This is a genomic window from Streptomyces sp. NBC_00386 (assembly GCF_036063235.1).
Taxonomy (GTDB): Bacteria; Actinomycetota; Actinomycetes; order Streptomycetales; family Streptomycetaceae; genus Streptomyces.
In genome coordinates this window covers 5,579,220-5,809,905 of record NZ_CP107950.1, presented here as the reverse complement: position 1 = coordinate 5,809,905, position 230,686 = coordinate 5,579,220, and the positions used below count along the sequence as shown (strand labels likewise).

Genomic DNA, 230,686 nt, shown 5'->3' with positions numbered 1-230,686 from the left:
GTCCTCCTCCTCGGCCATCTCGAAGAGCACGCTCAGATCGTCGATACGCCCGCGGAGCGCCTCGGCCTTCCTGACCTCCGCTTGGAGGTGGCTCAGCTTGCTGGTGATCTTCTGCGCCTCGTCCGGGTCGTCCCACAGGGACGGCGCGGCCGCCTGCTCCTCGAGCACGGCGACATCTGCCCTCAGCTTGTCGAGGTCCAGGACGGCCTCGATCGACTCCATGGTCGAGGAGAGGGACTTGAGCTCTTCGGATACATCGACGACTGCCACGCCTCCAGCGTAACGGTTACGGCAACCGGGCCCGCCCCTCGTCCCCGGGGGACCCCCGGCCAGGGACCGGAAGCCCCGAAAACGTGTCTCGCCCCCTCCGCCCCTGCCCGTCCCGTATCCGGGGGCTGCCGCCCCCGGACCCCCGCTTCGGCCCGAACGGCCTCGTCCTCGATCGTCGGACGGGCCGAGAATCAGCCCCTCCGGCGTTTGAGGAGCGGGGTCTGGGGCGGAGGCCCCAGGTACGGGACGGACAGGGGCGGAGGGGGCGGAAGAAGGCCTTTCCCGGCGCACCGGCCGGGGGTCAGGGCGAGGCCGGGGCCGAATTCTTCGTGTCCTGGGGGGCCGCGTCGTCGTCGCCGGAGGTGGCGAGCCAGGTACCGACGCCCACCGCGGCCACGAGGGCGACCGCCGCCGCCCCCAGGGTGATCCGCCGCCGCCGGGCGGAGGCACGGTGCCGGGCGGAACCGGGACGGGGCGCGCCCGCGGCCCGGGGCACGCGAGCCGTCCCCCGGGCCCCGCCGGCCAGCTCGTCGGGTGCCGGTACCCGCATCGAGGTGTGGGTGTCCCGGTTCGAGTCCGGCGCGGCCCCCGGCACGAGGGGCACGGCCCCGCGCCGCTCGCGCGCCGCGGCGGGCGCCGACGGCTCCGCGCTCTCCTCGTACTCCTCGTCCCCGTCCGCGGAGTCCGCGTCCGGGGAGTCCACGTCCAGCGGCGGCATCCCGGCCAGCAGCGGGAGCTGCTCCCGCAGCCGCGCGCCCAGCTCGGAGGCCCGCAGCCGGGACGCGGGCGCCTTGGCCAGACACTGCACGAGCAGCTGCCAGAGCTCGTCCGGGATGCCCGGGAGCGGGACCACCGTCTCGGTGACATGGCGGCGCAGGACCGCGCCGGGGTGTCCGCCCCCGAAAGGCGTGAAGCCGGCGAGCAGCTCGTAGAGCACGGTCGCCAGCGCGTAGATGTCGACGGCGGCGCGCGGCGGCAGGCCCTCGACGATCTCGGGCGCGAGGTAGTCCGGCGTACCGATGATCTTCGTGACCCGGGTCCGGCGCGGCGAGTCGATGAGCTTGGCCACTCCGAAGTCGGTCAGGAGGGCCGGATGGGAGCCGCCGGGGCCGAGCGGGCCCTGCATGTCGAGCAGGACGTTCTCGGGCTTCACATCGCGATGGACGACCCCGGCGGCGTGCGCGGCGGCGAGTCCGTCCGCCACGTCGGCGACGATCGCGACCGCGGCCTCCGGGGCGAGCCTGCGCTCCCGGTCGAGCCGGGTGCGCAGGTCGGTGCCCCGGACGAGGTCCATGACGAGGGCGAGGTCGTTGCCGTCCACCACCAGGTCGCGCACCGCCACCACGTGGGGGTGGTCGAGGCCGAGCAGCGCGGTGCGCTCCTGCACGAAGCGCCCCACCAGTTCCTGGTCGGACGCGAGGTCCTCGCGCAGCAGCTTGATGGCGACGGGGCCCTCGGGCCCCTCGCCCAGCCACACCGTGCCGGCGCTCCCCCGCCCCAGGATCTGGTGCGCGGTGTACCTGCTGCCGATCTTGCGTGCCAAGACTGCTCCTACAGACGCGTGTTGCCGCTTAAAGTACGCGCCCGCGGAGCCAACCTTCACTCCCGAGACCGAAATCACCCGTCAGATGTCGACAAGTCCCCAGAGTCGGCTGCCCGGGGGTGCCCGGATCAGTTGCCCGAGCCGCCCGAGGGGTCCTTCGAGCCGAGATCCCCGATCCAGTTGCTGACTTGGTCGTACCGGTAGGTCAGCTCGTCCCAGAAACCCCTGGTGGAGTGGATCCAGTCCTGGAGGGGACTGAATTCCCAGATCAGCCAGCCGGCCACGAAGAAGATGACGATCGTGAACAGGCACCCCTTGAGGCAGCCGAGTCCCGGGATCTTCATGGGGTTGGCGCTGCCCTGGCGGGGCTCGCGCTGCTGGCGGGGGGCGGGCTGCTGCGGCCGCTGCGGCTCCGGCGCGTAGCGCTGCGGCTGGGGCTGCTGCTGGGGCGCGGGGGCGTAGCGCTGCGGCTGCTGCGGCTGCTGGTGCTGCGGCTGCCGGCCCTGCTGCGGATAGCCGTATCCGGGCGGCGGCTGCTGGCCCTGCTGCGGACGCTGCCGCTGGGGCTGCTGGGGCTGCTGCGGTCGGGCGACCTGGCGCTGCGGGCGGTGGCGCAGCGGGTCCTCGTTCGGGTCGAGGTACTGGACCTGCGTCTGTTCGTTGCGGTCGCGGGCCGCGCGCATCTGGTTCTGCCAGGGGTGCGGGTCCTCGCCCTGGCCGGGCTGTCCGCCCGGCTGGTTCTGGGGCACGGGCGGCAGCACGGCGGTCGGGTCGGCCGCGCCGGCGGTGTGCGGCAGCACGCTGGTGGCGCCGTACGGGTCGTAGGAGCCCGCTCCCTGCGGCAGCACCTGTGTGGCGTCGGCCGCGCCGGGGATGTCCGGGACGTGGGCCGGGGCCGGGTCGGGGGCGAGCAGGGCGCCCACGCCCTCGGCGGCGGCGATCTGCGCCGGTGAGGCGTGCACCCCGATGCCCGAGGCGACGGCACGCAGTCCGCGCGCGAGGTTCTCGGCGCTGGGCCGTTCGTCCGGGTTCTTGCGCAGGCAGCGCTCTATGACGGTCCACAGCGGGTCCGGGACGGTCGAGGGGCGGCGCGGTTCGGCGCTCAGGTGCTGGTGCAGCACTTCGAGGGCGGACCCGCCGGCGAACGGCGGCCGCCCGGTGACCAGCTCGTACATCAGGATGCCGGCGCCGTAGATGTCGACGGCGGACGTCTGGGGGCGTCCCTCGGCGGACTCCGGGGCGACATACGCGGGCGTGCCGACGAATTCGTGGGTCCGGGTGAGGCCGGGGGAATCGGCGAGCCGCGCGATGCCGAAGTCGGTCAGCATCGGGTGCATCTGGCCGGCGTCCTGCTTGAGCAGGACGTTCGCGGGCTTCAGGTCGCGGTGCACGACGCCGTCGGCGTGGCTGGCGGCGAGCGCGTCGGCGATCTGGGCGGTGAGCAGCGAGGCCGCGACGGGCGAGAACGGCCCGTTCTCGCGCAGGTAGCGGTGCAGGTCGGGGCCGTCGACCAGGTCCATGACGAGGGCGAGGAGATCGCCTTCGACGACGAGGTCGCGCACCCGCACGATGTTCGGGTGGGTCAGGCGCAGCAGCACCGACCGCTCGCGGAGGAACCGCATCACGATGTCGGCGTCGCTCGCGAGCTCTTCCTTCAGGACCTTGATCGCCACGGTCTCGCCGGGCTGCCCGGCGACGGCCGCCTCGGCGCCCGCGGTCTCCCGCTGGCGGGCTCGCCAGACCGTGCCTGTGGCGCCGCGCCCCAGCGGCTCCTCAAGGAGGTACTTGCTCCCTACCGGCCGCACGTCATGCGCTCCCTGTTGCTTGCTTGCCTGGTCCGTCCACCGTGATCACCGTGGTACAGGAGTTTCCGACCCACTCTAGTGCCGCCCTGCCTGGCGAAGGGCTGTCCCGCCCGTGTGCTTTCCCATAGGTCCCGTGCGCACCTGTGGTTCGCATAAGCGCTTACGTAGGCGCTCCCGTCCACGTTCGACGGAAAGTCGACGGAAAGTCGCTCGCACGTGTTCGACGGAAAGACGCTCACTCCGGTCGCTTGGTTGCCGCGACGGGCCGTGAGCGATCTCAAGCCGACATCGGGCGGGCACTGGTCAGGAACTTTTACGGGCAGAGCCGACCAATCAAGATCACTTACGGGTGGGGGGCGGGCGTGTTGTCGGCGGCAGGTGCGAGGATGCCTCCAGTTACTGGCCGACGTGCCCGTGCGCGGTGGGGGGATCTGCGGTGGGGGACCGCAGCGCAGCCTCGTCCTCGTCGCGGACACCTGCGCGGAAGGGACCCCTGACGGCGATGCAGATCCGGCTGACCGTCGTAGACCCGCTGGGCCCGCCCTCGGAGCCGCGGGGGCGAGCCACGGCCTGCGATGTGCTGGTGACCGCGCCCGCCGGGACGGCGCTGGCCGCGGTCGCGTCGGGGCTGGCCGCGGCGGTCGGGGGAAGCGGGGGCACCTCCCAGGGGGAGCGGGGCCGTGAGTCCGGCGGGGGCCAGATCGTGCTCTACGCGGGCGCGGAGCGGCTCGACGCCCAGCGCTGCACGCTCGGCGAGCCGCCGCTGACCGACGGCGCCGTGCTCTGTCTGGGCGCGCCCGCCGAGCCGGGTCCCGACCTGGACGACGTCTCGGCCCAGCTCCATGTGATCGCGGGGCCCGACGCCGGAGGCGTCCACCTGCTGCACGGAGGCCAGATCCGCATCGGCCGCTCCGCGGACGCCGACGTGCCCCTGGACGACCCCGACGTGTCCCGCCTGCACTGCGCGGTCACCGTCACTCCCGACGGCCGTGTCTCGGTCGCCGACATCGGCTCCACGAACGGCACGACGCTCGACGGCTCCCGCGTCGGCAGCCGCCCCGTCCCCTTCGCCGCGGGCGCGCTGCTGCGCGTCGGCGAGTCCGCCCTGCGGCTCTGCCCTCCGGGAGGCCCGGGCCTCGTGGAGACGGCTCCGGACGGCGAGGGCCATGTGAGGGTGCGGGCCGGGTCCGCCGGGGACGATCCCTCCCGGGCCCGCGGGACCGACGGGCCAGGCGCTCCGGCCCCCGCCGGTGCCACCGCCCGGCGGGACACCGCCTCCGCGGCCGTGGGCGGCTTCCCCACGGAGACCTCACCGGGCGCCTCGCCCACCGGATCGGGCGCGGACTCCCCGGCGCAGCCGGGTTCCCCGCAGGGCGCCGCGCAGCCGCGCGGTGCCGTGCCCCACGCGCGCGGGGAGAGCGCCTCCTTCGCCCGGGGGAGCGTCATACCGCCCGTGGGCGAGACGCATCACGCCTACGGGACCGCCGAGTGGGGCGCCTCCGCCAGCGGCGTCCCCGGAGGGCTGGAGCACGGGCGGGCGGTGCCCCCCGCCGTGCCGGAGCAGGGCGGGGCGCCCCGGATCGAGAGCGGGCCGCGGGGCTCGACGACGGAGGGCCGCGGGTCCGGCACCGGCGCGTCCCCGCGCGAGGCGGATCGCCCCGGCGGGTCCGGGGAGACGCCCGGCGAACGGACCGGAACGCGGGCCGCGCGCCCGGAGACTTTCGGTCCCGGCGCCGCCGACGCGACCGGCACCCCCCGGGCAAGCGTCCCCGGCCCGCGCACGGGCACGCCGACGCCGGGCACGGACATCCCGCCGGGGGTGCGCAGGCGGGGCGGTATCGGCGCGTGGGCCCGGCGTCTGGCCGGCGGCCGCGGAGGACCGTCCCAGGCCGCGCCGGAGGCGTACGAGGACGGAACCGTCGCGGTGGAGGAGCTCCTTCCCGCCGTGCATCGCTCGCCCGAGAGCTGGCCCGACCCGGCGACCCTGCTGCTCACCGCGCTGGGCCCCGGCCCCCGGCTGTGGGAGCGGAGCCCCGGCCACCCCGAGGCACTGACGGTACGGCTGGGCACGGCCGACCGGGCCGCGCCGGACGGTTCGGGCCTGCTGCCCGCGGTGCCGGTGACCGCCGGGCTGCGGGAGGCCGGCTCACTGGGCCTGGCCGGACCGCGTGCGCGTCTGTCGGGGCTGGCCCGCGCGGTCGTCGCGCAGCTCGCCGCGCTGCACTCCCCCGACACCCTGGAGATCGTCCTCGTCAGCACCGACCGGACCCGCCCCGTGGAGGAGCGCACCGCCGAGTGGTCCTGGCTCGGCTGGCTCCCCCATCTGCGTCCCTCGCACGGCCAGGACTGCCGTCTGCTGCTCGCGTACGACCGCGAGCAGGCGGCGGCGCGCACGGACGAGCTCCTGCGCCGCCTGGAGGACCACCTCGCGGAGGCGGAGGGCGCGCCGGGCGTCCGTGGTCCGCTGTCCGGGAGCGCCGGTGCCACGGTTCCGGCCGCCCGGTCCGCGACGCACGACGCCGACGCCACTCGCGCCGGACACGTGGCCGCACCCGGTGGGAGCGGTGCGCGGGACACGGTACGAAGGCCGTCCTGGGCGCGGGCCGACGACGCGGCCGAGGGGTACGACGGCCCGTACACGGTGGTGATCGTGGACGGGGACCCCGGGGGCGCCGATGTGCGGGAGGCCTTGACGCGCCTCGCGCACGACGGCCCGCGGGCCGGAATCCATCTGCTGTGCCTCGCCGAGACCGCTGCCGCCTCGCCCGCGTCACCGGTGAGCGAGACCTACGAAGCGGCGTGCGAGGCGTCGCCCGCGTTCCGCGAGTGCGGGGCGGTGGCCCTGCTGAGCGGGGACGTGGCCACGGCTCTGCGGCTGCTGCGGGTGGCACCGGGCGGCAGCGGCGGGATCACCCCGGAAGGGGCCCTGCACGACGGAGCCGAGGGCACCGGGCGGGGATTCCCGGGAGCCGGGCACACCTCACCGGCGCACTCCGGTCCCCGGAACGACGGAGCCACCCACACCGGCGTCCCGCGCCCCGCGTCCGGACGGCACGACGGTCCGGGCGGGCGCGCCGGCACCGCCGCGTCCCGCACGGGCCGTACGTCCTCCGGCGCCGGTGGCCGGTTGCCGCGTGGCCCCCTGGGGCACGGCACCGTCGCCGCCGTGGACGCCGTGTCCCTCGCCTGGGCCGAGCGGTTCGCCCGGTCCCTCGCCCCGCTGCGGACGGACGGCGGGCTCGGGGACCGGCACACGCGCGTGTCGGCGCCCCTGCCCCAGACGGCCCGTCTGCTCGACGAGTTGGGGCTGGCGCGGGCCACCCCCGCCTCCCTGATGGCACGTTGGGCGGACGCCGCGGACGACAGCGAGGCGTTCGGCGGACGGGCGCGGGCGGTGCTCGGCGCGGGCCCGCGCGGACCCGTCGCCGTCGACCTGCCCGTCGAGGGCCCGCATCTGCTCATCGAGGGCCCGCCGGGCAGCGGCCGTACGGAACTGCTGCGCTCGGTCGCCGCGTCCCTCGCCGCCGCCGAACGGCCCGACCGGCTCGGGATCGTCCTGATGGACGGCCGCGACGGAACCGCGGCCCATGGCGGCGCGGGCGGCGGGGAAGGCCTTCAGGCCTGCACCGACCTGCCGCACGTCACCACGCATCTGACGGCCAACGACCCCGTACGGATGCGGGAGTTCGCCCAGTCGCTGAGTGCCGAGCTGAAGCGGCGTTCCGAGCTGCTGGGCCGCCTCGGTTTCGCGGAGTGGCATGCCGGGCGGACGGTCCCCGGCCGGATCGTGGCCCAGCGCTCGGGCGGCAGTTCGCCGGGCGGGACCTCGTCCCTGGGGGCCTCGGACCTCGACACCCCGTCCAGCTCGACGCTGCGGCTGCGCCCCGCCGCCGCCCGCCGGCAGACCGAGCCGGGGCCCGCGCTGGCCCGGCTGGTCGTGGTCGTCGACGACCTGGACGCCCTGCTGGCACCGCCGCTGGGGTCCCCGGGACGCCCGGCGGCCGGTTCGGTCGTACGGGCGCTGGAGGCCGTCGTCCGGGAGGGCGACCGGCTCGGGGTGCACCTCGTGGCGGCGTCCGGCGACGACGGCCGTACGGCGGCGTCGGAACTGGCGCGTTCCGCCGCGCTGCGCGTCATCCTCGACACGCCGTCTCCAGGCCCGGAGGAACCCGCCCCCGGGCGTGGCCGGCTGCTGCTCCCGGACGGCCGGGAGACCTCGTTCCAGGGCGGACGGGTCACGGGCCGTATTCCCCGGACGGCGACCCTGCGCCCCACGGTCGTTCCCCTGGAGTGGCACCGCATGGGCGACCCGCCGGCCCGGCGCCCGGTCCGCGAGCTGGGCAACGGACCCACGGACCTGGCCCTGCTCGCCAGCGCCCTGGAACGAGCCGCGCGTTCCGTCTCCGCCACCGAGGTGCCTTCGCTGCTGTAGCCCGCGCCCGGGGTGGCCTCGCCGCCCCGGCCCGCGCCCGCGACACCCCTGGCCGCGCACGTCACGGGGACGGTGCCGCTCCCGCCCGCGTGCGGCCGAGCGGCGCCGGCGCGCCCGGCGATCCATGACGTGACATCACGACCCCGTCACGATCGCGCACTTGACACCACCGGCGGTCTTGCCGCCCCCGAGTGGGCAGGCGTAGACCGGAGTGATCGGGGCAGCAGCCGCTTTGACGTTCGACGAAGAACGAAGAACGGGGCAGTGATGCGCAGCATTCCTCAGATACGCAGGTCGCCCGGTCACTCCACCCGCCGCTCGCGCGGAGCCGCGCGGGCCGCCGCGGCCGCCGTCGTCGCGGGTGCGCTCACGCTGACGGCGTGCGGTGGCGGCGGCGATGACGACAAGGGAAGCGACGGCGGCAAGGCCACGGAGAGCGGCGGCGCGGGCTCCGTCACCCTGCCCAAGCTCGACGGCGCCACCCTGGAGGTCGCCGCCGTCTGGACCGGGGCGGAACAGGCCAACTTCAAGAAGGTGCTGGCGGAGTTCGAGAAGCGCACCGGCGCCAAGGTCACCTTCGTACCGGCGCAGGACCCGATCATCAACTTCCTCGGTTCGAAGATCGCGGGCGGTGCGCCCCCGGACGTGGCGCTGCTCCCCCAGGTCGGCGCGGTGAAGCAGGCGGTCGACAAGGGGTGGGCGAAACCCGTCGGCCCGGACGCGCAGGCGCAGTTGACGAAGAACTACGCGCAGGGCTGGCAGGACCTCGGCAAGGTCGGCGGCAAGCAGTACGCCGTGTACTACAAGGCCGCCAACAAGTCGCTGATCTGGTACAACACCAAGGTCTTCGAGAACGCGGGGGCCAAGGAGCCCAAGACCTGGAAGGAGTTCCTGACCACCGCGCAGACCGTCTACGACTCCGGCGTCACCCCGGTCTCGGTCGCCGGCGCCGACGGCTGGACGCTCACCGACTGGTTCGAGAACGTCTACCTCTCCCAGGCGGGACCCGAGAAGTACGACCAGCTCGCCCAGCACAAGATCAAGTGGACGGATCCGTCCGTGAAGGACGCGCTGACCACGCTCGCCGAGGTCTGGGGCGACAAGAACCTCATCGCGGGCGGTCCGGACGGCGCGCTCCAGACGGAGTTCCCGGCCTCGGTCACCCAGACGTTCACCGGCGGCGACCAGCCGAAGGCGGGCATGGTCTTCGAGGGCGACTTCGTGGGCGTCAACATCGCGGAGACCAAGGCGAAGATCGGGACGGACGCGAAGGTGTTCCCGTTCCCGGCGGTCGGCGGCGGCCAGGCCCCGGTGGTCAGCGGTGGTGACGCGGCCGTCGTCCTGAAGGACTCGAAGGCGGCCCAGGCGCTCCTGACCTTCCTGGCCTCGCCCGACGCGGCGACCGTCCAGGCCAAGCTCGGCGGCTATCTGTCCCCCAACAAGAACGTGGCCCCCTCCGCCTATCCGAACGCCGTCCAGCGGGCCATGGCCGAGGCGCTGATCGCGGCCGGCGACGACTTCCGCTTCGACATGTCCGACCAGGCCCCGCAGGCCTTCGGCGGGACGCCCGGCAAGGGCGAGTGGAAGGACCTCCAGGACTTCCTGAAGAACCCGAAGGACGTGGCGGGGACGCAGGCGAAGCTCGAATCGGACGCCGCAGCGGCCTACAAGGGCTGATCCGGCCATGACGTCCGCGACGGCCGGGGGCACCGCACCGGTGCCCCCGGCCCGTACACGCAAGAGCGTGACCGGGACCCGCAAGGCGGTGGTGGCGCTCTTCCTGCTGCCCGCCCTGGTGCTGCTCGGCGCGCTCGTGGTCTACCCCATCGGGTACTCGGTCGTGCGCAGCTTCTACGACCAGCAGGGCGACGGGTTCGCCGGGTTCGACAACTACAGGGCGCTGTTCACCGACGACGGCATCCGCACCGCGCTCAAGAACAACATCGTCTGGGTGGTGTTCGCCCCGACGGTCGCGACCGCGCTGGGGCTGGTCTTCGCGGTGCTCACCGAACGGGTGCGCTGGGGAACGGCGTTCAAACTGGTCGTCTTCATGCCGATGGCGATCTCGATGCTCGCCGCCGGCATCATCTTCCGGCTGGTGTACGACCAGGACCCGGACAAGGGCGTCGCGAACGCTGTGTGGGTGGGGGTGCACGACACCTTCGCCCCGGCGTCGGCGTTCCCGAAGGCCCACCCCGGCCGGGAGTCGCCGCTCACGGCCGAGAAGGGCGGGTTCGTCACCCGGGACACCGTGCACTCCGGACAGTCCGTCGCCCTGCCGCTGGTGGGCGTCGCCCCGGACGTGATGCCGGACAGCGCGAGGAAGGCGGTGCGGGCGGGCACCGATCCCGGCAGGATCACCGGCACCGCCTGGCAGGACTTCACCCGCGGGAAGGGCGTGGGCAGGCTCGGCCAGGTCGACGCGAGCGAGCTGGGCTACTCCGGGATGCGGATCGAGGCGGTCAAGGACGGCAAGGTCGTCGACTCGGCGAAGGCCGGAGCCGACGGCACGTTCTCGCTCTCGGGCAAGGCGGACGGAGCCCGGCTGCGGCTCCCGGCGGGCAACTTCGCGGAGCCGTACAACGGGGTCGACTGGCTGGGCCCGTCCCTGGTCACCCCGGCCATCATCGGCTCGTACGTCTGGATGTGGGCGGGCTTCGCGATGGTGCTGATCGCCGCAGGCCTGGCGGGTGTGCCGCGCGAGCTCCTGGAGGCCGCGCGGGTCGACGGGGCGAACGAGTGGCAGGTGTTCCGCCGGGTCACCGTGCCGCTCCTCGCGCCGGTGCTCGCGGTCGTCGCCGTGACCTTGATGATCAACGTGCTGAAGGTCTTCGACCTGGTGTTCATCATCGCGCCGGGCTCCTCCCAGGACGACGCGAACGTGCTGGCCCTGGAGCTGTACCGCAAGGGCTTCTCGGAGGGCAGGCCGGGCGTCGCGAGCGCCATCGCGGTGTTCCTGCTCCTGTTGGTGATCCCGGTGATGCTCTTCAACGTGCGTCGGCTCAGGCGGGAGGTGCGGCGATGAGCTCACGCCTGTCGTCCGGCCGGGGGTCCGGGGGTTGTCCCCCGGGAGAACACAGCAACGTGCGTCGGCTCAGGCGGGAGGTGCGGCGATGAGCGCGCATGCCGGACAGTTGGCGAAGACCGCGCCCGCGACGGCCGTGAACAGGGCGCGGCCCTCGCTCGGTTCACGGATCACGAGCGGGCTCGGCAGTGGTGTCGTACGGGTCTTCCTGCTGCTCGTCGGCCTGTTCTGGCTGGTGCCGACGATCGGGCTGCTGCTGTCCTCGCTGCGCAGCCCCGAGAACATGAGCGGCAGCGGCTGGTGGAAGGTGTTCAGCGCGCCCTCGCAGCTCACCGTGGACAACTACCAGAAGCTGCTGGAGAACAGCGACATCACCGGCTCGCTGCTCAACACGGTGCTGATCACGGTCCCGGCGACGCTGCTGGTCGTCGTGATCGGCTCGCTCGCGGGCTACGCCTTCGCGTGGATGGAGTTCCCCGGCCGCGACTGGTGGTTCCTCGGCGTGGTCGGCCTGCTGGTCGTTCCGGTGCAGGTGGCCCTGATCCCGATAGCCGAACTCTTCGGAAAGATCGGCCTCTTCGGGTCGGTGACCGGCGTGGTCCTCTTCCACGTCGGATACGGCCTGCCCTTCGCGGTGTTCCTGCTGCGGAACTTCTTCGCGGAGATCCCGAGGGAACTCCTGGAGGCGGCCCGGCTGGACGGCGCGGGCGAACTGCGCCTGTTCGCACGGGTCGTGATGCCGCTCGGCGGCCCCGCGATCGCCTCGCTGGGGATCTTCCAGTTCCTGTGGGTGTGGAACGACATGCTGGTCGCGCTGGTGTTCTCCGACTCGGGGAGTCAGCCCATCACGGTCGCGCTCCAGACGCAGGTACGCCAGTTCGGCAACAACATCGACGTGCTGGCGCCGGGCGCGTTCGTCTCGATGGTGATCCCGCTGGCCGTTTTCTTCGCGTTCCAGCGGCAGTTCGTCTCCGGAGTGATGGCGGGCGCGGTCAAGTAGGCAGGTCGTGGAGGTGCTTGAGGGGCGGGCCGGACACCGGCCCGCCCCTCGCCGTTCACCCCGCGTCCCCCGGATGCCACATCTGGCGTAACCAAGTCACCCCTTCGGCCGTTTCCGGGCAGGTATGCCCGCGCCGACCCATGGATGTCCCGTGCCCAGGTTCAGTGTCATCGTCCCCGTGTACAAGGTTCAGGCGTACCTGCACGAGTGTCTCGAATCCGTGCTCGGACAGTCCTGCCCGGACCTCGAACTCATCGCGGTCGACGACTGTTCACCCGACGCCTGCGGGGCGATCATCGACGAGTTCGCGGCCCGCGACGCCCGGGTGCTCGCCGTGCACCTCCCCGGGAACGTGGGGCTCGGGCTCGCCCGCAACGCCGGTCTCGAACGCGCCACCGGCGACTACCTGATCTTCCTGGACAGCGACGACACACTCACCCCGGACGCGCTGCGGGCCGTCGCCGACCGGCTCAAGCAGACCGGCGACCCGGACGTCCTGGTCTACGACTACGCGCGCACGTACTGGTCGGGCGAGGTGGTACGCAACCAGGTCTCGGCGCAGCTCACCGAGGAGGGCCCGGCGCCCTTCCGGCTGGACGAGCGGCCCGGACTGCTGCGGCTGCTGATGGTCGTGTGGAACAAGGCGTACCGCCGGGAGTTCGTCGAGCGGGCGGGCTTCCGGTTCCCGCCCGGCTACTACGAGGACACGCCCTGGACGTATCCGGCGCTGATGTCCGCCGAGACGATCGCGACCCTCGACCGGGTCTGTGTGCACTACCGCCAGCGGCGCCACGGCAGCATCCTCGGCACCAGCAGCCGCAAGCACTTCGACGTCTTCGAGCAGTACGACCGTGTCTTCGCGCATGTCGCCGCGCACCCGGACCTCGACCGGTGGCGCCCGGTGCTGTTCCGGCGCATGATCGACCATTTCGCCACGGTGTTCGTGAAGCGGGGCCGGCTGCCGCGCGCCGCGCGGGCCGAGTTCCTGCGCAGGGCCCGTGCGCACTACCGCCGTTACCGCGTCCCGGGCGCGCCGGCCGACCCGCGCACCCGGCTGCGCCACGTGCTGGTCGGCCTCGGCACACACCGCACGTACCGGCTGCTCTCCTTCCTGTCGCGGATCCGCAAGAGAGCCGTGCGGCCGGCCGCACGACTGCGGCGCGCGGTGCGCGGCGCCGCGCTCCGGTTCCACTACCGCGTGCAGCTCCGTCTCCCGCTGCGCGCCGACCGTGCCGTCTTCTCCAGCTACCGGGGCCGGGGTCACGGCTGCAACCCGGGGGCCCTGGAGTCCGCGTTCCGCAGCTTCGCCCCGCACATCCGCACCGCGTGGATCGCGCACGCCGAGCACCACCACACGATCCCGGACCGGACGGACCGGCTGCGTCCCGACACCGCGGGGTACTGGACGGCGCTCGCCCGCTCCAAGTACCTGGTGAACAACGTCGGCTTCGACCGGCGGATGGTCAAGCGGCCCGGCCAGATCGTGATCCAGACACAGCACGGGACCCCGCTGAAACGGATGGGGCTCGACCTCCAGGACCGCCCGGCCGCCGCGCGCGACACCGACTTCGCCGAGCTGCTGCGCGACGCCGACAAGTGGGACTACTGCCTGTCCGCCAACCGCCACTCCACGCTGGTCTGGGAACGCGTCTTCCCCTCCTCGTACACGACGCTGGAGTACGGGCTGCCCCGCAACGACGTGTTCCAGCACGCGACACCGGCGGACGTGGACCGGCTGCGCGCGTCGCTCGGCATCCCCGCGGGCACGGTCGCCTTGCTGTACGCGCCGACGTACCGGGACTACCGGCGCACCCAGCCGCGCACCCTGGACCTGGAGCGTGTGCTGCGCCGGCTGGGCCCGCGCTTCGTCGTGCTGACCCGCGCCCATCACCTCCACGGGGCGCCGCTCGCCGGGGCGGCGGGCGGCCGGGTCATCGACGTGTCCGGCCATCCGAGCGTCGAGTCGCTGTGCCTCGCCTCGGACGTGCTGGTCACCGACTACTCGTCCCTGATGTTCGACTACGCGGTGCTCGACCGGCCGGTCGTCGTCCTCGCGGACGACTGGGAGGCGTACGAGGCGGCCCGCGGCACCTATTTCGACCTGCGGGCCTTCCCGCCGGGCGCCCTCGCGCACGGCGAGGACGAGCTGATCGACGTGTTCGCGACCGGGCAGTGGCGCGACGCGCGCTCGGATCGGCTGCGGGCCGCGTTCCGCGAGCGGTTCTGCCCGTACGACGACGGCAGGGCCGCCGAACGCGTCGTACGGCATGTGGTGCTCGGCGAGGGCGCCTGCCTGCCGCCTTTCGTGCCGTTCGCCGAGCGTCGCCCGGTCCCCTCGGCCGGGGCGGCCCTCGCACTCGTCCCGGGCACCGGCCGGCCACTCGGGAGCGTGCCGGCGCCGGGTGCCGCCGTTCCGCTCACCGAGACCCTCTGAACCGGAGTCCGCGTGCCCTCCAGTCCTTCGCGGCCCACGCCCACCCGGCCCTCCACCTGGCGGCCGGCCGGGCGCCCCGGGCGATGAATCCCCCGTTCGGCGCCCCTTGAGAGAAAGAGCAGAATGCCCCGCTTCAGTGTCATCGTGCCCACCTTCGAAGTCGCCGGGCACCTGGCCCGCGCGCTGGACTCGGTCCTGGCCCAGTCCTTCGGCGACTTCGAGCTGATCCCGGTCTGCGACGAGCCGGACTCCCCGGCCACGGCGGTCGCCGCCGCGTACGCGGCCCGGGACTCCCGGGTGGTCCCGGTCCATTCGCCGCCGTCGGGCGGACTGAGCGCGGCGCGCAACGCCGGGATCGCGGCGGCGAGGGGCGCGTATCTGCTCTTCCTCGACGGCGACGACGATCTGGCGCCGGGCGCGCTGGACGCCCTGGACGCGAAGCTCTCGGCCGACGTGGACGTCCTGTACTTCGGGCATCAGCGGGTGCACTGGTGGGACGGCGAGCCGAGCACGCCCCCGCTCGACAAGGCCCCGGAGGTACTGGGCGTGCACGTTCCGGCGTGGAGCGCCGCGTACCGACGCGACTTCGTCGCCGAGCACGAACTGGCCTTTCCCGAGGGGCGTTTCACGGACGCGGGCTGGGGCGGCCTGGTGACGGTGACGGCCGAGCGGACGGCGGTGCTGCGCACGGTCTGCGTACGGCACCGTCTGCGCCGCCAGGGCAGCCGGCTCAACGCGCCGGGCGAGCACCACTTCGACCTCCTCGACCAGATCGAGCGGGTCCTCGGCCACGCCTCGCGGCGGACCCTGCCCGCGGCCCGGTCGAAGGCGCTGTTCGGCCAGCTCTTCTCGCTGGTCCTGAAGACGGCCGCGCACCCGGACCGGGTGCCCGCGGGGCGCCGCCGGGCCTTCTTCCGCCGGGCGGGCAAGCTCTACCGGCGGCACCGTCCGGCCGGGTTCCGGGTTCCGGCGGGCAGTCTCGGTGTGCAGCACCGGCTGCTCGCGGCGGGCGCGTACAGCGCGTTCCGCGCGCTGCGCGGCACGAACCGGGCCGTCTCCGGCGTGCTCCGCCGGGTGCCCCGCGGGAGGACCCTGCGCACCCGCGCGCGCTACGCCCTCCACCTCCGTCGCCCTCTCGACGAGAACCTCGCGGTCTACTGCGCCTACTGGGGCCGGGGTTACGCCTGCAATCCGGCGGCGATCCACGCCAAGGCCCGCGAACTCGCCCCGCACATCCGCTCGGTGTTCCTGGTCGAGCCGGAGGCGGTGGACGCGCTGCCGAAGGACGTCGAGCACGCGGTGATCGGCAGCCGGCGTGCCTGGGAGGTACTGGCCCGCGCCAAGTACCTCGTCAACAACGCCAACTTCGCGGACGGTGTGGTCAAACGCCCCGGCAGCGTGCACCTCCAGACCCAGCACGGCACACCGCTGAAGAAGATGGGCGTCGACCAGTCGACCTTCCCGGTGGTGGCCGCCGCGACCGGCAGCTTCACCAGACTGCTGGCCCGGGTGGACCGCTGGGACTACAACCTCTCCTCCAACCGGCACTCCACCCAGATGTGGGAACGGGCCTTCCCGGGCGGCTACGAGGCCCTGGAGTACGGCTACCCGCGCAACGACGTCTACTGCACGGCGACCGCCGAGGACGTGGCCCGGGTCCGTGAACGGCTCGGGGTGCCCGAGGGCAGGACGGCGCTGCTGTACGCGCCCACGCACCGCGACCACAGCACGGGTTTCGAGTCCCGGCTCGACCTGGAGGCCTTCTGCGAGGCGATCGGCGAGCGGTTCGTCGTCCTGCTGCGCGCCCACTACTTCTACGACGAGGGCCGCGGGCGCGGCAGCGGACGGATCATCGACGTGACCGGGCACCGGTCCTCCGAGGACGTCTGTCTGGCCGCCGACGCGCTGATCACGGACTACTCGTCGATCATGTTCGACTACGCCAACCTCGACCGCCCGGTCGTCGTGTACGCGGACGACTGGGAGGTCTACCGGGAGACCCGGGGCGTCTATTTCGACGTGCTGGAGGAGCCGCCGGGCCGGGTGGCGCGCACCCCGGACGAGCTGGCCGCGCTGTTCGCCGACGGCTCCTACGCGGATCCGGCCGCCGCCGCGCTGCGTGCCCGCTTCCGTGAGCGCTTCTGCCAGTTCGACGACGGCAGGGCCGCCGAACGGGTCGTGCGCCGCGTGCTGCTGGGCGAGTCCCCCGAGACGATCCCGCCCGTCCTGCCGCTCGCCGAACGCGTCCCGGCTCCCGCCGCGTCCACCCTCGTAAGGAGCTGACGTGCCCCGCTTCAGCGTCATCGTCCCCGTCTTCAAGGTGCAGGGCTTTCTGCGCGAGTGTCTCGACTCGGTCCTGGAGCAGTCGTACACGGACCTGGAGGTCATCGCCGTCGACGACTGTTCCCCGGACGGCTGCGGCGCGATCCTCGACGAGTACGCCGAGCGCGATCCCCGGGTACGGGTGCTGCACCTGCCGGAGAACGTGGGGCTGGGCCGCGCCCGCAACGCCGGGATGCCGCTCGCCGGCGGCGACTACCTCTTCTTCCTCGACAGCGACGACACCCTCACGCCGGGCGCGCTGCGCGCCGTCGCCGACCGTCTGGACGAGACCGCCGACCCGGATGTGCTGGTCTTCGACTACGCGCGCACCTACTGGTGGGGCGGCACCCGCAGGAACGTGCTCGCGCGGGTCCTCGCGGAAGCCGGACCCGGCACCTTCACCGCGGCCGAACACCCGGAGATCCTCGATCTGTTGATGGTGGTGTGGAACAAGGTCTACCGCCGCGCGTTCGTCGGACGGGAGGGCTTCGCCTTCCCGCCGGGGTACTACGAGGACACGCCCTGGACGTTCCCGGTGATGCTCAGCGCGGAACGGATCGCGGCCCTGGACCGGATCTGTCTGGCCTACCGCCAGCGGAGGCAGGGCAACATCCTGTCCACCACCAGCCGCAAGCACTTCGACATCCACGACCAGTACGAGCGGGTCTTCGCGTTCGTCGGCTCCAGGCCGGAGCTCGCGCACTGGCGCCCGTTCCTGCACCGCAAGATGGGCGAGCACTGCCTCGACATCCTCTCCAAGGAGGACCGGCTGCCGCAGGAGGACAAGGCCGAGTTCTTCCGGCTGACGGCCACCCTCTTCCGCAAGCACAAGGCCGGTCCCGTACCGGCCGAACTGCGCGTACTGGAAGGCGGTTTCACCCGCTACCGGGTGCGGCGCCAGACGGACCGCGCGGGCCGGGAACTGGGCCGGCGCGGACAGCAGGCCCGCCGGATCGTCGCCGCGCGGGTCAAGCGCGGCTGGTCCGCGGTGCACGGACACCGGCCGCTGGACCCGCACCTGGCGGTGTACTCGGCGTTCTCGCACCGGGGGGTCCTCGGCGATCCCGCGGCGGTGTACACCGCGGCACGCGAACTCGCCCCGCACCTGCGCGGGGTGTGGGTGGTGCGCGACGAGGAGCAGGCGGCGCTGCTCCCGCCGGACACCGAGCACGTCCTGCTCGACTCACCGCGCTACCGCCGGATCACCGCGCGGGCCACGTACTTCGTGAACAACGTCAACTGGCCCGGTTCGCTGGCCAAGCGCCCCGGAAGCGTCCACATCCACACCCATCAGGGAACCCCGCTGAAGTACATGGCCGCGGACCTGCTGCACAAGCCGGGCGCGCGGCACGGCATCGACGTGCCGCAGATGCTGCGCCGCGCCGACCGCTGGGACTACAGCCTGGTCGCCAACCGGCACTCGGAGGTGGTCTGGGACCGCGCCTACCCCTGCCACTTCACCTCGCTGCGCAGCGGCAGCCCCCGCAACGACGTCCTGGTGCGGGCCCGGCCCGAGGACGGGGCGGCGGCCCGCGCGCGCCTCGGGATCCCGGCCGCGAACCGGGTGGTGCTGTACGCGCCGACGCGCCGCGAGTACGTTCGCGGCGGGCATGCCGAGCGGCTGGACCTGGCCGCGTTCGCCGACGACCTCGGCGCGGACCACACCCTGGTCGTACGGCTGCACCCCTCGCTCGCGGAGGGTCCGGCGCGCGGGATGGGGCTGGCCGAACTGCACCGGCGCGGTGTCGTGGTCGACGCGACGGACGAACCGTGCGTCGAGGACGTGATACTCGCCTCCGACGCCCTGGTGACCGACTACTCGGCCCTCATGTTCGACTACGCCAACCTCGACCGGCCGATCGTGCTCCTCGCCGACGACTGGGGCGCGTACGCCGCGAGCCGGGGCACCTATTTCGACATCACGGCCGACGCTCCGGGTCATGTGGCTTACTCACAGCGGGAGTTGGGGTGGCTGTTCGCGTCGGGGGCCTGGCGGGACGGGGAGTCGGAGCGGCTGCGGGCCGGATTCCGTGAGCGGTTCTGCGAGTTCGACGACGGCCGGGCCGCCGAGCGGGTGGTGCGGACGCTGATGCTCGGCGAGCCGCTCGTGCCACCGCCGGCGATCGCACCCCTGCCCGCCCAGGCAGGCCACGACGTCCTCGCAACCTCATGACCGGCCCCACGACCGGCCCTTCGGACGGCCCCGCGAAGAGCCCGACGCCGGCTCCGGCGGACAGCCCGGCTCGGGGCCCCGTGACCGGCACGGCGGTCGGCGCCCCGGGCGGCTCCGGCGGGTTCGCCCGGAACCGCGTTCTCCCGCCGGGGTTCCGGGCCCGGGTCCTGCGCGCGCCGCGTTCGGCCCGTGCCCGGGTGATCCTGATCGCCGTCGTCTTCGCCGTCCTCCAGCTCGCCAACGTCACCAACCGGGACACCCCCGACACCAAGAACTACCTCACGTACGCGCTGAACCTGAGCGGCCACAGCAAGCAGCAGGCCGCCGCGCTGACGATCGACTACGTCTGCGCGGGAAAGGCGTCCGTCGCCCGGCGCAACCAGGCCGTCGACGTGGTGCGCTTCCACCGCGCGAGCCCGACCCGTCGGGTTCTCGCCGAGTGCCGGCGCGAGCAGTGGCGGGGCGTGTCCGCACGGCTGGCGGCCGGGCGGACGACGGGACACGCCGTGCCGTTCATGCCGCCCCGCTTCATGCGGATCTTCGAGGCGCGGCCGGGGTATCCGGTGCTGCTGGTTCCCTTCGTCACGGTGCTGGGGGTGACCTGGGGCCTGTGGGCCTCGGCCGTGACGGTGACGGTGGCCGGGGGCGTCCTCGTCTTCCTCCTCCTGCGCACCCTGCGCACCTCCACCGGCGCGGCCCTGACCGGACAGGCCCTCTACTACGTCCTGCCGTGCGGTACGACGGCGATGCGCCCGATGACCGAGGGCCTGATGATGGCCGTGACCCTCGCGGCCCTGTGGGGCTGCGCGCTGGTCCTGGAGGGCCGCGCGCGGGCCGGGACCTGGCTGGCCGGCGGCTCCCTGGCGGTCCTGTTCACGGTGAAGCACTCGCAGGCCCTGTTCCTCGGGCTGTGCCTGGGCGCCTCGTGCGTGGTGCTGCTCGCGCGCCGGCGCCGGTGGGACGGGCCGCTGCGGACCCTGGGCGTGGTGGCGGGCTGCGGCGTGCTGGCCACCGTGCTGCTCGCGAAGGCGCTGCACTACCCGTCCCAGTCGGAGAGCGTGCAGGATCTGCTCACCGGGCATTACGCACGTCCGGACCGCGTCCGTCCGTGGCCGGAGTTCCTCCATCTGGAGGCAGCCTTCTGGATCGAGTGGACGCGCCGCCAGTTGTGGGAGCCGCTGTTCCTCGCGGCCGTGGTGGCGGCCGGGTGGGGGGCGCTGCGCAGGCATCGGGCCTTCGGCGTCTTCCTGCTGGCGGCGGCGGGCACCGGGGTGCTCAACCAGGCCGCGCACCCCGACATCAACGTCTGGGGCGACCGGCTGATCGTGCTGCTGTGGCTGCTGCCCGCGGTGGGCCTTCCGCTGCTTCTCGACGCGGTCGTCCGGCCGGGCGCGCGGGTGCCGGGGGGCCTGGTTCCGGGGCCGTCGCGCAGGGAGTCCGAGGTCGCCCGATGAGGTGATTCCCGGCTAGGCCGCCGTTCGGGGCGGGCATATAGGGCAGGTGCCGGAAACCGCCGATCCCTGCTCCCCCACCGCCCGATGAGCGCCGACGTCGTCACGCGGCGGGAGGCCGTCCGCGGCGCGACCGCGCTGCGTGGCCGGGGCTCCTGGCGTCCGACGCCGTACCAGGTGTGCGGCGGTCTGTTCTGGCTGGTGATGACGCTCGCCTACTGGCGGATCCCGTTGTGCTGCGACGCGGGCCAGCACGCGGCGGTCGTCGAACGTCTGCGGGCGGACCTGCTGCACCCGCGGCATCCCATGGCGGACCTGCCGGGCGCGGGCAGCCCGTACTACTCGCCGTACGCGGTGGCCCAGGGCGTCTTCGCCCGGCTGACCGGACTCGGCGGCTGGGCGGTGGTGCGGCTGTCGGGACCCGTCAACCTGCTGGTGCTGCTGACCGGCATCGGCCGCTTCACCCGCGTGCTGACGCCCCGTCGCCCGGCGCCGGTCCTGTGCCTGTTCGCGATGGTGCTGCTGTGGGGCACGGAGCGGGCCTGGTGGAGCGGCTACCTCGGGCTGATGTCGATGACCGGCAACCTGGGCTATCCCTCGACGTTCGCCATCGGGCTGGCCTTCTGGGCCTGGGCGTTCACGGGCCGACGGGCTGCGGGCACCGCAGGCCCGGTCCGGTTCGTGGGCCCGAACAATCTCAGGAGCCGGTGGGGGTACGCGGCCCTCGGCGCCCTGTACGGACTGATCCTGCTCGTGCATCCGATCACGTCGGTCGCGGCGGTGCTGGGCGGGGTGGCGTTCGTGGCGGGCGGGCAGCGCGGATGGCGTCCGGCGGTGGCGGGCCGGTGGCTGCTCGCGGGCGCGACGGCGCTCCTGGTCGCGTACGGATGGCCGTACTTCGATGTCTTCGCGCTGGCCGGGGACCGCAGCGTGGACGCCATGCACGAGCGGCTGTACGAGGGGATGCCCGGGCACTTCTGGCTGGCCCTGACCGGGGTGCCCGCGCTGTGGCTGCGGGCCCGGCGCGTCCGGCGGGGCGGGGGGCACGGGTGGCGCGATCCGCTGGTGCTGATGTTCACGCTGGAGTGCGCGGCGGTGGGGTACGGCTGGGTGAGCGGGCACTACACGTACGGCAGGATCCTCGGGCTCACGCTGGTGCCGCTCCAGTTCGCGCTCGGGGTGGAGCTGGCGGAGCCGCGCCCGTGGGGGCCGTGGCGGCGGCTGCTGGGCGGGGCCGCGGCCGCGGGCGCCCTGACCGGGTTCCTGACCGTGCACGCGGGGGCGGTGGTGCCGCGCTCGCTCGACCCGGTCGGCTTCGACCAGCCGCCGCGCTGGCCGACGTACGACTGGGCGGCGCGGCACATCCGGCCCGGCGAGGCGGTCATCGCGGACGGGTACTACTCGGTCCACCTGCTCGCGGGCTACGGCCCGGACCTCGCGGCCCCCGCCTGGCCCGACCCCGCTCTCGCCGAGAGCGAGCGGCTGCGCAGGCTCGCGGCGGTCCGCGCCTGTCTCGACCCGTCCTCGACCCGGGCCGAACGCACCGCCGTAGCCCGCCGGTACCACGTCCGCTGGCTGCTGCTGACGCGCTGGCGGCAGGTGCCCGAGGAGGCGACGGTCGTGGCGTGGAGCCGGGAGACGGGGGAGGTGCTGGCCCGGATCGGCCCGGGGCCCGGCACCCGCACCGGTGCGGCGGCCGGTGCAGGAGCCGGCGCGAAGGGCGGTGCGGGTACCGGGGTGAAGGCCGGTGCGGCGGTCCGTGCCGCTCGATGACGAACCGTCCGGCACCGGCCGGCTCGGCGCCGGTTACTCGATGACGAGCTCGACGGGGATGTTGCCGCGGGTGGCGTTGGAGTAGGGGCAGACCTGGTGGGCCTGCTCGACCAGCTTGCGGCCGGTCGCCTCGTCCACCGTGTCGGGCAGCTCGACGCGGAGCGTGACGGCCAGGCCGAAGCCCTCGCCCTGCTTGCCGATGCCCACCTCGCCGGTCACCGCGGCCTGCGTGACGTCGACCTTCGCGGCGCGGCCGACCAGGCCGAGGGCGCTCGCGAAACAGGCCGCGTACCCGGCGGCGAACAGCTGCTCGGGGTTGGTCCCCTGGCCGCTGCCGCCCATCTCCACCGGAATGCCCAGCTGGAGGTCGAGCGTGCCGTCGGAGCTGACGGCACGGCCCTCGCGGCCGTGGGTGGCGGTGGCGACGGCGGTGTAGATCGCGTCCATGGGGACCATCCCTCTCAAGTCGGAATCCTGGCGGGGGCCGCCGGTCCGGCGGCCTCACGACCTGAATTAGAGCACGCAATTCAGTTGTGCACAACTTAATTGCCCGCTAGAGCTATCCTGAGGGCATGACCGCAACACCCGCCCCGAGCCCCGAGGCCCCCGCCACGGCGGACTTCCTCCGCCTCGACGAGCAGATCTGCTTCTCGCTGAACGCCGCCTCGCGCGCCTTCGGCGGCGTCTACCGCGTCCTCCTGAGGGACCTCGGGATCACCTACCCGCAGTACCTGGTGATGCTGGTGCTGTGGGAGCACGGCGAGCTGCCCGTGAAGAAGGTCGGCGAGCATCTGCGGCTCGACTCGGGGACCCTGTCGCCGCTGCTGAAGCGGCTGGAGGCGGCCGGGCTCGTACGGCGGGAACGCAGCGCGCGGGACGAGCGGTCCGTGCGGGTGCGGCTCACCGAGGAGGGGTCCGCGCTGCGGGAGCGCGCGCTGGACGTGCCGCGCCGGATCGCGGCCGCTACCGGGGCGGACCTGGAGGAGATCCGAGAGCTCCGGGCCCGGCTCGACCGGCTGACGGCGGCACTGGACGAGGCAGCCCTGTCCCAGGCCCCGGGGTGTACGTAGTCCGGCGCACGTAGAGGCGCAGCGTCACGCCTCTGCGGACGACCCGCTCCAGGGGCACGAACTGCTCGTGGACCACGGCGAGCTTGAGGCGCTCGGTCGCCTCGGCCGGGGACCAGGCCCGGCGCGTCGCGAAGGGCGCGGCGACCAGCCACACCCGGTCGAGCCGGTCCAGCCTCCGGCGCAGTTCACCGGGGCCGGCCTCGCGCCCGTACAGGGTTCCGGAGGCGGGCGCGGGGACGCTCAGCGCGATGTCGTCGATCCCGCGGAAGCCCTTCGGGTACGCCAGTGCCGCGCGCCGGGCGAGGGACGGCAGGAACAGCACCGGGTCGCCGGGGCGCAGTTCGCGGTCGGCGGCGGCGGAGACGGCGGCCAGGTTGTCGGGGCGGCGGTCGGGACTGCGGTCCGCGCGCAGCAGCGGGAGCTGGACGGCGAGGACGAGGGTCACGGCGAGGACGCCGGTGGGGACCGCGTGGGGCAGCAGCCGCGGCAGCCTCGTCACGAGGTGGTCGGCTCCGGCGGCCGCGAGCAGCGGGGCCCCGGCGAGGGCGTACAGGACGTAACGCTCGTCGTAGAACGGCCGCCAGTGGGACACCGTCAGCAGCACGCCCGGGGGCACGGCCGCCAGGGGCAGGGCGACGGCCGTGAGCGAGAGGGTGCCGCGCGGGGTCCGCTCGGGCCGGAAGGCGAGGGCGGCGAGGACGAGGTACGGCACGATCACGAGCCGGGCCGGTCCGGTGAACAGCCCGAGCAGCCGTCTCGCGCTGGCGAGGCCGGTGCGCGGCAGCCAGGCGACCTGCGCGGACTGGCCGTGGGAGACCAGGAGGAGGGGTGCCAGCACCAGGACCGTGGCCGCGGCGGCGAGGGCCCAGGCCCGCCACACCCGCGCCGGTACGCGGGCGAGCGCCAGTGTCGTGGCGTGGGCGAGGAGCAGGAGCAGGGCCATTTCGTGCAGCAGGCAGGTCGCGGTGGCCGTCGCCCCGTAGGCGACCCAGGGGCCGGGCCGGGTGGACCGGGCGGCCCGGACCAGCAGCAGGGTGGCTCCGGCCGCCCCGGCCGCGACGAGCGCGTAGGAGCGGCCCTCCTGGGCGAAGTGGCCGGTCATGGGGGTGACGGCGTACAGCAGGCCCGCCCACAGGCCGACGCGCGGACGGCTCAGCCGGACCCCTAGTGCGGCCACGAGCCCGGCGGTCGCGGCGGCGCCGCAGACGGAGGGCAGCCGCAGGGCGATCTCGCCGGGGTGCGGGGCGAGGACGGGGTGCATGAGGAGGTAGTACAGGCCGTGCACGGCGTCCACGGTGTGCAGCAGGTGCCAGATCTGGGGCACCGAGCGCTGCGCGACCTGGAACGTCACGGCCTCGTCGCGCCACATGCCGCCGCGGTCGAGTCCCCACAGGCCGATCCCGAACATGACCAGGACGGGCGCGAGGACGGACAGGACCACGGCCACCGCCTCCCGACGCCGGGCCTCCCACCGCCCGGCCTCCCACCACCGGGCCACCGGATGCCGGGCCACCGGGCGCAGAGCCGTCGTCGGCCTCATCCACGCATACACCATGGGGGCAATTTTTTGCTATTAAACAACCTTTGATCGGTATTGACGGCGTATCGCACGGTATGACCCATCCATGCGGCTTACGATCCGGGCTTGATGAGCGCCATCCGGAACCACCGCCCGCCCGCCCTCGCCGCCGCCTGGCTCGCCACCCGCGCCCTGATGCTGTGGCTCCTCGCCCACGACCGGCTCGCCCCGCTCGGCAGGGGCGGGGTGTCCCGCGAGGTGGGCCATCTGTACTTCCACTGGTACGGCGTGCTGTCCCGGGGCGCGTTCCCGGCGGGCGACCGGCTGTGGCAGTACCCGCCGGGCGCCGGCCCGGTGCTGCTGGCGCCCGGACTGCTGCCGTGGCTGACGTACTTCACCGCGTTCGTGGCCTGCGCGCTCGCCGCCGACGCCGTGATCGCCGTCGTCCTCACCCGCGCGGGGCTGCGCTCCGGCCGCAGTTCGCGCGGCGCCTGGCTGTGGGTGCTGGGCCTGCCCCTCCTGCTGCACATCCCGCTCGCCCGGTACGACGTGCAGGTCACGGCCTTCGCAGTCGTCTCCCTGCTGGCGCTCTCACGCCGCCCGCGTGTGTGCGGCGCGTTCGCCGCGATGGGGGCGCTGGTCAAGGTCTGGCCCGCGCTGGCGCTGATCGGAACCCCCCGGGGCCGCACCACCCGCGAGGTGTGGACGTCGGCGGCGGTCACCGCGGCCGCGCTGCTCGCCGTCCTCGCGGCCGTCTTCAGCGGCCCCTTCGACTTCCTGCGCCAGCAGAGCGGCCGGGGTGTCCAGATCGAGTCCCTCGGCGGCACGGTCCTGGGCTTCGCGCGCCACGCCGGCTGGCCGGGGACGGCCCGCTACCAGTACGGCGCGATGGAGTTCGTCGGCCCGTACACCGGCGCGGTCGCGGCCTGCTCGCTCGCCCTGACGGTCGCCGCGTTCGCGCTCGTGCTGCTGTGGCGGGTCCGCGCGCGGCGCTGGACGGCGGCCACCCCGTACGACGCGGCGCTCACGGCCGTCCTGCTGTTCACCGTGACGAGCCGGGTGATCAGCCCTCAGTACATGGTGTGGCTGCTGGGTCTCGCCGCCGTCTGCCTGACCTCGCGGCACACCACACAGCGCCCGGTCGCCGCGCTGATCGTGGCGGCGACGGCGGTCAGTTCGGTGGTGTACCCGGGGCTGTACGGCGACGTGGTGGACAGCACCTGGACGGGCTGCCTGCTGATGCTCGTACGCAACGGCCTGCTGGCCACGGCGGCGGGAGTGTCGTTCGTACGACTGTGGCGGTCGGGCCTGCCCACGGCCGCCCCGCACCGTGCCGCGCCGGCCGGGCGGGAGCGGGGCGCACACCGGATTCCCGCCGGGCTCCGAACGAGACAGTGACCGCCTCTTGACGGAGAATTACCCGCAATACCTACGATTCCGGCACATGGATCACATGAACCCTCACGAGGCGAAGGTCTGCGTCGTCGTCATCGGGTACGACGACGCCGCCCATGTGGCGGACGCCGTGCGCTCGGCGCTCGCCCAGGGTCCGGCCGTGCGCGAGGTGATCGCCGTGGACGACCGCTCGACGGACGGCAGCCCCGCCCTCCTCGACGCGCTCGCCGAGGGGGAACCGCGCCTGCGGGTGATCCACCGGCCGGCCAACAGCGGCGGCTGCGGCAGCCCCCGCAACGACGGCATCGACGCGGCCACGGCCCCGTACCTGATGTTCCTGGACAGCGACGACGTCCTGCCTCCCGGCGCGGTGGACGCGCTGCTCGCCGCCGCCGAGGAACACCGCGTCCAGGTCGCGGCCGGACTGTGCGTGCGCCGCGAACTGCCCTCGGGCCGCGAGGTCCCCTGGGAACGCGCGCTCTACGCACGCCCCGCCCTGATATCCCGTCCCTCGCGCCGCCTCCGCCTCGCCCACGACACCCTCTGCGTCAACAAGCTGTACCGCACCGGCTTCCTGCGCGAGCACGGCATCCGCTTCCCCGAAGGCCGCTACCCCTACGAGGACTTCGTGTTCACCGCGCGGGTGCTGGCCGCCGCGCCGCGCATCGCGCTGATCCCCGACACGGTGTACATCTGGCACGTGCGGCGCACCGCGGAGCGCCTGTCCATCTCGCTCGACCGCGCCGGCATCGGCAACTGGCGGGCACGGACCGAGGCGAACCGGGCGGCGCACGAGATCCTCCTGAGCGCCGGGGAGAGGCAGCTCGCGCGGGCCGTGCACGCCAAGTTCCTCGACCACGAGCTGCGGATGTACACGCGCGAACTGGAACTGCGCGCTCCCGCCTACCGCAGCGCCTGGTGGGACCTCACGCGGACGTACCTGTCGACGTTCGACGCGGCCGACCTCACCGTCAATCCGGCCGCCCCCGGCCGCCTCGTCGCCCGCGTGATCCTCGCCTGTCCCGCCCCGCGCGACCTGCCCCGCCTGAGGGAACTCGCGGCCCGCCCGGCCCGGCTGCTCCCGCCCTACACGCGCGACGGCGACGGCACCCCCGTGTGGTCCGCCGACCTGCCCGAGGTGACCCTGGAGCACTTCCTGGGCCGGCCCGCCCACCTGCTGCCCGCCGCCGTCGACGCGGAACTGCGCCCCCGCGCGCGGGGCACCCGGCTGCGGCTGCGCCTGCACGAGCTGTACGGGCGGATGGCCGCGGCCGGTCCCGCCTCGGTGGACCTGGAGTTCGTCCACCGGGAGGAGGGGCGGGTGGGCCTGAGCGGCACGGCGGCCCTGGTGGCCGACCGGCACGGCGACTCCTGGTGCGCGGAGACGCCCGTGGAGCTGTCGGCACTGGGCGCGGGCACCTGGGATCTGCGCCTGGCCGTGCGCTTTCACGACGGTACGAGCCGGGTGGTGTCGGCGCACGCGCTCGGCGGCCCCGGTCTGCTGCGCCGCCGCGCGGTCGCGGACGCTCACCACGGTGTTCTCCTCGTGCAGCCGTACCGGACGCACGCGGGGGCACTGGGTCTGCGGACGGCGTCCGGTTGGCGAGGAATGACCGGAGTGGTGTCCCGAAGGCTCCGTCGCCTGCTTCACTGATACGCGGACGCGGAGACGCGAGGCGCGGACGCCGACACCGTCACGCGGGACCGCCTCTCCCCGGCCGCAGGCACACGGTCCGGCAGCGCGGACTCACTCACGAGGGGAACGGCCTCACATGACCTGGCTGATCACCGGCGGCGCCGGCTACATCGGAGCGCACGTCGTCCGCGCGCTGCGCGAGGCGGGCGAACAGGCCGTGGTGTACGACGACCTGTCCACGGGGATCGCGGAGCGGGTGCCGTCGGACGTTCCGCTGGTGGTCGGCTCGACCCTGGACGGCGACCTGCTGGCCCGGACGCTCACGGGGCACTCCGTCACCGGTGTCGTCCACCTGGCGGCGAAGAAGCAGGTCGGCGAGTCCGTGGAGCTTCCCCTGCACTATTACCGGGAGAACGTCGAGGGCCTGCGCGTCCTGCTGGAGGCGGTGACCGCGGCCTCGGTGACCGCGTTCGTCTTCTCGTCCTCGGCCGCGGTGTACGGGATGCCGGACGTGGACCTGGTGACGGAGGAGACACCGTGCGCGCCGCTGAGCCCGTACGGCGAGACGAAGCTGGCGGGCGAGTGGCTGGTGCGCGCGACCGGCCGCGCGACGGGTCTGTCCACGGCCTGTCTGCGCTACTTCAACGTGGCCGGCGCGGCGACCCCCGAGCTGGCCGACGTGGGGGTCTTCAACCTCGTCCCCATGGTCTTCGAGAAGCTGACGGACGACGCCCCGCCGCGCGTCTTCGGCGACGACTACCCGACGCCGGACGGCACCTGCGTGCGCGACTACATCCACGTGGTCGACCTGGCCGAGGCGCATGTGGCCGCGGCCCGCGCCCTCCGGTCCTCCCCCGGCACCGGCCTGACCCTCAACATCGGCCGCGGCGAGGGTGTCTCGGTCCGCGAGATGATCGACCGCATCAACGCCCTCACCGGCCACGCCCGGCCCCCGGTCACCACCCCGCGCCGCCCCGGCGACCCGGCCCGCGTCGTCGCCTCCGCCGACCGCATCGCCGACGAACTGGGCTGGAAGGCCCGCTACGGCGTAGAGGACATGATCACCTCGGCCTGGTCGGGCTGGCTCCGCCACCACCCGAGCGCAAGCCGCATCTAGTCCCCCTGTCCGAACTCCCCCACCAGCCACCAGCCCCCTCCGAACTCCGCCTCCCGACAGCCTCCTCGGCAACCGCCCCGGGACAGCCGCCTTCGACCGTGCCGCCGGGAGGGCACGGCGATCCCCCACGAACTGATCGCGTCGCCCTGTTCGGACGGGTGCCGCGGGCGGCCGGGCTCACGGAGCTCGCGCTCCGGTGGTCCGGGGAACGGACCCGGCAGGCCTGACCGGGCGCCGCCGGGTCAGAGTGCCTTGAGTGCCGCCGCCGTGGCCCGGGCCAGGCTGGCCAGGTAGCCCTTGGGAACCTTGGGGCCGCGGACGACCACCGCGCGCCAGTACAGCGGCCCCGACATCAGGTCCAGCGCGAGTTCGACGTCGACGCCCTCCCGGATCTCGCCCCTCGCGACGGCCGACGCGACGATCCCGCTCGCCACCGACTGCTGGCCCTCCCGAAGCGCCGCCTGCATGGCGTCCGCGATCTCGGGGTTGCGGGCCGCCTCCGCCTGGAGGTCGGGGATGATCTGGCCGGCCACCGGGTGCCGCAGGGCGCGCGAGGTGACCTCGTACAGCAGCCGCAGGTCGCCCTCGAGAGAGCCCGTGTCCGGCGCGGGAAGCCCCTGGACCGCGATCGCCGAGACCAGGTCGAGCACGAGGTGGAGCTTGGAGCGCCAGCGCCGGTACACCGCGGTCTTGCCGACGCCCGCACGGCGGGCGATGCCCTCGATGGACATCCTGGCGTAGCCGACGGAGGCGAGTTCCTCGAAGACGGCGGCGCGGATCGCCTCGGTGACGTCCTCGCGCAGGACGGCCGCACCGGCGGGAGCCCGGCGCCGCCGGGGCTTCCCGTCGGCAGGCGCGGGCGTGGCGGCACTCGCGGCTGTGTCGGCGTTCGTCGTCATACGGACCAGCATAGGGCGTTACGACGATACGGTTGCGTTCCGACGTCGACTGGGCCTACTCTCGCGTTACGACGATACGGTCCCGTTCCGACGTAAGAAAATGGCAGGAAAACCCGTCGGAAAGGTTTCGGGGCCGAACGCACCCCCACCCCCCGAGCGAAAGCAACGGATGTGAGCCAGGTCCTCAACACACCGCCCCCGGCAGCGTCACCGGTCGCCCCCGCCGACGACGCCGCGGCCCTCGCCGCCCGGTACGGCCTCACCGTCAGCGGCGCGCGCCCGAGCCTGCCCGCGTACGTCCGCCAGTTGTGGGCACGGCGCCACTTCATCACCGCCTTCGCCACCGCCAAGCTCACCTCGCAGTACAGCCAGGCCAAGCTGGGCCAGGTGTGGCAGGTGATGACCCCGCTGCTGAACGCGGCGGTCTACTACTTCATCTTCGGCATTCTGCTCGGCACCAAGCACGGCGTGCCGGACTACGTCCCGTTCCTGGTCACCGGCGTCTTCGTCTGGACCTTCACCCAGAGCTCGATCATGGCGGGCACCCGGGCGATCTCCGGCAACCTCGGCCTGGTCCGCGCCCTGCACTTCCCGCGCGCCGCGCTGCCGGTGTCGTTCGCCCTCCAGCAGCTCCAGCAGCTGCTGTTCTCAATGGCCGCGCTGGTCGTCATCCTGCTGTGCTTCGGCGTCCCGGTGAGCGTCTCGTGGCTGCTCGCGGTGCCCGTGCTGGTGCTCCAGTTCATGTTCAACGCGGGTGTCGCGATGATCGTGGCCCGGATGGGCGCCAAGACGCCGGACATCGCGCAGCTCATGCCCTTCCTGCTGCGCACCTGGATGTACGTCTCGGGTGTCATGTGGAGCATCGACAAGGTGCTCAGCAAGAGCAGTCTGCCGCACTGGGCGATGGTCCTGCTGGAGAGCAACCCGGCGGCCGTCTACATCGACCTGATGCGCTTCGCGCTGATCGACAGCTTCCACGCGCACCAGCTGCCCCACCATGTCTGGGCGCTCGCGGTGGGCTGGGCGCTGGCCGCCGGCATCGGCGGCTTCATCTACTTCTGGAAGGCTGAGGAGACGTACGGCCGTGGCTGACATCATCACGCAGGACACCCAGCCGCAGGACGCCGTGAGCGCGGCCGCAGCCGCCCCCGCGGCCGACGCCGAGCGCATCCCGACCGTCGTCGCGGACCGCGTCGACATCGTGTACCGCGTCAACGGCACCGGCGCCGGACGGGGCAGCGCCACCGCCGCGCTCAACCGCATCCTGCGCCGCGAAAAATCCGAGAAGGCGTCGGGCGTCCGCAAGGTGCACGCGGTCAAGTGCGTCTCCTTCACCGCCTACCGGGGCGAGGCCATCGGCCTGATCGGCACCAACGGCTCCGGCAAGTCCACGCTGCTCAAGGCGGTCGCCGGCCTGCTCCCGGTGGAGAACGGCAAGATCTACACCGACGGCCAGCCCTCGCTGCTCGGCGTGAACGCGGCCCTGATGAACGACCTCACCGGCGAGCGGAACGTCTACCTCGGCGGCCTCGCCATGGGCATGTCCCGTGATGAGGTCAAGGAGCGTTACCAGGAGATCGTCGACTTCTCGGGCATCAACGAGAAGGGCGACTTCATCACCCTGCCGATGCGGACGTACTCCTCCGGCATGGCGGCCCGGCTGCGCTTCTCGATCGCGGCTGCCAAGGACCACGACGTGCTGATGATCGACGAGGCCCTCGCGACCGGTGACCGCTCCTTCCAGAAGCGGTCCGAGGCGCGGATCCGTGAGCTGCGCAAGAGCGCGGGCACGGTGTTCCTGGTCAGCCACAACAACAAGTCGATCCGCGACACCTGCGACCGCGTGCTGTGGCTGGAGCGCGGCGAGCTGCGCATGGACGGCCCGACCGCGGACGTCCTCAAGGAGTACGAGAAGTTCACGGGCAAGTAGGCACCGGCAACAAGGGTGCGTACGCACGTGCCGCGTGAGCGGTGACCGGGGCGGGGCCGTCGACGGCCCCGCCCCGGTCCTCGTACGCACCCCCGCGAGCTCGGCGCTCCGGAACGCTCGCCGCCCCGGCGGACACTCGGCGCCCCGGCAGACACTCGGCGCTCCGGACCGCTCAGCGCTCCAGGAACGCGAACAGTTCCTCCCACCTGCGGACGACCTCGTCCGTGGCGAAGCGCCGGATGTTCGCGCGCGCCGCCTCGCCCATGGAGTCCCGCAGCGCCTTGTCGGACATCAGCGTGTCGAGCCGGCGGGCCAGTTCACCGGTGTTGCCGAGGGTGGCCAGCAGGCCGTCCTCGCCGTCCCGGACGATCTCGCGGACGCCGGGCGCGCAGTCGAAGGCGGCACACGGCAGGCCGGTGGCCATCGCCTCCATGAGGGCCAGCGGGAAGCCCTCGCCGCGCGAGGAGAGCACGAAGACCGAGCCGCCGCGCAGCGCGCCGGGGACATCGCTCGTCCGTCCCATCCAGTCGACCGAGTCGTCGAGCCCGAGCGAGGCGCACTGCTTCCTCAGGATCTCCTCGTCCTCGTCCTCGCCCGAGCCGTAGACGCGCAGCCGCCAGTCGGGGTGGAGCGGGGCGACCTCGGCCCAGGCGTCGAGGAGCATGTCGATGCCCTTCTGGTCGTGCAGCCTGCCCACGCTGACGACGGCGTTCCCGGTGCGCGGCGAGGGCACCTCGGGCATGAACGGCAGGGGGTTCGGCATGAAGGAGGCGTTGTTCATGCCCTGCCCGATCCACAGGTCGGCGTCCTCACGGGTGAGCGCGAGCATCCGGTCGACGTCCTTGTAGTACTTCAGGACCCGCCTGAAGCGCGAGGTCGTCCGGCAGTACTCGAAGGACTCGTGGCTCATGCCGATGACGGTCAGCCCGCCGGTGTCGGCGAGCTCCACCCATTCCATGGCCCACACCTGGGTGACGATCACGACCGCACCGGGGCGCGCGGCCCGGAACAGCGCGGTCAGTTCGGCGGCCTTCTCCCGCATGCCCGCCGCCCGCTCGGCACGCACTCTCCGCCCGGCGACGTCGAGCCGCCCCCTGAGGCCGCGCGCCGGTCCGACCCAGGGCGGGTGGATGTCGTACAACGTCGTGGTGGGGTAGGGGAGTTCGCCCAGTTCCTGGGGAACGGCGGACCGGGTCACGCCCACCACGTGCACGCGGTGACCGCGCTCGGTGAAGAGCCGGGCCATCTGGTGCGACCAGGTCGTCACCCCGCCCAGTTCGTCGACGCTGTTGGAGACGAAGAAGATGTCCCGCTGCGCAGGGCCGGTCATCCACGCCTCCAGTGCCCGAAGAACTGGTCGACGACGCTCCGGGCCGCCGTTCCCTTGTCGTACTCGCCGAAGTCGGCGAGGAACTGCTCGCGCCTGGGCGCGTACTTGACGCTCTGTTCCTCCAGCGAGCCGAGCACCGTGTGCAGTTCGTCCTCGGTCCGCACCACGGGTCCCGGTGCCCGCTCCAGCAGGTCGAAGTAGGTTCCGCGGTCCTCGTGCACGTACGCGTCGTAGTCGTACGCGAAGAAGAACATCGGGCGGTCGAGGAGTGCGTAGTCGAACATCACGGACGAGTAGTCGGTGATCAGCCCGTCGGCGAGGGCGAGCAGCGGGGTCATGTCGTGGCGGGCCGTGACGTCGACGACCCGGCCGCGCACGGACGGCGGGAGCACGACGTGGTTCAGGTAGTGGGAGCGGACCAGGAGGACGTAGCGGTCGCCGAAGGTGTCGGCGAAGCGCTCGACGTCGAAGGGCAGCTCGAACCGCTTCTGTCCGTTGCCGCGGCGGCGGAAGGTCGGGGCGTACAGGAGGATCTGCCGGTCCTCGGGGATGCCCAACTCCGCTGCCAGCGGTCCGCGTTCGCGCCCGTCACCGGCCGTCTCCCGCTGTCTGGCCCGCACGAGCGCGTCGTTGCGCGGGTACCCGACCCGCAGCAGGGTCCGTTCCTGGAGCCGGAACGCCCGCGCGAGGGTGCGCACATCGTGCTCGGAGCGGATGAGGAACCGGTCGAAGCGGTCCAGTGTCTTCTGCTGTTCGGCCTGCGCCTCACGGGACTTGAGTTTCCATTCGGCCTCGTCGAAGCCCATCCGTTTGAGCGCCGAGCCGTGCCACGTCTGGATGTACGTCGTGCCCGGCCGCTTGGTCAGCTTCAGCGGGTAGCTCTGGTTGTCGACCCAGAACTCGGCCTGCGCGAGGGCCCTGAGATACGGCAGCGACCAGCGGCGTACGAGGATGGCGTCGTCCGGGAAGCCGTCCGGGCTGCCGCTGTACGCCCAGACCGGCTCGAACTCCAGCCCCTGGCGGCGCATCTCCTCGTAGATCGCCCGGGGGCTGTCGCTGTACTGGCGGCCCAGGTGGCTCTCGAAGACGACGAGACCCGTGCGGACGGGCAGCCGGCTGAACACCTCGTGGTAGAGGCGGATCTTGGTCTCGCCGGAGCTGAGTTCCTTGCGCAGCGAACGGGCCTTGCGGTAGCCGGTCTTGGCGAGTGTGCCGGCCCGGCCGTGCACACCGCGCCGCACGACGACGTTGGCCTTCTTGTCGGGGACCAGCCGGAAGGACAGATGTCCGCGCGAGGAGACGACCGGTTCCATGCGGTCGGCGACGAGCCGGGTGAGCCGGGGCCGGACGGGTACCTGCCCGGTGACCAGACCGGGTTCGGCCGCGGTGAGCCTCGTGCTGGTGCGCACGCCGTCGACGTCGAGGTGGAGCCGTACGTCCCACACGGCGTCCACGATGCCCAGCGGCCGTACGGCCATCAGGTTCGCCGCGCCCTCCCAGGCGACGGTCCCGCCCGCGTGCCACACGTGCTTCACGGGGAAACGGAAGGTCTGGAAGCGCACTCCGGGGCGGCGGGCGTAGAACTCCAGCTCGCCGGCGAGCCGGGCGCCGGGCGGAATCACCCCGAGCGGGTTGGTGACGCGTCCGGCCAGCCGGACGGTCGCGCCGGTGCTCTCGTACGAGGTCAGCGCGTTGCGCAGGAACATCCGGTCGACCGGCTTGATGTGGTGGCCGAGGTCGGTGACGTCCAGGACGTGCCGGCCGAAGGGGTCGTCGAGATGCTCGGCGCACCAGTACACGCGCCCGTCGCGCTCGACGAGCGGCGAGGAGATCTTGTCGCGGTTGGTGAGGGTGTCCACGGCGGGCAGCAGGTTGTCCCAGTCGCTCACCTGGAGGAGATAGGCGCAGATGGCCTGGACGGGTTCGGCCTCGTCGAAGGCGGTGCGGTCGATCGACTCCAGGTACCGCCGGGCGATCGCCGCGAACTCCTCACGGAAGGCGGCGTCACGGAAGGGCAGTTCGCGCAGGTGCAGCACGAGGTCGTGCTTGAGGAACTTGACGTCCTTGGCGAACTTCAGCTCCAGGAGCCCCTTTTCCGCGAGGAGTTGGTCGACCCTGCGGTGGATCTCCATGCGGTGGGTGAAGTTGGCGATCTCGTCGCGCCGGTTGCTGATGGACTTCGCCGCCGCCTTGTCGGCGACCCGCCAGTCGTACACCCGGTTGGGGATGAGGGTGATGCGGCGGGCGGTGGCGTAGGCCTGGGCGGAGAAGAGCAGGTCCTCGTAGTGGATGCCGACCGGGAAGCGCAGCCCCTCGTCGAGCAGGAACCGTCTGCGGTAGCACTTGTTGGTCGACAGGGTGTCGAAGACCAGCAGGTCGGGCAGTTCGGAGATCGACTCCAGGGTCCGGGTGCGCCCGTACAGCCAGGGGTACCACTTGACCTCCTTGCGGGTGCGCGCGTCGACGTGCACGCGCACGCACAGGCCGGAGACCAGGTCGGCGCCGGTGGCCTCGGCGGCCTCCAGCATGTTGCGGCAGGCGTTGCGTTCCAGGACGTCGTCGCTGTCGAGGAAGAGCACGTAGGTGCCGCGGGCCTCGGTGATGCCGCGGTTGCGGGGGGCGCCGCAGCCGCCGCTGTTCTCGGGCAGCCGGCAGGCGCGGACCCGGTCGGGGTGCGCCGCGGCCAGTCCCCGTGCCACCTCGTACGAGCCGTCGGTGCTCCGGTCGTCGACGACGATCACCTCGACGTCGTGCAGCGTCTGGTCCAGGACGGAGCGCACGGCCGTGGGCAGCCGGGCGGCGTCGTTGTAGACGATGACGACCACGGAGACGGCGGGCTTCCCCGGCCCGGACCCGGTGTCCCCGGACACGGAGGCCGCGGACTCCGCCCCGGGCCCGGCGGGTTCTGTCGCGTGCGCGGCGGATTCCGTCCCAGCTCCGACGGATTCCGTCCCGTCTCCGGCGAGTTCTGCCCCCTGCTTGGCGGACGAGTGAGGTTGATCCACATTCATCCTATTAATCGTAGACACTGCGGCCCTCTTTGGGGCGTTATCGGCCGTTCCTCGCGTGTTGGAACACCCACGTCCGGTACACCACGAAGCGGAACGCCGAAGCCAGGACGATCGACAGGGCCTTGGCGATGTTCGAGCCGAGCGGTCCGCTCATCCCCAGGCCGTGATAGCCGGCGTAGAACAGCACGCTCTCCATGGCGACACCGAGCCCGCTGAACGCGAAGAAGAGAGCGATCTGGCGACGCGTGCGCGAGGCCCGGTCCCGGTAGGCGAAGTAGCGGAAGCCGAGGTAGTTCGTCCCCATGGCGACGCAGCTGGCGACCACCGTGGCGGCCATCGGGGCCCACGTCAGGCCGTGCAGCGCCAGGTTGAAGAAGAGGATGTTGACGGCGACCCCGCTGCCGCCGACGACGGAGAACCGGGCCACCTCCAAGGCGAGCCGGCGGACCCTCGGGGTGCTCGGGACAGGGCGGGGACGGACGACGGGCAGGGTCGCGACGGGCGCAGGGCGCTCGGAGAGATGCACTGTCACGGGTCCGGAACCTCCACAGGTCTGTCCGTCGGTCGAGCCCACCCTAAGCTAAATGTCCTATTTACCAGGTATAGGTAAATAGCGAGCCGGAATTTCGTCGGAGAAGCACCTGAGACAGGCAAGGAGGCCGGGGGGCGCCTCCCGCACACGAAACGGGGGCGCCCCGAGCCGTCACCGGCCCGGGGCGCCCCCGTTCGCGTACCGCTCAGGAATGCGAGCGCAGCAGTGTCCGCATCGTCCGCATCGCCACCGACAGGTTGGCGAGGTCGAACGAGTCCGAGCCCTGGATCTCGTCCAGGGTGGTGCGGGCCCGCCCGAGGATCGCCGTGTTCTTCTCCTGCCAGGCCTCGAAGCGCTGCTCGGGAGTGGAGGCCCCGTTGCCCACCGCCAGGACGTCGGCGGTCAGCGCCGCGTGGGCCGCGTACAGGTCCTCGCGGATCGACGCGCGGGCCATGGACTGCCAGCGGTCGGCACGCGGCAGCTCGATGATGCGGTCCATGAGCTGGGTGATGCCGAGACGGTCGGCGAGGTCGTAGTAGACCTCGGCGACGGCCATCGGGTCCTGGCCCGTGCGGTCGGCCACCGAGACGATGTCCAGCGCCGGGAAGGCGGAGGAGAACCCGGCCACGCGGGTGGCGAGTTCGTCCGGCACGCCGGCGTCCGACAGCTCGTCGTAGATCTGCTGGTACCACTCCAGGTCCGCGCCGCGGACCAGCTTGGGCAGCTCCGACCACACCTGCTCGACGCCGTCGGTGAAGAAGCTGATCGTTTCGGCGAGCTGGAGCGGCTGCGGCCGGTTGTTGAGCAGCCAGCGGGTGCCGCGCTCGACGAGACGGCGCGAGTGCAGCCGGATCCGGGTCTGCACGTCGGCGGCGACGACATTGTCGAGCGCCTCCACCGCGTCCCACACCGCGCTGGAGTTGAAGATCGCGCGGGCCGCGGTCTGCGCCCGGACGATCTCCTCCAGCGAGGCACCCGTCTCCTCGCGCAGGCGGTGCAGGAAGCTCGTACCGCCCGTGTTGACCGTGTCGTTGACCAGGACGGTCGTCACGATCTCGCGGCTCAGCGCGTGCCCCTCGATCTGCTCGCGGAACTGGTCGCGCAGCGCCGTCGGGAAGTAGGCGAGCAGCAGGCTCTGCAGGTACGGGTCGTCGGGCAGCGAGGTGGCGAGCAGCTCGACGGAGACCGTGATCTTCGTGTACGCGAGCAGGACCGCCGTCTCGGGACCGGTCAGACCCTGGCCGGCGTTGAGCCGCTCGCGGATCTGCCGCTCGGTGGGCAGGAACTCCAGGGCCCGGTCGAGGTACCCCTCCCGGACCAGGTGGCGCAGGAACCGCTGCTGGGCGTGGAGCATGCTCGGCGACTGGGCCAGCGCGTTGGCGATCGCCGTGTTCTGCGCGTAGTTGTTGCGCAGCACCAGGGCGCCGACCTCGTCGGTCATCTCGGCGAGCAGCTTGTTGCGCTGCTTGACGGTCAGATCGCCGTTGGCCACCACCGCGTTGAGCAGGATCTTGATGTTCACCTCGTGGTCGGAGGTGTCCACGCCCGCGCTGTTGTCGATGGCGTCCGTGTTGATCTTGCCGCCGTGCTGGGCGAACTCGATCCGGCCGAGCTGGGTCAGACCCAGGTTGCCGCCCTCGCCGACGACCTTGACGCGCAGGTCGGCGCCGTCGACGCGGATCGCGTCGTTGGCCTTGTCGCCGACCTCGGCGTGCGATTCGGCGGACGACTTCACGTACGTGCCGATGCCGCCGTTCCACAGCAGGTCGACGGGCGCCTGGAGGATCGCCCGCATCAGGTCGGCCGGCGTCATCTTCGCGACGTTCGACTCGATGCCGAGGACCTCGCGGATGTGCGCGTTGACCGGGATGGCCTTGGCGCTGCGCGGGAAGACGCCGCCACCGGCCGAGATCAGCTCGGTGTCGTAGTCGGCCCACGAGGAGCGCGGCAGCTCGAAGAGGCGGCGGCGCTCGGCGTAGGAGGTCTCCGCGTCCGGGGTCGGGTCGATGAAGATGTGCCGGTGGTCGAACGCGGCGACCAGGCGGATGTGCTCGGAGAGCAGCATGCCGTTGCCGAACACGTCGCCGGACATGTCACCGACGCCGACCACGGTGAAGTCCTGCGTCTGGGTGTTGACGCCGAGCTCCTGGAAGTGCCGCTTCACGGACTCCCAGGCACCGCGGGCGGTGATGCCCATCTTCTTGTGGTCGTACCCGGCGGAGCCGCCGGAGGCGAAGGCGTCGCCGAGCCAGAAGTCGTAGCTCTCCGCGACCTCGTTGGCGATGTCCGAGAACGTCGCCGTGCCCTTGTCGGCTGCGACCACGAGGTAGGTGTCGTCCTCGTCGTGCCGCACGACGTCGGCGGGCGGGACGATCTCGCCGGCCACCATGTTGTCGGTGATGTCGAGCAGCGCGGAGATGAAGGTCCGGTAGCTGCGGATGCCCTCGGCCATCCACGCGTCGCGGTCCACGGACGGGTCGGGAAGCTGCTTGGCGACGAAGCCGCCCTTGGCGCCGACCGGCACGATGACGGTGTTCTTCACCATCTGCGCCTTGACCAGGCCGAGGATCTCCGTACGGAAGTCCTCGCGCCGGTCGGACCAGCGCAGACCACCGCGCGCGACCTTGCCGAAGCGCAGGTGCACACCCTCGACGCGCGGCGAGTACACCCAGATCTCGAACGCCGGGCGCGGCGCCGGGAGGTCCGGGATGGCCGTCGGGTCGAACTTCATGGAGACGTACTCGTGCGGCGTGCCGCCGGCCGCCCGCTGGAAGAAGTTCGTGCGCAGGGTCGCCTTGATCAGGTGGAGGAAGGACCGCAGGATCCGGTCCTCGTCCAGCGAGGCGACCTGGTCGAGGGCCGCTTCCAGCTCCTCCAGCAGCGCGTCGGTCAGCTCGACACCGGCGCGCTGGCGCTCCGGAGACATCCGCGCCTCGAACAGCGAGACGAGCAGCCGGGTGGTGTGGACGTTGTTGCGGAGGGTGTCCTCCATGTAGTCCTGGCTGAAGGTGGAACCGGCCTGGCGCAGGTACTTCGCGTAGGCGCGCAGCACCATCGACTGCCGCCAGGTGAGCCCGGCACTCAGCACGAGGGCGTTGAAGCCGTCGTTCTCGGCCTGTCCGGTCCAGGTGGCGGCGAAGGCCTCCTGGAACCGCTCGCGGCCGTCGTCGCCGAGGTGGTCGCCGTTGCCGTTGAGGGACTTGGGCAGGCGCAGCCCGAAGTCGTAGATCCACGCCGTCGTACGGTCCGAGCAGCGCAGTTCGTACGGCCGCTCGTCGGTGACCTCGACGCCCATGCGGTTCAGGGCCGGCAGGACCGCGGACAGCGAGACCTGCTCGCCGGTGCGGTAGATCTTGAAACGGCGCTCGCCGGGCACCGCGCCCACCGGCTCGTACAGGCTGAGCGCGAAGTCCTTCCTCGCTTCCTGCCCGAGTGCCTGGAGGTGGACCAGGTCGGCGACGGCCGAGCGCGGGGAGTGGTCGGCCTTGTAGCCCTCGGGGAAGGCGTTGCCGTACCGGCGCAGCAGCTCGGCGGCGCGCTCCTCGCCGCACTCTGCGGTCAGCGCCTCCGCGAAGCCGTCGGCCCAGGAGCGGGCGGCCTCGACCAGGCGCGCCTCGATGCGCTCCTTGTCGGAGTCGGACAGCTGCGGCAGCTCGGTGCCGGGCTCGACCCGGACCACGAAGTGCAGCCGGGACAGGATCGACTCGGTGTTCCAGGCCGTGAAGTCGACGCTGGTGCCGTTGAGCTCTTCCTTGAGGATGTCGATGATCCGCAGGCGCACACCGGTGGTGTAGCGGTCGCGCGGGAGGTAGACGAGGGCCGAGTAGTAGCGCCCGTACTCGTCCTGGCGCAGGTAGAGCCGCAGCCGGCGGCGCTCCTGGAGGTACAGGACGGACGTGACGATCGCCCGGAGCTCGTCGGCGGGGGTCTGGAACAGCTCGTCGCGCGGGTAGGTCTCCAGGATCTGGAGCAGGTCGCGTCCGTCGTGGCTGTTGGGCGAGAACCCGGCACCGCGCAGGACCTCGTCGACCTTACGGCGGACGACGGGCACCCGGCGCACGGACTCGGTGTACGCGGCGGAGGAGAACAGGCCCAGGAAGCGGCGCTCCCCGATGACCTCGCCGTTCTCGTCGAACTTCTTGACCCCGACGTAGTCGAGGTACGACGGGCGGTGCACGGTGGCGCGGCTGTTCGCCTTGGTCAGGATCAGCAGTTTGTGCTCGCGGGCCTTGGCCCGGGCGTCGGCGGGCAGCCGCTCGAAGGACGGGCTGACCGGGTGGCTGTCCTCGCCGTGCTGCGGGTCGGAGCGCAGGATGCCGAGCCCGGTGCCGGGGACGGCGGCCAGCGAGTCGTCCTCGCGGAGCTGGTACTCGCGGTACCCGAGGAAGGTGAAGTGGTCACCGGAGAGCCAGCGCAGCAGCTCGCGGGCCTCCTCGACCTCCTGGTCGCGCAGATCGTCGGCGGTGGGCTCCTTGGGGAGCTCCTCCGCGATCCGCAGCGCCGCGTCGCGCATCTTCTCCCAGTCCTCGACGGCCTCACGGACGTCGGACAGGACGCGCAGCAGATCGGTGGTGATCTGCTTCAGGTCGGCGCGGTCGGTCTCCCGGTCGATCTCGACGTGGATCCACGACTCGACGTGCGCGTCGTGCGGGAGGTTCTCGGCGGAGGGCCGCGCGGGCAGCACCTCGATGAGCTTGCCGGTGAGGTCGCGCCGTACGACGAACTGCGGATGGATGACGACGTGGATGCCGCGTCCCTGCCGGGACAGTTCGTTGGTCACCGAGTCGACGAGGAAGGGCATGTCATCCGTGACCACCTCGACGACGGAGTGGCTGCAGGTCCAGCCGTTCTCCTCGACGGTGGGCGTGTGCACGCGCACGTTGGCCTTGCCCTGCGGGCGGTTCTCGGCCAGTCGGTAGTGGGAGAAGGCCGCTCCGAAGACGTCGACCGGGTCGCGGTCGGTGAGGTCCTCCGGGGCCGTGTGCAGGTAGTAGCGCTGGAGGAACGCGAGCACGGTGTCCCGGTCGGGGGTGCCCTCGCCCGTCGTCCCAGTCGGTAGGTGCCCCCCGACCGGGCTGTTCTCAGCTACCCGGGCGGCCCTTTCGAGCAGCTCGGCCTTGGCTTCGTCCAGCTTGGTCTGCATTGTCCTCTGGCTCCTGTCGCGCGCCGTTGCGTGACGTTGAAGGAAATACGGTCTCGTCGCTTCCGACGCAACGCCGCGACGCGGGGTGTCCGGTCTGGTTCGACGCTATGCCGCAAGGGGAGACGGGCGGAGGGGTAACGGTCATTCTGGACCGCCCCGGAGGGTGTGACGCCGCTCTCGGCGACGTCCGTTCCCCGGGTGCCGTCGACGTACGGAGTGCGTTGCCGCCGGCGCTCGCCGCGTTTCCGCTCGCGCCCACGGCCGTCGCCGTGATCCCGTCCCGCCCGTGAAGATCAGCGATTGACGCCCGGTCACGGATGTCGTCCGTGCGTTCCGGGCGCGGGGCAGGGGCGACGATGCCCCCGCGAGATATCGCGCTGATCACGCCACCAGGCTATCGCCCCCGACCGGGGGGTCGTCATGAGCCGTATGTGTACAAAAGCAGGGGGGCAACTTTGACACTATGCACAGGGGCGGAGAGGGCGACGGCATGCAGTGCGGGCCGACTGCGGGCTACCGTCGTCCTACGGACCGTGTTCTGCCCCTTGGCAAGCACCTCCCCCGGAGACAGGCTGGCAGGACGGCGAACGCGACGTGCAGGACGGCCGACGGGAGCGCAGCACCATGGCAGCGAAGATCCTCATTGTCACCGGCGACGCGGCGGAGTCGCTGGAAGTCCTCTACCCCTATCAGCGTCTGCGCGAGGAGGGGTACGAGGTCCACATCGCGGCCCCCACCCGCAAGAAGCTGCAGTTCGTGGTCCACGACTTCGAGCCCGGCTTCGACACGTACACCGAGAAGCCCGGCTACACCTGGCCCGCGGACCTGGCCTTCGCGGAGGTCGACCCCGGCGCGTACGTCGCCCTGGTCATCCCCGGCGGGCGGGCCCCTGAGTACCTCCGCAACGACCTCGAACTCCGCAAGATCCTGAAGTCGTTCTTCGACGCGGACAAGCCGGTGGCCCAGATCTGTCACGGCCCCCTGCTGACCGCGTCCGTGGACAGCCTGAGCGGGCGCCGCGTCACGGCCTATCCCGCGCTGGAGCTCGACATGCAGGCGGCGGGCGCGACCTTCCAGGACGCGGAGGCCGTCGTCGACGGCACCCTGGTCTCCGCCCGCGCCTGGCCGGACCACTCCGCCTGGATGCGCGAGTTCCTCAAGGTGCTGCGCTCGAAGGCCCCGGTGAACTGACGCACCGACGGGCACGGCCCGCCCTCCGGCGAGCCGCCCGGGAGGGTTCCGGCGAGCTGCCCGGCACGGCACTCCGACGAGCTTCCGGGGAGGTCGTCCCCGGCGTGCCCGTCCGGCAGGGCCCGGCGGGCTGCCCGGGAGGCGGGCAGGAGCCTCAGGCCGCCAGCCTGCCGGCCTCCTCGACCGCCTCCTCCAGGCTGTCCACCACGGGAACGCCGGCCTCCTCCAGGCTGGCGCGGCTGTGGGAGCCCCCGGTGTAGAGGACGGCCCCGGCGCCGACATGCCGTGCGGCCGTCGCGTCGTCCACCGCGTCGCCGATCACCACCACGCGGGCCGGCTCGACACCCGCGAGGGCGCCGAGGTGGCGCACCATGTGCTCGGCCTTGCTGCCGCCCGAGGGCCCGGTCCGTCCGTCGACCCGGACGAAGTGCGGCTCGATCCCGAAGCCCCGCACCAGCGGGACCAGCTCCTCGTGCCCGTACATGCTCAGGAGGGACTGGCTGCGGCCCGCCGCCTCCCACCCGGCGAGCAGCGCGGGCACTCCGGCGGTGAGCCCGCACGCCCTGCGGTGCTCGGCGTAGTACCGGTGGAAGGTGTCGTCCATGATCTGCCACTCGGTGTCCGTGGGCAGCCGGCCCATCAGCCGCTCGTAGAACCTCGGCACGGGCACGCAGTACATCGCCCGGTACCGCTCCAGGGTGATCGGCTCAAGACCCAGCTCCGCGAAGGCCGCGTTCGTCGCCCCGATGATCGCGTCATTGTCGTGGAACAGCGTGCCGTTCCAGTCCCAGACAATGTGCGCGTTTCCTTGCTTCCCCATACCGAGAAACGTACCCGCCGCCACCGACAACACCTCATCGCGGGCGGAGACCGGGCGGCTACTCCCCGAGTCCGATCAGGCCGGGGATCTCCTGCGTGGCGAACCACAGCAGCTCGTGGTCATCGGCCCCGTCGACGACGAACTGGGCGTCGTCGTCCCCGGTCTCGGCCGCGCCCAGCGCCGCCGCGGCCGCGGTCACGTCCGTCTCGGCGTCGGCCGCGTCGACGTGCACGGCGGCCGCCTTGGCCAGGGTCACGTCCTGGGAGACCCGCACCTCGCCGAGCGCGGCGGGATCGAGTCCCCGGTCGGGGTCGGCGGCCGCGGCCCGGTCCGGAACGTCGACCGCGACCACGACCCGGCGCCGCACGGCCTGGGGATCGGCCGCCAGGAGCCGCAGCGAGGCCAGCGCGGCACGGCTCAGCGCCGCGTACTCCAGTTCCTCGATGTCGTCGGAGAGATACCACTCGCGCAGGGCGGGCGTGACGGCGTACGCGACGAACGGTCCCGTCTCCAGCTCTCCCGTCTTGTACGCCTCGGCGAGACCGGAGAGGGTCAGGGGGACGTAGACGCGCATGGCTGGCCGCTTTCGTAGTCGGGGCTCCGGGGGTCACGCGGTGCGAGCACTCCGGGGAGGGCGGTACCGCGCCTTGGGGAGGGCCTTCAGGATACGTGCGGGCGTCCCCTTTCGAGGTCCCGGCCGCGCCCTCCGCGGCGTCCACCCGGCGCCCGCGATTCACCCGGTACTCCCCTTGGCCACCAAGGGTTCCGCCCGTCCCCGCAACCCTGATAGGTGAACTCTCCCGCGGCCGCGGCACGCGCCCGCCGTCCTTGCGCGGGCACCTTCCCGGCTCGTACAAGATCCCCGACACGAAAGTTACCGACCGGTATGGCCGGTCCGGACGACGAGCGGGGACGACGCATGAACAAGGTGATGACCAGGACCAGGCGCCACCCGGGCACCCGCCCGCCCGGCCGGCAGGACTCCCGCCGCCCCGGCGGCGCCCCACCGCACACCCCGGGCACGGGCACCCCCGCGAGGCGGCCGGGCGGCACCCCGCCCCAGGACACAAGCCCGTCCCCCACGCCCTCCGCCGGCGCCCTGCCGCGGGGCGAGGCCAGGAAGGGCACTCCGCCGCGCGGTGCGGCCCGGACGAGCGACCTGCCGCCGGGCGAGGCCAGGGCGCTCGCCACGGCGGCCCCCGGGGCGCCCGGACGCCCCGCTCCGGGGCCCCGTCCCACCGACGTCTTCGCCGAGCGTCTGCTGGCTGTGCTGAGCGGTGCCCGCCCCGTCCACTGCATGCTGCGCCACACCGCGGGCCGGGCCTACGACGAACTGGTCCGGCTCGCCGAACGCGGCCCCCTGCGTACCCGCGGCACGCGCCCCGTCGTCCGGGACATCGGCTACTACGTCGCGCGCCCCGGCGCCGTCGAGGCCTTCGCCCGCATCGGCGCCGGTGACCAGCTCCGCGCCATGGCCTTCCGGCTGGAGCAGGGCCCCGACCTCCGCTGGCGCTGCACCGCGATCGAACTCGGCGGCCCCCGCACACCCCGCCCCACCGACTGAACGCCACCGGCGCACCGGCATCCGGGCCTGGGAAACGGGCCCGGCATCCGGGCCCGGGAAACGGCAGGGGCCGGACACCTGGTGTCCGGCCCCTGCCGTGTCATCGGTCGCGCGCGGCGGCGGTCACCCGCGGCCCGCGTCCCTCACTTCTTGCGGCGGCGCACGCCACCCTTCTGCGCCTTGCGGCGCTCCGCGCGCGTGAGGCCGTCCGCCTCGGACCGCACCGGCTCGTCGCTGGCGAAGTCGCCCTCGACGATGCCGCCCTCGCCGTCCACGGTCGGCGCGGAGAAGTGCAGCCGGTCCGGCCGCTGCGGGGCGTCGAGACCCTTGGCGCGGATCTCGGGGCGCCCGGCGCCCGCGGGAACGGCTTCCTGCTTGGCCAGGGACGGCGCGGAGTCCTCGACCAGGACCTCCTCGACCTGCTGCTCGACCTGGACCTCCAGGTTGAACAGGTAGCCGACGGACTCCTCCTTGATGCCGTCCATCATGGCGCTGAACATGTCGAAGCCCTCGCGCTGGTACTCGACCAGCGGGTCCTTCTGGGCCATCGCACGCAGGCCGATGCCCTCCTGGAGATAGTCCATCTCGTAGAGGTGCTCACGCCACTTGCGGTCCAGGACCGACAGCACGACCCGGCGCTCCAGCTCACGCATGATCTCGGAGCCGAGCTGCTCCTCACGGGCCGAGTACTGGTCGTGGATGTCGTCCTTGATGGACTCGGAGATGAACTCGGCGGTCAGACCGGAGCGGTCGCCGGCCTCCTCCTCCATCTCGTCGACGGTGACCTTCACCGGGTAGAGCTGCTTGAAGGCGCCCCACAGCCGGTCGAGGTCCCACTCCTCGGCGAAGCCCTCGGCGGTCTCGGCCGCGATGTAGGCGTCGATGGTGTCGTCCATGAAGTGCCGGATCTGCTCCTGGAGGTCCTCGCCCTCCAGGACGCGGCGGCGCTCGCCGTAGATGACCTCGCGCTGCCGGTTGAGCACCTCGTCGTACTTCAGGACGTTCTTGCGGGTCTCGAAGTTCTGCTGCTCGACCTGCGACTGGGCGGACGCGATGGCACGCGTGACCATCTTGTTCTCGATCGGCACGTCGTCCGGCACGTTCGCCATCGACATCACGCGCTCGACCATCTGCGCCTTGAACAGACGCATCAGGTCGTCGCCCAGGGAGAGGTAGAAGCGGGACTCGCCCGGGTCGCCCTGACGGCCGGAACGACCGCGCAGCTGGTTGTCGATACGCCGCGACTCGTGGCGCTCCGTGCCGAGGACGTAGAGCCCGCCGAGGTCCTTGACCTCCTCGAACTCCGCCTTCACCGCCTTCTCGGCACGCTCCAGGGCGGCGGGCAGGGCGTGCGCCCACTCCTCGATGTGCTCCTCGGGGTCGAGGCCGCGCTGGCGCAGCTCCGCCTCGGCGAGGTCGTCGGGGTTGCCGCCGAGCTTGATGTCCGTACCGCGGCCGGCCATGTTCGTGGCGACCGTGACGGCACCCCTGCGGCCGGCCTGGGCGACGATCGTCGCCTCCCGGTCGTGCTGCTTGGCGTTCAGCACCTCGTGCTGGACACCGCGCTTGGAGAGCTGCTGCGAGAGGTACTCGGACTTCTCGACCGACGTCGTACCGACGAGGATCGGCTGGCCCTTCTCATGCTTCTCGACGATGTCGTCGACGACCGCCTCGAACTTCGCGACCTCGGTGCGGTAGATCAGGTCGGACTGGTCCTTGCGGACCATCGGCCGGTTGGTCGGGATCGGGACGACGCCGAGCTTGTAGATCTGGTGGAACTCGGCGGCCTCCGTCATCGCCGTACCGGTCATGCCGGAGAGGCCGGGCATTTCCTTGTCGTTGTGGTCGTGGCGCTTGTAGAGGCGGAAGAAGTTCTGGAGGGTGATCGTGGCGAGCGTCTGGTTCTCGTCCTTGATGTCCACCCCTTCCTTCGCCTCGATCGCCTGGTGCATGCCCTCGTTGTAGCGGCGGCCGGCGAGGATACGGCCGGTGTGCTCGTCAACGATCATGACTTCGCCGTCCATGACGACGTAGTCCTTGTCCTTCTTGAACAGTTCCTTGGCCTTGATGGCGTTGTTCAGGTAACCGACGAGCGGGGTGTTCACCGACTCGTAGAGGTTGTCGATGCCCAGCCAGTCCTCGACCTTGGCGACGCCGGGCTCGTGGATGGCGACGGTGCGCTTCTTCTCGTCGACCTCGTAGTCGCCGGTCTCCTCGATGCCCTTCAGGGGGTTGCCGGGCTCGCCCTTCTTCAGGCGGGTGACCAGCTTGGCGAAGTCGCCGTACCACTTGGTGGCCTGGTCGGCCGGGCCGGAGATGATCAGCGGCGTACGGGCCTCGTCGACGAGGATCGAGTCGACCTCGTCGACGATCGCGAAGTTGTGGCCGCGCTGGACGAGCTCGTCCTGGGACCACGCCATGTTGTCGCGCAGGTAGTCGAAGCCGAACTCGTTGTTCGTGCCGTACGTGATGTCGCACGCGTACTGCTCGCGGCGCTGGGCCGGAGTCATGTTGGCGAGGATGCAGCCGACCTCTAGCCCGAGGAACTTGTGGACGCGGCCCATCATTTCGGAGTCGCGCTCGGCCAGGTAGTCGTTGACCGTGATGAGGTGGACGCCCTTGCCGGAGAGGGCGTTCAGGTACGCGGGCAGGGTGCCGACGAGCGTCTTGCCCTCACCGGTCTTCATCTCCGCCACATAGCCGAGGTGGAGCGCGGCGCCACCCATCATCTGCACGTCGTAGTGACGCTGGCCAAGGGCACGCTTGGCAGCCTCACGGACGGTCGCGAAGGCCTCGGGCAGCAGGTCGTCGAGGCTCTCGCCGTCGATGTACCGCTGCTTGTACTCATCGGTGAGGGCCCTCAGCTCGGCGTCGGAGAGGTCGACGAAGTCCTCTTCGATGGAGTTGACCTGGTCCGCGATGCGGTGCAGTTTGCGCAGGATCTTGCCTTCGCCTGCACGCATGATCTTCGAGAGGACGGACACGGGGGTTTGTCTCCTTGCCGGTCGGGCCTGGGACGGTCGGTTTCAATAACAGTTTCAAATCACAGCTTGAGCAACGGCCATCGTAAGCGAGGACCACACCGCGCCGGGAGGTCTGCCGGTGACAGCCACCAGGACAACGGACAGGGGTTGCCGAAGGTGCCGCGTTCGCACAGCGAAAAGTAGCGAACCGGTCACCCAGGGCAAAGGAATGGCGTCCTTTCGATTGCCCGAGCAGAATCGGCCGATGGACCCCGTCACGCTGACCACCGATCGTCTCGTCCTGCGCGCCGTGGGCGTGGACGACACCGACGCCGTCTTCGAGGCCGCCCAGGATCCCGACATCCAGCGTTGGACCACGATCCCGTCCCCCTATCTGCGCGAGCACGCGTCGGGTTTCACGGACCAGATCGTGCCCGAGGGCTGGGTGGACGGCTCGGCCTTCGCCTTCGGTGTCTTCCTCCCCTCCGGGGAGCTGGCGGGCATGCTCTCGATCACCATGCGCTCCCTCGGTGTCGGCGAGGTGGGTTACTGGGCGACGAAGGAGCACCGCGGCAACGGCTACATCGTCGAAGCCACCGTCGCCGCCTCCCGCTGGGCCTTCACCGACCTGTCCGTCGACCGCGTCGAATGGCGCGCCGAGGTCGGCAACACCGGGTCCCGCGCGGTCGCCGAACGTGCCGGCTTCACCATCGAGGGGACCCTCCGCTCCGCCGTCAACAACAAGGGCGTACGCAGGGACTGCTGGGTGGGTTCGCTGCTCCCCTCGGACCTGGGCCTCCCGTCGACGGCGCCGTACCTGCCGGCCAGGTGAGCGCCGTGGCGGGTCCCGGAGCGGATCCCGCTCCGGGACCCGGGCCCGGGTCCCGCGCTCGCGCCGCCGCGATCCCTCCGTGGGCGCCCCGGTTGTCAGTGGCACCGCCTAACGTGTGGGCATGACGAGTCTCCCGCGTCCCACCACCGAACTCTCCGCGGACGAAGCCCGCCGCATCGCTCTGCGGGCGCAGGGTTTCCTGGGCGCCCCGGACCGCAGGGCGGGCGTCCGCGGAGTCCTGCGGCACCTCGGCGCGGTCCAGCTCGACACGATCTCCGTCCTCGCCCGCTCCCACGAACTGATTCCGTACGCCCGGCTCGGCGCCGTCGGCCGCAAGACCGTGGAGCAGGCGTACTGGACGTCGGCACCGCCCGCCGACACACCCCCGGCACCGCACGCGTTCGAGTACTGGTCGCACGCGGCCTGCATCCTGCCCGTGGAGGAGTGGCCCCACTTCGCGTTCCGCCGCCGCGCCTACCGCGCCCGCCCGCACTGGAACCACGACCTGCCCGACGGCGCCTACGACCAGGTCCTCAAGCAGCTGCGCGCCGAAGGCCCCCTGACGGCGACGGACTTGGGCGGGGCGAAGAAGACCAGCGAGTGGTGGGACTGGTCGGGCACGAAGGTGGCCGTCGAGCGCGCGCTGATGTACGGCGAGGTGGTGTGCGTGGAGCGGCGCGGCTGGAAGCGGGTCTACGACCTCGCGGAGCGTGCCATCCCGAAGCCGCTGCTGCACGACGAGCTGGACGACAGGGAGTGCCTGCGCCGTCTCGTCCGCCTGGCCGGACAGTCCCTCGGCGTCGGCACGCGCGCGGACATCGCCGACTACCACCGCCTCAAACTGGATCAGGTCGACGCGGTGATCGGTGACTCGGGTCTGGTCCCCGTGACAGTGGAGAGCTGGGGCAGAGCCGCGGCCGGGAAGGGCGGCGCGGGGAGCCCGGGATCAAGACCCGCCGGAGACGCGTGGGCGGACCCGGCGGCGCTGGAGACGGTCCCGCGCGGCCGTCACCGCACGACACTGCTGTCGCCCTTCGACTCACTCATCTGGGAGCGGGCGCGCACGGAGCGGATCTTCGATTTCACGCATCGCCTGGAGGCGTACACGCCCAAGCCGAAGCGGGTCCACGGCTATTTCGCGATGCCGGTCCTCGCCGGTGGCCGGCTCGTCGGCCGGGTCGACCCGGCGCGCGAGGGCCGCACGCTGGTCGCCAGACAGGTCACCCTGGACGGCGCGAAGGCGGTCCCGGCGGTGGCCCAGGCCCTGGCGGAGGCCGCGGGCTGGGTGGACTGCACAAATGTCCGGGTCGAGCGGGTGGACGCCCCGGACCTGCGCGAACCGCTGTCCGCGGAGCTCGTACGCATCCTGGGGTGACGTCCGGCGAAGTTTGCGTCGGGAGACACTCGGCGAAGTGCGTCGGGTGACGTCCGGCGAAGTCGTCGGACAGCGCCTGGCGGAATCGTCGGGCGGGCACCTGGCGGCGCCCGGGGGATGGCGCCTAGCGGATCTCGAGGATCTTCTCCCGCATCGCGTACACCACGGCCTCCATCCTGGAGTGCAGTTGCAGCTTCTCCAGGATGTTGCGTACGTGGTTCTTCACGGTGTTCTCGGAGATGAACAGTTCCTTGGCGATGTCACGGTTGTTCATCCCCGTGGCCACCAGCTTGAGGACCTCCAGCTCGCGGTCGGTGAGCCGCGGCGCGGGCACCAGCCGGCGCTCGTCCGTGCGCTGGATCATCGACTTGAACTCGGTGAGGAGTTTCGACGCCATCGACGGACTGATCTGCGACTGCCCGTCGGCGACCGCGCGGATGGCGGTGGCCACCTCGTCCGTGGAGATCTCCTTGAGGAGGTACCCGGTCGCCCCCGCCTTGATCGCGTCGTAGAGGTCGGCCTCCTCGTCGCTGATCGTCAGCATGATGATCTTCGCGCTGGGAGCCACCTCCTTGATGGAGGTGCACGCCTCGATACCGCCGCGCTTGGGCATCCGTACGTCCATCAGCACGATGTCGGGCAGCAGGTCGGCGGCCTTGTCGACCGCCTCCGCGCCGTCCCCCGCCTCACCGACGACCTGGATGTCCTCCTCGGCCGCGAGGACGATCTCCAGACCGCGGCGGAAGAGAGCGTGGTCGTCCACGACAAGGACCCTGATGGGCTCCTTGCGTGAAGAGCCCCCGTCCGGGCCGGATGCGGCGACTCCACCGCCGGTGTCGCCGGCACGCATCGGTCCGAAGCTGTCCGCCATCGTTCCTCCCCCTGAAGGCCGTGGCCTGTGTTTCCGCGGCGTCGCCAACCCAAGGCAACGACCCACCGGTTGGGCCGGTCCGGCCATGATTCCATGTCCGGACGTCGGCAGGGTGACGGAGCGGGGCGTGAAGTGGTCGCACACCGGTGCCCCTGGGGGCGCACTCGCGCTCCAGGGGCACCGGCTCATCCGTCACCGGGGACGGTCAGCCGCCGAGCGCGCCGCCCGGCGCATCCGCTCCGGCCTGGGTGACCATCGGGTCCGTGTTGAGGTGGATGACCCCGTAGTCGTAAGCGTGGCGCCGGTAGACGACGCTGGGCTCCTTCGTCTCGGAGTCGACGAAGAGGTAGAAGTCGTGCCCGACCAGCTCCATTTCGTAGAGCGCCTGGTCGAGCGTCATCGGTGCGGCCACGTGGGTCTTCTCGCGGACGACACAGGGGCCTTCGCCCATGATCTCGAGAGACCCGATCTTCTTGGTGGGTACGGCGTCCGGCTCCTCGTCGTGGACGACGTCACCGCTGCCGTTCAGGGTCGCGGCCCCCGGGACGACGTCGGCGACCTCGGCCGCCGAGATCCTGCCGTTGCCACGGCGGGTGTAGCGCTTGTCGTGCTGCTTGCGCAGCCGGGCCTCGAGCTTGTCCGCGGCCAGGTCGAGTGCTGCATACGCGTCGCTTGCCGCTGCCTCCGCCCGGATCACCGGCCCGCGGGAGTGGAGCGTGATCTCCACCCGGTCACTGCGGTCGGCCTGTCGGGGGTTGGGCTCCTTGGACACCTCGACGTCGAGGCTGATCACCTTGCCATCGAGCTTCTGGATCTTCTCCAGCTTCAGCTTCTCGGCCACGTGCTTGCGGAACCGCTCGGGCACCTCGGTCTTGCGGCCCTTGACGACGATGTCCACGCAGAACTCCGTTCCCGGATAGCCCCGCTCCACTGGCGGAGCATCTCCCTTTTGCACCAGGCTCCGGTGAGCCCCGGAACCTCGGACTCGGTGACTTTCACCTCCTCCTCCCCCAAGGACAAGATCTCCACCCCACCGATGCGGGTGATTGCCGGAAAGTGATGCCTCGGCACTCGGACGCGCGAGGTACGGCCTGCGCCATTGCCTCACAACCGAACATATCTCGCCCGGACGGATGTCGTCACCCTCTACTGATACGTACCTCCGTTCAGGTGAATTGACCCTCTTATTACCTGCAACGATGCAAGTTCTCGGTCAGTTCCGGTTTATTTCGAAGGCGTCCGGCGGTGCCGCGATCACGGCCGAACAGACCGTCGCACCACTCCTTCCTCCGGCCTGCTCCCTACCCGGGATTCGCCTGTACACCTCCGTCCGTCCCGTCCTCTCACCCGTCCACCGCAGCGTCCGCACACCCGACTGCGCCGCCCGCACCGCCCGCGCCGCTTCCGCCAACGACGCCCCGGTGGTCATCAGGTCGTCCACCAGCACGACCCGCCCTCCTTCGGCCAGCATCCGCCCGCCACCGGCGACGACCTCCAGGGCGCCCGCCAGATTCACCGCCCGCTGGCGGGAGTTCAGCCCCGACTGGTCAGCCACACCACGCTTCTGCCGCAGCGCACCGAGCACCCGGGTCGGCGTTCCGGTACGCCGCAGTTCCCCTGCCGCCGCGAGCGCGATCCGCCGCGTCGGATCGTGCCCCCGCGCCCGGACCACCCGCCGCGCCGACGGCACGGGCACGAGCAGCACGGGCCCGTGCCCCGCCCCGGCCGCCCGGACCGCCGCTCCAACGGTGTCCGCCCTCTCCCGCTCTCCCCGCACGTCCCCCTTCCCGAACCCCTGCGACCCCTGCGAAGCTGTGGGCCGCCCTGCCTGACCAGGACGTACCGCGGGCTCCAGGCCTGCCCGCACAGCCCCCGCGAGGGCCACGCCCAGGGGTGCCGCCAGCGCCAGCGCACCCCGTTCCTTGTGGGCGAGGAGCATGGCCCGCACCTCGTCCCCGTAGGGAGCCGCCGCGTGCACCACGGACAGCCCCGCCGGCTCGGGCACCGGTCGCACCCGGCACGGAGCGGCCCCTGTCAGGGCGGCACGGCACTCGGTACAGAGCACCGTGCGAGGCCTCCCGCAGCCTCCGCACTCGGCCGGCAGCACCAGATCCGTGAGGTCCCGCCACCACCCCCGCATGGCCACCACTGTGCCAACGGCCGGACCGCTCGGCCACCCCTGTGGAAAACCCTGGGGAACCGCCTGTGGACAGTCCCGAAACGGCGACGGGCCCGCCCGGAAACCGGACGGGCCCACCGCGGACGCACACGGCTCTACCCGGGGTAGACCGGCGCCGTCCCGTCCTGGACCACCTTCTGCCACTGCTCGCCCGCCGACAGCCGCACGATCCCGTCCGCCTCCGAGTGCGCCACGAGCGGCAGCTGCTCGTCCTCCGACGCGGCGATCTCCTTGACGTTGGCCAGCGCGGAGGGCGAGGTGCCCAGCGGGGTGGAACCGTCGACCTGGACGTACTGCATCTGCTGCACACCGCCCTTCTCGCTGCCGACCACCACGAGGCGGCTGTCCCCGGCCCAGGACATGGCCGTGACCTCCTCCAGCTGGGGCGCGACGGAACGCGGTTCGAAGACGTACGCGCCGTCGGGCTCGCCGGACGCGGACCTCTCGATGCGCCCGATCTGGAGCGAGCTCTTGCCGTCCTTCTCGACGATCAGCGCGACGCGCACACCGTCGGCGGCCACCCGCACCGCCTCGACGCGCCCGTCGACCTCCGGCGCCTGCACGACGACGGGCTCGCCCCCGCCCTTCCGCAGCAGAATCAGCCTGGGGTTCTTCGGGTCGCGGTCGGCGACCCACAGATCGCCGTGCGCGTCCCAGCTCGGCGTCGTCAGCCGGTCGTCGGCCGTCTTGCCCTGGCTGCGCACCACCGGCTCGGCGAGCGAACCGCCCGACACCAGTGACCCGACGTACAGGTTCCGGCCGTCGGCCGACACCCCGGCGGCGGTGTCCTCGTCCCGCGACACCGCGGCGGCCCGCAGCTTCTTGCCGCCCTCGCCCAGCGCACCGGGCACCGGCTCGGGCTTCTTGTCGCGGTTGCCGCCGGGCATCCGTACGAGCCGCTGGTCGTGGTCGATGAAGTACTGGTACTCCGGGTGCTCGCCCGTGCCGTGCGAGGCGACGCTCTCGGCCTTGGCCTTGGCCAGCACGCACAGCTGCGAGCCGTTCGACCTCTGGAGCTCCACCTCGTCGACGCCGGTGGGCGTCAGGTTCCGGAGGGTGAGCAGGATCTGGGCCGCCATCTTCCTGCACTGGGGGCTTCCGACCCGGTCGGCCTTCGCGTTCAGCGGCACGGTGACGCTGTTGCGGTCGTCGGGCGACAGCGACACATCGCCGTTCTTCAGTTCCGTGCCCGAGGGGAAACTCGACCTGACCACCGGGTTCAGCCAGCTCGTGGGGCCCTTCAGGAGGGCGCGCACGATCTGCGTCATCGGATCCACCTGCGCGCGCACGAAGACCGGGTCGGCGACGGTCCCCAGGGGACGGCCGTTTCCGGAGGTCCCGTTCGACGCGTAGTAGTACTTGTTCACGGACACGTAGTTGCGCTGGAAGTCCGACGTGCCCATCACGACGCCCTGCGGCAGCCCGTCGATACGCCACTGCTTGTTGCTCTTCAGCTTGGTCAGATGCACGGATCCGCTGTACTGGCCGGAGTCCGGCCCGTAGGCGTGCCGGGCGTCCACGGTGGCGACCTTGCTGCCGTTCAGCCGGAACAGGACCTCACGACTGCCTTCCTTGGTCCCCGAGGGCGCTCCCACGGGTTCCGGCGCGTCCGCGAGGACCGTCGTCGAACGGTAGGGGTCCCACGTCTTGCGCGCACTGTCGGTGAGGTACTTGCCGGCCGTCTCGTACTTGGCGTCGTCACTGGTCAGCGCCTCCAGGAAACCCTGGACGATCTCCGCCGCCGAGGCACCGGGATGCGGCGGCACGGCGTAGACGCGGACCTGCGAGTCCTGGCGCGGGGTGGACTCCACCCCGCGCAGATCCCCGCTGTCCGGCATCGAGGCGCACCCCGCCAGCAGCAGTGCTCCACAACCGGCGTACACCATGACGCTCACCGAACGGCGTCCGCGGACACCGTTCCCCCCGCGGTCAGCGCCCACGAAATGCCTCCCCATGTCCGAGCTCCTCCGGCGTCACGCCGTCCCGCCCCCGCTCCTGCGCGGTCCGTTCCCGGCCGGTGCCGGATGTCTCCTCCTGGCGGCGCGGCGCCCCGGCGGGCCGGGGCACCACACGAGAGCCGTTGCCCGGCAGCGCCGTCGGATCGGCCGTGGGCGAGACCCCGGCCAGCCGCGGGGCCATGGCCCCGGGCGGCGGTATCCGATCCGCCGCGGACCCGGCCTGCTGCACCGGGACCGTGGCGCGCTTCGTGGCTCCGCCGTGCGGCAGACCGGCGTCGTCGAGTCCGCGGTTGCGCCGGGAATCCTTGGGTTCCAGGGGTATCGGTGATCCCCTGAGGGGCTCGTCCGCCGTCCGCGGCAGGGTCAGCCGGAACTGCGAACCGCCGCCCGGCTCGCCCCAGGCCTGCAGCCAGCCTCCGTGCAGCCGCGCGTCCTCCAGGGCGATGGACAGCCCCAGACCCGTGCCGCCGGTGGTACGTGCGCGTGCCGGGTCGGCCCGCCAGAAGCGGCTGAACACCCGGGTCGCCTCGCCGGGCTTGAGCCCGACGCCGTAGTCGCGGACCGCTATCGCGACCGCTCCGCCCGCGGCGGCGAGCTTGACGACGACGTCCTTGCCCTCGCCGTGTTCCACGGCGTTGACGACGAGGTTGCGCAGCACCCGCTCGACCCGCCGGGCGTCCGCCTCGGCTATCAGCGGCTGCTGGTCGCCGACGACGCGTATGCGCGTTCCCTTGCGCTCGGCGAGCGGCTCGGCTCCGCCGACCACCCGTCGTACGACTTCCCTGAGGTCGATGGCGTCGGCCTCCAGTGCCGCCGCGCCCGCGTCGAACCGGCTGATCTCCAGCAGGTCGGCGAGGAGCGTCTCGAAGCGGTCGAGCTGGTCGGCGAGGAGCTCGGCCGACCGCGCGGTCACCGGGTCGAAGTCCACGCGCGCGTCGTGGATGACGTCGGCGGCCATCCGCACGGTGGTCAGCGGGGTGCGCAGTTCGTGCGACACGTCGGAGACGAACCGCCGCTGCATCCGGGAGAGGTCCTCGAGCTGCTGGATCTTGAGCTGGAGGTTCTGCGCCATCTTGTTGAAGGCTTCGCCGAGGCGCGCGATGTCGTCCTCGCCGGTGACCTTCATACGTTCCTGGAGGCGTCCGGCGGAGAGCCGCTCGGCGATCCCGGCCGCCATCCGCACCGGTGTGACGACCTGGCGCACCACGAGCCAGGCGATGGCCCCGAGGAGCACCACGACGAACAGCCCGGCCGTCGCGAGGGTGCCCTTGACCAGGCTCAGCGACTTCTCCTCCTGCGTCAGCGGGAAGAGGTAGTAGAGCTGGTACGCGTCCCCGTTGGGATCGCTGACCCGCTTGCCGATGACCAGTGCCGGCTGGGACTGCTTGCCGTCCTTGTAGACGACACGGGTGTAGCTCTGCGCCGCCGAGGTGCCCTCGTCGAGCCGGGCACGCAGGTTCTCGGGGACGCTCACCGTCGAGTCGACCTGGCCCGAGGACCGCGGTGCGAGGCCGCCGCTGCCGTCGCCCGAGGCGGTGGAGTTGAGCGTCACCACGTCGAACGCGCCCTGCCCGCCACTGGACAGGGACACGACGAGGTCGGTCATCCACTGGCTGACGTTCTTGGACGGGCGGCCGTCGGCGTCCGTGCCGTCGTCGCCGTTCGCCGTCGCCGCCGCGTCCGCCTGCTGCTTGGCCACGGCGAAACCGCCGGTGGCCTGGCTCTGCGAGGCCCTCACCTTGGCGTCGAGCAGACCGTTGCGCACCTGCCCGATCACGACGAAGCCGAGAAGCAGGACGACGCCCATCGACATCAGCAGCGTCGTCGCGACGATCTTGAGCTGGATGTTGCGCCGCCACAGCCGCATCACGGGCAGCAGCGGACGGCGCACCCAGCGTATGAGCAGCCGGAGAACCGGGCTGCCCTGGACCCCGCCCTGGAGCAGTCCTCCTTCGAAGAACCGCTCCCAGCGGGAGCCCTTCATTTTCCGGCCGACAGGCCGCCCCGAACGATCCCCCTGCTCAGCGGACGCCGAAGCGGCACTGTCCCATGACATGTCAGCTAGGTCCTGCCTTGTATCCGACGCCTCGAACGGTCACCACGATCTCCGGGCGCTCCGGGTCCTTCTCGACCTTGGAGCGCAGTCGCTGGACGTGCACGTTGACCAGACGGGTGTCCGCCGCGTGCCGGTAGCCCCACACCTGCTCCAGGAGGACCTCACGCGTGAACACCTGCCACGGCTTGCGCGCCAGAGCGACCAGCAGGTCGAACTCCAGCGGCGTCAGCGCGATCGACATGCCTTCCCGCTTCACAGAGTGACCGGCCACGTCGATGACGAGATCGCCGATCGACAACTGCTCGGGTGCCGGTTCCTCCGAACGGCGCAGCCGCGCCCTGATCCGCGCCACCAGCTCCTTTGGCTTGAACGGCTTCACGATGTAGTCGTCGGCGCCCGATTCGAGGCCGACCACGACATCGACGGTGTCGCTCTTCGCCGTGAGCATCACGATCGGCACCCCGGACTCCGCCCTGATCAGGCGACACACCTCGATGCCGTCCCTTCCGGGCAGCATGAGGTCCAGGAGCACCAGGTCGGGCTTGGCGTCGCGGAAAGCGGCCAGCGCCTTGTCGCCGTCGGCTACGAAAGACGGCTCAAAACCTTCACCACGCAACACGATGCCGAGCATCTCGGCCAGTGCGGTGTCGTCATCGACGACAAGGACTCGTCCCTTCATAAACGACATCATCCCATTAACTAAATCGTTACCTGGCGTGACAAGTCACACAGCTCGGCGAGAGCCTCAGCCGTCACGGGCGAAACAACGCCCTCTTCGGTGACGATCGCCGTGATCAACTCCGGCGGCGTCACGTCGAACGCCGGGTTGTACGCCTGGGTCCCCAGGGGTGCCACAGGTATACCCCTTCCCGGCTCCACACCCACCACCGGCACCTGCGGAGCCGCGATCTCCGTCACTTCATGACCCGCGCGCTGCTCGACCTCGATGGATGCGCCGTCGGGCGTGTCCTGATCGATCGTGGTCACCGGCGCCACCACGATGAACGGCACATGGTGGTACCTGGCCAGCACCGCGAGCGGATAGCTCCCCACCTTGTTCGCCACCGAACCGTCGGCGGCGATGCGGTCGGCCCCGATCAGCACCGCGTCCACCTCCCCGGCCGCGAACAGCGAGCCCGCCGCGCTGTCCGTGAGCAGGGTGTACGCCATTCCGCTGCGAGCGGCCTCGTAGGCCGTCAGACGGGCACCCTGGAGCAAGGGCCGCGTCTCGTCCACCCAGAGCCGCCGCAGCTGCCCCGCCCGGTGCGCGGCGAGCGCCACCGCGAACGCGGTTCCCTCACCGCCGGACACCAGCGCACCGGTGTTGCAGTGCGTGAGCACCCGGTGGCCGCCGCCCGGCAGCAGCTCGTCGAGCAGCGCCAGTCCGTGCCCGGCCATGCGCGAGCTCGCCTCGGCGTCCTCGCGGTGCAGCGCCCGCGCCGCGCCGAGCGCCGCCGACGCGGCCGCCGCCTCGTCCCCGCCCGCGGACAGCGCCGCCCGGTGGGCCGCCCGCGCCCGGCGCACACCGACCGCGAGATTCACGGCGGTCGGCCTGGCACCGGCCAGCGCGTGGGCGGCCTCCTCCACGTCGAACCCGCGTACGGCGGCGAGCGCGACGCCGTACGCCCCGGCGATCCCGAGCAGCGGAGCCCCCCGCACGGCGAGCGTACGGATCGCCTCCACCAGCGCGGGCGCGTCCGTGCACACCAGCTCGACCTCCTCCGCGGGAAGCCTCGTCTGGTCGAGAAGGACCACCACAGGGCCTTCGGGCGGTTCGTGCCAGCGGATCGCGGGTATCTCCGTCGGCCCGCTGTCCTCACGGGGTTGCGCGTACTGATCGGCCATTCGCCCAGTCTGCCCCGTACCCGGCGGACAATTGAAGGTGTGCAGCCCATACGGGGGCCCGACCGTTGCCGGGCACGCCGTGACACGATGGCTGTCGACCTGCCGCCGCGACCGCGGGACGGGCACCGTGAAGGAGCGACGATGAACGACACTCCGGGCTGGGCGTCGCCCGGATCCGCCCCCTCCGGCGAAAAGGTGCCGGACTCGTCCGGCACCCCGCGGCCCGCGGACCAGGACGGAGCGAATCCGCCCGAGCAGCCCTCGAAGTGGTCCAAGGAGCAGCCCCCGCCGGCCCAGTGGTCCGCGCCCGGCGCACAGGGGCCCTCGGGGGCCCCGCCACCCGCCGCGCCAGGTCCCGGCTGGGGCGGACGGCCTCCCGGCGGCCAGGGCGGTGGATACGGCGGCTGGGGAGGCCCCGGACAGGGCGGCCCCGGCGGGCCTGTGGGCTGGGGCGGCACCTGGGGCGCACCGCCGCCCGCCGCCAGGCCCGGCGTGATCCCGCTGCGCCCGCTCGGCGTCGGCGAGATCCTGGACGGCGCCGTCTCGACCATGCGCGGCTACTGGCGCACGGTCCTCGGCATCTCGCTGACCGTCGCCGTCGTCACGCAGATCGCCATCATCCTGCTCCAGGGCTTCGTCCTGGACGACAGCGCCGCCACGGAAGCGCTCAACGACCCGAGCGCCACCCTCGGCGAGCTGAGCCGGGCCATGGGCGACACCCTGCTCAGCTCCGGTCTCGTCCTGCTCGTCACCCTGCTCGGCACCATCGTCGCGACGGCCCTGCTCACCTCGGTGACCAGCCGCGCCGTGATCGGCAAGACGGTGACCACGAGCGAGGCGTGGCGGGACGCGCGTCCCCAGCTGGCCAAGCTGTTCGGGCTGACCCTGCTGCTCCCGCTCATCGCCGTCGCGATCATGGGCGCCGGCGCACTGCCGGGTCTGCTCGTCGTCGCGGGCGGCTCGCACGACGCCGGTGCCGCGCTCGCCGTCCTCGGCGCCTTCGCCGCGGGTTTCGTCACCCTGTGGCTGATGGTCCGCTTCTCGCTCGCCTCTCCCGCCCTGATGCTGGAGAAGCAGGGCATCCTGAAGTCGATGCACCGCTCCGCGAAACTCGTACGCGGCTCCTGGTGGCGGGTGTTCGGCATCCAGCTCCTCGCCACGATCATCGCCAACATCTTGGCGTCGATCATCGTGATCCCCTTCGCCGTCCTCGCCGCCGCACTGAGCGGCGACGGCTTCACCGGCTTCCTCGACAGCTCCGCCGACCTCGGCTGGACCTTCCTCATCGTCAGCGGCATCGGCTCGGTGATCGGATCCATGATCACCTTCCCGATCACCGCCGGCGTCACGGTGCTCCTGTACATCGACCGGCGCATCCGCCGCGAGGCCCTCGACCTCGACCTGGCCCGAGCCGCCGGCCTCCAGGACTACGGCAGCGCGGCCTCCGGAACCACCCGCACCACACCAGGGAGTTGATGCGGTGAACGGGGCGGGGGGAGTTCTCACGGCGGTACTCGCGGGGCCGCACACCGGTGCGACAACGGTCCTCGCGCTGTCCCGGAGCGACGCACCACCGGTGACCACGCCGCGCGAGGCCGCACGGGAGGCGGCCAGACGCGAACTGTCCAAGCGGATGTACCACGAGAACGACCCCGGCCTCGTCCGACGTGCCCTGAACGCCTTCTGGGACTGGGTCGACAGACTGTTCGGCGCCGCTTCGGCCGCGACACCCGGCGGAACACTCGGACTCGTCGTCATCGTCCTCGCGGCCGTGGCGATCGTGGCCGTCCTGTGGTGGCGCCTGGGCACTCCGCATCGCACCCGGACCTCGTCCGCCACCCTCTTCGACAACCGCCCCAGAAGCGCCGCCGAACACCGCGCCGCCGCCGAGGCACACGCCGCCCAGGGCCACTGGAACCAGGCGGTCCAGGAACGCATGCGTGCCGTCGTGCGATCCCTGGAGGAACGCGCCCTGCTCGATCCGCGCCCCGGCCGCACGGCCGACGAGGCCGCCGCGGAGGCAAGCCGCTCCCTGCCCTCCCACACCGACCGGCTGCGCGCCTCGGCACGCGACTTCGACGACATCACGTACGGCGGCCGATCCGGCGACCCACGCGCGTACCAGCGCCTCACCGAACTCGACCGTGACCTGGAGCGCACCAGGCCCGTACTCACGGACAACGCCCCCGGCACGCACCGGAAAACGGCCCGCGACAGCCGCCAGGGGGCCACCTCATGACCGAGGCCGCCCTCGTCTCCACCTCGTCCTCGCCCACCACCCGGCAGCTGTGGACCCGCACGCGCGGAGTCGTCCTCGCGCTCGTCCTCCTGCTCGCGGCCGCCGTGGCGATAGCCGCGGTCCGCTCGGACGCCCGGCACGGCCGCCTCGACCCGCGCTCCGCGGATCCCTCCGGCAGCCGGGCCGTCGCCCGGCTCCTCGTCGACCAGGGGGTCTCCACACGTCTGGTCACCACTCTCGGCGAGGCGGCCTCCGCGGCCGGCCCCGACACCACCCTGCTGATCGCCTCCCCCGATCTGCTGACCAAGCGTCAGCAGAGCCTTCTGCGCACGGCGACGGAGCGCTCTGGCGGCCGTACGGTCCTGATCACGCCCGGACCGCCCTCCCTCGGCACCCTCGCCCCCGAAGTCACCGCCGATCCCGCGGTCGGCTTCGACTCCACGCTCTCCCCCCGCTGCGGTCTGCCCGCCGCCCGCCGAGCGGGCAGCGCCGACACGGGCGGCATCCGCTACAGCACCACCGACCCGAACGCCGACACCTGCTACCCGAGCGACGGACTGCCCACGCTCCTGCGCGTTCCGGCACGCTCCGGAAGCGGTGACACCGTCGTCCTCGGCGCCCCCGACATCCTCTTCAACGACCGTCTCGACGAGCAGGGCAACGCCTCGCTCGCGCTCCAACTCCTCGGCTCCCGCACCCATCTGGTCTGGTACCTCCCCTCGCTCTCCGACGAATCGGCCACCGACGCGGGCGACCAGAGCTTCTTCGACCTGCTCCCCTCGGGCTGGCTCTGGGGCACGCTCCAGCTCTTCGTCGCGGCCGCCCTGGCAGCACTGTGGCGGGCACGCCGCATGGGCCCCCTCGTACCCGAACGGCTTCCCGTCGCGATCCGCGCCTCCGAAACCGCAGAAGGCCGCGCCCGCCTCTACCGCAAGGCGTCCGCCCGCGACCGCGCGGCCGCCGCTCTGCGCTCCGCCACCCGCACCCGCCTCGCCCCCCTCATCGGCGTACCCCCGGCCCAGGCCCATGCGCCCGAGACCCTGCTCCCCGCCCTGGCCGCCCACGTCGACGGCGACTCACAGGCCCTGCTCCCGCTCCTCTTCGGGCCGCCGCCCCGCGACGACGCGGCCCTCGTCTCCCTTGCCGACCAACTCGACGCCCTCGAAAGAGAGGTACGCATTTCATGATGGACCCGACCACTGACAACGCCGGGTACACCGGGTACTCCGGGGACGCGGACACCGCCCGCTCCTCCCTGGAAGCCCTGCGCGCCGAGATCGCCAAAGCCGTGGTCGGCCAGGACCCCGCTGTGACCGGCCTCGTCGTCGCCCTCCTCTGCCGCGGACACGTTCTCCTCGAAGGAGTCCCCGGAGTGGCCAAGACGTTGCTCGTCCGCGCCCTCGCGTCCGCGCTGGAACTCGACACCAAGCGCGTCCAGTTCACCCCCGACCTCATGCCGAGCGACATCACCGGCTCACTCGTCTACGACGCCCGCACCGCCGAGTTCTCCTTCCAGCCCGGCCCGGTCTTCACCAATCTCCTGCTCGCCGACGAGATCAACCGCACGCCTCCCAAGACCCAGGCGTCGCTGCTGGAGGCGATGGAGGAACGCCAGGTCACCGTCGACGGCACTCCTCGCCCGCTCCCCGAGCCCTTCCTGGTCGCCGCGACCCAGAACCCGGTCGAGTACGAGGGCACCTATCCCCTCCCGGAAGCCCAACTGGACCGCTTCCTGCTCAAACTGACGATCCCGCTGCCCTCCCGCCAGGACGAGATCGACGTCCTCACCCGCCACTCCGAGGGCTTCAACCCCCGCGACCTGCGCGCCGCCGGCCTGCGTCCGGTGGCCGGCCCCGCCGACCTCGAAGCCGCCCGCGCGGCGGTCGCCAAGACAGCGGTCTCCCCCGAGATCACCGGCTACGTCGTCGACCTGTGCCGCGCGACCCGCGAATCGCCGTCGCTCACCCTCGGCGTCTCCCCGCGCGGCGCGACGGCCCTGCTCGCCACTGCCCGCGCCTGGGCCTGGCTGACCGGCCGCGACTACGTCATCCCCGACGACGTCAAAGCCCTGGCCCTGCCGACTCTCCGTCACCGCGTGCAACTCCGCCCCGAAGCCGAGATGGAGGGCGTGACGGCCGACTCCGTCATCAACGCGATCCTCACCCACGTCCCCGTCCCCCGCTGATGGCACTCACCGGACGCGCCGCCCTCCTGGCGGCCCTGGGCGCGATCCCCGTCGGCATCTGGGGACCCGGTTGGACAGGCATCCTCGCCGTGAACGTCCCCCTGGCCCTGGCCTGCGCCTGCGACGCCGCCCTCGCGGCTCCCGTACGACGCCTGGGCCTGACCCGCTCCGGGGACACCTCGGTGCGCCTCGGCGAATCCGCGGACGTCACACTCACGGTCACCAATCCCTCCGGCCGACCGCTGCGCGCACACCTCCGCGACGCCTGGCCGCCGAGCAGTTGGGAACCCGGCACGGAGGTCGAGGCCTCCCGTCACCGTCTGACGGTCCCCGCCGGCGAACGCCGCCGTCTGACGACCCGTCTGCGCCCCACGCGCCGCGGTGACCGCCTGGCCGACCGTGTCACGATCCGCTCGTTCGGCCCACTCGGTCTGTTCTCCCGTCAGGGCAGCCACGAAGTCCCCTGGGCCGTACGCGTCCTGCCGCCTTTCACCAGTCGGAAGCACCTCCCTTCCAAACTGGCCCGGCTCCGCGAACTCGACGGCCGCACCAGTGTGCTGACGCGTGGTGAGGGCACGGAGTTCGACAGTCTGCGCGAGTACGTTCCCGGTGACGACACCCGGTCCATCGACTGGCGCGCCACGGCTCGCCGAACGACGGTCGCCGTACGCACCTGGCGTCCCGAGCGCGACCGCCACATCCTTCTGGTCCTCGACACCGGCCGCACCTCGGCGGGGCGCGTCGGCGACGCGCCCCGCCTCGACGCCTCCATGGACGCGGCCCTGCTCCTCGCCGCGCTGGCCTCCCGCGCCGGCGACCGCGTGGACCTCCTCGCCTACGACCGCCGAGTACGTGCCCTGGTCCAGGGCCGTGCTGCGGGTGATGTCCTTCCGTCCCTGGTCAACGCGATGGCCGGGCTCGAACCGGAGCTCGTCGAGACGGATGCCCGCGGCCTGACCGCGACAGCCGTGCGTACGGCCCCGCGACGCTCTTTGATCGTGCTCCTGACGACCCTCGACGCGGCCCCTGTCGAAGAGGGCCTGCTCCCTGTGCTTTCCAGCCTCACCCAGCGCCACACGGTTCTGCTGGCATCGGTCGCGGACCCGCACGTCGCGCGCATGGCGAAGGCCCGGGGAGACGTCGACGCGGTCTACGAGGCAGCGGCGGCGGCCCAGGCCGAGGCGGGACGTCAGCGCACGGCGGAGACGCTGCGGCGGCGCGGAGTCACCGTCGTCGACGCGACTCCAGACGACCTCGCGCCGGCCCTCGCGGACGCCTATCTGGCCTTGAAGTCCGCAGGCCGCCTGTAGAAGAAGACCTGCACAAGAAGAACAGAAGGCTGAAAGAGACCGTCCTCTTTCTCACGCGAGAAATACCCTCGCGGGAAACAGCCTCGCGGGGAACAGTCTTGCGGGAAATGCCCTTGGAACGCAGAAAACCCCCGGACCGGTGTCCCCGGTCCGGGGGTTTTCTTCAAGATTTGTTCGGCGGCGTCCTACTCTCCCACAGGGTCCCCCCTGCAGTACCATCGGCGCTGTGAGGCTTAGCTTCCGGGTTCGGAATGTAACCGGGCGTTTCCCTCACGCTATGACCACCGAAACACTATGAAACTGTCAACCAGACCACGCTCTGTGACAAACGTGGGGTTGTTCGTGGTTTCAGAACCAACACAGTGGACGCGAGCAACTGAGGACAAGCCCTCGGCCTATTAGTACCAGTCACCTCCACCCGTTGCCGGGCTTCCAGATCTGGCCTATCAACCCAGTCGTCTACTGGGAGCCTTAACCCCTCGAGGGGGTGGGAATACTCATCTCGAAGCAGGCTTCCCGCTTAGATGCTTTCAGCGGTTATCCCTCCCGAACGTAGCCAACCAGCCATGCCCTTGGCAGGACAACTGGCACACCAGAGGTTCGTCCGTCCCGGTCCTCTCGTACTAGGGACAGCCCTTCTCAATATTCCTACGCGCACAGCGGATAGGGACCGAACTGTCTCACGACGTTCTAAACCCAGCTCGCGTACCGCTTTAATGGGCGAACAGCCCAACCCTTGGGACCGACTCCAGCCCCAGGATGCGACGAGCCGACATCGAGGTGCCAAACCATCCCGTCGATATGGACTCTTGGGGAAGATCAGCCTGTTATCCCCGGGGTACCTTTTATCCGTTGAGCGACGGCGCTTCCACAAGCCACCGCCGGATCACTAGTCCCGACTTTCGTCCCTGCTCGACCCGTCGGTCTCACAGTCAAGCTCCCTTGTGCACTTACACTCAACACCTGATTGCCAACCAGGCTGAGGGAACCTTTGGGCGCCTCCGTTACTCTTTAGGAGGCAACCGCCCCAGTTAAACTACCCATCAGACACTGTCCCTGATCCGGATCACGGACCCAGGTTAGACATCCAGCACGACCAGACTGGTATTTCAACGACGACTCCACCTGAACTGGCGTCCAAGCTTCACAGTCTCCCAGCTATCCTACACAAGCCGAACCGAACACCAATATCAAACTGTAGTAAAGGTCCCGGGGTCTTTCCGTCCTGCTGCGCGAAACGAGCATCTTTACTCGTAGTGCAATTTCACCGGGCCTATGGTTGAGACAGTCGAGAAGTCGTTACGCCATTCGTGCAGGTCGGAACTTACCCGACAAGGAATTTCGCTACCTTAGGATGGTTATAGTTACCACCGCCGTTTACTGGCGCTTAAGTTCTCAGCTTCGCCACCCCGAAGAGTGACTAACCGGTCCCCTTAACGTTCCAGCACCGGGCAGGCGTCAGTCCGTATACATCGCCTTACGGCTTCGCACGGACCTGTGTTTTTAGTAAACAGTCGCTTCTCGCTGGTCTCTGCGGCCACCCCCAGCTCATGGAGTAAATCCAATCACCGGTGATGGCCCCCCTTCTCCCGAAGTTACGGGGGCATTTTGCCGAGTTCCTTAACCATAGTTCACCCGAACGCCTCGGTATTCTCTACCTGACCACCTGAGTCGGTTTAGGGTACGGGCCGCCATGAAACTCGCTAGAGGCTTTTCTCGACAGCATAGGATCATCCACTTCACCACAATCGGCTCGGCATCAGGTCTCAGCCTTGATGTGTGACGGATTTGCCTATCACACGGCCTACACCCTTACCCCGGGACAACCACCGCCCGGGATGGACTACCTTCCTGCGTCACCCCATCACTCACCTACTACAGGTCTGGTCCGTCGGCTCCACCACTCCCCTTTGCCCGAAGGCTCCGGGGCGGCTTCACGGACTTAGCATCGCCTGGTTCGATGTTTGACGCTTCACAGCGGGTACCGGAATATCAACCGGTTATCCATCGACTACGCCTGTCGGCCTCGCCTTAGGTCCCGACTTACCCTGGGCAGATCAGCTTGACCCAGGAACCCTTAGTCAATCGGCGCACACGTTTCTCACGTGTGTATCGCTACTCATGCCTGCATTCTCACTCGTGAACCGTCCACCACTGCCTTCCGGCGCGGCTTCACCCGGCACACGACGCTCCCCTACCCATCACAGCGGGCGTTGGCCCTATTGCTGCAATGACACGACTTCGGCGGTACGCTTGAGCCCCGCTACATTGTCGGCGCGGAATCACTAGACCAGTGAGCTATTACGCACTCTTTCAAGGGTGGCTGCTTCTAAGCCAACCTCCTGGTTGTCTGTGCGACTCCACATCCTTTCCCACTTAGCGTACGCTTAGGGGCCTTAGTCGATGCTCTGGGCTGTTTCCCTCTCGACCATGGAGCTTATCCCCCACAGTCTCACTGCCGCGCTCTCACTTACCGGCATTCGGAGTTTGGCTAAGGTCAGTAACCCGGTAGGGCCCATCGCCTATCCAGTGCTCTACCTCCGGCAAGAAACACACGACGCTGCACCTAAATGCATTTCGGGGAGAACCAGCTATCACGGAGTTTGATTGGCCTTTCACCCCTAACCACAGGTCATCCCCCAGGTTTTCAACCCTGGTGGGTTCGGTCCTCCACGACCTCTTACAGCCGCTTCAACCTGCCCATGGCTAGATCACTCCGCTTCGGGTCTTGAGCGCGCTACTGAATCGCCCTATTCGGACTCGCTTTCGCTACGGCTTCCCCACACGGGTTAACCTCGCAACGCACCGCAAACTCGCAGGCTCATTCTTCAAAAGGCACGCAGTCACGACGCACTGAGTAAACTCAATGCGCGACGCTCCCACGGCTTGTAGGCACACGGTTTCAGGTACTATTTCACTCCGCTCCCGCGGTACTTTTCACCATTCCCTCACGGTACTATCCGCTATCGGTCACCAGGGAATATTTAGGCTTAGCGGGTGGTCCCGCCAGATTCACACGGGATTTCTCGGGCCCCGTGCTACTTGGGTGTCTCTCAAACGAGCCGTTGATGTTTCGACTACGGGGGTCTTACCCTCTACGCCGGACCTTTCGCATGTCCTTCGCCTACATCAACGGTTTCTGACTCGTCTCACAGCCGGCAGACTGTGAAAGAGAGATCCCACAACCCCCAAGCGCAACCCCTGCCGGGTCTCACACGCTTGAGGTTTGGCCTCATCCGGTTTCGCTCGCCACTACTCCCGGAATCACGGTTGTTTTCTCTTCCTGCGGGTACTGAGATGTTTCACTTCCCCGCGTTCCCTCCACATACCCTATGTGTTCAGGTATGGGTGACAGCCCATGACGACTGCCGGGTTTCCCCATTCGGAAACCCCCGGATCAAAGCCTGGTTGACGGCTCCCCGGGGACTATCGTGGCCTCCCACGTCCTTCATCGGTTCCTGGTGCCAAGGCATCCACCGTGCGCCCTTAAAAACTTGGCCACAGATGCTCGCGTCCACTGTGCAGTTCTCAAACAACGACCAACCACCCATCACCCCGAACCAGTAGTTCGAGTGCACTGGGGCCGGCACTGAAGGCAGCCTTTCGGCCGTACCTTCAGACACCCAACAGCGTGCCCGACACCCTCGCCACTCATGATCAGCTTTCCACGCTCCGAAGAGCAGTACTGGCAGCCCGAGATGACTGAGAGTGCCGAATAATCAACGTTCCACCCATGAGCAACCACCGTCGGACATCTGCCGACGTAATGGCCCTGGACCACCGGGCAAGCCCGGCGGCCTAGATGCTCCTTAGAAAGGAGGTGATCCAGCCGCACCTTCCGGTACGGCTACCTTGTTACGACTTCGTCCCAATCGCCAGTCCCACCTTCGACAGCTCCCTCCCACAAGGGGTTGGGCCACCGGCTTCGGGTGTTACCGACTTTCGTGACGTGACGGGCGGTGTGTACAAGGCCCGGGAACGTATTCACCGCAGCAATGCTGATCTGCGATTACTAGCAACTCCGACTTCATGGGGTCGAGTTGCAGACCCCAATCCGAACTGAGACAGGCTTTTTGAGATTCGCTCCGCCTCACGGCTTCGCAGCTCTTTGTACCTGCCATTGTAGCACGTGTGCAGCCCAAGACATAAGGGGCATGATGACTTGACGTCGTCCCCACCTTCCTCCGAGTTGACCCCGGCAGTCTCCTGTGAGTCCCCATCACCCCGAAGGGCATGCTGGCAACACAGAACAAGGGTTGCGCTCGTTGCGGGACTTAACCCAACATCTCACGACACGAGCTGACGACAGCCATGCACCACCTGTACACCGACCACAAGGGGGGCACTATCTCTAATGCTTTCCGGTGTATGTCAAGCCTTGGTAAGGTTCTTCGCGTTGCGTCGAATTAAGCCACATGCTCCGCTGCTTGTGCGGGCCCCCGTCAATTCCTTTGAGTTTTAGCCTTGCGGCCGTACTCCCCAGGCGGGGAACTTAATGCGTTAGCTGCGGCACCGACGACGTGGAATGTCGCCAACACCTAGTTCCCACCGTTTACGGCGTGGACTACCAGGGTATCTAATCCTGTTCGCTCCCCACGCTTTCGCTCCTCAGCGTCAGTAATGGCCCAGAGATCCGCCTTCGCCACCGGTGTTCCTCCTGATATCTGCGCATTTCACCGCTACACCAGGAATTCCGATCTCCCCTACCACACTCTAGCTAGCCCGTATCGAATGCAGACCCGGGGTTAAGCCCCGGGCTTTCACACCCGACGTGACAAGCCGCCTACGAGCTCTTTACGCCCAATAATTCCGGACAACGCTTGCGCCCTACGTATTACCGCGGCTGCTGGCACGTAGTTAGCCGGCGCTTCTTCTGCAGGTACCGTCACTCTCGCTTCTTCCCTGCTGAAAGAGGTTTACAACCCGAAGGCCGTCATCCCTCACGCGGCGTCGCTGCATCAGGCTTTCGCCCATTGTGCAATATTCCCCACTGCTGCCTCCCGTAGGAGTCTGGGCCGTGTCTCAGTCCCAGTGTGGCCGGTCGCCCTCTCAGGCCGGCTACCCGTCGTCGCCTTGGTGAGCCACTACCTCACCAACAAGCTGATAGGCCGCGGGCTCATCCTTCACCGCCGGAGCTTTTAACCCCCACCCATGCAGGCAGGAGTGTTATCCGGTATTAGACCCCGTTTCCAGGGCTTGTCCCAGAGTGAAGGGCAGATTGCCCACGTGTTACTCACCCGTTCGCCACTAATCCACCCCGAAGGGCTTCATCGTTCGACTTGCATGTGTTAAGCACGCCGCCAGCGTTCGTCCTGAGCCAGGATCAAACTCTCCGTGAATGTTTTCCCGTAATCGGGACGACACCACGAGAGCGGAACAACCGGTCGGAATAGGACCGGCGTTCACAGCGTCCTCGCTGATGCGCCTGCCGGAACAATGCCCGGCAGGACTTTTTCAAAGGAACCTCGTCCCGGCCGAACGGCCGGAGACGGGGTATCAACAAATCTGGCGTTGATTTTTGGCACGCTGTTGAGTTCTCAAGGAACGGACGCTTCCTTTGTACTCACCCTCTCGGGCTTTCCTCCGGGCGATTCCCTTCGGTCTTGCGTTTCCGACTCTATCAGACCGTTTCCGTATCCGATTTCCTCGGCGCTTTCCAGGTTTCCGCTTTCGCGTTTCCCTTTCCGGCGAGTCCGACTCTATCAGAACCTTTCGGGCCCGATTTCCTCGGTGCTTTCAAGGTAATCCGCTCTCGCGTTTCCCTTTTCAGCGACTCCGACTTTATCAGAATCTGTGGGCCGGATTGACCGGCAACCATTTCTGAATCATCAGGAGGGGCTTCTTCTGAATCGACGTGTCGATTGCTTTGAGAAGCGAGCAGACTCTAACCGCTGCCACCGGATGTGTCCAGTTCTAGGCAACTGTTCAAATCTACCTCCCCGCTCGACCCGTGTCAACGAGTTTTCTGGGGTAACGAGAAGGCTAGCAGGTCAGCCGGGGCACGCGCACATCAGGCGGCCGTCGGCAGAGTGGCGCTGCGCTCGGACGCTGTGACGTCTCCGGTCTCGCCGGAGCGTGCCGCGCGACCTCCGAGGACATAGACGTACGCGAGAAAGGCCAGTTCAGCAGCGATCCCGATGCCGATACGGGCCCAGGTCGGAAGGCCCGACGGCGTGACGAAGCCTTCGATGGCACCCGAGACGAACAGGATCAGCGCCAGTCCGATCGCCATGCCCAGTGCGGCGCGTCCCTCTTCCGCGAGAGCTGTACGACGGGATCGCGGGCCCGGGTCGATCACGGTCCAGCCCAGTTTCAGTCCAGTCCCCGCGGCGACGAAGACGGCGGTCAGTTCCAGCAGGCCGTGCGGGAGGACGAGGCCGAGGAAGGTGTCGAGGCGGCCGGCCGACGACATCAGGCCGATGCCGACACCCAGGTTGAGCATGTTCTCGAGGAGGATCCAGAGGACCGGAAGGCCCAGGAAGACGCCCAGCACCAGGCACAGGGCGGCCGCCTCGGCGTTGTTCGTCCACACCTGGGCGGCGAAGGCGGCGGCGGGATGACTGGAGTAGTAGGTCTCGTACTCACCGCCGGGGCGGGTGAGGGAACGCAGTTCACCTGGGGCGGCGATGGCGGCCTGGACCTCGGGGTGGGTGCCGATCCACCACCCGAGGAGGGCGGCTATCGCCGTGGACAGGAGCGCCGTGGGCACCCACCAGTGGCGGGAGCGGTAGACGGCTGCGGGGAAACCGTGAGTCAGGAAGCGGGTGACGTCGCGCCACGAGGCTCGGCGGGTACCGGTCACCGCGCTGCGCGCGCGTGCCACGAGTTGGCTGAGGCGCCCGGTCAGCTGGGGGTCGGGCGCGCTGGACTGGATCAGCGAGAGATGGGTGGCGGTTCGCTGGTACAGGGTGACGAGTTCGTCGGCCTCGGCCCCGGTCAGCCGGCGCTGGCGGTGCAGCAGGGCGTCGAGTCTGTCCCACTCGGCTCGGTGGGCGGAGACGAAGACGTCGAGGTCCATCGGTTTGCCTGCTCCTCGCTGCGCATCGGGGGCTCATCGTGGATGTCAGCTTGTCCTACTGGGGCGCGATGCGCCCTCAGCTTGGCAGACTGGCGGTTGTCGGGGCAGGTCAGGGGAAGGGCGGCGCGCGTGAGTGAGCTGGTGACGGGCGAGGCAGTGGCATTGGAGCTGCGGCCCGCGAAACTGCCGAGCCGGGCGCTTGCCGTGGTGCTCGACCTGGCCTTGGCGGTGGCGGTCTACATCGTCGTGACCATCGGCCTGGTCGCCGCGACCGCCGCGCTGGACGACGCGGCGCAGATCGCCGTCTCGATCGCGAGTTTCCTGCTGGTGCTGGTGGGCGGTCCGATCGCCGTGGAGACGCTCAGCCACGGCCGCTCTCTGGGAAAGCTGGCGTGCGGGCTGCGGGTGGTACGGGACGACGGCGGGCCGATCCGGTTCCGGCACGCTCTGGTGCGCGGTGCCGTGGGGGTGGTCGAGATCCTGATGACGTTCGGGATCGTCGCGTGCATCGCTTCGCTGGTGTCGGAACGCGGGCGGCGGCTCGGTGACGTGTTCGCGGGGACCCTCGTCGTGCGGGAGCGGATTCCGGTGGGACGGATGCCGTACGTTCCCGCGCCGCCGCCCTGGCTGGCGGGACGGTTCGCGGAGCTCGATCTGTCCGCCGTACCGGACGGGCTGTGGCTGGCCATCCGCCAGTACCTGACGCGGATGCGGCAGCTGGATCCGCAGATCGGTGGGGCGATGGCGGAACGGCTCGCCGTGGATCTCGCCGCTCGTACCGGGGCTCCGGCGCCGCAGGGCGTACCGGCGGGCGCGTATCTGGCGGCTGTCGTGCACGAGCGGCAGACCCGCGAGGCCCGTCGGACGTTCGGTGCTGTGCCGGGCGGATTCGTCGCCCCCGCGCCCGGTGGCCATCACTTCCCGCAGCCGGGACAACCGGGTGGGCCTGTCGGCCACCCCGTGCAGCCCGGCGCGCCTGCCGGCTATCCCTTCCGGCCCGGCGCTCCCGCCGGCTATCCCCCTCAGCCAGGCGCTCCTGTCGGCCACCCGTTCCATCCGGGACCCGGCGCTCACCCCGCCCGGTCGGCCCCCGCCGGGTACGGGGTCGCGCCTCAGCAGCCGGCCCCGCCTCCGGCCAACCCGGTCGCCCCGGCCGACCCCGGCGCCCCGGTCGAGCACGCCAGCCGGGACGAGCGTCCGTCGACCGGCTTCGCGCCGCCCGCGTAGCCGCCCTCGCCACCGGATCGGCGGTGGCTCGGAACGGCCCGGCACCGCCGTCAGGTGAACACCGACGGCGGTGATTCGAGGTGTTCGAGTTCGATGCCGGGAGCCGCGAGCACCACGTCGCCGGCGATGTGCACGGCGTGCTGTTCCCCCGTGTCCAGCGCTGTGACCTGGTATTCGTCCACGGTCAGCGGGCCGTTGTCAGTGGTGTGTGTTTCGCTTGCGATCAAGGCCCAGGACTGGTCGAGGGTGCGCGGGGCGAGGACCGGGTCGGTGAAGGCGACGAGGCGGACACGGGTCGCCGAGGGGGCGGCGGAAGGGGCGAGGCGAAGGAGGCGGGCGGTGGCGACGAGGAAGGCGGGAGAGGTGCCGGTGAAGGCGTGGGCGGGCACGTTGCCTTCGGTGGCCTCGGTTCCGGTGGGGTCGGTGCGGACCCAGGTCACGCCGTCGAGGGCGGCGCCCCGCACCTGCCAGCCCGCCGCGTGCAGTTCGAGGCGGATGGGGCGGCCGAGATCGTCGAGGGCGAGGTCGACGGAGCCGGTGACCGTCGTCGCCGCGGGCTCCGGGAGGCCGTCGGGCGCCGTGCCGGAGGGGGTCGTGAGTTGGGAGACATAGCGCCAGCCCGAGGGGCCGGGCGCGCAGTGGAAGTGTTCGTCGGCGAGGGGAGTGTGATCGTGCGGATCATGGAGCGAATAGCGGCCGCGGGGCATGGGCGTTCAGGTCCTCATCGGGGACAGGCCCCCGCCGGGACGGCGAGGGCCTGCTGACATCCGGACGCCGAGCGGTGGTACCGCTGCTCGGCGGGCGTGCTCAGTAGCGGTAGTGGTCCGACTTGTACGGGCCGTCGACCTCGACACCGATGTACGAGGCCTGCTCGGGGCGGAGCGTCGTGAGCTTCACGCCGAGCGCGTCGAGGTGGAGACGGGCGACCTTCTCGTCCAGGTGCTTGGGCAGCACGTAGACGTCGGTCGGGTACTCCTCGGGCTTCGTGAACAGCTCGATCTGGGCCAGGGTCTGGTCCGCGAACGAGTTGGACATCACGAAGGACGGGTGGCCGGTCGCGTTGCCCAGGTTCAGCAGGCGGCCCTCGGACAGCACGATGATGACCTTGCCGTCGGGGAACTTCCAGGTGTGGACCTGGGGCTTGACCTCGTCCTTGACGATGCCGGGGATCTTGGCGAGGCCGGCCATGTCGATCTCGTTGTCGAAGTGACCGATGTTGCCGACGATCGCCTGGTGCTTCATCTTGGCCATGTCCGCGGCCATGATGATGTCCTTGTTGCCCGTCGTGGTGACGAAGATGTCGGCCTTGTCGACGACCTCGTCGAGGGTCGTGACCTGGTAGCCGTCCATCGCCGCCTGCAGGGCGCAGATCGGGTCGATCTCGGTGATGATCACGCGGGCACCCTGGCCGCGCAGGGACTCCGCGCAGCCCTTGCCCACGTCGCCGTAGCCGCAGACGACGACGGTCTTGCCGCCGATCAGGGTGTCGGTGGCGCGGTTGATGCCGTCGATCAGCGAGTGGCGGCAGCCGTACTTGTTGTCGAACTTCGACTTGGTGACGGCGTCGTTCACGTTGATCGCCGGGAACAGCAGGGTGCCGTCGCGGTACATCTCGTACAGGCGGTGGACGCCGGTCGTGGTCTCCTCGGTCACGCCGCGGATCTCCGAGGCGAGCTGGGTCCACTTCTGCGAGCCGTCCGTGATGGTGCGGTGCAGGAGTTCGAGGACGACGCGGTGTTCGTCGGACTCGGCGGTGTCGACCGAGGGGACCTTGCCGTCCTTCTCGTACTCGACGCCGTTGTGGACGAGCATGGTGGCGTCACCACCGTCGTCCAGGATCATGTTCGGGCCGCCGGTGGGGGTGTTCGGCCAGGTCAGCGCCTGCTCCGTGCACCACCAGTACTCCTCCAGGGTCTCGCCCTTCCAGGCGAAGACCGGGACGCCCTGCGGGTCCTCGGGCGTACCGTTCGGGCCGACCGCGATGGCGGCGGCGGCGTGGTCCTGGGTGGAGAAGATGTTGCAGGAGGCCCAGCGGACCTCGGCGCCCAGGGCGACCAGGGTCTCGATGAGGACGGCGGTCTGCACCGTCATGTGCAGGGAGCCGGTGACGCGGGCGCCCGCGAGGGGCTGCGCCTCGGCGTACTCCCGGCGGATCGACATCAGGCCGGGCATCTCGTGCTCGGCGAGGGTGATCTCCTTGCGGCCGAAGGCCGCCAGGGAGAGGTCGGCGACCTTGAAGTCCTGTCGGTTGTCGACAGTCGTCATACGAGCTGCTCCTCGGAATCGGGGCGAGGTGGATGGGGCTGTCCTGCGCGGCGGCGGCACGTACGCGTGTCCGACCGGGGCACGGACGTGCACCGGCAGGGCACAGGTGTGCCCTGTGCGCGCAGCGCATCCGTCGGAGGCCCTCTCTCCCTCGGCCGGTCCGCGGTGGGACCGCCCGACCGCCATCAGCAGCGACGTCTGGCTCAGCACCCAAGCTACACCGGTGAGGCTGTCCCTCCCCAGTCCACCTCCGGACAAAGCGGCCCCCACCGGCCCTGGCCGAGGGGCTCGGCCGAGGTCCTGGGCGGAGGAGACGGACGCTGGAGGCGGGAAAGCCGCCGGGGCCCGTCCGAGTTCTCGGGCGGGCCCCGGCGGCGTACGAGCGGGTGGGGTCAGTGGCCGGCCGGCGTCGGCCCGCCGGGGGTCGCGGCGGGGTTCGGGCCCTTGGCCGCCTCGGCGTCGCTGTAGATGTCCGGCTCCAGGTAGATCACCCGGGCGATCGGGACGGCGGCGCGGATGCGGGACTCGGCGGCGTCGATGGCGGTGGCGACCTGGGCGGCCGTGTCGTCGTGCTTGACGGCGATCTTCGCGGCGACCAGGAGTTCCTCCGGACCGAGGTGGAGCGTGCGCATGTGGATGATGCCGGTGACGGTGGCGCCGTCGACCATCGCCGCCTCGATCTTCGCGGTGTCCTCCGGGCCCGCCGACTCGCCCAGCAGGAGCGACTTGGTCTCGGCGGCGAGCACCAGCGCGATCAGGATGAGCAGGACGCCGATGCAGACCGTGCCGATGCCGTCCCAGGTGCCGTCGTCCGTGAGCAGGGCGAGGCCGACTCCGCCGAGCGCGAGGACCAGACCGATGAGCGCGCCGAAGTCCTCCAGCAGGACGACCGGCAGTTCGGGGGCCTTGGCGCGGCGGATGAACTGGGACCAGGAGTGGGAGCCGCGCAGCTCGTTGGACTCCTTGATGGCCGTACGGAAGGAGAAGCTCTCGGCGATGATCGCGAACACCAGGACGCCGACCGGCCAGTACCAGTGGTCGATCGCGTGGGGGTGCTTGATCTTCTCGTAGCCCTCGTAGACGGCGAACATGCCGCCGACCGAGAACAGGACGATCGAGACGAGGAAGGCGTAGATGTAGCGCTCGCGGCCGTAGCCGAACGGGTGCTGCGGGGTCGCCTCGCGCTGGGCCTTCTTGCCGCCGATCAGGAGCAGTGCCTGGTTGCCGGAGTCGGCGAGCGAGTGAACGCCCTCGGCGAGCATCGAGGAGGAGCCGCTGAACGCGAACGCCACGAACTTCGATACCGCGATCGCGAGGTTGGCGCCGAGTGCCGCCACGATCGCTTTGGTGCCGCCTGAAGCGCTCATCTGCTCCTGCTGTCCCTTCGTACGCCGTCCGGACCCGTTCGTACCCTCGTACCCCGCCCGGTCCGGGCTTTGCCCGCCCTTTGCGGTGGGCCATTCTTGCAGCCCGGTCCGTCGGCGACGCGCCTCAGGTAGGTCCCGTCGTCCCGTCAGGCGACAACTGTCGCACGGAAGATCGTGCCGGATCCGGACACTTCGGCCTTTTCGCCGGCCGGTACGAAGACCGAGGTGCCGGGGGTCAGGTCGATGCCGTCGGCGCGCACGGAACCCGAGGTGCAGAGCAGGATCTGCGGGGTCTCGCGGGTGAGGTCGCGCGGGTCGGCGCCCTCGGCGACGACGTACCGGGAGAGGCGGAACTCGTCGATGGGGGTCGCGTAGACCTCTTCGCCGTCGGGGGACGCCTCCGGGCGCAGGACGCCGGGGTCGGCCGCCTCGAAGCGGACCACGCGCAGGAGTTCGGGGACGTCGACGTGCTTGGGGGTCAGACCGCAGCGCAGGACGTTGTCGCTGTTGGCCATGATCTCGACGCCGAGGCCGTTCAGGTAGGCGTGCGGGATACCGGCGCCGAGGTAGAGGGCCTCGCCGGGCTGGAGCCGGACGTGGTTGAGGAGCATCGCGGCGATGACTCCGGGGTCGCCCGGGTAGTGGTGGGCGAGGCCGGCGTACGGGGCGTAGTCGCCGCCGAGGCGGGCGCAGGCGACGGTGGTCTCGGCGACCGTACGGGCCATGTCGTCCGGGTCGGCGCTCAGCACCGCCGTGAGGACCTCGCGCAGCGCCGCCTCCTCCGGGTGGGCGCGCAGCAGGTCGACGTACGGCTTGAGGGAGTCGACGTCGAGGGCGGCGAGGAGTGCGGCGGCCTCCTCGGGGGCGCGGAAGCCGCACAGGCCGTCGAACTCGGTGAGGGCGCAGATCAGTTCGGGCTTGTGGTTGGCGTCCTTGTAGTTGCGGTGCGGGGCGTCGATCGGGACGCCCCGGCGCTCCTCGTCCTCGTAGCCCTCCCGTGCCTGTTCGAGGTCGGGGTGCACCTGCAGGGAGAGGGGGGCGCCGGCGGCGAGGAGCTTCAGCAGGAACGGGAGCCGGGGGCCGAACCTGGCGACGGCGGCGCGGCCGAGTTCCTTCGCCGGGTCCTCGGCGACGACCTCGTTGAGCGGACCGCGCCCGGTGCGCGAGGGTGCGCCCGGGTGGGCGCCCATCCACATCTCCGCCTGCGGTTCGCCGGTCGGCTCGACGCCGAGCAGCCGGGGGATGGCGGTGGTGGAACCCCAGGCGTAGGGGCGGACGGTGTTGTCGAGGCGGTCCATCGGTGTCTTCTTCTCCATACGTGCGCTGCGCGGCCCGCTGGGCGCGGGCGTCGATCGGGAAGCGTGGTGTCAGGGGCGCCGGTCGCGGGGCCGGACACCCTCTGCGGGCGCCGGACGCGAGGTCACGCCCAAGATCAGGCCCCCGAAGCGAGCGCCAGGTAAACGGCGGCGAAATCCGTGATGGCGATCAGCTCGGCGAGGGTTTCCAGTTCGCCGCCCTCCTCGGGTTCGAGTTCGCTGATCGCGGTGTCGTGGCTGAGGGCGAGTTCGCGGGCGGCGGGGGCGGCGCTGATCCCGCCGATGGGACGGTCGCGGAGCAGCACCACGCGCGCGTGCAGTGCCTGTGCCTCCTCGACGCGGTCCCGGAAGAAGTCGTCGGGGTCCGCGCCGGCGGCGAGGGCGCCCGCGAGCAGCACGCTGTGCGAGGCGAGCGCCTCGGGCAGTTCGGCGGTGAGCGCGGGGCGGCCGGCGAGTTCGGCGAGCGCGGCGGTGAAACGACGGCCGGCCGGGCCCGCCGAGGTGCCCTCCGTCCAGATCACCGGGAGCGCCTCGGCCAGTTCGACGGCGAGCGTCTTGGCGGGGTTGCTGTAGGCCGCGATGGCCGGGCCGCAGCGCTCGGCGACGCGGTCGAGACGGTCGGCGACCTTCTGCAGCGCCTGGGGCGGGGCCGAGACCAGGCCGGTGCGGTCGAGGAGGACGAGCAGCGGGGTGAGCAGCGCCCAGAGCACGCCGGGGGCCGAGGCCGCCTGGGTCCCGTCCTGCTCGTACGGGGCGGTCGCCATCGGTACGAAGAGGCCGTGGGCGCCTTCCACCCACTCGGCGAGGGGGGAGCCGGCGGGGGCGACGGCCGCGACGGTGCTGCCGCGCCGGTAGGCCTGCTCGATGAGCAGTTCCAGGCCGGGTTCGCTGCCGTCGGGGGTGGCGATCAGCAGGAGGTCGACGGGGCCCGCCCAGCCGGGCAGGTCCCAGCGCAGGGCGCCTCCGGCGGGGGCGACGCCCGTGGGGGTGAGCCGGGTGAGGGGGCAGCTCGCTCCGGCGAGGGTGCCGAGCAGTTCGGCGACGCCGGTGGCGGCCATGCCGGGGCCCGCGATCAGGACGGCGCGCGGGCGGCCGTCGGGCTTCAGCTCGGAGATGCCGGCCTCGGTGGCGTGCCGGACCGCGGTGCGTACCCGGGCGCCGGCCTCGGCGGCACCGCGGAGCAGGGCCCGCCGGTCCGCCCGGGTGAGCGCGTCGGGATCGTCGAGGAGCGATTCGTCGAGCATGGGGTCGGTAGCCTCCGATCGCCGGGGGCGCTTGCGCGTGAGCCGCCGGGGTCGCTTGCACGGGGTCGCTCGCGGGAGGTGCCGAGCGGTGCTGGGTCGGACCGGGTGCCGGCCGGGTGTGCGCCGGTCGCCGATCGGGACGGCCGCGTCGCCGTCGTCCGTGCGGGCGGCTGTGCCGTCGCTCGTCCTCGGGTGCCGTGGCTCGTCGTCGTGCCTGCCGCGCCGTCGGCCCGCCCGCGGGCGGGGACAGCGCCGCTGTCGCCTCGCGTACGGCGGTCGCGGCGCCGTGTGCGCGAGGCGGATGCGTCGGTTACGCGGGGCGCCGGGCCTCGTCGACCAGGAGTACGGGGATGCCGTCGCGGACCGGGTAGGCGAGGCCGCAGTCCGCTCCCGTGCAGATCAGCTCGGTCTCCTGCTCCTTGAGCGGGGCATGGCAGGCCGGGCAGGCGAGGATCTCCAGGAGGCCGGCTTCGAGCGGCATGGGGTGTCCTTCCGAAACGGTGGATGCGGCCTGGTCAGGGTACCGCTGTGGGAAGCCTGTTGCCGGGGCGCGCCACCGGTTCGCCCGGCGCGCGGAACGGGTACGCGGGTCTCCGCGGCCCACGTCCGCTTCGTATCCGCGCCCGCGCCGGCCCCGCCGCCGACCGGGCCGGCGCGGGCGTGGTGACCGAACGCCCGGGCCCGGCCTCGGGTGGACCGACGTGGGCAGAGCCTGCCGGGCACGGCGGACCGGCCGGGACGAGGCCGCCGGGACGGTCGCGGCAGCCGGTCGGGGCCACCGGGTTCGCTCCAGGCAGACCCGCCACGGACGGCGGGTCGGGCCGAGGCTGCTGTGCCGCTGCCCCTGCCCCTGCCCCTGCCGGGCGACGGTGTCCGGCGTCGAGGGGCGGGGGGCGGGTGTCAGGCTCTGATGATCGTCAGTACCTCGTCCCGGACCCTTGCCATCGTCGCCTCGTCGCGGGCCTCGGCGTTGAGGCGGAGAAGGGGTTCGGTGTTGGAGGGGCGGACGTTGAACCACGTGTCCCCGAGCGTGACCGTGAGGCCGTCGAGCTCGTCGAGGACGACGCCCTCGCGGCCCTCGTAGGCGGCCCTGACGGCGGCGAGGCGGGCCGCCTGGTCGTCCACGGTGGAGTTGATCTCGCCGGAGCCCACGTAGCGGTCGTATTCCGCGACGAGTCCGGAGAGCGGGCCGTCCTGGCCGCCGAGGGCGGCGAGGACGTGGAGGGCGGCCAGCATGCCGGTGTCGGCGTTCCAGAAGTCGCGGAAGTAGTAGTGCGCGGAGTGCTCGCCGCCGAAGATCGCGCCGGAGGTGGCCATCTCGGCCTTGATGAAGGAGTGGCCGACGCGGGTGCGGACCGGGGTACCGCCGTGCTCGCGGACGACCTCCGGGACCGACCAGGAGGTGATGAGGTTGTGGATGACCGTGCCGCCGCCGTTCCGGTCCAGTTCGCGGGCGGCGACCAGCGCGGTGATGGCGGACGGGGAGACCGGCTCGCCCCGCTCGTCGACGACGAAGCAGCGGTCGGCGTCGCCGTCGAAGGCGAGCCCGAGGTCGGCCCCCTCCTCGCGGACGCGCTTCTGGAGGTCGACGATGTTCGCCGGGTCGAGGGGGTTGGCCTCGTGGTTCGGGAAGGTGCCGTCCAGTTCGAAGTACACCGGGACGAGCTCCAGCGGCAGGCCGGAGAACACGGTGGGCACGGTGTGCCCGCCCATGCCGTTGCCCGCGTCGACGACGACCTTCAGGGGGCGGATCGAGGTCAGGTCGACGAGCGAGCGGAGGTACGCCGCGTAGTCCTCCAACGTCTCCCGCCGCGTGATCGTTCCGGGCGTGGCGTCCGAGGCCGGGGCGGTGCCGGAGTCGAGCCAGGTCTCGGCGAGCCGGCGGATCTCGGAGAGGCCGGTGTCCTGGCCGACGGGGGCCGCGCCCGCCCGGCACATCTTGATGCCGTTGTACCGGGCCGGGTTGTGCGAGGCGGTGAACATGGCGCCCGGCAGGCCGAGCGCGCCCGACGCGTAGTAGAGCTGGTCGGTGGAGCAGAGGCCGATCTCGGTCACGTCGACCCCTCGTGCCGCGGCGCCGCGTGCGAAGGCGCGGGAGAGGCCGGGCGACGACGGCCGCATGTCGTGCCCGATCACGATGGCGCCGGCTCCGGTCACTTGGACGAAGGCGGCACCGAACAGCTCGGCGAGCGGCTCGTCCCACTGGTCCGGGACCACCCCGCGTACGTCGTACGCCTTCACGAGCTGCGACAGATCAGCAGTCACGGCCAACCCTCCAGGAGTCCACTTCGGTCACCACAAACTACCCGTCCGGGATGACGGCGAGCTGTGCCGAGCCCGAGTGGAGCGCATACGTGACCTGCGAACCGTCCCCGTCATCCGGGGGAAACCCGCCCGTCTCGAGGCAGCGTCCGCGAACCTCAGGGCAGCATCCAGGAGAGGACCGGCGAGCTCTGTCCCACCACGATCAGGCACATGATGAGCAGCAGTCCGAGGCTCCAGGGCAGCACCTTGCGCAGCAGGTCGCCCTCGCGGCCGTCGAGCCCGACGGCCGCGCAGGCGATCGTCAGGTTCTGCGGCGAGATCATCTTGCCGAGGACACCGCCCGAACTGTTGGCGGCGGCGAGGAGTTCGGGTGACAGTCCCGACTCCCGGGCGGCGCTGACCTGGAGAGCGCCGAAGAGGGCGTTGGAGGAGGTGTCGGAGCCGGAGACCGCCACACCGAACCACCCCAGGACGGGTGACAGGAAGGCGAGTCCGGATCCGGCCGCCGCCACGAAGTGGCCGATCGTGGCGGCCTGTCCGGAGAGGTTCATGACGTAGGCGAGGGCCAGCACGGACGTCACGGTCAGGATCGCGAACCTCAACTCGTGCACGGTCGCGAGCCATTCCCGGACCGCCACGCGCGCGTGCACCCCGAGTACGACGGCCGTGCACAGCCCCGCGAGCAGCACGAGGGTGCCGCCGGTCGCCACGATCGGCCAGGTGAAGACGTTCCCGCCCACCGTCAGGCCGTTCGGGCCGACGACGTCGAGGAAGGGCCAGTCGTACGTGCGGGTCGCCCGCGCCAGCCAGTCCTTCACGGCCGGGATCTGCGCGATCGAGAAGACCGTGACGATCAGGGCGTACGGGGCGTAGGCGCGCACGACTTCGCGGCGCGGGTCCCTCTCGTCGAGTTCCTCGCTGCGCGCACCGGTCAGGACCGACGCCCGTACGGCTTCGGCCGCGGGCACGCGCGCGTGCGGTACGGCGATCAGGGCGGCGGCTCCGGCCAAGGCGGCGCCGATGTCGGCGAGTTGCGCGGAGACGTGGTTCGAGACGGCGAACTGGACGGCGGCGAAGGCGACTCCGCAGGCGAGGGCGGGTATCCAGGTCTCGCGCAGTCCGCGCCGGCCGTCGACGAGGCCGACCAGGACGAGGGGCACGACCAGCGCGAGCAGCGGGGTCTGCCGGCCCACCAGCGAGGCGACGGAGTCCAGCGGCAGGCCGGTGACTTGGGCGAGGGTCACGACCGGGGTGGCCATCGCGCCGAAGGCGACCGGCGCGGTGTTGGCGACGAGGGCGACGACCGCCGCGCGCACCGGGTCGAAGCCGAGGGCGACCAGCATCACGGAGCAGATCGCGACGGGTGCGCCGAATCCGGCTAGAGCCTCCAGCAGCGCGCCGAAGCAGAAGGCGACCACGAGCGCCTGGACGCGTGGATCGTCGGACAGGCGCCCGAACGAGCGGCGCAGGATGTCGAAGTGCCGGGTGCGGACGGTCATCCGGTACACCCACAGGGCGTTGACGACGATCCACAGGATGGGGAACAGGCCGAACGCGGCGCCCTGAGCGGCGCTGGAGAGCGTCTGGTCCACCGGCATGCCGTAGGCGAGGCAGGCGACCAGCGAAGCCGTCAGAAGGCCCGCCAGGCCCGCCAGGTGGGCTTTGAGCCGGACGCCGCCGAGCAGGATCAGGACGACGAGGAGGGGCAGGGCCGCCACGAGGGCGGACAGGCCGAGCGAGTCGGCGACGGGTCGCAGTTCCTGGACGTACACGGACGCCTCCCCGGATTCCGTGATGCGGAAAGCGATTTCACACGGATACCGGAATCGTCATGTCCGCGACAACTTCACGTCAATGGGTGTGCGCCGCCCGAGGGAATCGGCGTCCGGGAAGGGTGCGGCGGAGAGGCGGGCCGCGGGGTACGGCGGGAGGGCGCGGCGCGGAGAACCGCGCGCGTCCGCGAGGGCGACGCTCAGTTCTCGGGCGAGCGCAGGATCCGCAGGTGGCCGCGGCGCGCGACCTCCATCGGGTCCACCGAGCGGGCGCTGCCGCCCTCCGCCGCGCGCTTCTGCGGACGGGCCGCCTCGCGCACAGCGTTCGCCAGCGCCTCCAGATCGTCGCCGCTGGGGCGCGCGGGACCGGAGGAGTCGGCGAGGCGGACGACCTCCCAGCCGCGCGGCGCGGTGAGGCGCTCGGAGTGCTCGGCGCACAGGTCGTAGCAGTGGGGTTCGGCGTAGGTGGCGAGCGGGCCGAGAACCGCGGTCGAGTCGGCGTAGACGTACGTCAGCGTCGCGACGGCGGGACGGCCGCAAGCGGTGCGCGAACAGCGACGTACAAGGCTCACGACGTTGGACGGTACCGCACTCTTGAGCGGGCCGCGACGACTCTCCCCCAGGTCATCCCACCGTGTCGTCCTGTGAGACGCCCCACACCGCTTCCGGAGCATCCGACCCTGACCTGGGGCGACATCGGGTGTCGAGATACCGAACAGACCTGAATCCGGTCACCACTTGGTGCGAATCATGCCAATTGCCATGTCAGAGACGGTCTTGGAGAGATGCGGAATCGAGCTGAATCTTGACCGGAACGGTCATCGGGCGTCATTCGGAAGACGGGCCGGGCCGGGGCCGCCGGCTGTCGGACCGCCGCCGGACCGCCGGCGACCGCCGCGTGGGACCGGGCGGCCGGGCCGGGCGGGGACTACTCTTCGTCAGTGATGGACAACCCCGTACCGCCCCGTGCCGCAGCAGCCGGTCCCCGTCGTCGTGACCGCCACGGCAGGGGCATGCGCGGCCCCGTGGCGCCGCCCCAGGTACCGCTCGCGGCGAGCCGTGCCGAGGTCTTCGCGGACCTCGTGCAGGACTCCGTCGAACGGCTGGAGCGACGCTGGCCACAGCTGGCGGACATCGACTTCATGGTCCTCGAAGTCCCCCGCCTGGAGCGCTCGGGCGAGAACTGGAGCGACGAGGCGGTGCCGCTGGGCGGCACGATCGCGGCGCGCGAGGGACATCCCGCACGCGTGGTCGTCTACCGCCGTCCGATCGAGATCCGCACCAAGGGGCGCGACGAGCGCGCCGCCCTGGTGCACGAGGTCGTCGTGGAGCAGGTCGCGGAACTGCTGGGCCTGACGCCGGAGACGGTCGACCCGCGGTACGGCGAGGACTGAGAACCGCCGGGAACGCTCGCTCCGGCCCGGGCGGATCACCGGCCCCCGTCACTGCTTGAGCAGCACCGAGAGGTCCTGTTCGGTGTCCGGCACCGAGACCGTCCCGCGGTCGTCCGGGAGACCCTGGATGGTGAACGCGGGAACGCCCTCCTGGGTCGCCGAGAGCATCCGGGAGGCGTAGACGGGGCCTCCGGAGACCGGCTCGACGGTCAGGGCGTACGTGCCCTTGAGACCGCTCGGGACGGGTGCCTCGACGTTCTGGGTGGTCCCGCCCTTGATGGTGAACGTCTTCGACACGGCCGTGCCGCCCCTGCTGCCCGCGGACGCGGTGACCTTGATCCTGGCCCCCTCGCCCGGGGCGGTCACGGCGAGCGTGGACCCCTTGGCGGTGTTGTCGGCGACCGTCGCACGGGCGCCCACCGGAGCGGTGGCCGGAATGAACGCGGTCTCCTGATCGGCTCCCTTGCCCCGCACCACCAGCAGGGCGGCGACGACCGGCACGGACGAGCCGGTGGGGGTGAGCACCAGGGAGCCCGCCTCGCCGCGGGTGACGTCCCCGAGGTCGACGGCGGAGGTCATACCGGCCTTCACGTGCAGCGTCTCGTTGCCCGCCGGGGTGATCGTCCCCGAGGGCGAGGCGAGGCGGACCTTCAGGTCGGCGTCCGTGTCACCGGGCGCGAAGGCGACCAGGCGCACGGAGGTGGCGTCCTTGGGGATGCCCGGCATGACGAGACTGCCCGCGGGGTCGGCGGAGGACGCCAGCCAGTCGCCGCCGGTCTTGGCGTCGAGCGCCTGCACGGCGGCTCCGACCCGGCCGCTGCGGACCTTCACATGCACGGTGAGGTCGGCCTGCGGATCGCCGGTCAGGGTGTTCAGCAGGATCGGTTCGCTGGCGTGCGCCTGGACCGTGATCCCGTCGGCCACCGTGGACTTGAGCGTGCCGTCCTTGCCGTACAGATCGATGTCGACGACCGCCGCGGCGTCGTCCGGGTTCGTCAGATGCACGTAATCGGTGCGCTGCGCGGCGGTGCTGGCGCCCGGGAACCAGAACTCGGTGTCGGGCGCGGTGCAGTTGGTGCCGAGCAGACCGCGCCCGGCGCCCGCGGCGACCTCGGTGGTCTCCTGGACCGTCCACCCGGGCGCGAACTTGCCCGACGCGAGGCCGACGAGGGCGGGCGCGTCGGCACCCGAGGTGTCGCCGGCCGCCGGCTTGCCGGGCTCCTTGGGCTGGACGACGGGCTTGGCGGCCTTGGCACCGCTCTTCTTACCGTCGGACGAGTCGGATGAGTCGGACGACTCCTCGGCGGCGGCCTGGAGTTGAGCCTTGCCGCTGCCGCTCGCACCCTCCACGACGGGCGTGAAGGACGTGTACGTGGTGTCCGCGATGTCGGAGCTGCTCGGCTGCGGGCAGAGCAGGCTGGTGCGCTCCACGGGCAGCCGCGCGGCCGTGGCGGACGCGCTGTCGCCGGAGGTGCCGGCCGGCTTGAGGGTCGCGAACCCGGTGACGGCGGCGAGCGCGGTCGCCGCGGCGATCAGGGACAGGGTGGTGCGGTTCACTGATGGCTCCCGTCGGGGCGCTCACTGTCGTTGCCGTGCGGGGGCCGCGGGTCGTACGCCGGGTCGTAGCCCTGCTCGCCCGTCTCGTAGCCCTGGCCCCGGGAATCGAAGGGCCTGCCGTCGGCGTCGTAGCCCTGGCCGTAGTTCTGGTCGTACGCCGCCGTGCCGCCGTAGGCGTACGGGTCGTACTGGCCGCCCTGGTAGGGATCCGCCTGGTACGGCTGCTGGTAGGTGCCCGCCGGGTACCCCTGCTGTTCCTGCTGTCCCTCGTACTGCTCGCCGCCGTAGGTGTCGTACTCGGCGTTCGCGTAACTCGGGCTGTCCCATTCGCCGTACGCCTGCTGATGCGGGACCACGGCCGGGATCTCCCCGTCCTCGTCCGCGTCGGTGTCGGCGTCCGCGGGGAACCCGCCGTCGGACTCCGGGTCGGCGTCCGGCCGTCCGGACTCCGCCTCGGCCTCGGCCTGGGCGCGCAGACGGCGGGCGCGGCGGCCGTCGCCCGTCATGTCCTCGGCGGTTACGGGCTGCTGCTCCTCGGGGAGGTCGTCGTCGATGTCCCGGCGCCGCCCGGGGAGGGCGAGCACCACGAGGACCAGGGCGAGGGCGCCCTGGGCCCACAGCCAGGCCGTGTGGCTCAGCGGTGCGTCGAACGTGACGTCCAGCCTGCCGCCGTCGGCGGGCAGCCGGAAGCCCTGGGCCCAGCCGTCGACCGTGGTGCGGGTCAGCGGCTTGCCGTCCAGGGTCGCCGTCCAGCCTGCGTCGGCGCTGTCGGCCAGCCGCAGGAGGCGGCCCTCGTCACCGGCGGGGACCGTGGTGTGCACCTCGACCGGACCGGCGGCGATGGACTCCGGGGCACCCGACGCGGGGACGATCGCGGCGCGTGAGACCTGCTGGTCGACGCGCCACAGGGCGCTGCCGTCCTGCTGGCTCAGCCGGGACAGGCCCGTGGTGGCGTCCAGGACACGGCTCACCTCGCGCGGCGCGCCCTTGCTGACCAGGACGTAACGCACGGCGAAGCCGCCGAGCTGGTCGGCCTGGTCGGCGCCGGAGCCCGCCACGAGGTTGGCGACGACCTTGTCGAGCTTCTTGTTCTCGCCGTCGGCCGAGGCGAGTTCGGCGTCGCCGAGACGGGCGCCGGAGCCGCGGACGAGGACGTAGCGGACCCTGGCGGCCGAACTGCTGTCGAGGACGAGGGTGCGGGCCTGGTCGCGCGTACCGCTCTCCTCGGCGACGAACGCGGGCACCTGCACCGGGTCGCGGCGCTCGACGGGTCCGTCGGCGCCGCGGATGATCCATCCGGCCGCGACGAGCAGGGGGCCCGCGGCGCACGCGAAGGCGACGAGCGCGGCCACCGGCTGGCGCCAGCCGAAGCTCTGCTCGGCGACCCGCGCGCGTGCCCCGTCGGAGCCGACGGCGGCGGCGGCGAGCAGCGCGAGACCGTACACGAGGGTGGCGGGTCCCGCCCAGGTGGAGCGGTTGGACAGGGCCGCGAAGACGAGTGCCACGACGGCGATGACCCAGGCGGTCCTGATCCCCGCCTGGCGCTCGGAGCGCAGCAGTGCGGCCAGGGCGGCCAGCACGATGCCGAAGAGCATCAGTCCGCTGACGGTGCCCGGCCCGCCGGGGCTGGCGCTGAGCAGGTCGAGCGCGGAGGCCGTGCTCGCGCCGTAGTCCAGGCCGGCCTGCCGGAAGAAGCCGAACGGCAGCAGGGTCAGCGACCAGGGGGCGAGGACCAGCAGCGGGGTGCCGAGCTGGGCCAGGAACCGCAGCCCGTAGGCGGGGATCTCCCTGCGTCGCACCACGAGGAGCGCGACACCGAGGACCAGCGCGATGGGCCACACGATCGGGGTGAACGCCGTCGTGAAGGTCAACAGCAGGGCGTACGCCCAGGTCGCGCGCCAGCTGCCGCGCGCGCGGGAGCCGTTCGCGAGACCGCTCGCCGCGATGCCCGCGCGCGCGATGAGCGGCAGCAGGATCGCGAGGACGGCGGTGCCGATACGGCCGCCCGCCAGCGCGCCGGTGGCGGCGGGCAGGAAGGCGTAGGCGACGGACGCCCAGGCCCGCAGGAGCCGGGACTCGACGAGGGGCCGTGAGGCGAAGTACGCGGCGAAGCCGGCCAGCGGCACGGATCCCACGAGGAGGACGGTGACCGCGAGTCCGGTGGAGCCGAGGAGCGCGGAGGCCAGCAGTGCGACGAGCGCGAGGTAGGGCGGAGCGGACTGGGTGGAGCCCGCGCCGACCGGATGCCAGCCGTCGAGGTAGCGCGCCCACAGTTCGGAGGCGTCGGCGGGGGCGGGCAGCAGCGCACCGCCCGCGAGGGCCCCGCCGCCGAGCAGTTGACGGCACGCGAGGAGCGAGACGAACAGGAGCACCAGGAAGAGCATCGGGCCGGGGTTGCGCGCGATGCGCTTGATCCGGGCGAACTGCTCGATCTCCAGGAAGTCTCCGTCGTCGCCGCCCGGTCCGGACTCGACGGCGCCTCCGTGCCGTCCGGCGCCCGTGGTGACGTCGGCGTCGGAGCGGCTCGTCAGGTTGCCGGCGGCCTGCTCGAGGGTGGCCCTGACGGTGGCGCCCGGAGGCGGGAACAGGGGGCGCAACTCGCCTTTGTCGACCTGCGGGCGGCCGCGCCTGCGCCGTCCGGCGATGATCCGCTCGGGGCGCAGCAGGGTGCCCAGGAGGCCGCGGATCTCGTCGACGGCCTGCCCGGGGACCTTGCCCACGAGGTAGGCGAGCGTGCGCAGCAGGGTGCCGAGGACGAGGCGGATCAGGATCCAGGGGAGCTGCGCGGTGCGGGCGTTGACGAGGAGGGTGTAGACGGCGCCCGCTTTGTCGACCTTGTGCGGGGAGGCGGCGGTGCGGCCCACGCAGTCGACGGCGCGGCGCTCGCGGGAGGCCGCCTCGGCGTGCCGTACGACGGCTTCCGGGGCGACGAGGACCCGGTGGCCGGCGGCCTGGGCGCGCCAGCACAGGTCGACGTCGTCGCGCATGAGGGGCAGCCGGCGGTCGAAGCCGCCGAGCTCCTCGAAGACGTCGCGGCGGATCAGCATGCCCGCGGTGGACACGGAGAGCACGGGGTGGACGTGGTCGTGCTGGCCCTGGTCCTGCTCGCGTCGGTCGAGACCGGTCCAGCGGCGGCCCGAGTTGGCGATGGTGACGCCGACCTCGAGGAGTTGCCGGCGGTCGTACCAGCCGCGGAGCTTGGGGCCGACGACGGCCACGTCCTGGCCGGCTTCCTGCTCGTTCTCCACGACGCGCAGCAGCTGGGCCAGCGCGTCGGGCTCGGGGGCGCTGTCGTCGTGCAGCAGCCAGAGCCACTGCTCGGGCTCGCCGTGCGGGAGGTCCGGCATGTCGTAGGCGTCGTCGCGCCAGCTGCGGGTGACGGGGTCCCAGCCGCTCGGACGCTTGAGGTAGGGCAGGTCGTCCGGGGTCAGTTCGGGGGCGGTGCGGGACGCCTCCTCGACGGCCTGGCCGAAGCCGGTGCGCCGCGCCAGGTGCAGCACGCGGTCGGCGCCGAGCGCCTCGGTGAGCAGCTGGGCGGATTCGTCCGCGCTGCCGGTGTCGGCCGCCACCGCGTTCTGCACGGGGCGGTCCTGGCCGAGCAGCCCGGCGAGCGCCTGTGGCAGCCAGCGGGCGCCGTCGTGGGAGACGAGCACCGCGGTCACCACGTGGCGCGGAAACTCAGGGGCGGCAGCGGCGTCGTTACTGGCTGCCGAAAGGCTGTGCACGGACATCGAGGTACGGGCCCCGGTTCGATGGACTGCGGTGGACGTCTGTGTCCGGCGGGGACAGCGGGACGTCTCGGACGAGGGCCCACACTAACGGCTGGGAAAGACGACGGCCCGCCGCCTGTGGATAACCCACACGCGACGGGCCGTTCCTTACGTAAGAGTGTGTGCCGTTTGGTCGGTGGCACCCGCGGGTGCCACCGGTGTTCCGCGTCCGCTTCTCCGTACGACGATTTTCAGACAGCGGCCTTCTTCAGACGGCGCCGTTCCCGCTCGGACAGACCGCCCCAGATGCCGAACCGTTCGTCGTTGGCGAGCGCGTATTCGAGGCACTCGGAGCGGACTTCGCAGGCGAGGCAGACCTTCTTGGCCTCGCGGGTGGAGCCGCCCTTCTCGGGGAAGAAGGACTCGGGGTCGGTCTGGGCGCACAGCGCGCGCTCCTGCCAGCCGAGTTCCTCGTCCGCGTCGTCGACCAGCAGTTGCTGCACCAGCTCGGTCATGTGCGCCCCTCGTCTGTCTTTCGCGTCCCCGTGATGCTGCCGTTACCGATCCCGGCTGAACGACACGAGTGAAATTACAAGTGTGCCGATCCGGGCCAGTCAAGCCGAGATCTGCTATTGGGCCCCTTATTCACTCTGCGGAACCAAGGCTATGCGGAAAGTGTTCAAATCGGCATAAACCCTGACAGCCCAAGAGGTCCAGGTCAGACGCCCGTCTCCTCACAGAGGGGGACGTCCAGGCGTTCGATCTCGTTCCGACGCAGACCCCGAAGCGAATCTGATCACATTTGGATCACGGGTCCGCGGCGAGGTTTGTTCACCCGGTTGTGCGCCATGTGTCCGGGGAGTCGCCTGAACAAACCTTTCGCCTGCCAGATGAACCGGATGAGGTGAAACATCTCTCGCATACCGGACATGCAGTTGACAGTCGAGGTGTGAACCGGTGTCCTTGTGGGCATGCTCGCCCACTTGGCATCCACCTCGACCCGCACCGCCGGGTCCCTCGGTGCTGCCCACGCGCGCTGTAGCTGTTGTTGCTGTTCCAGCTGTTGAGCCCTACCGCGCTCCGGCTGCCTCGCCGCCACTGAGGCGCATCCCGCCCCCACCGGGGCCACTGCCCGCACCAGGGCTCCTCCCCGCTCCCCACCCGGGCGGAATCCCCGCCCGCGACCCGGGCGGAAACGGCCAGCGACACCCCAGCACTCTCCCGCCGAGGAACCACCGCATCCATGAACAGCGACAACGACCTCCAGATCGCCGGCGACATCCTCGAAGTCCCGCACCTGCTCCAGCCGCCGCGCGAACACCCCTCCACCGTGGCCGAGTTCGCCGGCCTGGCGCGTTCCATCGCCGCCGACAGGTCCCAGTGGGAACACCTCGTCCGCTACGACGCCTCCTCGCGCTGGTACCACCGGCTCCGCACGGGGCCCGGCTACGAGGTGTGGCTCCTGTCCTGGGTGCCCGGACAGGCCAGCGGGCTGCACGACCACGGCGGATCCTCCGGCGTGCTGACCGTCCTGGACGGCGCGCTGACCGAGCACACCGAGCGGGGCACGCGCGCCCTGGGCTCCGGCGCGCAGCGCGTGTTCGCGCCCGGCTATGTCCACGAGGTCGTCAACGACGCGCTCGAACCGGCCGTCAGCCTGCACATCTATTACCCGGGTCTCACCGAGATGCCGATGCACGCGGCGCGTTGCGCTGTCGCCGAAACCGTGTGACGCGATCGCGCCGGAGAGCGGCCCGCCGTCACCTGGGTCTCGTAACCGGCTGACACGTTGTCGTACCCGCCTGCGAGACTGAACCCCATGCGCATTGTGGTTCTGGCAGGCGGTATCGGTGGTGCACGGTTCCTGCGTGGTCTCCAGCGGGCCGTGCCGGACGCCGACATCACGGTCATCGGCAACACCGGCGACGACATCCACCTCTTCGGGCTGAAGGTCTGCCCGGACCTCGACACGGTGATGTACACGCTCGGCGGCGGCATCAACGAGGAGCAGGGCTGGGGGCGGGCCGACGAGACCTTCCACCTGAAGGAGGAGCTCGCGGCGTACGGGCTGGGACCCGAGTGGTTCGGGCTCGGCGACCGGGACTTCGCGACGCACATCGTGCGGACGCAGATGCTGGGCGCGGGCTATCCGCTCAGCGCCGTCACGGAAGCCCTGTGCGACCGGTGGAAGCCGGGCGTGCGTCTCATCCCCATGTCCGACGACCGGGTCGAGACCCATGTCGCCGTCACGCTGCCGGAGGGCGACCCGGCCGGGGCCGCGGGCGAGCGCAAGGTGATCCATTTCCAGGAGTACTGGGTGCGGCTGCGGGCCTCCGTGCCGGCCGAGGCGATCGTGCCGGTCGGCGCCGAACAGGCGAAGCCCGCTCCCGGGGTGCTGGAGGCCATCGCCGGGGCGGACGTCATCCTCTTCCCTCCGTCCAACCCCGTGGTCTCCGTCGGCACCATCCTCGCCGTGCCCGGCATCCGCGAGGCCATCGCCGAGGCGGGCGTCCCGGTCGTCGGCCTCTCCCCCATCGTCGGTGACGCGCCCGTGCGGGGCATGGCCGACAAGGTGCTGGCCGCGGTGGGCGTCGAGTCCACCGCCGCCGCGGTCGCCGAGCACTACGGCTCGGGCCTGCTGGACGGCTGGCTCGTCGACACGGTCGACGCCTCCGTCGTGGAGCGCGTCGAGGCGGCCGGCATCCGCTGCCGGGCCGTACCGCTGATGATGTCCGACCTCGACGCGACGGCGCGCATGGCGCGGGAGGCGCTGGCGCTGGCGGAGGAGGTACGGACGCCGTGAGCACCATGGACGCGGCCTTTCGCGGCGAGGCGGGACGCGCGGGAGGGCAGACCGGCGGGGAACTCCGGGAGCGGCCCGCCGACGCGGGCTACCGGGTCTGGGCGCTGGACGGGCTTCCCGAAGTGCGTCAGGGGGACGACCTGGCGAAGCTCATCGCGACGACCGGGCCCGGACTCGTGGACGGGGACGTGCTGCTCGTCACCTCCAAGATCGTCTCGAAGGCCGAGGGCCGGGCGGTCGAGGCCGCCGACCGGGAGGCCGCCATCGACGCCGAGACCGTCCGGGTCGTGGCACGGCGCGGCGCGCTGCGGATCGTCGAGAACCGGCAGGGTCTCGTGATGGCCGCCGCCGGGGTCGACGCCTCCAACACCCCTGCCGGGACAGTGCTGTTGCTGCCCGAGAACCCCGACGCCTCCGCGCAGGCGATCCGTGAGGGACTGCGGGACGCCCTCGGCGTGGACGTCGGCGTCGTGATCACGGACACCTTCGGCCGGCCCTGGCGCACCGGGCTCACCGATGTCGCCATCGGCGCCGCGGGCGTGCGGGTGCTGGACGACCTGCGCGGCCACACCGACGCGCACGGCAACCCGCTGAGCGCGACCGTCGTGGCCACGGCCGACGAACTCGCCGCCGCCGGTGACCTGGTCAAGGGCAAGGCCTCCGGGCTGCCCGTCGCCGTCGTGCGCGGCCTGGCCCATCTGGTGACCGACGCGGAGGACACGGGCGCGCGGGCGATGGTGCGCGACGCGCGGGACGACATGTTCCGGCTGGGCACCTCGGAGGCCGTACGGGAGGCCGTGACCCAGCGGCGTACGGTACGGGCCTTCACCGACGAGCCCGTCGACCCGGGCGCCGTACGCCGTGCGGTCGCGGCGGCGGTGACCGCTCCCGCGCCGCACCACACCACGCCCTGGCGGTTCGTGCTCCTGGAGTCCGCCGGGTCGCGGACGCGGCTGCTCGACGCCATGCGGGACGCGTGGATCGCGGATCTGCGGGGCGACGGGAAGAGCGAGGAGTCCATCGCCAGGCGGGTCCGCAGGGGCGACGTGCTGCGCAAGGCGCCGTACCTCGTGGTGCCGTGCCTGGTCATGGACGGCTCGCACACCTACGGCGACGGACGGCGGGACGGCGCCGAGCGCGAGATGTTCGTGGTCGCCACCGGGGCGGGCGTGCAGAACTTCCTGGTCGCGCTGGCCGGGGAGCGGCTGGGCTCCGCCTGGGTGTCGTCGACGATGTTCTGCCGGGACGTCGTCCGTGAGGTGCTGGGGCTGCCGGAGAACTGGGACCCGATGGGGGCCGTGGCCGTCGGGCACGCGGCGGAGGAGCCGAGAGCCCGGCCGGAACGGGACGGCGCCGCGTTCATCGAGGTGCGCTGATTCTGGCGGGGCGCCTTGACCGGGGGTGCCTCTACCGGGGGCGCCTTGACCGGGGGATGGTGGCCCTCCGACCCGGTGGGTGGGCCTCCGGCCCGGCTTGGGTGGCGGGCCGGGGCCCTCGTGGGTGCCGGTTCCGTTCCGGCGTGAGCGCCGGTGCGATCCCGGCGTGGGTAAACGGGTCGGCTCCGTCGTGAGTGCCGGGTCCGTTCCGGGCTTGGGGGGGGCAGGCCAGGTCCGTCGTGGGTGCCGGGTCCGTTTCCGGCGTGGGTGGACGGGCCGGGTTCCCCGTGGGTACCGGTTCCGTTCCGGCTTGGGTGGACGGGCCCGGTCCTCCGTGAGTGGCGGTCGGGTGTGGGTTCTGGTTCGGGGTGGTCGTCCGCGGTGTCCCGGCATCGTGTCGTGGGGGAGCGCCTACTCTCGTAGGACAGCCCGAGAATCTCTAGGACCTCATCCGTGTCTGGACGTTTCGCTCCCCGGCCGACGCGTACGACCGTGCGCGGCGGGCATGTCGTGGTGCCCGGCGGGACTCCTGGTGGCGTGCCTGGCGGAGTACCCCGCCAGGCTGCCGCGCCCGGACACGTCCGCACCTGGACACCCGTCGGGCCGCTGGACCTCGGGCTCGTGCTCGGGCCGCTGCGGCGCGGACCGGGCGATCCGACGTTCCGTACGACGCCCGACGGCTCCGTGTGGCGGACCAGCCGTACGCCCGCCGGGCCGGGGACGCTGCGGGTCGCTCTGCGTGGCGGGGTCGTCCGGGGCGAGGCCTGGGGCCCTGGAGCCGAATGGCTGCTCGACCGGCTCCCCGACCTGCTCGGCGCCGCCGACGACCCCGAGGCCTTCGAGCCGCGGCACCGGCTGGTCGCGCTCGCCCGGCATCGGCGGGCCGGTCTGAGGCTGGTGCGGACCGGGCTCGTCATGGAGTCGCTGATCCCGTCCGTCCTGGAGCAGAAGGTCACCACCGACGAGGCGTACCGGGCGTGGCGGCTGCTCGTGCGGAAGTTCGGGGAGCCCGCTCCGGGGCCCGCTCCCGAGCGGATGTGTGTCATGCCGGCGCCGCGGACCTGGGCGCTGATCCCGTCCTGGGAGTGGCACCGGGCCGGGGTCGACGACAAGCGGGCCGCCACGATCCTGCGGGCCGTACGGGTCGCGGCGCGGCTGGAGGAGGCCGTCGGGTTCGATCCCGTACAGGCACGGCGGCGGCTGGAGCTGGTGCCCGGTGTCGGGCCGTGGACGTCGGCGGAGGTCGTGCAGCGCAGTCATGGCTCGGCGGATTCCGTGACCGTGGGGGATCTGCATCTGCCGGGGATCGTCGGGTACGCGCTGGCCGGGGACCGGAACGCGGACGACTCCGTCATGCTGGAGCTGCTGGAGCCCTATGCCGGGCAGAGGCACCGGGCCGCTCGGCTGATTCTGCTGGCCGGGCGTACTCCGCCGCGGCGTACGCCGAAGATGCCTCGCACGGACATCGGGCTGCTCTAGGCGGGCCCGGCGTCCGCCGTCTCCAGCTGCCCCGCTTCGCCTCCGCCCGCCTTGCGCCGCCCCCGTCGGTCATGCCTGAGCACAAGCGGGATTTCGCCCCCTCCGCCCCTGCCCTTCCCGTACCTGGGGCTCCGCCCCAGACCCCGCTCCTCAAACGCCGGAGGAGCTGAAATCTGCCCGCGTGGGCGAGAGGATGCCGGAGGAGCTGAAATCTGCCCGTACAGGCGAAGGGTGCCGGAAGGGCTGAAATCTGCCTGTGCAGGCGAAAGAGTGCTGGAAGGGCTGAGATCTTCCCGTACAGGCGAAGGGGGCTAGAGGGGCTGAAACCCGCCCGTACAGGCGAAAGAGTGCCGGAGGGGCCGGAATCAAAGGGTGCCGGAGGGGCTGGGTCTGTCAGCCCCTCCGGCCGGGTGTGCGGGATCTACTGGTCCGACGAGAAGCGGAGCGTGGCTGCCGGGATCTGGGCGTCGCACCAGACGCGGACTCCCTCGCGGAGTTCGTTGTCGGGGCCGACGACCGCGCCGTCGCCGATGACCGTGCCGGTCAGGATGGTGCGTTCGCCGATGCGGGCGCCGGCGCCGACGAAGGAGTCGGTGACGACGGCGCCGGGCTCGACGACCGCGCCGGCCAGGACCGTGCTGCCGGTGATCCTGGCGCCCTCACCGATGCGGGCGCCCTCGCCGACCACCGTGCCACCGGTGAGCTTGGCGTCGGGGGCCACCGTGGCCGTGGGCAGGACCAGACGGTCGCCGCAGCGGCCGGGTACCGCCGGGGACGGAGCGCGCCCGAGCACCAGGTCGGCGGAGCCGCGGACGAAGGCCTGCGGGGTGCCCAGATCCAGCCAGTAGGTGGAGTCCACCATGCCCTGGAGGTGGGCGCCGGTGGCCAGGAGCTCCGGGAAGGTCTCGCGCTCGACCGAGACCGGGCGGCCCGCGGGGATCGCGTCGATGACAGAGCGGCGGAAGACGTACGCGCCCGCGTTGATCTGGTCGGTGACGATCTCCTCGGGGCTCTGCGGCTTCTCCAGGAAGGCCGTGACGCGCCCGGTGGCGTCGGTGGGGACCAGGCCGAACGCGCGCGGGTCCTCCACACGGGTGAGGTGCAGGGAGACGTCCGCGCCCGTCGTCTCGTGGGCCGCCACCAGCGCCGGGATGTCCAGGCCGGTGAGGATGTCCCCGTTGAAGATCAGGACCGGGTCGTCGGGGCCCGAGTGCAGCCGGGAGGCCACGTTGCGGATGGCGCCGCCGGTGCCCAGCGGCTCCTCCTCGGTGACGTACTCGATGTGGAGGCCCAGCGAGGAACCGTCACCGAAGTACGGCTCGAAGACCTCGGCGAGGTAGGAGGTCGCCAGCACGATGTGCTCGACACCCGCCGCGCGCGCCCGCGCGAGCTGGTGCGTGAGGAAGGGGACCCCGGCCGCCGGGACCATCGGCTTGGGTGTGCGCACGGTGAGCGGACGCAGCCGGGTGCCTCTGCCGCCGACCAGGAGGATCGCTTCTGTCACCTGTCGTCTCTGCTTCCTGCCGGGACCGGCCGAACTGTCTTTCGGCCGGCCAGTGTATGCAGACCGTTCGATGGCGCCCTCGATGGCCGTGCGGGTGTCCTTCGACGGGCCTCTGCCGTGACTTCAGGTGATCTCCCCCGGCCGGCCCGGCCGACCCGTCGCCGGCCGTGCCGTTCCGGGGAGCCGTGCGGCGGTCTAACGGCCCTGGTAGCGGGCCGCGGTCGTCCTGGCGGAGCCGAGCTTGCCGTAGAGAAGCCGTCCGGGGCACTCCGTGGCGAACCCGTCCCGATGGCCGGAGATCACATTCAGTCGTACGTTCTTTCCTTTTCGGTAGAGGTTGCCACCGGCCGACTTCAGGTATGTCTTGCCACGCGGATTGGCCCCGTACAGACCGAGTTTCCATGCCGTCAGCCGGGAGATGGCCTTGAGCGCGGCGTCGGTCGGCTTCGTGGCGCCGAACGTGCCGATCACGGCGATCCCCATGCTGTTCGTGTTGAACCCGCGGGTGTGGGCACCCATGACCGCCTTCGCGACGCCTCCCGCACGGCCCTCGTAGATGTTGCCGCACTTGTCGACGAGGAAGTTGTAGCCGATGTCGCGCCAGCCGCTGCTCACCACGTGATAGCGGTAGATGCTGCGGATGATCGAAGGCACCTGCGAACAGCTGTACTTGTTGCCCGACGCCGTGTGGTGCACGAAGGCCGCCTTGACCGTCTTCGTGTAGAGGAAGCCGCGCTCGCGCAGATTCTCGTTCGCGCCCCAGCCGTGCCGCGTGATGATGCGGGGGCGCGGGCCGATGTACGGCGTCGTGCGCCGCTGGGCCGTGCCGTCGGAGAAGTACGTGCGCACGGTCTCCTCGCGGGAGAGCGCGGGGACCACGGTGGCCTTCGCACCGCCGCCTTCCGTCACGCCCGGGTGCACGCTCTTGGCGCGCAGGCCCGAGGGCGCGCCCCCGGCCCGTCCGGCCGTCCGGGCGTCCCGGCTCGGGGGACCCCCGCCGGGATCGACCAGTTCGAGGCGCAGGCCGCCGGGCAGCGTCGCGGCCGCCGGGGCGGCCGCGCGCCTGTCCTCGGGGCCGTCTCCGGCGTCGTCCTCCGGCTCCGGAGCCTCTCCGGCGTCCCGCGCCGCCCGTTCCGCCTCGACGCGGACTTCGACGCCGTCCGAGTTCCCGACCCACAGGGGAGCGGTGGAGCCGTGCACCCGGCTCGACGCGCTCTCGGCGGTGTCAGGGTCGGCGGCGTGCTCGTCGTTGTGGGCCTCGACGTCCTGCCAGTCCGACCAGTCGCCGGTGCCGGCGGCCCGGGTACGCACCTGGACACGGCCGTTCAGCTCACTGCCCGGGTCGTCCCAGACAACGCCGACCAGGGAGAAGGGCCGTACGTTCCGGCGCGCGAGGCCCTGTGTCGGTGCGGCCGGGCCGAGAGACCGTTTACGGGTGAGGGGAACGAGAGGCAGGGACTGGGTGCTGCCGGGGGCGGCGGCCTCCGATGTCAGCGTCGACGGCCCGGCCTTGGCCGGGGTGGCGGGCAGGGTCAGCGGAAGGGCGAGAGCGGCCGCGCAGGTGACGCCGACCGAGGAAGCAAGGAATCCACGCATGCTCCTGATCCTGAACATAGTCATACATATCTGTCCATCGCGGAATTGACGGACCGTCGGACGTGCTCCGCCGAACCGGTGGTGCGTGCGGCCCGTGCCGCGCGGCGTCCCCGCGTACGCTTGCTCGCGTGAAAGCCACCGACCGCACCCCTGCCGACCTGCTGCGATCCGCGCTCTCCGAGGACCCCGCACGTCCTTTGGTGACCTTCTACGACGACGCGACGGGCGAACGGGTCGAATTGTCCGTGGCCACCTTCGCCAATTGGGTGGCCAAGACCGCCAACCTGCTCCAGGGCGAGATGTCCGCCGAGCCCGGCGAGCGGGTCGCGCTGCTGCTGCCCGCGCACTGGCAGACGGCGGTGTGGCTGCTCGCCTGTTCCTCGGTGGGCGTCGTCGCGGATCTCGGCGGTGACCCGGCGGCCGCCGACCACGTCGTCGCGGGCCCCGGCCGGTTCGACGCCGGGCTCGCCTGTTCCGGTGAGCGCGTCGCCCTCTCGCTCGCGCCGCTGGGCCGCCGCTTCCCGACGCCGCCCGCGGGATACGCCGACTACGCCGTCGAGGTGCCGAGCCAGGGCGACCGCTTCGCGCCGTACGCGCCCGTCGACCCGGAGGAGCGGGCCCTGATCGTCGCCGGGGCCGCGTACACGGGCGCGGAGGTCGTGGAGCAGGCCCGCGCCGACGCCCCTGGCCTGGATCTGACGGGCCCCGGTTCACGCATCCTGTCGGCGCTCTCGTACGACACCTGGGAGGGCGTGGCCGCGGGCCTGTACGCGCCGCTGGCGACCGGCGGATCCGTGGTGCTGTGCCGCAATCTCGGCGGGCTGGACGACGACGCGCTCGCCCGGCGGATCGAGAGCGAGCGGGTGACCGCGACGGCCCGATAGGACGGGCCGACAAGACGGGCCCTCAAGGGGTACCGGCCTCCCGGCGGGCTCCTGAGGGGCGGCCTCCACGCCGGGGGCGTCGCCCGTTCGGCCCATCATCGGCCCCCCTCACCTGCCGCGCCGGGACATGGTCGTAGGAACAGCCGGACCCGTTCGTACGCCATGAGGGGTGGTGGTCCCGACGTGACCGACACCGCGGGCACTCCCTCCGGAAGTCCGGAGGAGCAGGGGCGGGGAGCGTCGCCCACCGGGGCGGGGGCGGGACGCCGGCGGCGGCGCTGGCTGCGCTGGACGGCGACCGGGGTGAGCGTGGTGGTCCTGGGCGCCGTGGCGGTCGGCTGGGCCGCGTACGAGAAGCTGAACGGGAACATCACGGCCGACAACGACACGGCGGCCGAGCTCGCCCGGTACGAGAGGGAACGGCCCACCGCGCTCGTGCGCGACGCGCAGAACATCCTGCTGATCGGGTCCGACTCGCGCTCGGGGGCCGGCAACAAGAAGTACGGCCGCGACTCGGGGACGGAACGGTCCGACACCACGATCCTGCTGCACCTCGCGGCGAACCGGCGCAGCGCGACAGCCATGTCGCTGCCCCGCGACCTGATGGTGGACGTGCCGGGCTGCCGGCGCCCCGACGGGACCCGCACCGACCCCATGTTCGCGATGTTCAACTACGCCTTCGAGGTGGGCGGCTCGGCCTGCACGATCCGGACCGTCGAGAAGCTCACGAACATCCGCGTCGACCACCACATGGTGGTGGACTTCCACGGCTTCAAGGACATGGTCGACGCGGTGGACGGCGTCGAGGTGTGCCTGCGCGAGCCGATCGACGACAAGGCGGCGAAGCTGAGACTGCCCGCGGGCAAGGTCGTCCTCGACGGCGAGCAGGCGCTCGGCTACGTGCGTGCCCGCAAGAGCATCGGCAACGGCAGCGACACCGACCGGATGGACCGCCAGCAGAAGTTCCTCGGCGCGCTGATCAGCAAGGTGCGCAGCGACGACGTCCTGCTCAACCCTGCGAAGCTGTATCCGGTGCTGGACGCGGCCACCTCGTCGCTGACCACCGACCCGGGGCTGGCGAGCCTGCGCGGCCTGTACGACCTCGTCCGCGGCCTGCGCGACATCCCCACGGACAGCATCCAGTTCCTGACCGTGCCCCGGACGTCCTACGTCCTCAACGCCAACCGCGATCAGCTCATGGAGCCCGCGGCGGCCCGGCTCTTCAAGCGGCTGCGCGCGGACAAGCCCGTCGTGGTCGCGAAGGAACCGCCGGCGCGACCCGCCCAGGGCCAGGCGCCGCATTCCGTAAGCCTGTACGGAAACTCCTTGCGCGATTACGAAGAGGAGTCGAACGGCGACGGAATGTCGACGGCAATAGGGGTTGCCCGCCTCTCCGGCACACCCGATCCGGCCCCGACTTTCCGAGGCAACACGGCGGCCCAGGACGCCTGCGGGTAAAGCGCACACCAAGGTGGGGAACAGCTGAGCTAAGAAGTCTCTGAAAATGGGGCGGATTGCCCGGTTGTAGGAACGTTGAATTTGTCACGGCCGTCGCTGGACGCTGAACTGGGCGGATAGTGTGAGCGACCCGGTGCACCCGGCCACGAGGTCCGTCCTGGAGGTCGCGCACTGCTTGACCGAGACCCGAGCGCCTTTTGAGGGGGAAAAGGGCGCCGCGTGGCCCCGACGGAGGATTCAGACAACCGTGGACGCGCAAGGCCGTGGGCGGGCGGACGACATCGACCCCGCAGACCAGTGGGTGCTCAACCCGAACACCGGTGAATACGAACTGCGACTGCCCCCTTCCGGAGCGCAATCGGGCGTGCCGCGACCGCGGAGGGGCTCACCCTCCGCGGCGACGCGCACCCGAAGCGCACCGGGACGGGACCGCGCGGCACCGGGACGGGACCGTGACGCACCGGGACGGGACCGTGAGGATCCCGGCACCGACGTGCCGGGGCCGCGCCGTCGGCGCGCCGAGCCGCCGGAGCCCCTGCCGGGGCGCAGGCGCGGCCGCAACAGGCCGCCCAAGAAATCGAAGGCGAAGAAGATAGTGCTCTGGACCGGCGGCACCATGGCGCTGGTCCTGGTGGCTGTCTCGGGCGCCGCGTACGCCTACCTCAAGCACCTCGAGGGCAATGTCCAGACCGAGGACGTCGGCGGTTCCGCCAAGGACGGCTTCAGCAAGGACGAGGCCTTCAACATCCTCATCATCGGCACCGACAAGCGCACCGGTGCGGGCAACGCGGGATACGGCGACAAGAACAGCGTCGGGCACGCGGACACGAACATCCTGCTGCACGTCGCCAAGGACCGGACGAACGCGACCGCGATGAGCATTCCGCGCGACCTGATCGTCGACGTCCCCGAGTGCAGGTCGAAGCAGGAGGACGGCACCGAGAAGGTCATCAAGCCTTCGGAGAGCGTCCGCTTCAACACGAGCCTGGGCCAGGAGGGCCGGAACCCCGGCTGCACGATGGACACGGTCAAGGCGGTCACCGGCATCACGGTCGACCACTTCATGATGGCCGACTTCAACGCCGTCAAGACGCTGACCACCGCGGTCGGCGGTGTCGAGGTCTGTCTCGCCAAGGACGTCGACGACGACGACTCGCACCTCAAGCTCTCCGCCGGCAAGCACACCATCGAGGGCGAGCAGGCCCTCGCCTTCGTGCGCACCCGGCACAGCTTCGGCAACCAGGGCGACCTCGACCGCATCAAGGTGCAGCAGCAGTTCGTGGGCTCCCTGATGCGCAAGATGAGCTCCAGCGACACCCTCACCAGCCCGACCAAGCTGGTCAAGCTGGCCGAGGCCGCCACCAAGGCGCTCACCGTCGACACCGGCATCGGCAGCGTCAGCACGCTCAAGGACATGGCCCTGGAGCTGAAGAAGGTGCCGCCGAAGAACATCACCTTCACCACGGTTCCGGTGATAGACAACCCGGCCGAGAAGGTGCACGCCACCGTCGTGGTCAACCCGAACACGGCCCAGTCGGTCTTCGACGCGATCAAGAACGACGTCTCCTTCAGCGCCGTGAAGCAGAAGGAGAAGAAGGAGAAGGCCGCGGTGGCCGCCCGCCTCAAGGGCTCCCGTTCCGCCGCCTCCGAGATCCGCGTCGACATCTACAACGGCGGCGCCGAGTCCGGCTCCGCACAGGAAACTCTTAACTGGCTGCAGAATGATGAGGGCGTGCTCAAGTCCAGCCAGCTGGGCAACGCCGACGCACCGCTGAGCAAGACGACCCTGGAGTACTCTCCCGACCAGGCCGACCAGGCACGCAAGCTGGCGGATCTCATGGGGCTGTCCGGTTCGGCGATGAAGCCCGGCAAGAGCGAGAAGAACTCACAGGGGCTGCCCGCGATCGTGCTGACCCTGGGCAAGGACTTCAAGGGCGCCGGAGTGCCTTTGACCGCTGCGACGAAGGCGCCGGACGTGGAGAAGTCCACGGCGGACAAAACGGTGTGCGCGAAGTGACCTAACGGGTCCGTCAGGCGTCCTACAGGGCGCGAGCGGTTGTCCGGCCGGGCGTGGAAACGCCCGGCCGGACGCCCGACGGACCCGTTTGTCAGGCGCAGGGTGGGGAGAGGCTGAGAGATGGCGCGAAGCAGTGTGCGCGGGGAGGGAGCACGACCACGTGTCCCGCAGGCCGGCGAACTGGGCTGGGACGACAGCATGTACGAGGAGGGCGGCGAGTCCGTCCGGACGGCTGACGGCGTCAGTGCCCGGACCGACGGCGACGACACCGGGCCGCAGGGGCAGGTGCCGCGCGGCGGAGACGACGACGGACGGCACGGGACCACGGGCCGCCCCCGGCGCAGACGCCGAATACTGCGCTGGTCGGCGATGGTGCTGTCGGTCCTGATACTCGGCACCGCCGGTGCCGGCTATCTCTACTACCGGCACCTGAACAGCAACCTCAAGCAGGAAGACCTGAACATCGGCGACGCGAAGGACCGCGCCGCGAAGACGAAACCGAACGCGGCGGGCCAGACCCCGCTGAACATTCTCCTGATCGGTTCGGACGCCCGGAACTCCACCGAGAACCAGAAGCTCGGCGGCGCGAAGGACACCTTCGACACACCGGCCCGCGCGGACGTCCAGATGCTGCTGCACCTGTCCGCGGACCGCACCAACATGTCGGTCGTGAGCATGCCGCGCGACACGCTGCTCCAGATACCCAACTGCACCGACCCGGAAACCGGGAAGACCTACGCCGCGAGCTCGTCGCTGACGATGACGAACGACTCGCTGGGCCGCGGCGGCCCCGGCTGCACGGTCGCGACCTGGGAGAAGCTGACCGACATCCACATCGACCACTTCATCATGGTCGACTTCGCGGGTGTGGTGTCGATGGCCGACGCGATCGGCGGCGTCCCCGTCTGTGTGGACGCCAACATCTACTCGCACACCTCCACCGGTCACGGCTCCGGACTCAAGCTCGAGAAGGGCACGACGTCCGTCAAGGGCAAGCAGGCCCTGCAGTGGCTGCGCACGCGGTACGGCTTCGAGGACGGCAGCGACATCGGCCGGACCAAGGCCCAGCACCAGTACATGAACTCGATGGTGCGTCAGCTCCGTGAGAACGCCACGCTGAGCAACCCGGCCAAGCTGCGCGGCCTCGCGGAGACGGCCACCAGCACGCTGACCGTCGACCAGGACCTGGGCTCGGTCACCAAGCTCTACGACCTCAGCAAAGAGCTGAAGAAGGTCCCGACCAAGCGCATCACCATGACCACGATGCCGTGGGTGTACTCCAGCGACGGCAACCGGGTGCTGCCCAAGCAGACGGACGCGGACAAGGTCTGGCGGCTGCTGCGCGAGGACATCGCGCTGGACGGCAAGGACAAGAAGAAGACCGCGGAGAAGACCTCCTCGGATCCGGCCGCGGCGGACGACAAGATCGCCGTGCAGGTGCAGAACGGCACCCGCACCAGCACGCTGGCCCCGGTGTCCGGACGCGCGAGCGCGGTGAGCGAGCTGCTCGTCGGCGAGGGATTCACGCAGGCGAAGGCCGACCCGTCGACGGTGACCACCGAGGCGACCACGGTGATCCGCTACCCGAGCGCCGATCTGGAGGGTGACGCCCTGCGGCTCGCCAAGGCCCTCGGGATGTCGACCCACGCGGTGGAGAAGTCGGCGGACGTCTCCGGGATCACGCTCGTCGTCGGCGCCGACTGGCGGGACGGCACGACGTACAAGGCACCCGAGGACGACGACTCGGCGCCCGAGTCCGCGAAGCTCGACAAGGGCTCGGACACCAAGGCCTGCATGCACGTCAACCCGGACTACACCTGGTCGTAGAACCGGCCGACGGTGAACGGCAGTCGGGCCCCTCTCGAAATCGAGAGGGGCCCGACTCATGTCTGGTGGGACGGCGGCTCAGCGGGTCGCGCCGACGACCGCCGGCCGACGGGACGCGATGACCTTCTTCGCCAGGGACCTGGGGCTCGTCAGGAAGCCCCAGCCCCACGACATGTGCATCGTCGCGAGGGCCACGGGGATCTGGAGCCGGGCCTTCGCCGGCAGCCCCTTGCCCGCGGGCAGCGAGCCGAGCCCGATGGCCGCGAGATAGCCGGCCGGGACGATCAGCCCCCAGGGCGTCAGTGCCGCGCCGACGACCACGCCCGCCGCGATCGCGCAGACGGCGGTCGGCGGGGCGAGGTAGCGCAGGTTGATGGAGCCCTCGTGGTAGCGGGCGACGACGTGCCGCCAGCGGCCGTAGTCCTTGTACTGCTTGGCCAGCGCCTTGACGGACGGCCTCGGCCGGTACGACACCCTCAGCTCGGGCGAGAACCAGATGAGGCCGCCGGCCTCACGGATCCGGAAGTTCAGCTCCCAGTCCTGGGCGCGGATGAACTCCTCGTTGTAACCGCCCTGCCGCTCCAGCGCCTCGCGCCGGAACACCCCGAGGTACACGGTCTCGGCCGGGGCCGCCTCACCGCCCGTGTGGAAGGCCGCGTTGCCCACGCCGATCTTCGACGTCATGGCGGCGGCGACGGCGTGCTCCCAGTCGTTCTCGCCCTCGGCGTGCATGATGCCGCCGACGTTCTGCGCGCCGGTCTCCTCCAGGAGCCGTACGGCGGTGGCGATGTAGTTAGGGGACAGCATGCCGTGCCCGTCGACGCGCACGACGACGGGGTGCCGGGACGCCTTGATCGCGGCGTTCAGGGCCGCGGGCGTGCGCCCGGTCGGGTTCGGCACCGTGTGGACGCGCGGGTCCTCACGGACGAGTTCGGCGGCGATCTCGTCCGTCCGGTCCGTTGAGGGACCGATGGCGATCACGACCTCCATCTCGCCGTCGTACTCCTGCGCCAGGATCGCTTGGACGGCCCCGCGCAGATGCCGCTCCTCGTTGAGGACGGGCATGATCACAGAAACGGCGGGGGACCGCACGTCAGACTTCTCGCTCATCGGAACTCACGTTACCGCGAACGGGGGACACGGTCGCGCGCCGCCCGGCGTAAGGACCGGGCCGCAGATCGTATGGGCCTACCGTGCACACGGATCCCCACGCCAGCGGAACGCGGCTCCGTCCGGCCCCGCGGAACGCTTCCCTCCCCCGTCCAGCCTCGCGGAGGTGTCCCCCTTGCCCACGCCGCCCCGCTCCCCCGTCCGCCCTCAGCGCCCCCCGCAGCCGTCTCCCGCGCGGCGTCCTGTCCGGCGCTCCGGCGGACGGCCCGTACGGCGCAGGAGGCCACGCTGGGCCATGCGGGCGCTGACCACCGTCTCCGTGGTGGTCCTCGCCTCGGCGGGCATCGGACACGCGGTGCTGAGCAGCCTGGACGCGGACATCACCCGGGTCGACCCGTTCAAGGACATGAAGAACCGGCCCGAGGGCGGCCACGGCATGAATCTGCTGATGGTCGGCACCGACGGCCGGGAGAAGATCACCGAGGCGGATCGGCGGAAGTACCGGCTCGGCGGCGCGCCCTGCCACTGCACCGACACGGTCATGATCGTGCACATCTCGGAGGACCGGGAGCGCGCCAGCATCGTCAGCCTGCCGCGCGACTCCTACGCCGAGGCGCCCGCGCACACCGACGAGGTCACCGGCAGACGGCACGCCCCCCACCCCCTCAAGCTGAACGCGGCGTACGCGGAGGGCGGCCCGACCCTGACCGTGCGGACCGTCGAGAACATGACCCACGTGAAGATCGACCACTACATGGAGGTCGACTTCACCAGCTTCATGAAGACCGTCGACGTGCTCGGCGGCGTCCGTATCTGCACCGCGCAGCCGCTGAAGGACAGGTACACCGGCCTCGACCTGGCGGCCGGCCCGCATGTGCTGGGCGGCGGACAGGCTCTTCAGTACGTACGGTCCCGGCACACCGACGGCTCCTCCGACCTCGGCCGGATGAAGCGCCAGCAGCGCTTCCTGGCGTCACTCGTCTCCCAGGCCACGTCGTCCGGGGTGCTGCTGAACCCGATGAGGTTCCGGGACGTGACACGGGCGGTGCTGGGCTCGGTGCGGGCCGACAAGGGGTTCGGCACGGACGAGCTGCTGGACCTGGGCCGGGCGATGCGGAACTTCTCCCCGTCCTCGTCCGAGTTCACGACCGTGCCGATCGGGCAGATGGCCTATGCCGTCAAGGGCATCGGCTCGACCCTGAAGTGGGACGAGCCGAAGGCGAGGAAGCTGTTCCAGGAGCTGCGTGAGGACAAGCCGCTCGCGGCGCCCCGGGCGCCGCGGCCGGGGGCCGTCCGGGTCGCGGTGGCCCCGCAGCGGATCCGGGTCCAGATCGAGAACGGGACCTCCACGACGGGTCTCGGCAAGCGGGTCGACGGCGCGCTCGCCGCCACCGGCTTCCGGACGACGGGCCGGCCCACGACGGCCCACGACCCCACGGTCCGGCGCACCGTCGTCGCGTACGACCCCCGCTGGGACCGCTCGGCGAAGTCCCTCGCGGCCGCGCTGCCCGGTGCCGAGCTGCGCGCGGTCCGCGGGCAGGGCCCGCTGCTGAAGGTGATCGCCGGTGCCGACTTCAAGCGGGTGACGCGGGTACGGGCCGACGATCCCGCTCAGGGCGAGTCCGGGGTGGTCACGGGAGACCAGGTGGTGTGCCCCTGACCCGGGACGCGTGATCCGGACGGCAGGCCCTACTCGTCGAGGCCTTCCGCCGCCCGCTTCTCGCGGAGTTCCATGATCGCGCGACGGCGGGCCAGCCGGTGCGTGCGGCGGATCTGCGCCTCCTGGAAGCGGCGCTCGTCACGCTCGGTCTCGGTGATGACCGGTGGCACCCGGCGGGGCTTTCCGTCGCCGTCGACGGCGGCGAAGACGAGATAGGCCGAACCGACCTGCTGAGGCGGGGTGGACTCGTTCCAGCGCTCTGCCAGGACCCGCACACCGACCTCCATCGAGGTCCGTCCGGTCCAGTTGACCTGGGCCTTCACATGGACCAGGTCACCCACGCGCACGGGTTCGAGGAAGGCCATCTCGTCCATCGAGGCGGTGACGGCGGGCCCGCCGGAGTGCCGCCCCGCCACGGCGCCCGCCGCGTCGTCGACGAGCTTCATGATCACGCCACCGTGCACCGACCCCAGAAGGTTCGTGTCGTTGTGGGTCATGATGTGGCTGAGGGTGGTCCGGGACGCGGAGGTCGGCTTGCCCGGGATGTCGTTTTCCGGGTTGGGGGCCTGGTCTGTCATGTCCTCCACCTTATGCCGGGCGCATGGCGGTCTCTTTGCATCAGGTCTGCAACAGGCGTGACCCAGATCTCCCTGCTCTCTTGTAAGGCGCCTGGTGGAGAGCGGCACACTGGTCCGCATGAATGATTGGCCCGACGGGTGGTCCGACGACAACCGCAGCAACCGCTACGGACGCGGCAGCGCAGGCGCACAGCCTGAGAGCGCCCGCGTCATGCGCCAGGTCCGCCGTGGGCCCGCCGCACCCGCACCGGGCCAGGGCGCGCCGCCGTACGGCGCCGGGGTGCCCCGGCAGCCCTCGTACGTCGACGGCCAGGGCCACGACGAGGGCCAGGGCTACGACAACGGGTACGACTCCGGCTACAACAGCGGCCATGTGTACGGCAACGGACCCGGTGGTCCGCAGGGCCCCGGCGGCGGTGACGCCTACCCCCGGCGCCCCGCGCCGAACTGGCGGCGCCGGATCAAGTGGACCGCGATCACGCTGGTCACCGCGCTGGTCGTGGTCTCCGTCGGAACGTACTTCTGGGCCGACTCCAAGCTCCACCGTGACGTGGATCTCTCCAAGGTCATAGACCGGCCGGAGACCGGCGAGGGAACGAACTATCTGATCGTCGGTTCCGACAGCCGCGCCGGCATGTCCGCCGAGGAGAAGAAGAAGCTGCACACCGGCTCCGCCGAGGGCAAGCGCACGGACTCGATGATGATCCTGCACACCGGCAGCAACGGCTCCACGCTGCTCTCGCTCCCGCGTGACTCGAACGTCACCATCCCGAAGTTCCAGGGCTCCGAGTCCGGCAAGATCAAGGGCCCGCTGGGCCCGAACAAGCTGAACGCGGCCTACGCGTTCGACGGTCCCACGCTTCTGGTCAGGACCATCGAGTACAACACCGGCCTGCACATCGACCACTACGTGGAGATCGGCTTCGCCGGGTTCGCGGGCATCGTCGACGCGGTCGGCGGTGTCGAGATGACGCTCGACCAGGGCTTCAAGGACAAGTACTCCGGCGCCGACTTCAAGGCGGGCAAGCAGACGCTGAACGGCGAGCAGGCCCTCGCCTTCGTCCGTACCCGGCACGCCTTCGCCGCCTCGGACCTCCAGCGCACCAAGAACCAGCAGAAGTTCCTGGCCGCCCTGGCCCACCAGGTCGCGACCCCCTCGACGGTCCTGAACCCGTTCAAGCTCTACCCGACGATGGGCGCGGGCCTGGACTCACTGGTCGTCGACAAGGACATGAGCCTGTGGGACCTGGCCGACATGTTCTGGGCCATGAAGGGCGTCACCAGCGGCGACGGCATGTCCATGAACATGCCGATCTCCGGTTCCACCGGCGGCAACCTCGTCTGGGACAAGGCGAAGGTCAAGACACTGGTGGACGAGCTCAAGAACGACGAGAAGGTCACGGTGACAGGCAACTGACCCGTCACCGAACGGCGTTGACGGCGACCTGAACCGTTCCGGCCCGCCGATGAACGGCAGAGGTGGGAGGCACCCCGGGGTGCCTCCCACCTCTGCCGTTCATCGGCGATCACCGGTCCGCGATCCGGTGCCGACGGGGGCGTACTACGGCAGGTTCCTCGCCATCACGATCCGCTGGACCTGGTTCGTGCCTTCGTAGATCTGCGTGATCTTCGCGTCGCGCATCATGCGCTCGACCGGGTAGTCGCGGGTGTAGCCGTAGCCGCCGAGGAGCTGGACGGCGTCCGTGGTGACCTCCATGGCGACGTCCGAGGCGAAGCACTTGGCGGCGGCGCCCTGGAAGGTGAGGTCCTTGTCGCCGCGCTCCGACTTGGCGGCGGCCGCGTACGTGAGCTGGCGGGCGGCCTCGATCTTCATGGCCATGTCCGCGAGCATGAACTGGACGCCCTGGAAGTCGGCGATCGGCTTGCCGAACTGCTTGCGCTCCTTGACGTAGCCCTTGGCGTAGTCGAGGGCGCCCTGGGCGACACCGAGGGCCTGGGCCGCGATGGTGACGCGGGTGTGGTCCAGGGTCTTCATGGCGGTCGCGAAGCCGGTGCCCTCCTCGCCGATCATGCGGTCGGCGGGGATGCGCACGTTGTCGAGGTAGACCTCGCGGGTCGGGCTGCCCTTGATGCCGAGCTTGCGCTCCGGAGCACCGAAGGAGACGCCCTCGTCGGACTTCTCGACGACGAACGCGCTGATGCCCTTGGAGCGCTTCGTCGGGTCGGTCACCGCCATGACCGTGTAGTACTCGGAGACGCCCGCGTTGGTGATCCAGCGCTTGACGCCGTTCAGGACCCAGAAGTCGCCGTCGCGCACGGCCTTCGTCTTCATGCCGGCCGCGTCCGAACCGGCGTCCGGCTCGGAGAGGCAGTACGAGAACATCCCGTCACCCTTGGCGAGCGGGGTCATGTACTTCTTCTTCAGGTCCTCGGAGCCGGAGAGGATCACCGGCAGCGAGCCCAGCTTGTTCACCGCGGGGATCAGGGAGGAGGACACGCAGACGCGGGCCACCTCCTCGATCACGATGACCGTCGCGAGGGCGTCGGCGCCCGCGCCGCCGTACTCCTCGGGGACGTGCACGGCGTGCAGGTCGTTGGCTACCAGGGCGTCCAGCGCCTCCTGCGGGAAGCGGGCTTCCTCGTCCACAGCGGCGGCGTACGGCGCGATTTTCGCCTCGGCCAGCGAGCGGATCGCGTCCCGGAGCATGTCGTGCTCCTCGGACGGGCGGTACAGGTCGAAATCAGCCGATCCGGCCAAGGTCTCTCACGCTCCAAAAGGTGCTGTGCTGGCGGCGCTAACTACCGTTAAGTAACACAAATTTTAAGGGTCTGCCCGCAAGACGGATACGTGACCTTGGCGACAGGGGTAAAACCGCCGGTGAAAGCGCTCCCCGAAGCCCCGACTATGCTCAGGCGCGCACCTACGCGCCGCACACCTCAGGAGCATCCATGGCCCTCAAGATCACCGTGATCGGCACCGGCTACCTCGGCGCCACCCACGCCGCGGCCATGGCCGAGCTCGGCTTCGAGGTCCTCGGGCTCGACGTGGTGCCGGAGAAGATCGAGATGCTCCAGCGGGGCGAGGTCCCGATGTTCGAGCCCGGTCTCGAGGAGCTGCTGCGCAAGCACGTGGCCGGGATCGAGGGCTCCACGGGCCGGCTCCGCTTCACCATGGACTGGGCCGAGGTCGGCGCCTTCGGCGACGTCCACTTCGTGTGCGTGAACACGCCCCAGAAGCACGGCGAGTACGCCTGTGACATGTCGTACGTCGACGCGGCCTTCGAGTCGCTGGCCCCGCATCTGCACGGTCCCGCCCTCGTCGTCGGCAAGTCCACCGTGCCGGTCGGCTCGGCGGAGCGGCTGGCCGCGCGGCTCGCCGAGCTCGCACCCGCGGGCGAGAGCGCCGAGCTGGCCTGGAACCCGGAGTTCCTGCGCGAGGGCTTCGCCGTGAACGACACGCTGCACCCCGACCGGATCGTGGTGGGCGTGCGCGGCGAGCGCTCCGAGAAGCTGCTGCGCGAGGTCTACGTGACGCCGGTCGCCGAGGGCACGCCGTTCGTCGTGACCGACTTCCCCACCGCCGAGCTGGTGAAGACCTCCGCGAACTCCTTCCTCGCCACCAAGATCTCCTTCATCAACGCGATGGCCGAGGTCTGCGAGGCCGCCGGCGGCGATGTCGCCAAGCTGGCCGAGGCGATAGGACACGACGAGCGGATCGGGAAGAAGTTCCTGCGGGCCGGGATCGGCTTCGGCGGCGGCTGTCTGCCCAAGGACATCCGCGCCTTCATGGCGCGCGCCGGCGAGCTGGGCGCCGATCAGGCGCTGACCTTCCTGCGCGAGATCGACTCCATCAACATGCGGCGCCGTGGGCAGATGGTGGAGATGGCCCGCGACGCGCTCGGCGGCAGTTCGTTCCTCGGCAAGCGGGTCGCCGTGCTCGGCGCCACCTTCAAGCCGGACTCGGACGACGTGCGCGACTCCCCGGCGCTGAACGTCGCCGGGCAGATCCACCTCCAGGGCGGCCAGGTCACCGTGTACGACCCGAAGGGCATGGAGAACGCCAAGCGGCTGTTCCCGACGCTCGGGTACGCCGGCTCCGCCGTGGAGGCCGTACGGGGTGCCGATGTCGTGCTGCACCTGACGGAGTGGCGCGAGTTCCGCGAGCTGGACCCGGCGGTGCTGGGCGAGGCGGTGACGTCCCGGGTGCTGCTGGACGGGCGGAACGCGCTGGACCCGGAGACGTGGCGCCGGGCCGGCTGGACGTACCGGGCGATGGGGCGGCCCACCGCCTGAGCCCCTGCCGGGGGCGGGCGCCGCTCGGGGCACGGGTTCCGGCTCCGGGCCGGCTCCCAGGCTCCAGGTCCGGGCTCCGGGTGCGGGACGCCGGGCAGGCTCCCCGGTCCGGGCGCCGGGCAGGACCAAGGCCGGGCGCCGGGCGGGGCGCAGGACGCCGGTCCGCGCAGGGCCGAAGCCGGGGCCGGGGCACAGGACGCCGGTCCGGCCGAGGCTCAGTCGGCCGGACCGGCGCCGGTTGCATTCTGCACCACTTCGCTGTGCGGTGACCGGAGACCGCCGGACTGTGTCCGGCTCCCGGCCCCGCCGGCCGCAGGATCTACCGCGGCCGCGGGCCGCCTGGCGCGGTAGCGGCGCATCTTGGCGCGCGCCCCGCACACCGCCATCGAGCACCAGCGGCCACGGCCTGCGGGCGAGCGGTCGAAGTACACCCAATGGCAGGTCGGGGCCTCACAGGCCTTCAGCCGCGGCCAGGTGCCCTCGATCAGCGACTCGGCGATCGCGGCGGCGACACGGCGGGCCAGGGGCGCCGGGGCGGCCGGGCCGGGGGCCGGGGGGATCCCCCCGGCGGCGGGGACCAGGCGCGCGGCGCCTCCGTCCTCGTCCAGCGTCACCACCAGGGGCGCGCGGGCGAGGAGCTCCCCGAGCGGGATCACTTTCCGGTGTGCCGGATGCCCGGCGTGTGCCAGACACACCGCCCGCAGCGACTCGCGCAGCTCGCGGGCCCCCGCCGCCTCGTCCGCCGCCAGGCCGAAGCGCGCCAGCCCCTCGGGCGTGTCCAGGGAGTCGGCGCCCGACTCGATGTCCAGGGTGTTCACCAGGGCCTGGACCAGGGCCAGACCGCCGGGTGCGGACGCTCGGTCATTCATGCTTGCGACGTTACCTCCTGTGCGGGAGCATGGAGTAACCGTTACCCCTTGAGCAGGTTCACAGGTAACCCATCGGTGCTGCTGGAGATCCCACGGAGGAAGTCATGGCTCTTGCCGAACTGGACGTCGTCGTCCTGGACTGTCCCGACCCGCTCGCGCTCGCCGAGTTCTACGCGGGAGTGCTGGGCGGCACCATCACGGAGGAGACCGACTGGGTCGACCTGGAGGTGCCCGGCGGGCGGAAACTGGCGTTCCAGGGGTCACCCGCGTACGTACCGCCGCGCTGGCCCTCGCCCGACGGCTCGCAGCAGTTCCATCTGGACCTGGCCGTCGAGGACCTGGACGTGGCGGAGAAGGGCGTGCTGGCGCTCGGCGCGACGCCGCTGGACACCGGGGACAGGGCGCGTTCGTTCCGGGTGTACGCCGACCCGGCCGGGCACCCGTTCTGCCTCTGCGCCTGCTGAACGCGCCCGACGGCGGCCGGCCGTCCGGGTCGGCGGTCCTCGCGGAGGAGGGCGGTCGGCGTTGCCTGTGGTTCCGTGATCGGTGAGCCGGAGGCGGCAGGCCTTCGGCCGCCCGGGACCGCCGGTCACCGAGCCGGCCGGCGGCTGCCGGGAGCCGCCGGCTCTCGACCACCGAACCGGCCGGCCATCGGCCCTCGGTCGGCCCTCGCCGGGCCGGCCCTCAGTCGTCCAGCTGCTCCAGCGTCGCGTTCGACGGTGCCCGGCGGGACCGGAGGTCGCGGGACACGTCCTCCGCCGCGCCCAGCACGCGCACGGCGTTCTGCCAGGTCAGCTTGGTCACGTCGGTGGACGACCAGCCGCGGTCGAGGAGCTCGGCGATCAGGTTCGGATAGCCGGAGACGTCGTCCAGCCCGGCCGGGGTGAACGCCGTGCCGTCGAAGTCGCCGCCGATGCCGACGTGGTCGATTCCGGCGACCTCGCGCATGTGGTCGAGGTGGTCGGCGACCGTCGAGACCGTGGCGATCGGGCGCGGGTTGTCCTCCTCGAAGGCGCGGTGGACCTTCATGCCCTCGGCGGTGGTGTCGAGATGGTGGAAGCCGTTGGCGCGCATGTTCTCGTCGGCGGCCGCCGTCCAGTCGACCGCTTCCTGGAGGACGAACTTCGGCACGAACGTCACCATCGCGACTCCCCCGTTGGCGGGCAGCCGCTCCAGCACGTCGTCCGGGATGTTGCGCGGGTGGTCGCACACCGCGCGCGCCGAGGAGTGGGAGAAGATCACCGGCGCGACGGAGGTGTCGAGCGCGTCGCGCATGGTCGTCGCGGCCACGTGCGAGAGGTCCACGAGCATGCCCTCGCGGTTCATCTCCCGTACGACCTCACGGCCGAAGGCGGACAGGCCGCCCACCACGGGAACGTCCGTCGCCGAGTCCGCCCAGGCGATGTTGTCGTTGTGGGTGAGCGTCATGTAGCGGACGCCGAGCGCGTACAGCCCGCGCAGGGCGGCGAGGGAGTTGTCGATCGAGTGACCGCCCTCCGCGCCCATGAGGGAGGCGATACGGCCCTCGGCGCGGGCCGACTCCATGTCCGCGGCGGTCAGCGCGGCACGCAGGTCCGCCGGATACCGGTCGATCAGCTGCCTTACGCAGTCGATCTGTTCCAGCGTGGCGGTGAGGGCGCCGGGCAGGTCCGAGCGGACGTACACCGACCAGTACTGGGCGCCGACGCCGCCCGCGCGCAGCCGGGCCAGGTCCGTGTGCAGGTGGGCGCTCTGGTCGGTGGCGATGTCACGGGCACCGAGGTCGTAGCGGACCTGCTCCCGCAGCGCGTAGGGCAGGTCGTTGTGTCCGTCGACGACCGGGTACTCGTCGAGCAGGGCCCGGGCACGGTCGATCGAGGGCAGCGAGGACTCGGGGGCCCGGGTGGACGAGGACATCCGCGTCACTTCCCGAAGCCGAAGCCGCCGGCGACGCCCTCGACCTTGGCGCGCAGCCGCTTGCCCTTCTCGGTGGCCTGGTCGTTCAGTTCCTGCTGGAACTCCCGCATCCGGCCGAGGAGTTCCTCGTCGTGGGCGGCGAGCATCCGGGCTGCCAGCAGGCCAGCGTTGCGGGCGCCGCCGACGGAGACGGTCGCGACCGGCACGCCGGCCGGCATCTGCACGATGGAGAGCAGCGAGTCCATGCCGTCGAGGTACTTGAGCGGGACGGGCACGCCGATGACGGGCAGCGGGGTGACGGACGCCAGCATCCCCGGCAGATGGGCGGCGCCGCCGGCACCCGCGATGATCGCCTTGAGCCCGCGCTCCGCGGCCTGCTCGCCGTACGCGATCATCTCGTGGGGCATGCGGTGCGCGGAGACGACATCCACCTCGTAGGGGATCTCGAACTCGTCCAGCGCCTGGGCCGCGGCCTCCATGACCGGCCAGTCGGAGTCCGAACCCATGACGATGCCTACAACGGGGCTCATTCGGTGATCGTGCCTCTCAGGTAGCCGGCTGCGTGCCGGGCGCGCTCAAGGACGTCGTCCAGGTCGTCGCCGTAGGTGTTGACGTGGCCGACCTTACGGCCGGGCTTCACGTCCTTGCCGTACATGTGGATCTTCAGCTGCGGGTCGCGGGCCATGCAGTGCAGGTACGCGGAGTACATGTCGGGGTAGTCGCCGCCGAGGACGTTCGCCATGACCGTCCACCGGGCGCGCGGGCGCGGGTCGCCGAGCGGGAGGTCGAGGACCGCGCGGACGTGGTTGGCGAACTGGGAGGTGACCGCGCCGTCCTGGGTCCAGTGGCCCGAGTTGTGCGGGCGCATGGCCAGTTCGTTGACGAGGATGCGTCCGTCGCGGGTCTCGAAGAGCTCGACGGCCAGGTGCCCGACGACACCGAGTTCCTTGGCGATGCGCAGCGCGAGTTCCTGGGCCTCCAGGGCCAGCTCCTCGGCGATGCCGGGCGCCGGGGCGATGACGGTGTCGCAGACGCCGCCGACCTGCTGGGACTCGACGACGGGGTATGCGACGGCCTGGCCGTGCGGGGAGCGGACGACGTTCGCGGCGAGCTCGCGGGCGAAGTCGACCTTCTCCTCGGCGAGGACGGGAACGCCCGCGCGGAACGGGTCGGCGGCCTCCTCCAGGGAGCGGACGAACCAGACGCCCTTGCCGTCGTAGCCGCCGCGGACGGTCTTCAGGATGACCGGGAAGCCGTCGCCCTCCTGCCCTTGGGCGAGGCCTTCCGCCGCGAACGCGGCCACGTCCGCGACGTCGGTCACGATGCGGTGCCGTGGGCACGGCACACCGATCGCGTCGAGCTTCGCGCGCATCACGCCCTTGTCCTGGGCGTGCACGAGCGCGTCGGGGCCCGGCCGGACGGGGATGCCGTCCGCCTCCAGGGCCCGCAGGTGCTCGGTGGGGACGTGCTCGTGATCGAAGGTGATCACGTCACAGCCCCGCGCGAAGTCACGCAGCGTGTCGAGGTCGCGGTAGTCGCCGACGACCACCTCGCCGACGACCTGCGCCGCGGACTCCTGCGGAGTGTCACTGAGGAGCTTGAACTTGATGCCGAGCGGGATGCCCGCCTCGTGTGTCATACGAGCGAGCTGACCCCCGCCGACCATGCCGACTACCGGGAACGTCACGCTCCAAGAGTATCGGCCGCGCCGCAGTGGCCGGTTTCCGCGCCGATTCGCCCGATTTTCCCTTCCGGTGACCGGGTCTTTTCTTACCTGTGAGCACATGCACAGGCACCGTGCGGGGGCGCTGGTTAGCATGGGCTGGTTGGCGTATTCCATCGCGCGTTCACCCGCGCGGCACAGACAAGACCCACCGACGGGGGCTGGCGACACCATGGACAGTGCTACATCGGGGCCTCAAGCCGGGCCTCGCAGCGCGGTTCGGCGCCGCTTCGACCTGCTCTTCCGTGAGGTCGCCAAGTTCGGCGCGGTGGGCGGTGCGGGGCTGCTCGTCAACCTGCTCGTGTTCAACCTCGTACGCCATCTCACGGGCCTGCAGGTCGTACGGGCCAGTGTCATCGCCACGGTCGTGTCCATCGTCTTCAACTACGTCGGGTTCCGCTACTTCACCTACCGGGACCGTGACAAGGGCGGGCGCACCAAGGAGCTGACGCTGTTCCTGCTGTTCAGCGTGGTGGGCCTGGTCATCGAGAACGGTGTGCTGTACGCGGCGACGTACGGCTTCGGCTGGGACACCCCGCTGCAGAGCAACGTCTTCAAGTTCCTCGGCATCGGCGTCGCGACGCTCTTCCGCTTCTGGTCCTACCGCACCTGGGTGTTCCGGACGCTTCCGGCCCGTGAGGCGGTGGCCAGCGCCGAATCGTTCCTGGACGAGGAGCCCGAGCCCAAGCCCGAGTCGCGCCGTCCGCGGGCCCGCGTGAACTGAGCGGTCCGCTCCCCGCGTGACGGTCCGCTCCCGCCCGACCGCGCGTTTCCCGCCTGACCGGTGCGTTCGCGCCCGCCCGGCCCTCTCCCCTACCTGACCGTGCGCTCGTCGTCGTCCTCGGCGAGCCGGGGCGGGCGCTTGTGCGGGGTGCGGGACAGGAACAGGCCGAAGACCGGCGGCTGGGCCTGGAGCATTTCCAGACGGCCCCCGTCGGCCTCCGCGAGGTCACGGGCGACGGCGAGACCGATGCCGGTGGAGTTGCGGCCGCTGATGGTGCGCTCGAAGATGCGGGCGCCGAGGTCGGTGGGGACGCCGGGGCCCTCGTCGGTGACCTCGATGACGGCCTGGTTGCCGGTCACGCGGGTACGCAGCGCGACGGTGCCGCCGCCGTGCATGAGGGAGTTCTCGATCAGTGCCGCGAGGACCTGGGCGACCGCGCCCGGGGTGCCCACCGCCTGGAGATGGCGCTTGCCGGAGCTGACGATCGCCCGGCCGCCGCTGCGGTAGGCCGGGCGCCATTCCTCCAGCTGCTGCTTGATGACCTCGTCGAGGTCGAAGGAGACGGCGGAGCCGGTGCGCGGGTCGCGGGCGTTGGTGAGCAGGCGCTCGACCACGTCCGTGAGGCGCTCCACCTGCGTCAGCGCGATCGTCGCCTCCTCCTTCACCGTGTCGGGGTCGTCGGTGAGGGTGATCTCCTCCAGACGCATGGACAGTGCCGTCAGCGGTGTCCGCAGCTGGTGGGAGGCGTCGGCGGCGAGGCGGCGCTCGGCGGTGAGCATGCGGCCGATGCGCTCGGCGCTGCCGTCCAGCACGTCGGCGACCCGGTCGAGCTCGGGGACGCCGTAGCGCTTGTGCCGCGGGCGGGGGTCGCCCGAACCCAGCCGTTCCGCCGTCTCGGCGAGGTCGGTGAGGGGGGAGGCGAGGCGGTTGGCCTGGCGTACGGCGAGGAGGACGGCGGCGATGATCGCGAGCAGGGCGACGGCTCCGATGACCAGGAGCGTGCGGCCGACCTCCTTGGTCACCGAGGAGCGGGGCTCCTGGACGGTGACCGTCTCACCCGACTCACCCTTGGCGGTGTACTGGATGACGTCGCCGGTGGGCTGCTTGCCGACCTCGATGGGATCGCGGCCCGGAATCCTGATCACGGCGTAGCGCCGGTCGGTGACCTGGTTCTTGAACGTCGTGCCGGTGATGTTCTCGTCGCCGACGATGCGGCTGTCCACGATGCTGGCCAGGCGCAGCGCCTCGGAGTCCACACGCTCCTGGGCGCTGTTGCTGATCGTGCGGGTCTCGACGATGACGAGGGAGACACCGAAGACGGCGATCACCACGAGGACGACGGCGAGGGTGGACTGGATCAGACGGCGACGCACGGGGCCCTCCGGGCAGATGGCTGTACCGGGACCAGTGTGCACGTTCGCCGCTCCGGCCCGGGCACGTCACCGGTCCGGGAGCGCGGGTTCCCCGTCGCCGAACGCGTCACCGGTCCGGGAGCGCGGGTCCTCCGTCGCCGACCGGACCGTCCGGGCCTCGGCCCCCTCCGGGACCGGCCCCCTCCGGGAGTCTCCCGTGAGGCCTCAGCTCTTCTCGAAGCGGAAGCCGACGCCTCGTACCGTCGCGATGTAGCGGGGGTTCGCGGCGTCGTCGCCGAGCTTCTTGCGCAGCCAGGAGATGTGCATGTCGAGGGTCTTGGTGGAGGACCACCACGTGGTGTCCCAGACCTCGCGCATGAGCTGGTCCCGGGTGACGACGCGGCCGGCGTCCCGGACCAGGACCCGCAGGAGGTCGAACTCCTTCGCCGTGAGCTGGAGTTCCTCGTCGCCCATCCAGGCGCGGTGCGACTCGACGTCGATGCGTACGCCGTGGGTGGCGGGCGGCTGCTGGGGTTCGGCGGCGCCGCGCCGGAGCAGCGCCCGTACCCGGGCGAGGAGTTCCGCGAGCCGGAACGGCTTGGTGACGTAGTCGTCGGCGCCCGCGTCGAGGCCCACGACGGTGTCCACCTCGTCGGCGCGCGCGGTGAGGATGAGGATGGGCACGGTGTGGCCCTCGGCGCGGAGCCGGCGGGCGACTTCCAGGCCGTCCATGCCGGGCAGTCCGAGGTCCAGGACGACCAGGTCGACACCGCCCTGCATTCCGGCGTCGAGCGCGGTGGGGCCGTCCTCGCGGACTTCGACCTCGTAACCCTCCCGGCGCAGGGCACGGGCCAGCGGCTCCGAGATGGACGCGTCGTCCTCGGCGAGCAGTACACGGGTCATGGGGTGATGGTAGTCCGCCGTGGAGTACGCCCGGGCAGTGATCCGCCTCCGTGATTCACACCCTCCGTCCGGATGTTTCTTACCTGTGGGTGTGGGATGAGATCGTTGCTGACACCTTCGAAAGATCGCTCGTGGTTCCATGATTGCCTGTGATCCATATCTCAAGTCCTTCCATATGGGGCATTGTGATGTCGTAAGGTGACCGAACGCCTGTTGCACCACATCGGGACCTTTGGCTCGAACTTGATGCTGAAGGTCTCTTCTGTGTGCGGGCTGGTGACAGCCAGCCTCGAAGGAAAGACCTGTGGCCGGGCCCGGACACGCTGACGCGTGCCGGGCGTGGATCCCGGTGGTCGCCGTCCGCCGCTCCGGTACTTCCGGGGCGGACTCCCCGTGGGCGTGGGGACGGACGCCGTATCCCGCCGGTGCCGGCCGCCCCCCATGGGCGCGCAATTCCCCCGAGCTCTCGGTTTCCCCGTGAGCGAGGGGACCCCCCAACAGCGCGTCCCGACCAGCAAGGATCGAAATGGCGTCCAGCCTGACGAAGGACTCGGCGACTCCGGGAATCTCCGGCTCCGAGAAGACCTTCTTCGGCCACCCCCGCGGACTGGCCACTCTCTTCATGACCGAGATGTGGGAGCGTTTCTCCTACTACGGGATGAAGGCACTGCTCCCGCTGTACCTGGTGGCACCTGGCGGTCTGCACCTCAGCGCGGCCACCGCGACCGCGATCTACTCGGTGTACCTCTCCCTGGTGTACCTGCTCGCCCTGCCGGGCGGCTGGTTCGCCGACCGTGTCCTCGGCCCCCGCAAGACGGTCGCCGTCGCGGGTCTGATCATCATGCTGGGCCACCTCACGCTGGCTCTGCCCTCCTCCGGAACCTTCTACGCCGGCCTCGGCCTCGTGGCGGTCGGTTCCGGTCTGCTGAAGGCCAACATCTCCACGATGGTGGGCCACCTCTACGACGGCCCGGACGACGCGCGCCGTGACGGTGGCTTCACGCTGTTCTACGTCGGCATCAACCTCGGCGCCTTCGCCGCTCCGCTGATCATCGGCACCGTCGGTGAGAACGTGAACTGGCACCTGGGCTTCGCCCTCGCCGCGCTCGGCATGGCGCTGGGCCTCGTCCAGTACCTGCTCGGCGGCCGTCACCTCAGCGCCCGCTCGCACGAGGTCCCCACGCCTCTGACGGCCGAGGAGAAGTCCGCGACGCTGCGCAAGTCCGCGCTGTGGGCCGCTGTCGCCGTCGTCTTCTACTCGATCGTCGGCTTCTCGGGCCACTACACGCTGAACTGGCTGCTGGTCCCGATCACGATCGCCGGCCTGGTCATCCCGGTCATGGTCATCGGGCGCATCAAGCGGGACAAGTCCCTGGACCGTGCCGACCAGTCGAAGATGTCCGCGTACATCTGGTTCTTCGTGGCCGCGGCCGTCTTCTGGATGATCTACGACCAGGGCGGCTCGACGATGTCGATCTTCGCCGACGAGTCGGCGAAGAACACCATCTTCGGCTGGGAGTTCCCGGTCTCCTGGTACCAGTCGGTCAACCCGGTCATGATCATGGCGCTGGCCCCGGTCTTCGCCTGGGCGTGGCTGTGGCTGAACAAGCGAGGCAAGGAGCCGAGCACGGCGACGAAGTTCGCCTCGGGTCTGATCCTGGTCGGCGCGTCGTTCTTCCTCTTCCTGGCCCCGCTGACGATCGCCGAGGGCGGTCACAAGGCGGCCGCGATGTGGCTGGTGGCGATCTACTTCGTGCAGACCGTCGGTGAACTGCTGCTCTCCCCGGTCGGCCTCTCCGTCACCACGAAGATGGCTCCGGCGAAGTACGCCTCCCAGATGATGGGTGTCTGGTTCCTGGCCGTCACCGCCGGTGACGCCACGACCGGTCTGCTCTCCATCGCCGAGGTCGACCTCAACAAGACGGGCATCGTCGCACTGGAGGCCACGCTCGCCGTGATCGCCGGTGTCGCGGTGTGGATGTACCGCAAGAAGGTCAAGCAGCTCATGGGCGACGTCCACTGACGTCGGTCCCACGACACGGCGAGGGGCCGCCGCACCGTTCGGTGCGGCGGCCCCTCGCCGTTTCCGCGGCCGGCCGGCGGCCGGGGCGGGGACCGGGGCGAGTGCCACGGTCAGGGCCGGCGGGCGCCGGTGCCGGTCACCGTGTCCGGCGGCCCGGCATGAAGGTGAAGACCGCGCCGCCCAGCAGGACGACCGTGCCCGCCACCAGTCCGAGCGCCTTGAGGGCGCTGTGGCTGTCGGAGCCCGTCTCCGCCAGGCCGCCGCTGGAGGACGTACCGGCGGAACCCGAGCCGGACGAGGTGGACCCGCCGCCCGAGGCGCCGCTCGCCTGCTGCGAGGTGTCCAGGGTCAGGGAGACCTCGGACTTGGTCGGGGTGCAGGTTGTCGTCGTGCCCAGGGCCATCACCGTCAGCACACCCGGCGACAGGGTCGAACTACCGGTCGCGCCCGGTTTGTAGGTGCCCGTCAGATCGGGGACCTCGATCGGGTCGCCGGACTTGATGGGCGCGGAGTTCGTCGGACCCTCCACATGCACCGTGCCCTTGTCGGCGCCGCCCAGGACCACCTCCATCGACGGCTTCACGGAATCCGCGGGGATGTCCGCCGGGCTGTCCATCACCGACGCCTTGAACTGCACGGTGAGGGCGAAACTCCCGCCGTTCTTCTTGGCGTTGATCTGGACGGCCGAGGTGGCGTTCTTGTCTCCGATGGGCGTCTTGCACGCGTAGGGGACGGAGACCTCCTTGCCCGTGAAGTCGGTCTGCCCGCCGGAACCGCCGGTGTCGGCGCCCCCGTCGGTCCCGCTGCCGCTCGGCGACGGGGTGGCCGAACCGCTCGGCGACGTCGGAGTGGGGGTGGGCGTCGGCGTCGGCGTCGGGGTCGGCGTGCCGCCCGAACCACCGCCGCTCGTCACCTTGATGGTCGCCGAGGGGGTCACCGCCTCCTTGGGTGTGCACTTGGTGTCGGTGGAGATCGGCTTGCTGACATTGATGTTGTACGCGTCCGGGGTGAGCGTGACATCGCCCGCCGTCGTCAGCTTCAGCCTGCCCGTCATGTCGGACAGCTTCATGTCGCTGTTCTTGGGGATCGCAGGGTTCGTGCGCGGCCCCTCCATCGCGATGTCCGCCGTCTGCGCGCCGCCCGCCTTCAGCGTGCCGGTGGGCTTGACGGTGTCCTTGTCGAGGTCGAGGACGTCGGGGTTCTTCGAGGCGGCCTGGGCGAACTTCCAGGTGATGGTGACCTCGTCGCCCACCTTCGCCTCGGCGGGCGCGGTGATCTCGACCTTCGTGATGCCCTGCACAGCGGGCAGCCCGGAGATCGCGGGCGGAATGCACTCCGTCTTGTACGACACCTCGGCGGCCTGCGCGGGAACGGCGGCCACCCCCAGCAGGATGCCCGCACCGCCGAGCATCAGCGCGACCCCGGCCGCGCCCGCTCTGCGGCCTTGGGCCGGTACCACTCTCCGTTGCCTGCTCACGTGTGCCCCTTCCTCGTCTGCGTCGTCGGACCGTTCTCTTGCGGTGCGGAGAGCTGACCGTTCGCCCCGGTCCCCGGATCGTTGTCCGCGGTGAACCAGGGCAGGGCCGGAACCGGGGAGGCCGAGTCGTCCGCCGGTGTCCGGGGGGCGGCGTTCACCCAGGGCATGCGCAGGGTGAGCTCGGCCGGCCTCAGCCCCCGGTGCCGGCCCGCACGCCCGGCCGACCTGCGGGGGCGCACCCGGTCCACCACGGCCATGCCGGCACGGAACACCCCGGCCGGGACGACCACGCAGAGCAGGATCCAGAAGACGGTGACTCCCCAGGGGCGGCCCACGCCCCAGGGCTGCTCGGCGAGCACCTTCCCGCCGTACCTCAGCGAGACCGTGTAGTCGCCGTGCGCCCCGGCCGACAGTTCGACCGGGAGTCTGATCTGCGCCTTGCGGCCGGGCGCGATGGTGCCGCGCCACTGCTGTTCCTCCCACTGCGGGGCGAACACCCCGTGGGAGGTGCCGACCTGGAAGACCGGGTTCTTCACGGGGCCGGTGCCGACGTTGCCGACGGTGAGGACGAGGGTGCGCGAGGGAGGTGAGCCGAACCAGGTCAGCAGACCGCTCGAACCGTCGAGCCGGGGGTCGGTCAGTACCGCGATCCGGCCGCCGCCCTCCTCCTTCGGCAGCGGCTCGACCGCGTGGCCGGCCACCATGAAGATGGCGTCGGCCTCGGCCTTCTCCCCGGTGACGGTGGCGACATGCACCACGCAGGGACAGGGCTTGGGCGGTTCGGCGACCGGCAGCTTCTTGCTGAAGCCGCCCTTGGCGTCGGTGGTGACGGCCCGTCCGTCGGCGTTGGCGCAGGAGTTGGTGCCGCCGATCACCCCGCGCGCGGGCACGGACTGCCCGCAGATGAGCATCATCAGCAGCGTCCCGGGCCGCCATCCGCTGCCGGTGACGGTGATCGAACCGCCGCTTCCCGCCTCGGACTTGGACAGCGTGACGCTCGGCTTCCCGGCGGCGGACGCCGGCAGCGCCGAGCCCGCCACCGCCGACGGGACCAGGACGAGCGCCAGCACCGCCCCCAGGACCGCCGTCCGTATCCTGACGCCCAGGACCCTCACGACACCGCCCCCGTCAACTCGACTTCCGTGCAGCTCTGTTCACCGGCCCTGCCGTCCCGCGCCCGGCGCCCGGGACGCCCGCGCACCCCGGCCCGCCCGCGGTGCCGTACGGCGGACAGGGCACCCAGCAGCGCCACCAGGGCGGCTCCGGCCCCGGCCACCGGCCCCCACGGCACGAACCGGACCGAAGCGGTCGCCGTCGAGCGCACACCGCCCGCCGCCGTCACCGTCAGCCGCACGTCCGCCGCGTCGAGCGAGGGCGGGCCGGTCCACGGCTCGTGGAGCGTGACGCGGCGGCCGGGCAGGAGCTCGACGGGCAGGGCGCGCGGGCCCCGGTCGAGCAGGGTGCCGAAGACCCCGTCGGCGTGCACGGCGAGCCGCGGGGCGAGGACCGTGGTGCCGCGGTTGACCAGCTCGTAGGAGATCCGTCCGCCGCCCACCCTGACGTGCTCGACGGTCAGCGCCGACAACGCCGGTCCCGCCACCCGGAGCTGGACCCGGACCGCCGAGGTGCGGCCGCCGCCGCTCGCGACGATCGCGCCGGGACGGTCACCTGGCGCCGCCCCGGCCGGGACGCCGATGGTGAACGGCACGTCGGCACGGGTGCGCGCCGGTACCCGTACGGACAGCTCCCGCACCGCGGTCCTGCGGCCGTCCGTGTGTCCGGCGAAGGCGATCCACGCGCCCGCGTCCGCCGGCCGTTCGCGGACCGTGAAGCCTCCGTCGGCGGTGTTGTCCGCGTCGGCGCCGCGCAGCCGGACGGTGAGGGGACGCGCACCCGGGTTGAGCACGGACACCGCGTCCTGAAGGACCGTGCCGGGAGCGCCCTCCGCGTAGACGGAGGGCCGTCCGCCGGCCGTGCCGCCCGAGGCCGGGACGACGGACCAGCCCTCGGCGGCCAGGGCCGTCGGTGCCGCGCTCAGCAGCACCAGGGTCAGGCCCAGTACGTGGGCGGCGGGGAGTGCGTACGGCATGCGGCGGCTCCAGGTCGTGGTGCGGGGCGGTCAGCGGCGTACCGCCTGATGCCTGCGCGTCAGCCACAGCACGCCTGCCGCGCCGGCGAGCAGGACCGTTCCACCGAGGGTGCCGAGAGCGATCACGGAGTCCTCTGGGCCGGTCTGCGGGAGGGAGTCACCGGAGCCGGTGCCGCTCTGGGACCCGCTGGAACCGGAGCCGGAGGAGCCCGAGGTCGACGAGCCCGAACCGCCGGCCGCCGTGACGTCGAGGGTCAGCGAGGGCCCCGGGCTGTTCGAGGGCGTGCAGGTGGTCGTGGTGCCGAGGGCCTTGATGGTGAGGACGCCCGCGGTGAAGGTGACCTTGCCGGACTTCTTCGGCGTGTAGGTTCCGCTCAAGTCATTGATCTTGATGGGGGTGTTGGCGGGGATGGCGGCCGCGTTGGCCGCGCCGCTGACCGCCACCGTGCCGCTGTCCGCGCCGCCCACCTTGATGACGGCGCTCGGCGTCATCGCGCCCTTGCCGAGTTCGACCGGGCTGGAGGAGACGCCCTTCTGCCAGGACATGGTGAGCTTGTAGGCGCTGCCGCTCTTGACGCTCTTGATGTCGATGGGCGAGACGGCGCTCTTGTCGCCGATCGGCGTCTTGCACTGGTAGTTGACGTCCACCACGGCGGCCTGGGCTGCGGGGGCGGCCGTCAGCACCGCCGAGCCGGCCAGGGCCGCGGCGAACGCGAGCGCGGCGGTTCGTTTCTGGTACGTCCGGTACGACACGGGCCTGCCCCTCATTCCTGACGGCATCCTTGGCGATTTCCTGACGGAACATCAGATCGGCCGTCAAGGTACGCCCGGGGACTTGTGGAGGGAAGACAAAGTGCGCGCCGGATCCGTGGGGATCCGGCGCGCATCGGGCGCCGCACGAAGAGGGGTTCGAACCGCGGGTGACCAAGAACGGGAAACCGGCGGGCGGTTCACGGCCGGGCCGGACCGGGCCGACGACGAGCACCGGGCCGGTGCACCGGGCCACCGGACACGGGCGGCCGGGCGGATGAACCGGGCCACCGGAAGCGGGCGACCGGGCCGATGAACCGGGCCGCCACCGGACGCAGACGGGCGGGCCTATGGGCTACGCGGGGGCGCCGAGTTCCGCCCACACCGTCTTGCCCGCGACTCCGGGCGTCCGTACGACCCCCCAGTCCAGGCAGAGCCGCTGCACGATGAACATGCCGTGGCCGCCTGGGCGCCCGGCGCGGTGCGGGGTGCGCGGGGCGGGCTGGCCCGCCCCCCGGTCGGAGACCTCGATGCGCAGCACCTTGTTGTCGCAGGAGATCCGGAGTTCGTCCGGGCCCTCGGCGTGCAGACAGGCGTTCGTGACCAGCTCGGAGACGACCAGCAGGACATCCTCGGCGGCCGCTCGCCGGTCGGCGCTCGCCGCGGGCAGCCAGCCCCACGCGTACAGCGCCTGCCGGGCGAAATCGCGGGCGAGCGGCACGACACCGCTCTCGCCGTCGAGGCTCAGCCTGCGGGCCTGACGCCCGACGGGCGCGGGGGCCGCGCCGACCGGGGCCGCGCTGTCGACGGACGTCGCGCCGTCCACGGGCGCCGCGCTCCGCGCGGACACCGCGGAAGCGCCGCCGTCGCCCGACTCCGGGCCGCGGTCGCCCGGCGAGCAGGGCCGGGTGGTGCTCATCAGCGCTTCACCTCACCGATTCACCGGTTCACGATTCAAGACTCAGTACGCAGTACTCAGTACGGATGGATCAACGGCTTTCGCCGCTTGTGGATCAACAAATTGCGCCGCACCGGCCGCCGGCCCCTGGACCGCCGACGCATCCAGGATGTCTCCTGCCCGACGGAACCGTCCGAACACCCATTTATTCGGCACGGAACCCGTGACGCGAGTAACGCGCCGGTCACGCAGGGGCATCCGGGACGAGGACGGCGCCATGGCAGAAGACCCCGCAGCTCAGCCGGACAGCGCCGCTTCGAGCGTGTCGTGGACGGTGAAGACGGCCTCCGCCCCCGTGATCTCGAAGACCCGTGCCACCACCGGCTGCATCGCGGCCAGATGGACCCCGCCGCCCGCGGCCTCGGCCTTCAGCCGGGCACCGAGCAGCACGTTGAGCCCGGTGGAGTCACAGAACTCCAGCCGGGAGCAGTCGATGACCAGTCGCGCGTACCCCTTTTCGAGGCACCCTTCGAGTGGCTCACGCAACAGATCGGCCGTGTGGTGATCGAGCTCACCCGCGGGAGTCACGACGGCACTCGTGCCCTCTTCCCGCACCTCGACAAGAAGCCGGCCAGACTGAGCGCTGCCGACCGTCCCACGGTCCATGCCGTCTCTCTCCCGAGTGTCGCGACTACTGATGTACGCACTCGAACACTACGCCTTCTCCACGTCACCCGACACCCGAACAACCCTATGAAAATGGACATTTCATCGCATACGACACTTGCGGTGAGTTCGGCAAACCGGGTAGGGCTAGTAGAGACACCTATCCGACCCCGGCCGGCTTTGGAGGCGCCGCACACCGCAGTGCACGTATCGGCATCGGCGGCCATATGCCGAGAACGATGGAGGACACATGTCACCCCGGCTCGACGCATCGCAGAACCTGACGGCGACGTCGACACCTTCTCCGGAATCCCCGGAGTACGTCGACGGAACCGGAACCGACGGAGTCGACGCACTCACCGGACTCACCGGACTTCCGGAGATCCCCCCGTACGACGAGGTGGGGCCGGTGGACGCACGGGCTCTGTCCAAGACGCTCTTCGCGCGGCTGGAGTCCCTCGAAGAGGGCACGCACGACTACGCGTACGTCCGCAACACACTCGTCGAACTCAACCTCGCGCTGGTGAAGTTCGCCGCCTCCCGCTTCCGCTCCCGCAGCGAGCCGATGGAGGACATCATCCAGGTCGGCACCATCGGCCTCATCAAGGCGATCGACCGGTTCGAGCTGAGCCGCGGCGTCGAGTTCCCCACCTTCGCGATGCCGACGATCATCGGCGAGATCAAGCGCTTCTTCCGCGACACCTCCTGGTCGGTGCGGGTACCCCGCAGGCTCCAGGAACTCCGGCTCGACCTGGCCAAGGCCGGTGACGAACTGGCCCAGCGCCTCGACCGCGCGCCGACCGTGAACGAGCTCGCGGAACGGCTCGGCATCAGCCGCGACGAGGTCGTCGAGGGCATGGCCGCGTCGAACGCCTACACGGCCAGTTCGCTGGACGCCCAGCCCGAGGAGGACGACTCCGAGGGCGCGCTCGCGGACCGCATCGGCTACGAGGACAACGGCCTCGAGGGCATCGAGTACGTGGAGTCCCTCAAGCCGCTGATCGCGGAACTCCCGCAGCGCGACCGGCAGATCCTCTCCCTGCGGTTCGTGGCGAACATGACCCAGTCCGAGATCGGCGACGAACTCGGCATCTCCCAGATGCATGTCTCCCGGCTGCTGTCGCGCACCCTCGTGCGACTCCGCAAGGGCTTGACCGTCGAGGAGTGACAGGACTTCGCGGCCCACGGCGGCCGCGCATCGGAGCGGTCCGGCGCCGAAAGCGCCGGACCGCTCCGTCTTTCCGGCAGCCCGCCCGGCCTCCCCGCCGGCCGCCCGCCCCGCCGGCCGCCCGCCCCGCCGGCCACCCGTCCTCCCCGCGGCACTCCGGTCCGTCCCCCGAGTCCGGGCCGCTCGCCCCGGACTCGGGGGAACTTCTGCGCAGCACAGACAACTTGCCTGTCGCGCGGGGAGGTTGAGAGCGCTCCCATGGAATCGTTGTCCGACAACTCTTTTCCCAGCGGGCCGATCCCGTCACTATGGGCATCCCAAACTGGCCGGTACGTCAGGACGGGACGAGCACGCACCAGGTGCGGGGAGGCGGACGAACATGGCGCAGGGCGACCCGCCCGGCAGAGACACCGCGGCCGGGGGCGGCCAACTGCCCGCGGGCGCGTCGGACGCGCGGCTGACCGAGCTGCTGCGCGCCGGGACCTCGACCGCGTACGCGGCCCTCCAGGAACTCCGCGCACGCCACCGCGCCTCGGTCCTCGCCTACGCCCGGCTGTGCACCACCGGCGACTCCGGGGCCGGCCAGCTCGCCGCGCAGACCTTCACCCTCGCGGCCCGCGAGACGGCACGCGGCATCGACCCGAACGTCCCCTGGCGGCACCGCCTCCTGCTGCTCACCGGGCGGGTGGCGGCGGCCTCGTGGGCCCGGGACCAGCGGGCCGCGGGCCTCGACCCCGGCCTGCTCCTCGTCCTCAGCACGGCGGGCCCCGGCGGCCCCGTCCCGTCGCTGCTCCCGGCCTTCCAGTCCCTCCCGTCCCGCGCCCAGGGGCTCATCTGGTACGCGGTCGTGGAGCGCGAACCGGCGGAACGGACGGCGGTCATGCTCGGCCTCACGGCCGAGGACGTCACGTACGGCACCGCCCAGGCACTCCAGTCCCTGGGCCAGGCCTGTCTGAAGTACCGGCTGGCCGCCTCGGACGATCCGCGCTGCGGAGACTTCCGCCGACTGATCGAGGAGTCGGTGCGGCCCGACAACCCTCGCTCCAGCACCGACCTGCACACCCACATGGCGCGCTGCGCGCACTGCTCGTCCGCGTACGAGGAACTGACCGCCCTGCGCGACCATCCGCGCTCCGCCCTGGCCGAGGGCCTGCTGCCGTGGGCGGGTACGGCGTACGTCGCGGACGACGAGCCGGCGGCGGGGGCCGCCCCACCCGGACCTCCCGCCGCCCCGCGGACGTCGGTGCTGCCCTGGCCGCCGTCCCGCCGGGTCGTCCTGACCTCGGCGGCGGCGCTCGGCGTGGCCCTGGCGCCGGTCCTCTTCCTGCTGCTGTCCCCGGGCGGCACGCCGTCCGCGGACGCGGCGGGCTCGGTCGCCACGCCCTCGGGCCCGCCCGCGGTGACCATCACGGCGACGGTCCCGGTCACCCCGTCGGCCCCCACTGCCTCGGCCTCGCCGTCGCCGTCGGCGACGTCCGCGTCGCCCTCCCCGTCCCGCACATCGGCGCCGCCGAGGTCACCGAGCCCGAAGCCGACCCCGACCGCCGTCTTCCGCCCGCCGGGCGGCTCCTACGCCCAGGTGGTGAACGTCGCCTCCGGACTGTGCCTGGACATCCGCGACGGCGACCTGGAGAAGCGCACGGACGTCATCACCGCGCCCTGCACCTCCTCCTCCACCCAGCGCTGGCGCGTCGACACCGGCAGCGGTTCCCTCCGGTCGGCCGCCGACGACGGCTTCTGCCTGGACAGCCGCGGCTCGGTCGACAAGGGCGTGGGCATCTGGGAGTGCTCCTCGCTCGACGGCGACCACGGCGACAACCTCCGCTTCACCGTCGACGGGGACGGTGTGATCCGCCCGGCCGTGGCCATCGAGACGGCGCTGACACCGGACGGCGACGGCGGGCTGACCCTGGTGCCGCTGAACGGGGGTACGGGCCAGCGCTGGCGCGCGGGCACCACCTGACGGTTCCCCTCGGCCCGCCCCGCCTCTGTCCGCGTACGCCGGCCGGCCTCGGCCCGCCTCCGTCGGCGCGCTCAGACCTCGCGGACGCCGCGCCGCCAGACGCCGGTGACCAGCGGGACACCCGGACGGTAGGCGAGGTGGACGTGACTGGGGGCGTCCAGCAGGGTCAGGTCCGCGTAGGCGCCCGGCGCGATCCGGCCCACGTCGTCCCGGCGCAGGGCCTTCGCGCCTCCCGCGGTCGCCGACCACACGGCCTCGTCCGGGGTCATCCGCATGTCCCGTACCGCGAGCGCGATGCAGAAGGGCACGGACGACGTGAAGGACGAACCCGGGTTGCAGTCGGTGGACAGCGCGACCGTGACACCCGCGTCGATCAGCCTGCGGGCGTTCGGCCACTCGGCGCGGGTGGAGAACTCCGCGCCGGGGAGCAGGGTCGCCACGGTGCCGCCGCTCGCGAGGGCGTCGACGTCCGCGTCGGTCAGGTGGGTGCAGTGGTCGGCGCTCGCCGCGTCCAGCTCGACGGCGAGCTGGACACCGGGGCCGTACGAGAGCTGGTTGGCGTGCACGCGCGGGTGCAGGCCCTTCGCCTTGCCCGCCGTGAGGATCGCCCGCGCCTGGTCGCCGTCGAAGGCGCCCTTCTCGCAGAAGACGTCCACCCAGCGGGCGTACGGGGCACAGGCGTCGAGCATCTCGCCGGTCACCAGGGCGACATAGCCGGCCGGGTCGTCGGCGTAGTCCGGCGAGACGATGTGCGCGCCCAGGTAGGTGACCTCGTCGGTGTGCGAGGCGGCGATGCGCAGCGCGCGGGCCTCGTCCCGGACGGTCAGGCCGTAGCCCGACTTGGTCTCGAACGTCGTGGTGCCCTGGCGGAGGGCCTCGCGCAGGTAGCGGGTGAGGTTGCGCTCCAGCTCCTCGTCGGAGGCGGCGCGGGTGGCGGCGACGGTGGTGCGGATACCGCCCGCGCTGTACGCCCGGCCGGACATGCGGGCGTTGAACTCCTGGGTGCGGTCGCCGGCGAAGACCAGGTGCGAGTGGGAGTCGACGAAGCCCGGGATCAGCGCGCGGCCGCCGGCGTCGACCCGGTTGTCGGTGGCGGGTGCTTTGCTTGATTCACCGGTCCACGCGACGCGGTCGCCGTCGATGACGACGGCCGCGTCCTGGATCAGACCGAGAGGGGAACCGTCGCCCAGGGAGGGATCGTTGGTGACCAGACTGGCGATGTTGGTGATGACGGTCGTGCTGCTCATGGCGTCCTCAGGGGTGGCGGGACTGCTGGTGGGGGGCGTCGGGAGGGCGGGTTCTCCCACCCTCCCGGGAGTCAGGAGCGCAGCGCCTGGACGGCGTCCGCGAGCGCTGCCGGCACATCCGGTACGAGCGTGTGCGCGCCGTCGCGCACGACGTGCCGGCCCGCCACGACCGTGTGCCGGACATCGGCGCCCGTGGCCGCGAATACGGCTGTCTCCGCGCCGAGGCGTGGCACCGGTCCCGCTGTTCTGACCGAGTCGAGGGCGATCGTCGTGAAGTCGGCGAGCGCGCCCGTCTCGATGGTGCCCGCGTCGTCCCAGCCGAGGGCCGCGTGGCCGTCGGCGGAGGCGGCGCGCAGCAGGGCGGCGGCCGTCCAGTGACCGCGGGTCCGGGTGCGCAGCCGCTCGTTCAGCTCCATCGCGCGGGCCTCTTCGAGGAGGTCGATGACGGCGTGGCTGTCGGAGCCGAGCGACAGGGCCGAGCCCGCGCGCTGGAGGGCGACGGCGGGGCCGATGCCGTCGGCGAGGTCGCGTTCGGTGGTCGGGCACATGCAGGTGCCGGTGCCGGAGCCGCCGAGCAGGGCGATGTCCTCGTCGGTGAGGTGCGTGTTGTGGACGCCGGTGGTGCGCGGTCCGAGGACACCGTGGTCGGCGAGCAGACGGGTGGGCGTGCAGCCGTGGGCGGCGAGGCAGGCCTCGTTCTCCGCCGTCTGCTCGGACAGGTGCACATGGAGCGGGGCGCGCCGCTCCTCGGCCCAGCGCGCGACGGTGGCGAGCTGTCCGGCGGGCACGGCCCGTACGGAGTGGATCGCCGCGCCGATCCGTGCGTGATCCCGGTCCTTGAGAAGTGAAGAGCGTTCCGCCCAGGCCTCGGCGGTGCCGTCGGAGAAGCGCCGCTGGTGCGGGTTGGGCGGCTGCCCGAAGCCGGAGGAGAGGTAGGCCGTGTCGAGCAGGGTGATGCGGATCCCGGCATCGGCGGCGGCGGCGACGAGTGCCTCGCCCATGGCGTTGGGGTCGGCGTAGGGGGTGCCGTCGTGGGCGTGGTGCACGTAGTGGAACTCGCCGACGGCGGTGACTCCGGCGAGCGCCATCTCCGCGTACACCGCGCGGGCCAGCGCGTGGTAGGTCTCCGGGGTCAGCCGGTCGGCGAACGAGTACATGATCTCGCGCCAGGTCCAGAAGGTGCCGGAGCCGACCTGGACGGTGCCGCGCAGGGCGCGGTGGAAGGCGTGCGAGTGGGCGTTGGCGAGGCCGGGGAGGGTGAGTCCGCGCAGGATCTCGGCTCCCGGCGGCGGGGTGTCGACGCCGGTGCGGACGTCGGTGACACGGCCGTCGGCACCGGCCTCGGAGCCGACGCCCGACACGGTCACGGCGACGCCCGGCTCGACGTTCGTGCCGAGCCAGGCGTGTTCCAGCCAGTACGTCTGCGTCACCTGCAGGCCAGCCCTTCGAGTACGTCGGCGAGTGCGGTCACCCCGGCCACGCAGTCGTCCTCGGCGGCGAACTCGGCCGGGGAGTGCGAGACACCCGTGGGGTTGCGTACGAACAGCATGGCGGTCGGGACGGTGCCGGAGAGGATTCCGGCGTCGTGTCCGGCGCCGGTTCCCAGTACCGGGACGTTCAGAACGGTGTCCCGGTCCTTGCCCAGGATGCGGGCGAGTTCGTCGCGCAGCGCGTGCTCGAACTCGACGACGGGGGTGAACGACTCGCGGATCACGTCGAGTTCGACGCCCTGCGCGTCGGCGTACTCGCGGGCAGCCTTCTCCACGCCGCCGACGACCGTGTCGAGGGTCGCCTGGTCGGCGGCGCGGGAGTCGAGCCAGCCGCGCACGAGGGAGGGGATGGCGTTCACGCCGTTCGGCTCGACCGCGATCTTGCCGAACGTGGCGACGGCGCCGGCGAGCCGGGCCTCGCGGCGGGCGGCGAGGACGGTCTCGGCGTACGGCAGCATCGGGTCGTGGCGGTCCACGAGCCGGGTCGTGCCGGCGTGGTTGGCCTCACCCCGGAAGTCGAAGCGCCAGCGGCCGTGCGGCCAGATGGCGCTGGCGATGCCGACCTGGTCGCCGCCGATGTCGAGGGCGCGGCCCTGCTCGACGTGCAGTTCGACGAAGGCGCCGATCCGGCCGAGCCGCTCGGGGTCCGGGCCGATGCCGGCGGGGTCGTACCCGGCGCGTTCCATGGCCTGCGGCAGGGTGATGCCGTCGGCGTCGGTGAGCCGGTGCGCCTGCTCGACGGTGAGCTGTCCGGCGGCCAGCCGGGAGCCGACGCAGGCGAGCCCGAAGCGGGCGCCTTCCTCGTCGCCGAAGTTGACGATGGCGAGGGGCTTGGTGAACCGGACACCGCGGGCGCGGAGTTCGTCGAGCGCGGCGAAGGAGGAGACGACGCCGAGGGGTCCGTCGAAGGCGCCGCCGTCGGGCACGGAGTCAAGATGGGACCCGGTGACCACGGCGTCCCCCGCGGCGGGGTCGCCGAGCCAGGCCCACTGGTTGCCGTTGCGGTCGAGCTCGTAGGTGAGCCCGCGGGACTCGGCCTGCTGCCGGAACCAGGCGCGGCAGTCGGTGTCGGCCCCGGTCCAGGCGAACCGGCGGTAGCCGCCGGAGGCGGAGCTGCGGCCGATCGGCAGCAGCTCCGCCCACATGCTGTGGAACGTCACGCGTCGCCGCCCTCGTCGCCTTCGCGCATCGGGATGCGCACACCGCGCTCGTCCGCGACGGACTCGGCGATGTCGTAACCGGCGTCGACGTGGCGGATGACGCCCATGCCAGGGTCGTTCGTCAGGACGCGGCGGATCTTCTCGCCGGCGAGCTTGGTGCCGTCGGCCACGGAGACCTGGCCCGCGTGGATGGAGCGGCCCATGCCGACGCCGCCGCCGTGGTGGATGGAGACCCAGGAGGCGCCGGAGGCGACGTTCACCATGGCGTTCAGCAGCGGCCAGTCGGCGATGGCGTCGGAGCCGTCGAGCATGGCCTCGGTCTCGCGGTACGGGGAGGCGACGGAGCCGCAGTCGAGGTGGTCGCGGCCGATGGCGAGGGGGGCGGCGAGTTCGCCGGAGGCCACCATGTCGTTGAAGCGCTCGCCGGCCTTGTCGCGCTCGCCGTAGCCGAGCCAGCAGATACGGGCGGGCAGGCCCTGGAAGTGGACCCGCTCGCCGGCCAGCTTGATCCAGCGGTGCAGGGACTCGTTCTCGGGGAAGAGGTCGAGGATCGCCTTGTCCGTCTTGTGGATGTCGGAGGCCTCGCCGGACAGGGCCGCCCAGCGGAAGGGGCCCTTGCCCTCGGAGAACAGCGGGCGGATGTAGGCGGGGACGAAGCCGGGGAAGGCGAAGGCGCGGTCGTACCCGGCGAGCTGGGCCTCGCCGCGGATGGAGTTGCCGTAGTCGAAGACCTCGGCGCCCGCGTCCATGAAGCCGACCATCGCCTCGACGTGCTTCGCCATGGACTCGCGGGCGCGGGTGGTGAAGCCCGCCGGGTCCTTGGCGGCCGCGTCGGCCATGTCGTCGAAGTCGATGCCGACGGGGAGGTAGGCGAGCGGGTCGTGGGCCGAGGTCTGGTCGGTCACGATGTCGATGGGGGCGCCCTCGGCGAGCATGCGGGGCAACAGCTCCGCCGCGTTGCCGAGCAGGCCGATGGAGAGCGGCTTGCGCTGGTCGCGGGCCTCGACGGCGAGCTGGAGGGCGTGCTCCAGGGAGTCGGCCCGCACGTCCAGGTAGCGGTGCTCGATCCGGCGCTCGATGGCGCGCGGGTCCACGTCGATGCAGATGGCGACGCCGTCGTTCATCGTCACGGCGAGCGGCTGGGCGCCGCCCATGCCGCCGAGGCCGGCGGTCAGCGTGATGGTCCCGGCGAGGGTGCCGTTGAACTTCTTCGCGGCGACGGCGGAGAAGGTCTCGTAGGTGCCCTGGAGGATGCCCTGGGTGCCGATGTAGATCCAGGAACCGGCGGTCATCTGGCCGTACATGGTGAGGCCGAGCTGCTCCAGGCGCCGGAACTCCTCCCAGTTGGCCCAGTCGCCGACCAGGTTGGAGTTGGCGATGAGGACGCGCGGGGCCCACTCGTGGGTCTGCATGACGCCGACGGGGCGGCCGGACTGGACGAGCATCGTCTCGTCCTGCTTGAGCGTGCGCAGCGTGCGGACCATGGCGTCGAAGGAGCGCCAGTCACGGGCGGCCTTGCCGGTGCCGCCGTAGACGACGAGCTTGTCGGGGTGCTCGGCGACCTCGGGGTCGAGGTTGTTCTGCAGCATCCGCAGGGCGGCCTCCTGCTGCCATCCCAGGGCGCTCAGTTCCGTACCGCGCGGCGCTCGGACGGGGCGGGGTCCTGACATGGTCTGCCTCCCAGCGGACTGTTGCTATAGATATTCACATCCTGGCCTTTTGAATAGAGCTAGTCAATAGGTGCGTGGCCCCGCGCGCCCCCCTCTCGGGTGTTTGGCTGGGACGCATGGGCGCAGACATGGACAGGGCAGGGGATCGGGCGGACGACGGCCAGGGGACGGGTGGGGCTGCGGTGTCTTCGGCGGGGACTTCGGACGCGGTGCGGGTCTCACGGCGGGACGACGCCGTGCGGGCCGCCGTGGAGCAGGGGCTCCTCGCTCCCGACCGTCCCATCGTCGCGCTCCTCGACGTCCCCGGCATCCGGGCCTCGGCCGCCGCGCTGCACGCCGCCTTCGACGCCGTGACCGCTCCCGGCACTCCCGTGCTGCACACCTTCGCGGTGAAGGCGACGCCCCTCGTGCCCGTACTGCGACTGCTGCGCGAGCAGGGCATCGGCGCGGAGGTGGCGAGCCCCGGGGAGCTCGCACTCGCCACGGCGGCCGGGATCCCGCCCGGGCGGACCGTGCTCGACTCGCCGGCCAAGACGCCCGCCGAACTGCGCGAGGCGCTGGCGCTGGGCGTCGCGGTCAACGCGGACAGCCCGCAGGAGCTGGACCGCATCGACGTCGCCGTCCGCTCCGCCGTCACCGGATCCCCCCTCGGAATCCGGGTGAACCCGCAGGTCGGCGGGGGTTCGATCGAGGCACTGTCGACGGCGACGGCGACCTCCAAGTTCGGGGTCGCGCTGCGGGACGAAGGGGCCCGCGCGTGGATCCTGCGGGCGTACGCCGACCGGCCCTGGCTGACCCGGCTGCACGCGCACTCGGGCTCGCAGGGCATGCCGCTCCCGCTGATGGCGCGGGGCGTGGCGGAGACGTACGCGCTGGCCGAGGAGATCAACCGGCACGTCGGGCGACGGCAGGTCGACACGATCGACATCGGCGGCGGGCTGCCGGTCGACTTCACCTCCGATGCCATGGCACCGACGTACGAGCAGTACGCGCGGCTGCTCGCGGAGGTGACACCGGGGCTGTTCGACGGGCGGTACGGGCTGGTCACCGAGTTCGGGCGGTCGCTGCTGGCCAAGCACGGGACGGTGCTGGCCCGGGTCGAGTACGCGAAGTCCGCCGGGGGCCGGGCGATCGCGGTCACCCACGCCGGGGTGCAGGTGGCGACCCGCACGGTGTACGCGCCGGGGTCCTGGCCGCTGCGGATCGTCGCGTACGACGCGAAGGGCCGCCCCAAGACGGGGCCGGACGTCGTCCAGGACGTCGCGGGCCCGGCCTGCTTCGCGGGCGACCTGCTCGCCGAGGGCCGCCCGCTGCCGCTGCTCGAACAGGGCGACCACGTGGCCGCGCTGGACACGGGCGCGTACTACTTCGCCCACCACTACGCGTACAACTCGCTCGCCCGCCCCGGCGTCTACGGCTTCGCACCGGCCGGGGGCGACGCGGGAGGCGTGCGTTTCACGGTCGTGCGGGAGCCGCAGACCCTCGACGAGATCGTCGCGGAGTCGGGCGGCGCACACACCCGCGCACTCACCGACCTGTAAACCGGCGAAGATCCCCCCGCCGACCGACCGCCACATCCAGCCCCTCCGGCGTTCGAGGAGCGGGGTCCGGGGCGGAGCCCCGAGACGGGACGGGAAGGGGCGGAGGGGGCGAATCCAAGAAGGGCGGCACCGACCGACCGGCACCGCGCCGACCGGCGGACACCGGGGCGCACGGAAAACGGCGGGCGCCCGTTCGCACCCATGTACGCCCCCGCCTCACCGCTCCAGGGCAGCACGAACGCACCACAGGTGGTTTGAGCGCGCCTGAGAATGTGGTCAGTTGACCCACCTTAGTCAGCGCGGGCATTTTCCACAGGAAAATGCCGGATCACTCCCTTCTCGTGCACACAGTGCGTAACTTCGGCGTCACTCGGCCGAACCCTTTGGCGGGAGGGAGACACGGTGCCCGGTATCGACGAGTGCCTGCTGGAGGCCATGACACTGCCCGGCGCGCGAGGCGCCTCGGTGGTCGACTGGACCAGTGGCCTGGCTCTGGGCACGGTCGGTGACGCTCCGGGCGACGACCACGAGACGACCGCGGCGGAGGCCGCCGAGCTGGCCCGGCTCGCCGCGGAGAACCGCTCGTTCGCCCCCAAGGGCGGTTCCGACTGGTCCGAGTGGTCCGACCAGGAGACCCCCATCGAAGACCTGATCATCAGCAACCGCGACAGCTACCACGTCCTGCGATTCGTCCGGACCGCCTTCGACAGCAGCGTGTTCCTCCATCTGTGGCTGGCCCGCTCGGACGGCAACCTCGCCCTGGCACGCATCCGGCTGGGCGAGATGGCCGGACGGCTGGTGCTCGTATGACCACGGTCCGGACACCTCCCCCGCCCCGGCTCCCCGTACGCGACACGGCACCGGGCGCCCCCGGCGGCGCCTCACCGATGCTCAGCCGGCTCGCCGACGAACGGGCCACCGGCGTCCTCATCCGCGAGCGCGGCACCCTCTACCTCGCCGACGGCGAGGTGGTGCACGCCGAGAGCCCGGCCACACCCGGGCTCGACGTCCTGTTCTCCGTCCACGGCGTCCTGGCTCCCGAGGTGTGGCAGGAGGCGGTCGCCGCGGCCGGGGCACGCCGCCGGGTCGGCCGGTTCCTGATCGACAGCGGGCGGATCGCGGAGGGCGCGCTGGAGCTGTGCCACCTCGGTTCCCTGTACGACGCCGCGTACTTCGTGCTCGGGCCGAGCAGCACCCCGAGCCGCTTCCGGTACGGCGCCGCGCACTGGTTCGGCCCGCTCCGCCCCGTCCCGGTCGCCGCGCTGGAGCGCGAGACGGTGCGCCGGCGTGAACTCCTGCACCGGATCTGGCCCGACCCGGCGACCGACACCGCGCCGCTGCGGCGCGCCCTGCTCGCCGCGGGGCCGACGGTGCCGTTCCGCCAGGAGGCCGTCCTCGGCCGGGTGGACGGCGTCCGCACGGCGGCGGACGTGTCCCTCGCGCTGGGGCGGCCCGCCTTCCACACGCTCGTCGACCTGCGCCGCCTCGCCGCCGCCGGCCTCGTGACGGCCGCGCCCGAACCGCAGCCGCTTCCCCCGCCCAGCGTGCTCACCCAGACCTCCACCGATCCCGACGTCGCGTTGCTGCGACGGCTCAGAGTCGCGCTGGAGGCCTTGTGAGTCCCAACCCCGCGGGAGGCCTTGTGATCCGCGCGCTACGACAGCGTGCCGAGAGGAGACTGCTGATGGCGGCGGAGGCCGAAGTCCTGGACGAACTCCATCGGTTGAGGGCCCGCGTGCCCCAGCTGACCGGAGCGCTCGCGGCCAGCGCCGACGGTCTCGTCCTCGCCCACGACACACCCGGCGTGGAGCCGGACGGCCTGGCCGCGCTCACCGCGGCCGCCCTGGGGGTCGCCATCCGCATGACCGAGTCCACCGGCCACGGCGACCTGCGTGAGCTGCTGGTGCGCGGTGTGCACGGCTATGTCGCGACATACGCGGCGGGCGGCTCCGCCGTGCTGACCCTGCTCGCCCAGGACCGGGTCAACGTCGGCCGGCTGCACCTGGAGGGGCGGCGCTCCGGCACCCGGATCGGCGAACTCGTCGACGCCGCCACGGCTCGCGGCGAACCGGCCGCCGAACCGGCCAGGACCTCCGCGAAGGCCTCGTCCCGCACGCGCACCCCACGCGGCACCACTCCGCGTACCACATCCACTCCTGTCACCAACCACCCGAGAACATCAGAGAGCTGAAGGAGCAACCCATCATGACGAACACCGAGACCGCGCTCAAAGAGGCACTGGCCGCCATCGAGGGCGCGACCGGAGCCGCCCTCGTCGACTACACCAGTGGAATGGCGCTGGGCACGATCGGCGGCAGCAAGAGCTTCGACCTCACCGTCGCGGCCGCCGGCAACACCGACGTGGTCCGCGCCAAGCTGCGCACCATGGAGCACCTCGGGCTGAAGGGCGACATCGAGGACATCCTGATCACCCTCTCCGACCAGTACCACCTGATCCGGCTGATCAAGGGGCGTGGCGGAAACGGCCTCTTCCTGTACCTGGTGCTCGACCAGAAGCGCGCCAACCTGGCGATGGCCCGGCACCAGTTGAAGAGGATCGAGGCCGATCTGGAGGTCTAGCCCCACGCCACCGGGTCCGGAACCGCTCCGGTCAGTGACGCCGCGCCCCACCGGGCGCGGCGTCACCCGCCGCCACTCCGGTGGCCCGGACGGCCCGGACCGGCTTGCCCACGGGGGCACCGGCGCGCGGGCCGAGCCAGTCGACACGCACCCAGATCAGCGCCTGCTCGGCACGCTCCAGCCGCCCGAGCCGGGCGGCCTTCAGCCACAGTCCGACGCCCGCGCCTGCGAGCAGCATGCCGCCCGCGGCGGGCACGGCGAACGAACTGCCCAGCGCGGCGGCGAAGGCGAGCAGCAGCCACCAGCGGTGGCCCCGGCGCCAGTTGCGCAGCGTCACGGCACGGTCCTGGAGCACATCGTGCTTACCCGCGCGGGCTGCCGAGCGGACCAGGGCGTCGTAGCGCTTCCTGCGCCAGTACGCCACCACGGCCGCCGTGACGAGAAACAGCGCGGCCCCCGCCATGACGCCGATCCTGCGCCCGGTCAGCCCGGGGAGCAGTACTCCGACTCCGGCGGCCAGCACCCCGTACCACCACAGCGGTGCGGCTCCCGCCCGCACCACGACGGCCACCCGGGCCAGTCCCTGTCCTCCGCGCGCCACGATCCGCCTCCCGACTCAGCGCCTGTACGGGCACGCCGTCGACCGCCGTCGCGCCCGCATGTCTTTGGGCGGGCAGATTAGCCACGGAAGGTGAGACGCGTCTGAGAAACGGCCGAATCGCCGCCCCGGCGTCTACTCCACGAACAGTCCCCGTGCGGCGGCTCGCACGTCGAACTGCTCCAGCCGCGCCTGCGCGTCCGGCAGGTCGTCGCACATGGCCTCCAGCAGAACGCGGCCCAGCAGCATCGGCGCGCACGCCGTGTCGAACGCGAGGCCGGTGCCGACGGCGGCGGGGAGCAGCAGGTCGGACACCTTCGCGACCGGCGCGAACGCCGAGTCCGCGACCGTGACGACGGTCAGCCCGGCCTCCTTCGCGTAGCCGAGGGCCTCGACGACCTCGCGCGGGTGGCGGGGCAGCGCGAAGCACAGCAGGGCCGTGGCCCCGGCCCGTACGGTCGCGTCGATCCGGTCCTGGAGCATCGTGCCGCCCTCGTGCAGCAGCCGGACGTCGGGGTGCACCTTGGCGGCGAAGTAGGCGAAGCCGTAGGCCTGGGAGGCGGCGGCGCGCAGCCCGAGGACGGGCAGCGGACGCGACGCGGCCAGCAGGCGCCCCGCCCTCGCGACCGGACGCGGGTCCGCGAGCACGGCGGCGAGGTGACGCAGATTCTCGATCTCGGCCTCGACGGCCTGCTGGTACTCGTTGTACGAGGCGGTGTCGGCGGCCGGTTCGGCGGGCGCGACCTCGCGCAGGTGCTTGCGCAGCGCCGGGTAGCCGTCGAAGCCGAGCGCGACCGCGAAGCGGGTGACGGAGGGCTGGCTGACTCCGGCGAGTTCGGCGAGTTCGACACTGGACAGGAACGGCACGTCGGCGGCGCTGCGCACCATGCTGTGGGCGATGCGCCGCTGGGTCGGGGTGAGCCGGCGCCCCTCGAAGAGGCTCTGGAGCCGTCCGGCGGGGCTGTCGCTCACACCGGTGCCGCCCTCCACGCCGCCGTCCCCGGCCGTCTCGCCGAACCCCATCGCTCTGCCGCCCCCCATGACCTCGCCGCCCCCCATCGTCTTGCCGTCCCCGTCCTTGTCGCCGCCCGCGGCCCTGTCGCTGACCGTGCTCATGACGTGCTCCCCCTCCAGATGTCCGTGAACCGGTCGAGCAGCGCGGCGGCCGCCGTCACATCGTCCGTGAGCGGCCGGTCGGCCTGCTCCGGTTCGAGCGCCGCCTCGGCCAGCTCCAGTGCCCGCCCGGCCGGCAGCCCCGGGTCGGGCCGCAGGTCGCGCTGGCGCAGCGCCCGCACCGCGGCGACCAGTTCGCAGCCGACGACGAGACGGAACGCGCCGCACGCACGCAGGGTCTGGCGTGCCGCGAGCGAGGCGAAGCTCGCCTGTTCCTCGACGCCCCGGGAGAGTACAGCGTGGCCGAGCGAGGCGGGCGCGGAGAAGGCCCGCAGGTCACCGAGCGCGGCACCGGCGGCGTACTCCAGGATCATCACCCCCGAGGACGCGGGTTCCTGATCGGCGAGGAAGGGGCGCAGCCGGGTGTAGGCGGGTTCGTTGAGGGTGGACAGGCGGGAGGTGGACAGACGTGCCACCTGGGTGACGGCGAGCCTGAAGTGGTCCAGGGCGAGGGCGAGTTGTGCCTGGTAGAAGCCGCCGTGGTGGTAGGCGGCCATGTCCTCGGGGGAGATGAGCGGGTTCTCCGCGGCGGCGTTGATCTCCACCGAGAGGACCTCCTCCAGCGCGTCCGCCGCGTCGTGCGCGGGACCGTGGATCTGCGGCAGGCAGCGGAAGCCGTACGGGTCCTGGATCCGGCCGAGCGGCGGTGTGGGCCGGTCCGCGGCTCCGATCAGTTGCCGCATCCGGCGCGCCACCTCGATGGACCCGCGGTGCGGCCGGGCGGCGTGCACCGGCGCCGCGTAGGCCTCGTGGGACCCGTCGACCGCCAGCAGCGACAAGGCCGCGACGACCTGGGTGGCGCCGATCAGTCCGCGCAGTTCGTGCAGCGCGAGGGCGGACTGTCCGACGGTGAGGGCGTTGCTGCTGATGAGCGCGAGCGCGTCGTTGTTGTCGAGCGCCAGGGGCCCGGGAGCGGCGTTGTCGAGCGCCAGGGGCCTGGGAGCCGGCCCCCTGCCGGACCGCGTACCCGGCTCCTCGCGCCCCGGCACCACCGAGCCGTCCGGGCTTCTCCACGGGTGCTCCCCCGCGAGGGCCAGGCCCACCTGGGCCAGGGCGGCGATGTCCCCGGTCCCGACCGAGCCGAACTCGTTGACGACCGGGTACGCGCCGCTCTCCAGCGCCTCGCACAGCGCCGTGACGACGATGGGCCGCAGTCCGGCGCCGCCCGCGAGGAGCTGGTTCGCCCGGACGGCGAGCATCGCCCGGACCTGCCGGGCGGGCAGCTCCTCACCGATGGCGCCGGCATGGCTGCGCAGCAGGCGCAGTCCGTGGCCGGCGGCCGCCTCGGTCGGCACGTCCTCGTCGCGGTTGGCGCCGACGCCGGTGGAGCGTCCGTAGACACGGCCGGTGGCGGCGATCCGCCGGGCGGCGCACCAGGACTCCTCGGCCCGCTTCATCGCCTCGGTGCCGGGAACCGGGCGCGCGGTCCCGTCGGCGAGCCGTACGACGTCGTCGACTCCGGTGCCGCGGCCGTCCAGGACCACGAGTGCGACGGCCGCCGGAGGCGTCACCGCACACGACGTGTCCACGATCCGGGACGACACCACACGCACACCCTTCTATTCAGATACCGAGAACTCTGCATGACGATATGCAGACCGGGCAAGGGGCGTCTTCCGGGGGCTCGGCCCCGCCGCAACAGGGGGGCTACCCCCAGTGCCACGGGCACCTCCGCTGCCTAACGTGATGGACATGACCGGTATGAACGCCCGCCATGACGACGCGGAGCTGAAGAAGGAACTCGACGCCACCCTGCACGCGCGCAAGGAACTCGGCGAAGAGTACGAATCCGCGCTGGTCGACTCCTTCCTGGAGAAGGTCGAGCAGCGCCTCGACGGTGCCGTCGACCGCCGGGTGCGGCGCCGGCTCGCGGAACAGCAGATGGTGGTGGCGCGCGGCGCGCGTTCACCCCAGTCGTCCGACTCCTGGGGCGAGCGCTTCGGCTTCGGGATCGTCTCGCTCGTCCTCGCGATCCCGCTGTCCGCGATCGGCGGCGGAGTCGCGCACCTGCCCGGTCTGCTCGTCGCCTGGGGCGGGATCGTCGGAGTGAACGTGGTCCAGGCGGCGCGCCTCTCCCCCGGCCTCTTCGGCCGCCGCAGGAACCGGCCGGAGTCGGACTGGGAAGAGTAGGCACCGGTGGCATACGAAAGGGCCCGGCACTCGGGACGAGTGCCGGGCCCTTCGACGTATTGCGCGGGGACCGCCGCACCCCCGGTGAAGGGGGGCGGGACGACGGCGGTCCCCGCGAGGGACGCGGGCCGGGTCAGGACCGGGCTTACGCGTCCTAGGCGTCCATGGAGGTCCGGGAGCCGCTCCGGAGGTCCTTGGCGCCGTTCGGCGCCGGCCTGGGCGGGGAGCCGCTCCCGCCCTGCCGACACCCACTAATGTGCCGGACCCGTGTTAAGCGGGTGCTGCGCGGACGTGACGCGCTCGTACCACTTCCGCGAAGTTCACCCCGGCCGGAGCCGGAAGATCCACACGGATCCGACACTTCGAGCGAAATTCCTGCTCAGGCCCCGGACGGGGTCAGGCCCTGGTGCCGCCCTTGGCCAGGAAGGACAGCAGGTCCTGCCGGCTGACGACGCCGGTGGGCTTGCCCTCGACGAGCACGATCGCGGCGTCGGCGCGACCGAGCACGGACATCAGGTCGGCGACCGGCTCACCGGATCCGACCTGCGGCAGCGGCGACGACATGTGCTTCTCCAGCGGGTCCTCCAGGGAGGCCCGCTTGGTGAAGAGCGCATCCAGGAGCTCGCGCTCCACGACCGACCCGATGACCTCGGCGGCCATCACGTCCGGGTGACCGGCGCCGGGCTTGACGATCGGCATCTGCGAGACGCCGTACTCGCGCAGCACCTCGATGGCCTCGCCGACGGTCTCCTCCGGGTGCATGTGGACGAGCGACGGGATGGAGCCGCCCGCCTTGTCGTTCAGCACGTCGGCGACACGGGCGCTCGGGCCGGTGTCCTCCAGGAAGCCGTAGTCGGCCATCCACTCGTCGTTGAAGATCTTGCTGAGGTAGCCGCGCCCGCTGTCGGGGAGCAGCACCACGACGACGTCGTCCGGGCCGAGGCGCTCGGCGACGCGCAGCGCGGCGACCACGGCCATCCCGCAGGAGCCGCCGACGAGGAGCCCCTCCTCCTTGGCCAGCCGGCGCGTCATCTGGAAGGAGTCCTTGTCGGACACGGCGACGATCTCGTCCGCGACCGTACGGTCGTACGCGGTCGGCCAGAAGTCCTCGCCGACGCCCTCGACCAGGTAGGGCCGGCCGGAACCGCCGGAGTACACGGACCCCTCGGGGTCGGCGCCGACGACCTGCACCTTGCCGTCGCTGGCGTCCTTCAGATACCGGCCGGTACCGGAGATCGTGCCGCCGGTGCCCACACCCGCGACGAAGTGGGTGATCTTCCCCTCCGTCTGCTCCCACAGCTCGGGGCCGGTCGAGTGATAGTGCGACAGGGGGTTGTTCGGGTTGGAGTACTGGTCGGGCTTCCAGGCTCCCGGGGTCTCCCGCACCAGCCGGTCGGAGACGTTGTAGTACGAGTCCGGGTGCTCCGGGTCGACGGCGGTGGGGCAGACCACGACCTCGGCCCCGTACGCGCGCATCACGTTGATCTTGTCGGTGGAGACCTTGTCGGGGCACACGAAGATGCAGTGGTAGCCCTTCTGCTGCGCCACGATGGCGAGCCCCACACCCGTGTTCCCACTGGTCGGCTCGACGATCGTGCCGCCGGGCTTGAGGTCGCCGCTCTCCTCCGCGGCCTCGATCATGCGCATGGCGATGCGGTCCTTCACGGATCCGCCGGGGTTGAAGTATTCGACCTTCGCCAGGACGGTCGCCTGGATGCCCGCGGTGACGTTGTTGAGCCTCACCAGCGGGGTGTTGCCGACGAGACTGATCATCGAGTCGTGGAATTGCACCGTTGTCTCCGGAGCTGCGTTTTCAACAGGAATGGTCTCGTCAGCCTACGGCCCTGAGCAGCCGTTCACCCGCGGTTGAGATTGACCCACCCGCTCTTCGGGGCAAGCAGTGGTTGTACGGCTACAGGAGGTGGCGGCGACGGATGTCGAGCATGTCGAGGGCGAGGGTGGCCCGGCGGATCGCCGCCGGCGCGGCGTACGGCGGGGGCGGCGTCGGGCTGGTGGGGGCGGCGGCCGTCGGTCTGGTGCTGGCCGAGGTGCAGCTGGTGAAGCGGCATGTGGGCAACGGACACGCTCCCTACGCACCGCGCGCGGACGGTCTGTACGGGTACGACTACGCCGGCGCCTCCCCTGACGAACCCCCGCTGCGGCTGACGATGCTCGGCGACTCGACGGCCGCCGGCCAGGGAGTGCGCAGGGCCCGGCAGACGCCGGGCGCGCTGCTGTCCTCGGGACTGGCGGCGGTGGCCGAGCGGCCGGTGGAGCTGTGCAATGTGGCTCTGCCCGGCGCCCAGTCGGACGACCTGGACCGCCAGGTCGCGCTCGCCCTCACCGACACCTCCCGGCTGCCCGACGTCTGCGTGATCATGATCGGCGCGAACGACGTGACGCACCGGATGCCGCCGACACGCTCCGTACGCCATCTGTCCGCGGCGGTACGCCGGCTGCGCACGGTCGGTGCGGAGGTGATCGTCGGCACCTGTCCCGACCTGGGCACGGTCGAGCAGGTCCAGCAGCCGCTGCGCTGGCTGGCGCGGCGCGCGTCCCGTCAGCTCGCCGCCGCCCAGACGATCGGCGCGGTCGAGCAGGGCGGCCGTACGGTGTCGCTGGGCGACCTGCTGGGCCCGGAGTTCGAGGCGAACCCGCGCGAGTTGTTCGGCCCCGACCACTACCACCCCTCGGCGGAGGGGTACGCGACGGTCGCCATGGCCCTGCTGCCCACGGTCTGCGCGGCGCTCGGCCTCTGGCCGGCGGAGGAGGAGCGTCCGGACGTCTCGCGCCACGAGGGTTTCCTTCCGGTCGCCCGCGCCGCGGCGGAGGCCGCGTCCGAGCCCGGCACCGAGGTCACCGCCGCGATGCCCACCGGGCCCCGCGGCCCCTGGGCCCTGCTCAAACGCCGCCGCCGCCAACGCCTCCCGGCGACGGACCCGGCCCCGACCCCGCTCAACTGACCCCCGGCGGGGCACCGGGCGAGCGGGCGGCCCGTACCCGGGCGCGGCCGCGTGGGGGCGGGCCGTCGGGGCAGCCCGCAGCCAGGCGCGGGTACGTGAGGGCCGACCGCGCAGTTCCCCGCGCCCCTGGCTCTTTCACCCGGCCCGGCACCGAATGTCCGGCCCCGATCCGGGCAGGCCCGTAGCCGGGTGCGGCTCCGTGGGGGCGGGCCGCGCAGTTCCCCGCGCCCCTGGGGCTCTCACCCCGGCCGGCGGAAAGATTTCAGCCCCTCCGACGCTTGAGGAGCGGGGTCCGGGGCGGAGCCCCGTGGGCGGCTGCACCGACGCGGGCAACCCGTATCCGGCTGCGGCTCCGTGGGGGCGGGCCGCGCAGTTCCCTGCGCTCCTGGGGCTCTCACCCCGGCCGGCGGAAAGATTTCAGCCCCTCCGGCGCTTGAGGAGCGGGGTCCGGGGCGGAGCCCCGTGGGCGGCTGCACCGACGCGGGGGCACCTCCTCATCCCGGCCGGGAGAAACACACCCCACCCCCAAGGCGCCCCCGCCAGCAAAAAGCAAGCGCTTAGAAAAGTGCGGCCGGTGTCACACACCCAGACCGGTGACCTCGACGGTACGTACGGGTAACTTCCCAGACAGCCCTGCACACTTCCCGTACGCCAATGGAGCCGTGATGCCCGAAGCCGTGATCGTCTCAGCCACCCGCTCCCCGATCGGCCGCGCCTTCAAGGGCTCCCTGAAGGATGTGCGCCCCGACGACCTGACCGCCACGATCATCCAGGCCGCCCTCGCCAAGGTCCCCGAGCTCGACCCGAAGCTCATCGACGACCTGATGCTCGGCTGCGGCCTCCCCGGCGGCGAGCAGGGCCACAACCTCGGCCGCATCGTGGCCGTGCAGATGGGCATGGACCACCTCCCGGGCTGCACGATCACCCGTTACTGTTCCTCGTCCCTCCAGACCTCCCGCATGGCCCTGCACGCAATCAAGGCCGGCGAGGGCGACGTCTTCATCTCGGCGGGTGTCGAGATGGTGTCCCGGTCGATCAAGGGCACCTCCGACGGGATGCCCGACACCCACAACCCCCTCTTCGCCGACGCCGAGGCCCGCACCCTCGAGGTCGCGCAGTCGGAGGGTTCGACCTGGCACGACCCGCGCGAGGACGGCCTGATCCCGGACGCGTACATCGCGATGGGCCAGACCGCCGAGAACCTGGCCCGCCTCAAGGGCGTCACCCGCCAGGACATGGACGAGTTCGGCGTGCGCTCGCAGAACCTCGCCGAGGAAGCCATCAAGAACGGCTTCTGGGCGCGCGAGATCACCCCGGTCACGACCCCGGACGGCACGGTCGTCAGCACGGACGACGGCCCCCGCGCGGGCGTGACCCTGGAGGGCGTCCAGGGCCTCAAGCCGGTCTTCCGCCCCGACGGCCTGGTCACCGCGGCCAACTGCTGCCCGCTGAACGACGGCGCCGCCGCCCTCGTGATCATGTCCGACACGAAGGCCCGCGAGCTCGGCCTGACCCCGCTCGCCCGCATCGTCTCGACCGGCGTCACCGGCCTCTCCCCCGAGATCATGGGCCTCGGCCCGGTGGAGGCCAGCAAGCAGGCGCTCAGCCGCGCCGGCCTCACCGTCGACGACATCGACCTGTTCGAGATCAACGAGGCCTTCGCCGCCCAGGTGATCCCGAGCGCCCGCGACCTGGGCATCCCGCTGGACAAGCTGAACGTGAACGGCGGCGCCATCGCCGTCGGCCACCCCTTCGGCATGACCGGCGCCCGCATCACCGGCACCCTCATCAACAGCCTCCAGTTCCACGACAAGCAGTTCGGCCTGGAGACCATGTGCGTCGGCGGCGGCCAGGGCATGGCGATGGTCATCGAGCGTCTCAGCTGACAGTCATGACCCGTTACCGTGACGGGATTTGAACCCAGCGTGAACGAATCGGCCCAGAAGCCCGGAACCACCGGGCCTCTGGGCCGATTTGTGATCCAATCCCTTCCAAGATGTGACCTATGTCCCCTCGGATGGGCATTCCCGCAGGTCAGGTGCGTGCACGGTTAAACCTGAGGGCCAAAGTCCTGTCCTATTCGTGACGTTACGCACTGACAGTTTGGTGGTTCGCCCTTCAAGCTGATGTAGGAAGTCGGGGGCCGACTTTGAACCGGGAGTACGTCAGTGAGCGCCATGTCTATTGCTCTGCTGCTCGCCACAGCCGCCACAGCGGCCGTGGGCGTCGCCGTTCTGCACACCCTGCGGGGTCTGCGCCGGCAGGTCGCAGCCCTGCACAGCGAACTCGTCGCGAGCCGCGCCGACGCGGCGCGGGGCCTCGTGCCCGCGGCGCGCGGATCCGCCGACGCGGACGAGATACGCACGGCCGTGGCCGACGCGCTGGCCGAGGAGCGGGAGCGGGAGCTCGCCGAGGCGCGGGCCTTCTGGGCCGCCCAGGAGGCGCGTGACGCCTCCGACGCGCCGTCGCTGCTCGGACTGCCGGACACCGAGCTGTTCCTGCCGCGCCACTCGGACTTCGTGGGCCTGGACCACCTGGAGCCGGTGGCCGAGACCGGTACGGACCTCGAGGAGTTCCTCCAGACCGGTACCGCCGGCGACTCCCCGGAACTCGCCGCGGCCCGCCGCCGTCACCCCTCGCACCCCGACTTCGTCCCGGCCCAGTCACCGGTGGTCAACGACCACGAACGCACGGTGGCCCGCCTGGAGGAGCTCGCCGAGTCCGGTACGGAACTGGCGGACGTCCGCCCCGGCCCGCTCGGCACCCTCGACGTCTACGTCTTCGCCGACGGCACGACCCTGTGCATGACCCCCGGCCACCGTGAGACCGCGCAGCGGCTCGCCGCCGCCCTGACGGCGGGAGAGGCCCCGGTCCTGCTCGGCGGCTCCGGCGTCTCGGGCGCGTACGCCCTGACCTTCTCGTTCGGCGAGGAGAGCGTCTACATCCTGGCGGACCGCGTCATAGCGTCGCTGTAGCGTCCGCCCCGAGGGGGACCGCACGACATCCCGCGCGCCGGAGTCGGCCGAGAGGATCAGACCCCGGCGCGTTTCTGTGCCTCGGCCACGAGCGTGACCGCTTCCGCCAGTTCCTCCTCGTTCTTCAGTACGAGGGCCAAGTCGTGTGCGGCGACCGTGATTTGGTCGGCGGCGGCGAACATCCCGGCGTCGGGCATCTCCCGGGGCTCCCCCGACGGGTCCTCGACCCGCTGGGCGCGCAGCGCGAACTCCCTGGCCAGCCCCAGCGCCTCCGCCGCGGCACTGCGTTGCAGGCGGCTCTGCGGGGCGGCCCGCAACCGGTCGGCGAAGTGGTCCACGGCTCGGGTCAACGGCGTCGTATCCAGCACGCCGCGAGACTACGCGCAGCGGCGGGACTGTTGCCAACAACCCAACCCTCAGGCACGGTGGCGTGAAGGACCGGCTTACATCCCCTTTGCGTTCGGAGGCGCCGATGTCCCAAGTCTTCTCCGCGGAGACCCATCGCAACCTGCTCGCCCGCATCCCCCATTGCACCGGTCGTGAGATCTCCGACTGGCTTCGCACCGTCGAGGAAGGCCCCGCCCTCTTCCGTTTCGAGGAGAAGGTCAGCTGGCTCCGCGCCGAGCACGACCTCGCGTACGGCCACGCCAAGGCGATCATTCACGAGTACGACCTGAGGAGGGCCGCGCGCAAACTGCTGTGAGCGCGCACCACCGAGACGACCGGTATCCGACGACGACCCGGCACCCCATGACGAAGGGCCCGCGAACTGGTGGTTCGCGGGCCCTTCAGGTCACCTGACGGCCTGTCCGGCCGCCGGTGTCACTAGTCTCTGCCGCTGAAGATGGCGACCAGCCGCAGCATCTCGACGTAGATCCACACGAGGGTCATGGTCAGGCCGAACGCGGCCAGCCATGCCTCTTCCTTCGGCGCACCGTAGGTGATGCCGTCCTCGATCTGCTTGAAGTCGAGGGTCAGGAAGAACGCGCCGATCAGGATCGCGAGGATGCCGACGATCGCGCCCAGCGGGCCGCTGCTGCGCAGTCCGCCGTCCGGGGCGACACCGAAGACGACCAGCAGCAGGTTCACCGCCATGACGGCGACGAAGGCGATGGCGATGGTCAGGCCGATGCGCGCGTACCGGGCGGTGACCCGGATCCAGCCCGCCTTGTAGACGAGCAGGGTGGCACCGGTGACCGCCATGGTGCCGAGCACGGCCTGGAAGGGCGCGCCGTTCCACTGCGTGTTGTACATCTCGCTGATGACACCGAGGAAGACGCCCTCGAAGGCGGCGTACCCGATGATCAGCGCGGGCGTGGCGGTGCGCTTGAAGGACTGCACCATCGCGAGCACGAAGGCGACCAGCCCGGAGCCGATGGCCAGGCCGTAGCTCGTGCTGGAGACCGGCAGCAGCGCCCAGGCCAGGACGGCGCCGACGACGACGGTGCCGAGCGTCATGGCCGAACGCATGACGACGTCGTCCATCGTCATACGGCCGGTGGTGACCGGGGCCTGCGGCGGAGCGCCCTGCTGGAGGCCCTGCTGTGCGTAGGGGTTCTGCGCGTAGGGGTTGCCGCCCTGCTGGGCGTACGGGTTCCCCTGCGTGCCGACAGCGGGTCCCCCGGCCTGCGGCGCCGCGTTGAAGCCCGCGTAGCCGTTGTCGCGGCTGAACCCCCGTCGCGAGAAGACCGGGTTACTGCTCCTCATTTCACTCCTCCATGGCCACCCTCGTAGCCTTGGCTCAAGAGTAATAGGTAGGCAAAGGGATGACCCTAGTGCTTGGGGAGGATCTTTCCCTCGTTGTGCCACCGTACGCGTGTGTCCCCTGGCACGCCCGTACTGGTACGAAGCCGTGACACCGGCTTCGGGAAAACGGCTTCACGGGGCACATGCCCTCTCAAGCCGCCTTGATCACCCGCTATTCCCGTTGTTCGCCGAGAGGAAAGCCCGTGTACCCCTCCGCGAGGTCCGCCGCGGCCGCGCGTGAGCTCGCGATCCGCTCCAGGCGGGCCCGCTGGACGCGGTCCTCGAAGGGGGTCGCGGCGGGGTCGCGGTGCAGCAGGGCTGTCATGTCGTACGAGAACCGCTCGGCCTGCCAGACCCGGCGCAGACAGGTCTCGGAGTAGGCGTCGAGCCGCTCCGCCGATCCGGTGTCCCTGAGGTGGATCAGGGCGCGGGCGAAGGTGACGACGTCGCCGACGGCGAGGTTGAGACCCTTGGCGCCGGTCGGCGGCACGATGTGGGCGGCGTCCCCGGCGAGGAAGAGCCGGCCGTGCCGCATCGGCTCGTGGACGTAACTCCTCATGGGTGTCACGGACTTGGAGGTGACGGGGCCGCGCCGCAGCCGCCAGTCGCCGGTGGTCTCCAGACGCCGTTCCAGCTCGTCCCAGATCGCCTCGTCGCTCCACTCCCCCGCGTCCGTGCCCTCGGGCACCTGGAGGTAGAGGCGGGAGACGCTGGGCGAACGCATGCTGAGCAGGGCGAAGCCGCGGTCGTGACGGGCGTAGACGAGCTCGTCGTGCGAGGGCGCGACGTCGGCGAGGATGCCGAGCCAGCCGAAGGGGTAGGAGCGTTCGAAGGTGCGGGAGAGCGCGGCGGGCACGGCCTGGCGGGCGACGCCCCGGAAGCCGTCGCAGCCGACGACGTAGTCGCACTCCAGCACGTCCTCGCGCCCCTGGTGCCGGAACCGCACCCGGGGCCGGTCGCTCTCGGCCCCCTCGACGGCCAGCGCCTCGGCCTCGAAGAGCAGCGGCCCGCCCTCCGCGATCTGGAGCGCGACGAGGTCCTTGCACACCTCGGTCTGCGCGTACACCATCACCGAGCGCCCGCCGGTGAGCGCCGGGAAGTCGATCCGCTGCCGCTTCCCCTCGTACCGCAGCTCGATCCCGTCGTGCCGCAGCCCCTCCCGGTCCATCCGCTCGCCGGCCCCGGCGGCCCGCAGCACGTCCACGGTCCCCTGTTCCAGGATCCCGGCCCGCTGCCGCTGCTCCACATAGGCCCGGTCCCGGCTCTCCAGGACCACGGACTCGATCCCGGCACGGTGCAGCAGCCGGGCCAGCAGCAACCCGGCGGGCCCGGCTCCGACGATCCCGACGGTGGTCCGCATCGGCATACCCGCACCTTCTCTCGCTGTTCGCGAAGTGAACTTTCCTTCACCTCATTGCGAGTCTCCGCCGCCCCGGAACCGATGTCAACGGGCGCCGGGCCTACCGGCATGGTGGGGTCGGTGCTGAACGCGGTACGCGAGCCTCGCCGGCCGACCCGCCCGCAAGGGCGCGGCGGAACGAGGCGGGACAGCCTCGGGAAGCTCGTCACGAACGGAAGGGTGCGAGCCGCGCGGGGATGAGGGACCGCGACCCGAAGGGTTACGAGGCGCCACGGATGCTTGCGGGAAAGCCTCACCCGAGGGTCACCGGGTGAGGCCGCGTGCCCGGAACCGGACTTGAACCGGTACGCCCGCGAGGGGCAGCGAGGTTTAAGCTCGCCGTGTCTGCATTCCACCATCCGGGCAGATCATGGGCTCCGCATCGAGGTTCCGAGCCTATCGGGGCGCATCACCCGAACAGCGGGCGCGCGTACCGATGTTGTCTTATTTTATTGATGTCTGAGGGTGCATCAGTACACCGCACAGGCCGTCAGCACTTGCCAACAGCCTCCCGGACGCGCTGAGCACCCGTACGCGGATTGACGGAATTTCACCGTCCGAACGCGATCACGACGAACCCCTGACGAGGTCCCGGGCCGGCCGCCGGGCGCGCGACCGTGCGCCGAGCGCCCCCCGGGCCCGACCCGGACCGCTCTCGGGGAGCTCCGTCATCCCCAGGTATGACGCGACCGCTCCCGGTCCGACCCCAGGCTGCCTCCGGAACCGGAACAGGGGGTGACTACATCCCGCGGATCGGCACGGACGATGGAACACGTCCCCAGCAACGTCATCGACGTCGTCGTACCGACAGGAGCACCCTTCCGTGACCACCACTCCCCTCGCCGGCACAAGCACCGCGGTCGCAGCCCGCGCCACGGAACTGTCGAAGGTCTACGGGCAGGGCGAGACCCAGGTGGTCGCGCTCGACCGGGTCACCGTCGACTTCCGGCAGGCCGAGTTCACCGCGATCATGGGTCCCTCGGGATCGGGCAAGTCCACGCTGATGCACTGCGTGGCCGGACTGGACACCTTCTCCTCCGGCTCGGTGCGCATCGGCGACACCGAACTCGGCTCCCTGAAGGACAAGCAGCTCACCAAGCTGCGCCGGGACAAGATCGGCTTCATCTTCCAGGCGTTCAACCTGCTGCCGACGCTGACGGCCCTGGAGAACATCACCCTCCCGATGGACATCGCGGGCCGCAGGCCCGACAAGGAGTGGCTGGACAGCGTCATCAAGATGATCGGCCTCGCCGACCGCCTGGGCCACCGCCCCTCCCAGCTCTCCGGCGGCCAGCAGCAGCGCGTCGCCGTCGCCCGTGCCCTCGCCTCCCGCCCCGAGATCATCTTCGGCGACGAACCGACCGGGAACCTCGACTCGCGCTCGGGCGCGGAGGTCCTCGGCTTCCTGCGCAACTCCGTACGCGAGCTGGGCCAGACCGTGGTGATGGTGACGCACGACCCGGTGGCCGCCGCCTACGCGGACCGCGTCGTCTTCCTCGCCGACGGACGGATCGTCGACGAGGTGTACGAGCCGACCGCGGACTCGGTACTGGACCTCATGCGGAACCTTCCCGGGGGAAACCCCCGGACCCCCGAGTCCGACGGCAGGAACCGCACGAGCTGACGCGGGCCGAGCCCTCCCGCCGCTCCCCCACTCCTCGTACACCTGGACTGAGACAGACCATGCTCCGTACCGCCTTGCGCAACGTGTTCGCGCACAAGGCCAGGCTCCTGATGACCGTGCTCGCCGTCCTGCTCGGCGTCGCCTTCGTCTCGGGGACCCTGGTCTTCACCAACACCATCTCGGACGCCTACCAGAAGAGCTCCGCCAAGGGCTTCGACCAGGTCGACGTCGCCATTCGCCCCAAGAGCGCGGCGGACACGGACGACACCCTCGGCAGGAGGCACGACCTGACACGGCCCCTGCTCGACAAGGCGGCCGGAGTACCGGGAGCGGCCTCCGCGATCGGTGTGGTCAACGGCTTCACCGCCATCGCCGGCAAGGACGGCAAACTCATCGGCGGCGGCTTCCAGTCGCAGGGCGGCAACTACTGGAGCGACAACGACCCCCGCTATCCCCTGACGGCCGGGCACGCACCGCACGGCACCGGCGAGATCGCGATGGACGCCGAGACCGCGAGGCGGGCCGGCTACAAGGTCGGCGACACCGTACGCCTCTCGGTCGACGGCCCCGTCCTCAAGCCCGTCGTGGCCGGCATCTTCCGCACGGACGACGGCAACGTGGCCGCCGGCGGCAGCCTCGCCCTGTTCGACACGGCGACCGCACAGCGGCTGTTCCACTCGTCCGGCACCTACGACGAGATCGACGTGAAGGCCGCGCCGGGCACCAGCCAGAGCGCGCTGCGCGAGGCGCTCGACGCCGTCGTACCGAAGGACGTCGCCTCCACCGTCACCGGCCGGCAGCTCGCCGACGACCAGGCCGAGCAGATCTCCGCGGCGATGAGCGGCATGAAGACGGGCCTGCTGGTCTTCGCCGGGATCGCGCTGTTCGTCGGCACGTTCATCATCGCCAACACCTTCACCATGCTGGTCGCCCAGCGCACCAAGGAGCTGGCGCTGCTGCGCGCCGTCGGCGCCTCCCGCCGCCAGGTCACCCGGTCGGTGCTGATCGAGGCCTTCGTGGTCGGCGCGGTGGCGGCCGTCGGCGGGCTCGCCGCGGGCATCGGCATCGGCGCCGCGATGCGCTCCCTGATGGGCACGCTCGGCGCCACGGTCCCGGACGGCCCGCTGGTCGTCTCGCCCGGCACCGTCGCCACGGCGCTGCTCGTCGGCGTCCTCATCACGATGCTGGCCGCGTGGCTGCCGGGCCGCCGCGCCGCGAAGATCCCGCCGGTCGCCGCGATGAGCAGCGTCCACGCGAAGGCGACGACGAAGTCCCTGGTCCTGCGGAACACGGTCGGCGCCCTGCTCGCCGCCGCGGGTGTCGCCGTGGTCCTCTACGCCACGACGATGGACGGCTCCGACGGCCAGGCCCCGATGGGGCTCGGCGCGGTGCTGCTCATCATCGGCGTCTTCGTCCTCACCCCGCTGCTCTCCCGCCCGCTGATCGCCGCGGCGGCCCCGGTCCTGCGGGTCTTCGGGATCTCCGGCAAGCTGGCCCGGCAGAACTCGTTGCGCAATCCGCGCCGTACGGCCGCCACCGCCTCGGCGCTGATGATCGGTCTCACGCTGATCACCGGCATGACGGTGATGGCGGGCAGCCTGCAGAAGTCGATCGACAAGATGGCCAGTTCGGCGATCAGGGCGGACTACGTCGTGTCGATGGCGAACGGCAACTCCCTCTCCCCGGACATCGAGAAGAAGCTCGCCGCGGTCGACGGCGTCACCGACACCAGCCCGCTGCGCAACGCGCCCTCCCGCATCGACCGGCAGACGGAGTTCCTGACCGGCGTCAAGGGCGCGGCCATCGGCAAGCTCACCGATCTCGACGTCACCGACGGCTCCTTCGAGGTCGGCGGCACCGGGGTCGTGGTCGACTCGGACACGGCCGGGTCCCACGGCTGGAAGGCCGGTTCCCGCTTCCAGGTCTCCTACGAGGACGGCGCGAAGGAGAGCCTGACCGTCGCCGGGGTGTACGAGGCCAACGAGATGATCCGGGGCATCATCCTCGACAACGCCACGCTCTCCCCGCACCAGCGCGGCGCCTCCGACATGCAGGTCATGGTGAAGACGGCGGGCGGCGCCTCGGCCGCGGTCAAGGACCGGCTGGAGAAGGCGCTCGGCGACAACCCCGCCGTCAAGGTCCAGGACAAGAAGGACATCTCCGACGGCATCGCGCAGATGTTCACACTGATGCTGAACATGCTCTACGGCCTGCTGGCGATGGCGGTGATCGTCGCCGTCCTCGGCGTCATCAACACCCTCGCGATGTCGGTCTTCGAGCGCTCGCAGGAGATCGGGATGCTCCGCGCGATCGGCCTGGACCGCAAGGGCATCAAGCGGATGGTCCGTCTGGAGTCCCTGGTCATCTCGCTCTTCGGCGGCGTCCTCGGCATCGGTCTCGGCGTGTTCTTCGGCTGGGCGGCCGGCCAGTTGCTGGGCAGCAGGATGTCGACGTACGAACTGGTCCTGCCCTGGGGCCGGATGGCGGTCTTCCTCCTGCTCGCGGCGACGGTCGGCGTCCTGGCGGCGCTCTGGCCGGCACGCCGGGCGGCCCGTCTGAACATGCTGACGGCGATCAAGTCCGAGTAGCCGGCACGGCGAACGGGCCGGAGCGACGGCCCCGGAGAAACAGGGGGAGGGGGCCCGATCCGGACGGATCGGGCCCCCTCCCCCGCGTCGCGCCGCCGCTCCGTACGTCAGTTCCAGGTCCTCGCCCGCAGCGGCATCCCGGACGGGCCCGCCCCGCCCCGGGTCTTCACCGCCAGGACCTGGTTGACGCCGATCTGGTTGCGTTCGAAGGCGACCGCGCTGGCCGCCATGTACAGGCGCCAGACACGGGCCCGGCCGACACCGGTCAGCCGGACGGCACGGGACCACCCGGCCTCCAGATTGGCGACCCAGCGGCGCAGGGTGAGCGCGTAGTGCTCGCGCAGGGCCTCGACGTCACGCACCTCGAACCCGGCCCGTTCGAGCTGGGTCACGGTCGTCCCGACGGGGGCGAGTTCGCCGTCGGGGAACACATAGGCGTCGATGAACGGGTCGACGGCGTACGACGATTCGTCGCGCTGCGGGCGCCGGGCGATCTGGTGGTTGAGCAGCCGCCCGCCGGGGACGAGGAGGCCGCCGAGCACCTCGGCGTACTCCAGGTAGCGCTCGGCGCCGACGTGTTCGGCCATGCCGATGGAGGAGATCGCGTCGTAGGGCCCGTCGGTGACGTCCCGGTAGTCCTGAACCCTGATCTCCACCCGGTCGGTCAGGCCCTCTTCCGCGACCCGTTTACGGGCGTACGCGGCCTGTTCCTGCGACAGCGTCACCCCGACCACCCGTACGCCGTGGTCGCGGGCGGCGTGCACGGCCATCGAGCCCCAGCCGCAGCCGACGTCGAGGAGCCGCTGACCGGGCTTCAGAGCCAGCTTCCGGGCGACGAGTTCGAGCTTGTCGCGCTGCGCCTCCTCCAGGGTGCCGCCCTCCTCCCAGTAGGCGCACGAGTAGACCATGGACGAGCCGAGGACGATCTCGTAGAAGTCGTTGCCGACGTCGTAGTGGTGGCTGATGGCGCTCCGGTCGCTGCGCCTGGTGTGCAGGTGGCGGCGCCGGCGCACCTCCTCGGCGGGCGGGGCGGGCGGCAGCGGCAGCCCGGCCATCCTCACCAGCCCGCGGGCCGCGGCGCGCACCTCGGGGTCACGCAGCGCCGCCCCGAGCCCTCGCGCGTCCTCGGGGCGCTCCCACACGAGCCCGGAGATCAGGTCCAGGGCGGTGTACAGGTCCCCCTCGACGCCGAGGTCACCCGAGACCCAGGCGCGGGCGAGTCCCAACTCGCCCGGCTTCCACAGCAGTCGGCGCAGGGCCCGCCGGTTGCGGACGACGAGCGCCGGAGCCGCGGGCGGACCCGCTTCCGAACCGTCCCAGGCGCGCACGCGCAACGGGAGCGGGACTCCCAGCAACTGTTCGACAAGGCCTTTGAGACGCGGCGCGGCGTCCTGCATGGCGTACACCTCCGAGACAGCACTCCCGAACGCTCCGACACCACGTAAACATCTACCCCGTCAGCGGGCAGTCCCGCTTCCACGACACAGATTCGCAAAATGTGTGTACGCACCACACTTTGAACGCCGCGCCCACCTCGGCGGGCACGGCGCGCCGCCTGGGCCGGGGAACGCCGAAGGGGCCGCCCGCACCACGGATGGCGGGCGGCCCCTTCGGGGCGTTCGGTGACCGGAGGTCAGGAGGCCTTGGCCTTCTCCTCGGTCTTGACGGCGGGCGCCGGCGCGGCCGGAGCCGGCTTGGCAGCCTCGTAGAACTCCTCGCGCGGAGTCTCCATGGCGCCCAGGGAGACGACCTCGCGCTTGAGGAACATCGCGAGCGTCCAGTCCGCGAAGACGCGGATCTTGCGGTTCCAGGTCGGCATGGCGAGACCGTGGTAGCCGCGGTGCATGTACCAGGCGAGACGGCCCTTGAGCTTGATCTTCATCTTGCCCATGACGATCATCGCGACGCCCTTGTGCAGACCGAGACCGGCCACGGCGCCCTTGTTGGCGTGCGAGTACTCCTTCTGCGGGAAGCCCCGCATACCGGAGATCACGTTGTCGCCGAGGATCTTGGCCTGACGCAGCGCGTGCTGCGCGTTCGGCGGGCACCAGGCGTTCTCGACACCGGCCTTGCGGGCGGCGACGTCCGGCACCTGGGCGTTGTCGCCCGCGGCCCAGATGTAGTCCGTGCCCTGCACCTGGAGGGTGGTCTGGGTGTCCACGTGGCCACGCGGGCCGAGCGGCAGACCGAAGCGGGAGAGAACGGGGTTCGGCTTGACGCCGGCCGTCCAGACGATCGTGTTGGAGTCGACCTCGAGGCCGTTCTTCAGCACGACGTGGCCGTCGACGCAGGAGTCCATCGAGGTGGAGAGGTAGATCTCCACGCCGCGGCTCTCCAGGTGCTCCTTGCCGTACTGGCCGAGCTTGGGGCCGACCTCGGGAAGGATCTTGTCCGCGGCGTCGACGAGGATGAAGCGCATGTCCTCGCGGGACACGCTGCTGTAGTACTTGGCCGCGTCGCGGGCCATGTCCTCGACTTCACCGATGGTCTCGGCGCCGGCGAAGCCGCCACCCACGAAGACGAAGGTCAGCGCCTTGCGGCGGACGTCCTCGTCCGTGGTGGAGTCGGCCTTGTCGAGCTGCTCGAGGACGTGGTTGCGCAGGCCGATGGCCTCCTCGATGCCCTTCATGCCGATGCCCTGTTCGGCGAGGCCGGGGATCGGGAAGGTGCGGGAGACCGCGCCCATCGCGATGACGAGGTAGTCGAAAGGCAGCTCGTACGCCTCGCCCACGAGCGGGGCGACCGTGGCGACCTTGCGGTCCTGGTCGATGGTGGTGACCCGGCCGGTGAGGACCTCCGCCTTGGGAAGTACACGCCGCAGCGGGACGACGACGTGCCGCGGGGAGATGCTGCCGGCGGCTGCTTCGGGGAGGAAGGGCTGGTAGGTCATGTACGACCGGGGGTCGACGACCGTGACGGTCGCCTCTCCGTAGCGCATCTGCTTGAGGATGCGCCGAGCTGCGTACAGGCCTACGTACCCACCGCCTACTACGAGGATCCTGGGACGCTCCGTGGTGCTCATGCCATCGAGTATCCACCTGCTTCCGGGGGGTCGCTCGTGCGCCCCTTCACAAGCTTGGGCAGGGGCTCTGCTACACTCCGCCGCCCTCGCGATCGAGGTCATGGCGGCAGGGGTGGACCGCCGTACGGTTCGTACCGTTGTCAACACCGCGTGAGCTGCGGCCCAACCCGTTCGGCCCAGCAGACCACACCTGTGTTTCACCGCCCGGAAACGCTGTCGCAACGCTTCACCGAGCATGCTGCCGGACCGGTCCGGCCCCGCGGAAGGGCCCAAGCGGCCCTCTTGTCGCCCAGCAGGGCCTTTTTCCTTGTGAAGAACTTCACGAACTTTCCCGGCCAGGACTCGCCGGAGGGGTTCCAGGACCCCCGAGGGCACGCTCATACGTTATCCGAGGCGCTCAGCCGAGGCTACCGATCAGTAGCAAAGGAGACCAGTGCCACGCCCCGGCGGTCCCGCCGGACAACCCGCGCGGCGCTGCCGGACAAGGCGTCCAGGAGCCCTGTGCCGCCGCTGGAGGACGCGACGGCCCCGGCCCCCCGGAAAGGGGGCCGGGGCCGCCTCACGCCCGTTCTCGGCGCGTCACCGCGCGTCAGTCGCCCTGCCTGCCGGCTTCGGCGTCCTCGGCCACCTTGAAGGCGATGCCGTCGAGGATGTCGTGCTCGCTGACCACGACCTCCTCCGCCCCGGTCCGCTCCATGATCGAGAGCAGGACGAGGGCCCCGGCGCCGATCACGTCCACCCGGCCCGGGTGCATCGAGGGAACGGCTGCGCGCTCGGCGTGCGTGGAGCGCAGCAGCCACTCGGTGATCTCGCGGACGCGGTCGAGGGAGACCCGGGAGTGGTGGATCCGCTCGGAGTCGTACTCGTCGAGGTCCAGCGCGATCGCCGCGATCGTGGTGACCGAGCCGGCCAGCCCCACCAGGGTGCGCGCCTCACGCAGCGGGACCGTCTCCTCGACGAGGTCGAGGGCGGCCTCGATGTCCGCGCGCATGGCCGCGACCTGTTCCGCCGTGGGCGGATCGGTCACGGCACCGTCGCGGACGAGGTGACGTTCCGTCATCCGTACGCAGCCGATGTCCACGGAGCGGGCCGCGCGCACCCGGTCGGCGCCGACGACGAACTCGGTCGAGCCGCCGCCGATGTCCACGACCAGGTAGGGCGTGGCGAGGTCGTCGCGCCCGGCCAGCTCCTTGGTCGCGCCGGTGAAGGAGAACTCGGCCTCCTGGTCCCCGGTGATGACCTCCGGCTCGACGCCGAGGATGTCCAGCACCCCGCGCACGAACTCGTCCCGGTTCTCGGCGTCCCGGGAGGCCGAGGTGGCGACGAAGCGCAGCCGCTCGGCGCCGTGCTCCTTGATGGCCTCCGCGTACGCGCGGCAGGCGGCGAAGGTCCGCTCCAGCGCCTCGGGGGCGAGCCGGCCGGTGCGGTCGACGCCCTGGCCCAGCCGGACGATGGTCATCCGCCGGTCCAGGTCGGCGAGTTCGCCCGTCCGCGGGTCCGCGTCGGCCACCAGGAGCCGGATGGAGTTCGTACCGCAGTCGACGGCGGCGACGCGGGTCACCGGCCGTCCTCGTCGGACGCGGCGGACCCACCCGGCGCGCCGGGTTCACCCGACTCGACGGGCTTGAGGCCGAAGTGGCCGGCGTCGGCACCCTCTCCGGCCGTCTCCACCTGCCACCCCTCACCGGCCGGCGGTCCGGCCTGGGTGACGCACGCGCCCTTGCGCCACCACTCGGGCAGCATCGCGATGGCCTCGTCGCCGAGCGGGTTGACGCCCGGCCCGGCGGCCAGCGAGTGCGCCACCAGGACGTGCAGGCACTTCACCCGGTCCGGCATGCCGCCCGCGCTCGGGAAGCCCTCCAGGACCTCGATGGCGTCACGGCGCGCGATGTAGTCCTCGTGGGCGGCGCGGTAGGCCGCGGCGAGCTCGGGGTCGGTGGCCAGCCGTTCGGTCATCTCCTTCATGACCCCGTTGGCCTCCAGCGTCCCGATCGCGGACGCGGCCCGCGGGCACGTCAGGTAGTACGTGGTCGGGAACGGCGTCCCGTCGGGGAGGCGGGGCGCCGTCTCCACCACGTCCGGCTGGCCGCAGGGGCAGCGGTGCACGATCGCGCGCAGCCCGCGCGGCGGCCGTCCGAGCTGCTGCTTGAAGGCCTCGACGTCGGCGTCGGTGGGCTCGGTGCGCGGGGTGGTGGGCGGTGGCGTTTCCATGCCGTGAGTCACGTGTCTTTCTGGTCAGTTCATGGGGCGTCAGCGGTCGGCGGCGTCGGATTTGTCCACGCCGTCCCACACATTGGTGTACCAGGGGCGGTCGGCGGCGCCCCGCTCGGCACGGGACTGCTTCGCGGCGTCCGGGTCGATCACGACGTACCCGGTCTCGCCCGGCATCACATAGTGCAGCCGCTGCCGGATCTGCTGCTTGGCGTACGCGTCGTCCTGCCAGCGTGCCTTGAGGTCGCGCAGCTGCTCGACCCGTTGCCGGGCCTGCTCCCGCTGCCGCTCCACGTCGCCGATCTGGGCGCGCTGGGAGACGTACTGCCGCATCGGGTAGGCGAGGGCGACGATCAGGGAGCACAGGACCATGGCGAGCAGCGCGGCCCGGCCGGTCAGCCGGGAGCGGCGCGCCTGCCGCTTGGTCTGGGAGCGGTAGACCCTGGCCGCCGTCTGCTCGCCGAGCAGCTTCAGCCTGGTCGAGGTGGAGAACCGGTCCCGGTCCTTCACGGCCATGAGTCCCGCCTCCCCAGTACCGGCCCGCCGTGCGGGCCCGTCACGTGCGTACGTCCCCGCACACGGTACGGGACCGGGTACGGGGACGTACGGAGGACGCTGCCTGAGCCGTGCGGGGCTCAGCCCTTGAAGCGCGGGAAGGCGCTGCGGCCGGCGTAGACCGCGGCGTCGTCGAGGATCTCCTCGATGCGCAGGAGCTGGTTGTACTTGGCGACACGGTCCGAGCGGGCCGGGGCGCCGGTCTTGATCTGACCGCAGTTCACGGCGACCGCGAGGTCGGCGATGGTGACGTCCTCGGTCTCGCCGGAGCGGTGGGACATCATGCACTTGAAGCCGTTGCGCTGGGCCAGCTCGACGGCGTCCAGGGTCTCGGTCAGCGAGCCGATCTGGTTGACCTTGACGAGCAGGGCGTTGGCGGAGCCCTCCTCGATGCCGCGGGCCAGGCGCTCCGGGTTGGTGACGAAGAGGTCGTCGCCGACGATCTGGACCTTGTCGCCCAGCTGGTCGGTGATGATCTTCCAGCCGTCCCAGTCGTCCTCGAACAGCGGGTCCTCGATGGAGACGAGCGGGTACGCCGCGACGAGCTCGGCGTAGTACTCGGTCATCTCGGCGGCGGAGCGCTCCTTGCCCTCGAAGGTGTAGACGCCGTCCTTGTAGAACTCGGAGGCGGCGACGTCGAGGGCGAGGGCGATCTGCTCGCCGGGGGTGTAGCCGGCCTCCTTGATGGCCTCGAGGATGAGGTCGAGGGCGGCGCGGTTCGACTCCAGGTTCGGGGCGAAGCCGCCCTCGTCGCCGAGGCCGGTGGACAGGCCCTTGGTCTTCAGCACCTTCTTGAGGGTGTGGTAGACCTCGGCGCCCCAGCGCAGGGCCTCGGAGAAGGACTCCGCGCCGATCGGGGCGATCATGAACTCCTGGATGTCCACGTTCGAGTCGGCGTGCGACCCGCCGTTCAGGATGTTCATCATCGGAACGGGCAGCAGGTGCGCGTTCGGGCCGCCCAGGTAGCGGAAGAGCGGCAGGTCGGACGCCTCGGAGGCGGCGTGCGCGACGGCGAGCGAGACGCCGAGGATGGCGTTGGCGCCGAGCGAGCCCTTGTTGTCGGTGGCGTCCAGGTCGAACATGGCCTGGTCGATCAGGCGCTGCTCGGTGGCGTCGTAGCCGACGAGCTCCGGGCCGATCTGCTCGATGACGGCGAGGACGGCCTTCTCGACACCCTTGCCGTGGTAGCGGTTGGGGTCACCGTCGCGAAGCTCGATGGCCTCGAAGGCTCCGGTGGAGGCGCCGGACGGAACGGCGGCACGACCCGTGCTGCCGTCGTCGAGGCCGACCTCGACCTCGACCGTGGGGTTGCCTCGGGAGTCCAGGATTTCCCGGGCTACGACGACGTCGATGGACGGCACGAGCATCTCCTTATTGGGATGTGACGCGGGTAAGCAGGACTTGGCAGCCCTGCGGGATGAGCCTAACCGGCTCACGGGGATCGGCCAGCCGATCGACCACCCCTTGAGCGGAACTGAGCGTACATATTGTTCCTGAACGGAACAAAAAAAGAAATGAAAAACCCCGCTCCGGCGCGTGCGGGGGAACACGCACCGGAGCGGGGAGCCCGTGGGGACGGGGACCCTCACCGGGCCTTTCCCAAAAAGGCCCGGTTCGGGAGGGGAGCTGTCGTCCGGCTCGGACGCGGGCCGGAATCCGGCCCGGAAGACACCCGCGCGCCGTCCGAGAGGTGGCCGCCCTCCGCCGAAGGCGACCACACGGCACCGGCGCGCCGCGGTACTCAGCGCAGGTGCAGCTGCTGGCCCGGGTAGATGAAGTCGGCGTCGGCGACGATGTCCTTGTTCAGCTTGAACAGCTTCTGCCAGCCGCCCTTGACGTGCTTCTTCTCGGCGATCGAGCTGAGGGTGTCGCCCTTGACGACCTTGTACTCGCCGTCGCCCTTCTTGACCTTCTTGCCGGTCGGGGTGGTGACGGTCTTCTGGACGGCGGGGCGCTCCGCGGAACGGGAGGCGGGCTGCTCCGTCGTACGGGTGGTGGTGCCCTGCGAGGCGCCCGACGAGGAGGAGCCGGAGGGGGTCGACGGGGTCGAGGTGTCACCGCCGTACGCGGCGCTCGACAGGCCCACGCCGCAGGTCGGCCAGGCACCCTTGCCCTGTCCGGCGAGGACCTTCTCGCCGATGGCGATCTGCTGCGACTTCGACGCCTGGTCGGCGGTCGAGGCGTAGGCGGTGCCGCCGTACGCGGCCCAGGTGGAGGACGAGAACTGGAGTCCGCCGTAGTAGCCGTTGCCGGTGTTGATCGACCAGTTGCCGCCGGCCTCGCACTGGGCGACGGCGTCCCACTCGGAGGCGGTGGCGGCGGAGGCGCTGCCGGCCGCCATCAGCGGAGCGGCGATGGCGACACCGGTGACACCGGCGAGCGTGGCGACGCGGGTGGCCTTGTTCGGGCGGCGGTGCTTGCCCTTGCTGGAGAACAGCATGGAGAGATCCCCTCACCGACGCCTGCGAGGTGAGCTGTCGGGTTCGGGCCGGTTGAGTTGCCCGGCCGCGCGCCTTCGGTCCCGTCTCCAGGACGTCCGACACGCGGCTTAACCCCAAGCCGTTCCGGGTGTCTCTCAACTCCCGGACGCGGCGCTTACCTTGGGTCCCCCGCTCCTGCCTACGGCGCATGACGCGACGACTGTTCCCGTACGGCCGCTGGCAGGATTCGGCGTTGCGACCGTCGGGGCCCGCTGTGGCGAGCAGTCACGACCGTAAGCAGTCGATCGGCGGAAATTCAAAGACGATCAGGGCTTCTGAGACCCATGTCTCACTTGCACCAAATGGGACATTCCCCAGCGAACCAGGACGTGAACTCCCGCTAGTTTTGCACCGTTTCGACAGTGTCCGCAATGCTCCGACCAGGTACGACGAGGCCGGGACCGCCGTCGGTCGCCGCCGCATCGGCGGTGGGCAGGTCGGCCCATCCGCCTTCGAGGCCCAGCTCGTCGGAAACCTTCCAGAGGTTGTCGATGACGTCCGCGACGTACGCGGTGTCGCTCGAGGCGCTCGCGGCATGCCGCCCGGCAGTGCTGTCGGCGCTGCCGCCGGTCGCGCTCTGCGCGGCGTCCCCGCCACGGTGCCGCCCGGTGCCGGTGCTCGGGGCGTCGGAGGGGCTCGAAGAAGCGTCCTTCTGCCCGGACTTGGCTGATTCGTCACCCTTGCCGGTCGCCGCGCCCGAGTCGTCGGAGCTCTGCGAGGCGCTGGGCTCCGCGGTGCTGCCGGTCGCGTCCGCGGAGTCACCCGAACCGGACGAAGCGGAAGAACCATCCGAAGGTGACGTACTGGGCGACGTCGCCAGGCCGGACGAAACGTACGAACCGGACTCGTCCTCGTCGTTCGAGGCATCGCCGGCCACGCCCGTGTCGACGCTGACGCCGGCCGCGTCCTTGCTGAGACCCGAGAGCGGCCCACAGGTCGGCCAGGCCGCGAGGCCCTTGTCGGCGAGCACCTTCTCGGCGACGGCTATCTGCTGCGAGCGGCTGGCCTGGTCGGCCCTCGGGGCGTAGTCGAGGCCGCCGTGCGCCTCCCAGTTCTCCTGGTCGAGCTGAAGGCCGCCGTAGTACCCGTTGCTCTGGTCGGCGCTCCACGCGCCACCGCTCTCGCACTGCGCCACCCGGTCCCAGGTGTTCCCGTCGGCCGCGCTCGCGCTCGCCGCGGCGAGCAGCGGGATGACGATCGCCGATCCGGTCACCCCTGCGGCGACCATGAGTGCCGGGGCCTGACGAGGGCGACGGTGACGGCCGTTCCCGGAGAGCATACGAAGGCCTTTCGAGTGACAGCAGGGAGTACCGCGGCCCCTGTGAACCAAGAAGCGCAGGCGCCGCGTTGATGGGTGAAGGTAGTCGCACTCGAACGCTGGTTACAAGTCGATGCAGTACAGATCACGCGAAGATCACAGATTTGATGGAGCATCATGTTCCGCTAGCCGCAAGGGCACTCTTTCCGGTATGCGGAAGAACCCCTTCGACGGGGATGCCGAAGGGTCACCGATGGACCGGTCCAGGCCTATTTGACCGGGGTGAACTCCACAGGAAGCGTGCGCAATCCACGCATAATGAGACCTCCACGCCAGCGCAAATCAGACGATTCTCCGGCGAGTTGGATGTCGGGCAGGCGGCCGAGGAGCGTACCGAGCGCGGTCTGCCCCTCCAGTCGGGCGAGCGGCGCGCCCAGGCAGTAGTGGATGCCGTGGCCGTAGCCCAAGTGCTGAAGGTCACGTCGCGCGAGATCCAGCGTGTCCGGCTGTTCGAAACGTTCGGGGTCACGGTCGGCGGCCGCGAGCACCACGAGCACGGGATCACCGGCCGCGATGTCCTGCCCGCCGATCCGCACGGCCTCGGTCGCGAACCGCCAGGTGGCCAGTTCCACGGGCCCGTCGTAGCGCAGGAGTTCCTCGACACCCGTCTCGAGCAGCCCGCTCTCCCCGGCCGCGAGGGAGGCCTGGAGACGCGCCCGCTGCCCGGGGTGGGTGAGCAGGGCGTGCATCCCGTTCCCGATGAGATTGACCGTGGTCTCGAACCCGGCGAAGAGCAGGATGAAGGCCATGGCTGCGGCCTCGTTCTCGGTGAGGTGCTCGCCGTGGTCGGAGGCGCGGATGAGCCCGGAGATGAGGTCCTCGCCCGGTGCGGGCTCCGCTGTCAGCGCCTCGCGCTTGCGGTGGATGAGCTCGGCGAGATACCCGCGCATCTTCTTCACGGACCGGGCGACCCCGCCTCTGGGCCCGCCGCCGTGCCGGATCATCATGCCCGCCCAGTCCCGGAAGTCGTCCTGGTCCTCGCGCGGGACGCCGAGCAGGTCGCAGATGGCGTAGATGGGGAGCGGGAAGGCGAACTCGTGGATGAGGTCCGCGGAGCCCCTGGCCGCGAACCCGGCGATGAGCTGATCCGTCAGCTCCTGCACCCGCGGGGCGAATTCGGCCACGCGCCGCGGCGTGAACGCCTTGCTGACGAGCCGCCGCAGCCGGGTGTGGTCCGGCGGGTCGATGTTCAGCAAATGCGTCATGAGCTCGGCCTTGCGCTCCCCGGGAATCCCGGTCCGGCCCTTCGCGTGCGCGGGCTCGTCGTGGTGCGCGGGATTCTTGGACAGCCGCTGGTCGGCGAGCGTCTGTTTGGCGTCGGCGTACCGCGTGACGAGCCAGGCCTCCACCCCGCTGGGCAGCCGCGTGCGGTGCACGGGCGCGTTCTCCCTGAGCCAGGCGTACGCCGGGTAGGGGTCGGTGGCGAACTCCCAGGTGAAGAGTTCGGGGGCGGGGCTGGCGGAGGCTTCGTACTCGGTCACTCCTCGACCGTATCCGCAGGGGGCGGCGTCCCCCGGCCGCCCGGCGATCGGGCGCCACCCGTCGCGCGCGGCGGCGGCCGGAGCCTCTCCCGCCCGGTTCGCCCCGGACCGTCCGGACATGGCCGGCTGTTTGACCTCGACGCCCGGCACGTTCCTACTTTCCTGCCGTGGACCCCGAAATACTCAGATCCAGCTTCGCGGTCGTGGAACGACGGGCCGAGTTCGCGGTCAAGTACTTCTACTCGCACCTCTTCCGCCACAACCCGCAGCTCCGCGCGCTGTTCCCTGCGGACCTCGCCCGGGACATGGAACGGCAGCGGGACCGGCTCTTCGCGGCGCTCACCTTCGTCATGGACAGGCTGGAGGATCCGGACCTGCCCCGGTACTTACGGAGTCTGGGCCGCGACCACCGCAAGTACCTGACCCGGCCCGGGCACTACGCGGCCGTGGGGGAGAGTCTGATCGCCGCGTTCGCGGTCGTCGCGGGCTCGGCCTGGAACGCCGAGACCGAGAAGGCCTGGACCGCCGCGTACGGGGTGATCGCCCAGTGCATGCTGGAGGGCGCCGGGGAGGCCCGGCACCACGGCGAGCCGCTCTGGTGGGACGCCGAGGTCGTCTCCCGCACCCGGCACGGCGACGGCCTCGCCGTCCTCACCCTGCGGCCACGGCAACGGCTCACCTACTCCCCCGGTCAGTACGTCAGTGTCTGCGTGCCCCATCTGCCTCGTGTCTGGCGCCCCTACTCCCTCGCCAACGCGCCGCGCGCCGACCGCACCGTCGACCTGCACGTCAGCCGCGTCGAGGGCGGCACGCTCTCCACCGCTCTCGTCCGGCGGACCCGGGTGGGCGACGTACTGCGGCTGGGCCCGCCCGGCGGCGGCCTCACCCTGCGGACGCCCGCCGACCGGCCCCTCACCCTCATCGCGGCCGGCACGGGCTGGGCACCGGTGAAGGCCCTGCTGGAACAGCTCGAACCCGCCCACGAGGCCCGTCTGTTCCTCGTGGCCCGCGACATCGCCCACCTCTACGACCGGCCGGCCGTCGAACGCCTGCGGGCCGCGCTCCCCCGGCTCGCCGTCACCTACATCACCCCCGCGCCCGGCCGCCCCAAGGTCCAGGCGACCGAACGGCTGCTCACCGCGCTGGGCAACCGGGCCGGCTGGACCCGGCACGACGTCTATGTCGCCGGTCCGCCCGATCTCGTCGAAGAGACCGGCGACGCGCTCTCCGCTCTCGGAACACCGGCCGAGCGGGTCTTCCACGACCCGCTGCCGCCGACCGGGGAGAGCCGTCCCCGCCCGGTGGGCGCGGCCCAGTGGCTTCTCGACCTCCCCCCGCCGGCCTGGCACAACCCGGCGGGCCGCGCCCTCGGACCGTGACCCGGAACGACGGACCTCACCCCGGACCTCACCCGGACCGACCCGGGCCCGGTCAGCCCGCCCCACCCTTTTCCTCCACCCCGCGGATCGCGTCCCGGTACGTGCGCGCCGCCGCCCGCAGCGCCGCCTCGGGGTCGACGCCCTCGGCCTCGGCACGGACGGCCATCGCCAGCAGTTCGTATCCCACGCCCTCGCCCGCGGGCAGCGGAACGTCGAGTCCCGCCGTGCGCGCCCGGGACGACAGCTTGGCCGACAGGGCCAGACCCGGCTGGCCGAGCGGGACACCCTCGGTGACGGACGTTCGCCGCTTCTCCTCGGCCTTGGTACGCAGCCAGTGCTCCTTGACCTCCTCGGGCGTCGTGGCCGTCTCGTCGCCGAAGACATGCGGGTGCCGGTGGATCAGCTTGGCGACGATCCCGCCGGCCACGTCGTCGATCGAGAACGGAGCCTCCGTGTCGTCCTCGGCGATCCGGGAGTGGAAGACGACCTGGAGCAGGACGTCGCCGAGCTCCTCCCGCAGCTCGTCCCGGTCACCCTCCTCGATGGCCTCGACGAGCTCGTACGACTCCTCCAGGCCGTACTTCGCCAGGCCCTCGTGCGTCTGCCGGGACGACCAGGGGCACTCGGCGCGGATGCGGTCCATCACCTGGACGAGGTCGAGCAGACGCGCGCCCGGCAGGTCGTACGAGGCGGGCAGCAGTTCCAGGTCCGGCATCCGTATGCGGCCGGAGCCCGCCAGGCGGGCCAGACCGTCGGTGAGCCGGGGTTCGCCCTCGCCGGTGGCGACGACGACCACCGAGCGGCCGCCGGCGCACGCGTCGACCAGTTCCTGCGCGGTCGGTGACTCCTCGTCGACCCCGATGCCCGCCTCGCGCAGATACGGCACCTGCGGGTGCGCGCCGTCCGAACACAGCACCCGGTCCGCGCCGTGCAGCGCCTGCCAAGCCGGCCAGGACAGCAGGCCGGGCGCCACGCGGTGGCTGGTGGTGAGCAGGACGATGCGGCCGGGGTCGGCGGCGCTCGTGCCCTCGGCGGTCACATCGGCCGCGGTCCGCTCGCCGCCCTGAGCGGCCCCCGTCGGTTCACTGATTGCGTTCACCCCTCGAACGTAACCCACGCCGCCGGCACCCCCGGAGTTGTCCACAGACCCCAGGGACACCGGTGTCCACAGGCCCGGCGGGTCGGCCGATCCGTAGATCCGCCGATCCGCCGACGTCCCGCCGACCCGCAGCGACGGGTTACGCGGGCTGCTGGGTCGCCGCCGCGGAGACCTCACGCACCCACGGCGTCTTCGCGTCGACGCGGCTGCTCTTCTGGACGTCCCAGGTGCCGTAGCGCGGGTTCAGGTCGACATGGAGCTGCTTGGAGGCGGTGGACATCGCCTTCCAGAAGGCGGCCTTGCCGTCGGTGGTGTTCATGTCGACGCCGAGTGCGGCGGCGAGCTTGCGGGCCTCGATCTCGGTGCGCAGGCTGTCGTCGAGGCGCTTGGGCGCCACGCCGTAGTTCGACAGCCAGGCCGTCTCCAGCGCCTTCGAGCCGCCCGCCTGCTGTTCGAGCGCCGACCGCATCTGCTGCGAGTCCTTGCGGGTGACTTCCACACCGGCGTTCCTGGCCGCCCGGTCCAGCACCCGGTCCAGGACCATGCTGTGCAGGGTGTCGCGGGTGAGGGTGCCGGTGCTCGCGACGACCTGCGCGTACTGGGCGTCGTCCTTGCTCGCGGCCCGCTGCGCCGAGCGCACCTCGTCGACCCGGCCCTCCAGCTGCGCGACGGTGATCCGGCTGTCTCCGACGACGGCCGCCGCACCCGGATGGGCATCGCTGCCGCACCCGGTGAGCAGAGGGGCCGCGGCGATGATCGCGGCGGAGAGGACGAGCGCGGTGCGACGGCGGCGGTGCAAGGAAGCCTCCCGAGGAGATTGTGCGACGGTGCACAAAGTCTTGCGGTGATCGATGGTAGGCAGTGGCCCGCCTCTCGGCCAGCCATTCGACCAACGATTCACGACGACTTCAGGCACCGCCGACGGTTCCCCGCCCCGCGGAACGGCCACGGTCCGCCCGTACGAGTGACCACGGCCTGCCGGTGATCCGACCGGCCGGCCGTGTCCGTCCCCTCCCGCGGCCGTCCGCGCGTCAGCCGGTGATGGCGACCGGCGCGTCCCAGGCGTCGCGGTCCACGGTGATCGTGACGCTGCCGATGGTCTCCTTGCTGTTGACCATGTACTGGTGGGCGCGGCTGTGGCCGGTGAACTGGGTGGCGCCCCACGGCCAGTCGGTGGTCGTGGTGTTCTTCTTGTCCCACAGCGCGTACCAGAGGTTGCCCGGCAGGTCCGTCTTGTCGGTCGCGGTCGCGATGGCCTTGGCGCTGGAGCTGGTGAAGCCGTAGTACCCGGAGCGGTACGTCTTGGCGCGCAGGACCTTGTCGAAGGCGCGCACGTACGTCAGCACGGCGTCGTTGCACGCCTTGTTCGTGATGTCGTACGACTCCATGTCGAGGTAGACCGGACTGCCGGCCTTCATCCCCAGGGCGGAGGCCTTGGCGACCGCGTCCGCTCCGTCGGCCGCGCCGAGCGAGGCCGCGGTCGCGGTGGTGATCTTCTCGGGGCTGCTCCCGGTCTGGCAGGACGGCTGGGCGCCGACGTACAGCGGGATGAGCTTCCAGCCCAGCGTGCTGACCGACTTGACCCAGGACGCGGTGAGGTTGGGCTGGCCGCATCCGCGGTTCTTGCCGCCGATGTACACGGCGGCGGCTCCGTAGAAGCCGGTGTGCCAGGCCTTCATCGCGGTGAGCGAGGGCGCCGCGCAGGTGTCGAAGGCGCGGCCTGTGTAGGTCTTCTGGGCGGGCCAGGTCGTGGCGGCCATGGAGGTCTGCGCGGCGATGCCGGCGCCGACGACGACGGCGACCCCGGCCATCCCCCAGGTTATGTACCGGCGCTTCCTCGACTGACGATGGTCGGACATGTGAACCCACCCCTGGTCGTGCCGGTGGTACCGGCAGGTTGTGCGATGACAGCGCGCGGCGCGCGGTGAGGCGCGCACGGCACGAAACAGGCGCAACCTAACCGGCCGCGCATGCCCGTTCGGGAAAGAAAGCCCCTGCGGAGTCACAAGATCCTCTCAGGGCACGGCAAAAAAACAGGACAGGCCCTAGCCGCGTACCTGGCCCAGCCATTGCAAGGTCCGCCGGATCTCGGCCGCGAGCGGGTGTCCGGGGCCGTGCAGCCGCTCCACGTCGTGCAGCAGCCGGGCCAGTGTGTCGTGGGCGGCGGCGCGGTCGCCGAGCGCCAGCAGCAGATGACCGATGCGGCGGCGGACGTCGAAGGCGAGTTCCGGGTCGTCGGCCGCGTACTGGTTCTCGTAGTACGGCAGCAGCGCGCGGTACTCGGCGAGCGCCGCCGCCGGGTCGCCCAACTGCTCCAGGCACTGGGCGGCTTCGTAGCGGTGGCGCAGGGACTGGGGGTCGGCCGGGCCGGCCTCGGCGGCGCGTTCGTCGGCGAGGCGGCGCAGTTCGGGCAGCGCGCGCCGGTACTGGCCGTCGTCCATGAGCGTGGCCGCGTACTGCTTGCGCAGGGTGCGTACGACCGGGGAGTGCTCGCCGTGCTGCTGTGCGGCGGTGGGCAGGATCGCGCCGAGGACGTCGACGGCCTGCGTGATGCGGCCCTCGCCCAGAAGGCGCTTCACCTCGTCGACGGCGCCGGCGACATCGGTCTTCCCGGCGGCTCGCGCCACGGGGGCGGGCCGGGGTGCGGGCGTGCGGGCGCGGTCCGGCCAGGGGGCGTGCGGGTGCAGGAAGGGGCGGGTGGGGTCGAGCAGTGCCCCGGTGGGGGTTCCGCGCGCGGGCAGGAGCGGCACCAGGTGCTCGTACACCTCCTGTGCGGAGGCGGGCCGGTGCTGCGGGTCCTTCGCGAGCAGGCGCAGGACCAGGTTCTCCAGCGCCTCCGGGATCTCGGGGCGCAGCCGGCGTACGGGCAGCGGAGGCTCGTACAGGTGCCGGTGCAGCACGCCGAGCGCCGTCGAGCCCGTGAACGGCACGTCTCCGCTGAGGAGTTCGTGCATCAGCACACCGAGCGCGTACAGGTCGGTGTACGGGCCCACCGCGCCGCCCATCGCCTGCTCGGGCGCCATGTAGGCGGGCGAGCCGATGGGGGATCCGGTGTGCGTGAGGCGGGTCGTGTCGGTGTCCATGACGGAGGCGACGCCGAGGTCGAGGACGGTCACCGTGCCGTCCTGCTTCACCATCACGTTGCGCGGCTTGAGGTCGCGGTGGACGATCGGCACGGAGTGCACGGCGCTCAGTACGGCGCACAGCTGCGCGGCGACCGCGACCGCCCACTGCCACGGGTAGGGGTCGTGTTCGGCGAGGTGATCGGAGAGGTCGGCGCCGTCGACGTACTGCATGACGAGGAACAGCTCCTCGCCCTCGCTGCCCGCGTCGTGCACGGTGACCAGGCCGGGGTGGTCGACCTGGGCGGTCACCCGGCACTCGCGCGCGAAGCGGCGGCGCAGTTCGTCGGCCTCCTGGCCGACGACCTTGTCGGGACGCAGCAGCTTCACCGCGACGCGCCGGTCGAGCCGCTGGTCGTAAGCCGTCCAGACCTGGCCCATGCCTCCCTGCCCGATGAGCGTGGCCAGTTCGTAGCGCCCGGCGACGACGCGTCCGGCCTCCGCGGTCACCGTCCGCCCTCGTGGTCGCCGTCGCGCCGGTCCCCGTGCCTGCGCAGATAGTCGCTGAGTTCGTCGAGCTCGGCGCGCACCTGGTCGATCCGCGCGGGCGTGGCCCGCTGCGGCGGGGGCTGGGGCATCGGCGTGTTCGGCGGGTACGGCTGCGGTACGGGAGGCTGCGGTACGTGGAAGCCCGGGTACGGCGCGGCGGGCGGCGCGGGCTGCGGATGGCCGTACGGCCCGGGGGCGGTCCGCGGGTGGAGCGGCGCGTAGCCGACGGGCCGCCGGCCCGCGTTGTGGAAGCGGATGTCGCTGGCCAGGTAGTACGCGACGCTGCCGGCACCGAGGATCAGTGCCACGGTCAGCGCGACATCGCCCCTGCTGTCGCTCTCCGGCACCGTACCGACGACCATGAGCGCGCCGATGGACACCGGCAGCGACACCCAGGCCGCCGTCCAGTCGAACCACCGCCCCCGCTGGATCGCCACCCGGAACAGCGGAACACAGGCGAGCAGACCGCACGACAGGAGCCCGGCGGCGGCGAACAGCACGCGCAACGTGATGACGGTTCCCGCGCTGCGGGTGGGTGGCGCCCCGTCGTGGCCGTACATGACTGCTCCCGGGCCTGGGTTCGATTTCGGAGTTCGAGCGTATAGGCCGACACGGACGACCGGTCCCGGGTTGTACGGAACGGTTGTCGCGCCGGTCACCTCGCCCGACGCCGCGGGTGACGTCGGGAGAGGCGGCCCCGCGGCGGCCGGGAACGACGGGCGAAGCGCGCGGGGGACTCGGGGCGCGCGGGGCCTCAGCCCGGGGGCACCGTCCCGTCCGTCAGCCCGTCGTACATGCCGCGTACGAGCTGGTCCCCCAGCCGGCCCGCGTGCCTGAGCGCCCGCTCGAACTCGTCGAGAGCGCGGAACCGGGCGCCGTAGCGCCGCTGTTCGTCCAGCGGGAGCCGGGGCAGTTGCAGCCGGCGCACGTCGAGGCGGGTGGCGGTGGACGCGTAACTGCTGGCCTGGCGGTTGTTGGCGGTGCCCCGCAGGAACCCGGCGAGGAACCACGGGTCGAGCGCCGCGGGATCGGGGTGCAGGAGCACGAGGTTGCGCCCCAGGACGGCGCCCGCCGTCGTGCCGTCGACCACCCGGACCACCGAGCCGCCGCCGAGCACCGGCACGACCACGTCGCCCGCCTCCGTCAGCACGGCTTCCTCGTCGCTCTCGGGCAGGGTCCCCGTGGGGCCGGTGCCGGCGAGCACGTCGTGGTCGGTGAGGACGGGCACCCGCGTGGGGCCGCCGTTCCCGCCCGTACGCATCACCAGGGCGCTCCCGCGGGCGAGTTCGCCGACGGTGGTGAGCGGCCAGCGGGCGGGCCGGCCCGTCACGGCGGGCGAGGGGGTGAGACCGGTGGCCAGCCGCAGTGTCTCGTCGAGGCACTCGCGCACGGCCGCGAGCTGTTCGGCGCCGTCGGCCGCCGCCGGGGGCGGGAGGTGGCGGGCCGGGGCGAGGTCGACGTCGTCGTCCAGGAGTTCGATGACGGGCACGGAACGCGCCAGACCGGGCCGCTCCTGGAGGGTGCCGTCCCGGTCGTGGGCCCGCCAGGCGTCGAGCACGACGTCCCTGACGGCCCCCCAGTCGGGACCGCCACGCCCCTCGCCGGTGAACTGCCCGGCGTCGGCGAGCAGCACCTCGGGCCGGCCGGGCGCGTTCTCGGGCCTGCGCAGCACCCACAGGTGCAGGGGAATGTTGTACGGGGCCGCCGCGCCGACCGGCAGCGCGACGACGGCCCGCAGCGCGCCGCGGCGCAGCAGGTCGGCGCGGATACGGCGGCCGGAACGTCGGGAGGCGGTGGCGGGAGGCATGAGCAGGACGGCGGTGCCGCCGTCCCGCAGCCGGGCCAGCGCGTGCTGCACCCAGGCCAGCTCGGACTCGGCACGGGCCGGGAAGCCGTACTCCCAGCGGGGGTCGTAGGCCAGTTCGTCATGACCCCAGTTGCGTTCGTTGAACGGGGGATGACACAGGACGGCGTCGGCGCGCAGCCGCGGAAAGGCGTCGGCGCGCAGGGTGTCGCCGACGGCCGCGCGCACGGTGGCCCGGCCGTGCAGGGCGAGCCGGAGCGCGGTGAGCGCGGCGAGTTCGGGGGCGCTGTCCTGGGCGTGAAGCTCCTGACCGGGACCGGTGTCGAGGGCGCGCAGCAGGGCGCCGGTGCCGCAGGCCGGGTCGAGGACGGTGCGGGCGGGTCCCGCGAGGTCGGCCATGAGGCGGGCGAGCTCGGTGGGGGTGGGCGTGTACTGGCGCGGGTTGGCGTCGAGGTGCCGCCCGAGCAGGAACTCGAAGGTCTGACGGGCACCCAGCTCGGCGGCGAGCTCGGCCACGCCGCGGAGGAGGGGGACGGAGGGGAGCAGCTGGGGGCCGGTGGGGAGGCGCAGCGCGGGGGTGGCAGAGGCGGCAGGGGGTGCCGGGATCGCTGAGGCCGGGGGGATGACGGGGGCGTGCGGGGCGTGCGGGGGCAGTGATACCCCTGGATCAGGATCGGCTTCCGGAGTGTTCACAGTCGCCGGTCGGTTCACAGCCGACGGGGACATCGCGCCCGTTCCGGCGTGAACACCCCGTTCACCTCGCACCGGGCCGAACCGGGGGGTGACCGCCTGCTCCAGCGCGGTCGGCAACAGCGCGGCGAGGCGCTCGTCGGAGCCGGCGCCCGCCTCCAGCCAGACCGTCGGCCGGTCATGGATGAGCAGCAGCACGAAACCGGCGTGGGTGAGCGCGGTAGCCGGGCCCTCGGGGTGGCCGACGAGTTGCTGCCAGACGCGTTCCCGCAGGGGCACTTCGGCGAGTTTTCCCTGCTGACGCAGCCAGGCCTCGACCTCGGCGAGGGCGAACGACGGGCTGGTCTCCGTACCGCCGACGGGCTTGGGGAAGTCGGCGTGCCGACGGCGCCAGTTGCTCACGGCCGCGCGGCCGACGCCGGCCAGCCGTGCGATTCCGGCGGCGGTCACCTCGGTCGCGTTGTCCTGCACTCGCTCCGCTCCTCTCGTCCCGACTCGTCCCTGTGTGGCGTCGAGCATACCGACGCAGGCAAGATCTACCCGTTCACACCGTGAACACAAGAGGTTCCGTGAACCGTGTTGACTCGATTCACAGGCTCTGGTCTTATTGACCCAGCGAACGAACGGCCGCCATCGAGGCGCCGCCGCGGGGAGGGGAGCAGTCGTGGGCATGAAGGGCAGGGCCGCGCTGAGCGCCACTGTGGGCCTCGTCGTCATCGGTGTCGTCTCGGCGAACGCCGACGACAACAGCCGCGGCCACGGCCGCGCGACCGGCGGCTCCGACAGGGGCTCTTCGGTCTCCACGACCCCCCGGCCCGGTACCCGGCAGCACACCGGCTCGGCCGATGCGGCCGAGAAGGGAAAGGCCTCGTTCGCGGGGAACGGCGACTTCCGGGTCGGCGCGGACATCGAGCCCGGCACCTATCGCACCACCGGCAACACCGACGGCTCCTGCCACTGGGAACGCGCCGAGGACGCCGGCCACGGCCTGGACTCGCTCATCGCGGAAGGCGACGTCACCGGCACGGCCGTCGTCACGATCAGCGCCAAGGACACCTACTTCAAGACGTCCGGCTGCGGGGACTGGAAGAAGACCCGCCGCCGTACGCCCCACCCGCCGGGCTGACCGGCCGACCGGCTGACCGGCTGCCGTACGCCCCGACCACCCGGCTGACCCGCGGCCGTACGCGCCGCCCGCCGGCCGACCGGCCACCGTACGCCCCGCCCGTCTTCTTCCAGTCCCCGCCAACCGAAAGCCCCACCCGGGCACGGGCATCCGGCCCGTTCCGACCTCACCTTCGAAGGACAGATCCCGATGCGTCATCCCTCCCGCGCGGCCAAGGCGCTGATCGCCGCCGCCGTGCTCCCGCTCGCTCTGACCGCCTGCTCCTCCGCGACCGGCACCTCGGCCTCGTCCGCCACGGCGAAGAAGCCGTCCAAGGATCCCGACGCCGGTCTGCTGGCGGGCGCGCAGCTCAAGAAGGCACTGGCGCCCGCCTCCTTCTTCGCCGCCGGTTTCGCGGTGGATCCGAGCGCCGCACGGGACTCCGGCACCACGTACACCGCGCCGAGCTCCTCGCCCGCGGCGAAGCCCGACTGCACGCTGCTCGGCGGCACCAGCTGGATAGCGATCACCGGCGAATCGGGGGTCTCCTTCGCCCAGAACGACTACGTCAGCAAGGCCACGTCCGAGGACATCGCCCAGGAGATCGACACCTTCCGCGGCACGACCGCGACGAAGGTGATGGCGAACCTGAAGAAGGCCGTCGCCGCCTGCGCGACCTACACCGACGCGGACACGCACACCAAGGTGAAGGTCGTCGGGGCCGACACCGCCGGTCTCGGCGACGCCGCCTACACGATCACACTGACCAACAGCGCCTGGCAGAACGGGTCGACCCTGATCGCCGCGCAGTCCGGGACGGACGTCGTCACGGTGCTGTCCACGGACGGACACGACAACGGCGCGGCCACGGCGAAGAAGCTGACCGCCCGGATCGTGACCTCACTGAAGGGCGAACACGAGCACGCGTGACCCGGCGGATGGGAACATGGCGCCCCCGAGTGGTTTCTCGGGGGCCCGGGAATCCTCTCGGGGGTTCACGGGGTAGTTCGGGGGTGTGATGGACAAGCGCGTGGAAGCCGGCTGGTTCCAGCGGCTGGCGTGGTCGGTTCTGGCGGTCGGATCGTTCAGCCTGCTCGTGTGGGTGCCTTTCCTGTACGTGGCGATCCGCAGGGGGCGAGGATCCGACTGGGGCGCCTTCGCCTCGTTCGCGCTGTACGAGGTGGGGTTCGTGTCGTTGGCGAGCCTCCCGGAGGGCAAGGGTGAGGCGACCTTGGGCCTGGTCTTCCTCGGCACCCTGGTCCTGGCCGTATGGCTGCTGGTGGGCCCGCTGTTCGACAAACCCACTCCGCAGAACGCCATGACCGGCGCGGGCCCCGCCCCCTGGCCGGGCCAGGCGGCAGGCAACCCCTACCTGCGCTGACCCCCGGCAGCACGTGGGGAACGGGGCACCGGGCGGTTCATCGCCGCCTGGCGCCGCGGACTCCGTCCCCCGCCGGGTGTCACGGACTCCGTCCCCCCGGCCGAACGACCCGATGTTCAGCCCCGCCGGACCGCGAGGATCATCCCCGCCGGGTCCCGCGCTGGATTCTGACGGCCGGACAGGCCGGCGGTCCGCCGACGCACCCGAAAAAAAGGCGATGCGCGCGGCCCGCCGACATCGGCATGGAGCGGATGCCGGACGGAGGACCGGACGCGATTTCCGCCGGGGTGAGAAAAACCGCGGGGGACACAGAGCCCAAAGGGCACGTACGGGAACCCGCTTGACTCCCCCATGAACGATCTTGACTCGTCCATGGCGCGAACTTGATGTCACCTTGCGAAAAGTGACCATTCAGCCTTTCCCTGGCTTGAAACAATCCCCCGGGCACGTGAGGGGAGACGGGCGACCGGGCCGACCGGCGGAAACCGATCGGCGGCCGCAGCGGCAGCCGACGCCACCACACCCACCGCCCCGTTCATCCCCGATCCGTCCCAGGAGCCCTTCCATGGCCATCAACGCCCGCCACAACAGACAACTGCTGGAGACCTCGGCTCCCTTGCTGCTCCCGGGTGAGCAGATCGAACTCACCAGCCTGGCCACCATCGGTACGGTCTCGGTGCGCAAGCAGGCCCTCACCGCGATCGTGGTCGGGGTGCTCACCCTGGGCATGGTAATGGCGACGGTCCGCCCGCGCGCGGTCTACGTCGTCCTGACGAACCAGCGGATCATGTTCTTCGACGGCAACCGGGGCGGCAGGCCGGGCGAGTTGCTGATGAACATCGCCCGCCCGTACGTCACCGCGACCGCGGCCAAGAGGGCCTTCCTCGGCCTGAAGACGGTCACCCACCTGACCGTCCAGGGCCAGGAGGGCGCCCTCAAGGTGGACTTCCCGGTCCAGACCCGCGCCGACGGCCATGTGTTCGCCGGGGCCCTGCCGGTCACGCGCTGACGCACACCGGGGGCCGCCACCCACGGCGGCCCCACCTCGCACACCTCGCACCACAGCGACTTCCCCCTCGTCTACAACCTTCCGCCCCGGCACGGAGTCGAACTGGCGTCCGGCGATGATCACTTCGCCGGGGTCACCTCTGCCCTTCTGGGGGATGCAATGAGTTCTCTGTCCGTCGGACGTGTACTGCGTCGCGGGTTATGTGCCGGAGCCGTGGGGGCGTTGGTCCTCGCCGGGCTCGGGAGCGGGGTCGCGTTCGCCGGCGGTGCGGCGCAGAGCGACGAGCTGGAGATCGAGGCACCGCGGGACGCGACGGTCACCGTCGCTCCGGAGGGCGGTACGACGCAGTACCGGACGCTGGACCTCGGTCTGTTCCACTCCAACCGCGACAACACCGTGACCGACGGGCGGCTGACCGTCGACGTCTCCGGGCTCGACGGGGTCGCCGAGGTGGCCTGGCCCGACAACTGCGCACCGGACGAGGCCGGCACCGTCGCCGTGTGCGACGTCGGGGACGTGCGGGCCCCCTACCGCCCGAAAGTGCAACTCAAGCTGCGGGCCGACACCGAAGCCGCCTTGGGGGCGCAAGGCGCGATCGAATACTCCGCCGAGGCCACCGGCGGCCCCGACGGCACGCTCGTCGCCCCGAGCGCGGCAACGTACGTCACCGTCGGGTCCGGAATCGACCTCGGCGTCAGCGCCGCCCAGGACGTCACCGGCGTCGCGCCCGGCAGCAGCCTGACCGTGCCGTCCTCCGTCACGAACACCGGCAACGAGACCGCGCACGGCTTCAAGCTGGCGATGTATGTGACGTACGGCCTCGATGTCACCACCCGCTACCCGCAGTGCACCGACACCGGACTGGGCAGCGGGTTCACGTACGTGGCCTGCTCCTTCGACACCGACGTCCCGCCCGGCGCCACCGTGGAACTGCCGGAGCCGTTGCGGCTCGCCGTCACCGGCCACGCGCTGCACGAGCGGATCGACTACGGCGTCCAGCCCGCCGACGAAGCCACCGTCGACCTCGACAGCTCGGACAACAGCCGTACGTGGCACATCGACGCCGACAACACCGCCGACTTCGCCATGAAGGGCACCGAGGTGAGCGGCGCGGCCGGCGACACCGTCACCGCCGCCTTCCGCTTCGTCAACAACGGCCCGGCCTGGGTCGGTGACGTCACCTCCGGTGACCCGCTCGTCGCGATCGACTTCTACCTCCCGGAAGGCACCACCGCCACGTCCGTGCCCCGCACCTGCCGCACCACCAGGGCACCGGGTGATGCCCCGGACGTCGTCCACTACGTCTGCACCCTGCCGACGTGGACCACGCCCGACCTGGACGTCAGCTTCCCGTTCGGGCTGCGCATTGACCGGGTCGTCCCCGACGCGACGGGCCGCGTCGTCGCACGGGCCTACGCCGGCGGCGCGTCCCTCGCCTTCGACCCGGACAGCACGAACAACTCGGCCGAAGTAGTGGTCAACCCGTCCGTCTGACAGCCGTGAGGGGGCGGGCGACGACTCGCCCCCTTCCGTCTCCGCGCCGCCGCGGGACCCGTCACGCCCCGCCGCCGACGGGCCGACGCCCCCTCACATCACTTCGCGTGGAACCTCTCCGGCGCCTCGGTCGGGTTCCCGCCCGAGGGGAGCTTCTGGCCGGGGCAGCCGCCCAGCACCTTCTTCATGGCCGCCTTCTCGGCGCCGGTGACCCAGAGCCCGTACTTCTTCTTGACCGCCACCTGCGCGGCGACATACGTGCAGCGGTACGCCTTGCTCGGCGGGAGCCAGGTCGCGGTGTCGCCGTCGCCCTTGCTGCGGTTGGCGCTCGCGCCGACCGCACGGAGGTTGAGCGGGTCGTTGGCCAGCGCTATCCGCTTGCTCGCGTCCCAGTACTTGGCGCCCTTCTGCCAGGCGTCCGAGAGCGCGACGAGGTGGTCGATGTCGACCAGGCTGCGGCCACGGACGAAGGTGACGTCCTTGCCGCCGTACGGATCGGGTTCGAGGACCCCGCGGGACACCTTGCACGTGCCGTCGCTGAACTTCACGTCCTTCAGATCCCGCTTGAGGATGTCATCACGGGTGTCGCACCGATTCGCGTCGGTGTCCGCCCAGGCGGTGCCGAACCGCTCCCTGCTGTACCCGGTCTTGGGCGCGCGCCCCTTGACCGCCAGCGAGTCCACGGCGGCGAGCGCGGCCCCATGGGCGCCGCCCACCGTCTCCTGCGGCTCCGCCGAACCCAGGGAATCCTTCTTGCAGCCGCCGGCACCGGCACCGATGACGAGCACCACCAGTGCGGCAGCCGCCCCACCCCTCAGACGCAGCACGACGTCCCTCCCCTTCGCCTCCCCGGTCCGTCCCGATCGGACGTGATTCCCGTCTGCCCACGGTAACGGCCACCATTCCCCGGCCATACCGGGCATCAATGGGCAAGAGGCGCACGCCGGGCGTATCGTCGGTCGTGAGTCACCCCGGAAGGAGCTCTGGATGGGCATCTTCGACAAGTTCAAGAGCAACCGGGCGGCACAGGACAAAGCATCGGACATGTCCGACGCCGCCGAGAAGCAGGTCAACAAGAAGACCGGCGACAAATACACGGACAAGGTCGACGACGCGCAGCAGAAGGCCGAAGGCGCGATGGGCATGGACCGTGACCGCGACCGGCCCCCACAGTCATAGCCGGAGCGATTCGAGAACCGTCCCCGCCAAGCCCCACCGCGGCACACCCGCCGGGTGGGGCCGGTGCCGTTGCCCCTCCCGCCGAGCCCACCGGCGTACACGCTCCGGGTGGGTTCGGTGTCGCGGGCCGTCCTCCAGTCCCACCCCCGCCCTCCCCGCCGAGCGGGCCGATGACACCCGTTGATCTCCGCCCGGGTGTCAGACCTTTCCGATCCCCAGGGTCGTCTCCGACGGCAGCAGTCCCGAGCCCAGCACCGCTACCCAGAACTCGCCGAGCAGATCGGCGAGGCGGCTGACGGCGTCCGGGCCGAGCGAGCGCCAAGGGGCGGCGGCGAGGCGGTCGGTGTGGTCCTCGACCCGGCGGCGCAGCCCACGTCCGGCCTCCGTGGCGATGCCGTCCTCGTCGACCAGCCCCCGGGCGGCCAGGCGGTCCCTGGCCGCGGCCCACTCCCGCGGGCTCCAGCCACGGCTCTCGAAACGCTCCACGGAGGCCGCGCCTATCGCCGCGAAGGACACCAGCGATTCGACGGGGTCCAGGCCCTCGACCAGCAGGGCGGCGAGGTGACCGTCACCGCGGTGCTCGCGCAGGATCGTCGCCGCGTGCCACAGCTGGAGATGCGGCGCCTTCGGCCAGGGCAACTCGGCATTGACCGCGGCGAGCTGACGGCCCGCGGTGTCGGCGGCCTCGGCGGCCCGGCGGGCCGACACGGCGGCCTCGGCCAGCTCGGGACTGTCGACACGGTCGCCGAGTATCGCGCGGTAGGCCCGGTCGACGGCCCGCTCCCGCGCGGCGAGCACCTGCTCCGGACTCGCCGTCCGCCAGGCGGAGTCGATGTGTTCGTGCACCATGCGCGGGCTGAAGCCGTAGAAGGCGGAGGCCACCCGCCGACCACCGACGGCCCCCAACGGCGCCGCGCGGTAGGGGAAGTAGCTGGGCCAGCGCTCCTCGGTCCCGTATCCGAGCGCCGCCGCCTCCTCGAAGGCCTCCGGCGCGTAGTACAGCACGGCGTGCAGGGGCTCCAGCAGCTGCCAGAGCCGGCGCACCTGCCCGAGGTCGACACCCGCGCCGTCCGTCGGCACGCCACCTTCGCTCGCGACGCCCGCCCCGACGGCCCCACTCGTCCCGCTCACGTTCCCGGACATGACTCCACCCCTCGTCACGTATCGACACGCTCCACAACTTGACACTGACAAGATTGCCCCGGCCACCCGAACTTGTCAACGACTAGATTGGGCGTACGCTGCTGTCATGCATCCCGCGAAGACCAGCGGTCCGGTCACCGAGAAATCCAGCGGTCCGGCTTCCGAGAGGACCAGCGGTCCGGTCACCGAGCAGACCAGCGGCTCAGCGCGCCCCTATCACCACGGGGACCTGCGCCGCGCCATCCTCGGCGCCGCTCTCGACGTCATCGCCGCCGAGGGACCCTCCGCGGTGAGCCTGCGCGACCTGGCCCGCCGCGCGGGTGTCTCGCACGCCGCCCCGGCGCACCACTTCAAGGACCGCGTCGGCCTGCTCACAGCCATCGCCGCGGAGGGCTTCGGGCTCCTGGCGACCGCGCTCGACGACGCCGCGGACCTGCGCGACGCGGGCGTGCGCTACGTACGCTTCGCGCGGGAGCATCCCGCCCACTTCCAGGTCATGTTCTCCCCGGAGCTGCTCCGGGAGAACGACCTGGAGCTCACGACGGCCCGGACGCTCGCCGGCGGGCGGCTGCGGGCGGCCGTGTCCGCGCTCCCCTCGGAGGGCCGCGGCACCGACACCCGCCTCGCGGGCATCGCGGCCTGGTCCCTCGCCCACGGCTTCGCCACCCTCCTGATCAGCCACAACCTGGACGGCCAGGTGGACGGCCAGGACACCGAAGAGGTCTTCCACGCCCTGACGGGCATGCTGTTCCGCCCCGAGCGGCCCTGATCCGCGCAGGCCTGAGCCACGAGCGCTGATCCGCGCGGGCCTGCCCGCCCCCGCCCCCGGCCGCGGCGAGGCGCGGAAGAGCCTCCGGCCCCTCCGGCCCTACGACCCCTACGACCCCTACGACCCCTACGACCCCAGGATCGAGGCCAGGAACTCCCCGGTCCAGCCGAGCAGTTCCCGTCCCACCAGCGGCCTTCCTCCGACCTTCGCGGTCTTCGGGCGCGGGACGAGGATCTGGTGTGCCGTCGGCTTGATGACGGTCCCCGGATACAGGCGCTTCAGACGCAGCTCCTGGGACTCCCTCAACTCCACCGGCGCGAAGCGGACGTTGTTGCCCTGGAGGACGATCTCGCCGACCCCGCAGGCACGCGCGAGCATCCGCAGGCCCGCCACCAGGAGCAGGTTCTCGACCGGTTCCGGGAGCTTGCCGTAGCGGTCGACGAGTTCCTCGCGTACCGCCTTGACGTCCTCCTCCGTGTTCGCGGAGGCGATGGACCGGTACGCGGCGAGGCGCAGCCGCTCGCCCGGCGCGTACTCGTGCGGGACATGCGCGTCGACCGGCAGCTCGATCTTGACCTCCAGCGGCGGCTCCTCCTCCACACCGCCCTCCAGGGAGGCGCGGTAGTCCGCGACCGCCTCGCCCACCATGCGTACGTACAGGTCGAAGCCGACGCCGGCGATGTGGCCCGACTGTTCGCCGCCGAGCAGGTTGCCCGCGCCGCGGATCTCCAGGTCCTTCATCGCCACGTACATGCCCGCGCCCATCTCGGTGTGCTGGGCGATCGTCGCGAGCCGCTCGTGGGCCGTCTCCGTGAGGGGCTTCTCCGGCGGGTACAGGAAGTAGGCGTAGCCGCGTTCCCGGCCGCGGCCGACCCGGCCGCGCAGCTGGTGCAGCTGCGACAGGCCGAAGTTGTCGCCGCGCTCCACGATCAGCGTGTTCGCGTTCGAGATGTCGATGCCCGACTCGACGATCGTCGTGGAGACCAGAACATCGAACCTCTTCTCCCAGAAGTCGACGACCACCTGCTCCAGGGCCTGCTCCCCCATCTGGCCGTGGGCCGTGGCGATCCGCGCCTCCGGGACGATCTCCCTGAGGCGGGCGGCCGCCCGGTCGATGGACTCGACCCGGTTGTGGATGTAGAAGACCTGGCCCTCGCGCAGCAGTTCACGGCGGATCGCGGCGCCGATCTGCTTCTCCTCGTACGGGCCGACGAAGGTCAGCACCGGGTGCCGCTCCTCCGGCGGGGTGGTGATCGTGGACATCTCGCGGATGCCGGTGACCGCCATTTCGAGCGTTCGGGGAATGGGGGTCGCGGACATCGTGAGGACGTCGACGTTGGCGCGGAGCTTCTTGAGCTGCTCCTTGTGCTCGACGCCGAAGCGCTGCTCCTCGTCGACGATGACCAGGCCCAGGTCCTTGAACTTGGTCTCGGAGGAGAACAGGCGGTGGGTGCCGATGACGAGGTCGACCGAGCCCTCGCGCAGCCCTTCCAGGACCGCCTTGGCCTCGGTGTCCGTCTGGAAGCGGGACAGGGCGCGGACGTTCACGGGGAACTGCGAGTAGCGCTCGGAGAACGTGCCGAAGTGCTGCTGCACGAGCAGGGTCGTGGGGACCAGGACCGCGACCTGCTTGCCGTCCTGCACCGCCTTGAACGCGGCGCGGACCGCGATCTCGGTCTTGCCGTAGCCGACGTCGCCGCAGATCAGGCGGTCCATCGGGACCGTCTTCTCCATGTCCTCCTTGACCTCGGCGATCGTCGTGAGCTGGTCGGGGGTCTCCGCGTACGGGAAGGCGTCCTCCAGCTCGCGCTGCCAGGGTGTGTCGGCGCCGAACGCGTGGCCCGGGGCCGCCATCCGCGCCGAGTACAGCTTGATCAGGTCCGCGGCGATCTCCTTGACCGCCTTCTTCGCGCGCGCCTTGGTCTTGGTCCAGTCGGCGCCGCCCAGGCGGTGCATCGTCGGGGCCTCGCCGCCGACGTACTTGGTGATCTGTTCCAGCTGGTCGGTGGGGATGTAGAGGCGGTCGCCCGGCTGGCCGCGCTTGGCGGGGGCGTACTCGACGACCAGGTACTCGCGGGTCGCGGTCTGGACGGTGCGCTGCACCATCTCGATGTAGCGGCCGACACCGTGCTGTTCGTGGACGATGTAGTCGCCGGTCTCCAGGGTCAGCGGGTCGATCGTCTTGCGGCGGCGGGCCGGCATCCGGGTGCCGTCCTTGCCCGCCGCCTTCTGGCCGGAGAGGTCGGTCTCGGTCAGGACGGCGAGCCGCAGCGCCGGGTCGACGAAGCCGTAGTCGATGGAGCCGCACGCCACGTGCACGACGGAGGGGCCGAGCCCGGTGAGGTCGGTGTCCAGGCGGGCGGCGATGCCCTCGCCGCCGAGCACCTCGACGGTGCGGGCGGCCGGGCCGTGCGCCTCGGTGACGTAGACCGTGTGCCAGCCCTCGGCCAGCCAGCCCTTGGTGTCGGCGAGCGCGCGGGCGGTGTCGCCGCGGTAGGTCTCGGGGGCGTGCATGCCCAGCTTGAGGGTGTCCCCCACCCCGCCGGCGAAGGCGTCCGTGAGTTCCCCGTCGGCGGCGAACGGCGACACCGACCACCACATCATGTCCAGCTCGCGGGCCCGGTCCCGTACGTCCGCGATGGACCACAGGGAGGCCGCGCCGACGTCGATGGGCGCCTCGCCGCCCCCGGCCGTCGCCGCCCAGGACGCCTGGAGGAACTCCTGCGAGGTCGCGACCAGGTCCGAGGCCCGGGTCCGTACCCGCTCCGGATCGCACACGACGGTCATCGCGCCCTCGGGCAGGACGTCGAGCAGCAGTTCCATGTCGTCGACGAGGACCGGGGCGAGCGATTCCATGCCTTCGACGGCGATGCCCTCGGCGATCTTGCCGAGGAGTTCGCCCAGCTCCGGGTGGGCTTCGGCGAGGGCCTCGGCCCGCGCCCGGACGTCCTCCGTGAGCAGCAGTTCGCGGCAGGGCGGGGCCCACAGGCCGTGCTCGGCGACTTCGAGCGAGCGCTGGTCCGCGATCTTGAAGTAGCGGATCTCCTCGACGTCGTCGCCCCAGAACTCCACCCGCAGCGGGTGCTCCTCGGTGGGCGGGAAGACGTCCAGGATGCCGCCGCGGACGGCGAACTCGCCGCGCTTCTCCACGAGTTCGACGCGGGAGTACGCGGCTGCCGCGAGCGCCTCGACGGTCTCGCCCAGGTCGGCGCTCACGCCGGTGCGCAGGACGACGGGTTCCAGGTCGCCCAGACCCTTGACCTGCGGCTGGAGGACCGAACGGATGGGGGCCACGACGACGGACACCGGGCCGGTCTCGGGGTCGTCGGGGCGCGGGTGGGAAAGGCGCCGCAGGACGGCGAGGCGCCGGCCGACGGTGTCCGAGCGGGGCGAGAGCCGCTCGTGGGGCAGCGTCTCCCACGAGGGGTACTCCGCGACGCCGTCCGGCGGAAGCAGGGAGCGCAGGGCCGCGGCCAGGTCCTCGGCCTCACGGCCCGTGGCCGTCACCGCCAGCACCGTGCGCCCGGTCTCGCGGGCGAGCGCGGCGACGGCGAACGGGCGTGCCGCCGGTGGGCCGACCAGGTCGACATGCATCCGGTTGCCGTCGGCGGCGGCCTTCACCGCCTCCGTGAGGGCGGCGTCCTTGACGACGGCGTCGAGCAGACCGTGCAGGCTCATGAAGGGCTTCCATCCCGGGGAGTGGGCAACGCGAGACGCCCGACACGTGGGACGGGCCGGGGGCCTCCAGCCTACGACTCCGCGCCCGCCCGCGTGTGACCGTCCGTGGAGGCCCCCGGCCCGGACGCGCCGTGGCCCCGGAGCCTGACGCGCCGTGGGCCCGAGGCCCGGACGCGCCGTGGGCCCGGGACCGGGGAAGTGACTCCCCGGGCCCGGGCCCGTCCCCCGCAACCCCCGTACGCGGTGGCTCGGATCCGGCTGTCCGCCGGTGACCGGATGGCCGAACGGCTGGATGCCGGATGGCTCTAGTCGGTGGCGATCGCGTTCAGCACGTTCATCCGGCCCGCCCGGAACGCCGGGATCAGGGCGGCGAACAGGCCCACGAAGGCCGATCCGACGAAGACCCCGATGATGGTCGGCCAGGGGATCTCCAGGACCTTCAGTCCCTCCAGGGCGAGGAGCTGCTGGGCGGTGGCGCCCCAGCCCATGCCCAGGCCGAGGCCGAGCAGCGCGCCGAAGAGGGCGATGACCACCGACTCCATCCGGATCATGCGGCGAAGCTGGCGGCGCGAGAGGCCGATGGCCCGCATCAGACCGATCTCCCTGGTGCGCTCGACCACGGACAGGGCGAGGGTGTTCACCACACCGAGGACCGCGACGATGATCGCGAGGGCCAGCAGGCCGTAGATCAGGTTCAGGAGCTGGCCGATCTGGTCCTTCATGGCCTGCTTGTAGTCGGTCTGGTCGCGGACCTGGTACTGCGGGTAGTCGTGCAGGGAGGACTTCAGGGCCTTGTACGCGCTGTCCTGCTGTCCGTCCTTGGCCGAGGCGAAGACCATCGCGTCCAGGGGCATCTTGTCGGCCGGCACGTACTTGGCGAGCGTGGCGGTGGAGATGTACTTCGAGCCCTTGTCGATGACGGCGTCGCTGCTGGTGATGGCGCGGACCGTCAGGTCCGCGGTGGCACCGTCCTTGAAGGCGACCTTGATCTTCGACCCGAGGTGGATGCCGTGGTCCTTGGCGAACTTGTCGTGCACGGACATCGAGTCGGGCAGGTAGGCGTCCTTCAGGTCACCGGCGACGGTCTTGGTCCGCAGGTCGGTGGCGTACGACGGGTCGGCCGCCGTGATGTCGGTGTTCTTGAGCGTCTTGCCGTCGGGGGTGGTGTAGTCGCCCTCGGTGACCCGGTACTCGGTGACCCGGGACAGCCCCGGCGTCTTCTTCACGGCCTGCGCGGCCTGCGGGGTGATCGGCTGACCGCCGTCGTTCTGGATGATGAAGTCGGTGCCGACGGTCTTGTCGAGTTCGTCGGTCGCGGAGGCGACCATGGAGGAGCCGACCACCGACAGGCAGGCGACCAGCGCGAGGCCGATCATGAGGGCGGCGCCGGTGGCGCCGGTGCGGCGCGGGTTGCGCAGGGCGTTGCGCTCGGCCAGGCGTCCCACCGGGCCGAACGCCCGCAGCAGGACCGCGCCCAGGACGCGCACCACACCGCTCGCGAGCAGCGGGCCGATGATGACGAACCCGAGCAGGCTGAGCACCACGCCGAGGCCGAGCCACATCGAGCCCTCGCTCGCCTTGGTGGCGTCGGCGGCGAGGTAGAGGCCGAAGCCGCCCGCGCCGGTGAGGAGCAGGCCGAGCACGGCCCGTACGACTCCGGCCTTCGCGTCGGCCGGGGCGCCGGCGTCGCGCAGGGCGGCCATCGGGGAGACCTTGCCGGCCCGGCGGGCGGGCAGATAGGCCGCCAGGACCGTGACGACGACGCCCAGCACCATGCCGATCACCGGGGTCGTCCACGCGACCGTCAGGTCGTCGGTGGACAGGTTCATGCCGGTCATGCCCATGAGCTTCATCAGGCCGACGGCGATGCCGATGCCCGCGCCGACACCGAGGACCGAGCCGACCGTGCCGAGGAGCAGTGCCTCGACCAGGACCGAGCGGTTGACCTGCTTGCGGCTGGAGCCGATGGCCCGCATCAGACCGATCTCGCGGGTGCGCTGGGCGACGAGCATCGAGAAGGTGTTGATGATCAGGAAGATGCCGACCAGGAAGGCGATCCCGGCGAAGCCGAGCATCGCGTACTTCATGACGTCCAGGAAGCCGCTCACGTCCTGGCTGTTGGCGTCGGCGGTCTCCTTGGCGGTCTGCACCTTGTAGTGGCCGCCGGTCGTGGCCGTCACGTCCTGCTTGAGCCGGGCGTCGCTGACCCCGGCGGCGGCGGTGACGTTCACGTTGGTGTAGACGCCGGTCCGGCCGACGAGCGTCTTCTGGGCGGTCGGCGTGTCCAGGTAGAAGATGGCCGCGCCGGGGTTGGTGACGGTGAAGTGCGCGATGCCGGAGATCTTCGCGGTGTGCGTGCCGACGGCGCTGATCACGCCGATCTCGTCACCGAGCTTCAGGTGGTGCTTGTCGGCGGTGTCCTCGTCGACCATCACCTGGCCGGAGCCCTTCGGCGCCGTGCCGGAGGTGATCTTCATGGTGCGCGCTTCGTTGGCGTTCCAGCTGCCGACGATGGTGGGCGCGCCGCTGGAGGGCGACAGGTTGTCCTTGTCGGCGTCGACGACGGTCACGGCACTGGAGAAGACCGCGCCCTCGGCCGACTTCACGCCCGGCGCCGTACGCACCTGGTCGAGCACCGAGGCGGGCATGACCGGCGGCCTGCCGTTGCCGGACGTCGTCTCGCCGGTGTCCGAGGCGCTCTTGGCGCTCACGGTGACGTCGGAGGAGGTGGCCGCGAACAGCTTGTCGAACGTCGTGTTCATCGTGTCGCTGAACACCAGGGTCCCGCAGACGAAGGCCACCGACAGCAGGACCGCCACGGCGGACAGCGCCATGCGTCCCTTGTGCGCGAAGAAGTTGCGCATCGAGGTCTTGAGGACGGTCATGACGTCCGCCCGCGGGAGTCGAAGTCCTTCATGCGGTCCAGGACCTGGTCGGCCGTCGGCTGGTGCATCTCGTCGACGATCCTGCCGTCCGCGAGATACAGCACGCGGTCCGCGTACGAGGCCGCCACCGGGTCGTGCGTGACCATCACGATGGTCTGGCCCAGGTCGTCCACCGAGCGCCGCAGGAAGCCCAGCACCTCGGCGCCGGCCCGGGAGTCGAGGTTTCCGGTCGGCTCGTCGCCGAAGATGATCTCGGGCCGGGCCGCCAGCGCCCGCGCCACGGCGACGCGCTGCTGCTGGCCGCCGGAGAGCTGGGTCGGGCGGTGCTTGAGCCGGTCCTTGAGCCCGACGGTCTCCACGACCTGGTTCAGCCAGGCCCGGTCGGGCTTGCGGCCCGCGATGTCCATCGGGAGCGTGATGTTCTCCAGGGCGTTCAGCGTCGGCAGCAGGTTGAACGCCTGGAAGATGAAGCCGATCCGGTCACGGCGCAGCTGCGTCAGCTTCTTGTCCTTGAGCCCGGTGATCTCGGTCTCGTCGAGGAAGATCTGGCCGGAGGTGACGGTGTCGAGTCCGGCGAGGCAGTGCATCAGAGTGGACTTGCCGGACCCCGAGGGGCCCATGATCGCGGTGAACCGGCCCCGCGCGATGTCCACGTCGACCTGGTCGAGGGCGACGACGCGGGTCTCCCCGGACCCGTACGCCTTGACGACCTGTCGCGCCCGCGCGGCGACGGCCGTACGCCCTCCAGTGCCCTCGTGCCTGGGAATGCTTACAGCCGATGTCACGGTATGTCTCCTAAGTCGGCCAGCAGGGGGACCTGCTGGGCTGCGAAAGTCTGCGAGCGGGTGCGACGGGAGCGGAGGTCCACGCTGTTCGGACGCGCTGCGCCGGTCACGTCGTTAAGTCTGGTGTCGTGAGGGGGTCGGCCGCGCTGGTGCACGGCCCCGTCTTCTGCTGGGGAAAACCCCACCCCCGCGGGTGCGGTCCGCACGACCGGAGGGCGCCCCCGACGACGTAAGACCAGGTTAAGAAAGGCTTCGGCCCGTCTCGTCCTCCGACGGGACGAACCCTCCCCGAGCCCTGGTACGGAGGTCCCCCTAGGGGTTCTCCACCCTCCGGTGGACAAGACCTCGGGGTCGGCTCCACCCCCGGGCCCACCCAGCCTCCACCCTCCCCCGACGTGAGGCTCAAGTGGGAAGCTGGCACCGGCAGATGCATGCAGGGGGAAGGAATCCCGTGGGCGAGGGAAACACCGGGACACCGGTCGTACGGGAGCACGCCGCCCGCACGGGCCGGGCCGAGACCCGGCGGCGGCGCGCCGTCGTCGCCGCGCTCATGCTGGCGATGGGGCTCGCCGCGCTCGACTCCACCGTCGTGTCCACCGCCGTCCCGCAGATCGTCGGCGACCTCGGTGGCTTCTCGGTCTTCTCCTGGCTGTTCTCGGGCTACCTGCTGGCCGTCACGGTCACGCTCCCCGTCTACGGAAAGCTCTCCGACACCTTCGGCCGCAAACCGGTCCTCGTGGCGGGCGCCTCGCTCTTCCTCCTCGGATCGCTGCTCTGCGCCGGCGCCTGGAACATGGCCGCGCTCATCGCCTTCCGCGTCGTCCAGGGCCTGGGCGGCGGCGCCCTCCAGGGCACCGTGCAGACACTCGCCGCCGATCTGTACCCGCTCGGGGAACGCCCGAAGATCCAGGCCAAGCTGTCCACCGTGTGGGCGACCTCGGCCGTCGCGGGTCCCGCCCTGGGCGGAGTCCTCGCGACGTACGCCGACTGGCGGTGGATCTTTCTCGTCAACCTGCCGGTCGGCGCCCTCGCCCTGTGGCTGATCACCCGTCATCTGCGCGAACCGCAGCGGGCCGCCCCGGCCCGGCGGCCGCGGATCGACTGGGCGGGCGCCCTCGCCGTGTTCGCCTGCGGCGGTGTCCTGCTGACCGCGCTGGTGCAGGGCGGTGTCGCCTGGGACTGGCTCTCGGCCCCCTCGATCGCCCTGTTCGGAACGGGCCTCGGCCTGGTCGGGGTCGTCGTGGCCGTCGAGCGGCGGGCCGCCGAACCGATCATCCCGGGCTGGGTGTGGCGCCGCCGGACGATCGCCGCGGTCAACCTGGCGCTCGGGGCACTGGGCCTGCTCATGGTCGCGCCCACGGTCTTCCTGCCCACCTACGCGCAGGCGGTCCTCGGCCTCGCCCCGGTCGCCGCCGGATTCGTGCTCTCCGTATGGACGTTGAGCTGGCCGGTGTCGGCGGCGCTGAGCCAGCACGTCTACCGCCGCATCGGCTTCCGCGACACGGCCGTGCTCGGCATCGGCGCGGCGGGCCTGCTCCTGCTCGCCTTCCCCTTCCTGCCCTACCCGGGCGAGGCGTGGCAGCCAGTCCTGCTGATGCTGCTGCTGGGCGGCGCGCTCGGACTCTTCCAGCTCCCTCTGCTCATCGGCGTCCAGTCCACCGTCGGATGGGCCGAACGCGGGACGACCACCGCCTCCGTCCTGTTCTGCCGGCAGACCGGACAGACCCTCGGAGCCGCCCTGTTCGGCGCCGTCGCCAACGGGGTGCTGGCCGCGCGGCTCGGCGGCGCCGGCGATCTCGACGCGGTGACCCGGGCACTGAACTCGGGTGCTCCCGCCGGACAACTGCGGAGCGCGGTCGCCGACGCGGTCCACGCCGTCTATCTGGGCGCCGCCGGTGCCGCCGCCCTCGCCTTCCTGGTCCTGCTGTTCGTCGCACCGCGCCGCTTCCCGGTCCTCGACGACCCCACGGACTGACCCCGGCCGTCACGGCGACGACACCAGCGACCGACCCGGCCGTCACAGCCACGACACCGAGGACCGGCCCTGCCGTCACGGCGACGACACCGAGGGCTGCCCCGGCCGTCGCAGCGGAACACCCGCCTCCGCACGTGAAAAACGAATAATCTCCAGGGCGACTCCAGAAGAACTCCACAGGTAAACGCGGGTAACACCCCAGGTCACCGAAGTAAGCGCGTACCGACCGCCCAGTTCGGCGAAACGGTCGCGCGGCCCCGCTACCTACGAGTAGCGTGCGCGCTGCTCACCCCCCGCTCCCTGCGGTCCCGCCGCGGACCCGAGCCACGCAAGGAGAACCGGGATGCCCGACGCGTTCTCGTCCCCCGAGCACCCCCGGCCACGCCGGCAACAACCGCACCGACGCCCCTACCCACCGCCCCCGCCCCCGCGGGCACCCCTGTACCAGCCGTACCCGCCCTACCCGGAGGACCCCGGCCACCCCGGATACCCTCCACAAGAACCCGACCCGGCCCCCGACCCCGGCCGGCTGACCTACCCCTGGCAGCCGCGGCCCCGGCCTCCCGAGCCCCAGCGGCCGCGGATGCCGCGCCACCAGCCCCTCGGACAGCACAGCGACATCAGACGCCTGCGCGGCGCCTACCGCCGTCAGCGCCGCGTCGCGACCCTCACCGCCCTCGGCTACTTCACCCTCTTCCTCATCCTGTCGGCCTTCGCGCCCTCGCTGATGACGAGCACGGTGTCCGGCGGACTGTCGACCGGCCTCCTGCTCGGTCTGCTCCAGGTCCCCGTCACCTGCCTGGCCATCGCTCTGTACGAGCACTCCGCGCGCCGGCGCCTCGACCCGATCGCGGACCGGATCCGCAGACAGAGCGAACTGGACGCGAAGCGGGAGGCGGCACGATGACGGGGTTCACCAGTTCGGCACAGACCATGTCGCTCGTGGCGTTCACGGCCGTCGCCACGATCACCCTGCTGCTGTGCGTGATGACCGGACCGGACCGCGACGACCTCGACGAGTTCTACACCGGCTACGGATCGCTCTCCCCGATGCGCAACGGCCTCGCCATCGCCGGGGACTACATCTCCGCCGCGAGCGTGCTCGGCACCGGCGGTGTCATCGCGCTGGCCGGCTACGACGGCGTGGTCCTCGCCCTGAGCACGGCCCTGTCCCTGGTGCTGCTGATGTTCCTGCTGGCCGAACCGCTGCGCAACGCGGGCCGGTTCACCATGGGCGACGCGCTCGCACGCCGCATGCCGGGCCGTGCCGTCCGCAACACGGCCTGCGCGGTGACCGTCGTGGCGCTGCTGCCGCTGATGCTGGTCCAACTGGCGGGCGCGGGAGACCTGCTGGCCTTCATCCTCGGTTTCTCCGCCGACTCCCTGAAGACCGGCTGCGTCATCGGCCTCGGCGCGCTGATGATCAGCTACGCGGCGATCGGCGGCATGAAGGGCACCGCCCTCATCCAGATCCTGAAGATCGTGATGCTGCTCGGCTCGGGCACGGTGATCGCCGTACTCGTTCTTCAGCGCTTCGACTGGAACCCCGGCACCCTGCTGGCCGCCGCCGCCGGCAACAGCGGAGTGGGCGACGCCTACCTCCACTCCGGCCTCCAGTTCGCGGGCGGTGCCAGCCCCCGCCTCGACATGATCACCTCGGAGCTGACGGTCGTCCTCGGCGGCGCCTGCCTCCCCCACATCACCATGCGCATGTACACGGCGAACAGCGCCCGCCAGGTGCGCAGGTCGCTGTCCTGGGCGGTGCCGTGCGTGGCCCTGTTCGTCCTGATAGTCAGCGTCATCGGCTTCGGCGCCACGGCCCTGATCGGCCGCGATGTGATCGCCACGGCCGACCCACAGGGCAACACGGCCTATCTGCTGGGCTCCCAGGCGGCCTTCGGCACCACCGTCTCCGCGGCCGAGACCCTCCTGTTCACCACCGTGACGACAGCGATCTTCCTCACGCTGCTCGCGTCCGTCGCCGGGATGATCCTGGCCTGTGCCAACTCCCTCGCCCACGACGTGTTCGCCCACAGCCGGCTCTTCCGCGGCCGCCGCCGCGACGACCAGCTCTCCCCGCGCCGCGAGATGCTCCTCGCCCGCATCTCCGCGCTGGCGGTGGGGGCACCGGCCATCCTGCTCGCCACCCTCGTCCAGCATCACAGCCTTCAGCCCCTGGTCACCCTGTCCTTCTGTCTGGGCGCCTCCGCGATCGCGCCCGCACTGGTCTACGGCCTCTTCTGGCGCCGCTACACCCGCGCGGGCCTCCTCGCCACCCTCATCGGCGGCACCCTCACCGTCCTCGTCCTCATGCCCGGCACGAACCTCGTCTCCGGCTCGCCCACCGCCGCGTTCCCGAACGCCGACTTCAACTGGTTCCCGTTCACCACGACCGGCATCGTGTCGATCCCGCTGGGGTTCGCCTACGGGTGGATCGGAACGGTGGCCTCGGGCCGCCGCAAGGCGGGGGAACAGCGCAAGCAGTACGAGGCGGTGGAGGGCTGGATCCTGGCGGGGGCGATACGTCGGGGGCGATGAAACCGGGCGAGACGACGACTCGGTGAACGCCGACCGAGACGACGGCCCGGTGGAAACCGGGCGAGACGGGTAGGTGGGTGGGAAAGGCGCCGCGGAGCGGGGCTTTCCGCCGGGCCGGCTACTCCGCCGGGGCGCGCCCGGTGAGAGACGTGAGACTGCTCCGTACGTGGTCCATATGGGCCCGTACGTGATCCCACCGCTCCGCGTGCTCCCGCAGCACCCGATCGGTCTCCCGGGCGATCCGCTCCTCGCTGACCCGGGCCTCGGCGACCAGCCCGGCCGCGCGCGCCGCCGCGTCCTCCTGCTGGTGCCGGTCCCACTCCTCCGCCTCCGCGAGGACCCGTTCGGCCCGGGCGAGCGACTCGGCGGCACGTGCCTCGCGGTCGAGCAGCCCGGCCTCGGTCACGGCCTCGCGCTCGGCGGCGGCCCGCTCGTACTCCGCCCACCGCGCCGCGTGCTCCACTTCCTGCCCGGTGACCAGGTCCTCCGTCCGCCGCCGCACCTCGCGCAACGCCGTGAGCACCTCTCCCCGGTGCTCCTTGATGTCCCGCCGCGCGGAGACACGTACCTCGTCGGCCTCGGCACGGGCGTCGGCCAGCCGCCGCAGGGCCCACGCCTCCGCCTCGTCGCGCACCTCGTCGGCGTGCGCCTGCGCCGCCTTCCGCACGTCGCGCCCCACCGCCTCGGCCACCTCGGCCTCCGACCGGGCCTCCTGCCGTGCCTCCTCCCGCAGGGCCTCGGCCTCCTGCCCGCCGAGCTCGAAGATCCGCCGCGCCCGCTCGCCGAGTTCCTCGTACGTCTGCGGGGCGAGCCGCGTCACGATCTCCCGCAGCCGTTCCGCCTCGGCCTCCATGTCCTTCGCCAGCACGGTGAGCCGGGCGGCCCGCTCCCAGGCGGCGTCCCGGTCCCGGGAGAGCGCCGCGGCGTACGCGTCGACCTGTTCGGGACGGTAGCCGCGTCCCCGTACGGCCACGAAGCCGTACGGCGACACCGGTGTGCTGCTCATCCTTGGACCCCTCTCCGCCCGACACACACGAAAAGACGATTTCGCGCACATCTTGATGGATCGCACGGAAGTGTTCATAACGCGACACTCCGCCCGCCCATTCGGCCGGAGACGGTTCACAGGCGTGTCATTTGAGGTCAGGGACGCCCGACAGGCACGAACGAACGAGGCGCCCGACCCGTGACCCGGGCCGAGCGCCTCGTCCTTACCGCCGTTGTCCTGCCTGTCCCGCCTGTCCTGCCTGTGCCGCCGTGTTCCGGGGAGCCGCCTCTAGAGCAGCCCGTCCCACATCTCCTCCAGCAGGACCGACCACCAGCTCTCCGGGGAGGCCAGGGCCGCCGGGTCGAGCGCGGCGAGCTGGGCCTGGAAGTCGACCGTCCAGCGGCCCGCCTGCTCCTGGTTGAGGCCGAACCGCAGCCGCCACATCCGGCCGAGCAGCGCCAGACAGCGCGCGAACTCGGGCAGACCGGTGTTCACGAACTGCGGCGGCACCGGAGCACCCCCGGGACCGGCCTCCACCGGCACGGCGACGATGTTCGCCGTGCCGTACTGGACACAGATCGCCTTGCCGAAGTCGCTGCCCATGACGAGGTACGAGCCCGCGTCCTGGGACGCCGCCACCCCGCGCTCCTGCGCCAGTTCGGCGAGGGTCGGCACCGGACGGCCCGGCTGGGCCTGCGCCCAGAAGAACGGGCCCATGTCGACCGGCAGCCCGGCCACGACCAGGGTGTGCGCCACGATCGGCGGCACACCCTGCCGCGACACGGCCGCGTGGTCGAACCGGAACACCCCCGGCCCGAACGCCGCCGCCAGCTCCTGCGCGATCGCCTCCGGCGGGATCGGCGGCGCGGGCTGCACCGGCGGAATCGGCGCCCGCACCGGTGCCGGACGCGCCGGCCCGTCCGCGACCTGGTGCAACTCACCCTGATGCGCGAGAAGTTGATGCATTCCCTGCTGCCGGCTCGCGTGATCCGTGCCGTACGACGCGATGCTCGTGATCCGCGCCTGCGGGAAGGTCTCCCTGATCATCCGGGCGCAGTACGCGCCCGGCAGCTCACAGGACTCCAACTCCGTGTGCAGCTCCAGTACTTGCTGCGGCGGCACGTTCATCGCGCGCAGCTCGTGCAGGATCTGCCACTCCGGGTGCGGAGTACCCGGAGCGGACCGCCGGATCAGCTGCTGCTCGGACCCGTCATGGGCGCGGTAGCGCAGCACCGCCTGATAACCGGGTCCGACGGTCGGCTGCCCCGTCTGCGGATAGCCGTACGCCGGCTGCTGTCCCGGCATGGGCTGTCCCGGTACGGGCTGCTGTCCGGGCAGCGGCTGAGGGGCGCCCGGCATCATGCCGGGAGCCTGCGGAGGCTGCGGCGCACCGGGGCCTCCGGCCGGAGGGGCGAACATCGTCGCCGCGTGGTGCACCTGACCGGAGGGCGTACCCCCCGGAACACCGGGCGCACCCGGCGGCTGCGGCGCGCCCGGCCCCGCCGGGGGCCCGGCCAGCATCGTCGCGGCATGGTGCGCTCCACCCGGGGGCGTGGCGCCCGGCGGGGCCGGCACACCGGGAGCGGCCTGCTGCCAGGGTGCCCCCGGGGCCCCGGGGGCACCCGGCGGCTGCGGCGCGCCGGGGCCGCCCACCGCGGGCCCCGCCAGCATCGTCGCGGCATGGTGGACACCGCCCGGAGGAGGCGTGGCGCCGGGCGGCTGGGGCGCGCCGGGCGCCCCCTCGGGCCCGTCCGGCCCGAGCTGGGAGACGAGCTGCGTCGGCACATAGCCGCCCGCGGGGGCGCCCGGTCCGGACGGCGGAGGCGTACTGCCCGGCCGCGCGCCCGGCACACCCGGGGCGCTCGGCGGAGGCGGAGTGCCCGCCCCTCCACCACGCGCCGCTCGGGGCGGCTGCGCCTTGCTGGTCGCGGCGTCGGCGATGTCACCCGCGTTCGGGGGCAGCGGCCGCGACGGCACGGCCGGCGGCGGCGTACCAGGGGCACCCGGAGCAGCCGGGGCACCGGGCGGCGGAGTGCCCTGACCCGCGCCAGGGCCCTGCGGATAGCCGTAGGCCGAGGCACCCGGCAGACCGTGGCCCGACGAAGTACCGGACGGCGCGGGAGAGTTCGGGTCACCGGCCACGGGCGCCAGCGTGGTATGCGGGAGTTGGCTGCCCCCCGACATCATGGCGGTCTGATCGAGCGCGGCGACCGGCGGCGGCGTGCGCGAGTCGTCGACGTCCGTCAGCTGCGGCGCGAACACGGTCGCCGGCAGCGGTACGGAACGGTCGTCCCCGGGATCGGCGTTCGTGTCCGTCCCCGCCCACGGGGTCGCGTCGGCGGGAACGGCGGGACTCGTGTCCCGCGGACCGGGGACCTCGTCGCCGGTCGCGGCGTCCGGCCACGGCGTGGCCCCCGCGGGAACCGGCGGCACACCCGGTACCGGAGCGGCGGAGCCCGGCGAGGAAGGCGCGCCCGGCGCGACGGCCGGGGAAGGGGCGTGCACGCCCGGCGCGGCCGCGACTCCGTGCTCTCCGGACTGTCCCGGCGCACCGGAAAGCGAACTCCCGCCCCCGGCGGCCCCGTTCGCGGAACCGCCCGCCGCGGAGGCGGCGGCCGGACGGGACCCCGCCCCGTCGGAGCCGGACGGGACCGACCCGGCACGCCGGTCCGGGATCCCCATCCTGTCCGCGGCCTCCTGAAGCCACTCCGGAGGGCTGAGCAGGAACGACGTCTGGTTCAGGTCGACCCGCGCCGCGGGCGCCGGCGCCGGATCGGGGGTCCCGACCGGCGCCCCGTACTCCTCCTCGTAGCGGCGGATGACCTCACCCACCGGCAGCGCGGGCCACAGCGTGGCCTCCCCGCTGTCCCGGGCGATGACGAGCCGCTGCGCGCCCCCGTCGGAACGCGGCCCCTCGGCGCGGTCCTCCGCCCATACGACGAAACCGAGTTCGAACTCGCGTACCCGCACCTCGCGGTGCTGGTACCCGGCCACGTCCCCGTTGATCCACTCTTCCGCGCGCTCCTGCGCCTGTGCGAAGGTCACCATCGCAACGTCACTCCCCCACCGAAGAGACGGGCACGGCGTGCGCGAAGCCGCCGTCCACCATCAGATTCGCCACCGTCTCCAGCTCCGGCGGATTGCCCGCGAGCCGGGACAGGAACTGGTCGAAGTCGTCACCGCACGGCAGCAGCAGCCGCTGCACCCGCTCGGCCGCCGGCCACGCGTCCTCGTCGCGGGCGTCGTCGAACGCGCAGAACCAGACCGAACCGATCCGGTCGCCCTTCACCTTCACGGCCAGCAGGCCGCCCTGCACGAACCCGACACCCAGGTAGTCCTTGGTCAGATGGTCGCGCAGACATTTGTTGACGTACACCAGGTCGTTGACCGCGGCCTCGTCGCGCACGGTGAACAGCGGCTGGTCCACCAGCAGCCCGAGCTCGGCGTCGAGCGCGGCACCGACCGGCGCGCACCCGCCCGCCGCCTTCAGAAACGACCGGTAGGCGCCGGGCAGCCGGTAACCGAGGTCCTCCTCGACGGCCAGCACCTGCTGCTCGGTCACCGCGACCGACGACTTCGGCAGCCCGAAGTGCGCGGGCCGCGTCTCCTGCAACGGCCGCGTCCCCCGCTTGGAATGGTCGACGGCCGCGGTCGCGACACCGCCGTGGTGCCGCAGCAGCGCCTTCACCTCGACCGGCACCAGCTCCAGCCGCCGGGTGCCCGCCACGTGGTGCCACGTCCAGCCGTGCGGAGTCGCCACCGCGGGAATCGTGTCCCACAGATCGTGCCCGGACGCGGCGAGCGCGGCGTTCGCGGAGACATAGTCCGTCAGCCTCAACTCGTCGACGCCGAAGCCCTCCGGGGGCTCGGCGATCTCCGCCGCGGCACGCGCGTAGAGCGAGAAGTCGGGATAACCGCGCTCGTCGATCCGTACACCTCCGGGATGGCGCGCCGCCCGGACCGGATCCGGGAAGTGCACGACTTGCCCGGCGTAGGCCGCGTTCGGCGGCGCGGCTTGTTGCCCGAGCCGACCTGTCGTCATGACGGTTGCCCCCTGCGGCGTCTTCAGTAGCTGGATGGAGCGCGGATGTCGACAGCCTATTCGGTTGTACGACACCGGTCACCGGGCCTCCGGTTCCGTGACCAGCCGTCACCCCGTCGTGACCGTACGCCGAAGACCTGGCGTGTCGCGGCGCCCCAGCTACCGCTCCCGCCACGGCATTTGGCAGTCTGTCTCCGCACCGGGGGATGCACGGGAGGGAAAGACGATCATGAATGCGACGCATACGAGCACGTCCGGGGACCCCCGGGTCGGCTGGAGCAGCGCCGAAGCGCTGCACGCGCCCGTCCTGCTGTACCGCCGCGACGGCATACTTCCCACCGTCGCCGCCGCCCTCTCCGTCCGCGGCGCCACCCTCACCGGCACGGCCGCCCGCGGCGACCAGCCACCCGCTCTTCACCCCCTGGTCCAGGACTTCCTCGACACCCTCACGAACGCCCAGCGCGACCGCTTCACCGGCCGCTGCGCCGAGGCCATCCTGATCTCCCGGCAGATCGCCGCCGCCGACGCCGAACGCAGCAAGCGCGCCGGCCGCAAGCCGATGACCAGCGGCGAGGCCCGTAAGGCCCTCAAGGGGGCCAAACTCACCACGCGCCACATCCGCGAGGACGGCGACCCGCTGCACGGGAGCTTCGCCGCGCCCTGCCGCTCCTGCACGGCACTCAGCGGCCACTTCGGCGTACGCATCGTCGACCCGGCGGAACCGGACGCCTGAACTCCCCTCTCCCCGCATACGTACGTATGACGGCGTCCCGCGACGCCGATGTCCCATCCCTCGACGAACGAAGGGCAGATGCACTCCGAACGCTCCTCCTCCAGCCTCTTCTCCCCTGCCGGGCAGGGGGGATCCTCGTCACGTTTCCCCGAGCCCGTGGTCGCCGTACTGCGCTCGGCGGGATGGCAGCCGGGACGCTGGGACATAAAGCAGGCCGAGTACTGGGCCGACGAGCTGCGCGGACACGCGTCGCCGGCCGGACACCGGCACTCCGTGTTCCCGGCGGCGGTCGAGGCCTGGGCGGAGTTCGGGGGGCTGCGCGTGGGCGCCACGGGACCCGGGCGCCAGCTCGCCCCCGCCCTGCTCCATCTCGATCCCCTGTACGGGCTGCACATGGCCCGTACCCTCGGCGACCTCGGCCGGGCGCTCGACACCGAGGTCTGCCCCCTGGGCGAGGAGCCCGACTCCCACGCCCTGCTCGCCATCGACGCCGAGGGCCGCGTCTACACCCTCGACCACACCGGCGACTGGTACCTCGGCCCGCACATCGACGCGGCCCTCACCAACCTCCTCACCGGCACCGCCCCACCCCGGCTCACCACGACCTGACCCGCCAGGCCTTCTTTCGCCCCCTCCGCCCCTACCCTCCCCCAAGGTCTCGGCTTCGCTCGACCAGGGGGGACCCCCATCACCCCTGGGGCTCCGCCCCGGACCCCGCCCCTCGAACACCGGAGGGGCTGAAACTCACGCCCGCACCCCAGCGGGCGCGTACCCACAGCCGGGATCCGGCGGAAGGGGCCGCGCCGGTACATCGATGCCCGTCGCCACCGACGGCCACGCCTCACCCAACGGCGACGGGCTGATGCACCGGCACGGCCCCGACCCCCCACCGGACAGGAAGCGCGCCCGCAAACGCCGGCGCAGCGAACCCCACCGCGAACCGCCCGGAGGGCTACGCCGGGATCACCGCCGACACCCGGTACCCGCCCGCGTCCGTGGGCCCCGACACGAACACGCCCCCCAGCGCGGCCACCCGCTCCTTCATCCCCAGCAGCCCGTTCCCCCCGCTGGGCAGCGCGACGGACGACCCCACCCCCACCTCCGGCGGGCACTCGTTCTCCACCTGCATCGCGATCTCGGACACCCGATGCGCCAGCCGGACGTACGTCTTCGCCCCCGCCGCGTGCTTGTGGACGTTCGTCAACGCCTCCTGCACCACCCGGTAGGCGGTCTGCTCGATCTCACGGGCGTACGCCCGCAGGTCCCCCTCGACCGACAGGGCCACGACCATCCCGGCCGCCGCCGACTGCCCGATCAGCTCGTCGATCTCGGCCAGGCTCGGCCCCTCACCGGCCCCGGAATCGCCCGCGGCCCGCGACGCGGCCGCGGCCGCCGCGGCCCCCACCGCCGCCAGCGGCACCGCCGGCACCCGCGTGTCCAGCCCGTCCCCCGTACGCAGTACGCCGAGCATCTCTCTCAGCTCCGTGAGCGCCTGCCGCCCCATGTCACCCACCAGGGCGGCGTTCTTCACGGCCTTCTCGGGATCCTTCCGGGCGACCGCCTGGAGCGCCGCCGCGTGCACGACCATCAGGGAGACCCGGTGCGCGACCACGTCGTGCATCTCCCGCGCGATCCGGGTGCGCTCCTCGTTGCGCGCCCACTCCGCCCGTTCCTCGGCCCGCTCCGCGAGCAGCTGGAGCTCCCGCTCCAGCGAGTCCGCCCGCTCCCGCAGGCTCTCCATCAGCCGCCGCCTGGCCCCCATGTACAGCCCGAGCAGCACGGGCGGCGCGGTCATCCCGATCGCCGTCGTGATGGAGGCGAAGGGGACCAGCCAGTTCCCCATCGGCACGTCCCCGCGCACCACGCTCTGGTGCGCCCGCACGAACGTCACGATCAGCATGCCGGCGAAGGACATCCCGGCCAGCGCCGCGGTGATGCGCCGCGGCAGCTCGGACGCGGCGAGCGTGTAGAGCCCGACGAGTCCCATCAGGAACCCCATCTGGGCGGGCGTGATCGCGATGGACACCAGGACGACCGCGATCGGCCACTTCCGCCGCACCAGGAGCACGGACCCCGCGACCGCCCCGAACACGACACCCACCGGAGCGGGCAGTCCCGCGTCGTGCGCGAAGCGGACCCCCTCACCTCCGCACTCGAACGCCGACGCCAGAGCGAGCCCCGCGTCCAGCACCGCACCGCGCCATCCGACCCACCACCACGGCCCGGTCCCGGCCGCGGTGTGCGCTTCCCCCGTCGTGGTCATGGCTCCAGCCTACGGTTGCACCCCGAACCATTTCCGGTGAGTTTTGGCTACTGGCCTACACCACACCCCGCCGGGCTTCGACGGCCTCGGGAGCGCCGCCGGCCCCGGGCCGGTCCCGGTCGCGCAAGCGCAGGAACGCAAACACCGGACCGGCACGAACGCCTCGGACACCCGGCGGGACCGCCCGGTCATCTGCCGCGCGGGAAGCACCGAGTTGTACCGTCGCACGGAGGGCATCCGGTACGGCATAGTGTTGGGTGCCGACTCGACGGGCCGACCGAATGTCCGGTTCGATCGAGTTCATTCCCCCGTGGTGTAATTGGCAGCACTGTGGCTTTTGGTGCCATCTGTCCGGGTTCGAGTCCTGGCGGGGGAGCCTCGGTCGACCCGGTCCCTGACAGTGCTCTCAGGGCCCTCTCCCACATGCCTCCTGTTTCGCCCCGGTATCCTGCGGATGTCCACTCCCCCCAGTCATCCGAAGCCGAAGGGCAGTCCCGTGAGCTCCAGTCGCCCGGCAGCCGTCGTTGTACTCGCAGCGGGTGAGGGCACCCGTATGAAGTCGGCCACACCCAAGGTTCTGCACGACATCTGCGGACGCTCCCTCGTCGGTCATGTGCTGGCCGCCGCAAGCGAGTTGAACCCCGAGAACCTGATCGTCGTCGTCGGGCACGCACGCGAGAAGGTCGTCGGGCACCTCGCGGAGATCGACCCGGACGTACGCACCGCGGTGCAGGCCGAGCAGAACGGCACCGGGCACGCGGTACGGATGGCGCTCGAAGAGCTCGGCGGGGACGTGGACGGCACCGTCGTCGTGGTCTGCGGCGACACCCCCCTGCTCAGCGGCGAGACCCTGCTCACACTGGCCTCGGCCCACAGCGCCGACGGCAACGCCGTCACCGTGCTCACCGCCGAGGTCCCCGACGCCACCGGCTACGGCCGCATCGTGCGGGACGGCGCCGGCGGCGCGGTCACCGCGATCGTCGAGCACAAGGACGCGAGCGACTCGCAGCGCGCGATCCGCGAGATCAACTCGGGTGTCTTCGCCTTCGACGGCCGCCTGCTCGCCGACGCGCTCGGCAAGGTGCGGACGGACAACAGCCAGGGCGAGGAGTACCTGACCGACGTCCTCGGGATCCTGCGCGAGGCCGGGCACCGGGTGGGCGCGGCCGTCGCCGCCGACCACCGCGAGATCGCCGGCATCAACAACCGCGTCCAGCTCGCCGAGGCCCGCCGCATCCTGAACGACCGGCTGCTCACGCGGGCCATGCTGGCCGGCGTCAGCGTCCTCGACCCCGCGACGACCTGGGTCGACGTCACGGTCACCTTCGAGCAGGACGCGATCGTGCACCCCGGGACGCAGCTCCAGGGCGCCACGCATCTCGCCGAGGGCGCCGAGGTCGGGCCCAACTGCCGCCTGAAGGACACCCGGGTGGGCGCAGGCGCCCGCGTCGACAACACCGTGGCCGACACCGCCGAGGTGGGTCCGCAGGCCAAGGTCGGCCCGTTCGCCTACCTGCGTCCCGGCACGCGGATCGGCCTGAAGGCCAAGGTCGGTACGTACGTCGAGACGAAGAACGCCACGATCGGCGAGGGGACCAAGATCCCGCACCTGTCGTACGTGGGGGACGCGACGATCGGCGAGTACTCGAACATCGGTGCCGCGAGCGTGTTCGTGAACTACGACGGGCAGGACAAGCACCACACCACGATCGGCTCGCACTGCCGTACGGGTTCGGACAACATGTTTGTGGCTCCTGTCACGATCGGGGACGGCGCGTACACCGCGGCGGGCTCCGTCATCACCAAGGACGTGCCGCCCGGCTCGCTGGCCGTGGCCCGTGGCCAGCAGCGCAATATCGAGGGCTGGGTGGCTCGCAAGCGTCCCGGAAGCGCCGCGGCGAAGGCCGCGGAGACCGCCTCCCGGGAACCGGAAGGCGAAGGCTGACCGGAAAACGGCACGTCCGGGACGGCGTACCGTGATAAGTGCACACCCGCACCCCTGCTGAGAAGCCCTCTCGCAACCCAGCTGAGACGGCCTCCCACGCCCACTGAGATGACCTCTGAGGAGACAGTGCTGTGACCGGGATCAAGACGACGACCGGCGAGAAGAAGATGATGTTCTTCTCCGGCCGCGCCCACCCCGAGCTTGCCCAGGAGGTCGCCCACAAGCTGGGTGTCGGGGTCGTCCCGACCAAGGCCTTCGACTTCGCGAACGGCGAGATCTACATCCGCTACCAGGAGTCCGCGCGCGGCGCCGACTGCTTCCTGATGCAGAGCCACACAGCTCCCATCAACAAGTGGATCATGGAACAGCTGATCATGATCGACGCTCTGAAGCGGGCCTCCGCCAGGAGCATCACGGTGATCGTGCCCTTCTACGGTTACGCCCGTCAGGACAAGAAGCACCGTGGACGTGAACCGATCTCGGCGCGTCTGGTCGCCGACCTGATGGCGACGGCCGGTGCCGACCGCATCCTCACGGTCGATCTGCACACGGACCAGATCCAGGGCTTCTTCGACGGCCCGGTGGACCACCTGTTCGCGCTGCCGATCCTCGCCGACTACGTGGGCGCCAAGGTCGACAGGTCCAAGCTCACCGTCGTCTCGCCGGACGCCGGCCGGGTGCGCGTGGCCGACCGCTGGTGCGACCGTCTGGACGCTCCGCTGGCCATCGTGCACAAGCGCCGCGACAAGGACGTCGCCAACCAGGTCACCGTCCACGAGGTGGTCGGTGACGTGAAGGGCCGCGTCTGCGTCCTCGTCGACGACATGATCGACACCGGTGGCACCATCTGCGCCGCCGCCGACGCACTGTTCGCGCACGGCGCGGAGGACGTCATCGTGACGGCCACGCACGGTGTTCTCTCCGGCCCGGCGGCCGACCGTCTGAAGAACTCCAAGGTCAGCGAGTTCATCTTCACGGACACCCTGCCGACCCCGGGCGAGCTGGAGCTCGACAAGATCACGGTGCTCTCGATCGCGCCGACCATCGCGGACGCGGTGCGTGAGGTCTTCCAGGACGGCTCGGTGACGAGCCTGTTCGAGGAGCAGTAGGCCCCTCTCCCGTCGGTCGCCTAGATCGATTTCTTGTACGGCCTCCCCGCCCCGTAAGCTGTCACAGTTGCTCGGCGAGGGAGGCCGCACTTTTGTGTGCGGCGGTCCGTTATCGACGCGCTCTTCGTAGCAGGCCGATGGTTTGGCCGGGTGACCTCTTTCCCCAGATCTACGAGGAGTGAACATGTCCGAGATCAAGCTCGCCGCCGAGTCCCGCAACGAGTTCGGCAAGGGCGCCGCCCGCCGCGTCCGCCGCGAGGGCAGGGTTCCCGGCGTCGTCTACGGTCACGGCACGGACCCGGTCCACATCACGCTTCCGGGCCACGAGCTGCTTCTCGCGCTGCGTACGCCGAACGTCCTGCTCTCCCTGGACCTGGGCGGCAAGACCGAGCTCGCGATCCCGAAGGCTGTCCAGCGCGACGCCATCAGGGGCCACCTCGAGCACGTCGACCTGCTCCTCGTGAAGCGCGGCGAGAAGGTCACCGTCGAGGTCTTCGTGCAGACCGAGGGCGAGCTGGCCCCGGGCAGCTTCCTCGTCGAGAACGTGCTGAACACGCTGACGGTCGAGGCCGAGGCCACCCACATCCCGGAGTCGGTCACCGTCTCCATCGCGGGCCTGGAGGCCGGTGCCTCCATCCACGCCAAGGACATCAAGCTCCCCAAGGGCACCACGCTGGCGATCGACGAGGACGCGGTCGTCATCCAGGTCCTGTCGGCGCAGGCCGAGGAGCCGGCCGCCGAGGGCGAGTCCGCGGGCGACGCGGCCGCCGAGGCCTGATCCCCCCGGAAATCTTCATCCGTGTCAGCCGCCGCTCCTGTCGGGAGCGGCGGCTGCCGCGTATCACGGACACATGGGAGACACGGACGTGACGACCGACGCCAATGCGCCCTGGCTGATCGTGGGCCTCGGCAATCCGGGCCCCGAGTACGCCATGAACCGGCACAACGTGGGCTTCATGGTGGCCGATCTGCTGGCCGGGCGGATCGGCGGGAAGTTCAAGCGGGCGGGCAAGGCGCAGGCCCAGGTGATCGAGGGGCGGATCGGGCCGCCCGGTCCGGCGAACCGCCGGGTGATCCTGGCCAAGCCGATGTCGTACATGAACCTGTCGGGCGGCCCGGTGACCGCGCTGCGGGACTTCTACAAGGTGCCGACGGCGCACATCGTGGCCGTCCACGACGAGCTCGACATCGACCACGGCGTGCTGCGGCTGAAGCTGGGCGGCGGCGACAACGGCCACAACGGCCTCAAGTCCATGACGAAGGCGATGGGCGCGGACTACCACCGGGTGCGGTTCGGCATCGGGCGCCCTCCGGGCCGTATGCAGGTCGCGGACTTCGTCCTCAAGGACTTCTCCTCGGCCGAGCGCAAGGAGATGGACTACTTCGTGGACCGGGCGGCGGACGCGGTGGAGTGTCTGGTGATCGAGGGCCTGGAGCGGGCCCAGAGCACCTACAACTCCTGAGGAACCGCCCGTACGACTCCTGAGGGACGGCCCGGGAGGCCCCGGGAACCGCGGGAAGGCCGCGCGGCCGGGGGCCGGGTGGCCGACGTACGCGCACAACTGCCGACTTGTCCCCCTCGGGAGTTGACCGAGCGCGCAGCCATGGCCAATGATCCCCGCCATGCGTGCCGTCACCTCACGTCAGAGCGCGTACACGGCGCTGCGTCTCGGACAGCTCACAGCGATGGGCGTGGTCACCGGGCTCATCCTGATCGCGGGCGTCTGGGCCTCCTGGGGCACCGCGCAGCACGTGATGCTGAGCAAGGGCCGGGAGCAGGGCACGATCGCCGTGCGGTCGTGCTCGGGGGACGTCTGCACGGGGTCGTACACACCGGTGTCGCCCGGTTCACGGGCACGGTCCCGCGTCGTCATCGACCAGTCGGTGGCGGTGGAGAAGGGCCGGACGTACACGGTCACGGTGAAGCCCGGCAGCGACGAGGTCGTCCGCAGCGGGCCGGCCGGACTGCTCTACGCCTGGATCCCGCTCGCGGGGGCCCTGCTGCTCGCCTCGGTGGTGGTCGCGGGCGGCCTGCGGCTGACCCGCCTGGCCTGGGTGATGGCGGGGACGGCGATCGCCCTGCTGACGGCCACGTTCCTGGTCGTGTAGGGGCCCGCGGACGCGCGGGGGCACGCGCGCAGGCACGGGGGCGGGCGGCCGCACGGACACATGAAGGCGCCCTCCGCGCTCGTACGGGTACGAGCGCGGAGGGCGCCTTCGCGTCGGCCCCGCAGGTGTCCGGGGTGTCACCGGCCCGGCGGGTCCGTTCGCTCAGCCGGTGTTGCGCAGGCCCGCCGCCACACCGTTGACCGTCAGGAGCAGGGCCCGCGAGAGCAGCGGGTCGGCCGCCTGGCCGGCCGCGGCCTCGTCGCGCTGACGCTTGAGGAGGGCGACCTGGAGGTAGGAGATCGGGTCCAGGTAGGCGTCACGGATGACGAACGTCTGCTGGAGCACCGGGTTGGTGTCGAGCAGCTTCTCGCCGCCGGTGATGCGCAGCACCTCGCGCACGGTGAGCTCGTGCTCGGCCTCGATGACGGCGAACACGTGCTTGAGCTCGTCGGGGACGAGGGTGTCGACGTAGTGGCGGGCGATCCGCAGATCGGTCTTCGCGAGGGTCATCTCGACGTTCGAGAGGAAGTTCCGGAAGAAGTGCCACTGCTCGTGCATCTCGTCGAGCACGGTGTCCAGGCCCGCCTCGCGAAGCGCCTTGAGACCGGAGCCGACGCCGAACCAGCCGGGCACGATCTGCCGGGACTGGGTCCAGCCGAAGACCCACGGGATGGCGCGCAGTCCGTCGAGCGAGACGCCCGAGCCGGGGCGGCGGGAGGGCCGCGAGCCCAAGTGCAGGTCGGCGAGCTGGTCGACCGGCGTGGAGGCGAGGAAGTACGTCGGCAGGTCGGGGTCCTCGACGAGCCGCCGGTAGGCGGAGTGGGCGGCGTCGGAGACGACGTCCATCGCCGCGTCCCAGCGGGCCAGCGCCTCGTCGGACTGGCGGGGCGCGGTGTGCAGGGCGGACGCCTGGAGCGTCGCGGCGACCGTCAGTTCGAGGTTCTCGCGGGCGAGCGAGGGGACCAGGTACTTGTCGGAGATGACCTCGCCCTGCTCGGTCACCTTGATCTCGCCCTCCAGGGTGCCCCAGGGCTGCGCGAGGATCGCGTCGTGCGAGGGGCCGCCGCCGCGGCCGACGGTGCCGCCGCGGCCGTGGAAGAGCCGCAGGCGTACGCCGTAGCGGTGGGCGACGTCGCGCAGCCGGCGCTGGGCCCGGTGGATCTCCCACTGCGAGGTGGTGATGCCGCCGAACTTGGAGGAGTCGGAGTAGCCGAGCATGACCTCCTGGACGTCCCCGCGCAGTGCCACCAGACGGCGGTACGAGGGGTCGGAGAGCATGTCCTCCAGGATGGTGTCCGCGGCCTTGAGCTCGTCGGTGGTCTCCAGGAGCGGCACGATGCCGATCTTCGCCCAGCCGGCGTGCAGGTCGAGAAGTCCGGCCTCACGGGCGAGGACGGCGGCGGCGAAGACGTCGTCGGCGCCCTGGCACATCGAGATGATGTACGACTCGATGACCTCGGGCCCGAAGGTCTTCAGGGCCTTCTTGACGGTCTCGAAGACGCCGAGGGTCTTCTGGCCGGCGGCGTCGAGCGGCGCGGGGGTCGGGGCGAGCGGGCGCCGGGAGCGCAGTTCCTTGGCGAGGAGCTTGGCGCGGTAGTCGCGCGGCATGTCCACGTAGCGCCAGGACTCCTCGCCGAGCCGGTCGAAGAGCTGGCCGAGGGCGTGGTGGTGGGCGTCCGCGTGCTCGCGTACGTCCATGGTGGCGAGCTGGAGGCCGAACGCGGCGAGCGTGCGGATGGTGCGGTTCATCCGGCCGTCGGCGATCAGGCCGCCGCGGTGCGCGCGCAGCGAGGTCTGGACGAGGATGAGGTCGCGCAGCAGTTCGGCGGTGCCGAGGTAGTCGCGGCCGTCCTCGTGTGCGGTGCCCTTGGCCAGGCGCTGCTTGGTGTTCTCCAGCTTCTGCCGGATGCAGGTGGCCTTGAGGCGGTAGGGCTCCTCGGCGTTGAGGCGCTTGTAGCGGGGGCTGATCTCCGGCAGGCGCTCCAGGTCGCTCTGGAGGGACTCCAGGAGTTCCTCGGTCGCTCCGGTGTAGCGGATGGAGTTCGACAGGAAGCCGCGGAGTTCGTCGATGAGTTCCAGGGCGTCGTTGATGCCGTGCTCGTGCTGGAGGATCAGGACGTCCCAGGTGACGTCGGGGGTGACGTTCGGGTTGCCGTCGCGGTCGCCGCCGATCCAGGTGCCGAAGGTGAGGGGACGCGTGTCGTCCGGGAGGGCGACGCCGACGCGCTCGAGTTCGGCGGTGAGGTCCTCCAGGACGTCACCGACGGCGCCGGCGTGCAGCTCGTCCAGGTAGTAGATGGCGTTGCGGGCCTCGTCGGCGGGCTCGGGGCGCACGACGCGGAGCTCGTCCGTCTGCCACACCAGGTCGATGTTCTCGGCGAGGCGGGTGTCGTGGCGGCGGCGGTCGGCCTCGATGACCGGGGTCTCCAGGAGCGCGGCGATGCGCCGCAGCTTGTTGAGGACCGAGCGCCGGGCCGCCTCCGTGGGGTGGGCGGTGAACACCGGGCGGACGTTGAGGTTCTTGACCGTCTGGCGCAGGTGCTCGGGGTCGGCGTCCTTGAGCCGGTCGGCCGTCCGGGCGAGGAGGCCGCCCTCGGCGGCGCGCTTGGCGCGCAGCTCGCGTCCGCGGTGCACCTGCTCGGTGACGTTGGCGAGGTGGAAGTAGGTCGAGAAGGCGCGGACCAGCTTGGCGGCGGTCTCCAGCTCGGTGCCGCGCAGCAGCTCGGCGGCGGCCACGCCGTCCTCGCGGGTCAGGCGGCGGACCTTCTCGACCAGTTCCAGGAGCTCGGGGCCCTCCTGCCGTACGAGGGTCTCGCCGAGCAGGTCGCCCAGGCGGCGGATGTCGGCGCGCAGTTCGCTGCTGGTGGTCGTGGTCTGGTCGTCGGCACTGCTCACAGGTGCGGCTCCTTGCAGTGGTGAAGCTCGTCTGAAGAGTGGGGAATCTCGTCTGAAGCTCGTCTGGGAGGGAACCCGGGTGACGACCGCGCGCGGCGGGTGCCGCTTAGGGAGGTGGCATCCGGGAAGAAATCAGAACGGACCGCGCTGTCCGACCGACTCCAAGGATAGGTGTCCCCTCGGACGCGCAGGCTCACGGGCTCTTGCCGCCGGGCTACGCGCTGACATACTTACGACGCCGTAGGTTACGGACCCGTAGGTATTCCCGTCGGACGGCGGGAGGACCCTGGGTTCGCACCCGGACACCCTTCCCCGCCGTTCCTCACCCTCGAACCCCACAGGGGACGCCCATGACCACGAGTTCCGATGTGATCGACGACGCCCCGCGGGCGGACAACGACGACACCTCGCTCCCCGCCGCGACCCTCGGCGGCGAGAAGAAGGGGTCACTCGAACAGATCACCCTTCTTCTCTTCATCGCCGTTCCGTTCCTGGCGCTGCTTGCCACGGTGCCGCTGGCCTGGGGATGGGGGCTGAGCTGGCTGGACGCCGGCCTGCTGGTCTTCTTCTACTACCTGGGCTGCCACGGCGTCACGATCGGTTACCACCGCTATTTCACCCATGGCTCCTTCAAGGCGAAGCAGCCCCTGCGGATCGCGGTCGCCATCGCGGGATCCATGGCGGTCGAGGGCCCGCTCGTGCGCTGGGTCGCCGACCACCGCAAGCACCACAAGTTCTCCGACGCCGAGGGTGACCCTCATTCGCCGTGGCGTTACGGGGAGACGGTCCCTGCGCTGATGAAGGGCCTGTGGTGGGCGCACATCGGATGGATGTTCGACGAGGAGCGGACCTCTCAGGAGAAGTACGCGCCGGATCTGGTCAAGGACCCGGTGATCCGGGCGATCTCGCGTCAGTTCCTCCTCTGGACTCTGCTCTCGCTGGCCCTGCCGGCCCTGATCGGCGGTCTGGTGACGATGTCGTGGTGGGGCGCGTTCACCGGGTTCTTCTGGGGTTCTCTCGTCCGGGTGGCCCTGCTGCACCACGTCACCTGGTCGATCAACTCGATCTGTCACGCGGTCGGCAAGCGCCCGTTCAAGTCGCGTGACCGTTCGGGCAACGTGTGGTGGCTGGCGGTGCTCTCGTGCGGCGAGTCCTGGCACAACCTCCACCACTCGGACCCGACGTCCGCGCGGCACGGCGTGGACCGCGGCCAGATCGACTCGTCGGCGCGGATCATCCGCTGGTGCGAGCAGCTCGGATGGGCCTATGACGTGCGCTGGCCGTCACGCTCACGTATCGATTCCCGCCGCAGCGACGACGGGCACGGCTCCCGGCGCAAGACGGAAACCGCTGAAGCGGCATGATTGACGGCGTGGCGACCGACTCCAGCAGCACCCCGAGCAGCAGCGACAAGCCGCGGCGCGCGCGTCGCACTCGTATGACCGGCGCCGAGCGCCGTCAGCAGTTGCTGGAGATCGGCCGCACCCTGTTCGCGGCCAAGGGCTTCGAGGGCACCTCGGTGGAGGAGATCGCGGCCAAGGCCGGTGTCTCCAAGCCGGTGGTCTACGAGCACTTCGGCGGCAAGGAGGGCCTGTACGCGGTGGTGGTGGACCGTGAGATGCGGCGGCTGCTGGACATGGTGACCGGTTCGCTGACGGCGGGCCATCCGCGGGAGCTGTGCGAGCAGGCGGCGTTCGCCCTTCTGGACTACATCGAGGAGTACACGGACGGTTTCCGCATCCTGGTCCGTGACTCCCCCATCCCGCAGTCGACGGGTTCGTTCGCGTCGTTGATCTCGGACATCGCCACCCAGGTGGAGGACATCCTGGGCCGCGAGTTCAAGAGCCGCGGCTTCGACTCGAAGCTGGCGCCGCTGTACGCCCAGGCCCTGGTCGGCATGGTCGCGCTGACGGGCCAGTGGTGGCTGGACGTCCGCAAACCGCGCAAGGCGGAGGTGGCCGCGCATCTGGTGAATCTGGCGTGGCACGGTCTGGACGGGCTGGAGCCGAAGCCGCGGCTGATAGGGCATCGCAAGGCCTGAGACAGGGCCCGGGCCGAGTGCGCTCCCGGTTCAGTCGCGGGCCGGGAGCGGCTCCAGGAATTCGAGGCGGTTGCCGACGGGGTCCTCGGAGAAGAAGCGCCGGTGCCCGGGCAGGTCCTCGTCCCGGACGACGGGGAAGCCGGCGGCCTCGATCCGTGCGGCGCAGGCGTCGATGCCGGTGACGCGCAGCCCGGGGTGGGCCTTCTTCGCGGGACGGAAGGCGGCCTCGATCCCTAGGTGGAGCTCGACGGCCCCCGCCCGGAACCAGCAGCCTCCGCGGGCGGCGAGGACGGGCGGCTTGGGCGTCTCGGTCATGCCGAGGACGCCGACGTAGTACGCGCGCAGGCGGTCCTCGGAGCCCGGCGGGGCGGCGAGCTGGACATGGTCGAGCGCGGTGAGCATCAGGCCTCCTTCCGGGCCACGGCGAACAGCCGGCGAAACGGCAGGACCGTGCCGTAGGGCCGGGCGGGGTAGGCCTCGCGCAGCAGGTCCCGGTAGGCGACGAGGAAGCCGTCCGTGGCCTCGGGGTCGTCCGCGAGGGCGGTCAGCACGGGCCGCAGCGCGGTCCCCTTCGCCCAGTCGAGCACGGGATCCGGTCCGCCCAGCTGTTGCATGTACGTCGTCTCCCAGACGTCCGCGCGGCAGCCGGCCCTCTCCAGGAGGTCCAGGTAGACGAGCGGGTCGTGGACCGAGTCCGCGGGGCGCGGGGAGTCGCCGAGCAGGCCTTTCCAGCGCGGGGAGGAGGCGAGTTCGCGCAGGAGGACGTGCAGCGGGGCGTCGGTGTTGTGGGGGACCTGGAAGGCGAAGGTGCCGCCCGGCGCGAGCGCGTCGAGCCAGCCGGGGAGCGACTCCAGGTGTCCCGGCACCCACTGGAGCGCGGCGTTCGAGGTGATCAGGTCGTACGTCCCGGCGGGCGTCCAGTCGGTGAGGTCGGCGTGGGCGAAGTCGAGCCGCCCGCCGCCGGCCGTGGGGCCCGCGTACTCCTCGGAGCGGGCCAGCATGTCGGCGGAGTTGTCGTAACCGGTGATGCGGGCGGTGGGCCAGCGGACGGCGAGCTGGACGGTGACGTTGCCGGGGCCGCAGCCGAGGTCGGCGATGCGGGCGGGATCGGCCGGAAGCTCGGGGACCTGGGCGAGCAGGTCGGCGAAGGGGCGGGCCCGGTGCCGGGAGTGGCGCAGGTACTGGCCGGGGTCCCAGGTGGGGGTGGCAGCCATGGGTGGCCTCCTCGAAGTCGCGCTGGGGTCGCGGACCGCTGAAGGGGCGGCGGTGACCGGACCGTTCGGGTCTCCAGCCTCACAGGAGAACTATCTCGACGTCAAGAGACTTGTTATCGAGAAACTCCACATCAAGAGACTTCATGTCGACACAACCACTACACTGATCGTCATGGAGGACGAGGTCGATCGGCTGGTCGCTGCGTGGCGCCGTGAGCGCCCTGACCTCGACGTGGAACCGCTCGAGGTGCTCAGCCGCGTGAGCAGGCTGGCCCGGCACCTGGACCGTGCGCGCCGGCTCGCTTTCGCCGAGCACAGCCTGGAGCCCTGGGAGTTCGACGTCCTGACGGCGCTGCGGCGTGCGGGTTCCCCGTACCAGCTCTCCCCCGGGCAGCTGCTCACCCAGACGCTCGTCACCTCCGGCACGATGACGAACCGCATCGACCGTCTGACCAAGAAGGGTCTGGTCGAACGCCTCCCGGATCCGAGCGACCGCAGGGGTGTGCTCGTACGCCTCACGGACGAGGGATGCGACCGCGCCGACCAGGCGCTGGCCGGCCTGCTCGACCAGGAGCGGGCGATCCTCGCCGAGCTGAGCCGGGCACAGCGCGGCGAACTGGCCGGGCTGCTACGCCAGTTGACCGCCCCGTTCGACAACATCCCCGGTTAGGTCGACGGGTCCGACACCCGCGCGCCGGGCCAGGGCCACGGCGGCGAGGGTGGAGTGCACCCCGAGCTTCCCGAGGACGTTCTGCATATGGGTGCGGACTGTGTGCGGCGACAGGAACAACCGCTCCGCCACCGCCTTGCGCCCGAGCCCGGCGACCATGCACCGCAGCACCTCGCGCTCACGGGGCGTCAGCGACTCGACGAGCCGCTCGCTCTCGGTGCGGTGCTTGCGCGCGGCGGTCAGCTCCCGCAGCACCCCGGTGAGCAGGGCGGGCGGCAGATGGGTCTCGTCGCGCAGCACACCCCGTATGACGGTGAGCAGCCGCGACAGCGAGCAGTCCTTGGCGACCCATCCCGAGGCGCCTGCCTGGAGGGCGAGCGCGGCCCGGCGCGGGTCGTCCTTCTCGGCCAGCACGACGGTCCGTACGCCCGGCTGTCCGGAGCGCACTCCGGCGACCAGCGATATGCCGTCGACCAGGCCGTCCTCGTTGCTCTCCTGGACGGGCACCGCCGGACGCATGCCGGGCAGATTGCCGCCCAGGTCGGCGTCGACGAGCAGCACGTCGAAGCGACGGCCCTCGGCCGCCGCGCGTTCGAGGCAGCGCAGCGCGGCCGGACCGCTGCCGGCTGCGGACACGTCGACATCGGGCTCGGCCGCGAGCGCGGCGGCGAGCGACTCGGCGAAGATGCGATGGTCGTCGACGACCAGTACTCGGATGCGAACCACAGAAACCCCCACTGTCGGGGGACGATCCGTACGGGTACGGCGCCCGAGGTGATCCCGAGCCCGCTTGCGACCCGGAAAACGAGGTGCCTCCGCCGCACGGCCGCCGCCGTGCTGGAAGTGCTACCCCCACTTCGGGCGTCGTACCCGACTGTCTCGCCCCCTGATCAGCACCGGCCCCCACCGGCACTGTTCATCAGAGTACGGCCGGGGGCGAGGAGCGGAAGGTGATTTGCAGAACTGGTTGGCCAGCGCGTTTATGGTGAGCCGTATGTTTCGTATCGAGACAGGAGACGACAAGGAGCGTCGGGATCTGCTCCGCAGACGGCTGCTGGACACGAACACGGCGGCCTCCCCGGTGCTGCGCGCGCTGCGCGGAACCCCAGGTGAACGTGAATTTCCGCTTCACCTCTGGGCCTTGGACGCGGACGGCGCCCTGGCCGGCGGTCTGGTGGGCCACACCTGGACGACCTGGCTGCACGTGACGTACCTGTGGGTCGACGACCGCCACCGTGGCACGGGCCTGGGCAGCCGGCTCCTGGCGGAGGCCGAACAGGCCGCCACCGGACGCGGCTGCACCGCCGCCCGCCTGGAGACCTGGGACTTCCAGGCCCCGGACTTCTACCGGAAACAGGGCTACGAGGTGGTGGCCGTGATCCCCGACTACCCACCGGGAATCACGGAGTACACCCTGACGAAGCGCTGGAGATCCGACTGAGGCCCCAGCCCCTCCGGCGTCTGGGAATTCAGCCCCTCCGGCACAAGTTCCAGCCCCTCCGGCGCCCGAGAAAATCCAGCCCCTCCGGCGTTTGAGGAGCGGGGGGGTTCGGGGGGCGGAGCCCCCCGAGCACGGGACGGGCAGGGGCGGAGGGGGCGAAAGGAGCCGTGGGTCAGCCGATACGCCGGGCCCCCGCCGAAGGCACCGCCGGGAACACCCGGGGCGCGGTGAAGCCCGCCGCGGCGAACGCCTCCGTCACCGCCTTGGTGACACTGTCCACGTCGGTGGACTCCACCAGCACGACGGCGGAACCACCGAAGCCCCCGCCCGTCATACGGGCCCCCAGCGCACCCGCGGAGTTGGCCGCCGAGACAGCGAGGTCCAGCTCGGGACACGAGATCCGCAGATCGTCGCGGAGCGAGGCGTGACCGTCCGTCAGGACCGGCCCGATCGCGCGGACGTCACCCGCGTCCAGCAGGGAGATGACCCGGTCCACCCGGTGGTCGTCGGAGACGACGTGCCGGACGTAGCGGCGCACGCGCTCGTCGGAGAGCCGGGCGAGAGCCGTGTCGAGGTCCTCGTACGCGACATCGCGCAGATGGGACACGCCCAGCAGGCGTGCCCCCTCCTCACAGCCCGCGCGCCGCTCCGCGTACGCCCCGTCGCCGAGCGCGTGCTTCACCCGGGTGTCGACGACGAGGAGTTCGAGGCCCTGGGAGGCGAGGTCGAAGGGGACCTGGCGGATGGACAGGTCGCGGCAGTCGAGGTGCAGGGCGTGGCCCTCGGTGCAGCACGCCGACGCCGTCTGGTCCATGACACCGCAGGGCACGCCGACGAAGTCGTTCTCCGCGCGCTGGGCGAGCCGCGCCAGCTCGGGCCGGGTGAGCCCGAGTCCGTACAGCTCGTCGAGGGCGAGGGCCGTGACGACCTCCAGGGCCGCCGAGGAGGACAGCCCTGCGCCGGTGGGGACCGTGGAGGCCAGATGGATGTCCGCGCCGCCGCCGACGGCGTGGCCCGCCTCGCGCAGCGCCCACACCACACCCGCCGGATAGGCGGCCCAGCCGGTGTCCGACCGGGGCGTCAGTTCGTCGACGCGCAGCTCGACGACCGGGCCGTCGATGTCCGCCGAGTGCAGCCGCAGCACCCCGTCGGACCGGCGGGACACCGCCGCGACCGCCGTGTGCGGCAGCGCGAGCGGCATCACGAACCCCTCGTTGAAGTCCGTGTACTCGCCGATCAGGTTGACCCGGCCGGGCGCCGCCCAGACGCCCTCGGGCGCGGCGCCGTACAGCTCCTCGAAGCCCTCACGTACCCCCACCTGCTCCACCCGCTATCCCTTCGCTGTGTTCTGTGCGAACTCCCACGCGTCCGCGACGATCCCCGCGAGATCCGCGCGGGACGGGTTCCAGCCGAGCCGCTCCCGGGCGGTCTCGGCCGAGGCGACCAGGACCGCCGGGTCCCCGCCGCGGCGCGGGGCCACGGCCTCGGGGATCGGGTGCCCGGTCACCTGGCGCACGGTTTCGATGACCTCGCGGACGGAGAAGCCGTTGCCGTTGCCGAGGTTGCAGATCAGGTGCTCGCCGGGGGCCGCGGCCGTAAGGGCCAGCAGGTGCGCCTCGGCGAGGTCCGCGACATGGATGTAGTCGCGGATGCAGGTGCCGTCCGGCGTCGGGTAGTCGTCGCCGAAGACGGAGATCGCGTCGCGGCGGCCCTGCGCGACCTGGAGGACCAGCGGGATGAGGTGCGACTCGGGGTCGTGCCGCTCGCCGCTCTCGCCGTAGGCGCCGGCCACGTTGAAGTAGCGCAGGGAGACGGCCCCGAGTCCGTGGGCCGCCGCCTCGCCGGTGATCATGTGGTCGACGGCGAGCTTGGAGGCGCCGTAGGGGTTGGTGGGCCGGGTCGGCGCGGACTCCACGATCGGGGTGGTCTCGGGCTCGCCGTACGTCGCGGCGGTGGAGGAGAAGACCAGCGTGCGCACGCCGGCCTCGCGCATCGCGGCGAGCAGCGCCATGGTGCCGCCGACGTTGTTGTCCCAGTACTTCTCGGGCTTGACCACGGACTCGCCGACCTGCGAGAACGCGGCGAAGTGCAGGACGGCGTCGTACGAGGGGTCCAGCCACTTGGCGGCATCGCGGATGTCGCCCTCGACGAACGCGGCACCGGCGGGCACGCCCTCGCGAAAGCCCGTCGAGAGGTTGTCGAGGACGGTGACCTCGTGGCCCGCCTCCAGCAGGTGGCGCGCGACCACGCTGCCCACATAGCCCGCTCCACCCGTGACCAGATACTTCCCACTCATGTACTCGCTACCTCTCGCAGTCGCTGAGCCGCGGTCTCCGGCGGCACGTCGTTGATGAACACGTTCATGCCGGACTCGGAACCCGCGAGAAACTTCAGCTTGCCGGAAGTGCGGCGAATGGTGAAAAGCTCGAGGTGGAGCGCGAAGTCGTCCCGGTTGACGCCTTCGAACTCCTCCAGCGGGCCGAAGGGAGCCTGGTGCCACGCCGCGATGTACGGCGTCGGCGGCTCGCCCGTCCCGTCCTTCCCACCGTCCGGCCCGTCGAAGATCCGGTCGAAGCGCCTCAAGAGTTCCAGATAGACCTGGGGGAACTCTGTGCGCGCGCCCTCGTCGAGGCCGAGCAGGTCGGGCACGCGGCGGCGCGGGTAGAGGTGGACCTCGTACGGCCAGTGGGCGGCGTACGGGACGAAGGCGACCCAGTGGTCACTCGACAGGACGACCCGTGAACCGTCCGCCAGCTCGCGCGCGACGACCTCGTCGAACAGGTTCTCCCCGCCGGTCGCCTCCTTGTGCGCGGCGAGCGAGCGCAGCATCAGCGCGGTACGAGGGGTGGTGAAGGGGTAGCCGTAGATCTGCCCGTGCGGGTGACCGAGTGTCACGCCGATCTCGGCGCCGCGGTTCTCGAAGCAGAAGACCTGTTGGACGGAGGGCAGATGGGACAGTTCGGCGGTGCGGTCCGTCCAGGCCTCCAGGACGAGGGCCGCCTGCGCCTCCGTCAGATCCGCGAAGGAGGCGTCGTGGTCGGAGGTGAAGCAGACGACCTCGCAGCGGCCGGAGTCCCCCGCCAGCGAGGGGAAGCGGTTCTCGAACACCACGACGTCGTACGAGGAGTCGGGGATCTCGCTCAGCCGGTCGCCCGAGGACGGGCACAGCGGGCACTCGTTCGCCGGGGGGTGGTAGATGCGCCCCTGGCGGTGCGAGGCGATCGCCACCGAGTCGCCGAGCAGCGGGTCGCGGCGCACCTCCGAGGTGGTGACGGTCGGGTCGAGCGGGCGCCGGTCCACCGCGTCGCGCACCTGGTCGTCGCCCGCGTCGTAGTAGATGAGCTCACGACCGTCGGCGAGCCGGGTCGAGGTCTTCTTCACAGTCGGACTCCCCATCAGCACCCGATCAAACCTTCAAACATAACCGAACACAACAAACCACAAGTCACCACCGCAGTCAACGTCACAATCAAACAAAGGACACCATCGGAAGGGTGCGTCTGTTGAATGCGGAGGCGTAACTTCCGGCCCGATGGGTTCATGCGACGAAGCGAGTTCTGATGCAGTCCCCCACACATCCGCCCCAACCGGGCATCCTGCTCGCCGCCGAGCTGCGTCTCCCCACGAACGCACTCGACTACACAATCCTCGGCATCTACTTCGTGGTCGTCCTCGGCATCGGCTTCGCGGCCCGCCGCTCGGTGAGGACGAGCCTCGACTTCTTCCTGTCCGGGCGCTCACTGCCCGCGTGGATCACCGGCCTGGCCTTCATCTCGGCCAACCTGGGCGCCACCGAGATCCTCGGCATGGCCGCCAACAGCGCCCAGTACGGCGTCTACACCGTGCACTGGTACTGGATCGGCGCCATCCCGGCGATGGTCTTCCTGGGCCTGGTGATGATGCCGTTCTACTACGGCTCCAAGGTCCGCTCGGTGCCCGAGTTCCTGCTGCTGCGCTTCGACAAATGGGCGCATCTGCTGAGTTCGGTCCTGTTCGCCTTCGCCGCGGTCCTGATCGCGGGCGTCAACCTCTACTCGCTCGCGATCGTGGTCGAGGCACTGCTCGGCTGGCCGCAGTGGGTGGCGATCGTGGTCGCCGGGTTCTTCGTCCTCGCCTACATCACCCTGGGCGGTCTCTCCTCCGCGATCTACAACGAGGTGCTCCAGTTCTTCGTGATCCTGGCGGCCCTGATCCCGATCGCCGCTCTCGGCCTGCACCGGGTGGGCGGCTGGGACGGCCTGACGGACTCCCTGGACAAGACCCACGGCACCGACTTCACGACGGCCTGGGGCGGCACGGGCATCGGCAGCGCCAACCCGCTCGGCGCCAACTGGCTGACGATCGTGCTCGGTCTCGGCTTCGTGCTGTCCTTCGGCTACTGGACGACGAACTTCGCCGAGGTGCAGCGCGCGCTGTCGGCGAAGAACCTCTCCGCGGCCCAGCGCACCCCGCTGATCGCGGCCTACCCGAAGATCTTCATCGTCTTCCTGGTGATGATCCCGGGTCTGGTGGCGGCCGTCCTCGTCCCGAAGATCGGCACGAGCGGTTCGGATCTCCAGTACAACGACGCGATCCCGTATCTGATGCAGGAGTTGCTGCCCAACGGTGTCCTCGGCATCGCGGTGACCGGTCTGCTGGCCGCGTTCATGGCGGGCATGGCGGCCAACGTCTCGTCCTTCAACACGGTGTTCACCTCGGACATCTGGGCGAAGTACGTGGCCAAGGGGCGCGAGGACTCCTACTACGTCCGCTTCGGCCGGCTGATCACGGTGTTCGGTGTCCTCGCGTCGATCGGAACGGCCTTCCTGGCCTCGTCCTTCTCCAACATCATGAGCTACCTCCAGACGCTGTTCTCCTTCTTCAACGTGCCGATGTTCGCGGTCTTCATCGTCGGTATGTTCTGGAAGCGGGCGTCGGTGAAGTCGGGCTTCTGGGGCCTGCTGACCGGTACGACGGCCGCGATGGTGAACTACTTCGTCCTCTACAAGCAGGACGTCATCGGCTTCCCCTCCGACCAGGGCGCCAACTTCGTCTCCGCGATCGTCGCCTTCGTGGCCGGTGGCGTGGTGATGGTGGGGGTCTCCCTCTTCACCGCCCCGAAACCGGCGGAGGAATTGCAGGGCCTGGTCTACGGCACGGTGTCCCCCGGCATGGCCGAGCCGCCGGCCGCCGGCGACGACGCCTGGTACCGCAGGCCCGCCCTGCTGGGCTGGGGCGCGCTGATCCTGGCGGCCGCCTGCTACATCCCGTTCTCGTTCTGACGAGTCCCGGCCTGTTCCGACGAGGGAGAATCAAGAAACCATGTCCGACTATTCGGAAAGCGACGCGCAGCGCGAGGTCTCGGACCTTGAGAAGAAGTCCACGACCGCCGCTCGCCTGTTCGACATCCGTCGCATCATCGGCGGCCTGTTCGTGATCTACGGGGTCATCGTCACCATCGCCGGCATCACGGCCTCCGACGCCGACCTCGACAAGGCCGGCGGCATCAACATCAACCTCTGGACCGGCCTGGGCATGCTCGCCCTCGGCCTCTTCTTCCTGGCATGGCTGTGGCTCCGGCCCCTGCCCGTGACGGAGCCACCGGCCGAGGAACAGCCTCCGCCGACCGAGTAACACCGTGCAGGGGGCCGGGGTTCCTGAGGGGACTCCGGCCCTTCGGGGCATCCGGTTCGCTTCCCCGGTCCAACCGCTCAAGCCTGGTCGCTCAGCATGAGGAGTCGCTCCGCGATCCGCTCCACGCGCGACTCACCCTCGCTGGACAAGCCATACACGCCGGCGAGCCGCACATGGCTCCCATCGGAGAGGTCCGCGACGGCGTACTCCCACAGCCCGCCGCGCCCCGCCCGGACAGCGTTCACCCAGACAAGGTCCTCCCACGGCACGAACCGCGTGCGCCATGTCCCGTGACTGTGAATGCCTTCAGGGCACAACTGGAGCCGCGCCACGGCGGTCCGCCCTCCGTCTCTCGACCACCGCCGGTGCCGTCGGCCACTTGCTGCGCCGGATAAAAAGAGGGTTCCACCAGGGCACCCCCGTGTGATCAACTTCGCGCTGACGTGTACGGACGACCTCTGGGGAGGGGCCGTGGGGCAGGGGAGAGTCAGCGATGCACACCGCCGCAGCGGAAAAAGTTCAGCCATGCCCGCAATGCGGGACCGAGATCCGCGGGGACGGACGGTTCACCACGTGGTGCGCCGCCTGTGACTGGAACGTCGATCCGGAACGGCCGGAGGAGAAGCAGGGACGGCTGGCCAAGGCCCAGCGGGCCCAGGCCCGGCGGCACGGTGAGCGGCTGCTCGCCGAACTGGGCACCGGCGGGACCCTGCGTGCCCGACGGGACTCCTCGACAGTGCTCGCCGTCGCGGTCGCTCTCGTCGTCCACGGCGTGACCGTGGCCCTGACCGCGGGCGGGATCTGGTTCCTCGTCCGGGGATGGGGCGGCATGGGAATGATCCCGGGCGCCTTCCTCCTCGCCCTGGGATGGTCACTGCGGCCCCCGCTCCACCGGCTGCCGGAGGACAAGCCCGTCCTGCGCCGTGCCGACGCACCCGAACTCTTCGCGCTCACCGACGAGGTCGCCCGCGTGGCCGGCACCCGCGGCGTCGACGCGATCGCCGTCGACGCCGAGATCAACGCGAGTGTGCGGAGCTACGGCGTACGCGGGCGGCGGCTCCTCACGCTGGGACTGCCCCTGTGGGAAGTCCTCACACCGCAGCAGCGGATCGCCCTGCTGGGCCATGAGATGGGCCACTACGTCAACGGGGACACCCGCCACGGTCTGGTCGTCGGGACCGCCTACCGTTCGCTGATCACCTGGCACTACTACTTCGAACCGGTCGACCGTGATCCCCTCGACGACACCGGCGCGCTCACACTGATCCTCAACCTGCTCTACGTCGTGCCCCGTCTCCTCGTCCGCGGCGTGCTGACGGTCCTGGACGGGCTGACCCTGCGTGCCTCTCAGCGGGCCGAGTACCTCGCCGACCGTGTGGCCGCCCGGACGGGGTCCACGCGGGCCGCACTGGAACTCATGGACCATCTGCTGATCGCGGACTCGGCCGCCGTGACGCTGCGGCGCGAGGTCAACCGCGCCGCCCTGAACGGCCCGCGCGGCCGGCAGCAGGCCGCTGACCGGACGGACGGGCTGTGGGAGCTTCTCGTCGCGGACCTGGCGTCCGTTCCGGAGCGCGAGCGCGAGCGGCTGCGGCGGGCCGGTGCCCTGCGGGGCCACAGCGTCGACGCGACCCATCCACCGACCCATCTGCGTCACGCCTGCCTGCTGATCGGAGAAGCCGCGCCCCCTGCCGTCGTGGCCGACGACGACCGGGAGCGGCGGATCACCGAGGAACTGTCCGCCGCGCGCACGAAGGTGGCACGCCAGATCCTCCGCGACGGCTACTAGGCCGACTCTTCCGGATCTTGCCTGACCCGCGACGCTCCCCCGGCTACCGCTGGGAGGTGCCCCCGGGCACCGCGCCTCGCGGCGTATCCGAACGAGACGACCTGGCTAGTCGGGCCCGGTCCAGTCGAAGGTGATGTGCTTGCTGGACCGGTCTTCGCGGCTCCAGAGGAAGCCGTGGGCATCGGCGCGGTCCGCCGTCGAGCGGCCCCAGGTCGCGACCTGGCCCGGTCCGGTCTCCGCACCCGGCAGGTTGGTCGACTGGACGCGCGCGCCCTCCGGGGTCGTGGGTCCCGTGAGCGCGACCGCGCTCGCCTCGACCCGGTCCGGTACCACGGCCCGCCAGCTCGCGAGGTCGTCGGCGACCTCGATCTCGATGGGGGCGAACTCCATGCCGCGCATTTCGGCGCCCATCATGCTGACCATTCCGGCGGGCCAACTGCCCGCCTGCCCACCGAAGATCATCTGAAGCGCCTCGCGCTGGGAGTCGTCGGCGCGCTCGTCGACGAAGACCGCTGCGTACGTGTCCGTGTGCTCGGCCCAGATGTTGCCGACGAACGAGGCAAGCATCAGCACGTTCAGGCCGTCCAGCCGTACGTCACCGTAACGGCCCTCGCGGATGTGCCAGGCCAGGATGCCGTCGCAATCGCCGTGGGTGGGCAGCTGTGCGAACGAGCAGGGGCAGGGCACGTTGCACTTGCAGGTGTCGAACCAGTCGCCCGCCGCGTGCCACCGGGGAACGGTCGCCGTCGTCTCGGACATCTCCCTGCCTCCTCGTGACCGTGCCGGGACGTCGGTCTCGGGAGGACGGCAGAGCCCCTGGGAGCCATCGCCGGCCCACGCCCGGATCGTACGGGTATCCATCCCATTGTCCCACCGCAGAGGTCACCCGGAGGAGACGTTTCCGCGTACACGCGTTCCCGCGCGCACGCGCGGGAACGCCGTGATGTGCTGGAGGTGTGCGCCTCGACCGGAAGGCCCTGTCACCCCCTCTGCGTCCGGCGAATCTGCTGTCGGCCCGGCAGCTCGCGTTCGCCTGGTCCGTGATGGCGGCACTCGCCCTCCTCGCCTGGCTGCTGGTGGTCGACCAGGCCCGTGACATGGGGGTCGAGCCGGGAACCATGGGTATGGGCATCCCGCTGTTCCTGCTGCTGTGGCTGGTCATGATGATCGCCATGATGTTCCCGTCGGTGGCCCCGGTGGCCCTCACCTGGGCGCGGGCCATCGGGCGCCAGTCGCCCACGGGAGTCGTGCGGGTGGCCCGTACCGCCCAGTTCGTCGGCGGGTACCTGCTGGCCTGGACGGCCTTCGGCCTGTTCGCCTACGGGCTCCTCGCCTGGACCGGGGCCCTGGTGGACGAGCACCCGGGCGCCGGGCGCTGGATCGGCGCCGGGGCCTTTCTGCTCGCCGGGCTGTACCAGTTCGGCCCGTGGAAGGACCTCTGTCTGCGGCACTGCCGGAGCCCGATGGGCCAGCTCGTGCGCTACGCGGGCTTCCGGCCCCGGGCCCGCGATCTGCGGGTCGGGGCGCACCACGGGGCGTACTGCGTGGGCTGCTGCTGGGGGCTGATGGTCGTGCTCGTCCCGCTGGGCGTCATGAACGTCCTGGCGATGGCCGCCGTGGCCGTGGTGATCTTCGTGGAGAAGCTCTGGCGGCTGGGCCCCGTCTTCGCGCAGGTCGTCGGTGCCGCCTTCCTCGTACTCGCGGTACTGAGCCTCTTCCAGCCCTGGCTGCTGCCGGGCCTGATCCCGCCGGAGTCGCCCATGACGGAGATGCTCCGCTCTTAGGGCTGTCGCCGAACGCCTTCTCCCGGGCCTTCCCCCGCCTTCACTTCGCGCGAGAGAAGTGCGGGCGAGGGGGAAGGCTGAGCTGTATGACCGACAAACTCACCGTCAGTGTCCTCGGCACCGGGATCATGGGGGCCGCCATGGCCCGTAACCTCGCCCGGGCCAGGCACGGCGTCCGTGTCTGGAACCGCAGCCGTGCCAAGGCCGAGCCGCTGGCCGCCGACGGCGCGCACGTCGCGGACACCCCGGAGGAGGCCGTACGGGGCGCCGATGTCGTCCTGACCATGCTGCACGACGGCCCGGCCGCCCTCGACGTCATGCGCCGGGCGGCCCCCGGGCTGCACGCGGGGGCCGTGTGGGTGCAGTCCACGACCGCCGGGACCGAGGCACTCGGCGAGCTCGCCGGGTTCGCCGACGCACACGGGCTCGTCTTCTTCGACGCGCCCGTCCTCGGAACCCGCGCGCCCGCCGAGGCCGGGCAGCTCACCGTGCTCGCCGCCGGTCCGAGCGCCGCCCGCGACACCGTGACCCCCGTCTTCGACGCCGTCGGCGCCCGTACGGTGTGGACCGGCGAGGACGGCGCGGCGGGCAGCGCCACCCGGCTCAAGCTCGTCGCCAACAGCTGGGTCCTCGCCGCCACGGCCGCGACCGGGGAGGTGCTCGCCCTGGCCAAGGGCCTCGGCGTGGACCCGGAGGACTTCTTCGGCCTCATCGCGGACGGCCCGCTCGACATGGGCTATCTGCGCGCCAAGGCCGCCCTCGTCCTGGAGGACCGGCTGTCCCCGGCCAGCTTCGCCGTCACGACCGCCGAGAAGGACGCCCGCCTGATCGTGCGCGCGGGGCAGCGGCACGGCGTGCGGCTGGACGTGGCCGAGGCCGCAGCCGAGCGGTTCGGCCGCGCCGGAGCCCTCGGCCACGGGGACGAGGACATGGCCGCCGCGTACTTCGCGAGCTTCGAGGAGGGGAAGCCCCCCTCCTCGTAGACCCGTCGGCCCGTGAACCCGTCGGCCCGTGGACCCCGTCCGCCTCAGCGGGCGTCGTCCATGTTCCCGTGCGGTGTCTGGGCCGGGATCGGGCCCGCCCGGTCCAGCAGGCCCGTGCGGGCCGCGAGCGCCGCCGCTTCGAGGCGCGAGCCCACGCCCAGTTTCATCAGGACCCGCTGGACATGGGTGCGGGCCGTGGACGGGGCGATGCCCATACCGGCCGCGATGAGCCGGGTGTCCTCGCCGTCGGCGACCCGCACCAGGACCTCCACCTCGCGGGGTGTGAGCATCTGGAGCAGCCGCTGGCCCTCGTCGTCGGGCTGGGCGGCGGGGTTGAGCAGTTCGCTGAACGCGCCCTGGAGCAGTTGCGGGGCCACGGCCGCCTCGCCCGCCCTCGCCTTCATGATCGCGCGCTCGACACCCTCGATGCGCTCGTCATGGCGTACGTAGCCGGAGGCGCCGGCGGCGAACGCCGCGGCGATCCCCCGCGGGTTCGGCACCGGTCCGAGCACCAGGACCGCCACCTGCGGGCGCTCCCGTTTGATCCGCACCACCGGGTCGAAGATCCCCGGCTCGGCGGGTGTCGCCGTGCCCATCAGGCACACCTCGGGTGCCCGCGTGATCACCAGCTCCGCCGCCCCCGCGGCGGGCGCCGCCGCGGCGAGCACCCGGTGCCCGCGCAGCTTCAGTGCCGAGGCCAACGCCTCGGCGAGCAGTCGGTGGTCATCGACCACCATGAGCCGGACTCCCATCAGGCAACCCCCCAGTCCCCCCAAGCATCCCCACTGGTTCCCCGTGGATTTGGAGCCCCCCGGCTCTCCATCCCCCGGAAGCTACACGCTTGTTCGACGTTGCGCTTCCCCTACTGGAGAGAAGTGCCCCGGAATATCGAAATCCCACCCAATAGGAAGTGATGCGGAGTACGCGTGCGGCCCCGCCCCTGAACAGGGACGGGGCCGCACACGGTGTTTCGGCCCGGACAAATCAATCCGGAGAAACGATCACCGCATTCTTTCGAAGACGATCACTTTGCTTCACCCGAAAGGTGACGGTTACTTCGTTCCGAAGGCGATCGCCAGGTACGCCTTGTCCGTCGCGGAGGTCGGCTTGTCCGCGTAGACCTGGGACATGTACAGCCGGCCGTCGCCGTAGAGGATCTCGGCGTAGTCCGGGAGCATGCTCGACTCCGCGTCACGCGTCGACTGGGTGGCC

Annotated in this window: 176 protein-coding genes, 2 tRNA genes, 3 rRNA genes, 1 pseudogene and 1 riboswitch (2 of these 183 only partly in view); of the genes and pseudogenes, 82 read left to right on the top strand and 100 right to left on the bottom strand. The window is 71.4% G+C overall.

Annotated features, from left to right (window positions below; genetic code table 11):
• The 3 genes from prfB to OG780_RS25505 all read right to left on the bottom strand — a co-directional run.
• Positions 1 to 270 carry the 5' end (the start) of a peptide chain release factor 2 gene (gene prfB, locus OG780_RS25515; protein WP_328451867.1) on the bottom strand. The gene continues 837 nt to the left of window position 1, outside the view, so 270 of the gene's 1,107 nt are visible here — the first part of the coding sequence; it begins with the start codon at positions 268 to 270; the stop codon falls past the left edge of the window.
• Positions 271 to 571: 301 nt separating this feature from the next.
• Entirely contained in the window at positions 572 to 1,813 is a 1,242-nt protein-coding gene (locus OG780_RS25510) for a serine/threonine-protein kinase (RefSeq protein ID WP_328451865.1), read from the bottom strand.
• A gap of 128 nt (positions 1,814 to 1,941) precedes the next feature.
• Positions 1,942 to 3,618: a serine/threonine-protein kinase gene (locus OG780_RS25505; protein WP_328451863.1), complete on the bottom strand. Its 1,677-nt coding sequence runs from the start codon at positions 3,616 to 3,618 to the stop codon at positions 1,942 to 1,944.
• A 502-nt stretch (positions 3,619 to 4,120) separates the two neighbouring features.
• Between OG780_RS25505 and OG780_RS25500 the strand changes: the two genes are divergently transcribed.
• The 9 genes from OG780_RS25500 to OG780_RS25460 all read left to right on the top strand — a co-directional run bounded on the left by OG780_RS25500 (position 4,121) and on the right by OG780_RS25460 (position 22,228).
• The gene (locus OG780_RS25500) at positions 4,121 to 8,050 is read left to right on the top strand and encodes an FHA domain-containing protein (RefSeq protein ID WP_328451861.1); all 3,930 of its coding nucleotides are present in this window, start codon (positions 4,121 to 4,123) and stop codon (positions 8,048 to 8,050) included.
• Between the two features lie 267 nt (positions 8,051 to 8,317).
• Entirely contained in the window at positions 8,318 to 9,727 is a 1,410-nt protein-coding gene (locus OG780_RS25495; protein WP_328451859.1) for an ABC transporter substrate-binding protein, read from the top strand.
• Between the two features lie 7 nt (positions 9,728 to 9,734).
• The gene (locus OG780_RS25490) at positions 9,735 to 11,075 is read left to right on the top strand and encodes a carbohydrate ABC transporter permease (RefSeq protein ID WP_328451857.1); all 1,341 of its coding nucleotides are present in this window, start codon (positions 9,735 to 9,737) and stop codon (positions 11,073 to 11,075) included.
• Between the two features lie 88 nt (positions 11,076 to 11,163).
• A complete protein-coding gene (locus OG780_RS25485) occupies positions 11,164 to 12,075 on the top strand; it encodes a carbohydrate ABC transporter permease (RefSeq protein ID WP_328451855.1) in 912 nt (303 codons plus the stop codon).
• Between the two features lie 151 nt (positions 12,076 to 12,226).
• On the top strand, positions 12,227 to 14,509 hold the full coding sequence (locus OG780_RS25480) for a bifunctional glycosyltransferase/CDP-glycerol:glycerophosphate glycerophosphotransferase (RefSeq protein WP_328451853.1): 2,283 nt from the start codon (positions 12,227 to 12,229) through the stop codon (positions 14,507 to 14,509).
• A gap of 123 nt (positions 14,510 to 14,632) precedes the next feature.
• Positions 14,633 to 16,792 carry a bifunctional glycosyltransferase/CDP-glycerol:glycerophosphate glycerophosphotransferase gene (locus OG780_RS25475; protein WP_328451851.1) on the top strand — a complete coding sequence of 720 codons (2,160 nt, stop codon included), beginning with the start codon at positions 14,633 to 14,635 and terminating at the stop codon, positions 16,790 to 16,792.
• 1 nt (position 16,793) lies between these two features.
• A complete protein-coding gene (locus OG780_RS25470) occupies positions 16,794 to 19,004 on the top strand; it encodes a bifunctional glycosyltransferase/CDP-glycerol:glycerophosphate glycerophosphotransferase (RefSeq protein ID WP_328451849.1) in 2,211 nt (736 codons plus the stop codon).
• A gap of 197 nt (positions 19,005 to 19,201) precedes the next feature.
• Positions 19,202 to 20,458, top strand: a complete 1,257-nt coding sequence (locus OG780_RS25465) for a hypothetical protein (protein ID WP_328458376.1) — start codon at positions 19,202 to 19,204, stop codon at positions 20,456 to 20,458.
• 84 nt (positions 20,459 to 20,542) lie between these two features.
• A complete protein-coding gene (locus OG780_RS25460) occupies positions 20,543 to 22,228 on the top strand; it encodes a hypothetical protein (RefSeq protein WP_328451847.1) in 1,686 nt (561 codons plus the stop codon).
• Between the two features lie 33 nt (positions 22,229 to 22,261).
• Here the strand turns inward: OG780_RS25460 and OG780_RS25455 are convergent, their stop codons facing one another.
• Positions 22,262 to 22,675 carry an organic hydroperoxide resistance protein gene (locus OG780_RS25455; RefSeq protein WP_328451845.1) on the bottom strand — a complete coding sequence of 138 codons (414 nt, stop codon included), beginning with the start codon at positions 22,673 to 22,675 and terminating at the stop codon, positions 22,262 to 22,264.
• 125 nt (positions 22,676 to 22,800) lie between these two features.
• Between OG780_RS25455 and OG780_RS25450 the strand changes: the two genes are divergently transcribed.
• Entirely contained in the window at positions 22,801 to 23,298 is a 498-nt protein-coding gene (locus OG780_RS25450; RefSeq protein WP_328451843.1) for a MarR family winged helix-turn-helix transcriptional regulator, read from the top strand.
• Here the strand turns inward: OG780_RS25450 and OG780_RS25445 are convergent.
• Entirely contained in the window at positions 23,192 to 24,853 is a 1,662-nt protein-coding gene (locus OG780_RS25445) for a glycosyltransferase family 39 protein (RefSeq protein ID WP_328451841.1), read from the bottom strand. The two genes, OG780_RS25450 and OG780_RS25445, sit on opposite strands and share 107 nt — an antisense overlap.
• Positions 24,854 to 24,946: 93 nt before the next feature.
• On the opposite strand from OG780_RS25445, the gene OG780_RS25440 reads away from it, so the two are divergent.
• The 3 genes from OG780_RS25440 to galE (OG780_RS25430) all read left to right on the top strand — a co-directional run bounded on the left by OG780_RS25440 (position 24,947) and on the right by galE (OG780_RS25430) (position 28,965).
• Positions 24,947 to 26,215, top strand: a complete 1,269-nt coding sequence (locus OG780_RS25440; RefSeq protein WP_328451839.1) for a glycosyltransferase family 87 protein — start codon at positions 24,947 to 24,949, stop codon at positions 26,213 to 26,215.
• Positions 26,216 to 26,270: 55 nt separating this feature from the next.
• A complete protein-coding gene (locus OG780_RS25435; RefSeq protein WP_328458374.1) occupies positions 26,271 to 27,866 on the top strand; it encodes a glycosyltransferase family 2 protein in 1,596 nt (531 codons plus the stop codon).
• Between the two features lie 118 nt (positions 27,867 to 27,984).
• Positions 27,985 to 28,965: a UDP-glucose 4-epimerase GalE gene (gene galE, locus OG780_RS25430; protein WP_328451837.1), complete on the top strand. Its 981-nt coding sequence runs from the start codon at positions 27,985 to 27,987 to the stop codon at positions 28,963 to 28,965.
• A 242-nt stretch (positions 28,966 to 29,207) separates the two neighbouring features.
• Here the strand turns inward: galE (OG780_RS25430) and OG780_RS25425 are convergent, their stop codons facing one another.
• Positions 29,208 to 29,876 carry a TetR/AcrR family transcriptional regulator gene (locus OG780_RS25425; protein WP_326787420.1) on the bottom strand — a complete coding sequence of 223 codons (669 nt, stop codon included), beginning with the start codon at positions 29,874 to 29,876 and terminating at the stop codon, positions 29,208 to 29,210.
• 159 nt (positions 29,877 to 30,035) lie between these two features.
• Between OG780_RS25425 and OG780_RS25420 the strand changes: the two genes are divergently transcribed.
• Positions 30,036 to 30,956, top strand: a complete 921-nt coding sequence (locus OG780_RS25420; RefSeq protein WP_328451835.1) for an ABC transporter permease — start codon at positions 30,036 to 30,038, stop codon at positions 30,954 to 30,956.
• A gap of 34 nt (positions 30,957 to 30,990) precedes the next feature.
• Positions 30,991 to 31,794, top strand: a complete 804-nt coding sequence (locus OG780_RS25415) for an ABC transporter ATP-binding protein (protein WP_443062329.1) — start codon at positions 30,991 to 30,993, stop codon at positions 31,792 to 31,794.
• 172 nt (positions 31,795 to 31,966) lie between these two features.
• On the opposite strand, the gene OG780_RS25410 is transcribed toward OG780_RS25415, so the two are convergent.
• The 4 genes from OG780_RS25410 to OG780_RS25395 form a co-directional block, all read right to left on the bottom strand.
• Positions 31,967 to 33,124 (bottom strand): glycosyltransferase, encoded by a 1,158-nt coding sequence (locus tag OG780_RS25410; protein ID WP_328451831.1) that lies wholly within the window; start codon positions 33,122 to 33,124, stop codon positions 31,967 to 31,969.
• Complete coding sequence (locus tag OG780_RS25405) at positions 33,121 to 36,135, bottom strand: bifunctional glycosyltransferase/CDP-glycerol:glycerophosphate glycerophosphotransferase (RefSeq protein WP_328451829.1); 3,015 nt, start codon at positions 36,133 to 36,135, stop codon at positions 33,121 to 33,123. The genes OG780_RS25410 and OG780_RS25405 overlap by 4 nt, the downstream gene beginning before the upstream one ends.
• 37 nt (positions 36,136 to 36,172) lie before the next feature.
• A complete protein-coding gene (locus OG780_RS25400; protein ID WP_328451827.1) occupies positions 36,173 to 36,667 on the bottom strand; it encodes a GtrA family protein in 495 nt (164 codons plus the stop codon).
• Positions 36,668 to 36,872: 205 nt separating this feature from the next.
• Positions 36,873 to 41,810, bottom strand: a complete 4,938-nt coding sequence (locus OG780_RS25395) for an NAD-glutamate dehydrogenase (protein ID WP_328451825.1) — start codon at positions 41,808 to 41,810, stop codon at positions 36,873 to 36,875.
• 624 nt (positions 41,811 to 42,434) lie between these two features.
• On the opposite strand from OG780_RS25395, the gene OG780_RS25390 reads away from it, so the two are divergent.
• Positions 42,435 to 43,001: a DJ-1/PfpI family protein gene (locus OG780_RS25390; protein ID WP_328451823.1), complete on the top strand. Its 567-nt coding sequence runs from the start codon at positions 42,435 to 42,437 to the stop codon at positions 42,999 to 43,001.
• Between the two features lie 154 nt (positions 43,002 to 43,155).
• Here OG780_RS25390 and OG780_RS25385 read toward each other — a convergent pair whose 3' ends face one another.
• Together OG780_RS25385 and OG780_RS25380 are read right to left on the bottom strand one after the other, a co-directional pair.
• Complete coding sequence (locus tag OG780_RS25385; RefSeq protein ID WP_328451821.1) at positions 43,156 to 43,821, bottom strand: HAD family hydrolase; 666 nt, start codon at positions 43,819 to 43,821, stop codon at positions 43,156 to 43,158.
• A 58-nt stretch (positions 43,822 to 43,879) separates the two neighbouring features.
• Positions 43,880 to 44,395 (bottom strand): DUF6912 family protein, encoded by a 516-nt coding sequence (locus OG780_RS25380; protein ID WP_328451819.1) that lies wholly within the window; start codon positions 44,393 to 44,395, stop codon positions 43,880 to 43,882.
• Between the two features lie 345 nt (positions 44,396 to 44,740).
• Here OG780_RS25380 and OG780_RS25375 point away from each other — a divergent pair, with 345 nt between their 5' ends.
• Positions 44,741 to 45,385, top strand: coding sequence for an Rv3235 family protein (locus OG780_RS25375; RefSeq protein ID WP_328451817.1), 645 nt, complete (start codon positions 44,741 to 44,743; stop codon positions 45,383 to 45,385).
• A 143-nt stretch (positions 45,386 to 45,528) separates the two neighbouring features.
• Here the strand turns inward: OG780_RS25375 and secA are convergent, their stop codons facing one another.
• The gene (secA, locus tag OG780_RS25370; protein ID WP_328451815.1) at positions 45,529 to 48,369 is read right to left on the bottom strand and encodes a preprotein translocase subunit SecA; all 2,841 of its coding nucleotides are present in this window, start codon (positions 48,367 to 48,369) and stop codon (positions 45,529 to 45,531) included.
• Positions 48,370 to 48,613: 244 nt separating this feature from the next.
• Here secA and OG780_RS25365 point away from each other — a divergent pair, with 244 nt between their 5' ends.
• Positions 48,614 to 49,180: a GNAT family N-acetyltransferase gene (locus tag OG780_RS25365; RefSeq protein ID WP_326787408.1), complete on the top strand. Its 567-nt coding sequence runs from the start codon at positions 48,614 to 48,616 to the stop codon at positions 49,178 to 49,180.
• A gap of 121 nt (positions 49,181 to 49,301) precedes the next feature.
• The gene (locus tag OG780_RS25360) at positions 49,302 to 50,555 is read left to right on the top strand and encodes a winged helix-turn-helix domain-containing protein (protein ID WP_328451812.1); all 1,254 of its coding nucleotides are present in this window, start codon (positions 49,302 to 49,304) and stop codon (positions 50,553 to 50,555) included.
• Positions 50,556 to 50,679: 124 nt separating this feature from the next.
• Here OG780_RS25360 and OG780_RS25355 read toward each other — a convergent pair whose 3' ends face one another.
• The 7 genes from OG780_RS25355 to mtnA all read right to left on the bottom strand — a co-directional run bounded on the left by OG780_RS25355 (position 50,680) and on the right by mtnA (position 59,464).
• On the bottom strand, positions 50,680 to 51,426 hold the full coding sequence (locus OG780_RS25355; protein WP_328451810.1) for a response regulator transcription factor: 747 nt from the start codon (positions 51,424 to 51,426) through the stop codon (positions 50,680 to 50,682).
• A gap of 205 nt (positions 51,427 to 51,631) precedes the next feature.
• Positions 51,632 to 52,324, bottom strand: coding sequence for a ribosome hibernation-promoting factor, HPF/YfiA family (gene hpf / locus OG780_RS25350; RefSeq protein ID WP_387308373.1), 693 nt, complete (start codon positions 52,322 to 52,324; stop codon positions 51,632 to 51,634).
• Between the two features lie 315 nt (positions 52,325 to 52,639).
• On the bottom strand, positions 52,640 to 53,566 hold the full coding sequence (locus tag OG780_RS25345; RefSeq protein WP_328451807.1) for a ComF family protein: 927 nt from the start codon (positions 53,564 to 53,566) through the stop codon (positions 52,640 to 52,642).
• A gap of 134 nt (positions 53,567 to 53,700) precedes the next feature.
• Positions 53,701 to 55,545, bottom strand: a complete 1,845-nt coding sequence (locus OG780_RS25340) for an LpqB family beta-propeller domain-containing protein (protein WP_328458372.1) — start codon at positions 55,543 to 55,545, stop codon at positions 53,701 to 53,703.
• Complete coding sequence (gene mtrB, locus OG780_RS25335; RefSeq protein WP_328451805.1) at positions 55,535 to 57,619, bottom strand: MtrAB system histidine kinase MtrB; 2,085 nt, start codon at positions 57,617 to 57,619, stop codon at positions 55,535 to 55,537. The genes OG780_RS25340 and mtrB overlap by 11 nt, the downstream gene beginning before the upstream one ends.
• 1 nt (position 57,620) lies before the next feature.
• Entirely contained in the window at positions 57,621 to 58,310 is a 690-nt protein-coding gene (gene mtrA / locus OG780_RS25330) for a two-component system response regulator MtrA (protein WP_192582811.1), read from the bottom strand.
• Positions 58,311 to 58,318: 8 nt separating this feature from the next.
• The gene (gene mtnA / locus OG780_RS25325; RefSeq protein WP_328451800.1) at positions 58,319 to 59,464 is read right to left on the bottom strand and encodes an S-methyl-5-thioribose-1-phosphate isomerase; all 1,146 of its coding nucleotides are present in this window, start codon (positions 59,462 to 59,464) and stop codon (positions 58,319 to 58,321) included.
• A gap of 141 nt (positions 59,465 to 59,605) precedes the next feature.
• Here mtnA and OG780_RS25320 point away from each other — a divergent pair, with 141 nt between their 5' ends.
• The 5 genes from OG780_RS25320 to OG780_RS25300 are packed head-to-tail and all read left to right on the top strand — an operon-like array spanning position 59,606 to position 65,198.
• Complete coding sequence (locus OG780_RS25320; protein ID WP_328451798.1) at positions 59,606 to 60,940, top strand: hypothetical protein; 1,335 nt, start codon at positions 59,606 to 59,608, stop codon at positions 60,938 to 60,940.
• Between the two features lie 4 nt (positions 60,941 to 60,944).
• Positions 60,945 to 61,703 (top strand): DUF4129 domain-containing protein, encoded by a 759-nt coding sequence (locus OG780_RS25315; RefSeq protein ID WP_328451796.1) that lies wholly within the window; start codon positions 60,945 to 60,947, stop codon positions 61,701 to 61,703.
• Positions 61,700 to 62,890: a DUF4350 domain-containing protein gene (locus tag OG780_RS25310; protein WP_328451794.1), complete on the top strand. Its 1,191-nt coding sequence runs from the start codon at positions 61,700 to 61,702 to the stop codon at positions 62,888 to 62,890. The genes OG780_RS25315 and OG780_RS25310 overlap by 4 nt, the downstream gene beginning before the upstream one ends.
• Positions 62,890 to 63,888 carry an AAA family ATPase gene (locus tag OG780_RS25305; RefSeq protein WP_328451792.1) on the top strand — a complete coding sequence of 333 codons (999 nt, stop codon included), beginning with the start codon at positions 62,890 to 62,892 and terminating at the stop codon, positions 63,886 to 63,888. Before OG780_RS25310 ends, OG780_RS25305 begins: the two co-directional genes overlap by 1 nt.
• Positions 63,888 to 65,198, top strand: a complete 1,311-nt coding sequence (locus OG780_RS25300) for a DUF58 domain-containing protein (RefSeq protein WP_328451790.1) — start codon at positions 63,888 to 63,890, stop codon at positions 65,196 to 65,198. Before OG780_RS25305 ends, OG780_RS25300 begins: the two co-directional genes overlap by 1 nt.
• 172 nt (positions 65,199 to 65,370) lie before the next feature.
• On the opposite strand, the gene rrf is transcribed toward OG780_RS25300, so the two are convergent.
• The 4 genes from rrf to OG780_RS25280 form a co-directional block, all read right to left on the bottom strand.
• Positions 65,371 to 65,487 (bottom strand): 5S ribosomal RNA (rrf, locus tag OG780_RS25295).
• Between the two features lie 89 nt (positions 65,488 to 65,576).
• Positions 65,577 to 68,698, bottom strand: a 23S ribosomal RNA gene (locus OG780_RS25290).
• A 313-nt stretch (positions 68,699 to 69,011) separates the two neighbouring features.
• Positions 69,012 to 70,537: ribosomal RNA gene (locus OG780_RS25285) — 16S ribosomal RNA — on the bottom strand.
• The 16S, 23S and 5S rRNA genes sit together here, the layout of an rRNA operon.
• A 671-nt stretch (positions 70,538 to 71,208) precedes the next feature.
• Positions 71,209 to 72,216 (bottom strand): stage II sporulation protein M, encoded by a 1,008-nt coding sequence (locus tag OG780_RS25280; RefSeq protein WP_328451788.1) that lies wholly within the window; start codon positions 72,214 to 72,216, stop codon positions 71,209 to 71,211.
• 129 nt (positions 72,217 to 72,345) lie between these two features.
• Here OG780_RS25280 and OG780_RS25275 point away from each other — a divergent pair, with 129 nt between their 5' ends.
• Positions 72,346 to 73,443: an RDD family protein gene (locus OG780_RS25275; RefSeq protein WP_328451786.1), complete on the top strand. Its 1,098-nt coding sequence runs from the start codon at positions 72,346 to 72,348 to the stop codon at positions 73,441 to 73,443.
• A gap of 50 nt (positions 73,444 to 73,493) precedes the next feature.
• Here OG780_RS25275 and OG780_RS25270 read toward each other — a convergent pair whose 3' ends face one another.
• The 9 genes from OG780_RS25270 to OG780_RS25230 form a co-directional block, all read right to left on the bottom strand.
• On the bottom strand, positions 73,494 to 74,150 hold the full coding sequence (locus tag OG780_RS25270) for a hypothetical protein (protein ID WP_328451784.1): 657 nt from the start codon (positions 74,148 to 74,150) through the stop codon (positions 73,494 to 73,496).
• Between the two features lie 100 nt (positions 74,151 to 74,250).
• Positions 74,251 to 75,708, bottom strand: a complete 1,458-nt coding sequence (ahcY, locus tag OG780_RS25265) for an adenosylhomocysteinase (RefSeq protein ID WP_328451782.1) — start codon at positions 75,706 to 75,708, stop codon at positions 74,251 to 74,253.
• 392 nt (positions 75,709 to 76,100) lie between these two features.
• The gene (locus OG780_RS25260; RefSeq protein ID WP_328451780.1) at positions 76,101 to 77,075 is read right to left on the bottom strand and encodes a cation diffusion facilitator family transporter; all 975 of its coding nucleotides are present in this window, start codon (positions 77,073 to 77,075) and stop codon (positions 76,101 to 76,103) included.
• 146 nt (positions 77,076 to 77,221) lie between these two features.
• Positions 77,222 to 78,373, bottom strand: coding sequence for a mannose-6-phosphate isomerase, class I (gene manA / locus OG780_RS25255; protein ID WP_328451778.1), 1,152 nt, complete (start codon positions 78,371 to 78,373; stop codon positions 77,222 to 77,224).
• A gap of 134 nt (positions 78,374 to 78,507) precedes the next feature.
• Positions 78,508 to 79,635: an SIS domain-containing protein gene (locus tag OG780_RS25250; RefSeq protein ID WP_328451776.1), complete on the bottom strand. Its 1,128-nt coding sequence runs from the start codon at positions 79,633 to 79,635 to the stop codon at positions 78,508 to 78,510.
• Between the two features lie 310 nt (positions 79,636 to 79,945).
• Positions 79,946 to 80,116 (bottom strand): Trm112 family protein, encoded by a 171-nt coding sequence (locus OG780_RS25245; RefSeq protein WP_078943765.1) that lies wholly within the window; start codon positions 80,114 to 80,116, stop codon positions 79,946 to 79,948.
• 419 nt (positions 80,117 to 80,535) lie between these two features.
• Positions 80,536 to 81,900, bottom strand: a complete 1,365-nt coding sequence (locus tag OG780_RS25240; RefSeq protein WP_328451773.1) for a phosphomannomutase/phosphoglucomutase — start codon at positions 81,898 to 81,900, stop codon at positions 80,536 to 80,538.
• A 155-nt stretch (positions 81,901 to 82,055) separates the two neighbouring features.
• The gene (locus tag OG780_RS25235) at positions 82,056 to 83,672 is read right to left on the bottom strand and encodes an L-lactate permease (protein ID WP_328451771.1); all 1,617 of its coding nucleotides are present in this window, start codon (positions 83,670 to 83,672) and stop codon (positions 82,056 to 82,058) included.
• Between the two features lie 200 nt (positions 83,673 to 83,872).
• Positions 83,873 to 84,346, bottom strand: a complete 474-nt coding sequence (locus OG780_RS25230) for a DUF3499 domain-containing protein (RefSeq protein WP_328451769.1) — start codon at positions 84,344 to 84,346, stop codon at positions 83,873 to 83,875.
• Positions 84,347 to 84,616: 270 nt separating this feature from the next.
• On the opposite strand from OG780_RS25230, the gene OG780_RS25225 reads away from it, so the two are divergent.
• Entirely contained in the window at positions 84,617 to 85,066 is a 450-nt protein-coding gene (locus tag OG780_RS25225) for a metallopeptidase family protein (RefSeq protein ID WP_328458369.1), read from the top strand.
• A gap of 48 nt (positions 85,067 to 85,114) precedes the next feature.
• Here OG780_RS25225 and OG780_RS25220 read toward each other — a convergent pair whose 3' ends face one another.
• From OG780_RS25220 to OG780_RS25210, 3 genes are all read right to left on the bottom strand, one after another.
• Positions 85,115 to 86,623, bottom strand: coding sequence for a DUF5719 family protein (locus tag OG780_RS25220; protein WP_328451767.1), 1,509 nt, complete (start codon positions 86,621 to 86,623; stop codon positions 85,115 to 85,117).
• Positions 86,620 to 90,354 carry a glycosyltransferase family 2 protein gene (locus OG780_RS25215; RefSeq protein ID WP_328451765.1) on the bottom strand — a complete coding sequence of 1,245 codons (3,735 nt, stop codon included), beginning with the start codon at positions 90,352 to 90,354 and terminating at the stop codon, positions 86,620 to 86,622. The genes OG780_RS25220 and OG780_RS25215 overlap by 4 nt, the downstream gene beginning before the upstream one ends.
• A gap of 230 nt (positions 90,355 to 90,584) precedes the next feature.
• Positions 90,585 to 90,848, bottom strand: coding sequence for a WhiB family transcriptional regulator (locus OG780_RS25210; protein WP_003975777.1), 264 nt, complete (start codon positions 90,846 to 90,848; stop codon positions 90,585 to 90,587).
• Between the two features lie 728 nt (positions 90,849 to 91,576).
• Here OG780_RS25210 and OG780_RS25205 point away from each other — a divergent pair.
• The 4 genes from OG780_RS25205 to OG780_RS25190 all read left to right on the top strand — a co-directional run bounded on the left by OG780_RS25205 (position 91,577) and on the right by OG780_RS25190 (position 95,991).
• The gene (locus OG780_RS25205; protein WP_328451763.1) at positions 91,577 to 92,065 is read left to right on the top strand and encodes a cysteine dioxygenase; all 489 of its coding nucleotides are present in this window, start codon (positions 91,577 to 91,579) and stop codon (positions 92,063 to 92,065) included.
• An 87-nt stretch (positions 92,066 to 92,152) separates the two neighbouring features.
• Complete coding sequence (gene cofD, locus OG780_RS25200) at positions 92,153 to 93,136, top strand: 2-phospho-L-lactate transferase (protein WP_326787383.1); 984 nt, start codon at positions 92,153 to 92,155, stop codon at positions 93,134 to 93,136.
• 5 nt (positions 93,137 to 93,141) lie between these two features.
• Complete coding sequence (locus OG780_RS25195) at positions 93,142 to 94,512, top strand: coenzyme F420-0:L-glutamate ligase (protein WP_328458367.1); 1,371 nt, start codon at positions 93,142 to 93,144, stop codon at positions 94,510 to 94,512.
• Positions 94,513 to 94,965: 453 nt separating this feature from the next.
• Entirely contained in the window at positions 94,966 to 95,991 is a 1,026-nt protein-coding gene (locus tag OG780_RS25190; protein WP_328451761.1) for a DNA-3-methyladenine glycosylase family protein, read from the top strand.
• A 421-nt stretch (positions 95,992 to 96,412) separates the two neighbouring features.
• Here the strand turns inward: OG780_RS25190 and OG780_RS25185 are convergent, their stop codons facing one another.
• Positions 96,413 to 97,495 (bottom strand): NDP-sugar synthase, encoded by a 1,083-nt coding sequence (locus tag OG780_RS25185; protein WP_328451759.1) that lies wholly within the window; start codon positions 97,493 to 97,495, stop codon positions 96,413 to 96,415.
• A gap of 195 nt (positions 97,496 to 97,690) precedes the next feature.
• Positions 97,691 to 99,091, bottom strand: coding sequence for a peptidoglycan recognition protein family protein (locus OG780_RS25180; protein WP_328451757.1), 1,401 nt, complete (start codon positions 99,089 to 99,091; stop codon positions 97,691 to 97,693).
• 128 nt (positions 99,092 to 99,219) lie between these two features.
• Between OG780_RS25180 and OG780_RS25175 the strand changes: the two genes are divergently transcribed.
• The 4 genes from OG780_RS25175 (at position 99,220) to OG780_RS25160 (ending at position 105,277) form a co-directional block, all read left to right on the top strand.
• Positions 99,220 to 99,975 carry a TIGR03089 family protein gene (locus tag OG780_RS25175; protein ID WP_326787379.1) on the top strand — a complete coding sequence of 252 codons (756 nt, stop codon included), beginning with the start codon at positions 99,220 to 99,222 and terminating at the stop codon, positions 99,973 to 99,975.
• 183 nt (positions 99,976 to 100,158) lie between these two features.
• Positions 100,159 to 101,433 (top strand): LCP family protein, encoded by a 1,275-nt coding sequence (locus OG780_RS25170; RefSeq protein WP_443062205.1) that lies wholly within the window; start codon positions 100,159 to 100,161, stop codon positions 101,431 to 101,433.
• 247 nt (positions 101,434 to 101,680) lie between these two features.
• Complete coding sequence (locus OG780_RS25165; protein WP_328451752.1) at positions 101,681 to 103,450, top strand: LCP family protein; 1,770 nt, start codon at positions 101,681 to 101,683, stop codon at positions 103,448 to 103,450.
• 120 nt (positions 103,451 to 103,570) lie between these two features.
• Positions 103,571 to 105,277 carry an LCP family protein gene (locus OG780_RS25160; protein WP_328451750.1) on the top strand — a complete coding sequence of 569 codons (1,707 nt, stop codon included), beginning with the start codon at positions 103,571 to 103,573 and terminating at the stop codon, positions 105,275 to 105,277.
• 78 nt (positions 105,278 to 105,355) lie between these two features.
• On the opposite strand, the gene OG780_RS25155 is transcribed toward OG780_RS25160, so the two are convergent.
• Positions 105,356 to 106,387, bottom strand: coding sequence for a glycosyltransferase family 2 protein (locus OG780_RS25155; protein WP_328451748.1), 1,032 nt, complete (start codon positions 106,385 to 106,387; stop codon positions 105,356 to 105,358).
• 175 nt (positions 106,388 to 106,562) lie between these two features.
• On the opposite strand from OG780_RS25155, the gene OG780_RS25150 reads away from it, so the two are divergent.
• Positions 106,563 to 108,047, top strand: coding sequence for an LCP family protein (locus OG780_RS25150; protein WP_443062204.1), 1,485 nt, complete (start codon positions 106,563 to 106,565; stop codon positions 108,045 to 108,047).
• Between the two features lie 29 nt (positions 108,048 to 108,076).
• Here the strand turns inward: OG780_RS25150 and OG780_RS25145 are convergent, their stop codons facing one another.
• Positions 108,077 to 108,625, bottom strand: coding sequence for an acyl-CoA thioesterase (locus tag OG780_RS25145; protein WP_326787373.1), 549 nt, complete (start codon positions 108,623 to 108,625; stop codon positions 108,077 to 108,079).
• A gap of 118 nt (positions 108,626 to 108,743) precedes the next feature.
• Between OG780_RS25145 and OG780_RS25140 the strand changes: the two genes are divergently transcribed.
• Positions 108,744 to 110,042, top strand: a complete 1,299-nt coding sequence (locus OG780_RS25140; RefSeq protein ID WP_328451743.1) for an LCP family protein — start codon at positions 108,744 to 108,746, stop codon at positions 110,040 to 110,042.
• Positions 110,043 to 110,186: 144 nt separating this feature from the next.
• On the opposite strand, the gene OG780_RS25135 is transcribed toward OG780_RS25140, so the two are convergent.
• Positions 110,187 to 111,344, bottom strand: a complete 1,158-nt coding sequence (locus tag OG780_RS25135; protein WP_328451741.1) for an acyl-CoA dehydrogenase — start codon at positions 111,342 to 111,344, stop codon at positions 110,187 to 110,189.
• Between the two features lie 191 nt (positions 111,345 to 111,535).
• On the opposite strand from OG780_RS25135, the gene OG780_RS25130 reads away from it, so the two are divergent.
• Positions 111,536 to 112,879: a UDP-glucose dehydrogenase family protein gene (locus tag OG780_RS25130; RefSeq protein ID WP_328451739.1), complete on the top strand. Its 1,344-nt coding sequence runs from the start codon at positions 111,536 to 111,538 to the stop codon at positions 112,877 to 112,879.
• 338 nt (positions 112,880 to 113,217) lie between these two features.
• Here OG780_RS25130 and OG780_RS25125 read toward each other — a convergent pair.
• Positions 113,218 to 113,748: pseudogene (locus tag OG780_RS25125) on the bottom strand (CGNR zinc finger domain-containing protein); the annotation flags it as partial.
• Between the two features lie 104 nt (positions 113,749 to 113,852).
• Between OG780_RS25125 and OG780_RS25120 the strand changes: the two are divergent.
• Positions 113,853 to 114,212: a VOC family protein gene (locus OG780_RS25120; RefSeq protein WP_328451735.1), complete on the top strand. Its 360-nt coding sequence runs from the start codon at positions 113,853 to 113,855 to the stop codon at positions 114,210 to 114,212.
• A gap of 220 nt (positions 114,213 to 114,432) precedes the next feature.
• Here OG780_RS25120 and OG780_RS25115 read toward each other — a convergent pair whose 3' ends face one another.
• From OG780_RS25115 to OG780_RS25105, 3 genes are read right to left on the bottom strand one after another with little or no spacing between them, the layout of a single operon-like run.
• Complete coding sequence (locus OG780_RS25115; RefSeq protein WP_443062203.1) at positions 114,433 to 115,644, bottom strand: dipeptidase; 1,212 nt, start codon at positions 115,642 to 115,644, stop codon at positions 114,433 to 114,435.
• Positions 115,645 to 115,649: 5 nt separating this feature from the next.
• A complete protein-coding gene (gene purE, locus OG780_RS25110) occupies positions 115,650 to 116,174 on the bottom strand; it encodes a 5-(carboxyamino)imidazole ribonucleotide mutase (RefSeq protein ID WP_328451733.1) in 525 nt (174 codons plus the stop codon).
• Positions 116,171 to 117,331, bottom strand: coding sequence for a 5-(carboxyamino)imidazole ribonucleotide synthase (locus tag OG780_RS25105; RefSeq protein ID WP_328451731.1), 1,161 nt, complete (start codon positions 117,329 to 117,331; stop codon positions 116,171 to 116,173). The genes purE and OG780_RS25105 overlap by 4 nt, the downstream gene beginning before the upstream one ends.
• Positions 117,332 to 117,539: 208 nt before the next feature.
• Here OG780_RS25105 and OG780_RS25100 point away from each other — a divergent pair, with 208 nt between their 5' ends.
• Positions 117,540 to 118,091, top strand: coding sequence for a GtrA family protein (locus OG780_RS25100; protein WP_328451729.1), 552 nt, complete (start codon positions 117,540 to 117,542; stop codon positions 118,089 to 118,091).
• 89 nt (positions 118,092 to 118,180) lie between these two features.
• Here the strand turns inward: OG780_RS25100 and OG780_RS25095 are convergent, their stop codons facing one another.
• Positions 118,181 to 119,464 carry an ATP-binding protein gene (locus OG780_RS25095; protein WP_328451726.1) on the bottom strand — a complete coding sequence of 428 codons (1,284 nt, stop codon included), beginning with the start codon at positions 119,462 to 119,464 and terminating at the stop codon, positions 118,181 to 118,183.
• A 204-nt stretch (positions 119,465 to 119,668) separates the two neighbouring features.
• Positions 119,669 to 120,346 (bottom strand): response regulator transcription factor, encoded by a 678-nt coding sequence (locus tag OG780_RS25090; RefSeq protein ID WP_018566970.1) that lies wholly within the window; start codon positions 120,344 to 120,346, stop codon positions 119,669 to 119,671.
• Positions 120,347 to 120,872: 526 nt separating this feature from the next.
• On the opposite strand from OG780_RS25090, the gene OG780_RS25085 reads away from it, so the two are divergent.
• Entirely contained in the window at positions 120,873 to 122,369 is a 1,497-nt protein-coding gene (locus tag OG780_RS25085; RefSeq protein ID WP_328451724.1) for an oligopeptide:H+ symporter, read from the top strand.
• 136 nt (positions 122,370 to 122,505) lie between these two features.
• On the opposite strand, the gene OG780_RS25080 is transcribed toward OG780_RS25085, so the two are convergent.
• The 6 genes from OG780_RS25080 to OG780_RS25055 form a co-directional block, all read right to left on the bottom strand.
• Complete coding sequence (locus tag OG780_RS25080; RefSeq protein WP_328458363.1) at positions 122,506 to 123,780, bottom strand: hypothetical protein; 1,275 nt, start codon at positions 123,778 to 123,780, stop codon at positions 122,506 to 122,508.
• Between the two features lie 62 nt (positions 123,781 to 123,842).
• Positions 123,843 to 124,952 carry a hypothetical protein gene (locus tag OG780_RS25075; protein WP_328458361.1) on the bottom strand — a complete coding sequence of 370 codons (1,110 nt, stop codon included), beginning with the start codon at positions 124,950 to 124,952 and terminating at the stop codon, positions 123,843 to 123,845.
• Between the two features lie 5 nt (positions 124,953 to 124,957).
• The gene (locus tag OG780_RS25070; RefSeq protein WP_328451722.1) at positions 124,958 to 125,935 is read right to left on the bottom strand and encodes a COG1470 family protein; all 978 of its coding nucleotides are present in this window, start codon (positions 125,933 to 125,935) and stop codon (positions 124,958 to 124,960) included.
• Between the two features lie 30 nt (positions 125,936 to 125,965).
• The gene (locus tag OG780_RS25065) at positions 125,966 to 126,703 is read right to left on the bottom strand and encodes an LPXTG cell wall anchor domain-containing protein (protein WP_328451720.1); all 738 of its coding nucleotides are present in this window, start codon (positions 126,701 to 126,703) and stop codon (positions 125,966 to 125,968) included.
• Positions 126,704 to 127,040: 337 nt separating this feature from the next.
• Complete coding sequence (locus OG780_RS25060) at positions 127,041 to 127,604, bottom strand: ATP-binding protein (protein WP_328451718.1); 564 nt, start codon at positions 127,602 to 127,604, stop codon at positions 127,041 to 127,043.
• Positions 127,605 to 127,880: 276 nt separating this feature from the next.
• Positions 127,881 to 128,249, bottom strand: coding sequence for an STAS domain-containing protein (locus OG780_RS25055; RefSeq protein ID WP_326787354.1), 369 nt, complete (start codon positions 128,247 to 128,249; stop codon positions 127,881 to 127,883).
• 250 nt (positions 128,250 to 128,499) lie between these two features.
• Between OG780_RS25055 and OG780_RS25050 the strand changes: the two genes are divergently transcribed.
• Both OG780_RS25050 and OG780_RS25045 read left to right on the top strand, forming a co-directional pair.
• Entirely contained in the window at positions 128,500 to 129,417 is a 918-nt protein-coding gene (locus tag OG780_RS25050; protein WP_328451715.1) for an RNA polymerase sigma factor SigF, read from the top strand.
• A 379-nt stretch (positions 129,418 to 129,796) separates the two neighbouring features.
• Positions 129,797 to 131,380: an RICIN domain-containing protein gene (locus OG780_RS25045; protein WP_328451713.1), complete on the top strand. Its 1,584-nt coding sequence runs from the start codon at positions 129,797 to 129,799 to the stop codon at positions 131,378 to 131,380.
• Positions 131,381 to 131,451: 71 nt separating this feature from the next.
• Here the strand turns inward: OG780_RS25045 and hutI are convergent, their stop codons facing one another.
• The 4 genes from hutI to hutU form a co-directional block, all read right to left on the bottom strand.
• Complete coding sequence (gene hutI, locus OG780_RS25040; RefSeq protein ID WP_328451711.1) at positions 131,452 to 132,627, bottom strand: imidazolonepropionase; 1,176 nt, start codon at positions 132,625 to 132,627, stop codon at positions 131,452 to 131,454.
• A 71-nt stretch (positions 132,628 to 132,698) separates the two neighbouring features.
• Complete coding sequence (locus OG780_RS25035; protein ID WP_328451710.1) at positions 132,699 to 134,057, bottom strand: formimidoylglutamate deiminase; 1,359 nt, start codon at positions 134,055 to 134,057, stop codon at positions 132,699 to 132,701.
• Entirely contained in the window at positions 134,054 to 135,277 is a 1,224-nt protein-coding gene (locus OG780_RS25030; protein WP_328451708.1) for an allantoate amidohydrolase, read from the bottom strand. Before OG780_RS25030 ends, OG780_RS25035 begins: the two co-directional genes overlap by 4 nt.
• Positions 135,274 to 136,947 carry a urocanate hydratase gene (gene hutU, locus OG780_RS25025; protein WP_328451706.1) on the bottom strand — a complete coding sequence of 558 codons (1,674 nt, stop codon included), beginning with the start codon at positions 136,945 to 136,947 and terminating at the stop codon, positions 135,274 to 135,276. Before hutU ends, OG780_RS25030 begins: the two co-directional genes overlap by 4 nt.
• A gap of 116 nt (positions 136,948 to 137,063) precedes the next feature.
• Here hutU and OG780_RS25020 point away from each other — a divergent pair, with 116 nt between their 5' ends.
• The 5 genes from OG780_RS25020 to OG780_RS25000 all read left to right on the top strand — a co-directional run bounded on the left by OG780_RS25020 (position 137,064) and on the right by OG780_RS25000 (position 141,068).
• Positions 137,064 to 138,488 carry a diaminopimelate decarboxylase gene (locus tag OG780_RS25020; RefSeq protein WP_328451704.1) on the top strand — a complete coding sequence of 475 codons (1,425 nt, stop codon included), beginning with the start codon at positions 137,064 to 137,066 and terminating at the stop codon, positions 138,486 to 138,488.
• Between the two features lie 402 nt (positions 138,489 to 138,890).
• Positions 138,891 to 139,298 (top strand): hypothetical protein, encoded by a 408-nt coding sequence (locus tag OG780_RS25015; RefSeq protein ID WP_037628227.1) that lies wholly within the window; start codon positions 138,891 to 138,893, stop codon positions 139,296 to 139,298.
• The gene (locus OG780_RS25010; RefSeq protein ID WP_443062202.1) at positions 139,295 to 140,107 is read left to right on the top strand and encodes a transcriptional regulator; all 813 of its coding nucleotides are present in this window, start codon (positions 139,295 to 139,297) and stop codon (positions 140,105 to 140,107) included. Before OG780_RS25015 ends, OG780_RS25010 begins: the two co-directional genes overlap by 4 nt.
• A 65-nt stretch (positions 140,108 to 140,172) precedes the next feature.
• A complete protein-coding gene (locus OG780_RS25005; RefSeq protein ID WP_328451699.1) occupies positions 140,173 to 140,679 on the top strand; it encodes a roadblock/LC7 domain-containing protein in 507 nt (168 codons plus the stop codon).
• 14 nt (positions 140,680 to 140,693) lie between these two features.
• Positions 140,694 to 141,068 carry a hypothetical protein gene (locus tag OG780_RS25000; protein WP_326787344.1) on the top strand — a complete coding sequence of 125 codons (375 nt, stop codon included), beginning with the start codon at positions 140,694 to 140,696 and terminating at the stop codon, positions 141,066 to 141,068.
• A gap of 31 nt (positions 141,069 to 141,099) precedes the next feature.
• Here the strand turns inward: OG780_RS25000 and OG780_RS24995 are convergent, their stop codons facing one another.
• The 3 genes from OG780_RS24995 to OG780_RS24985 all read right to left on the bottom strand — a co-directional run bounded on the left by OG780_RS24995 (position 141,100) and on the right by OG780_RS24985 (position 144,383).
• On the bottom strand, positions 141,100 to 141,669 hold the full coding sequence (locus OG780_RS24995; protein ID WP_328451697.1) for a hypothetical protein: 570 nt from the start codon (positions 141,667 to 141,669) through the stop codon (positions 141,100 to 141,102).
• Between the two features lie 132 nt (positions 141,670 to 141,801).
• Positions 141,802 to 142,689, bottom strand: coding sequence for a MurR/RpiR family transcriptional regulator (locus OG780_RS24990; protein WP_328458356.1), 888 nt, complete (start codon positions 142,687 to 142,689; stop codon positions 141,802 to 141,804).
• A gap of 89 nt (positions 142,690 to 142,778) precedes the next feature.
• Positions 142,779 to 144,383: an aromatic amino acid ammonia-lyase gene (locus OG780_RS24985; protein WP_328458354.1), complete on the bottom strand. Its 1,605-nt coding sequence runs from the start codon at positions 144,381 to 144,383 to the stop codon at positions 142,779 to 142,781.
• Positions 144,384 to 144,531: 148 nt separating this feature from the next.
• On the opposite strand from OG780_RS24985, the gene OG780_RS24980 reads away from it, so the two are divergent.
• Positions 144,532 to 144,969, top strand: a complete 438-nt coding sequence (locus OG780_RS24980) for a hypothetical protein (protein WP_328451695.1) — start codon at positions 144,532 to 144,534, stop codon at positions 144,967 to 144,969.
• A 396-nt stretch (positions 144,970 to 145,365) separates the two neighbouring features.
• On the opposite strand, the gene OG780_RS24975 is transcribed toward OG780_RS24980, so the two are convergent.
• A complete protein-coding gene (locus tag OG780_RS24975) occupies positions 145,366 to 146,760 on the bottom strand; it encodes a cystathionine beta-synthase (protein ID WP_326787341.1) in 1,395 nt (464 codons plus the stop codon).
• A gap of 143 nt (positions 146,761 to 146,903) precedes the next feature.
• On the opposite strand from OG780_RS24975, the gene OG780_RS24970 reads away from it, so the two are divergent.
• From OG780_RS24970 to OG780_RS24960, 3 genes are all read left to right on the top strand, one after another.
• The gene (locus tag OG780_RS24970) at positions 146,904 to 147,932 is read left to right on the top strand and encodes an SGNH/GDSL hydrolase family protein (RefSeq protein ID WP_328451693.1); all 1,029 of its coding nucleotides are present in this window, start codon (positions 146,904 to 146,906) and stop codon (positions 147,930 to 147,932) included.
• A 665-nt stretch (positions 147,933 to 148,597) separates the two neighbouring features.
• Positions 148,598 to 149,818 carry an acetyl-CoA C-acetyltransferase gene (locus OG780_RS24965; RefSeq protein ID WP_328451691.1) on the top strand — a complete coding sequence of 407 codons (1,221 nt, stop codon included), beginning with the start codon at positions 148,598 to 148,600 and terminating at the stop codon, positions 149,816 to 149,818.
• 291 nt (positions 149,819 to 150,109) lie between these two features.
• Positions 150,110 to 150,907, top strand: coding sequence for a hypothetical protein (locus OG780_RS24960; RefSeq protein ID WP_328451689.1), 798 nt, complete (start codon positions 150,110 to 150,112; stop codon positions 150,905 to 150,907).
• Positions 150,908 to 150,963: 56 nt separating this feature from the next.
• Here the strand turns inward: OG780_RS24960 and OG780_RS24955 are convergent, their stop codons facing one another.
• Positions 150,964 to 151,275 (bottom strand): hypothetical protein, encoded by a 312-nt coding sequence (locus tag OG780_RS24955; protein ID WP_326787337.1) that lies wholly within the window; start codon positions 151,273 to 151,275, stop codon positions 150,964 to 150,966.
• Between the two features lie 104 nt (positions 151,276 to 151,379).
• On the opposite strand from OG780_RS24955, the gene OG780_RS24950 reads away from it, so the two are divergent.
• Positions 151,380 to 151,610 carry a DUF4287 domain-containing protein gene (locus OG780_RS24950; RefSeq protein WP_326787336.1) on the top strand — a complete coding sequence of 77 codons (231 nt, stop codon included), beginning with the start codon at positions 151,380 to 151,382 and terminating at the stop codon, positions 151,608 to 151,610.
• 122 nt (positions 151,611 to 151,732) lie between these two features.
• Here the strand turns inward: OG780_RS24950 and OG780_RS24945 are convergent, their stop codons facing one another.
• The 3 genes from OG780_RS24945 to OG780_RS24935 form a co-directional block, all read right to left on the bottom strand.
• Positions 151,733 to 152,614, bottom strand: a complete 882-nt coding sequence (locus OG780_RS24945) for a Bax inhibitor-1/YccA family protein (protein WP_328451687.1) — start codon at positions 152,612 to 152,614, stop codon at positions 151,733 to 151,735.
• A gap of 211 nt (positions 152,615 to 152,825) precedes the next feature.
• A complete protein-coding gene (locus OG780_RS24940; protein ID WP_328458352.1) occupies positions 152,826 to 154,013 on the bottom strand; it encodes a 4-hydroxybenzoate 3-monooxygenase in 1,188 nt (395 codons plus the stop codon).
• A gap of 321 nt (positions 154,014 to 154,334) precedes the next feature.
• Positions 154,335 to 154,417, bottom strand: a tRNA-Leu gene (locus OG780_RS24935).
• A gap of 458 nt (positions 154,418 to 154,875) precedes the next feature.
• Here OG780_RS24935 and OG780_RS24930 point away from each other — a divergent pair.
• Both OG780_RS24930 and OG780_RS24925 read left to right on the top strand, forming a co-directional pair.
• Positions 154,876 to 155,676 (top strand): ABC transporter ATP-binding protein, encoded by an 801-nt coding sequence (locus OG780_RS24930; protein WP_328451685.1) that lies wholly within the window; start codon positions 154,876 to 154,878, stop codon positions 155,674 to 155,676.
• A gap of 59 nt (positions 155,677 to 155,735) precedes the next feature.
• Positions 155,736 to 158,264, top strand: coding sequence for an ABC transporter permease (locus OG780_RS24925; RefSeq protein ID WP_328451683.1), 2,529 nt, complete (start codon positions 155,736 to 155,738; stop codon positions 158,262 to 158,264).
• Positions 158,265 to 158,371: 107 nt separating this feature from the next.
• Here OG780_RS24925 and OG780_RS24920 read toward each other — a convergent pair whose 3' ends face one another.
• The 9 genes from OG780_RS24920 to OG780_RS24880 form a co-directional block, all read right to left on the bottom strand.
• A complete protein-coding gene (locus OG780_RS24920; RefSeq protein WP_328451681.1) occupies positions 158,372 to 159,661 on the bottom strand; it encodes a cyclopropane-fatty-acyl-phospholipid synthase family protein in 1,290 nt (429 codons plus the stop codon).
• A 236-nt stretch (positions 159,662 to 159,897) separates the two neighbouring features.
• Positions 159,898 to 161,286: an NAD(P)/FAD-dependent oxidoreductase gene (locus OG780_RS24915; RefSeq protein ID WP_328451679.1), complete on the bottom strand. Its 1,389-nt coding sequence runs from the start codon at positions 161,284 to 161,286 to the stop codon at positions 159,898 to 159,900.
• A gap of 589 nt (positions 161,287 to 161,875) precedes the next feature.
• On the bottom strand, positions 161,876 to 162,847 hold the full coding sequence (locus tag OG780_RS24910) for a Ppx/GppA phosphatase family protein (protein WP_328451677.1): 972 nt from the start codon (positions 162,845 to 162,847) through the stop codon (positions 161,876 to 161,878).
• On the bottom strand, positions 162,844 to 163,497 hold the full coding sequence (locus OG780_RS24905) for a DUF501 domain-containing protein (RefSeq protein WP_328451676.1): 654 nt from the start codon (positions 163,495 to 163,497) through the stop codon (positions 162,844 to 162,846). Before OG780_RS24905 ends, OG780_RS24910 begins: the two co-directional genes overlap by 4 nt.
• A gap of 39 nt (positions 163,498 to 163,536) precedes the next feature.
• Positions 163,537 to 164,013: an FtsB family cell division protein gene (locus OG780_RS24900; RefSeq protein ID WP_326787328.1), complete on the bottom strand. Its 477-nt coding sequence runs from the start codon at positions 164,011 to 164,013 to the stop codon at positions 163,537 to 163,539.
• Positions 164,014 to 164,132: 119 nt separating this feature from the next.
• Positions 164,133 to 165,413, bottom strand: a complete 1,281-nt coding sequence (gene eno / locus OG780_RS24895) for a phosphopyruvate hydratase (protein WP_425871454.1) — start codon at positions 165,411 to 165,413, stop codon at positions 164,133 to 164,135.
• 380 nt (positions 165,414 to 165,793) lie between these two features.
• On the bottom strand, positions 165,794 to 166,492 hold the full coding sequence (locus OG780_RS24890; protein WP_326787326.1) for a transglycosylase family protein: 699 nt from the start codon (positions 166,490 to 166,492) through the stop codon (positions 165,794 to 165,796).
• A 4-nt stretch (positions 166,493 to 166,496) separates the two neighbouring features.
• A riboswitch (cyclic di-AMP (ydaO/yuaA leader) is annotated at positions 166,497 to 166,689 on the bottom strand.
• Positions 166,690 to 166,872: 183 nt separating this feature from the next.
• The gene (locus tag OG780_RS24885; RefSeq protein WP_328451674.1) at positions 166,873 to 167,760 is read right to left on the bottom strand and encodes a transglycosylase family protein; all 888 of its coding nucleotides are present in this window, start codon (positions 167,758 to 167,760) and stop codon (positions 166,873 to 166,875) included.
• Positions 167,761 to 168,059: 299 nt separating this feature from the next.
• Entirely contained in the window at positions 168,060 to 169,331 is a 1,272-nt protein-coding gene (locus OG780_RS24880; RefSeq protein ID WP_328451672.1) for a cytochrome P450 family protein, read from the bottom strand.
• 167 nt (positions 169,332 to 169,498) lie between these two features.
• Between OG780_RS24880 and OG780_RS24875 the strand changes: the two genes are divergently transcribed.
• Positions 169,499 to 170,710: a globin domain-containing protein gene (locus tag OG780_RS24875; RefSeq protein WP_328451670.1), complete on the top strand. Its 1,212-nt coding sequence runs from the start codon at positions 169,499 to 169,501 to the stop codon at positions 170,708 to 170,710.
• A 52-nt stretch (positions 170,711 to 170,762) separates the two neighbouring features.
• Here OG780_RS24875 and OG780_RS24870 read toward each other — a convergent pair whose 3' ends face one another.
• From OG780_RS24870 to OG780_RS24845, 6 genes are all read right to left on the bottom strand, one after another.
• Positions 170,763 to 171,749, bottom strand: coding sequence for a nucleoside triphosphate pyrophosphohydrolase (locus tag OG780_RS24870; protein ID WP_328458350.1), 987 nt, complete (start codon positions 171,747 to 171,749; stop codon positions 170,763 to 170,765).
• Between the two features lie 199 nt (positions 171,750 to 171,948).
• The gene (locus tag OG780_RS24865) at positions 171,949 to 172,608 is read right to left on the bottom strand and encodes a SurA N-terminal domain-containing protein (protein ID WP_328451668.1); all 660 of its coding nucleotides are present in this window, start codon (positions 172,606 to 172,608) and stop codon (positions 171,949 to 171,951) included.
• 232 nt (positions 172,609 to 172,840) lie between these two features.
• Positions 172,841 to 173,668: a glycoside hydrolase domain-containing protein gene (locus OG780_RS24860; RefSeq protein WP_328451666.1), complete on the bottom strand. Its 828-nt coding sequence runs from the start codon at positions 173,666 to 173,668 to the stop codon at positions 172,841 to 172,843.
• A 186-nt stretch (positions 173,669 to 173,854) separates the two neighbouring features.
• Positions 173,855 to 175,339 carry a serine/threonine-protein kinase gene (locus OG780_RS24855; protein ID WP_328458348.1) on the bottom strand — a complete coding sequence of 495 codons (1,485 nt, stop codon included), beginning with the start codon at positions 175,337 to 175,339 and terminating at the stop codon, positions 173,855 to 173,857.
• A gap of 38 nt (positions 175,340 to 175,377) precedes the next feature.
• Complete coding sequence (locus OG780_RS24850) at positions 175,378 to 175,980, bottom strand: hypothetical protein (protein WP_328451664.1); 603 nt, start codon at positions 175,978 to 175,980, stop codon at positions 175,378 to 175,380.
• 194 nt (positions 175,981 to 176,174) lie between these two features.
• Complete coding sequence (locus OG780_RS24845) at positions 176,175 to 178,385, bottom strand: N-6 DNA methylase (protein ID WP_328451662.1); 2,211 nt, start codon at positions 178,383 to 178,385, stop codon at positions 176,175 to 176,177.
• Positions 178,386 to 178,584: 199 nt separating this feature from the next.
• Here OG780_RS24845 and OG780_RS24840 point away from each other — a divergent pair, with 199 nt between their 5' ends.
• From OG780_RS24840 to OG780_RS24820, 5 genes are all read left to right on the top strand, one after another.
• Entirely contained in the window at positions 178,585 to 179,040 is a 456-nt protein-coding gene (locus OG780_RS24840) for a hypothetical protein (protein WP_328451660.1), read from the top strand.
• A gap of 189 nt (positions 179,041 to 179,229) precedes the next feature.
• Positions 179,230 to 179,949, top strand: coding sequence for a hypothetical protein (locus OG780_RS24835; RefSeq protein ID WP_328451658.1), 720 nt, complete (start codon positions 179,230 to 179,232; stop codon positions 179,947 to 179,949).
• Between the two features lie 88 nt (positions 179,950 to 180,037).
• Positions 180,038 to 180,400, top strand: a complete 363-nt coding sequence (locus OG780_RS24830) for a hypothetical protein (RefSeq protein ID WP_328451656.1) — start codon at positions 180,038 to 180,040, stop codon at positions 180,398 to 180,400.
• 565 nt (positions 180,401 to 180,965) lie between these two features.
• Positions 180,966 to 181,409 carry a hypothetical protein gene (locus tag OG780_RS24825; RefSeq protein ID WP_328451654.1) on the top strand — a complete coding sequence of 148 codons (444 nt, stop codon included), beginning with the start codon at positions 180,966 to 180,968 and terminating at the stop codon, positions 181,407 to 181,409.
• 159 nt (positions 181,410 to 181,568) lie between these two features.
• Positions 181,569 to 182,903: a hypothetical protein gene (locus OG780_RS24820; protein ID WP_328451652.1), complete on the top strand. Its 1,335-nt coding sequence runs from the start codon at positions 181,569 to 181,571 to the stop codon at positions 182,901 to 182,903.
• Between the two features lie 98 nt (positions 182,904 to 183,001).
• On the opposite strand, the gene OG780_RS24815 is transcribed toward OG780_RS24820, so the two are convergent.
• Complete coding sequence (locus OG780_RS24815; protein WP_328451650.1) at positions 183,002 to 183,730, bottom strand: HNH endonuclease family protein; 729 nt, start codon at positions 183,728 to 183,730, stop codon at positions 183,002 to 183,004.
• Positions 183,731 to 183,890: 160 nt separating this feature from the next.
• On the opposite strand from OG780_RS24815, the gene OG780_RS24810 reads away from it, so the two are divergent.
• Positions 183,891 to 184,082: an Rv0909 family putative TA system antitoxin gene (locus OG780_RS24810; RefSeq protein WP_326787312.1), complete on the top strand. Its 192-nt coding sequence runs from the start codon at positions 183,891 to 183,893 to the stop codon at positions 184,080 to 184,082.
• Positions 184,083 to 184,280: 198 nt separating this feature from the next.
• Here the strand turns inward: OG780_RS24810 and OG780_RS24805 are convergent, their stop codons facing one another.
• Positions 184,281 to 185,225: an SCO6745 family protein gene (locus OG780_RS24805; protein WP_328451647.1), complete on the bottom strand. Its 945-nt coding sequence runs from the start codon at positions 185,223 to 185,225 to the stop codon at positions 184,281 to 184,283.
• Positions 185,226 to 185,331: 106 nt separating this feature from the next.
• On the opposite strand from OG780_RS24805, the gene OG780_RS24800 reads away from it, so the two are divergent.
• Positions 185,332 to 185,994, top strand: coding sequence for a TetR/AcrR family transcriptional regulator (locus tag OG780_RS24800; protein WP_328451646.1), 663 nt, complete (start codon positions 185,332 to 185,334; stop codon positions 185,992 to 185,994).
• A 126-nt stretch (positions 185,995 to 186,120) separates the two neighbouring features.
• Here the strand turns inward: OG780_RS24800 and mfd are convergent, their stop codons facing one another.
• The 3 genes from mfd to OG780_RS24785 all read right to left on the bottom strand — a co-directional run bounded on the left by mfd (position 186,121) and on the right by OG780_RS24785 (position 193,342).
• Positions 186,121 to 189,672: a transcription-repair coupling factor gene (gene mfd / locus OG780_RS24795; RefSeq protein ID WP_328451644.1), complete on the bottom strand. Its 3,552-nt coding sequence runs from the start codon at positions 189,670 to 189,672 to the stop codon at positions 186,121 to 186,123.
• Positions 189,673 to 189,977: 305 nt separating this feature from the next.
• On the bottom strand, positions 189,978 to 192,557 hold the full coding sequence (locus OG780_RS24790; RefSeq protein WP_328451642.1) for an ABC transporter permease: 2,580 nt from the start codon (positions 192,555 to 192,557) through the stop codon (positions 189,978 to 189,980).
• Positions 192,554 to 193,342, bottom strand: coding sequence for an ABC transporter ATP-binding protein (locus tag OG780_RS24785; protein ID WP_328451640.1), 789 nt, complete (start codon positions 193,340 to 193,342; stop codon positions 192,554 to 192,556). Before OG780_RS24785 ends, OG780_RS24790 begins: the two co-directional genes overlap by 4 nt.
• 427 nt (positions 193,343 to 193,769) lie before the next feature.
• Here OG780_RS24785 and OG780_RS24780 point away from each other — a divergent pair, with 427 nt between their 5' ends.
• The 3 genes from OG780_RS24780 (at position 193,770) to OG780_RS24770 (ending at position 197,855) form a co-directional block, all read left to right on the top strand.
• A complete protein-coding gene (locus OG780_RS24780) occupies positions 193,770 to 195,317 on the top strand; it encodes an MFS transporter (RefSeq protein WP_443062201.1) in 1,548 nt (515 codons plus the stop codon).
• A gap of 343 nt (positions 195,318 to 195,660) precedes the next feature.
• Positions 195,661 to 196,224, top strand: coding sequence for a DUF485 domain-containing protein (locus OG780_RS24775; RefSeq protein ID WP_443062200.1), 564 nt, complete (start codon positions 195,661 to 195,663; stop codon positions 196,222 to 196,224).
• Positions 196,221 to 197,855, top strand: a complete 1,635-nt coding sequence (locus OG780_RS24770) for a sodium/solute symporter (RefSeq protein ID WP_328451636.1) — start codon at positions 196,221 to 196,223, stop codon at positions 197,853 to 197,855. Before OG780_RS24775 ends, OG780_RS24770 begins: the two co-directional genes overlap by 4 nt.
• A 118-nt stretch (positions 197,856 to 197,973) precedes the next feature.
• On the opposite strand, the gene OG780_RS24765 is transcribed toward OG780_RS24770, so the two are convergent.
• The 3 genes from OG780_RS24765 to OG780_RS24755 all read right to left on the bottom strand — a co-directional run bounded on the left by OG780_RS24765 (position 197,974) and on the right by OG780_RS24755 (position 202,885).
• On the bottom strand, positions 197,974 to 198,861 hold the full coding sequence (locus tag OG780_RS24765; RefSeq protein WP_328451634.1) for a cellulose-binding protein: 888 nt from the start codon (positions 198,859 to 198,861) through the stop codon (positions 197,974 to 197,976).
• A 270-nt stretch (positions 198,862 to 199,131) separates the two neighbouring features.
• Positions 199,132 to 201,891: an SUKH-4 family immunity protein gene (locus OG780_RS24760; protein WP_328451632.1), complete on the bottom strand. Its 2,760-nt coding sequence runs from the start codon at positions 201,889 to 201,891 to the stop codon at positions 199,132 to 199,134.
• Between the two features lie 7 nt (positions 201,892 to 201,898).
• Complete coding sequence (locus OG780_RS24755; RefSeq protein ID WP_328451630.1) at positions 201,899 to 202,885, bottom strand: SMI1/KNR4 family protein; 987 nt, start codon at positions 202,883 to 202,885, stop codon at positions 201,899 to 201,901.
• Positions 202,886 to 203,114: 229 nt separating this feature from the next.
• On the opposite strand from OG780_RS24755, the gene OG780_RS24750 reads away from it, so the two are divergent.
• Both OG780_RS24750 and OG780_RS24745 read left to right on the top strand, forming a co-directional pair.
• The gene (locus tag OG780_RS24750; RefSeq protein ID WP_328451628.1) at positions 203,115 to 203,618 is read left to right on the top strand and encodes a YwqJ-related putative deaminase; all 504 of its coding nucleotides are present in this window, start codon (positions 203,115 to 203,117) and stop codon (positions 203,616 to 203,618) included.
• 78 nt (positions 203,619 to 203,696) lie between these two features.
• A complete protein-coding gene (locus OG780_RS24745; protein ID WP_328451626.1) occupies positions 203,697 to 204,227 on the top strand; it encodes an SUKH-3 domain-containing protein in 531 nt (176 codons plus the stop codon).
• A gap of 343 nt (positions 204,228 to 204,570) precedes the next feature.
• Here the strand turns inward: OG780_RS24745 and OG780_RS24740 are convergent, their stop codons facing one another.
• The gene (locus OG780_RS24740) at positions 204,571 to 205,881 is read right to left on the bottom strand and encodes a sensor histidine kinase (protein WP_328451624.1); all 1,311 of its coding nucleotides are present in this window, start codon (positions 205,879 to 205,881) and stop codon (positions 204,571 to 204,573) included.
• 304 nt (positions 205,882 to 206,185) lie between these two features.
• Here OG780_RS24740 and OG780_RS24735 point away from each other — a divergent pair.
• The 6 genes from OG780_RS24735 to OG780_RS24710 all read left to right on the top strand — a co-directional run bounded on the left by OG780_RS24735 (position 206,186) and on the right by OG780_RS24710 (position 211,044).
• Positions 206,186 to 206,257 (top strand) — tRNA-Gln (locus tag OG780_RS24735).
• A 120-nt stretch (positions 206,258 to 206,377) separates the two neighbouring features.
• The gene (glmU, locus tag OG780_RS24730; RefSeq protein ID WP_328451622.1) at positions 206,378 to 207,826 is read left to right on the top strand and encodes a bifunctional UDP-N-acetylglucosamine diphosphorylase/glucosamine-1-phosphate N-acetyltransferase GlmU; all 1,449 of its coding nucleotides are present in this window, start codon (positions 206,378 to 206,380) and stop codon (positions 207,824 to 207,826) included.
• A gap of 131 nt (positions 207,827 to 207,957) precedes the next feature.
• On the top strand, positions 207,958 to 208,935 hold the full coding sequence (locus OG780_RS24725) for a ribose-phosphate diphosphokinase (protein WP_328451620.1): 978 nt from the start codon (positions 207,958 to 207,960) through the stop codon (positions 208,933 to 208,935).
• 184 nt (positions 208,936 to 209,119) lie between these two features.
• Positions 209,120 to 209,713: a 50S ribosomal protein L25/general stress protein Ctc gene (locus tag OG780_RS24720; RefSeq protein WP_328451618.1), complete on the top strand. Its 594-nt coding sequence runs from the start codon at positions 209,120 to 209,122 to the stop codon at positions 209,711 to 209,713.
• 73 nt (positions 209,714 to 209,786) lie between these two features.
• Positions 209,787 to 210,398 (top strand): aminoacyl-tRNA hydrolase, encoded by a 612-nt coding sequence (gene pth / locus OG780_RS24715; protein WP_328451617.1) that lies wholly within the window; start codon positions 209,787 to 209,789, stop codon positions 210,396 to 210,398.
• Between the two features lie 148 nt (positions 210,399 to 210,546).
• On the top strand, positions 210,547 to 211,044 hold the full coding sequence (locus OG780_RS24710; RefSeq protein WP_328451615.1) for a hypothetical protein: 498 nt from the start codon (positions 210,547 to 210,549) through the stop codon (positions 211,042 to 211,044).
• A gap of 162 nt (positions 211,045 to 211,206) precedes the next feature.
• Here the strand turns inward: OG780_RS24710 and ppc are convergent, their stop codons facing one another.
• A complete protein-coding gene (ppc, locus tag OG780_RS24705) occupies positions 211,207 to 213,939 on the bottom strand; it encodes a phosphoenolpyruvate carboxylase (RefSeq protein WP_328451613.1) in 2,733 nt (910 codons plus the stop codon).
• Positions 213,940 to 214,289: 350 nt separating this feature from the next.
• Here ppc and OG780_RS24700 point away from each other — a divergent pair, with 350 nt between their 5' ends.
• Together OG780_RS24700 and OG780_RS24695 are read left to right on the top strand one after the other, a co-directional pair.
• Positions 214,290 to 215,303: an acyl-CoA desaturase gene (locus OG780_RS24700; protein WP_328451611.1), complete on the top strand. Its 1,014-nt coding sequence runs from the start codon at positions 214,290 to 214,292 to the stop codon at positions 215,301 to 215,303.
• Positions 215,300 to 215,980, top strand: a complete 681-nt coding sequence (locus OG780_RS24695; RefSeq protein ID WP_328451609.1) for a TetR/AcrR family transcriptional regulator — start codon at positions 215,300 to 215,302, stop codon at positions 215,978 to 215,980. The genes OG780_RS24700 and OG780_RS24695 overlap by 4 nt, the downstream gene beginning before the upstream one ends.
• 30 nt (positions 215,981 to 216,010) lie before the next feature.
• Here OG780_RS24695 and OG780_RS24690 read toward each other — a convergent pair whose 3' ends face one another.
• Both OG780_RS24690 and OG780_RS24685 read right to left on the bottom strand, forming a co-directional pair.
• Positions 216,011 to 216,382: a VOC family protein gene (locus tag OG780_RS24690; RefSeq protein ID WP_328451608.1), complete on the bottom strand. Its 372-nt coding sequence runs from the start codon at positions 216,380 to 216,382 to the stop codon at positions 216,011 to 216,013.
• A complete protein-coding gene (locus OG780_RS24685) occupies positions 216,382 to 217,194 on the bottom strand; it encodes a trans-aconitate 2-methyltransferase (protein WP_328451606.1) in 813 nt (270 codons plus the stop codon). Before OG780_RS24685 ends, OG780_RS24690 begins: the two co-directional genes overlap by 1 nt.
• A 172-nt stretch (positions 217,195 to 217,366) precedes the next feature.
• On the opposite strand from OG780_RS24685, the gene OG780_RS24680 reads away from it, so the two are divergent.
• On the top strand, positions 217,367 to 217,864 hold the full coding sequence (locus OG780_RS24680) for a MarR family winged helix-turn-helix transcriptional regulator (protein WP_261703948.1): 498 nt from the start codon (positions 217,367 to 217,369) through the stop codon (positions 217,862 to 217,864).
• Here OG780_RS24680 and OG780_RS24675 read toward each other — a convergent pair.
• Entirely contained in the window at positions 217,823 to 218,590 is a 768-nt protein-coding gene (locus OG780_RS24675; protein ID WP_326787288.1) for a response regulator transcription factor, read from the bottom strand. The genes OG780_RS24680 and OG780_RS24675 overlap by 42 nt on opposite strands.
• 256 nt (positions 218,591 to 218,846) lie before the next feature.
• Between OG780_RS24675 and OG780_RS24670 the strand changes: the two genes are divergently transcribed.
• Positions 218,847 to 219,305 (top strand): GNAT family N-acetyltransferase, encoded by a 459-nt coding sequence (locus OG780_RS24670; protein WP_328458346.1) that lies wholly within the window; start codon positions 218,847 to 218,849, stop codon positions 219,303 to 219,305.
• A 172-nt stretch (positions 219,306 to 219,477) separates the two neighbouring features.
• On the opposite strand, the gene galK is transcribed toward OG780_RS24670, so the two are convergent.
• From galK to galT, 3 genes are read right to left on the bottom strand one after another with little or no spacing between them, the layout of a single operon-like run.
• On the bottom strand, positions 219,478 to 220,623 hold the full coding sequence (galK, locus tag OG780_RS24665; RefSeq protein ID WP_328458345.1) for a galactokinase: 1,146 nt from the start codon (positions 220,621 to 220,623) through the stop codon (positions 219,478 to 219,480).
• A 12-nt stretch (positions 220,624 to 220,635) separates the two neighbouring features.
• Positions 220,636 to 221,601: a UDP-glucose 4-epimerase GalE gene (gene galE, locus OG780_RS24660; RefSeq protein WP_328451600.1), complete on the bottom strand. Its 966-nt coding sequence runs from the start codon at positions 221,599 to 221,601 to the stop codon at positions 220,636 to 220,638.
• Positions 221,598 to 222,686 (bottom strand): galactose-1-phosphate uridylyltransferase, encoded by a 1,089-nt coding sequence (galT, locus tag OG780_RS24655; protein WP_328451598.1) that lies wholly within the window; start codon positions 222,684 to 222,686, stop codon positions 221,598 to 221,600. The genes galE (OG780_RS24660) and galT overlap by 4 nt, the downstream gene beginning before the upstream one ends.
• A 179-nt stretch (positions 222,687 to 222,865) precedes the next feature.
• Between galT and OG780_RS24650 the strand changes: the two genes are divergently transcribed.
• Both OG780_RS24650 and OG780_RS24645 read left to right on the top strand, forming a co-directional pair.
• Positions 222,866 to 224,566 carry a sodium:solute symporter family protein gene (locus tag OG780_RS24650; protein WP_328451596.1) on the top strand — a complete coding sequence of 567 codons (1,701 nt, stop codon included), beginning with the start codon at positions 222,866 to 222,868 and terminating at the stop codon, positions 224,564 to 224,566.
• Positions 224,567 to 224,606: 40 nt separating this feature from the next.
• Positions 224,607 to 224,918 (top strand): hypothetical protein, encoded by a 312-nt coding sequence (locus OG780_RS24645; RefSeq protein ID WP_328451594.1) that lies wholly within the window; start codon positions 224,607 to 224,609, stop codon positions 224,916 to 224,918.
• Between the two features lie 77 nt (positions 224,919 to 224,995).
• Here the strand turns inward: OG780_RS24645 and OG780_RS24640 are convergent, their stop codons facing one another.
• Positions 224,996 to 225,250: a PH domain-containing protein gene (locus OG780_RS24640; RefSeq protein ID WP_328451592.1), complete on the bottom strand. Its 255-nt coding sequence runs from the start codon at positions 225,248 to 225,250 to the stop codon at positions 224,996 to 224,998.
• A 161-nt stretch (positions 225,251 to 225,411) separates the two neighbouring features.
• On the opposite strand from OG780_RS24640, the gene OG780_RS24635 reads away from it, so the two are divergent.
• Positions 225,412 to 226,707 (top strand): M48 family metallopeptidase, encoded by a 1,296-nt coding sequence (locus OG780_RS24635; RefSeq protein ID WP_328451590.1) that lies wholly within the window; start codon positions 225,412 to 225,414, stop codon positions 226,705 to 226,707.
• Between the two features lie 105 nt (positions 226,708 to 226,812).
• Here OG780_RS24635 and OG780_RS24630 read toward each other — a convergent pair whose 3' ends face one another.
• Positions 226,813 to 227,466, bottom strand: a complete 654-nt coding sequence (locus OG780_RS24630; RefSeq protein ID WP_328451589.1) for a DUF1326 domain-containing protein — start codon at positions 227,464 to 227,466, stop codon at positions 226,813 to 226,815.
• A gap of 197 nt (positions 227,467 to 227,663) precedes the next feature.
• Here OG780_RS24630 and OG780_RS24625 point away from each other — a divergent pair, with 197 nt between their 5' ends.
• Both OG780_RS24625 and OG780_RS24620 read left to right on the top strand, forming a co-directional pair.
• Positions 227,664 to 228,491 carry a DUF2182 domain-containing protein gene (locus OG780_RS24625; protein ID WP_328451588.1) on the top strand — a complete coding sequence of 276 codons (828 nt, stop codon included), beginning with the start codon at positions 227,664 to 227,666 and terminating at the stop codon, positions 228,489 to 228,491.
• 86 nt (positions 228,492 to 228,577) lie between these two features.
• Positions 228,578 to 229,474, top strand: coding sequence for an NAD(P)-dependent oxidoreductase (locus OG780_RS24620; RefSeq protein ID WP_328451586.1), 897 nt, complete (start codon positions 228,578 to 228,580; stop codon positions 229,472 to 229,474).
• Between the two features lie 44 nt (positions 229,475 to 229,518).
• Here OG780_RS24620 and OG780_RS24615 read toward each other — a convergent pair whose 3' ends face one another.
• Positions 229,519 to 230,226, bottom strand: a complete 708-nt coding sequence (locus OG780_RS24615; protein WP_328451584.1) for a helix-turn-helix transcriptional regulator — start codon at positions 230,224 to 230,226, stop codon at positions 229,519 to 229,521.
• Positions 230,227 to 230,526: 300 nt separating this feature from the next.
• A protein-coding gene (locus OG780_RS24610) for an outer membrane protein assembly factor BamB family protein (protein WP_328451582.1) crosses the window boundary here: on the bottom strand, positions 230,527 to 230,686 show its end. The gene runs 1,766 nt beyond the window's last position; only the last 160 of its 1,926 coding nucleotides appear in the window; its start codon lies off the right edge, out of view; it ends in the stop codon at positions 230,527 to 230,529.

Excerpts from the sequence above, each read along its gene's own strand:
- OG780_RS24915 (WP_328451679.1), bottom strand. The coding sequence starts at position 161,286 with ATGAGCACCACGGAGCGTCCCAGGATCCTCGTAGTAGGCGGTGGGTAC.
- OG780_RS25440 (WP_328451839.1), top strand. The coding sequence starts at position 24,947 with ATGAGCGCCATCCGGAACCACCGCCCGCCCGCCCTCGCCGCCGCCTGG.
- OG780_RS24800 (WP_328451646.1), top strand. The coding sequence starts at position 185,332 with ATGCATCCCGCGAAGACCAGCGGTCCGGTCACCGAGAAATCCAGCGGT.
- OG780_RS24780 (WP_443062201.1), top strand. The coding sequence starts at position 193,770 with ATGCATGCAGGGGGAAGGAATCCCGTGGGCGAGGGAAACACCGGGACA.
- OG780_RS24900 (WP_326787328.1), bottom strand. The coding sequence starts at position 164,013 with ATGGCCGTGAAGGACCGGGACCGGTTCTCCACCTCGACCAGGCTGAAG.
- OG780_RS25395 (WP_328451825.1), bottom strand. The coding sequence starts at position 41,810 with ATGCAGACCAAGCTGGACGAAGCCAAGGCCGAGCTGCTCGAAAGGGCC.
- OG780_RS24635 (WP_328451590.1), top strand. The coding sequence starts at position 225,412 with ATGCACACCGCCGCAGCGGAAAAAGTTCAGCCATGCCCGCAATGCGGG.
- OG780_RS25425 (WP_326787420.1), bottom strand. The coding sequence starts at position 29,876 with ATGCTGGTCCGTATGACGACGAACGCCGACACAGCCGCGAGTGCCGCC.
- OG780_RS25310 (WP_328451794.1), top strand. The coding sequence starts at position 61,700 with ATGACCGAGGCCGCCCTCGTCTCCACCTCGTCCTCGCCCACCACCCGG.
- OG780_RS25365 (WP_326787408.1), top strand. The coding sequence starts at position 48,614 with ATGGACCCCGTCACGCTGACCACCGATCGTCTCGTCCTGCGCGCCGTG.
- OG780_RS24630 (WP_328451589.1), bottom strand. The coding sequence starts at position 227,466 with ATGTCCGAGACGACGGCGACCGTTCCCCGGTGGCACGCGGCGGGCGAC.
- OG780_RS24840 (WP_328451660.1), top strand. The coding sequence starts at position 178,585 with ATGAAGGGCAGGGCCGCGCTGAGCGCCACTGTGGGCCTCGTCGTCATC.
- OG780_RS25270 (WP_328451784.1), bottom strand. The coding sequence starts at position 74,150 with ATGCCCCGCGGCCGCTATTCGCTCCATGATCCGCACGATCACACTCCC.
- OG780_RS25260 (WP_328451780.1), bottom strand. The coding sequence starts at position 77,075 with ATGAGCGCTTCAGGCGGCACCAAAGCGATCGTGGCGGCACTCGGCGCC.
- OG780_RS25280 (WP_328451788.1), bottom strand. The coding sequence starts at position 72,216 with ATGGACCTCGACGTCTTCGTCTCCGCCCACCGAGCCGAGTGGGACAGA.
- OG780_RS24950 (WP_326787336.1), top strand. The coding sequence starts at position 151,380 with ATGTCCCAAGTCTTCTCCGCGGAGACCCATCGCAACCTGCTCGCCCGC.
- OG780_RS25230 (WP_328451769.1), bottom strand. The coding sequence starts at position 84,346 with ATGCTCCGGAAGCGGTGTGGGGCGTCTCACAGGACGACACGGTGGGAT.
- OG780_RS24615 (WP_328451584.1), bottom strand. The coding sequence starts at position 230,226 with ATGGGAGTCCGGCTCATGGTGGTCGATGACCACCGACTGCTCGCCGAG.
- OG780_RS25455 (WP_328451845.1), bottom strand. The coding sequence starts at position 22,675 with ATGGACGCGATCTACACCGCCGTCGCCACCGCCACCCACGGCCGCGAG.
- OG780_RS25375 (WP_328451817.1), top strand. The coding sequence starts at position 44,741 with ATGAACAAGGTGATGACCAGGACCAGGCGCCACCCGGGCACCCGCCCG.
- OG780_RS24825 (WP_328451654.1), top strand. The coding sequence starts at position 180,966 with ATGGCCATCAACGCCCGCCACAACAGACAACTGCTGGAGACCTCGGCT.
- OG780_RS24945 (WP_328451687.1), bottom strand. The coding sequence starts at position 152,614 with ATGAGGAGCAGTAACCCGGTCTTCTCGCGACGGGGGTTCAGCCGCGAC.
- OG780_RS25090 (WP_018566970.1), bottom strand. The coding sequence starts at position 120,346 with ATGACCCGTGTACTGCTCGCCGAGGACGACGCGTCCATCTCGGAGCCG.
- galE (WP_328451837.1), top strand. The coding sequence starts at position 27,985 with ATGACCTGGCTGATCACCGGCGGCGCCGGCTACATCGGAGCGCACGTC.
- OG780_RS24960 (WP_328451689.1), top strand. The coding sequence starts at position 150,110 with ATGTCTATTGCTCTGCTGCTCGCCACAGCCGCCACAGCGGCCGTGGGC.
- mtnA (WP_328451800.1), bottom strand. The coding sequence starts at position 59,464 with ATGGCCGATCAGTACGCGCAACCCCGTGAGGACAGCGGGCCGACGGAG.
- OG780_RS25180 (WP_328451757.1), bottom strand. The coding sequence starts at position 99,091 with ATGCGTGGATTCCTTGCTTCCTCGGTCGGCGTCACCTGCGCGGCCGCT.
- OG780_RS24965 (WP_328451691.1), top strand. The coding sequence starts at position 148,598 with ATGCCCGAAGCCGTGATCGTCTCAGCCACCCGCTCCCCGATCGGCCGC.
- OG780_RS25160 (WP_328451750.1), top strand. The coding sequence starts at position 103,571 with ATGGCGCGAAGCAGTGTGCGCGGGGAGGGAGCACGACCACGTGTCCCG.
- OG780_RS25405 (WP_328451829.1), bottom strand. The coding sequence starts at position 36,135 with ATGAATGTGGATCAACCTCACTCGTCCGCCAAGCAGGGGGCAGAACTC.
- hutI (WP_328451711.1), bottom strand. The coding sequence starts at position 132,627 with ATGAGCAGCACGACCGTCATCACCAACATCGCCAGTCTGGTCACCAAC.
- manA (WP_328451778.1), bottom strand. The coding sequence starts at position 78,373 with ATGGACCGCCTCGACAACACCGTCCGCCCCTACGCCTGGGGTTCCACC.
- OG780_RS24690 (WP_328451608.1), bottom strand. The coding sequence starts at position 216,382 with ATGCTCACCGCGCTCGACCATGTCCAGCTCGCCGCCCCGCCGGGCTCC.
- OG780_RS25065 (WP_328451720.1), bottom strand. The coding sequence starts at position 126,703 with ATGAGGGGCAGGCCCGTGTCGTACCGGACGTACCAGAAACGAACCGCC.
- OG780_RS25450 (WP_328451843.1), top strand. The coding sequence starts at position 22,801 with ATGACCGCAACACCCGCCCCGAGCCCCGAGGCCCCCGCCACGGCGGAC.
- OG780_RS25115 (WP_443062203.1), bottom strand. The coding sequence starts at position 115,644 with ATGTCCTCGTCCACCCGGGCCCCCGAGTCCTCGCTGCCCTCGATCGAC.
- OG780_RS25460 (WP_328451847.1), top strand. The coding sequence starts at position 20,543 with ATGAGCGCCGACGTCGTCACGCGGCGGGAGGCCGTCCGCGGCGCGACC.
- OG780_RS25060 (WP_328451718.1), bottom strand. The coding sequence starts at position 127,604 with ATGAGCACCACCCGGCCCTGCTCGCCGGGCGACCGCGGCCCGGAGTCG.
- OG780_RS25045 (WP_328451713.1), top strand. The coding sequence starts at position 129,797 with ATGGCGCAGGGCGACCCGCCCGGCAGAGACACCGCGGCCGGGGGCGGC.
- OG780_RS24650 (WP_328451596.1), top strand. The coding sequence starts at position 222,866 with ATGCAGTCCCCCACACATCCGCCCCAACCGGGCATCCTGCTCGCCGCC.
- OG780_RS25085 (WP_328451724.1), top strand. The coding sequence starts at position 120,873 with ATGGCGTCCAGCCTGACGAAGGACTCGGCGACTCCGGGAATCTCCGGC.
- OG780_RS24890 (WP_326787326.1), bottom strand. The coding sequence starts at position 166,492 with ATGCTGTTCTCCAGCAAGGGCAAGCACCGCCGCCCGAACAAGGCCACC.
- OG780_RS24760 (WP_328451632.1), bottom strand. The coding sequence starts at position 201,891 with ATGGTGACCTTCGCACAGGCGCAGGAGCGCGCGGAAGAGTGGATCAAC.
- OG780_RS24680 (WP_261703948.1), top strand. The coding sequence starts at position 217,367 with ATGGAGGACGAGGTCGATCGGCTGGTCGCTGCGTGGCGCCGTGAGCGC.
- OG780_RS24770 (WP_328451636.1), top strand. The coding sequence starts at position 196,221 with ATGACGGGGTTCACCAGTTCGGCACAGACCATGTCGCTCGTGGCGTTC.
- hutU (WP_328451706.1), bottom strand. The coding sequence starts at position 136,947 with ATGTCAGGACCCCGCCCCGTCCGAGCGCCGCGCGGTACGGAACTGAGC.
- pth (WP_328451617.1), top strand. The coding sequence starts at position 209,787 with ATGGGAGACACGGACGTGACGACCGACGCCAATGCGCCCTGGCTGATC.
- mtrB (WP_328451805.1), bottom strand. The coding sequence starts at position 57,619 with ATGTCATGGGACAGTGCCGCTTCGGCGTCCGCTGAGCAGGGGGATCGT.
- OG780_RS25145 (WP_326787373.1), bottom strand. The coding sequence starts at position 108,625 with ATGACAGACCAGGCCCCCAACCCGGAAAACGACATCCCGGGCAAGCCG.
- OG780_RS25385 (WP_328451821.1), bottom strand. The coding sequence starts at position 43,821 with ATGGGGAAGCAAGGAAACGCGCACATTGTCTGGGACTGGAACGGCACG.
- cofD (WP_326787383.1), top strand. The coding sequence starts at position 92,153 with ATGCGCATTGTGGTTCTGGCAGGCGGTATCGGTGGTGCACGGTTCCTG.
- OG780_RS25360 (WP_328451812.1), top strand. The coding sequence starts at position 49,302 with ATGACGAGTCTCCCGCGTCCCACCACCGAACTCTCCGCGGACGAAGCC.
- OG780_RS25205 (WP_328451763.1), top strand. The coding sequence starts at position 91,577 with ATGAACAGCGACAACGACCTCCAGATCGCCGGCGACATCCTCGAAGTC.
- OG780_RS24810 (WP_326787312.1), top strand. The coding sequence starts at position 183,891 with ATGGGCATCTTCGACAAGTTCAAGAGCAACCGGGCGGCACAGGACAAA.
- OG780_RS24830 (WP_328451656.1), top strand. The coding sequence starts at position 180,038 with ATGGACAAGCGCGTGGAAGCCGGCTGGTTCCAGCGGCTGGCGTGGTCG.
- OG780_RS24710 (WP_328451615.1), top strand. The coding sequence starts at position 210,547 with ATGATCCCCGCCATGCGTGCCGTCACCTCACGTCAGAGCGCGTACACG.
- OG780_RS24670 (WP_328458346.1), top strand. The coding sequence starts at position 218,847 with ATGGTGAGCCGTATGTTTCGTATCGAGACAGGAGACGACAAGGAGCGT.
- OG780_RS25345 (WP_328451807.1), bottom strand. The coding sequence starts at position 53,566 with ATGCGGGGGTGGTGGCGGGACCTCACGGATCTGGTGCTGCCGGCCGAG.
- OG780_RS25485 (WP_328451855.1), top strand. The coding sequence starts at position 11,164 with ATGAGCGCGCATGCCGGACAGTTGGCGAAGACCGCGCCCGCGACGGCC.
- OG780_RS25005 (WP_328451699.1), top strand. The coding sequence starts at position 140,173 with ATGGCGGCGGAGGCCGAAGTCCTGGACGAACTCCATCGGTTGAGGGCC.
- OG780_RS25435 (WP_328458374.1), top strand. The coding sequence starts at position 26,271 with ATGAACCCTCACGAGGCGAAGGTCTGCGTCGTCGTCATCGGGTACGAC.
- galE (WP_328451600.1), bottom strand. The coding sequence starts at position 221,601 with ATGAGTGGGAAGTATCTGGTCACGGGTGGAGCGGGCTATGTGGGCAGC.
- OG780_RS25130 (WP_328451739.1), top strand. The coding sequence starts at position 111,536 with ATGGCCCTCAAGATCACCGTGATCGGCACCGGCTACCTCGGCGCCACC.
- OG780_RS24940 (WP_328458352.1), bottom strand. The coding sequence starts at position 154,013 with ATGCGGACCACCGTCGGGATCGTCGGAGCCGGGCCCGCCGGGTTGCTG.
- OG780_RS25055 (WP_326787354.1), bottom strand. The coding sequence starts at position 128,249 with ATGGACCGTGGGACGGTCGGCAGCGCTCAGTCTGGCCGGCTTCTTGTC.
- OG780_RS25215 (WP_328451765.1), bottom strand. The coding sequence starts at position 90,354 with ATGTCCGTGCACAGCCTTTCGGCAGCCAGTAACGACGCCGCTGCCGCC.
- OG780_RS25210 (WP_003975777.1), bottom strand. The coding sequence starts at position 90,848 with ATGACCGAGCTGGTGCAGCAACTGCTGGTCGACGACGCGGACGAGGAA.
- OG780_RS24885 (WP_328451674.1), bottom strand. The coding sequence starts at position 167,760 with ATGGTCGCCGCAGGGGTGACCGGATCGGCGATCGTCATCCCGCTGCTC.
- OG780_RS25100 (WP_328451729.1), top strand. The coding sequence starts at position 117,540 with ATGGACAGTGCTACATCGGGGCCTCAAGCCGGGCCTCGCAGCGCGGTT.
- OG780_RS25245 (WP_078943765.1), bottom strand. The coding sequence starts at position 80,116 with ATGCCGCTCGAAGCCGGCCTCCTGGAGATCCTCGCCTGCCCGGCCTGC.
- OG780_RS25380 (WP_328451819.1), bottom strand. The coding sequence starts at position 44,395 with ATGCGCGTCTACGTCCCCCTGACCCTCTCCGGTCTCGCCGAGGCGTAC.
- OG780_RS25300 (WP_328451790.1), top strand. The coding sequence starts at position 63,888 with ATGGCACTCACCGGACGCGCCGCCCTCCTGGCGGCCCTGGGCGCGATC.
- OG780_RS25320 (WP_328451798.1), top strand. The coding sequence starts at position 59,606 with ATGAACGACACTCCGGGCTGGGCGTCGCCCGGATCCGCCCCCTCCGGC.
- OG780_RS25490 (WP_328451857.1), top strand. The coding sequence starts at position 9,735 with ATGACGTCCGCGACGGCCGGGGGCACCGCACCGGTGCCCCCGGCCCGT.
- OG780_RS25155 (WP_328451748.1), bottom strand. The coding sequence starts at position 106,387 with ATGAGCGAGAAGTCTGACGTGCGGTCCCCCGCCGTTTCTGTGATCATG.
- OG780_RS24925 (WP_328451683.1), top strand. The coding sequence starts at position 155,736 with ATGCTCCGTACCGCCTTGCGCAACGTGTTCGCGCACAAGGCCAGGCTC.
- OG780_RS24750 (WP_328451628.1), top strand. The coding sequence starts at position 203,115 with ATGAATGCGACGCATACGAGCACGTCCGGGGACCCCCGGGTCGGCTGG.
- OG780_RS24700 (WP_328451611.1), top strand. The coding sequence starts at position 214,290 with ATGACCACGAGTTCCGATGTGATCGACGACGCCCCGCGGGCGGACAAC.
- OG780_RS25475 (WP_328451851.1), top strand. The coding sequence starts at position 14,633 with ATGCCCCGCTTCAGTGTCATCGTGCCCACCTTCGAAGTCGCCGGGCAC.
- mfd (WP_328451644.1), bottom strand. The coding sequence starts at position 189,672 with ATGAGCCTGCACGGTCTGCTCGACGCCGTCGTCAAGGACGCCGCCCTC.
- OG780_RS25140 (WP_328451743.1), top strand. The coding sequence starts at position 108,744 with ATGAATGATTGGCCCGACGGGTGGTCCGACGACAACCGCAGCAACCGC.
- OG780_RS25070 (WP_328451722.1), bottom strand. The coding sequence starts at position 125,935 with ATGCCGTACGCACTCCCCGCCGCCCACGTACTGGGCCTGACCCTGGTG.
- OG780_RS25225 (WP_328458369.1), top strand. The coding sequence starts at position 84,617 with ATGGACAACCCCGTACCGCCCCGTGCCGCAGCAGCCGGTCCCCGTCGT.
- OG780_RS24645 (WP_328451594.1), top strand. The coding sequence starts at position 224,607 with ATGTCCGACTATTCGGAAAGCGACGCGCAGCGCGAGGTCTCGGACCTT.
- OG780_RS24720 (WP_328451618.1), top strand. The coding sequence starts at position 209,120 with ATGTCCGAGATCAAGCTCGCCGCCGAGTCCCGCAACGAGTTCGGCAAG.
- OG780_RS24820 (WP_328451652.1), top strand. The coding sequence starts at position 181,569 with ATGAGTTCTCTGTCCGTCGGACGTGTACTGCGTCGCGGGTTATGTGCC.
- OG780_RS24805 (WP_328451647.1), bottom strand. The coding sequence starts at position 185,225 with ATGTCCGGGAACGTGAGCGGGACGAGTGGGGCCGTCGGGGCGGGCGTC.
- OG780_RS24980 (WP_328451695.1), top strand. The coding sequence starts at position 144,532 with ATGACCGGTATGAACGCCCGCCATGACGACGCGGAGCTGAAGAAGGAA.
- OG780_RS25305 (WP_328451792.1), top strand. The coding sequence starts at position 62,890 with ATGGACCCGACCACTGACAACGCCGGGTACACCGGGTACTCCGGGGAC.
- OG780_RS24765 (WP_328451634.1), bottom strand. The coding sequence starts at position 198,861 with ATGAGCAGCACACCGGTGTCGCCGTACGGCTTCGTGGCCGTACGGGGA.
- OG780_RS25410 (WP_328451831.1), bottom strand. The coding sequence starts at position 33,124 with ATGACCGGCCCTGCGCAGCGGGACATCTTCTTCGTCTCCAACAGCGTC.
- OG780_RS24790 (WP_328451642.1), bottom strand. The coding sequence starts at position 192,557 with ATGACCGTCCTCAAGACCTCGATGCGCAACTTCTTCGCGCACAAGGGA.
- OG780_RS24905 (WP_328451676.1), bottom strand. The coding sequence starts at position 163,497 with ATGGAAACGCCACCGCCCACCACCCCGCGCACCGAGCCCACCGACGCC.
- OG780_RS24775 (WP_443062200.1), top strand. The coding sequence starts at position 195,661 with ATGCCCGACGCGTTCTCGTCCCCCGAGCACCCCCGGCCACGCCGGCAA.
- OG780_RS24685 (WP_328451606.1), bottom strand. The coding sequence starts at position 217,194 with ATGGCTGCCACCCCCACCTGGGACCCCGGCCAGTACCTGCGCCACTCC.
- OG780_RS24920 (WP_328451681.1), bottom strand. The coding sequence starts at position 159,661 with ATGCAGGACGCCGCGCCGCGTCTCAAAGGCCTTGTCGAACAGTTGCTG.
- OG780_RS25445 (WP_328451841.1), bottom strand. The coding sequence starts at position 24,853 with ATGGTGTATGCGTGGATGAGGCCGACGACGGCTCTGCGCCCGGTGGCC.
- OG780_RS25500 (WP_328451861.1), top strand. The coding sequence starts at position 4,121 with ATGCAGATCCGGCTGACCGTCGTAGACCCGCTGGGCCCGCCCTCGGAG.
- OG780_RS25010 (WP_443062202.1), top strand. The coding sequence starts at position 139,295 with ATGACCACGGTCCGGACACCTCCCCCGCCCCGGCTCCCCGTACGCGAC.
- OG780_RS25120 (WP_328451735.1), top strand. The coding sequence starts at position 113,853 with ATGGCTCTTGCCGAACTGGACGTCGTCGTCCTGGACTGTCCCGACCCG.
- OG780_RS24740 (WP_328451624.1), bottom strand. The coding sequence starts at position 205,881 with ATGACCACGACGGGGGAAGCGCACACCGCGGCCGGGACCGGGCCGTGG.
- OG780_RS25050 (WP_328451715.1), top strand. The coding sequence starts at position 128,500 with ATGTCACCCCGGCTCGACGCATCGCAGAACCTGACGGCGACGTCGACA.
- OG780_RS25080 (WP_328458363.1), bottom strand. The coding sequence starts at position 123,780 with ATGCTCGGCGGTGCGGGCATCCTGCTGGGGGTGGCCGCCGTTCCCGCG.
- OG780_RS24620 (WP_328451586.1), top strand. The coding sequence starts at position 228,578 with ATGACCGACAAACTCACCGTCAGTGTCCTCGGCACCGGGATCATGGGG.
- OG780_RS24860 (WP_328451666.1), bottom strand. The coding sequence starts at position 173,668 with ATGTCCGACCATCGTCAGTCGAGGAAGCGCCGGTACATAACCTGGGGG.
- mtrA (WP_192582811.1), bottom strand. The coding sequence starts at position 58,310 with ATGATGTCGTTTATGAAGGGACGAGTCCTTGTCGTCGATGACGACACC.
- OG780_RS25000 (WP_326787344.1), top strand. The coding sequence starts at position 140,694 with ATGACGAACACCGAGACCGCGCTCAAAGAGGCACTGGCCGCCATCGAG.
- OG780_RS24990 (WP_328458356.1), bottom strand. The coding sequence starts at position 142,689 with ATGGGGTTCGGCGAGACGGCCGGGGACGGCGGCGTGGAGGGCGGCACC.
- ahcY (WP_328451782.1), bottom strand. The coding sequence starts at position 75,708 with ATGACGACTGTCGACAACCGACAGGACTTCAAGGTCGCCGACCTCTCC.
- OG780_RS25495 (WP_328451859.1), top strand. The coding sequence starts at position 8,318 with ATGCGCAGCATTCCTCAGATACGCAGGTCGCCCGGTCACTCCACCCGC.
- OG780_RS24745 (WP_328451626.1), top strand. The coding sequence starts at position 203,697 with ATGCACTCCGAACGCTCCTCCTCCAGCCTCTTCTCCCCTGCCGGGCAG.
- OG780_RS25390 (WP_328451823.1), top strand. The coding sequence starts at position 42,435 with ATGGCAGCGAAGATCCTCATTGTCACCGGCGACGCGGCGGAGTCGCTG.
- OG780_RS25020 (WP_328451704.1), top strand. The coding sequence starts at position 137,064 with ATGGGCGCAGACATGGACAGGGCAGGGGATCGGGCGGACGACGGCCAG.
- OG780_RS24850 (WP_328451664.1), bottom strand. The coding sequence starts at position 175,980 with ATGTACGGCCACGACGGGGCGCCACCCACCCGCAGCGCGGGAACCGTC.
- OG780_RS25355 (WP_328451810.1), bottom strand. The coding sequence starts at position 51,426 with ATGGCGGACAGCTTCGGACCGATGCGTGCCGGCGACACCGGCGGTGGA.
- OG780_RS24970 (WP_328451693.1), top strand. The coding sequence starts at position 146,904 with ATGTCGAGCATGTCGAGGGCGAGGGTGGCCCGGCGGATCGCCGCCGGC.
- OG780_RS25250 (WP_328451776.1), bottom strand. The coding sequence starts at position 79,635 with ATGCTCGACGAATCGCTCCTCGACGATCCCGACGCGCTCACCCGGGCG.
- OG780_RS24835 (WP_328451658.1), top strand. The coding sequence starts at position 179,230 with ATGCGTCATCCCTCCCGCGCGGCCAAGGCGCTGATCGCCGCCGCCGTG.
- OG780_RS25195 (WP_328458367.1), top strand. The coding sequence starts at position 93,142 with ATGGACGCGGCCTTTCGCGGCGAGGCGGGACGCGCGGGAGGGCAGACC.
- purE (WP_328451733.1), bottom strand. The coding sequence starts at position 116,174 with ATGAGCCCCGTTGTAGGCATCGTCATGGGTTCGGACTCCGACTGGCCG.
- OG780_RS24755 (WP_328451630.1), bottom strand. The coding sequence starts at position 202,885 with ATGACGACAGGTCGGCTCGGGCAACAAGCCGCGCCGCCGAACGCGGCC.
- OG780_RS24695 (WP_328451609.1), top strand. The coding sequence starts at position 215,300 with ATGATTGACGGCGTGGCGACCGACTCCAGCAGCACCCCGAGCAGCAGC.